We start from the raw sequence: 224,346 nt of genomic DNA on the forward strand, positions 1-224,346 counted from the left end.
TGCCGCGAGTTCTTCGAAAGCACCCTCGGCTTCCGCTGCACGGAGCGGATCGAGCTGGACAGCGGCGAGGAAGCGGGGATGTGGCTGACGGCCACGAACAAATCCTACGACTTCGCCTTCACGAAGGAAGCGCATGGCGTGGGGGGACGCTTCCACCACGTCACCTTCGCGCTGGACAGCCGGGAAGCCATTCTCCAGGCCGCGGACGTCTTCCTGGAGCATGGCGTCTTCATCGAGACGGGGCCGCACAAGCACGCGGTGCAGCAGACCTTCTTCCTCTATGTCTGGGAGCCCGGTGGCAACCGCGTGGAGGTGGCGAATGCCGGCGCGCGGCTGGTGCTGGCGCCGGACTGGAAGACCATCACCTGGACCGAGACGGAGCGGAAGAAGGGCCAGGCCTGGGGCTTGCAGACCATCAAGTCCTTTCACACCCATGGCACGCCGCCGCTGCCGGATGGCGTTCAGGACTGAAGGAAATCCAGCAGCAGCCGTGCCGTCACGGCCGGCTGTTCCTGCTGCACCCAATGGCCCGCGCCCGGCACCAGGTGCGCGCCACGGAAATCGGCGCAGGCGGTGTCCTGCATGCGGGTGAAGGCGCCGGGGAACTGGTAGGTGCCCCAGTCGCTGGCGCCGCTGATGAACAGCGCCGGCACCTCGATCCGCCTGCCGCTGAACAGCACGAGGTCGGCGGCATTCGCGCCGCCGGTGTTGCAGCGATAGGATTGCAGCCCGCCCTGGAAGCCGGTGCGCGCATATTCGGCGGCATAGACGGCGAGGTCGCTATCCGGCAGCCAGCTATTGGCCGCGATCTCCGCGGGCGTGGGCATGAAGGGATCGACGGCTTCCGGCATCGTCGCGTGCAGCGGCATGATGTAGTAGTCCGGCATCTTCGCGAGTTCGGTCGCCGTCCAGCCCTTCAGCGGATAGGGCTTGTTGCCGGCCCAGTCCGCCGATTTGTGGTGGTAGTAGGCGCGCAGGAAGGCGTGCAGGCCCTGCGGCGCGTGGTTCATGTCGGCCGCCGCGGGGCGCGTCGCGTAGTACCATTGGTAGTGCTTGCGCGGCGGCGTCAGTGCGGCCATGGCGGCGTGCACATCCTCCTGTGGCGCGGGCTTGCGCGCAGGCGGCCCCGCAAAGGGCGATGACATCAGGGCCACTCTTGAGAAAATGTCGGGGCGGACCAGCGCGCACCAAGCGGCGACGGGCGATCCGAAATCATGGCCGATGACGCCATGCGTCCGCGCGATGCCCATCGCTTCCAGCAGCGCCAACGCATCGCGCACGAAGTTCAGCATGTGGAAGGGGGCGAGGGGCGCGTCGTAATCGGCGGTCCATCCGGTGGTGCGGCCATAGCCGCGCTGGTCCGGCGCGATGACGTGGTAGCCCGCGGCGGCCAGGCGCGGCATGACATGGCGCCAGGAGAAGGCGAGTTCCGGGAAGCCATGCAGCAGCAGCAGGCAGGGGCGGCCCGGCTGCCCGGCTTCCAGCACATGCATGGCGAGGCCGTTGACGCGGGGGACCATGCGGCTGGTGATGCCGGGCGGCAGGGGCAGGGGAGTCATGCGGCGCGTTTCCCTCGATGGCTTGCGGGCAGTGTAGCAGCCGACCACACTCGCGGCGACCAGCAGCGAAAGGCGACGCGATGTGGCAGGCCCACACCATCATCCACAACGGCGTGGCGATGCCATTCAACGATGCGCGCATCCATCCGCTCGCCCTCGGTGTCGCCTTCGGCGTTGCGGTGTTTGAGGGGCTGCGCGCCTATCGCCACCCCGTCACCGGCGGCTTCAGCGTCTTCCGGCTGGATGAGCACCTGGTGCGGTTGCAGCAGGGCATGAAGGTGATGCGCTTCGACAACCCGCCTTCGACGGAGACGCTGCGCGCGGCGGTGCTGGAGGTGATCCGCCTGAACGCGCCGGATGAGGATGCCTATCTCCGCGTGCAGGTGCAGATCGAATCCATGGGCATGATGGCGACGACGGGACCCGTTGGCTGGATCGCGGCCGCGCTGCCGCGGGAACGCAGCAAGAAATTCGCAAGCGGGCTGGCGGCCTGCGTCTCCTCCTGGACCCGCATCGCGGACAATGCGATGCCGCCGCGGATCAAGGCCTCCGCCAATTATCATGCGAGCCGGCTCGCGACGCTGCAGGCCAAGGCGGATGGCTATGACAGCGCGCTGCTGCTGACGGCGCGGGGCAAGCTTTCGGAGGCCGCGGCGGCCTGCCTGTTCCTGGTGCGGGACGGCGTGCTGGTGACGCCGGGGCGGACCAGCGACATCCTGGAGAGCGTCACGCGCGCGACGGTGCTGACGCTGGCTGGCGAGCTTGGCATCGCGGTGGAGGAGCGGGAGGTGGACCGCACCGAATTGTATGTGGCGGACGAGGTGTTCCTCTGCGGCACGGGGCAGGAGCTGGTGGCGGTGACCTCGGTGGACCGGCTGCCGGTCGGTGACGGCAAGCCGGGAGCGATGACGCAGCGTTTGCAGGCGGCCTATGAGGCGGTGGTGCGCGGCACCACCGACGCCCATCCGGAGTGGCGCGCCATCGTCAGCTGAAGCGCACCACGAGGTTGAGCCCGACGTCGCAGGTGGCGGTGGCGCCGGGGGGGAGGACCAGCGTGCTCTCCCGCTCCTCGACCAAGGCGGGGCCGGAGACGGTGTCGCCGGGGCGGAGCGCGGTGCGGTCGATGACCGCGGCCTCCACGAAGCCGTCGCCGAACCAGGCGTGGCGCATGCCCTTGCGGGTGGCGCCGCCGCGCTGGCCGGCGGGGGCGAGGCGCAGCGACGGCGTGGGGCCGCTGACGATGACGCGCCAGCCGACGGTTTCCACCGGCAGACCGGATTCGATGCGGCCATAGAGGCGGCGGTATTCGGCCTCGAAGGCGCGGCGGATGGCATCGCGGTCACCCTGCGCGATGGCATCAGCGCTGATCGCGGCCTCCACCTGGTAGCCCTGGCCGGCATAGCGCAACGCGGCGAGGATGCGGATCGTGACATCGCTGTCGGCGACGCCGGCTTCCGCGACCATGGCACGGCCCTCTGCCTCCATCGCGCCGATCATCGCGCGCAGCTCGCCCCTATCGAGCGTCGCCAGCGGCGCCACCATCGCCCGCAGATGCGCGAAGGCGATGGGGGCGGCGAGGAATCCGAAGGCCGAGGCGACGCCGGCGCCGGGCGGCGAGACGAGTGTCGGAAGGCCCAGCTTCATGGCGATGGCGCAGGCATGGACGGGGCCGGCACCGCCGATGGGCACCATGGCGTAGTCCTCGATCCGTCGTGCCTTCTCCAGCGCATGGATGGCGGCGGCCTGGGCCATGGTGCCGTTCACGGTCTCATGCACCGCCCAGGCGGCCTCCACGGCGGAAAGGCCGAGCGGCTTGCCGATATGGTCGAGCAGCGCGCGCTCCGCCGCCGCCACATCCAGCGCCATGTCGCCGCCGAGGAAGCTGTCCGGCGCCAGGTAGCCCAGCAGGAGGTCGGCATCGGTCACGGTGGGCCATGTGCCGCCCAGCCCGTAGCAGGCGGGGCCGGGATCGCTGCTGGCGCTGTCGGGCCCGACCTTGATGAGGCCGAGGCGATCGACGCGCGCGATCGAGCCGCCGCCCGCGCCGATCTCGATCATCTCCACGACCGGCACCTTCAGCGGAAAGCCACTGCCTTTCCGGAAGCGATCAACCCGGGAGACCTCGAAATCGAGGCTGCGCTGCGGCTCGCCCTGGTCGATCAGCGCGGCCTTGGCGGTGGTGCCGCCCATGTCGAAGCAGAGCACGTCCCGCGCGCCGGCCGCCTGGCCCACGATGCGCGTCGCCTGCACGCCGCCGGCGGGGCCGGATTGCACCAGGCGGATCGGGTGCTTCGCGGCGACGTCGTCCCGCACCGTGCCGCCATCGGACAGCATCAGGAAGAGCGGGCCGGTGAGGCCGGCGTCGCGAAGGCCACCGCGCAGGCGTGCGAGGTAGCGTTCGAAGACGGGCTGGACATAGGCGTTGCAGATGGTGGTGGTACCGCGCTCGTACTCCCCGATCTCCGGCACGAGGTCGGAGGAGAGGCAGAGCGTGAGATCAGGCGCTTCCTCCCGCGCCAGCTCCGCCAGCCGGCGTTCATGCACGGGGTTGAGGAAGGCGTGCAGCAGGCAGATGGCGAGCGCCTGGGCGCCGCCATCCCGCAGCGCGCGGATGGCCGCGCGGGCAGCATCCTCCTCCAGCGGCGTGACGACCGCGCCATCGGCGCGGAGCCGCTCCGGCACGCCGAGGCGCAGGCGGCGCGGCACCAGCGGTTCCGGCCGGCGCATGAAGAGGTCATAGGTATCGTGGCGGAGTTCGGTGCCGATCTCCGGGATGTCGCGGAAGCCTTCGGTCGTCAGGAAGCCCGTCGGCACGCCGCGGCGTTCGATCAGCGCATTGGCGACGAGGGTGGTGCCGTGGATGACGTGGCTGACCTCGGTGGGTGCGACACCATGCGTGGCCAGGAGCTGGCGGATGCCTTCCAGCACCGCCTGTTCGGGCGCATGCGGCGTGGTGAGGAGCTTGCCGTTGAAGAGCCGCCCGTCGCGGCTGTCCAGCAGCACGAAATCGGTGAAGGTGCCGCCGATATCGACGCCGATCTGCCAGGGCGTCATGCCACATAGCCTTCCGCACTGTCCTGCGCACGCGCTTCTGCGCTGCGTTCGCCGGGCGGGCCGAAGCCGCCGCCGCCGGGGGTCTCGAAGGTCAGCGTATCGCCGGGTTGCAGCACGATGCGCGCCTTGGCGGCGACCTGCTGGCCGTTGAGAAGATCGCGCCCCGCGCGCCCGGCCTCCCCGCCCAGCAACCCGCGTGGCGGGTGCTGCACGCGTTCATGGCGGTAGGTGGCGGTGACAGGCCTCTCGCCGATGACGCGGAAGCCGAGGCGCTGGCCGAGACCGCCCCGCATCCGGCCATCGCCGCCGCTGCCCGGGATGAGCGACTTCTCCGTCACCAGCATCGGCACCGCATTCTCGAACTGCTCCACCGGCTGCGTCGCGACGTTGGAGGGGAAGGAGAGGCAGGAGGCGCCGTCATGGGACGACGCGGCGCCATGGCCGCCATTCATGAAGAACATGCGGACATAGCGCCGGCCATCGGGCTGCTCGCCGGTGAAATAGACGTTCCAGAGCGGGCTGCCGCATTCCGCCACCACGCGATCCGGAATCATCTTCGCCAGTGCCGCCAGAACCAGCATGGGCAGGTAGTGGCCCGTCAGGTGGCGGCCCCAGACGGGGGCGGGGTGGCGGGGGTTCACGATGGAACCTTCAGGCGCGATCAGATGGATCGGCCGGAAGCTGCCATCGTTGTTCGGCGTCAGCGGATCGAAGGCGCATTTCACGGCGTAGTTGGAATAGGCGCGGGTGAAGTTCAGCGGCGAATTCACGGGGCGCGGGATCTGGGCGCCGGTACCGGTGAAGTCGAGCGTCAGCGCATCGCCCTTGATCGCCAGGCGCAGCTTGATCGTCACGGGATGTTCGAAGCCATCCGCGGTGACTTCGTCCGTCACCTCCCCATCCGGCACGGCGGCGATGGCGTCGCGCATGGCGCGCTCCGAACGCCCGAAGATCTCGGCGGCGAGTTCGTCCACTGAGGAAATGCCTTCCTCCGCGAGGATGCGGAGCAGGCGGGGCTCAGCCTGGTCATACATCGCGAATTGCGCGCGGATGTCGCCCAGCACCTCCCCGGGCATGCGGCAATTGGCTTCGAGGAAGGCGATGACGTCCTCGTTCTCGACACCGCCCTTCAGGATGCGCGCCACGGGGATGGTGAGGCCTTCCTCCCAGGCGTCGCGCGCCTCCACGGAGGGGGCACCGCCGATGTCGGTGGCGTGGAAGATGCTGCCGATCCAGGCGGTGATGCGGCCGCCCGCGAAGACCGGCTTCACCATGGTGATGTCGTTGAGGTGGCCGGTGCCGAGATAGCCATCATTGCTGATCAGCACGTCACCGGGCTGCAGCCGCGCGCGCGGGATGCGGGCGAGCATGGCGGCGAGGGTGCGCGGCATGGTGCCGACGAAGCTGGGGACGGAGCGCGAGGATTGCGCGAATTGCCGGCCCTCGCTGTCCATCAGCCCGACGGCCATGTCCCAGTTGTCGCGCACCACGGAGGAGAAGGAGGTGCGGACGAAGGTTTCCGCGGCCTCATCCATCAGCCCCGCGATGCGGGCCCAGGCATTGCCGAGGCGAAGGGCGGAGAGCGCCATCTCAGCCCCGCATCGCCTGGAGCTGCGCGGGATAGCCGGCGGGGTTGACGGTGACGTCGATCAGCGAGGGGCCGTCATGCGCGAAGGCCTGGCGCAGCGCGGTCTCGTATTGCGCGGGGTCGTCGGCGCGCAGGCCCTTGACGCCGAAGCCCTCCGCCACGGCCGCGAAATCCGTGCGGGTGAAGCGCACGCCGGCCTGGGGAAGCTGGCGCTGCTGCTGCTTGATGTCGATCAGCGACAGGGCGCTGTCGTTGAAGACGATGGTGACGAGCTTCGCGCCGAGCTGCGCGGCCGTGGCGAGTTCGCCCAGGCACATCATCAGCCCGCCATCGCCGGTGAAGGCGATGGCGCCACGCGCGGGGTCATGCAGCGCGGCGGCGAGGCCCGCGGGCAGCGCGAAGCCCATGGAGGCGAGGCCGTTCGAGATCAGCAGGTCCCGCGGGTGCTCGCATTGCCAGAAGGCGGTGGCGGAGAACATGTGCGCGCCGGCATCGACGGCGACGCGCGGCGTGGCGCCGGCGGCCCGCGCTTCCTTCTGCGCGATGCGGACGATGTCGGGGGGCGAGACGCCGCCGCTGCCCTGCCATTCCAGCGCGGCCAGCGCCGCGTCGCGCAGCGCGGCGATTTCCGCCGGCGTCCAGCTGGAGGCGCGCGGCGCCAATGCCGCGATGCTGTCGGCCAGCTTGCCGTGCAGCGCGGCGGTCGGATCGGCGTAGCGGACGGGATGCGGGCGCAGCGCGATGTCGAGGATCGGCGCGGTGTAGCGCCAGGGCTGCAGGATCAGCTCCACCGGGTCGAGCCCGGCCTGGATGATGAGGTCCGCCTGGCCGACGCAGGGCGCTTCCAGCGTGCCACCCGTGAAAATGCCGGCATGGAGCGGATGCGCGTCCGGCAGCACGCCCTTGGCCTTGTAGGTGACGAGGACGGGGCAACCCAGCGCCTCCGCGAAGCGCCGCAGCGCGGCGGCGTCGGTGGCGTTGGCGGCCTCCACGCCGACCAGCAGCACGGGGCGCCTGGCGGCGGCCAGGAGGCCGGCGGCATCGCCGACCGGGGGGTGGTGCGGCGCCATGGCCTGGAAGGCTTCCACGGGCTGCGCGGGGCGGCGCACGGCCTCTCCGGTCAGGTCCAGGTGCACGGCGCCGCGGGGGGCGGCCTCCGCCTGGTCCAGCAGGGCGATGATGCCGGCCATCGGCGCTTCCGCATCCGCACGGGCATAGCCCTTCACCACGCCACCGGTCATGGCGCGCTGGTCGAAATACTGGTGCGTCACCCAGCTGGCCTGCTTCGGCGTGAAGCCATCGGCCAGCAGCAGCAGCGGCGCGCGTTCCAGCGTGGCGCAGGCCAGGCCGTTCACGGCGTTGCCGACGCCGGGGCCCTTGGTCGTCAGCACCACGCCGGGCGCGCCGGTCAGCTCCGCATCCGCCATGGCGGCGATGGCGGCGTTGGATTCCTGGCGGGCGAGGATGAAGTCGATGCCGAAGCGGGGCGCGGCCTCGATCACGTCCAGCGAGGAGCCGCCGCCGGGCACGCCCCAGATGCGCCGCGTGCCGCGCCGTGCGAGTTCGGCAAGCAAGGCTTCCGTCAAGGTCATCGCCACGTTCCTTCCCCCGATCCTCCATTCCTCTGCCCCCGCGCGCGCGGCTTGCCAAGACGGGTGTCTTGCCAAAGGGGGGCGCGCACCCTCTGCTGCGCGGGATCGGCATGGGAGAGGCGTGATGGCGAGTTTCGCGGGCAAGCGGGTGCTGGTGGCGGGCGGCAGCAGGGGCATCGGGCGATCGATCGCGCTGGGCTTCGCGCAGGCGGGCGCGGCGGTGTCCATCTGCGCGCGCGGCGCGGGGCCGCTGGAGGCGACGCGGGCGGAGATCGCGGCCTGCGGCGTGCCGGCGCATGCGGCCTCCGCCGATCTTGGCGTGCTGGCCGATGTCACGGGCTGGGTGGAGGCCGCGGCGGGCGCGCTGGGCGGGATCGACGTGCTGGTGAACAATGCCAGCGGCTTCGGGTCTCGTGACACGGAGGAGGATTGGGCGCGCGGGCTCAACGTGGACGTCATGGCGACGGTGCGCGCCAGCCGCGCCGCGACGCCGTGGCTGAAGCAGTCCCGCGGCAGCATCGTGAACGTGACCTCGATCTCGGGCTTCCGACCCTCCCTGCGCACGCCGGCCTATGCGGCGGTGAAGGCGCTGCTGGTGAACTACACGCAGAGCCAGGCAGCCGCCTTCGCGCCGGATGGCGTGCGGGTGAATGCGGTGGCGCCGGGCTCCATCGAATTCCCGGGCGGGTCCTGGGAACAGCGGCGGGCGAGCGATCCCGCGCTGTACAACCGGATCCTCGGCTCCATCCCCTTCGGCCGGCTCGGCACGCCGGAGGAGGTGGCGGAGGTCGCGCTGTTCCTGGCGAGCGATGCGGCGCGCTGGGTGACGGGGCAGACCATCATCGTCGATGGCGGCCAGATGTTGTCGTGAAACACGCGTGAAACGGAGGAAACGGCCGGCGACATGAAGGGGCGGGGGTGCGGGTCTAGAAGGGCCGCCCTTCAGTCAAGGACCTTCACCATGCCCCGGCTTCCGCTGTTCTTCCTGATCGCCGCCGCCACCTGCCTGCTGGTGGGCGTGTGCCTTGGTGTCCTGATGGGCATCCAGCATGATTTCCACCTGGCGCCCGTGCATGCGCATCTCAACCTGCTGGGCTGGACGTCGCTGGCGCTGATGGGCCTGACCTTCCGGGCCTATCCGCAGCTGCACGCCAACCCGATGCCGGCGCTGGCGCAATTCGCGCTCTCCACCAGCAGCGCCTTCCTGTTCCCCTTCGGCATCTACCTCTCGATCGAGCAGCAGGCGCCGGCGCTGGCGATCGCGGCGGCGCTGGTCTGGCTGGCGGGGGCGGCGATGTTCCTGGTGCGGCTGGTGCTGCTGGCCGTCTCCCGATCGCCCCGCCGCTACCCCGCGCTGATGCCGGCGGAATGAGGGGGTGACCGGGCGCTGACATCCGGCCCCTGATGTGGCGATATGGGGGGAGCGGCAGCACGGCCGAGACCCCCGAGGAAACCATGATCGACCTTCACGCCAAGCGCCTGAACGGCCCCGTCATCCGCCTGCATCCCGATGACAACGTCGTCGTCGCCCGCACGGAATGCGAACCCGGCACCTCCATCCCCGGGGAGAACCTGGTGACGCGGGACAAGGTGCCGGCGGGCTACAAGATCGCCACCCAGCACCTGCGGAAGGGCGACCCGGTGCTGAAGTACCAAGTCACCATCGGCTTCGCGGCGGATGACATCCCCGCCGGCACCATGCTGCACAACCACAATATCGAGTTCCGGGAATTCGACCGCGACTACGCCATCGGCCGGGACTACCGCCCGGTGGCCATGGTGCCAGCAGAGCAGCGCAAGACTTTCGCGGGCATCGTGCGGCCGGACGGACGCGTCGGCACCCGCAACTACATCGCCATCGTCTCCTCCGTAAATTGTTCCGCGACCGTCAGCCACGCGGTGGCGGACTGGTTCACGCCGGAGCGCCTCGCCGAGTATCCGAATGTCGATGGCGTCGCCGCCTTCACCCATTCCACGGGCTGCGGCATGGAATTGTCCGGGGAGCCGATGCAGCTGCTGCGCCGGACGCTGGGCGGCTATATGCGCCACGCCAATGTCGCGGGCGTGGTCGTCATCGGCCTGGGGTGTGAGCGCAACCAGATCGCGGGGCTGCTGGCCGAGCAGGGCCTGGCGCCCGGGCCGCTGCTGCGGACGCTGGTGATGCAGGAGATCGGCGGCACGCGGAAGAGCATCGATGCGGGCATCGAGGCGGTGAAGGCGATGCTGCCGGAGGCGAACAAGGCCACGCGGAGCACGGTCTCCGCCGAGCATCTGACGGTCGGGCTGCAATGCGGCGGCTCCGACGGCTTCTCGTCCATCACCGCGAACCCGGCGCTCGGCAATGCGATGGATCTGCTGGTGCGCCATGGCGGGACCGCGATCCTGTCGGAGACGCCGGAGATCTATGGCGTCGAGCACACGCTGACGCGCCGCGCCGCGAGCCGGGAGGTCGGCGAGAAGCTGATCGAGCGCATCCGCTGGTGGAAGGATGTCTATACGCCGGGCCGCGACACGCAGATCAACGGCACGGTCAGCCCGGGCAACCAGACCGGCGGCCTCGCCAACATCTTCGAGAAGTCGCTGGGCGCCTCGATGAAGGGCGGCACGGGGCCGCTGATGGATGTGCTGCGCTATGCGGAGCCGGTGACGACGAAGGGCTTCGTCTTCATGGATACGCCGGGCTTCGATCCCGTCTCCGCCACCGGCCAGGTCGCGGGTGGCGCCAACATGATCGCCTTCACCACGGGGCGCGGCTCCATGTATGGCGCGAAGCCCGTGCCTTCCATCAAGCTCGCCACCAACACGCCCATGTTCCGCCGGCTGGAGGAGGACATGGACATCAATTGCGGCGAGATCCTGGATGGCACCGCCAGCATGGAGGAGATGGGGGAGCGCATCCTGGATCTGATGCTGCGCATCGCCTCGGGCGAGAAGACGAAGAGCGAGGAACTCGGCGTCGGCAAGCACGAATTCGCGCCCTGGCAGATCGGCATCACGGGGTAGATGCGGGGTCCGGGGGGCGCCACGCCCCCCGGCTTTGCTGTCGTTACAGCGGCGGCCAGCGATCCGCCCAGGGATGCGCGGCCTCGTATTGCCGCGCCAGCGCCACCAGCAGCCAGTCCGCGCCATAGGGCCCGATGAGCTGGAAGCCGATGGGCAGCCCATCGGCGGAGGGGGCGCAGGGCACGTTCATGCCGGGCAGCCCGCCGGCGTTCACGATGCCGGTGAAGGCGCGGTTGTGCGGCGGGCCGAACTGGTCGGCGGGCCAGGGCAGGGCGCCGGCCGTCGGCGTCATCAGCACGTCCCAGTCCTGGAAGGCGATGGCGAATTGCGCCTGCACTTCCCGGAACGCCGCGAGCCCGTCGATGTAGTCGGCGGCGGTGAGGGTGGCGCCGCGATCGGCCATCTCCTCATAGATCGCGCCGATCTTTCCGCGCCATTCCTTGCCCCGCAGAAGCCAGGCGAGGCCGCCCTGCGTGAAGGTCGGCCAGTGCTTCTCGAACAGCGCGAGATCGACGGGAAGCCGGCCGGTGGTGACGCGGTGGCCGAGCGCGGCCATGTGCCGCGCGGCCTCCGCGCAGCTCTCCGCGACGGGGGCATCGACCTTCCAGTCGCCGAATTGCGGGATGTAGAGCACGCGGAGGTTCTTCGGCGCCGGCGGCTCCTCATGCGGGCCGGGCACGCCGATGGAAAGGCGGTCCTCCGCCAGCGGGCCCTGGATGAGGGACAGCGTCGCGGCCAGGTCATCGACCGTGCGGGCGATGGGGCCGATCACCTCCGCATCGTCGAGGATGATGGGCAGGCCGTGGCGGCGCGCGACGCGGCCGGTGGAGGGCTTCAGCCCCACCAGGCCGTTGTGGCAGGCGGGACGGCGGATGGAGCCGCCGCCATCCGTGCCGAGCGTGACGGGCCCGAAGCCGGAGGCAACCGCCGCCGCGCCGCCGCCCGTGGAGGCGCCGGAGGTCAGCGCGGGGTTGTAGGGGTTGCGCGTGACGCCGAAGGCCTTGGTGTCGATGTTGCCGCGGCCGAGGGTGAATTCGGAGACATTGGTCTTGCCGATCAGCACCGCGCCGGCGGCGCGCAGGCGGGCGACCGGCGTCTCGTCATGCTCGGGCACGTAGTCGAGATAGAGTTCGCTGCCCCAGGCGCAGCGCAGCCCGGCCTGGGTGATGTTGTCCTTGATGGAGACGGGCACGCCATCCAGTGCGCTGAGCGGCGTGCCCGCGGAGAAGCGCGCATCGGCGGCGGCCGCCGCTTCCTTGGCGCCGGCCTCGTCCAGCGTCGCGATGGCGTTGATGGTGGGGTTCGCCTGCGCGATGCGGGCGAGGATGGAGGCCAGCGCCTCGCTCGGCCGCAGCGTGCCGGCGCGGTAGCGCGCGGCGAGTTCGGTGGCGGAAAGGCGCCAGATATCCGTCATGTCCTGCTTGTCCCTTGACCTTTCGCGCCCGCGACCCGCTTGCTTCGCGCATCGAGGAGCGACAACCCATGTCCTACGGCACGCGACCCCCGCCGCAAGCCCGTCCCTGGCCTTCTTCGCAAGGCCGGCCTTCCGACGACGCCATCGCGATGATGCGCTACGACGCGGCGAAGAAGTCGGTGCTGGTGGCCTATCTGCTGTGGTTCTTCCTCGGCTATCTCGGCGCGCACCGCTTCTACCTCGGCCGCGTGGTGTCCGGCATCGTCATGCTGGTGATGTCGCTGCTGTCGGTGCTGCTCACCGTGGTGCTCATCGGCTTCCTCGGCCTGCTGGTGATCGGGCTGTGGTGGTTCATCGATGCCTTCCTCATTCCCGGCATGGCCGCCCGCTGCAACGGGCGGCTGATCGACCAGCTGCGCGGCTGAACCGCTCACGGTGCCGGGGTGAAGAAGCGCGCCAGCGTCCACTCATCCGCGCGCGGCGTATAGGTGATGCCGCCGCGCGTCGCCCAGATGTTGACCTGGTAGAGGATCGGCACCAGCGCGTGGTCGGCCATCGCCATCTCGCTGGCCTGCTGCAGCAGCGCGGCGCGCGCGGCATCGTCCACCGTGCCCAGCGCCTGGTGGATGACGGCGTCGAGGGCGGGGTTGGAATAGCGGCCGCGATTGCCGACCCCCATGCCCCGGTCACGATCCACCGTGGCCAGCAGCGCGCGGAGCGGTGACGAGGCCTCCCCGGTATTGCTGCCCCAGCCCAGCAGCATGGCGGAATAGGCGTGGTTGGGCGGGCCGCCCTGCGACAGGATGGTGTTGAAGGGCAGCGCCTCCGCCCGCGTCTCGATCCCCGCGCGCTGCAGCATCTGCGCAACGGCCTGCAGGATCTTCTCGTCATTGGGGAAGCGGTCGTTGGGGCCGTGGATGGTCAGGGCGAAGCCCTGCGGCAGGCCCGCTTCGCGCAGCAGGCGGCGCGCGGCCTCGAGGTCGAAGGCCTCCGGCACCAGGCGCGGGCTGGCGCCGAAGAAGCCCGGCGCCAGCAGGCCGCCGGCGGCGATGGCCTCGCCCTCCATCAGCCGGTCCACGATGGCGGGGCGGTTGATGGCGCGGGAGATGGCGGCGCGCACGCGCGGGTCGCGCAGCGGATTCGGCATGGCGCCGCCGCCGCGCTGGGTGGCGTGCGGCGTCTGTTCGCGGAAGGTGTCGAAGGACAGGAACATCACGCGGTTGGAGGTGGCGCGGAACAGGCGGAGATCGGGGCGGCGCTTCAGCGCCTCCAGCTGCGTGATGGGCACGGCGTCCACCGCATCGACATCGCCGGCCAGCAGCGCGGCGGCGCGGGCGCTGTCATTCGGGATGATGCGCAAGGTCACGCGCTGCCAGGGCGCGCTGCCACCCCAGTAGCCGTCGTTGCGCGTCAGTGTCACGCGGTCGCCTGGCACAAAGCCCTCGAAGCGGAAGGGGCCGGTGCCGACCACGGCGGTGCCGGCGCGGAAATCCGCCGTGGTGGCGGCTTCCAGCCGGCGCGGGATGATGTTGATGACGGAGAGGTCCGTCGGCAGCAGCGGCTGGGGCCCGCGGGTCGTGATGCGGAGCGTGCGGGCATCGACGACCTCCACGCCCGCGATGCCGCGCGTGAACTGCGTGAAGGGGCCGGGGCTGTTCGGCACGGCGGGCACGCGGCGGAGGCTGGCGGCGACGTCCCCCGCCTCCAGCGCCGATCCGTCATGGAAGGTGACGCCGGCGCGCAGCCGGAATTCCCAGACGGTTTCGGAGAGCGGGCGCCAGGATTCCGCCAGGCCCGGGATCAGCTGCTGCCGTTCATCCTGGTGGACCAGCTTGTCGAAGACATGCGCGGCGATGGCGTTGTTCGGCACCAGGTTGTGGAAATGCGGGTCCACCGCGGTGGGGGTGGAGGCCAGCGCCAGCGTCAGCCCCTGGGCGCGCGGGGAGGCGGCGGGGATCGCCGCGGCCAGCAGCGCGAGGGCGAGGAGGAAGGGCCTGGACATGCGGCGGGCTTTCGTAACGGGTCAGGGAGCTTCCGCCCGGGACAGGCTGCGCGCAAGACGGGCGGGTTGCCTGCAAACCATGCTGATTTGCGCAATCGGCGATGCTGTGCTGGCAAATTGAGCAGAAGGAGCCTTCCGCGCATTGCCGCCCGGCCATGGCGGGCCGATGCTTCCGGCCCCACCCGCCCGGAGCCCGCGCCATGCCCCCGATCGCCCGTCGCCTCCTGCTGGCCGGACTGGCCGGCGGCCTCGCCGCGCCGGCCCTGGCGCAGGGCGCCTTCCCGAGCCGCGCCATCCGCGTGGTCGTGCCCTTCGCCCCGGGGGGCATCACGGACATCCTGGCCCGGGCGGCGGCGGAGGCGATGGCGCGCAGCCTCGGCCAGCCCGTGGTGGTGGAGAACCGCGCCGGCGCGGGCGGCAATGTGGGGTCGGAGGCCGTGGCGAAGGCGACGCCGGATGGCTACACGCTGCTGGCCGTGGGACCCGCGGTGATGGGAATCGCCAAGCCGCTCTACAGCCGGCTGAACTACGACCCGGATGGCGACTTCACCTGCCTCGGCCTGCTGGGTGCTCAAGCGAATGTGATGCTGGTCAGCCCGCGCGCCCTGCCGCAGCCGACGCTGCCCGCGCTGCTGGAAGCGGCGCGCGCGAAGCCGGGGGAATTGCCCTTCGCCTCATCCGGCAGCGGGTCGCTGACGCATCTGACGGCGGAGCTCTTCGCCGCCGATGCGGGGCTGCGCCTGGTGCATGTGCCCTATCGCGGCAGCCCGCCGGCGCTGGCGGACCTGGCGGGCGGGCAGGTGGCGATGATGTTCGATGCGCTGACCACCGCGCTGCCGCTGCACCAGGGCGGCCAGGCGCGGATCGTCGGCATCGCCACGCGCGGCCGCGCGGCGGACCTGCCGGAGGTGCCATCCCTGGTGGAGGCGGGCTTCCCGAGCCTGGACGCGCCGAACTGGTTCGGCCTCTTCGCGCCGGTGGGGACGCCGGCGCCCATCGTCGCGCGGCTGTCGGCGGTGGTGGCGGAGGTCACGACCTCCGACTCCTATGGCGCGCTGATGCGGGCCCGCAGCGCGGAACCCGTGGCGCTCGGCAGCCGCAGCCTGGACGCCTTCCTGGCGGCGGAGCGGCTGCGCTGGGCGGAGGCGGTGCGGCGCAGCGGTGCGCGGGCGGATTGAAGCCGTCGTGAAACCGGATCGTCCCACCATCGAATGGGCTGGTCGCCGGTCTGCCTACGGAGTAACCTTCCAACGCCCCAGGTATACAAAATGAACGATCTGGGTAAGTGTTTTTGAGGCGACCCCGAGATGCTCACTTCGGAACGAGTCGGCGCGATCCGGCTCTCCGTCCTGCTCTTCCTGCTCATGGCGCTCGGACTGCCACCGCGGGCTGAGGCGCAGCCGAACCAGGCGAACAAGCCGGTCGACAGCATGTCCTGCCGGCGCCAATGCGATGCCCGCATGCCGGAACGCGCGATGAACCCGCAGCCCGTGCAGGCCTGCCTGGTGCGCTGCGCGGCGGGGGAGCGGCATCTGTCGCGGCAGAACCAGCGCGGCACGCCGGAGGCCACGGGGCGGGGCAGCACCGGCGCCGGCGCGGCCGGGGTGATGGCGGGCGCGGCGGCCGGGGCGGGGCTGGCGCTCGGCGTGCCCAGCGCCATGCCGCAGCGCGCGGCCGCGGCCACCGGGCGCAGCATCGTCGCCTATGCCGCGCCGCTGCCGGGCCGCGGCCTGTCCGTCTCCATGCCGCTGGAACGCATGGCGGCGCATCGGGGGGCGGAGACGGAATGCTTCCGCCGCAACAACAACAACCCCTGCCGCCTGCTGGCGGAAACGGCGGACCGGTGCCTCGCCGTCGCCTATGGCATCCGGGCCAACGGGCTGGTCATCACCTCCGACCCCCGCACCTTCACCATCCACCACTACGGCACGGGGTCGGGGCAGGACGAGACGGCGGCGGAATTCGCGGCGCTGCGCGACTGTTCCGGGCGGCTCGCCGCCGGCGTCTCCTGCCGGATCGCGACGTCGCGCTGCGGCTGATCAGGGGATCGTCGCGGGGAAGTCATGCGTGCCGTCCGCGCGCAGCGGCAGGCGCGTGACGGACAGCACGGCGGACAGCGGCAGCCTAGCGTAGAGATGCGGGAACAGGCCGGGCCGGCTGCTGCCGGATGCCGGTTCCCACTTCAGCGCATCGCCAAGCCGCGCCGCATCCGCTTCCACCAGCCAGAGATCCGGCACGCCGGCCCGGTGCTTGGCCGCGCTGGCGCGCAGCTGCGCGGCGGTGGAGAAATGCAGGAAGCCGTCGCGCTGGTCATGCGCGCTGCCGGCATAGGCGCCGGCGGCTTCCGCCGCGCGCCAATCGGCTTCCCTGACCATGGTGTAGATGCGGTCTTCCATCGCGCGGCCCCCATGCCCAGGGCCGCGTTTCAGCCGAGCAGGCGGTAGAAGACAAGCCCGCCCGCTTCCGCCACCGGCACCTGGCCCACCGCCCAGCGCGGCAGCGTATCCGCGGCGTGGTAGTGGGTGGCGCCCCGCGTCGGGTCCGGCAGGGCGCCGGACAGCGCGCGGGCGGCGATGCGCTGGCAGATGGCGAAGGCGGGGTCGTTGCGCGTCGCGGGATCCACCATCGCGTCCCGCCTCGGGTGGCGGGGATGCCAGCAGGCGAACTGGAAGGGCGCGCGGCAGATGGCGCCGACGGCGGTGCCCAGGTGCTTCGGCCCGTCGGGGCGGGCGGCCAGGCGCAGCCGGTTCATCACCACCGCGGCGACGCCTTCCACCCCCCGCACCGGGCGGCCGGCGGCCTCCCCCCACAGCGTCAGCGCCAGCACCGTCAGGCCCGCGGGCTCCGCCACGCGATCGATCGCCGCGCTCATCACCGGCTTTCCCCCTCGGCGCGGGCGGAGAAGCCGACCTTGCGCTGCGTCACCACCTGGCCGGAGATGGCGGCGGCGGCCGTCGCGGCGCGGCTCACCTCGTCCAGCTTCTCCTCGATGCGGACCAGGTGCAGGGACAGGCGCGAATCGAGGTCCCGGATCAGGGAAAGCGGCACATAGGTGCGCGCGACCTCCAGCTTGAACTCCGCCAGGTCGTCGCGCGCGGAAGGCGCGGGCGGCGCGGCGGGCGGTTCCGGCCGGCTCATCAGGTCCCGGCGCAGCAGGTGCACCATCCAGAGCATCAGCAGCGCCAGCGGCGCATCCGCGGCCGCGGCCAGCATCTGGGGCGGGATTTCGGGGATCATGGGGGCACTCCTTGAAGGGAAGCGGCGGCGGAACCACCCTGGGGAAGCCGCGCGGGGGGGCCGCGCGGCGTTGGGGGATGCGCCGCGCGGCGGGACCGCGCGGCAGGGGGACGCACCGCGCGGCCGATGTGGAACGAGCCTTACCTGGAGACCTGCTGCCGATCGGCGCTGCACCGGCTGACCCTGGTGCGGCCGCATGGGCGCCCTGACGGGCTGAAGGACGGGCCCTGCCTGCAACGCCTGGCGGGCATGGGCCTGGCCCGCGCCCGCCCCGATGGCCGGTTCGAGGCGACGGAAGCCGGCCTCGACCGGCATGCGACCGAAATCGCCCGCAAGCGGGCCTGACGATCAGAAGCCCCGCCAGGGCAGGGCGGTGCGCGGCGCGGGGGGCGTGAAGGGCAGGCGCACCGGCTCCGCCAGCAGGCAGCCCGCGACGGCGTCCAGCGCATCATCGGCCAGCCCCGGCGTATCCGGGCGCCATTCCGCCATCTCCCGCACGAAGCGGCCGCGGAAGACGCTGTCATGCGCCGACAGGCGCCGCGCCGCCAGCACCGGGTCCAGCGCCGCCAGGATGCGGTCGGACTTGGCGCGCCGGCTCGTCGCCTCGACCACCGTGCAGGCGGTGCCGATGCGCGCGATCTCCCGCCGCAACAGGCCGGGCAGGAAGCGGCCGAGCCCGTTGGTCTCCACCCGCACCACCGGCAGCAGCAGGTCCCGCGCCAGCGCCGCGACGGCGCGGCATTGCTGGGTGGCGGCGTCCTCCTCCGCCTCCGGGTCGTGCAGCAGGTAGGCGACGCGGTGCAGGTAGTGCCGGCCCTCCGCATCCGCGAACATCGCGGCCAGCACGCTGGCATCGCCGCTGCCGGGGCGCCCATAGGCCGGGTCCCACCAGCCGCCGCCGGAGACGAGCCGCGTGCCCATCAGGGACAGCACGCCCCGCCCATTGGCCTCCCGGTAGTCGATCTCCGCGCCGTAGCGCGCCATCGCCGCGGGATCGAGCCGCGCGGCGCCGGTCGCCACGCGTTCCAGCATCATCTGCCGGCGGAAGGCCAGCGGGCCGACCCGGTCGCGCAGCGCGGCCACGGCCTCGTCCGGGAAGCGTTCCGGCCAGGTGCTGCGGCCCGCCGTGTCCAGCAGCGGCAGCGTGAGGCGCCGGTAGCCGGAGAGGAAGGCATCCTCCCCTTCCGCGTAGAGGCTGTCCTCCGCATGCGGCGTGCCGACGAAGAGGATGGTGCCGCCGGGGACGAGGACGAACTCGGCCTCCGTCAGCCTCTCCCGCAGTTCCTCGCGCTTGCCCGGCGTGTCGCAATTGCCGGCCACCTCCACGTCATCGGCGATGATGAGGTCGGCGCGCGCGCCGGTGATGTTGCCGCCGATCCCCGCCGCGATCATGGAGGCGTCGCGCAGCACGCCGTCGCGCGCCACCGTGAAGCGGTCCGCGGCCCAGGAGCCTTCGCCATGCCCCGGCAGCAGCGCGGCGCAGAGCGGATGGCGGCCGAGCACGCGGCGCACATTCGCCACCATCTTCGTCGCCAGCGCATGGTCCGCTGCCACCACCAGGATCCGCGTCTCCGGCGCGCGGTACAGCCGCCAGGCGCAGTAGAGGCCGATGAGCGTGGACTTGCCGAAGCCGCGGAAGGCCATCAGCAGCAGCCGCCGGTCCCCGGCGGCCTGCCGCGCCTGCAGCCAGCGCAGGACGCGCCGGTGCAGGGCGGGGGTGCCGAGGCCGCTCGCCTGGTTCCAGATCCAGGCGAATTCGACGAGGTCGGCGGGGCGGGGGCTCAAGCCTCCTCCTCCCCCTCACCGGCCGGCGGCGGCGGATCGGCGTCGCCTTCCCGCGCGAGGGTGGCGCGGGCCTTGGCCAGGATGTCCTCCGCCGTCTCCTCCGCCGTCTCCGGCTCCTCCGCCGCCAGGGCGGCGAGTTCGCTGATATGCGCCAGCGCCACGCGGGCGGCCGCCTGGCGCGCGGCGAAGTTCTTCGAATCCGGCGGCACATCCTCCAGCGGCGGGTCGCTGACGAAATGCGCGTATTCCTCGGCCACGCGGTCGATCACGGCGGCGAGCTTCGCGCGCGGCACGCCGGGCGTCCTGCCGCGCGGGGCGGTGGCAGGCTTCCTCATGCCTTCACCACCCGCACGCGCACCGTGCCGGGATTGAGGTCCACCGCCGCGCCCGACCGGTTCCAGGCCGTGACCGTCACCGTATCCTGCGCCCCGATCTGCGCCAGGAAGACGCAGCCGGAGGTGGCGAGGGAGAAGGCGGCCTGGGCGAAGTCGCCGGGCCTGGCGCCGGCGAGGGTGACGTTGATCTGCGCGCTGGCGCCGGCGGCGATGGAGGGCGGGTCCCAGGCCAGCTCCGCCGTCAGTTCGCGGACGCCGACGCGCAGGTCCGGCAGGCCGGACAGCAGCGGTGGCGCGTGGCGCGGGTCGCAATGCAGGCGCATGGCGCGCAGTTCGTAATCCGCCGTGATGCGGGCGACGCCGATGATGGCGGTGGCCACCTGCGGCGCCAGGCGGATGGCCTGCAGCCGCGTCAGCCCCGCATCGTCCATGTCCGCCGACCCCTGCCACCAGCGCGCCGTGGCGTTCCAGGTGAGCGACTGGCCGGAGGCCATCACCATGGTGCCGGCGGCATCGGTCAGCAGGTTCCAGGCGGTGTCGAAGGCCATGACGACGAGGCGCGGCGAATCCGCATCCACCGTCAGCGCGAAATCCTTGCAGCGCGAGGTATCGACCACGAAGCCGAGGCCGCGCCCGCCCGTCAGCACCACGCCGCGATTCGTGAGCGTGTAGGAATCGAGCGCGGGGAAGGCGAATTGCGGCAGGCTGGTCGGGCTGCCGGAGACGTTGGTGGACAGGCAGGCGAGCCTGTCGAAGCCCGTCTCCGTCGCGTTCCAGCGGATGGCGGCGGCGCGCAGCGATGGCACGGCGGCCACTTCCCGCGTCGCTTCCCGGTTCGGCAGCGCCTGGTGATAGGCCTTCACCGCGCCGCCCAGCCTTGTCGCGGTCTCCGTGTGCTCGATCTCGATCGCATAGCCCTGGCTCGCCCAGGCGACCTCGTACAGGTGGTCCTGCGCCCCGGCGGTGTGGCGGGCGACGATGGGGTCGCAGCCTTCCATCCGGATGGCGCGCGCGATCACGGCACGGCTGTTCACCTCCATCAGGAAGGGGATGCCCGTGGCCGGGATGGTGCGCGCGTTCAGCTCGAAGTTCGGGCCGTCGAACAGGTGGCGGTTATGCGCGACATAGGCGCCGGGCTCGGCGGAGAAGCGGATGCCGAAGCGGTCCTTGTCCGTATTGACCGTGCTGCCCACGGCGAAGTGGCCGCCATAGTAGCGGATGGAGGTGTTCCACGCCGCCGCCGTCAGGGTATGGACGTCGAGCCCGATCTTGTTGTTGACGAAGCGGCCGAGGATCAGCGTGCTGTCCTCGAACCCCCGCTCGTCGCCCAGCGTGCGCAGGCCGATGGTGAAGCCCGCGATCTCCCGGATCTCGATGAGGGAGGCGTCGTGGTTGCGGATCACCACGCCGATGTCGCCCTCGCTCAGCCAGTCGCTGATGGTGGCGCGCGTCACCGCGATGCCGCTGTGCAGCTTGTTGGCGTTGCGCGTGGTGCCGCCATCGCCGATGGTCAGCGCGGGCTGGCCGCCCGGGCCGGCATAGATGATCCGGCCGCGCATGGTCAGCCCGGCCGCGGCGCCGGGCAGCGTCAGCGGCTGCTGCGTGCGGAAGGACCCTTCGCCGATCGTCAGCATCTTGCCGGAAGCCGCCGCCGCGTTCATCGCGGCCTGCAGCGCCGGGCCATCATCCGTCACGCCATCGCCGGTCGCGCCGAAGTCACGCGCGCTCAGCGTCTCCGCCAGCTTGTCCTCCACCGTATGCGGCACGGCGCCGGGGAAGGGGGAGGTCAGCAGGCCGGAATCGCGCGGCACCACGACGATGTCGCCGACGCTGTCGAAGCCCAGCAGCCGGTTGGCGCGCGCCGTCCGCATCGGCAGCGTCATGTCGCCGCCAAGGTCGGCGGGGTCCTGCCGCAGGGTGGAGGAGAGTTCCTCCCGCTGCTCCTGCAGGGCGGCGACGACGCGGTCCAGCTCGTCATTCAGCGTGCGCGCGCGGAGCACGCCATTGTCCTGGAAGTCGGAGGTGCGCTCGACCTTCACGCGGCGGCGCAGCGTGACGGTGCTGCCGGCGGCGGGGGCGGTGGGCAGCGTGACCGTGCCGCCTTCCGACAGGCCGGCGCCGGAGACATCGAAGCCGCTGCCGAGGACGATGCCGTCGATGCGGACCTCCAGCTCCTCCGCCAGGAAGATGGGGAAGGGGTAGGTGAAGTCGGTACGCGCGCCATCGCCCACGTATTGCACGCGCGGCGCGACGTCGCCGATGCGGATGTGCTCGGCCATCGTGGGCTCCAGGAAGGGGGGGCAGGGAAGGGCCGCGCGGCGGGCGCGCGGCGGCGGGGAATCAATCGAGCAGGTTGCGCAGCGATGTGCCGAAGCTGGTGCCGGCGCGCAGCCAGGTGGTCAGCGACCCGTCATTGTTCAGCAGGCTGCGGCGCCCGGCGGCGAGCCGCGCGGCGAAGAGCTGGTCGCTGTCGGATTGCGCCGCGGCGGCATCGCGTTCGAGCCCGGCCGTCAGCGCGGCGGCGGAGCCCTCGTCCGGCGAGACGCCGCTGGCGGCTAGCCGGGCGCGGGCGGCGGCCGTGGTGCCGGCCAGCCGCGCCTCCCGCGCCCTGGCCTCGGCCGCCTGCTGCGCGGCCAGCTGCTGCTGCCGCGCCGCTTCCTGCTGCCGGGCGGCATCGGCCTGGGCGCGGGCATTGCTGGACTGCACCTGGGCCTGGCGCACGGTGGAGTAGAGCGAGGCGCCCGCGCCGAGGGCGGTCGCGATGGGGGCGAGTTGCGCCATCAGTCGGTCATCCTCATGTCGGTGGTGACGGAAAGCAGGGTCAGGGGCAGCGGCGTCTCGCCCTCCACCCGCCACAGCGGCGCCATCGCATCGCGCCGCCAGCCCAGCGCGCGCAGCGTGACGTCGCCGGTGAAGGGCGCGGGCGCGGCATCCAGCAGCGCCGTGTCCAGGCGCCGGAACGGCACCGGCTGCACGCCGCGGCCGAGATCGACCTCCAGCGCCGGCGTCTCCATCACCCGGAAGGTGGCGGAGACCAGGCGGAGCGGCGCGGAAGCCGCCCCGCCCGCCCCGGCCAGGGCCATGGGCAGCGGTTCCACCACATGGCGGAAGGGCAGCCCCACCTGCACGCTGCGCGCCGGCGGATCCAGCGTGACGGCGCCGGCCGAGACCGTCAGCACGCCGCGCGGCGCGCCATCGGCCAGGATGCCGACGGAGGCGCCTTCCAGATGGCCGAGCCCGGACCAGACATCCTGTTCCGCGACGGCGATGCCGGACAGCGCGGCATCGAAGCCGATGCCCGTGTCGAAGCGTTCCAGCCGGTGCCAGCCATTGCGTTCCACCACGACGAAGACGCGGCCCTCGGTCTCCGCCACCGCCTTGAAGCGGCCCGCCGTCTCCAGCCGCGTCCAGGCCGTCACCTGCTCCGCGCGATAGAGCGTCAGGGTCGCGATCGACCCGTCCGCCATCACCACATGCAGCAGCCGCATGGTCTGGTCATAGGCCATGGAGACCGGCGCCTGGATCAGGTGGTGCGCGACCAGCGCGAGGTCATTGGCCTGGTACACGTCGGCGACGTCGGTATAGGCGAATTCATGCACCGCGCGGCCGGACCGCGCGACGAAGAGCGTCGCGCCATCCACATCGACCGGCGGCACCTGCCGGTCCACCAGGCTGCCGACGCGCGTCTGGCGGTGCAGCTGGATCGAGGACGGCGTCAGCGGATCGCCCGTCACCATCCATTCGGCGCCGGAGGTGAAGACCTGCAGGTGGCGGCCGGAGAAGACGGCGCGGATCGCGTTCACCTGGTCCGACACCAGCGCGAATTCGATCGCCTGGTCATCGAGCCCCGTGCCGTTGTCGAAATTGGCGATGTCGCCGGTGCGCGACAGCCACAGCCGGTTCGGCAGGTCCCGCGACCCGCCCAGCACCAGCCGGTCCTGGTGGAAGCAGGCGGAGACGGGGTAGCCGCGCACGCCGCTGAAGGCGGGCTCCGCCCAATCCGTGGTCGGCGTGGTGCCGGGCAGCGTGCCGTTGACGACCCCCGTGGCGGAGCGCGCATTGGCCACCGCGGTGATCGCGACGGTGAGGCCCGAGATGCGGAACGCCGCCGTGACATGGCCGCTGGAGAAGAGGTCGGCGGAGGCCGTCAGCGTCACGGTGCCCGTGGTGGCGGAGGCCGCGAGCGTGACGCCGGGGCGGAAGTTGAAGACCGGCACGGCATCGAAGACGAAGGGCGCCAGCGTCCAGCTGGTGTGGCTGGTGCGCGTCAGCCGCTGCGGCGCCACGTCGGGGTGGAACAGCAGCAGCGTGTCCGCGCTTTGCGTGAAGGCGACCTGGCCCTGCATGCCGGTGGACCAGGGCGCGGGCAGGCTCGCCACCGCGACATCGCCCAGGAAGACGTGCAGCTGCCCCTCGGTCAGCGCCAGCAGGTAGGTCTGCTCGGTGTTGAACTCGAAGGGGATCAGCCGCGCGGGGCCGGGCAGGGATGCCACATGCAGCAGCCCCGGCCGGCGCGCGACGCCGCCCGTCGGCTGGATGACGACGTTGCGCAGCCGCCGCGCGCCATTCTCGAAGGCGCGCAGGTCGGCACGGCCGAACAGGTTGGGCGCGAGCTCCCCGGCGGTGAAGGAAGCCTTGGTGCGCCGCGTGGCGATGGTCATGCGATCACCCCCTGACCGAGACCAGCGGGAAATCCTCGATCCCGCGCGGCGTGTCCTGCTGGCTGTCGATCTGCCGCGCGCCGCGCAGCTCCGTCTCCGCCAGGCGGAACAGCATCTCCGCCCGCGATGCGGATTCCGTCAGCGGCAGGCAGAATTCCGCCGCGAGGCGCGCCACGAGGGCCTGCGCGAAGAAGGGCGGGAAGGCGCTTTCGTCGGCGCGGAAGATGTAGGTCAGCACGATGGAATCGGCATCCGCGTGCAGCCGGTCCTCATGGATGCGGTAGGGCGTGCCGCGCCCGCGGCCGCCGCTGCCGGCCGACAGGGCGCGCAGGAACCCCGGCGGCAGCTGGAAGGCATGCGCCAGGTCGGCGCGCGGCACGGCGGCCAGGCGTGGCAGGGAAGCCTGGCCCGTGGCGAAGGACCAGGGATGGGCGGAGAGCAGCGCATCGCGCACCGGCGCGTAGAGGTTCGCCGCCACCTCCGCCTCCGCCGTCCCCTCATCCAGTGAGGCGACGGGCTGCGCGCCAAGGCGCAGCAGGGCGCGCGAGCACAGCGCGAGCGCGGTGAGTGCCATGGTTGTCATGTCCGTTCGCGGGAGGATGGGCGGCCCCGATGACGGGACCGCCCGGGGTGATGGCGACGATGTCAGCCTGCCGACGTCACTCCGCCGCGCGCATGCGCACGACGCCCAGGTCATCGACCAGCACGGCGCCCTGGCTCATCATGTTGGCGACGAAATGCGCGGCGCGGTCGCCGTGCCAGGTCACGTCCGTCTGCACTTCCGCCGCCGCGGCGTGGCCGATGGCGGTGCGGTGGAAGAAGTAGCAGTAGCGCAGCGCGCCCGCCTTGGTCAGGCCGGAATGCGGCACCCACAGCGCGCCCAGCCATCGCTTCGCCTGGCTGCCCTTCCAGGGCAGGGCGTCGTCGCCGACATACTGGGAGGAGGCGAATTCCTCGATCGCCAGCAGCTGGCTCCACTGCTTCCAGCCGACGACGGCGACGCGCCCGCCATCGTCCGGCACGTCGGCCGCGCCCATCATCTCGAAGGCCAGCAGCACCTTCTCCTTCGTCAGGCCGTCCGTGTCCGTCGTGCCCGCGGCGGTGCCGATCGCCTCCCGCGTGCCGGCATCCAGCGCCGCGATGATCAGCTCATCCGTCTTGCGGCCCAGCGCATAGGCGCCGGCATTGGCGACGACGGTGCGCTCGTCGATGTTGGTCTTCAGCTCATCGAGGCGGTCGATCCAGTCGCCGGCATAGTAGTCCTGCATCACGCATTCGACCTGCGCGTGCTCCAGGTTCATCACCGGCACGGCGCCGTTGCGCGTCTTCGCCGCGGCGACGCCCTTGCCGACCTTCGGGAAGAAGGTGCTGGAGCCGGTGACGCCGGACTTGGAGCGCACCAGCGGGCGCAGCTTGCTGCCCTGGCGCTGATAGGCCTCCTTCACCTCGGCCTGGAACTGGCGGGTGAAGACGGCGTCGATCTGGGTGCTGGTGGGCATCGAGGCCCTCCTTCGTGATGGGGAAGCGGGGAAGGGACCGCGCCGCCGGTTGCCCCCGGGGGATCGCCCCTGGGGCCGGCGCCACGGCGTGGCTCCGCAGGCCCGCCTGCGCGGGTTGCTTGCGGGAAAGGGGGCGGGGCGGATGGGGGCCGTGCGGCCCGCGCCATCCGCCCCGCGGTCGCCGCGCCCGGGGATGGGGCGCGGCGATGCCGGCCGGCGCCACGCGCTGCGTTGCGCAGCGGGCGCCCGGCCGGATCCCGGCGGCGGGCTATTCGCCGACGAGGCGCCTGAACCCGTCCGTGACGCGCTTCACGAAATCGGGCTCCCGCGTCCGCCAGTAGCGGGGGTCGCGCATCATCCGGCGCAGCTCGCCCTCATCGGGCCCGGCTTCCGCCTGCGCATCGCGCGCCAGCGGCGGTTCCTTGCCTTCCATCATGCGGCTGAGCGCGACCACGCCCTCCGCCGTGCTGGACAGCGCGGTGAAGACCGCCTCCGGCAGGTTGGCGCGGCCCCAGGCGGAAAGCTGGGCGGCGATGCGGCGGAACCGCTCCTCGCCGCCGAAATGCGCCTGCAGCTTCTCGATCTGGCGCGCGGCCTCGAAATCGGCGGCGGCCTCGGCGATCAGCGGCAGCAGGCGTTCCGCCGCCAGGTCATAGACCAGCTGCACCTGGCGCGGCGTGAAGCCGGCCTCGTGCAGCTTGGCGTTCACGGCGGGGTCCGGCGTCACCACCTCGTTCGGCGGCGTGATCGCGTAGCCATCGGGGCTGTCGGGGATGCCGAGCAGCCGGCGCCAGCGCAGCCGCTCCTCCTCCGGCGCGTCATCCGCCGGCGGGCCCTGGCGCTGCGACAGGCGGCGTTCCAGTTCCAGGTAGGATTTCAGCAGCGCATCGACGCGCAGCGCGCCGGCGGCCTCGTCCCAGAACTTGTCCGGCACCTCGGCCGGGCGGGTGGGGCGCCCGGCCGGCGCTTCCGGCTTCAGGGCGGTCTCGAGAAGATCCTCGGGCATGCCGGGGCTCACTCCTGGGTCTGGGGTTGGGCGGGGGCCGCATCGGCGGGCCGCAGGATCTCCGGCGGCGCGCCCAGCGTTCGGGCCAGCCACCGCGCGGCGGCCGGGGCATCCAGCGTCGCGCGCGCCTCGGGGCCGAGCGTCGCGGCGGCCTGCAGGAAGAGCAGCGTGTCCGCCGCATCGGCCCGCGCCTGGACGCGGGCGAGCGGCGAGGCGTAGGTCAGCCGCGCTTCCCGCCCATCGGGCAGCAGCGCGGGGATCTCGCCCCGCCGGCGCAGCACGGCCAGGCAGCGGGCCACCAGCGGCGTCAGCAGCTCCGCCTGCAGGCGGCCATAGGTGGCGCCGAGCCGCCGCGCGCTCTGCGCGCTGCGTTCCAGCACCTCGGTCGCCGTCATGCCGGGCTTCTCCGCCTGCGCGATCCGGTCGGCCAGCAGCGCGCCGCGGATGCGGCTGCGCAGGTCGGCCAGCACCAGCTGGGAGACGTCGAAATTGCCCGGCGCGGCGAGGGGTGTGAGGCCGGAGGAACCCGGCGCCTTCGGGATGATGGCGCCCGGCACCAGCCGCACGGTGGCGGGGTTCAGCACGCCATCGTCTTCCGCCTGCCAGATGCCGGTGGCGGCGATGGAGGCGTTCTTCAGCACCAGCTCCACCACCTTGTTGGCGGTGCGGATGTCCGGCAGCGCCTTGGCGACCGGGCCGCGGCCATAGGTCTCGCCCGGCACCTTCAGCCAGCGGAAGGCGATGAAGGGGCTTTCCGCGAAGCGGCCCTCGGCCAGCAGCCGGGGGGTGCCGTCCTCCTCCTCCGCCACCACCGCCAGGCGGTGGCCGTGGCGCGGATCGGGCCAGGCGGCTTCCACCACCCGCAGCGTCGGCGCCGCCTCATCCTCCGCCCGCCGGCGTTCCGCGATCGCCGCGGCCGGCCAGCGCGCCCGGATCTCCTCCGCCGTCAGGCGCAGCGACCGGAACACGGTGTCGAGCCGGCCGGAGACGCCTTCCTCCAGCACCGCCTCGCGCATCGGCACGGCGGAGAAGCGCAGCGCCGAGGCCTCTCCCACCGGCGCCTCCTCCACCATCAGCAGGCCGGTGCCGGTGACGACGAGTTCGAGGAAGGCCTGGTGGATCTCCAGCGCGAAGTTCGACCGGTCGAGGTGGCCCTGCAGCGTTTCCGCCGCCGCCTCCAGCGCCTTCGCCACCTCCTGCGCGGCGGCGCCATCGGCCACCGGGCGGGCGGGCGCCAGGCCGAACCAGCGCGACCAGGGCGGCACCAGCTCCGCCAGCAGGGAGGCCGCGAGCTGTTCCGCCGCGTCGGCGGCCGTCGCATCGAACAGCGGCGGGGTGTTCGGCGCCGGCAGGGCCATGTCGTAGCAATCCTGCCACTGGCCCTCCATCGGGCGGCGGCGGGCGCTGGCGCGGGCGTGGCGGGCCAGGATGTCCTCGGGTGTCATCATCGCCCTCATTCGCCCAGCAGGCTCTTGCGCACGGCGAAGCCCGGCGCCGGGTCCAGCACGCCCCGCGGTGAGGTCGCGATGGTGCCCGCCAGGCCCCGGCGGGCGCGCTCCAGCGCCTTCAGGCGGGCTTCCCGGGCCGCGGCTTCGGCATTGGCCGCGGCGGCAGCGCTGGCATCGGCCTGCGCCTGGGCGTTGGCCGCACTGGAATCGACGGCAGGCGCCGCCGGCTTCGGCGCCCTGATCAGGCCACCCATGCGCGCTTCCTTCGGCTCGATCGGTGAAAGGGAACCGGGCGCCCGCCAAAGAAATGGGCCCGCCCGGCGAACCGGACGGGCCCGAGGCAGGGACCGGAGGGAGGTGCCATCGGGCGCAACTCGCCCCGTGGCCTGGCCTGTGTAGCGGCCTGTCAGGGCCGAGTCAAGAATTAATTCCTATTTCGCCGAAGATTCTGCGCGGCGCCGGATCAGCCACCTGGCCGCCCAGCGCGCGGAACAACCCATAGGGCGTGACCGCGAAGGGCGCGCCCGGCCCCAGCAGCGCCCGGCAGAGCGAGACGCAGGTGAAGGGCAGCAGCGCCGGGCCGAGGCTCGCCACGGGCTCGCCCGGCAGGAAGGGGCCCAGCACCCGCAGCCCCGCGCGGCGGTAGAAGCCCGGCAGGTCGAACCCCGCGGCAACCGGCAGCCGCGCCACCACCAGGCGGCCGGAAAGCGGTTCCAGCACCGTCCAGCCGCCCTCATCCGACAGCGCCGCGAAGCAGTGGCGGAAGCCCGGCCGCAGCAGGCGCAGCCAGGGCTGGTCCGCCACACCGCCGAAGGCGATCCAGACGCCCTGGCCGGCCGGGTCGGCCGCCAGCGCCCGGCGATGCGCCAGCCGCGCGGTCATCGCCGCGGCCCGGGGAAGGGCAGGATCTCCGCGCCCCCGCTCTTCCGCGGCTCGTCCTTCGCCGTCCCGGCCTTCGGTGCCCCCGGCTTCGGTACTGCCGGCGCCCCGCCGCCCGCCGCGCCCCCAGCCGCGCCCCCCACGGGGCCGGCTTCCGTCGCCAGCGTCCGCACCGCTTCCATCCCCCGCGCCGGGCCGGCCACGATCCCCTTGGCGCGCAGCGGGTGGTCGAGCCTGTCCATCGCCTCCCGCCACAGGCGCAGGTCGCCGGCTTCCTGCGGGATGCGGGCGCTGGGCTGGTCGCCACGCTCCCCCCAGATGCGCAGGATGCGCGCATGCGCCAGGTCGATCCGCCGCTGGCGATACAGCCGGTCCAGCACCTTCACCACGTCATCGGGCTCGCAGGGGCGGACCACGGCGCCGCGGGCCGCGCCCAGCCGGGCGCCGTCGCGGCGGGCGGTCAGCGCCGCCATGGTCCAGAACCAGGCATCCTCGGCGCAGCTGAAGGGCTCCGCGCGGCTCATGCTGGCCAGGACAGGGGCGCGGCTGGTGATGAAAGCCATATCAAGGGGTCCTTCCTCGTCCGTTCCCGAACAAAACAGGAACAATCCCCTTCTAGGCTGTTCTATCTGAGGTTGCAAGGATGTTGTTCCTATTGATTCGCGACTCGAAACCTAGGATGTGATGCCCAGGTCGAGCCCCCATATGCGGGCCTCGATTCGCATGAGGGGCCGGCTGCGATGCGGCACGAGGATATCTGGCGGGCGATCGATGCCCTGGCTGCCGAGCATGGGCTCTCGGCCTCCGGCCTCGCGCGCCGCGCCGGGTTGGACGCCACCGCCTTCAACCCGTCGAAGCGCACCGGCGCCGATGGCAGGGCGCGCTGGCCCTCCACCGAAAGCGTCGCCAAGGTCCTGCATGCGACGGGGACGGGGATGGAGGCCTTCGCCTCCCTCGTCACCGGCGCCCCCGCCCTGCCGCGCAACCGCGCCATCAGCGCGCGGCGCATCCCCCTGATCGGCCTGGCCCAGGCGGGCGGCGATGGCTATTTCGACGATGGCGGCTACCCCGTCGGCGGCGGCTGGGACGAGATCTCGGTGCCCGACGTGCCGGACCCCAACGCCTATGCGCTGGAGATCAGCGGGGAGAGCATGGAGCCCGTCTTCCGCGACGGCGACGTGGTCATCGTCTCCCCCGGCGCGCCGGTGCGGCGCGGGGATCGCGTGGTGGTGCGCACCCGGGCGGGGGAGGTGATGGCCAAGCAGCTGCTGCGGCAATCCGCGCGGCGGGTGGAGCTGGCCAGCCTCAATCCCGCCCATCCCAACTACAGCTTCGACCTGTCGGAACTCGCCTGGATGCACCGCATCGTCTGGGCCAGCCAGTAGCGGGCCTGTCCCCCGTTTCGGCAAGGCTGACGCGGCTACGCCCTCATGCGCCGGCGCGGCCATGGGGCCGCCTGGCGTGGCCGCCCCGGCGGTGGCGCCCATCCGGGCGCTCGGCCCTTTCCGCCTTCACCACCGCGGCGCCCAGCGCAGCAGGCGCAGCGCGTTCAGCGTCACCAGCACCGTCGCCCCCGTATCGGCCAGGATCGCCGGCCACAGCCCCGTGACGCCGGCCAGCGTGGTGGCCAGGAACACGGCCTTCAGCCCGATGGCGACGGCGACGTTCTGGCGCACATTCGCCATCGTCGCCCGCGACAGGGACACGAGCTCCGCCACCCCGGTGACGCGGTCCTTGAGCACGGCCGCATCGGCCGTCTCCAGCGCCACATCGGTGCCGCCGCCCATGGCGACGCCCACGCTGGCGGCCGCCAGCGCCGGCGCATCGTTGATGCCATCGCCCACCATCACCACGGGGCCATCCTGCCGCAGGTGCCCGATCTCCCGCAGCTTGTCGCCGGGCAGCAGCTCCGCCTTGGCCTCCAGGCCGATCGAGGCCGCGATGGCCGCGCCGGTGCGGGCATTGTCGCCCGTCAGCATCACGGATCGCAGGCCGAGCGCGGCCAGCGCCGCCACGCCCGCCCGCGCATCGGCGCGCGGTTCGTCGCGCAGCGCGACCAGGCCGAGCGGCGCGTCGTCGATCAGCACCACCGCGACCGTCATGCCCTCCGTCTCCAGCCGCGGCAGCTCGGCGGCCAGGCCGCCGAGCGGCACGCCGGCCTCCGCCGCATGGCGCGGGCTGCCGACGGTGATGCGCCGCCCGGCGACGGTCGCGACCACCGCGCGGCCGGCAATGGCGGCCAGGCCCCGGGCCGGCGGCAGGGACAGGCCGCGCTGCGCCGCCTCCGCCAGGATCGCGCGGGCCAGGGGATGGGCGGAGCCCTGCTCCACGCCGCCCGCCAGGGCCAGCACCTCCTCCGCCGAACGGCCGGGCGCGGGCAGCACGGCGGTGACGCGCGGGCGGCCTTCCGTCAGCGTGCCGGTCTTGTCGAAGGCCACGATCCGGGCGGCGCCGATCCGCTCCAGCGCCGCGCCGCCCTTCACCAGCAGGCCGCGCCGCGCCCCGGCGGAAAGCCCCGATGCCATGGCGGCGGGGACCGAGATGACCAGCGCGCAGGGGCAGGCGATCAGCAGCACCGCCAGCCCGCGATAGAGGCTCGTCTCCCACGTCCAGCCCAGCAGGAAGGGCGGCAGCAGGACCGCCAGCAGCGCGACGGCCATCGCCGCCGGCGTCCACCAGCGGGAGAACCGCTCGATGAAGCGCTGCGTCGGCGCGCGGGATGCCGTCGCCTCCTCCACCAGGGCGATGATGCGGGCGATGGTGTTGTCCGCCGCGGCGCGCGTGACGCGCACGCGGATGGCGCCATCGGCGTTGATGGAACCGGCGATCACCGCATCGCCGCGGCCGCGGGAGACGGGCACGCTCTCCCCGGTCACGGGGCTTTCGTCGATCGCGCTCCTGCCTTCCTCGATCACGCCGTCGCAGGGCACGCGGTCCCCGGGGCGCACCAGCACCAGGTCGCCGATCGCCAGCCGCTCCGGCGCCAGCGGTTCGGTGCCGCCATCGGGGCGGAGCCGCAGCGCCACCCGCGGCATCAGCCCCGCCAGCGCGCGGATGCCGGCGCGCGCGCTGCCGGCGGCGACATTCTCCAGCAGTTCCCCCGTGGCGAAGAGCAGCACGACGACGGCCGCTTCCTCCGCCGCGCCGATCACCGCGGCGCCGAGGGCGGCGGTGCACATCAGCGTCTCGATGCTGAAGGGGCTGCCGGCGCGGGCGAGGGCGAGCGCACGCCGCCCGAAGGGCACCAGGGCGATGGCGGTGGCGGCCAGGAAGAGCGGGTAGGTCAGGCTGTCCGGCAGCACCAGGGAGGCCGCCTGCGCCCCCAGCACCAGCGCGCCGAGCAGCCCGGTGAGGCGCGCCTTCCCGGTGGCCCACCACGGCGTGGCGGCATCCGCCGGATCATCATGCCCGGCATGCCCATGGGTGGGCCCTGCCGACGCCGGCGCCACTGGGCCGTCGCCGTCGATCCGCGTCGCGCGGTAGCCCAGCGCGGCGATCTGCGCCTCCACGGCCTCCAGCGCCTCCGCCCCGCCGCCGCCGAGATCCAGCGCCAGCCGCTCCGCCATCAGGTTCACCTCGACCGCGGCAATGCCGGGCAGCCGTTCCACCGCCCGCGTCACCTTGGCGACGCAGGCGGCGCAATCCATGCCCTCCACCCGCCAGGTCACTCTCCTCGCTGCGTCCATGATGCCCGCCCGATCCGTCAGGGCCCTGTTATGGGACCTCCAGCGACTGGAGGTTCAAGCCCCCTCCGGCGGTCCCGGCGCCGTCAGTCGCCCGCCAGGAAATCGATGATCAGCTTCAGGTTGAGCCCGACGATGACCGCCGCGATCAGCCAGCCGAGCGCGAGCTGCCAGGCCGGCGCCGCGAGCCTGCCGAAGCGCTTCCGGTCGGAGGCGAACATCATCAGCGGGATCACCGCGAAGGGCAGCTGCAGCGACAGCACCACCTGGCTGAGGATCAGCAGCTGCGCCGTGCCGGATGCGCCATGCAGCCAGGTGACGGCCACGGCGGGGACGATCGCGATCAGCCGCGTCACCAGCCGGCGCAGCACGGGGGAGAGGCGGAAGCGGAGAAAGCCCTCCATCACCACCTGCCCGGCCAGCGTCGCCGTGACGGTCGCGTTCACGCCGCAGAGCAGCAGCGCGATCGCGAAGAGCTTGGCCGCCAGCACGCTGCCCAGCAGCGGCGCCATCAGCTGGTAGGCCTCCCCGATCTCCGCCACCTCGGTCCGCCCGGCGGCATGGAAGGTGGCCGCGGCGGTGATGAGGATGGCGGAGTTGATGAACAGCGCCAGCGTCAGCGCGATGGTGCTGTCGAGGGAGGCGAAGGTGATCGCCTCCCGCTTCCCGGCCTCGTCCTGCGCCCAGGCGCGGGACTGCACGACGGCGGTGTGCAGGTAGAGGTTGTGGGGCATCACCGTGGCGCCGAGGATGCCCATGGCGATGTAGAGCTGCGTCTCGTTCGTCACGATGGAGACGGCCGGCACGTAGCCGCGCAGCACCGCGCCCCATTCGGGGTCCGACAGCACCACCTGCACGCCGAAGCAGCCGACGATCAGCAGGATGAAGCCGACGATCAGCGCCTCCAGCCACCGCACGCCCTTGTTCTGCAGCCACAGGATCAGGAAGGCGTCGAGTGCCGTCAGCATCACGCCGTAGAGCAGGGGGATGCCGAAGAGCAGTTCCAGCGCGATCGCCGTGCCGATCAGCTCCGCCAGGTCCGTGGCGCAGATCGCGACCTCCGCCAGCAGCCACAGCGGATAGGCGACGGCGCGCGGGAAACGCTCGCGGCAGAGCTGCGCCAGGTCCCGCTCCGTGACGATGCCGATCCGCGCGCAGAGCGCCTGCAGCAGCATCGCCATCAGGGAGGAGGCCAGCGCGACGGCGAGCAGCGTGTAGCCGAAGGCCGACCCGCCCGCGAGCGCGGTCGCCCAGTTGCCGGGGTCCATGTAGCCCACGGCCACCAGGTAGCCGGGACCCATGAAGGCCAGCAGCTTGCGCAGGAAGCCCGCGGCGTTCGGCACGGCGACGCTGCGATGCACCTCGGGCAGGCTGGGCGTGGGGGCGGCGACGTCCGAAGGCGGGTTCATGTCACGGCTCCGAAGTTCAGCCTAGGCTAAGTTATCACCCAGCCGCTATCAATGCCGCCCCATCGTGACATCCGGTCCATGAAGCGCAGCCCTGCCCCGCGATGCCTGCCGCCTGCCCAGGACCACGCGGCGCGCTTCGCCCGCCAGCGGGAGGCCGACCGCACCGCGACGGCGGAGGATTACGTGGAGCTGATCGCCGACCTGCTGCGGGAGGAGGGGGAGGCCCGCGCCGTGGACCTGGCGCGCCGGATGGGCATCTCCCAGGCGACGGTGACGGCGACGATCGGGCGCCTGCAGCGCGACGGGCTGGTGGAGACCAAGCCCTATCGCGGCCTGTTTCTGACCGAGGCCGGCCGCGCCATGGCGGAGGCCGCGAAGCTGCGCCATGACCTGCTGGTCCGCTTCCTGATCGCCGTCGGGCTGGATGCGGAGACGGCGGAACAGGATGCGGAGGGGCTGGAGCACCATGCCAGCGAGAAGGCGCTGGAAGCCTTCGCCGCCTTCGTCGCGAAGCGGGAGGCGGAGGGCGCATGAGCACGGCCTATTCCATCGGCGACCTCGCCCGGGCGACGGGCGTGAAGCCCACCACCATCCGCTGGTACGAGCAGGAGGGCTGGCTGCCCCCGCCCGCGCGCACCGGGGGTGGCCACCGGGTCTATGGCGATCCCCATCTCCGGCGCCTCGGCTTCATCCGCCATGCGCGGGAGCTGGGCTTCGAGAGCGAGGCGATCCGCGCGCTGCTGGACCTGGCCGACCATCCCGATGCCGATTGCGGCAAGGCGCACCAGCTGGCGGTGGCCCAGATCCGCGCGATCGACGACCGCCTGCGGCGCCTGGCGGCGCTGCGGCGAGAGCTGGACCGGATGGCGGAAAGCTGCGCCGGCGGCGTCGCCGGCCAGTGCCGGATCATCGAGACGCTGTCCGATTTCGACCACGGCCATTGCGCGGACCCGTCGCATCGGGGCGGGTGAGCCTGCCGCCGGGGCGGCCGGCTGGTTGGGGCGCCAGGATTCGAACCTGGGAATGGCGGTACCAAAAACCGCTGCCTTACCGCTTGGCGACGCCCCATCGCGCCAGATCGCGTTGCGGCGCCTCCGGTAGCGCGGAAGCGGCGATCGCACAACGGGGGGCGCCCCGGGGGTGTCGCAGGGGTGGCGCAACGCGGGATCTGCACGGGATGATTCGCACCGCACGGCTGCCGTCTCGTGCCACGGACGCGGCGTTCACCGACGCTTCACCTCCAGCACCGATAAAGGGGGCACAGGGCCTGCCGGCGTGGGCCCCGTGACCAGCCCCGCAACAAGCGGAGGGCGGGCGCGCGTGTGAAGTCCTGGCCGCAAAAGCGGCCCCGGACGATCACGGCGTGTCGATGCGCCGGACAATCTGGAACATGGCCATGTGCTGGCTGTGCAGGCCCCATAACGGGGCCGCCGACGACGGACCCTCCGTCGCCGTGCGGCTCTCTGCGGACTCGCCGCTGCCGACCGCCCCGCGGTTGCACCTGACGACGTCGGGCATCACCGCCGTGGACGGCGTGCTGAGCGGCTTCGCCTGGGGCGATGGCGATCCCGTCAGCTTCGCCTTCACGGACAGCCCCTCGGACTACGAAAGCTTCTACGGCAGCAACGAGCCGATCCGCGGCTTCGCGGCGGTCAGCGGCACCATGCGCGATGCCGTGCGCAAGATCCTGCTGGGCGACGCCACCGGCGGCCCCGGCAGCCCCGGCCCCTGGGTGACGGGCTTCACCAACCTCTCCATCGTCGAAAGCGCCACCGATTCGACGGCCGATATCCGCATCGCCCGCTCCTCCGCCCCCTCCACCGCCTGGGCCTACTATCCGAACGGTCGGGAGGGCGGGGATGTCTGGTTCGGCTCCCGCAGCGCCTTCGATGCCCCCCAGCTCGGCAACTACGCCTTCCTGGTCGCGGTGCATGAACTCGGCCATTCCCTCGGCCTCAAGCACCCGCATGAAAGCTGGAACGGCTTCGGCGCCCTGTCGGCCGAATGGGACATGCTGGAATTCACCGTCATGTCCTACCGGTCCCATGCCGGGGTGACGACCAGCACCGGCTACACCAACGGCACCTTCGACTACCCGCAGGGCTGGATGATGCTGGACATCGCCGCGCTGCAGGCCCTCTACGGCGCCGACTACACGATGCACAGCGGCAACACCCGCTACTTCTGGAACCCGGAGACGGGGGAGACGGTGATCGACGGCGTCGGCCAGGGCGCGCCCGGCGGCGGCGCCGGCGGCACGGCGAACCGCGTCTTCCTGACGATCTGGGACGGCGGCGGCATCGATACCTACGACCTCTCCGCCTATGCCGGCGGCGTCGCGGCGGACCTGGCGCCGGGCAGCTGGAGCGTGCTGTCCGCCACGCAGCTGGCGGTGCTGGACGTGCGCGAGGGGCTGGTCACGCAGGCCCGCGGCAACGTGTTCAATTCGATGCTCTACCAGGGCAACACGGCGTCGCTGATCGAGGATGCGATCGGCGGCGCCGGCGCCGACACGCTGCTCGGCAACGACGCCATCAACCAGCTCTCCGGCGGCGCGGGGCGGGACCTGCTCGACGGGCGCGCGGGGAACGACGTGCTCGATGGCGGCACGGGTGCCGACACGATGCGCGGCGGCGTCGGCGACGACCGCTACCGGGTCGATGACGCGGGCGACCTCGTGATCGAACTCGCGGGCCAGGGCAACGACACGATCGTCGCCGCCATCAGCGGTTCCATCACCTTGCCGGACCATGTGGAGGCGCTGGTGCTGGAAGCCGGCGCGACCGGGATCGGCAACGCGCTGCGCAACCTGATGACGGGCAATGCCGGCGCGAACCGCCTGGAAGGCCGCGGCGGGGACGATGTGCTCGAAGGCCGCGGCGGCAACGACACGCTGGTCGGCGGTACTGGAGCGGACAGCTTCGTGCTGCGGCGCGGCGATGGCATGGACCGGATCGAGGATTTCACCCCGGGCACGGACCTGCTGGTGCTGGTCGGCTTCCAGCGCAGCGCGACCTCCCTCATCAACGGGGCCATGCCGCTGACGGATGGGCTGTGGATCGACCTCGGCAGCGGCGACGGCGTGCTGCTGGCGGGCCTCACCGCCGGGCGGCTCAGCGCCTCCGACTTCGTGCTGTAGGCGCCGCGCGCGTCAGGCCCACAGCTCCGGCCGGGCGAATTCGCCGGCCAGGCGCGCCGCCGCCGCCTCCAGCAGCCGCTCCCCCTTGGCCGCGCTGGCGCTGCGGGGGTCGCCGATCACGCCGGTATCGGTCATCTGGTCGAAGGCGCGGCTGCGCTTGAAGCCGGGGGGCGCGGGCGGTGCGAATTTCCGCGGCACGGCCTCGGCGATGCGGTCCGCCCGCACGCCATCGGGGGCCAGCGCCATCATCATGGAGGTCTCGGCCTCGCAGGCATGCATGACATTGGGCTGGGCTTCGAGGATGGCGCCGAAGGTATCCGCATTGGCCAGCCAGTAGGTCAGCCCCACCACCGGCACGCCGAGGCCGCGCGTCAGCTCGATCGCGCAGCTCGCGATGGCTTCCGTGTTCCCGCCATGGCCGTTGACCAGCGCGATGCGCCGGAAGCCGTGCCGCGCCACGCTGCGGGCGATGCCGCCGACCAGCGCCATGAAGGTCGGCAGGTCGAGCGTCATGGTGCCGCCGAAGGCCATGTGGTGCTCGGCCAGGCCGCTCCAGATGGTGGGCGTGACCAGCGCGGGCTGGCCCTGCGCCAGCAGGCGCCGCGCCGTGCGTTCCGCCACCGCGGTGGCCAGCACGGTATCGACCCCGACCGCCAGGTGCGGGCCGTGCTGTTCGATGGAGGCGACGGGGATCAGGACGACGGTCTCGGGCCTGGCCCGGGACTGGATCTCGGCAGCGGTCAGCCGCGCCCAGAAGACTTCCTTCGAAACATCCATCCCTGCCATCCCCCCTCGGCGAGGATGGCAGGGTAGGGGCGGTTGGCCCCCCTTGTCAGGGGGCCTTGGGGTCAGCCCTGGCCCGCGTTCTTGCTGCGGATGTGCAGCGAGAAGGCCATCAGCGCGGCGCCGACCAGCATCGGCACATAGCCCGCGCCCGGGTCGATGCGGACGTTGCGGGTGCCCGCCATCTCCACGATCATCGGCCGCAGGCCGGACCAGACATCGATGGCGGCGACGAAGCCCCAGAGCGCCGGCGCGACGATCGCCAGGATGGCGACGATGGTCGCGTGCTCCGCCCAGCGCTGCCACTGCGGCACGAAGCGCGTCGCGATGGCGAAGACCAGCGCCGCGAAGGTGACGGCGGAGAGCACGGGCAGCTTCTCGATCATCGAGAGGTCGTGCACGGCGTTGCCGCTGCCCTTGAAGACCACCGCGGGCATGACGTAGCCGAGGATGGCGGCGCCGATGCCGACCATCAGGGTCATCCGCTCGGTATTCTGGGCGCTGGCGCGCAGGTCGGTGGTGGCCATGGGTTTCGTTCCTGTCCTGGACTTGAGGGGGAGGGACCGCCGGCCGATGTCCCCCGGCTCCGCGACCCGGCCGTGCTCCCGGCGCCGGCCCGCCTTCATGGACGAAGGGTTGCTCACAGGTAATTTACTCAAGCAACCAGCGCAAGCGCCGAATCGCGGCCGCGGCAGTTGCGGGGGCGCGGGGGCTGGGCGAATTCTGCGGCATGCGCGCGATGCTCCTCCTCCTCCTCCTTTCCCTCGTGCCGCCTCGCGCCCAGGCGCAGGAGGCCGTGCATGGCGGGCCGGTGCGGGCGCTGGCGGTGGCGCCGGATGGCACCCTGGCCTCGGCCGGCTTCGACCAGTCCATGATCCTCTGGGATGCGGCGGGCGGCCGGGCGCGGGCGGTGGTGCGGTGGCATGCGGGGGCGGTGAACGCGCTGGCGGCGCTGCCCGGCGGCATGGTCGCCAGCGCCGGGGAGGATGGGCGCATCGCCCTCTGGCCGCCGCGCCCGGGCGCCCAGCCGCTGCGGGTGCTGGAGGGGCATGAGGGTCCGATCGTGGCGCTGGCCGCGGCCGGCCCGCGCCTGGCCTCCGCCGCCTGGGACGGCACGGCGCGGGTCTGGGACCTGGGCGGCTTGCAGCCCCCGCGGGTGCTGGAAGGCCACCAAGGCAATGTGAACGCGGTGGCCTTCGGGCAGGACGGCATCGTGGTGACGACGGGCTTCGACGGCACGCTGCGCGCCTGGCCGGAAGGGGAGCCGCCGCGCACCCTGGCCGAATTCGGCCTGCCGCAGAACACGCTGGCGGTGCTGCCCGGCGGCACGATCGCGGTGGGCGGCGTGGATGGCGTGGTGCGCCTGATCGCGCCCGAGGGCGGGGTGCGGGAGTTGCAGGCGGGGCCGCGGCCCATTGTGGCGCTGGCCGCATCGCCGGACGGGGCGGTCCTGGCGGCTGGGTCGATCGGCGGCAGCGTCGCGCTGTGGGAGGTGGCGTCGGGCCGGCTGCGGCACAGGCTGGAAGGGCCGGGCCTGCCGGTCTGGTCCGTCGCCTTCGCGCCGGATGGACGCACCCTCTGGACCGGCGGCGCGGACCGGCGGGTGCGGCGCTGGGATGCCGCGACGGGCCGGCCGCTGGGACCGCTGGGCGGCCCGCCGGGCGGAGAGGCGGAGGCGGCGCCGGTGGCGGGGCTCGATGCGCATGGCGCGCGCGTCTTCCGCGCCTGCAGCGCCTGCCATGCGCTGACGCCGGAGGGCGGCAACATGGCCGGGCCGCATCTGCACGGGCTGTTCGGCCGCCGCATGGGCAGCGTGCCGGGCTACGAGTATTCCGAGCGCCTGGCGCGCGGCGACATCACCTGGACGCGGGAGACGGTGGCGGACCTCTTCACCCGCGGGCCGGACGAGGTGACGCCCGGCACCAAGATGCCGATCCAGACCGTGGGCAATGCGGAGGATCTGGCCGCGCTGCTCCGCTTTCTCGAGTCGGCGACGCGATAGCGCCTAGCGCCGCTGCTCCGTGCGGCCGACCTGGCGGCCCTGGGCATCGTAGTGGCGTGTCACGCCGCCGGAGGTCTCCGACCGTCCGGTGCTGCGCCCCTGCGCATCGTAGTGGCGCACCGTGTCGCCGCGCTGTTCGCTGCGGCCGACCTGGCGGCCCTGGGCATCATAGTGGCGCGTCGTGTCGCCGCTGGTCTCGCTGCGGCCGACCTGGCGGCCCTGCGCGTCGTAGTCGCGCGTGGTGTCGCCGCGGGTTTCGCTGCGGCCGACCTGGCGGCCCTGCGCGTCATAGCGGCGTTCGGTATCGCCGCGCATCTCGCTGCGGCCGATCTGGCGGCCCTGCGCATCGTAGTCGGCCTTGGTCTGGGCGGCGGCGGGCGTGGCCAGCAGCAGCAGGGCGAGCAGCGTGTTCCTCATGCGCGAAACCTCGGCGGTCAATCGGGCGTCAGGAAGGCAGCAATCGGGCGATGGTGACGATGCGCTCCGTGCGGTCCTCCAGCTCCAGGGAGGTTGGCACGCGAAAGCTGCCGAGGGGTGAAAGACCCTCCCGCGGCAGGTAGGCGCGGCCGGGATCGGCCAGCCAGACCTCCGCCCCCGCCGCCGCCATGGCGCGCAGCCAGGGCAGGATATGGGCGGTCATCGGCGCCTCGTAGCAGACATCGCCGGCCAGGATGATGTCCCAGCGGCAGGCGGCGCCGACCACGTCATCCTCCGGCAGCAGCAGTTCCACGCCATTCAGCGCGGCGTTCACGCGGCAGGCGGCGATGGCCAGCGGGTCGATCTCCGCCGCCTCCACGCTCGCCGCGCCGGCCTGCGCGGCGGCGATGGCGGCGATGCCGCAGCCCGCGGCGAAATCCAGCACGCGGCGGCCGGCGATGGCCTCCGGCCGGTCCAGCACGGCGCGGGCGAGGGCCTGGCCGCCGGGCCAGGCGAAGGCCCAGAAGGGGGGCTCGATGCCGGTCTGGCGCAGCCAATCCTCGCTGGCCTGCCAGATCGGCGTGATCTCGGTCGCCAGGTGCAGCGCGACCTCCGGCACCAGGGGCGCGCGGGCCACGCCGGTATGGGCGCGGATGAAGGCCTCCGCGTCCCTCACACGCGCCCCGCCAGGAAGGCCAGCGCGACGGCGAAGCCGACCTCCCGGTTCGACTTGAACAGCCGCAGGCAATGCGCGGGGTCATGGATGTCGAGCGTCACGACCTGGCGCGCCATCAGCGCGGCGGGCAGCAGCAGCAACAGCAGGAAGGGCCAGGCGAGCCCCGCCAGCCACCCGGCCAGCATCAGCAAAGCGAGCATCGCGCCGTAGCAGGCCGCGAGGAAGGGGCGCGTCGCGTCGCGGAACTTCAGCGCGGTGCTGCGGATGCCGACGGTGGCGTCATCCTCCCGGTCCTGATGCGCGTAGATCGTGTCGTAGCCGAGGATCCAGAAGAACCCGGCGGCCCAGAGCGCCAGCGCCGGCCCGTCCAGCGTGCCCGTCGCCGCGGCGTAGCCGGTGGGCGCGGCCCAGGAGAAGACGAGGCCCAGCACCGCCTGCGGCCAATCCGTCACGCGCTTGGCCAGCGGGTAGAGCGCGATGGGCACCAGCGAACACGCGCCGAACAGGATCGCCGCCCAGGGCAGCTGCACCAGCACCAGCAGCCCCACCGTGCAGAGCCCGGCCAGGAAGACCAGCGCCTGGAAGGGGGTGACGGTGCCCGCCGCCAGCGGCCGCCCGCGCGTGCGCTCCACCTGGCGATCGAGGTCGCGGTCCCAGAGGTCGTTCACCACGCAGCCGGCGGCGCGCATGGCGAAGGCGCCCAAGGTGAAGAGGGCCGCGAGGCGCAGCCCCTCCGCCCATCCCGGCGCGGCCATGGCGAAGGCCCAGAAGCCCGGCAGCAGCAGCAGCCAGGCGCCGATGGGCCGGTCGAAGCGGCCGAGCAGGGCGTAGGGGCGCCAGGCATCCGGCAGCCTCGCGACCCAGCCGGTGGCCCGGATGTCGGTGTATCCCGTCATGCGCCTATACCTGTCCGCGGAGGCCCCGCATGTCCATCCCACGCCTGTACCTGGAGACGCCACTTGCCGAGGGGGCGGCGGTCGAAGCCGCGCCCGGCCAGGCGCACCATATCGGCACGGTGCTGCGCCGCGGCCCCGGCGATGCCGTGCGGGTCTTCAATGCCCGGGATGGCGAGTTCGCCGCGCGGATCGAGGCCATCCGCAAGGACCGCGCCCGCTTCCTGCTGGAAGGCCGGGTGCGGGACCCGGCGCCGGAGCCCGAGCTGCGCCTGCTGGTGGCGGTGCTGAAGCGGGACGCCATGGACTGGGTGGTGGAGAAGGCGACGGAGCTGGGCGCCACCCTGATCCAGCCCGTGGTGACGCGCCGGACCATCGCGGAGCGGACCAAGGCGGAGCGACTCGGCGCCATCGCCCGCGGGGCGGCGGAGCAATGCGAGCGGCTGTCCGTGCCGGCGGTGCACGACGCCCTGCCCCTGCACCGCGTGCTGGATGGCTGGGATGGCACGCGGCTGGTCGTCGCCATGGAACGCAGCCTGGCGCAGCCGCTCCGCAGCCTCGGCCCCGGGTCGCCGCTGGCCCTCCTCATCGGCCCCGAAGGGGGGTTCGAGGGGGCGGAGCTTGACGACCTGCGCCGGCGGCCCTTTGTAGTGCCGGCCGCTCTCGGTCCCCGGATCCTCCGGGCCGAGACCGCGGCCGTGGCCGGCCTCGCGGCGCTGCAGGCGCTGATGGGCGATTGGGCCTGATCGGTTGGGGCAGCCGCCCCGGCCGGACGCCAGGAAGAGAACGCAGCACCATGTCGAATCCCGGCGAGGCCGACCTCACGCCGATCTCCGATACGCGCCAGCTTGCCGCCTGGTTCGCCGCCGGCAGCAAGCCGCGCGAGGCCTGGCGGATCGGCACGGAGCACGAGAAGTTCGGCTTCCGCCGCGAGGGATTTGAGGCCCCCGCCTATGAGCCCCGGGGCATCAAGGCGATGCTGGAGGGGCTGCAGGGCAAGGGCTGGGCGCCGATCATGGACGGCGCCAATGTCATCGGCCTGAAGCGGGACGATGGCTCCGTCAGCCTGGAGCCGGGCGGGCAGTTCGAGCTCTCCGGCGCCCCCATGGCGGACCTGCACGCGACGCGCGTCGAACTCGCGCAGCATCTGCGCGAAGTCCATGAGGTGGCGGGGCCGCTCGGCCTCGGCTTCGCGCCGCTCGGCTTCCACCCGATGGCGACGCGGGAGCAGATGCCGTGGATGCCCAAGGGCCGCTACGCCATCATGCGCAACTACATGCCGCGCGTCGGCGGCATGGGGCTCGACATGATGCTGCGCACCTGCACGGTGCAGGTGAACCTCGATTTCGGCGACGAGGCCGACATGGTGGAGAAGCTGCGCGTCAGCCTCGCGCTGCAGCCGCTGGCCACCGCGCTGTTTGCCAATTCGCCGTTCCGGGAGGGCAAGCCCTCCGGCTTCCTCACGCTGCGCGGGCGGGTCTGGACGGATACCGACCCCGACCGCACCGGCATCCCGCCCGTGGCCTTCGAGGATGGCTTCGGCTTCGAGCGTTTCGCGGACTATGTCCTCGACGTGCCGATGTATTTCATCATGCGCGAGGGCCGGTGGATCGATGCCGCCGGCGTGTCCTTCCGCGCCTTCCTGGAAGGGCGGGCGGAGAAGCTGGCCGGCCACCAGGCGACGATGGGCGACTGGGCGGACCACGTCACCACCGTCTTCACCGATGTGCGGCTGAAGCGGTTCCTCGAGATGCGCGGCGCCGATGCCGGCAGCCCCGCCATGCTGATGGCCAAGCCCGCCTTCTGGACGGGCCTGATCTATGACGATGCCGCGCAGAAGGCCGCCGCCGCGCTGATCCGCGGCTGGACGGTGGAGGAGATGCGGACGCTGCGCATGGCGGTGCCGGTGCAGGCGCTGGAGGCCACCATCCGCGGCCGCCGGCTGCGGGACGTGGCGCTGGATGCCATCGCCATCGCGCGGGATGGCCTCAAGGCCCGCGGGCTCGGCGAGGAGGTCTACCTGGCGCCACTCGAGGAAATCGCGGCGAGCGGGATGACCCAGGCGCAGCGCTGGCTGCAGCGCTACGAGACGGCCTGGGGGGGCGATGCGTCGCGCATCTTCGCGGAGGCGGAAGCCTGAGGGGTGTGGCTTTTTAGTCGCTAACCCCTTTTAGCCGATTATGCCGATTAGCCGTCTTTAGCACCGTTTTCACGAGGGGGTGCCGGGGCGGAAGGCGGCATTCCGGGCAGGGCTGCGCCGGCGGCGGGCGAACGTAGCAAGAACGCAACGGCGAAGTCCAGCCGTTTCAGCCCGCCCGCGCCTGCGGCATGGCCAGGGCGCGTTCCAGCAGATCCGCCATGGCATTGTCCGACGACGCGACCATCAGCGCGGTCGCCCGGGCGGCATCCCGCGCCCGCAGCGCGGCCAGCAGGGCGCGGTGGCTTTCGACGGAGCGCGCCAGGCGGCCGGGGCCGAAGCCCAGGCGGAAGCGCAGCGCCTCCACCAGCGCCCAGCTCCGGGCCATGACGGCGGCGGCATCCGGGTTGCGGGCGAGCGCCAGCAGGGCGGCGTGGAACTGCGCATTGGCCTCCATGGCGGCGGGGCCGTCGCCCGCGCGGGCCGCCGCCTGGAAGCGGGCATCGATCGCCTCCAGGACTTCCAGATCGGCATCGGAGACGTGGCGCACCACATCCGGCACCAGCAGCGCCAGCACCGTGCCCCGCAGCCGGTAGAGGTTGCGGATGTCCTGCGGCGCCAGGACGCGGACGCGGGCGCCGCGATGGGGATGCGCCTCCACCAGGCCCTCACCCTCCAGCAGCCGCAGCGCGGCCCGCAGCGGCGTGGCGCTGACGCCGAGGCGGGCGGAGAGCGCGGCCACGGTCAGCTTCGCGCCGGGCGGCAGCACCCCCTCTACGATCAGGCGGCGCAGCTGGGCGATGACGGCGTCTTCGGCGGTGGCCATGCTTGATTCTATCAAATCCGGTGTGTTTGATGCAATCAAACGAGGGGGAGACGGCTGGGCATGCGGATCGTGGCCGGGCAGTTCCGGGAGCTGACGCAGGAAGACCTGGCCTTCGCGCGCCAGATCGGCTGCGCCGGCATCACCATCAACAAGCCGGATTTCGACAGCCCCGCCTGGGTGGATTTTCTCGCATCGCAGTTCCGCGCCGCCGCGGGCCCGCGGCCGGCGAGGCGCCGATGGTCGGCGATGGAGCTGATCCAGCTTCGCGCCGCCGTGGAGGCGCATGGCCTGGCGCTGGAGTGCATCGAGGGCGTGCCCGCGAATTGGCTCGACCAGGCGATGCTCGGGCTGGAGGGGGCGGCGGCGCAGATCGAGGATTTCAAGGCGACGATCCGCGCCATGGGCCAGGCCGGCATCCCCGTGCTCGGCTACAACTGGATTCCCGATGGCGTCTGGCGCACGGCCAAGGCGGCGCATGGGCGGGGCGGCGCGCTGGTGACGGGGTATGACGATGCGCTCGGCCAGCGCGTCGCGACCGGCGCGCTGCCGGCGCGCGACGATGCGGCGATGTGGGCGAATTGGGAGCGCTTCATCACCGCCGTGCTGCCGGTGGCGGAGGCGGCGGGGGTCAGGCTCTCCCTCCATCCGGACGACCCGCCGGTGCCGGTGCTGGATGGCGTCGCGCGCATCTTCCGGTCGGAGGAATCCTTCGCCCGCGCCATGGCCTTCGCGGACAGCCCGATGCACGGCATCGCCTTCTGCACCGGCACCTTCGCGGAACTGGGCGCCGAGGCGATGATGCGGGCACTGCGGCGCTTCGCGCGGGCGGGGCGCATCCACTACCTGCACCTCCGCAGCGTGCATGGCGCGCTGCCGCGCTTCGCGGAGGCCTTCATCGACGAGGGCACGGTCGATTCCGTCGCCGTACTGCGGGAACTGCTCGACGCCGGCTTCGACGGCTTCGTCATCGATGATCATGTGCCGCACCTCGTGGACGACACGGCCTGGGGCCATCGCGGCCGCGCCCATGCCACGGGGCATATCGCGGGCATCCTGCGCGCGCTGCGCGCCACACGGGGAGGAGACGCATGAGGACCACCATGATCCGCCGGCGCGGGATGCTGGCGGCCGCGGCCTTGCTGGCGCCGGCCGTCGCGCGGGCGCAGGGCAGCGACCGGCCGCTGCGCATCGTCGTGCCCTTCCCGCCGGGCGGGACCTCCGACCTCGTCGCCCGCATCATCCAGCCGGAATTGCAGCGGCTGCTGGGCCAGGCGGTGGTGGTGGATAATCGCGGGGGTGCCGCGGGCAATCTCGGCGCCGACCATGTCGCGAAGAGCGCGCCGGACGGCACGACGGTGCTGCTGACGGATCCGGGGATCCTGACGACGAGCCCCAGCCTCTTCGCGCGGCTGCCCTACAACCCGGCGAGCGACCTCGATCCCGTCACCATGCTGATCTACGCGCCCTACATCATGGCGGTGCATCCGGGGATGCCGGTGCGGAATGGCGCGGAGCTGGCGGGTTATGTGAAGGCCAATCCGGGCCGGGTGAATTTCGCGCATTCCGGCGTCGGCGCGCTGAACCACCTGACGGCGCTGGTCGCCGTGCAGCATTGGGGGGGCGAGGTGACGGAGGTCTTCTATCGCGGCGGCATGCTGGGCATCCAGGCGGCCGCGACGGGGGAGAGCCAGTTGATCGTCAATGGCGCGACGGCGACGCTGCCTTTCGTGACGGATGGGCGGTTGCGCGCCATCGCGGTGACGGGCCCGCGGCGCCTGGCGGAGATTCCCGATGTGCCGACCTTCGCGGAGCTGGGCTGGCCGGCCGCGGAGGCCGGCATCTGGCAGGCGTTGATGGCGCCCGCGCGCACGCCCGCGCCGGTGGTGGCGCGGCTGAACGCGGCCTTCGCGGAAGCGCTGGCGGTGCCCGCGGTAAAGGACCGGCTGGCCGGGCTGGGCGCCGAGGTCCGCACCGAGGGCCCTGACAGCCTGCGCCGCTGGCTGGCCGCGGAGACGGAGTTGTGGGGCGGCATCATCCGCGCCCGGGGGATCAAGCTGGACTGACGACGGTCCAGGGGCGGTTCGCCCCTGGCGGGAGGGGTGTGGGGAGGGCGGAGCCCTCACCACGGTGGTCAGGCGGCGGTATCGGCCAGGTAGCCCATCGCTGCGTCCACGCCGCCCGGCGTGTGTGGCACGCCTTCCAGCCGCAGTCCGATCTCGGTGGCGGCGAGCGTGCCGAGCAGCATCGGCTCGTTCAGGTCGCCGAGGTGCCCGATGCGGAAGACCTTGCCGCCGAGGCGCCCGAGGCCCGCGCCGAGGGCCACGTTCATGGTGGCGACGCGCTTGCGCAGGGCCTCCGCGTCGTGCCCGTTCGGCATCAGGATGGCGGTGACGGAATCGGACAGGCGGTCGGGTTCCTGGCCGTAGAGTTGCGGGCCGTTGTTGCCGGCCCAGTGGCGCACGCAGCGGCGCGTGGCTTCCGCCAGGCGGTGGTGGCGGGCGAGGACGTTGTCGAGGCCTTCCTCCTCGATCAGGCGGAGCGATTCCTGCAGGCCGTAGAAGAGCGCGATCGGCACGGTGCCGATGAAGCTGCGGTGCTTGCGCGCCAGCATCGCGGTCCAGGAGAAGTAGTGCTTGGGCAGCGTCGATCCCTGATGCGCCCGCATGGCCTTGGCGGAGACGCCGGTGAAGCTGAAGCCGACGGGCAGCATCAGCCCCTTCTGGCTGCCGCCGACGGCGGCATCGACGCCCCATTCATCCATGCGGAAATCGAGGGAGCCGAGGGAGGAGATGGTGTCCGCCATCAGCAGGGCGGGGTGGCCCGTTTCGTCCAGGATGGCGCGGATGCGGGCGAGGTCGAGGGTCATGCCCGTCGAGGTCTCGTTGTGCACGGCGCCGATGGCCTTGAGGGCGTGGCTGTGGTCGGCCAGCAGGGCGGCGCGCAGCGCGGCGTAGTCCACGCCGTTGCGCCAGTCCGCCGGCAGCGTATCCACGACGATGCCGAGATCGGCCGCCATCTTGCCCCAGCTTTCGGAGAAATGGCCGGTTTCGATCACCAGGATGCGGTCGCCATGGGAGAGGAGGTTGGCGAGGGTGGCTTCCCAGGCGGCGTGGCCGGAGCCGGTGTACATGAACACCTCCTGCTCCGTGCGCAGCACGCGCTTGAGGCCGGCGACACAGCCTTCATAGACCGCCATGAAGTCGGGGCCGTTGAAATCGACCGTCGCATGGGCGACGGCCTGCATGACGCTGTCCGGGATGTTGGTGGGGCCCGGATTGGCGAAGAAGTGGCGGCCGCGCGGTTTCATGCGTGTTTCCTCCGCGCGCGGCGGGGTGGCCGCGCGCATGGCCCGATGTTCCCGCTTAATGGCGGGATTGGGAAGCGTGGCGTCAGACCGCCGTGCCGCCCACCGTCAGCCCCGTCATCTTCAGCGTGGGCTGGCCGACGCCGACGGGCACGCCCTGGCCCTGCTTGCCGCAGGTGCCGATGCCGGGGTCGAGGCCCATGTCGTTGCCGACCATGGCGACCTTGGTCAGCGCATCCGGCCCGTTGCCGATCAGGGTCGCGCCCTTCACCGGGGCGCCGAGCCTGCCGTCCTCGATCAGGTAGGCCTCGCTGGCGGAGAAGACGAATTTGCCCGAGACGATGTCCACCTGGCCGCCGCCGAAATTCACGGCGTAGAGGCCGCGCTTGACGCTGGCGATCACCTCGGCCGGGTCATGGGCGCCGCCGAGCATGACGGTGTTGGTCATGCGCGGCATCGGGATATGGGCGTGGGACTGGCGGCGGCCATTGCCGGTGGGGGCGACGCCCATGAGGCGCGCATTCTGCCGGTCCTGCAGGAAGCCCACCAGGATGCCATCCTCGATCAGCGTGGTGCGGCCGGAGGGCGTGCCCTCGTCATCCACCGTGAGGGACCCGCGGCGGTCGGGGATGGTGCCGTCATCCATCACCGTGACGCCGGGGGAGGCGATGCGGCTTCCCAGCAGGCCCGAGAAGGCGCTGGTCTTCTTGCGGTTGAAGTCGCCTTCGAGCCCATGGCCGATGGCTTCGTGCAGCAGGATGCCGGGCCAGCCCGGGCCGAGCACCACCTCCATCTCCCCGGCCGGGGCCGGGATGCTGTCGAGGTTGACGAGGGCCTGGCGCAGCGCTTCCGCCACCGCCGCCTTCCAGCTGGCCTCGCCCAGCACGCGGGCATAGTCGAAGCGCCCGCCGGTGCCGAAGCTGCCGGTCTCCCGCCGCCCATTCGCCTCCACCACGACGGCGACGTTGAAGCGCACCAGCGGGCGCAGGTCGGCCACGCGCGCGCCATCCGGGCGCAGGATCTGTACCGCCTGCCATTCGCCGGTGACGGAGGCCATGACCTGCTTCACGCGCGGGTCCTGCGCGCGGGCATAGGCGTCGATCTCCGCCAGCAGCGCGGTCTTGGCCGCGAAATCCATGGCGGAGAGCGGGTTGAGGTCGGAATAGAGATGCCGGTTGGTGGCGCGCGGCGCGACATCGAGCGTGCCGCCATGGCCGGCGGCGACGGCCTTCACCGTCTCCGCCGCGCGGGCCAGCGCGGCTTCGGTGATCTCCGCGGCATGGGCGTAGCCCGCGGCCTCCCCGGCCACGGCGCGCAGGCCGAAGCCGCGGGTCGCGTCGAAGGAGGCGCTGCGGATGCGGCCATCCTCCAGGCTGATCGCCTCGCTCTCCCGGTGCTCGAGGAAGAGCTCGCCATCCTCCGCGCCCTGCGCGGCATCGCGCACCAGGCGTTCGGCGGCGGCACGGTCCAGCGTGTCGAAGAACAGGGCGTCGGTCACGGCCAGGGGATTGGTCACGATGGGTCCTTCCGGGATTCTGTCAGGCCGGCGCTGCGGGGGTGACCAGGCAGGTGGCGGGGAAGCGGAGCACGGCGGCGATGCCCGGTCCTTGCCCGGCTTCGCCTGTGGGTCCCTGCCCGGCATCGCCGGTGGGGCGATCCGCCGGTTCCTCCAGCGCCAGCGTGCCGCCCATCGATTCCACGAGCGTCCGGGCCAGGTAGAGGCCGAGGCCCGAGCCCTGGAAGCGGCGGGCGAGGGAGGCATCGACCTGGGTGAAGGGTTCGAAGACGCGGTCGCGATCCTCCGGCGCGATGCCGATGCCGGTATCGACGACCTGGATGACGAGCCCGGCTTCCCCCAGCGCGGCGGAGAGGCGGATGCGGCCGCCCTGGGGCGTGAACTTCACCGCGTTGGAGAGCAGGTTCATCAGCACCTGGTGCAGCCGCGCTTCATCGCCGACCAAATCCGGCAGGCCCCTGGGCGCGGAGACGGTGAGGGTGAGGCCGGCCTGGAGCGCGGCATCCGCCGCCGCCTGCGCCGCGGCCTGCAGCAGCGGCGCCAGCTTCACGGGCTGGCGCGCCATGGGCAGCATGCCGGACTGGCTGCGCGCGACATCGAGGATATCGTCGATCAGCAGCAGCAGCTGGCGCCCGGCATCGTTGATGGCGCGGGAATAATCCTCGATCCGCGCGGGGTTGCGTTCGCCGACCAGCGCTTCGGAGAAGCCGATGACGGCGTTCAGCGGCGTGCGCAGCTCATGGCTCATGGTCGCCAGGAAGCGGGACTTGGCCAGGGACCCGGCTTCGGCGGCGGCGCGGGACTTCTCCAGCTCCATGCGGATGCGGCGGTCGTCGCTGACATCGGAATAGGTGATGACGTAGCCGCCATCCGGCGTGGGGTCGGAGGCGATGTCGATGACGCGGCCATCGGGCCGCGCCCGGCTGTAGCGCTGGGGCACGGAGCGGTCGATCGACTTCATGCGGATCGCGCCATCGGGCGTGATCTGCCCGCGCATGACCTGTTCGTCGATCAGGTCGTCCATCAGCCGGCCGGGCAGCAGGCGTTCGGCCGGCATGCCGGTCAGGGCGGAGGTCTTGGCATTGGTCGCGATCACGCGGCGGTCGGGGCCGTACATGATGATGCCGTGGCGGATGGTGCCGAGCATCGCCTCCAGCGTCGCGGCGTGGCTGCGCGCCTCGTCCTCCGCCCGGTGCTGGGCGGTGACGTCGGTGACGACGGAGATGTGGCCGCCATCGGGCAGCATGGCGTCGCGGATGGAGATGACGGTGCCGTTGGGGCGCCGGCGCAGCATCTCGTCCCACCCATCGGAGCTGCGTACGAATTTCCGCGCCATGGTGCGCGCGGCGTGTTCGGCGCTGAATTCGCCGGCGGCGACGCGGCGGGCGGCGAGGTCGTCGATCAGGTCCCCCACCTGGACGGGCGCGCCTTCCATGATGCGGCTGTAGGCGGCGTTGAACATGCGCACGCGGCGATCGGGGCCATAGACGCAGACGCCATGCGGCAGGGCGGCCAGGATGCCGTCCAGCATGGCGGCGCGGGCGCGCGATTCGGCTTCCGCCTTCTGCAGGGCCGTCACGTCGGTGACGACGGAGATGTGGCCGCCATCGGGCAGGCGGGCGGTGCGGGCCTCGATCACCGTGCCGTTGGGGCGGTGGTGCAGGACCGGGCGGGCATCGACGCCGTCGCGCGCAAATTGGCGGCCGATGACGAGTTCCGCCTGCTGCGGCGTGAACTCGCCCTCCGCCACCCGGCGGGCGACGATATCCTCCAGCCGGTCCCCCAGCCGGGCGACGGAGCCTTCCATGATCCGCGCATGGGCGGCATTGACCAGGGAGACGCGGCGATCCGGGCCGAAGACGCAGATGCCGTGGGGCAGCGCGGCCAGCACCGCGTCCAGCATGGCGGCGCGGCGCTTCGCGTCATCCTCCGCGCGCTTCAGGGCGGTGATGTCGTCGGCTTCGATCAGGCAGCCGCCATCGGGCATGGGCTGCATGCTGAAGCGCACCACCTCCCCCCCCGGGCGCTGGCGCTGGCGGATGGCGGGGCGGTAGCGGTCGCCCTGCATCCGTTCGCTGATGACGCCGGCCTCCTCCTCCGTCACCTCCCCGCGCGCGACGAGCAGGCCCATCACGTCCCGATGGGTGTGGCCGGGGCGGATGGTGCCGGGGGGCAGGCCGATCAGCGCCTCATAGGCCGGGTTGGAGAGGCTGAAGCGCATCTCCTGGTCGAACAGCGCGACGCCGCCATGCAGGCAGGAGAGCACGGTTTCCAGCTGGCGGGCGCGGCTCGTGGCCTCGGCCTCCGCCCGCACCAGGGTCGTGACATCGGCGCTGCAGGTGAAGAAGCCGCCGCCGGGAAGCGGGCGGCTTTCCAGCAGGATGGTGCGGTCGTCGCGGATGCGCAGCAGGCGGGAGGTGGGGCGGCTGCGGTCCACGGAGAGCACGGCCTGGGCCAGCGTCTCCGGATCCCCCGGGCCATAGCCGCCGGCCCAGGCCAGGATGCGCACGATCTCCGCGAAGGGGGTGCCGGGGGGCGCGATGCGGGGATCGAGGCCTTGCCAGGCGAAGGTGGCGTCGTTGCTGAGGACGAGGCGATGGTCGGCGTCATAGACGACCAGCGCCATGGGCAGCGCGGTGAAGAGCGCGTGCAACGTCTCCGCGGGCGGCGCCGGCGCCACCGTCACGCGCCAGGGGCCGGGCGGGCCGCCGCGCGGGCGGGGGCGGGGCGAAGGGCATGCAGCGCGACCAGCGCCGCCGCCAGAACCAGCACCGCCGTCGCCTGGTGCAGCGTGCCGAGGGAGACGGGCACCACATGCACCAGCGTCGCGACGCCGAGCGCGTATTGCAGCGCGACGGTGGCGCCGAGGGCGAAGACGGCGCGGCGCGCATGGCCGGGCGCCAGGCGGCGCTGCGCGGCCCAGACGGCGCCGATGGCCATGACGGCGGCGATGGTCGCCAGCAGGCGGTGGTTGAACTGCACGGCCAGGATATTGGCCGTCATGTTCCGCCACCAGGGATCCAGCAGCAGGTAGCCATCCGGCAGCAGCTGGCCGTCCATCAGCGGGAAGGTGTTGTAGGAGAAGCCGGCCCGCGTGCCGGCGACGAAGCCGCCCGCCAGCATGGCCGCGACCAGCGCCCAGACCGCGACCTTCATCATGCGCCGCACCGGCCGCGCCTCCGCCCCCGCGCTGCCCTCCGGCCGCAGCAGGCCGAGCGCGGTCCAGACCAGGGCGGAGAAGATGACCAGCGCCAGGCCCAGATGGATCACGAGGCGATAGGGGGAGACGGCGGTGCGATCAGCCTCGAACCCCGAGGCGACCATGTACCAGCCGACCGCGCCCTGCAGCCCGCCCAGCGCCAGCAGGCCCAGCAGCCGCGGCTTGCTGCCCGCCGGGATGCGGCCGCGCAGCCAGAACCAGGCGAGGCCCGCCGCATAGACCAGGCCGATCAGCCGGCCCCAGAAGCGGTGGATCCATTCCAGCCAGAAGATCTCCTTGAACCCCTCGATCCCGAAGCCGGCATTGACCAGCGCGTATTGCGGGATGGTGCGGTAGAGGTCGTAGAGGCGCTGCCACTCCGCCTCGCTCAGCGGGGGCAGGGTGCCCGACAACGGCGCCCATTCCATGATGGAGAGGCCGGAGCCGGTGAGGCGCGTTGCGCCGCCGATGGCGACCATGGCCCAGACCAGGCCGGCCACGCCCAGCAGCCAATACGCCACGGCGCGGCGGTCGCGGCTGGCGGGGGATTCGGCATCGGGCAGGGTCTGGGGGCGCAGATCGAAGGGCATGCGGCCAATATAGAAGCGGTGGGCGATCTGCGCAGCACCCACCCCCCCTGCGCTTGCCGTGATTCCGCGCCCCTGCTACCCCGCCCGCATGGCCCCCGCGCTTCCCCCGGGGCCGGACCGGCCCCCGGGCGCCAGTTCGGCGCCCGGTCTGCCCCCCGCTGACGCCAGTTCGGCGCCCGGCCTGCCCCCCGGTGGCGCCAGTCCGGCGCCCGGCCTTTCCCCCGGTGGCGCCCTTTCGGCGCCCGGCCTCGCCCCCCCGGACAGCCCCGACATCGCCGTCGTCATCCCCATGCGGAACGAGGGACCCAACGTCCTGCCGCTGGTGGAGGAGATCGCCCGCGCCCTGGCCGGCACGCGCTACGAGATCGTCTGCGTCAATGACGGGTCGGACGACGATACCGGCGAACGCCTGGCGGAAGCCGCCACGCGCTTCCCGCTGCGCGCGCTGCGCCACCGCCGGGCCTGCGGGCAATCCGCCGGCGTCGTCACCGGCGTCGCCGCCGCCCGCGCGCCCTGGATCGCGACGCTGGACGGGGACGGGCAGAACGACCCGGCGGATATCCCGGCCCTCTGGGCCCGGGCGCGGGCCGAAGCCGCGCAGGGGCCGGACATCCTGGTGGCGGGGCACCGCGTGAAGCGGCAGGACAGCGGCATCAAGAAGCTCTCCAGCCGCATCGCCAATGCGGTGCGCGCGCGGCTGCTGGGGGATGCGACGCCCGATACGGGCTGCGGCCTCAAGGTCTTCCCCCGCGCGCTGTTTCTTCAATTGCCGCGCTTCGATCACATGCATCGCTACCTGCCCGCCCTCGTGCTGCGCCATGGCGGGCGGGTGGTGAGCGAGCCGGTGAACCACCGCCCGCGCGTGCGGGGCAAGTCCAACTACGGCACGCTGGACCGGCTTGCCGTCAGCATCGCCGACATGCTGGGCGTGATCTGGCTGCAGCGGCGCTGGAAGCGGCCCCAGGTCGAAACCATCGGTCTGGAAGAGCAGTCCTGAGCCAGGCGCCCCGTTCCGCCCGCTGGCGGTCGTTGACGAAACTGCTGGTGCTGGCGGCGGGGCTGCTGGCGGGTGGCGCCTTGCTGCGGGAGATGGGCGGCGTGCCCGGCACCGCCTGGGTGGACAGCACCATCCGGGACGAGGGCATCTGGGGCGAGGTGGTCTTCGTGGCCGTCGGCGCCGCCATCACCGCCATCGGCGTGCCGCGGCAGAGCCTGGCGTTCCTCGGCGGCTACGCCTTCGGCACCGTGCTCGGCACCGCGCTGGCGCTGCTGGCGCAGGTGATCGGCTGCGCGGCCGCCCATGCCTGGGCGCGGGCGCTGGGGCGGGAATGGGCGGAACGGCGGATGGAAGGGCGCTTCGGCCACCGGCTGCGGCCGCTGCGGGATGCGCTGGCCGCCAACCCCTTCAGCGCGACGCTGGCGCTGCGGCTGCTGCCGGTCGGCAACAACCTGGCGCTGAACCTGCTGGCGGGGATGGCGGGCATCGGGCTCGGCCCCTTCGTGCTGGGATCGGCCATCGGCTACCTGCCGCAGACCGTGGTCTTCGCGCTGCTGGGCAAGGGCATCCGGGTGGAGGGCGCGTGGCAGCTGGGCCTGGCGGCGGTGCTGCTGGCGGTCTCCGTCGCGCTCGGCCTCTGGCTGCTGCGGCGGCACCGCGCCGGGCGCGTGATGGACGAGGAAGGCTGATCCCTCACTTGCGCGGGATCATGGACGCGCGTGCCTGTCGGCGCTGGATTGCGCCCCGATATCGGCGGGGATGAAGAGCATGGATTGTGACGTGGCCATCATCGGGGCCGGCCCCGCGGGGCTCGCCCTGGCCTCGGCCCTGGCCGGCAGCGGGCTTGGCGTGACGCTGCTGGAGAAGGCGCCGGAGGCGGCCATCGCCGATCCCGCCTTCGATGGGCGGGAGATCGCGCTGACCCGGAAATCGCAGGCCATCCTGCGGGCGATGGGGGCCTGGGAGGGGATCCCGGCCGACGAGGTGTCCCCGCTGCGGGAGGCGCGGGTGCTGAATGGCGGCCAGGCGCTGGCGCTGCGGCTGAAGCCGGAGGGGGATGGGGAGCCGCTGGGCCGGCTGGTGCCGAACCACCTGATCCGCCGCGCCCTGCATGCGACGGCGATGCAAGCGGGTGCGCGGCTGCTGGCGGGGCGGGGCGTGGCGGGGCTGCGGCTGGGGCGCGACGCCGCGACGGTGACGCTGGAAGGCGGCGGGTCGCTGGCGGCGCGGGTCGTCATCGCGGCCGATTCGCGCTTCTCCGAGACGCGGCAGCGCGCTGGCATCGGCGCCGCCATGGTGGATTTCGGCGGCACCATGGTGCTGGCCCGCATGGCGCATGAGGGCGAGCATGGGGGCGTGGCGACCGAATGGTTCGGCCATGGCCAGACCATCGCCATGCTGCCGCTGAACGGGAAGGTTTCCTCGGTGGTGCTGACGCTGCCGCCGGCGCAGGCGGCGGCGGTGATGGCGCTGGCTCCGGAGGCCTTCGGGGCGGAGATCACGCGGCGCTATGGCGGGCGGCTCGGGCGGATGGTGCTGGCGGGGACGCGGCATGCCTATCCGCTGGTCGGCGCCTATGCCCATCGCTTCGCGGGGCACCGCTTCGCGCTGCTGGGCGATGCGGCGGTCGGCATGCATCCGGTGACGGCGCATGGCTTCAATTTCGGCCTGTCCGGCGCCGCCTTGCTGGCGGAGGCGCTGCGCGGCGCGCGGGACCCGGGGGAGGCGCCGGCGCTGGTGCGCTACGCCGCCCGGCACCGGCGGGCCACCTTGCCGCTGTTCCTGGCGACCAATGCCGTGGCGCGGCTCTACACCGATGACCGCGCGCCGGCGCGGCTGGCGCGGGCGGCGCTTATCGGCGCGGGGGCGGCGCTGGCGCCGGTGCGGCGCGCGATCGTGGCGACGCTGTCGGAGACCAACCACGCGCTGGTGCCGCGCCGGGGCTGAGGCCCCGGCGCCGGCCGGCTCAATGCAGGGTGAATTGCCCGTTGGCGTAGCGCAGCTCCGCGGGCCGGGTCAGCGCGGCGGAGGCGACGCGGACGGAATGCAGCGGCCCGTCGATCTCCCGCCGCCAGAAGTCGAGGAAACTGCCGAGCAGCGGGAAGCGCGGCGCCAGATCGTGCTTCTGCCAGATGAAGGTCTGCAGCAGGCCCGGATGGTCCGGCATGTGGTAGAGGATCTCGGCGGTGGTGAGCCGCCAGTCGGGCAGGGTGGCGAAGCGGGCGAAGCGTTCGAGGCCGGAGAGATCCATCGTGCTCCTTTCTGGCCCGGGCTGGCCGGGCCCTTTGCTGCGTCGCGATGGCCGGGCGGCTTTCGGGGCCTTGCGTGACCATCGCGTTGCAGCATGCCATGCGGGCAAGGCTGGATGTCCAGAAAAACCTTTGGGATCAGTCTGTTAGCACTCGCACTCCGGGAGTGCTGACAACGCTTGACGTGGCCCTGGGACTCCCCTAGATCGTTGGCACTCCTCTGGGGGGAGTGCTAGCGGATGCCATGACGGGTCCGCTGGCCGTGCAAATCTCCGGAAGAGCTTGCCACTCATTGGAAGCGACAGGAGAGGTTCGATGAGCTTTCGACCCCTGCATGACCGCGTTCTCGTTCGCCGCGTGACGGCCGAAGAGAAGACCGCGGGCGGCATCATCATTCCCGACACCGCCAAGGAAAAGCCGCAGGAAGGCGAGGTGATCGCCGTCGGCTCCGGCACGCTGAACGACAAGGGCGAGCTGCGCGCCCTCGACGTCAAGGCCGGCGACCGCATCCTGTTCGGCAAGTGGTCGGGCACCGAGGTGAAGCTCAATGGTGAGGAGCTCCTGATCATGAAGGAGTCCGACATCATGGGTATCCTCGACAACCCTTCCGTGGCGAAGGCCGCCTGACGCAGGCCCCGGGCTGGCGCGGTTCATCCCGCGACGGCCCGACAAGGCCGGCCGGAAGGCCTGCCCTTCGCCTCGTCTCCTCAACGGATCAGATCAGGGAATAAGAGCACATGGCTGCCAAGGACGTTAAGTTCGGCGCCTCCGCGCGCGACAAGATGCTGCGCGGCGTCGACATCCTCGCCGATGCGGTGAAGGTCACGCTGGGCCCGAAGGGCCGCAACGTCGTGATCGACAAGAGCTTCGGCGCGCCGCGGATCACCAAGGACGGCGTGACCGTCGCCAAGGAGATCGAGCTGGCCGACAAGTTCGAGAACATGGGCGCGCAGATGGTGCGCGAAGTGGCCTCGAAGACCAACGACCTGGCCGGTGACGGCACGACGACCGCGACGGTGCTGGCCCAGGCCATCATCCGCGAGGGCGCCAAGGCCGTTGCCGCCGGCATGAACCCGATGGACCTGAAGCGCGGCATCGACAAGGCCGTGACGCAGGTCGTGGCCGAGCTCGAGGCCAAGACGAAGAAGATCACCACCTCCGCCGAGGTCGCCCAGGTCGGCACGCTGTCCGCCAACGGCGAGTCCGAGATCGGCGAGATGATCGCGCAGGCGATGGAGAAGGTTGGCAACGAGGGTGTCATCACCGTCGAGGAAGCCAAGTCCATCCAGACCGAGCTCGACGTCGTCGAGGGCATGCAGTTCGACCGCGGCTATGTCTCCCCGTATTTCATCACGAATGCGGAGAAGATGATCGCGGAGATGGACAACCCCTACATCCTGATCTTCGAGAAGAAGCTGTCCCAGCTGCAGCCGATGCTGCCGCTGCTCGAGGCGGTGGTGCAGTCGGGCCGTCCGCTCGTGATCGTGGCCGAGGATGTCGAGGGCGAGGCGCTCGCGACCCTCGTCGTCAACAAGCTGCGTGGTGGCCTGAAGATCGCCGCCGTCAAGGCGCCGGGCTTCGGTGACCGCCGCAAGGCGATGCTCGAGGACATCGCGATCCTGACCGGTGGCCAGGTGATCAGCGAGGACCTCGGCATCAAGCTCGAGAGCGTCACGCTCCCGATGCTCGGCCGCGCCAAGCTGGTGAAGATCGAGAAGGAGAACACCACCATCGTCGATGGTGCGGGCTCCAAGGACGAGATCAACGGCCGCTGCGAGCAGATCAAGGCGCAGATCGAGGAGACCACCTCGGACTACGACCGCGAGAAGCTGCAGGAGCGCCTGGCGAAGCTGGCCGGCGGCGTCGCCGTCATCCGCGTCGGTGGCAGCACCGAGGTCGAGGTGAAGGAGCGCAAGGACCGCGTGGACGACGCGCTGCATGCGACGCGCGCCGCCGTGCAGGAAGGCATCGTGCCGGGTGGCGGCACGGCGCTGCTGCGCGCCAGCCAGAACCTGGGCAGCCTGAAGGGCCTGAACAACGACGAGCAGGTCGGCATCGAGATCGTCCGCAAGGCGATCCAGGCGCCGTCCAAGCAGATCGCGACCAACGCCGGCAAGGACGGCGCGGTGGTGGCCGGCGAGGTGCTGCGCACGGACAGCTACACCTTCGGCTACGACGCGCAGAAGGACGAGTACAAGGACCTGGTCGCGGCCGGCATCATCGACCCGACCAAGGTCGTGCGCACGGCCCTGCAGGATGCGGCTTCCGTCGCGTCCCTGCTGATCACGACCGAAGCCATGGTCGCGGAGCGCCCCGAGAAGAAGGCGGCCCCCGCCGGCGGTGGCGACATGGGCGGCATGGGCGGCATGGACTTCTGATCGCCTGGCGATCGGGTTCGCCCCGATCGCCGAAGCGACCGGTTTTCTGGACGTCTGGAAGAGGGGCGGACCTGCGGGTCCGCCCCTTTTTCATGACCGCTGACACAAAGTTGACAACGCCGTGACCAGGGCCTTCCGGGCTTTGACACCTGGATGGGCGGTTGAGCATCCTTCATGTGTCATTGCGTTCTGGCTCTCCGCCGTGCCTCCTGGGTCATGCCCCGGGCGACTCCAGGTCCCGCCACCGCATGGCGCCCCCGCCCGGGCGATCGGCGTCAGGGCGTTGCTTGTCAGAAGGAGCGCGGATCGCATGGCGATCGGCACCGTTAAGTGGTTCAATGCGACGAAGGGCTTCGGCTTCATCGTCCCGTCGGATGGCGGGAAGGACGTGTTCGTCCACATCACCGCCGTGCAGAAGGCCGGACTCCAGGGCCTGAACGAAGGCCAGAAGGTGTCCTACGAAGTGGCGATGGAACGCGGCAAGGCGGCCGCCACCAACCTGCGCCCCATGTGACCTGACGGGACCCGGGCATTCCGGGTCCCGGCGTGATCGGCACAGGCGCGCGCGCCTGCGCCACCCCATCGGGGCTGGCCCGCCCTGCGACAGGGGCCATCCCCCCAGCTTTTCCGGCATCCCGCATCGGCCAGCCTGGCATGCCAGGCTGGCCGAATGCTTGTCAGCCCGCTTCCTGCACGAAGACGCGCCGCGCGCCGAGGTCCCGGAGCGCGCGTTCCGCCTGCTGGCGCGCGGCATCGTCCGCGGCGCGCAGCCCGATGACGGGCCCCTTCGCATCCGGCGGCGGCGCATGCGTGGCGTGGTCCGCCGGCGCGGCCGCCGCGGCCACGGCTTCGCCCACCACGCCCGTGCCCGCCCCCGCCGCCGCGGCGGCGGCGACCGCCGGCAGCAGCGCGCCGCCGCTGGCGATGACGATGCCCGCTGCCGCCATGGAGGTGGCGGCCATGGCCGTGCCGACGCCGAGCTGGCGCTGGTTGCGGCGATCGGCCTCCGCCGGGTTCTCGTCCGGCGGCTCCACCTGGTCATTCACGGCGGGGGGCGCGGGCGTCGCCGCCTGGGTCGATCCGACCTCGTCCCGTGCCCCGCTGGCGCGCAGACGCTCGATCGCGTCGTCGCGCGCCGCCTCGGTCTCGAACTCGCCCCAGACGACGGGCACCGCCGGTGGCGTGTCGTCGCTCTGGCCCGTCCATTGGCTGCTGTCCACGGTGATGGCCATGCTCACGCCCTCCGCTATGGTTCCGCGGAGGAACGCCCCTGGCGCCGTCTCGTTTCCGATCGGAGTGACCGCGTGTTCGACCTGCCCGCCCTGGAAGACGCCGCCCGCCTGGTGCACGGCGTCTTCCCGCCGACGCCGCAATACCCCTGGCCGCTGCTGGCCGCGCGAACGGGCGCGGAGGTCTGGGTGAAGCACGAGAACCACACGCCGACCGGCGCCTTCAAGGTGCGCGGCGGGCTTGTGTACATGGACCGGCTGGCGCGGGAGCGGCCGGGCTGCGCGGGCGTGATCTCCGCGACCCGGGGCAATCACGGGCAGTCGCTGGCCTATGCGGGGGCGCGGGCGGGCGTGCCCGTCACCATCGTCGTGCCGCGCGGCAACAGCGTGGAGAAGAACGCGGCCATGCGCGCGCAGGGCGCCGACCTGGTCGAGCATGGCGAGGATTTCGACGCGGCGCGGGTGGAGGCGATGCGGCTGGCGGCGGAGCGCGGGCTGGAATTCGCGCCCTCCTTCGCGCCGGACCTGGTGCGGGGTGTCGCGACCTATGCGCTGGAATTGCTGCGGGGGGCGCCGACGCTCGATGCGCTCTATGTGCCGATCGGGCTCGGGTCGGGCATCTGCGGCTGCATCATGGCGCGGGACCTGCTGGGCCTCGCGACGGAGATCATCGGCGTGCAGAGCACCGGCGCCGATGCCTATGCCCGCAGCGTCGCGGCCGGGCGCGTGGTGACGACGGAGGCCGCGGTGACGAAGGCGGATGGCATGGCGACGCGGGTGCCGGACCCCGCGGCGCTGGCGATGATCATCAAGGGTGCCGCGCGCATCGTGACGGTGACGGATGAGGAGGTCGCCGCCGCCATCCGCGCCTATTGGCAGGACACGCACAATCTGGCGGAGGGCGCGGGCGCCGCGCCGCTGGCGGCGCTGATGCAGGAGAGGGAGCGGATGCGCGGCAAGCGCGTGGCGACGATCCTCTGCGGCGGCAATATCGACCTCGACCTGTTCCGGAGCTGGGTATTGGCGTGATGCTTGCGGATCGAAGCCGATCCGCCCTCAATCGCCGGCGCTTCGCTTGGCTTCGCCGGACTGCGGCGGGCGCCTGTCATGGAGATGTTGAATGAGCGCCTTGCTGATCCGCGACTGCCGCCCGATGGGCGGCGCGGCCACCGACATCCTGGTGGAGGGCGGGCGCATCGCCGCCATGGCGCCGGGGCTCGCCGCGCCGCCTGGCGTCGCGGTGGAGGAGGGCGCCGGGCGGCTGGCGCTGCCGGCCTTCGTCGAGGGGCACACGCATCTCGACAAGACGCTCTGGGGCATGGGGTGGTGGAAGAACGAGGTCGGGCCGCGCCTCATCGACCGCATCGATGGCGAGAGGGCGGAGCGCAAGCGCCTCGGCCTCGACCCCGCGCGGCAATCGGACCGGCTGGCGCGGGAGTTCCTGAAGCGCGGCACCACGCGCATCCGCAGCTTCGCCGATGTGGACACGGAGAACGGCACCACCCATAGCGACGCGCTGGTCGCGCTGCGGGAACGGCTGCGCGGCACGATGGACATCCAGGTAGTGGCCTTCCCGCAATCCGGCGTGCTGGTCCGCCCCGGCACGGCGGAACTGCTGGAGCAGGCGCTGCGGAATGGCGCGGACATCATCGGCGGGCTCGATCCCTCCGGCATCGATCGCGACCCCAAGGGGCATTGCGACCTGATCTTCGGCCTGGCCGCGAAGCATGGCGTGCCGGTCGATATCCACCTGCATGAGCCCGGCGAGCTCGGCGCCTTCGCGATGGAGCTGATCATCGAACGCACGGTCGCGCTCGGCATGCAGGGGAAGGTGGTGGTCAGCCACGCCTTCTGCCTGGGCGACGTGGCGCGGGCCGATGCGCTCTATGCCGCGCTGGGGGAGGCGGGGATCGGGCTGGCGACCACCGCGCCGCCGTCGCGCCCCGTGCCGTCGATCAAGAAGGCGCGGGCGGCGGGGGTTTCGATCTTCGGCGGCAATGACGGCATCCGCGATACCTGGACCCCCTACAACATGCCGGACATGCTGCAGCGGGCGATGCTGATCGGCCTCAAGAACGAGTTCCGGCGCGACGATGAGCTGGTGCTGGCCTTCGCCGCGGTCAGCGACTGGGCGGCGGCGGGCTGCGGCTTCGGCGAATACGGGCTCTCGGTCGGCGCGCGGGCCGACCTGGTGCTGCTGGCGGCGGAGAATGTGCAGGAGGCGGTGGTGGCGACGCCGCCATCCCGCACCGTCATCAGCCATGGCCGCGTCGTCGCCCGCGACGGCGTTTTGAGCGTCTAACGAACGGGGCCACCGTCGGGCCGTTCCTGTCCGGGCAAGGGCAGGAGCGAACCGATGAAAATCCACCACCTCGATCTGGGGCATGCGCGGCCGCTGGGCGGGCGCCTGATGGACGGGGTCAGCCCCGGGCCGGTGGCGCGGCTGTCCTGCCATTGCCTGCTGGTCGAGACGCCGCATCACGGGCTGGTGCTGGTGGATACCGGCTTCGGGCTCCGCGATTGCGCGCGCCCGGTGCCGCGGCTGCCCGCCTGGAACCTGGCGCTGCTGCGGCCGCGGCTCGACCCCGATCGCACGGCGATCCGCTGGGTGAAGCGGCTCGGCTTCAAGCCGACCGATGTGCGGCACATCGTGATGACGCATCTCGATTTCGACCATGCCGGCGGGCTGGTCGATTTCCCGCATGCCACGGTGCATGTCTCCGCGGCGGAGGCCGATGCCGCGGTCAATCCGCGCGGCTTCCGCGACCGCGCGCGCTGGCGTCCCGTGCAATGGGGCTATCGCGGGCGCTGGCAGCCGGTGGAGACGCGGCTCGGCCGGCGGGGCGGGGGGGAGCGTTTCTTCGGCCTGCCGAATGCGCGGGAGCTTCCCGACCTGCCGCCGGAGTTCCTGATGGTGCCGCTGCCCGGCCATTCGCCGGGCCATGTCGGCGTGGCGGTGAAGGGCCCGCGCGGCTGGATGCTCCATGCCGGGGATGCCTATTTCAACCGGGCGGAGGCGCATGGCGATGGCCGCGCGCCGCCGCTGGTGGCCGCCTATGAACGGCTGATGGCGGATGACGACCGGCAGCAGCGGGAGAGCCTGGCGCGGCTGCGGGCGATGCTGCGGCAGCCCGGTTCCGACCTGGCGGTCTTCTGCACCCATGACGCGGTGGAATTCGTCGCCATGGCCGCCTGGAGCGAGAGCGACTACGCGCCCCCCATGGTCGCCGCGAATGACGCAGGGCCGGCGGCGGCCTTCGCCTGACGACGGTCCAGGCCCGTCCCGGGCCTGGCGTGGGGGGTTCCGGGGGGAGCAGGGCTCCCCCCGTCTTCAGATCACCTGGTACCGCGCCTTGGCCGCCCGCTCGATCGCGCCCGCCACCAGCCGGTCCAGGTCCAGCCCGATGCGGAGGTCCTGCAGCAGCTGCAACTCCTCCTGCGTCGCGTCGCCATCGGCGGCGCAGACCTCGCAGGCCAGCAGGTAGGCGGTTTCGCGCAGGCGCATGGGCAGCGCCTCCCGGATCATGGTCAGGGCCTCGTCCAGGCCTTCGGTGCGGCCGAGCAGGCTGGAGACGGCTTCCGTCACCGTCTCGATCTCCGTGCTGTGGAAGTCGGAGAAGGCGGGCAGGCCCTGGACCAGGCGCGTCATCATGGCGAGTTCGGCATCGGACATCGGGCCATCGGCGGCGGACATCAGCACCATGGCGCAGACCAGCGCTTCCTGCGCGGTGAAGGGCGCGAGGCCGGCGGGGGCGCGGGTGGGCATGGCGGTGGTCTCCGAGGCGTGGGGGATCGTCGTCGCGCGGGGCAGCCCGGGGGTCAAGCCGGGCGGGGATCAGGCTTCCGCCAGCCGGCGCTCATGCCTCCCACCCGATGGAGCGGCGGAGGAAGGCGGCGCCGAGGGCGGCGAAGCGCGCGACCTCGCTGTTGTCCTTGCCATAGCCATGGCCGCCGGCCTCGGGTTCGTAGAAGCGGGCGTCGTAGCCCAGGGCCTGGAGCTTGGCGGCCATCTTACGGGCATGGCCGGGATGGACGCGGTCGTCCCGCCGGGTGGTCGCCAGCAGGATGGGCGGGTAGGGGCGGCCGGGTTCCGCGGCGTGATAGGCGGAGAAGGCCTGGATGAAGGCCCAGTCCTCGGGCTTGTCGGGATCGCCGTATTCCGCGATCCAGGAGGCGCCGGCCAGCAGCTTCGTGTAGCGGCGCATGTCGATCAGCGGGATGGTGCAGAACAGCGCGCCGAAGCGTTCGGGGTAGCGCGTCAGCATGTTGGCGATCAGCAGCCCGCCATTCGATCCGCCTTCGGCGGCGATGCGGCCGGGCACCGTCACGCCGCGGGCGACGAGGTCGGCGGCGATGGCGGCGAAATCGTCATGGCTCTGCGCCTTGCGGGCACCGCGCCCGGCCTCGTGCCAGGCGGTGCCGAATTCGCCGCCGCCCCTGATCTGCCCGACCACGGCGGTGCCGCCCTTGGCGAGCCAGAGGCGGCCGGAGACGGTGGAATAGACGGGCAGGCGGGAGACCTGGAAGCCGCCATAGGCGGAGAGGTGGACGGGGGCGCGGCCCGTCCCGTCCTTCGGCCCGACCTGGACATAGGGGATGCGTTCGCCATCCGTCGAAACCGCCTCGTGGCGCGTGACGACGAGGCCCGCGGCATCGAAGGCGGGGGTGGAGGCCTTGAGCAGCGCGGGGGCGGCGGGGGCGGTGCTGGCCAGCAGCAATTCGGGCGGCGTGACCGGGTCCTGGGCGAGCGCCAGCAGCGTGCCGTCCGATTCCTCGGCCTCGGCATCGAGCGGCCAGAGATTCACCACGCCGATACGGGGCAGGCCGGGGACCTCCGCCGCCACCCATGCGCCCGGGCCGGGCGTCAGGATGGTGAAGACGGGGGCGAGGTCGTCGAGGATCGACAGCACCAGCCGGCCGTCGCACCAGAAGAAGTTCTGGAGCGCGCGGCGGGGCTCCGGCGTGAACAGCAGCCGCGGCGCCACCTTCCCCGCCAGCAGGTCGGCCAGCGCCAGGCCGAGCAGCGTGTCGGGGGCGTAGGTGGTGTCCCCCACCGTCCAGGGGGTGCGCGGCTTCACGGCGATGAAGCCGTGCTGCCAGGTGTAGTGGGCGTCGGTCGGCAGGGGCACCAGGGTGCGGGGGCCGTCGCGGTCGCCGATATGGATGGTGGCGTCGAAGAAGCCGATGCCGTCGCGGAAGACGATGCTCTCCCGCCCGCCTTCCCGGTCCACGCCGGCCCAGGCGGAGAGGTGATCTTCCGGCACCTCGAAGATCACCGGCGCCGCCATGGGGTCCGTGCCGCGCGACCAGCGGCGGATGGTGCGGGCATAGCCGGAGCTGGTGGTGCCACCCAGCGCGGAGGAGAGCAGCAGCGTGTCCCGGTCCAGCCAATCGGCGCTGCCCTTGGCTTCCGGCAGATCGAAGCCGCCGGCCACGAAGCGGCGCGCGCCGAGGTCGAATTCCCGGATCACCACCGCATCGCCGCCGCCGCGGGACAGGCGCAGCAGGGCCACGTCATGCGTGCCGGGGAAGGTGGTGGCGCCGGCCCAGACCCAGTCCTGGCCTTCCTCGGCCGCCAGCGCATCGATGTCGAGCAGCACCTCCCATTCGGGCGTGGCACCTCGAAAACTGTCGAGCGTGGTGCGGCGCCAGAGGCCGCGGGGGTGCTGCGCGTCCTGCCAGAAGTTGAAGAGGTGCGGGCCGCGCCGCGTCACCATGGGCAGCTTGTCCGGCCGGTCCAGCGCCGCCTTCAGCCCCTCCCGGTCGGCCTCGAACCGCGCATCGGCGAAGGCGGCGAGCGTCCTGGCATTCTGCTCGGCGACCCAGGCGATGGCGGCCTCGCCCTCCACCTCCTCCAGCCAGAGATACGGATCGTCATCCGGGGCGGCGAGGGTGGGGCGGAGGTCCATCATTCAGTCCTCGTCGAGGAAGAGGCGCGTCTCGGCCACCGCATCAGCGAGGCCGAGGCGGCGGACGCTGGTGCCGGCGGGCAGGCCGGCGAGGAGGCGGGAGGGGCAGGAGCGGTCGAGCAGCACGAAGACGCCCTTGTCGTCGCCGCGGCGGATCAGGCGGCCGAAGGCCTGGCGCAGCCGGTGGCGGGCGATGGCGTCGTCATGCGCCTTGGGCTGGCCCTCCGACAGATGCGTCCGCCGTTCCCGGTGCAGGATGGAGGGGCGCGGCCAGGGCACGCGGTCGAAGACCAGCAGGCGCAGCGAGCGGCCGGGCACGTCCACGCCATCGCGCATCGCATCGGTGCCGAGCAGGCAGGAGGCTTCCTCCGCCCGGAAGACATCGACCAGCGTGGCATTGTCCATGGCGTCGATGTGCTGGGCGTAGAGGGGGATGCCGCGTTCCGCCAGCGGCTGGGCGATGCGGGCATGCACGTCCCGGAGCCGCCTGACCGCGGTGAAGAGGCCGAGCGCCCCGCCGCCGGAGGCCGTGAACAGCGCGCGATAGGCGCTGGCGACCTGGCCGGGATCGGACTTGTTCACATCCTCCACCACCAGGACGCGGGTACGGGTGGCGTAATCGAAGGGGGAGGCGACGGCGGCGCGGATGGCGGGGGCGGCCAGGTGGCTGGCGCCGGTGCGGGCCTCCGCCGCGCGCCAGGCGGCCTCCGGGTCATCCTCCGACATCTCCGCCTGGTCGCGCAGCGTGGCGGAGGTGATGAGCACGCCATGGGCGGGGGCGGCGACGGCCATGGCGAAGGGCTGGGTCGGGTCCAGGTGGTGGCGGAACATGCCGCAATCGAATTCCCGGCCCTCACGCCGTTCCAGGGCGAACCAGTCCACATAATCCGGCCGCACGCCGGGCGGGCGGGGCGGTTCGCGCAGCACGCCGAGCATGGCGCCCCAGGCGCCGAGCGGCATCAGGGCGCGGCGTTCCAGGCCGCGGCAGGCGGCCTCGATGCGGATGCGGTCGCCGACCTCCAGCTCCTCCGCCTCATCCTCCAGCCTGGCGTTCAGCCGGTCCCGCAGCAGCTGCAGGGGGGCGTGGAGGCGGGCGAGGGCGTCGCGCAGCGCCGCCCCGGCCTCGGCCACCGGGGCGGCGAGGGGGTGCAGGTCGCATTCGATGCCGTAGCCCGCATCCTCGTCCTTGGCGCGGGCGAGCACCTGGCCGCGGACGGACCGGAGAAAGGCTTCGGTGGCGCCGCGGGGCTCGTCGCGCTCGTCCGACAGGCGGTTGGGCCAGCCGGGGCCGGGCAGGGCGCGCGCGGCCTGGAGGGCTTCCTCCAGCGGCAGCAGCAGGTCCGGGCGATCGCCGACCAGTTCCTCCAGCCGCCGGGCGAGGCCGCGGGCGCGGGAACGGCCGCCCTCCGCGCCCAGCAGCCAGCGGCGCAGCTCCGCCGTCTCGCCGCCCGTGAGGTCGGCGGAGAAGGCGGCGTCGGCGGCGTCGAAGAGGTGATGGCCCTCGTCGAAGACGAGGCGCAGCGGGCGGCCATCCTCGCCGCCGCCCAGCGCGGCCTGGACCATCACCAGCGCATGGTTGGCGACGACGAGGGTGGCGCTGCGGGCGCGGCGGATCGAATGCTCCACGAAGCACTGCTTGTAGTGGCCGCAGGCGGAATGGATGCATTCGCCGCGCCGGTCGGCCAGCGGCATGACGGCGTGGTGGCCGAAGAGTTCGGAGAGCCAGCCGGGAAAGTCGCCGCCCATGATGTCGCCATCCCGCGTCGCCAGCGCCCAGCGGGAGACGAGGGCGAGCGGCAGCATGATGCCGCCGAGCGAGGCGGCGCCGACCGCTTCCTCCATGTTGAGGAGGCAGAGGTAGTTCTCCCGCCCCTTGCGGACGACGACACGGCGGCGGCGTTCGTTGGGCTCGGGGTAGAGGCGCGCCGTCTCCTGGTCGATCTGGCGCTGCAGGTTGCGGGTGAAGGTGGAGATCCAGACCGGCGCGCCGTTGCGTTCCGCCCAGAGGCTGGCGGGCGCGACATAGCCCAGCGTCTTGCCCGTGCCGGTGCCGGCTTCCGCCAGCACCAGGTTGGGCGCGCCCTTGGCATCCCGCGCCTGGAAGGCGCCGGCGGCGGCGGAGGCGTAGTCCGCCTGCTGCGGGCGCTGTTCGGCGCCCTCGCCCAGGATGTCCGCCAGGCGGCGCCGGGCCTCCGCGGGGGAGACGGGGTGGTGGGCGGGGGGCGGCGGGGGGGCGACTTCCTCCCAGTCGGGAAGCCGTCTCCAGACCTTCAGGGGATCGAGCGAGGGGCGGGCATCGGGCTGGCCGAGGGCGGCGAGCACGCTGTCCGCCCAGGGCCACTCCACCTCCGCCCGCAGCTTGGCGGCCAGCATGGCGGCATCGCGATTGAGCGGCGCGTTGCGCCCGGCGGCGAGGTGGCGGAGCAGGATGGTGGCGAGGTCCGGCAGCATCGCCGCCATGGCCTCCTCCTCCGCCGGCGCGTCGCGGTCCAGCGCGATGGCCATGCCGCGCGGCGTGGGCGCCACGGGGCGGGCAGGGAGGCAGAAGGCGAAGAGTTCCAGCAGGTCACAGGCCGGGAAGGCGCCGATGCCGAGGCGCTTCGCGGTGGCGGGGGCGTGCACCACCATGGGCGGCGGCATGTCCCGCAGCCTTCGGCCGATCTCGATGGCGGGGCCGGAGAAGAGTTCGCCATCGGGCGTCAGCAGCGTGCCGCGCCCGAAACCGGCGATGAGGGCGGGGCTGTCCGGCAGCAGCAGGCGGGGCTGGCGGGCGGTCTCCGCGGGGCGCGGGCGAGTCATGCCGCCAATGTGGCGGCTTGGCCCCTATGAACAAAGGGGGAAAATCGTTCGGATGACCCAATGGCGGCCATCCGACCGACCCTCCCCCACGCCATGATGGTCAGGCGGCGGCCTTCAGTGCCGGCACCCGTTCCGCGATCTGCACCGCGTTCAGCGCCGCGCCCTTCAGCAGCTGGTCGCCGCAGACGAAGAGGTCGAGGCCATGGTCGCCGAAGACCAGGTTCTGGCGGATGCGGCCGACTTCGCAATCATCCTGCCCCGTGGCCGTCAGCGGCATGGGGTAGAGCTTGTTGGCGACGTCATCCACCACCTTCACGCCGGGGGCGGCGCGCAGCACCTCCCGCGCGGCCTCGGGCGTCACGGGGCGCTCGGTCTCGATGGTGATGGCTTCCGCATGCACGCGCATGGTCGGGATGCGGACCGCGGTGCAGGAGACGGGGAGGTCCGGCAGGCCCATGATCTTCCGCGTCTCCCAGACCACCTTCATCTCCTCCTTCGTGTAGCCATTGGGCTGGAAGGCATCGATGTGGGGGATGACGTTGAAGGCGATGGGGTGGGCGAAGACCTCGTTGCGGGCCTTCTCACCCTCGACCAGCACGCGGCGCGTCTCGCGCTCCAGCTCCGCCATGCCCTCGGCGCCCGCGCCGGAGGTGGCCTGGTAGGTGGAGACGATGACGCGCTTGATGCCGAAGGCCTTGTGCAGCGGCGCCAGCGCCACGACGGCGATGGCGGTGGTGCAGTTGGGGTTGGCGATCAGGCGCGCATGGCCGATGGCGCCGGCATTCACTTCCGGCACCACCAGGGGGACGTTGTCGTCGAGCCGGAAGGCGGAGGAATTGTCCACCACCGTCACGCCGGCCGCGACCAGCGCGGGGGCGTGCTGCTTGGCGAAGTCGCCGGAGACGGCGAGCAGCGCGAGGTCGAGGTCCCGCGCCGCTTCCGGCTTGAACTCCTCGATCGTCACCTCGCCGAAGGGGGTCGTGAGCCGCGTGCCGGCACTGCGGCCCGAGGCGAAGAGGCGGAGTTTCGTCACCGGGAAGCGCCGACGCCCCAGGACCTCCACCAGCTCCCGCCCCACCGCTCCGGTGGCGCCGATCACTCCGACCCGCATCGCACGCTGCTCCTTCTGGGCTCCAGGCCCGGCTGCAAACCAGCGTCGCATAGCGGAAACCGGCGCCGGCGCCAAACCTTGCCGGCGCAGGGCTGCCTTCCCGTCAGCTCATCAGCGCGACGGCTTCGTCATCCAGGTCGTAGCGGGCGCCGACGATGCGCAGCCGGCCCGCGGCGGTGGCGGCGGCGAGGACGGGGCTGACCTCCACCAGCCGGGCGGCGTTGCGGGCGATGTTGGCGCGGATGGTGCCGTCCAGCACATCGCCGCCGGCGCGGATGGCGGCGAGCGCGGAGGGGATGATGGGCTGGAGCATGTCGCCGAGCTGGGGCGGCAGGGCCAGCGGCGCGCGGGCGGCGGCGACGGCGGCATCGGCCGCGCCGCAGCGTTCATGGCCGAGCACCATGATGAGCGACACGCCGAGATTGGCGACGGCGTATTCCAGGCTGCCCACCGCGCCCGTATCGGCCACGTTGCCGGCGTTGCGGACGACGAAGAGCTCGCCGAGCCCGGTGTTGAACAGCAGTTCCGGCGCCGCGCGGCTGTCGGCGCAGCCGAGGATGGCGGCGAAGGGCGCCTGGCCGGCGGCGCGGGCGGCGCGGGCTTCGGCATTCACCGCGATGGCGGGCGCCGCGCCGGCGAGGTAGCGGGCATGGCCGGCCATCAGCCGGGCCAGCGCCTGGTCCGGCGCCAGGCGGGGCCCCGCCGCCGGGGTGGCGGCGCCGGCGGCGCCGGGGATGGCGGCGGCCAGGCAGGCCAGGGCCGCCGCACCCAGGAAGGAACGGCGGCGCAGGCCCGCGGGCGGGCAGCAGGGGCAGGCGTTCATCACGTCACGTCCAGGTTGATGGCGGCCGGACGCTACACCCCCAATTCATCCCAAATGGTTACGGTCGCGCGCCCCGCTGGCCGGCCCTGCAAAGCCCGGGGTCGCGTGCCCGCCCTGCCCCCCCTATAACCCCGCACCGTTTCCCGCTTGAGGTGTCCCGCGCATGTCCGCCTCCCCCGCCGATTTCGCCGCCGCCAGGGCCTGGCCCTTCGAGGAGGCGCGCAAGGTGGCCGAGCGGGTGAAGGCCAAGGGCAAGCCCGCCGCGCTGTTCGAGACCGGCTACGGCCCCTCCGGCCTGCCGCATATCGGCACCTTCGGGGAGGTGGCGCGCACCACCTGGGTGCGCCGGGCCTTCGAGCGGCTGACCGGCCTGCCTTCCCGCCTCATCGCCTTCTCGGACGACATGGACGGCCTGCGGAAGGTGCCGGACAACGTGCCGCAGCGGGAAATGCTGGCGGGCTTCCTCGGCCGGCCGGTGACGGCGATCCCCGACCCCTTCGGCACGCATGAGAGCTTCGGGCACCACAACAACGCCCGGCTGCGCGCCTTCCTCGACCAGTTCGGCTTCGACTACGAATTCGCCTCCTCCTCCGACTACTACCGCTCCGGGCGCTTCGACGCGGCGCTGATCCGGATGGCGGAGCGGCATGAGGAGGTGCGGGGCGTGATCCTGCCGACGCTCGGGCCCGACCGCCGCGCCACCTATTCGCCCTTCCTGCCCATCCACCCCAAGACGGGCGTGGTGATGCAGGTGCCGATGGAGGAGGTGCGCCCGGCCGAGGATCTGCTGGTGTGGAAGGACCCGGAGACGGGGGAGCGCTTCGGCACGCGCATCACGGGCGGGCACTGCAAGGCGCAGTGGAAGGCGGATTGGGCGCTGCGGTGGTACGCGCTCGGCGTCGATTACGAGATGTCGGGCAAGGACCTGATCGACAGCGTCAGGCTCTCCGGCGCCATCTGCCGCGTGCTGGGGGGCGAGCCGCCGATCGGCTTCACCTACGAGCTGTTCCTCGACGAGGAAGGCGGCAAGATCAGCAAGTCCAAGGGCAACGGGCTGACCATCGACGAATGGCTGCACTACGCGCCGCCCGAGAGCCTGGCGCAGTTCATGTACAACCAGCCGCAGCGCGCCAAGCGGCTGTTCTTCGACGTCATCCCCCGCGCGGTGGATGAATACGTCCAGAACCTGGACCGCCTGCGCACCGCGCCGGGGCCGGACAACCCCGCCTGGCACATCCATGGCGGGCCGAGCAACGACCCCGGCACGCCGGTGTCCTTCACCATGCTGCTGAACCTGGCCAGCGTGATCAACGCGGACCACCCGGACATGCTGTGGGGCTTCCTGCGCCGCTACGCGCCGGAGGCGAGCGGGGAGACGCATCCGCTGCTGGCGCGGCTGATCGAATACGCCGTCGCCTATTACCGCGACCGCGTGCTGCCGACGAAGAAGCACCGCGCGCCGACGGAAGGGGAGCGCGCGGCGCTGGCCGCCCTGGCCGCCGCGCTGCGCGACCGGATCGGCGACCTGGAGGCGCTGGCGCCGGAGGAACAGGCCAAGGCGATCCAGGACCTGGTCTATGATGCCGGGCGGCGCGAGCCCTTCCTGGAGCCCGCCAAGGATGGGGGCCGCCCCGGCGTCTCCCGCGCCTGGTTCAACGCGCTCTACCAGGTGCTGCTGGGCCAGGCGGAGGGGCCGCGCTTCGGCGGTTTCGTCGCGCTGTACGGCATTGCCGCCACCATCGCGCTGATCGAGGGCGCGCTGGCGCGCGAAGCCACGGTCGAGCACGCCGGCAGCGAGACGGCATGAAGGGTTTCCTCTCCCTCGCCCGGCGCCACGGCGTCGCGGTGTTCGGGCTGGTGCTGCTGGTGGCGGCGATCTGGGTGGTGCAGAAGGAATTCCGCAGCCTCTCGGTGGCCGACATCAAGGCGGCGCTGGCGGCGATCCCGCCGGGCACGCTGTGGATCGCGGCGGGGTGGACCGTGCTCGCCTATGCGGTGCTGACCATCTACGACCGGCTGGGCAGCGTCTATGCGGGCTATCCCGTCAGCTACGCGCGCACCTCGCTGGCCTCCTTCTGCGCCTATACGCTGGCGCACAACCTCGGCTTCGCGGCGGTGTCGGGGGCGGCGGTGCGCTACCGCTTCTACGCGGCCTGGGGGCTGCCGCCGGTCGCCATCGCCAAGGTCGTCGCCTTCACCTCGCTCACCTTCGGGCTCGGCGGCTTCGCGCTGGGCGGCATGGTGCTGGTGGTGGAGCCGGAGGTGGTGCCGGGCCTCGGCGAGCATGTGCCGCACTGGATGATGCAGGGCATCGGCCTGGTGATGTGGGCGCTGGTCATCGCCTACGTCACCATGTCCCGCATCCGGTCGCACATCACCATCTTCGGGCACCGGATCGACCTGCCGGGCTTCCGCATGGCGGTGGCGCAGACGGTGCTGGCCAGCGTCGATGTCGCCGTCACGGCGATGATCTTCTACGCCCTGCTGCCGCAAGCGGAGGGGCTGACCTTCCTCCGCTTCCTCGGCATCTACATCACCGCCTACACCGCCGGCATCGCGGCCAGCCTGCCCGGGGGCATCGGCGTCTTCGACGGCGCCATCCTGATCGGGCTCGCCCCCTGGCTGACGCCGGCGCAGGTGGTGGGCGCGCTGCTGCTGTTCCGCCTCTACTACTACATCGTGCCGCTGTTCCTGGCCGGCATCCTCTTCGCGGGGTTCGAGATCGCGCAGCGCCGCGCGGTGCTGGCGCGCTTCGCCGCCGACCAGCGCGTGACCGATGCGCTGGAAGTGCCGGCCATCGCGGGTCTCGTCGGCCTCGGCGGCACGCTGCTGCTGTTCCTGGGCGCGCTGCCGACGCGCGACAGCGCCGTCGCGCTCTGGGCGGGGTACGAGGCCGCGGTCGCGTCCCATTTCGCGGCCTCCATCGTGGGGTCGCTGCTGCTGGTGATGGGCTACGGGCTGCTGCGGCGCCTGACGCTGGCCTGGGGGGCGGGGATCATCCTGCTGCTCAACGGCGCGCTGATCTGCTGGCTGCGCGCCGATGGCTGGTGGCTCTGGGGGGCCTTCATCCTGGTGGCGGCGCTGCTGGCCGCCATGCGCAGCGCCTTCTACCGCGACGCGCGGCTGATGCGGGAGCCGATGGGGGTGGAGACGGTGCTGCCGCTGGCCGTGGTCGGCGCCTGCGCCATCATGCTCGCCATGGTCAGCTATGGCGGCAAGGTGGGCGGGGAGAGCTGGTGGGAGGTGGTGGTCAGCCCGCTGGCGCCGGACAGCCTGCGCTTTTCCGTGGGCCTGGCCGCCGTGCTGCTGCTGGTGGCGGCCGCGCGGCTGCTGCGCCCCGCGCGCCTGGCGCCGGAACCCTGGGGGGAGGAGGTGCGCGGCCGCCTGAAGGCGCTGGGCGCCGTGGCGCCGGAGACGGCGGATGGCGCGGTGTTCGGGGAAGCCGGGCGCGCCGGCTTCGGCTTCGTCCGGCGCAACGGCGTCTGGCTGGCGCTCGGCGATCCGGCGGGGGAGGAGCGGGACCGCGTTTCCGCCATCTGGCGCTTCCGCGACATGTGCGACCGCGCCGGGGTGGATGCCGCCTTCTGGCGCGTGGGGCCCGGGCTGCTGCGCGTCTATGGCGATATCGGCCTGACCGCCTTCCCGATCGAGGCGGCAGCCGGGGGCGAGCCGGGCGAGCGCTACCTGGCCTGCCGGGCGGAGCGCGACCTGCAGGCGCTGCTGCCCCTGCTGCCGGTGGTGGAGCCGACGCAGGGCTTCCGGCGATAGGGCGGCGGGGCATCCCCCGCCGCCGCCCGCCGGCCTATGCCGCGACCGGGAAGCTGCCCTTCAGCTGTTCGAGAAAGGCTTCCAGCGTCCGCGGCGGCGTGCCGGTCAGGCGCGCCACCGCATCCGTCGGCGCCGGCATCCGGCCTTCCCGCGTGTTGCGGTCCATCGTGACGATCACGGGCACCATCGGGGCCGGCACGCCATGGCGCGCCAGGGTCTCGGCCAGCGCCGCATCCTCCAGCGGCAGCACGCGGATGGGCTTGCCGAGGAGGCGGCTGGCGAGGTCCGCGACCTCCGCCACCGTCCAGCCGCGCGGGCCGGTGATGTCGATCGTCTCCCGCGCCGCGCTGCCGGCGGCCAGCGCCGCGGCGGCGGCACGGGCGGCATCGAGGCGGGCGACATAGGGCACCCGCCCTTCCCCGGCCGCGCTGGTCCAGATGCCGGAAGCGAGGATGCCGGGCAGCGAGCCCAGCAGGTTCTCCTGGTACCAGCTGACGCGGAGGATGGTGTGGGGCAGGCCGGTGGCGCGCACCGCTTCCTCCGTCGCGTGGTGGTCGCCGGCGAAGACCACCGGCGATCCGGGCTCGGGATTCGGCATGGAGGTGTAGAGCAGGCGCCGCACGCCGGCCCTGGCCGCGGCCTCCACCGCGGCGCGATGCTGCGCGACGCGGCGGCCGGGGCGGTCGAAGGCGTCGGTGGAGACGATCAGCACGCGATCGACGCCGCGGAAGCCCTCGGCGAGGGAGGCGGCATCGTCGAAGTCGATCCGCCGCGCCGCCACCCCCGCCGGCAGGCCCGCGAGCTTCGCGGGATCCCGCGTGCCGGCGACGATGGGGCCGGGGTGGAGGGTGGCGAGGTGTTCGACGGCGAGGCGGCCGAGCTGGCCGGCGGCGCCGGTGACGAGGAGGGTTTCAGCCATGGTCCGGGTCCTTGATGCAGGCACTTCTGCGCGCTGGTTCCTTTCTGGAAGCAGGGCTAGAAAGTAGCCTCATGGACATGGACCGGGGCCCGGATGCCGTAAAGAAGGCACCGGCATGACCCCTGGGCACAGGAAGGATACCGACCCCGTGGCAGACATCCCGCCGCCGCGCCGCAGGACGCTGGCCGAGGTCAAGGCATCCGGCATGACCATCGAGGATTGCCCGATCCGCGACGTGGTCTCCGGCCTGGCGGGCAAATGGTCGGTGCTGATCCTGCTGGCGCTGGATGAACGGCCGCATCGCTTCGGGGAGTTGCGGCGGGCGATCAGCGACATCTCCCAGCGCATGCTGACGATCACGCTGCGCGACCTGCAGCGCGACGGGCTGCTGACGCGGACGGTGCACCCGACGGTGCCGCCGAGCGTGGAATACGCGCTGACCGGGCTCGGCCGTTCGCTGGTGCAGGCGGTGATGCCGCTGGTCGGCTGGGCGGATCGCCACCACGGCGCCATCCGGGATGCGCGGCAGGGGTTCGACCGCGCGGGGGCCTGACCGCCGCCCTGGCGGGGGCGAATTGCGCGGCCTGGTGAATCGGGTTCACCTGCCGCCATGCCGCGCCACCTGCCCTTCACCGCGCTCCGCGCCTTCGAGGCCGCCACCAGGACGGGCTCCTTCCGCCTCGCGGCCGACGATCTCGGCCTGACGCCGAGCGCCGTCAGCCACGCCATCCGCGGGCTGGAACGCGACCTCGGCACCATGCTGTTCGAGCGCGAGGGGCGCGCCATCCGCCTGACGCCGGAAGGCGAGACGCTGATGCGCCATGTCGAGCGCGGCTTCGGCGAGTTGCAGCTGGGCATCGCCAGCATCGCCGCGCGCAGGCCGCTGCTGCTGAAGCTGCACAGCGCGCCGAGCTTCGCCGCGCAATGGCTGGTGCCGCGGCTCGGCCGGCTGCTGCAGGAATGCGAGGGGCTGGAGCTGCGGATCGCCGCGGGCACCGACTACACCCGCTTCCTGGCCGACGAATTCGATGGCGACATCGTCTATGGCGCGCCGCCGCACCAGCTGCCCGCCACGGCGGGGCAGCCGGGCCTGGTGGTGGTGCCGCTGGGGACGGAGGTGGTGACGCCGCTCTGCGCGCCCGCGCTGGCGGCCCGCATCCAGGGCGCGCGCGACCTGTTCGGCCAGGTGCTGATCGAGAGCGACAACAAGCGCGTGCGCTGGCCCGCCTGGTTCGCGGCGAACGGCCTGGCCGCGCCGCCGCCGCGCGGGCCGCGCTTCGACCGCAGCTTCCTGTCCCTGAGCGCGGCGATGGATGGGCTGGGCGTCGCGCTGGAATCGACCATGCTGGCGGAACGGGAGATCGCGGCCGGCCGCCTGGTGCAGCCGCTGAAGGGGGTGTGCGAGGACGTGGTCTATACCGGCCACTGGCTCGTCTTCCCCCGGTCCAAGCGATACACGCGGTCCATGGTGCTGTTCCTGCGCTGGCTGGCGCGGGAGCTGGCGCTGGACCTGGGGCCGGAGGAGCTGGGCGGCGGCGCGGGCCCGGATCGGTGAATCCAGTTCTTTGATCGGCGCGAATTTCTCGCTTTTGGTGAGGCGTGGGGCGGTGCACCGTGACCTCAACACGAGGAAAGAACGAGGAAGCGCCGTGCTGCTTACCGACAAGACCGCCGTCATTTCCGGCGCCGCCAGCGCCCGCGGCATCGGCCGCGCCACGGCGCGGCTATTCGTCCAGCATGGCGCGCGGGTCGCGATCCTGGACCTGGATGCGGCGGGGGCGAAGGCGGCGGCGGCCGAGCTGGGCGATGGCCACCTCGGCCTGGGCTGCGACGTCGCCGATGCGCAGAGCTGCCGCGCCGCGGCGGAGCAGGTGATCGGCGCCTTCGGGCAGGTCGATATCCTCGTCAACAATGCCGGCATCTCCCAGCCCGTGAAGACGATGGAGATCACGCCCGCGGACTGGCAGCGGATCGTCGATGTGAACATGACGGGGGTGCTGTTCCTCAGCCAGGCCTTCATCCCGCATATGCGGGCGCGGCGGCAGGGCTCCATCGCCTGCATGTCGAGCGTTTCCGCCCAGCGCGGCGGCGGCATCTTCGGCGGGCCGCACTATTCCGCCGCCAAGGCCGGCGTGCTGGGCCTGGCCAAGGCGATGGCGCGGGAACTGGGCCCGGACGGCATCCGCGTGAACAGCGTGACGCCGGGGCTGATCCAGACCGACATCACCGGCGGCAAGCTGACGCCGGCGATGAAGGCGGAGATCCTGAAGGGCATCCCGCTGAACCGGCTGGGCGAGGCGGAGGACGTGGCGCGGATCTACCTGTTCCTCGCCTCCGACCTCTCCTCCTACGTCACGGGCGCGGTCATCGACGTCAATGGCGGGATGCTGATCCACTAACGGGGTCCGCCCCGCTTCACCACGGCAGGAAGGGAGACGCGCGATGGATGCGCGATCGCCGATGCGCGCCAATGCGCCATCGCTGGAGGAACGCGCGCGGCGCATCCGCCGCCACGCGCTGCGGATGGGGGAGGTGCAGGGACAGGGCTACATCGCCCAGGCGCTGGGCGTGGCCGATGTGCTGGCGGTGTCCTGGTTCCACGCGCTGCGCTACCGGCCGGAGGATCCGGGGTGGGAGGGGCGGGACCGCTTCCTGCTCTCCATCGGCCACTACGCCATCGCGCTCTATGCCGCGCTGATCGAGGCGGGCGTGATCCCGGAAGCGGAGATCGAGACCTACGGCACCGATGATTCGCGCCTGCCGATGTCCGGCATGGCCAGCTACACGCCGGGGATGGAGATCAGCGGCGGGTCGCTCGGCATCGGGCTCGGCATCGCGGTCGGCAAGGCGCTCGGCCTGAAGCGCAAGGGGGGCGACCGCTTCGTCTACAACCTGATGTCGGACGGGGAGCTGGATGAAGGCCCGGTCTGGGAAGCCGCGATGTCGGCGGGGCACTGGCAGCTCGGCAACCTCATCAACATCGTGGACGTCAACCGCATGCAGGCCGATGGCGTCTCCACCGGCGTGATGAATTTCGAACCGCTGGCGCCGAAGTGGGAAGCCTTCGGCTGGCACGTGCAGCGCGTGGACGGCAACGACATCCCGGCGCTGGTGCGCGCCTTCGATGCGGCGCGCGACGTCGCGGCGCCGAAGCCGCGCATCATCATCTGCGACACGCGGATGGCGAAGGGCGTGCCCTTCCTGGAGGCGCGCGAGAAGGCGCATTTCCTGCGCGTGGAGCCGCATGAATGGGCGCTGGCGATCGCCGCGCTGGATGAGGGGAGGGTGGCATGAGCCGCATCAGGCGTGGCCCCTGGGGGCGTGGCGAGGCCGGCAGCGTGGCGGAGGCCGATCCCTCCCGCCCGCGGCTCACCACCTCCGCCATGATCGCCTCCCTCGCCGGGCCGGACCAGCGCACCAGCCCCGCGCCCTTCGGCCGCGCGCTGGTGGAGCTGGCGCGGTCGCGGCCGGAGATCCTCGGCATGACCGCGGATCTCGCGAAGTACACGGACCTGCATGTCTTCGCGGCGGCCTATCCGGACCGCTTCTACCAGATGGGCATGGCGGAGCAGAACCTGATGCTGGCGGCCGCGGGGCTGGCGCATGAGGGCTTCGTGCCCTTCGTCACCACCTACGCCGCCTTCGCATCCCGCCGCACCTTCGACTTCATCAGCCAGGGCATCGCGGAGGAAGGCCTGCCGGTGAAGATCTGCTGCGCGCTGCCGGGGCTGACGACGGGCTACGGGCCGAGCCACCAGGCGACGGAGGATATCGCGATCTTCCGCGGCATGCCGGAGCTGGTGATCGTCGATCCCTGCGACGCGCTCGACATCCAGCAGGCGGTGCCGGCGATCGCGGCGCATGACGGGCCCGTCTACATGCGCCTGCTGCGCGGCAACGTGCCGCTGGTGCTGGACGAATACGACTACCGCTTCGAACTCGGCCGCGCGGCGCTGCTGCGCGACGGCGCGGATGCGCTGGTCATCGCCTCCGGCTTCATGACCATGCGGGCGCTGGAGGCGGCGAAGCTGCTGGCCGCCGACAAGGTGGATGTGGCGGTGCTGCACGTGCCGACCATCAAGCCGCTGGACACCGCGACCATCCTGCGGGAGGCCGCGCGGACGGGCCGCATGGTGGTGGTGGCGGAGAACCACACGGTGATCGGCGGGCTGGGCGAGGCCGTGGCCGCGCTGCTGCTGCGCGAGGGCGTGATCCCGCCGCGCTTCCGCCAGGTGGCGCTGCCCGACGCCTTCCTCGACGCCGGCGCGCTGCCGACGCTGCATGACCGCTACGGCATCTCGGCCGGGGCGATGGCGAGGAGCATTCGCGGCTGGCTCTAGCCGCCGCCGTTTCACCCAGGAGGAGACCGACAAGATGACCATCACCCTCACCCGCCGGGCGGCCCTGCTCGGCGGCATCGGGGCGCTGTGCGCGCCGGCCCTGGCACGGGCGCAGGGGCAGGTCCGCCTGACGCTCGGCCATGGCGCCGCGCCGGGCAACCCGCGCTCCATCGCCGCGGACCGCTTCGCCGCCCTGCTGCGGGAGCGCAGCAATGGCCGGATCGAGCTGCGCGTCGCGGGCTCCGCGCAGCTCGGCGACGATGCCGCCATGGTGACGGCGCTGCGCACCGGCACGCTCGACCTCTCCGTCAACAGCCAGGGCGCCTCCTCGGCCGTGCTGCCGGAACTCGCCGCGCTCGGCCTGCCCTTCCTGTTCGAGCGCGCGGAAGCCGCCTATCGCATCGTGGATGGCGCGATCGGGGAGGAGCTGGCGCGGCGGTTCGAGGCGGTGGGCCTCATCGCGCTCGGCTTCTGGGACAACGGCACGCGCCACACCACGAACAGCCGCCGCGCCATCCTGCGGCCGGAGGATCTGCGCGGCCTGAAGATCCGCACGCCGCCGGATCCGGTGACGATCGACATCTTCCAGGCGCTGGGCGCGGCGACGCAGCAGATCAACTTCAACGAACTCTACGTCGCGCTGCAGCAGGGCGTGGTGGACGGGCAGGAGAATCCGCTGGCCAACATCCAGTCCTCCAAGCTGTTCGAGGTGAACCGCTTCGTGTCGCTGACGGGGCACAAATGGGAATGCAACCCCTTCCTCGCCTCCCGCATCGCCTGGGCCAGGCTGCGGCCGGAGGACCAGCGCCTGGTGCGGGACGCGGCGCGGGAAGCGGGCGCGGAGCAGCGGCGCCTGGCGCAGGAGATCGACCTGCGCCTGCTGGCGGAGTTCCGCGCCAACCCCGCGATCGCGGTGAACGAGGTGGACCAGGCGCCCTTCCGCGCCGCGACCGCCGCGGTGGCGGAGCGGTGGGAGGCGCGGCCCTTCGGCGATTTCGTCCGGCGGCTGCGCGCCGCGGCCGCTTCGTGACATGACCGGCCCCGCCCTCGCCATGCCCGATACGGAGATCCTGACATCCCCCGGGCACGGCCGGGCGGGGCGCGCGCTGCTCGCGGCCTCCCTCGCCGCGGACCGGGGCGTCGCGCTGGCCTGCCAGGCCGTGCTGCTGTCCAGCGGGACGGTGCTGATGGCGACGCTCACCGCCAATGTCGTCGCGCGCTACGGGCTCGACACCGGCGGCTTCGACTGGGCGGAGGAGGTGCCGGAGCAGCTCTTCCCCTGGTTCATCATGGCGGGCGTCGTGCTGGCCGTGCAGGGCGGCGGCCACATCGCCGTCGAATGGCTGCTCGGCCGCCTCGGCCGCGGCGCGCGCCGCGTGCTGCTGCTGGCGGGCCATGCGCTGGTGGCGGCGGCCTACCTCGCCATGGCGTGGCAGGCGCTGGTGGTGGCCGAGATCGTCGCGATCGAGCTGAGCCCGGCGCTCCGCCTGCCCAGGAGCTATGGCTACTGGGCGGTGGCCGCGGGCTGCGCGCTGCTGGCGCTGTCCACCGCCACGGTCGCGATCCGCATCGCCCTGCGGGGGCCGGAGGCGCTGCCGCAACCCAAGCCGGAGGAGCAGCCGGTATGAATTCCCGGGTCGAACCGCGGGACCTGCGGCCCGCGAAGGAGGGCGGCGTGCGCAAGCACGGCGCGGAAGAGAGATGAGCCTCGTCCTCGTCCTCGCCTTCACCGTGCTGATGGTGGCGGTGATCCCGGTGGCGCATGCGCTGGTCATCGCCTCCGGCATCGCGATCCTGTGGGACGGGCAGCTGCCGCTGCTGCTGGTGGCGCAGCAGATGTTCCAGCAGACGCAATCCTTCCCCATGCTGGCGCTGCCCTTCTTCATCCTGGCGGGCACGCTGATCATGGAAGGCAAGCTGGGCATGGAGCTGCTGCGCTTTTCCGGCGAGCTGATGCAGCGGGTGAGGGGCGGCGCGCTGTCCACCACCGTGGTCGGCTCCGTCGTCTTCGGCGGTGTCTCCGGCAGCGCGGTGGCCAATGCCAGCGCGCTGGGTTCGGTGCTGATCCCCTGGCAGAAGCGGCAGGGCTTCCCGGCCGGGCTCTGCGCGGCGAACAACGCGACCTCCGCCGTCATCGACATCCTGATCCCGCCCTCCATCCCGATGATCCTCTACGCCGTGGTCAGCGGCGTCTCGATCGGCGACCTGTTCCTGGCGGGCGTGCTGCCGGGCATCCTGATGGCGGTGGGCTTCGTCGGCGTGTGCTGGTGGCAGGCGCGCAAGCTCGGCATGCAGGCGGAGGCGCCGCCCTTCGACTGGCGGCGCACGCTGCGTCTGGGCTTCCTGGCGCTGCCGGCGCTGATCCTGCCGGTGCTGATCCTGGTGGCGCTGCGCTTCGGCTTCGCGACGCCGACCGAGATCGCGGTGATGGCCGTGCTCTACGCCCTGGCGGCCAGCCTGTTCCTCTATCGCGACATGTCCTGGCGCCGCTTCCGCAAGGCGGTGATCGATGCGGGGATCGCGACGGGCATCGTGATGATGGTCATCATGGGCAGTGCCGCCGCCAGCTGGATCCTGACCTTCGACCAGGTGCCGCAGCGCTTCGCCGAATGGGTTTCCGCCACGCTGAAGGATCCCTGGCTGGTGATCCTGGCCATGAACATCATCATGCTGGTCATCGGCGGGCCGCTGGACCTGGCGCCGGCGATCCTGCTGCTGGCGCCGATCTTCGTGCCGCTGGCGGCGCAGATCGGGCTGGATCCGCTGCAGCTCGGCCTGATCATGATCCTCAACCTCGGCATCGGGCTCTACACGCCGCCGGTCGGCACCACGCTCTTCATCTCCTCCACCATCGCGGGCAGCACGATGGCGGAGACGGTGAAGGCGCTGTGGCCCTTCTTCTGGGTCGCGATCGCGCTGCTGGCGGCGCTGAGCTACATCCCGGCGCTGACGATCCGCTTCTGAGCGGCGGGTTCACCCCGCCGCCGGCGACATGCGCTTCAGCAGGGCGCCGAGCCGCGGCGCCGCGGCGCGCGCGGCGGCGCGTTCGATGGCGCGGTAGTCGGCGACCAGGCCGCGCCCGGCATCGGTCAGCACCGCGCCGCCGCCGCGATAGCCGCCGGGATTCGCCGCCACCACCGGCGTGCCGAGCAGCCGGTTGAGCGCATCCACCAGGTCCCAGGCGCGCTTGTAGCTCATGCCCAGCGCGCGGCCGGCGGCGGAGATCGAGCCCTCGCGGTCGATCGCTTCCAGCAGCGCGATCTTCCCCGGCCCGATCCGGCCGCCGGGCAGGTCGATCCGCAGGCTGAGCGCGCCGGCGGCGGGGCGGGGCGGGGCGGGCTGCGTCATCGCGGCGGGGCCAGTGGCGCGGTCGCGCGGTGGTCGAAGGTCACGGCCTTGATCAGCGCCCAGACCGGCAGGCCCGGGCGGAGGCCGAGCCGCGCCAGGCTGTCGCGCGTGACGCGCGCCAGCAGCGTCGTCGGCCCGACCGCGAGGCGGAGGAAGACCTCCCCCGGCTCGCCATCCTCCGTGATGGCGGCGATGGTCGCGGGCAGGATGTTGCGCGTGGACAGGCCGCGCGGTTCCTCCGTGGCGATGGCGACGTCGCGCGCCCGCAGGCGCACGCGCAGCCGCGTGCCGGGCGGCCCGGGCCGCGCGGTGGCCAGCAATTCCCCGCCCGCGAAGCCCAGCGTGACCAGGCCATCGGCCGCGCGCAGCACCGTGCAGGGGACCAGCACGCCGGCATCGCGCCGCGCGGCGAGCTGCGGCAGGTCGGTGCGGGCGGACAGCGCCTCCACCGCGCCGGTGGCGACGACGCGCCCTTCCTCCAGCAGCACCAGGTGGTCGGCCAGGGCGTCCACCTCCTCCAGCGCATGGGTGACGTAGAGGATGGGCAGCCCCGCGGCATCCCGCAGCCGGGCGAGGAAGGGCAGCACCTCCGCCCGCCGCGCGGCATCCAGCGCGGCCAGCGGTTCGTCCATCAGCAGCAGGCGCGGGCGGGACAGCAGCGCGCGGCCCAGCGCGACGCGCTGCTTCTCCCCGCCCGACAGCCCCGTGGGGCGGCGCGCCAGCAGGTGGCCGATGCCGAGCAGCGCCACCACCTCCTCGAAGCCCGGGCCTTCCGCGCCCGGCGGCGCGCGCCGCAGGCCGTAGCGGAGATTCGCCTCCACGGGCAGGTGCGGGAAGAGCCGCGCATCCTGGAACACCACGCCGCAGCGCCGGCGTTCCGGCGGCACGACGAGCCGCCGGTCGGTGTCCAGCAGCACGGCATCGCCGACCGCGACGCGCCCCGCATCCGGCCGCAGCAGGCCGGCGACGGCGGCGAGGATCGTGCTCTTGCCGCAGCCGGAGGGGCCGAACAGCGCGGTGACGCCCGCCGCCGGCGCATCGAAGGCGGCATCGAGGACGAAGCCATCCCTGCCGAAGCGGTGGCGGAGCGCGATGCCGATCATGGCCCGGGCCTGCCGAGCCAGCGCCCCATGCGCCGGGCGATCACCTCCGCCAGCAGCAGCCCGCCGACGGCCAGGGCGAAGGAGACGAAGGCGAGCCGCGCGGCGATCGCCTCCCCGCCCGGGGTCTGCGTGGCGGCATAGATCGCGAGCGGCAGGGTCTGCGTCTCGCCCGGGATGTTGGAGGCGAAGGTGATGACGGCGCCGAATTCGCCGAGCCCGGCGGCGAAGGCGGTGACGGCGCCGGCCAGGATGCCGGGCGACATCAGCGGCAGCGTGACCGTGACGAAGCGGTCGATGGGCCCGGCGCCCAGCGTGCGCGCCGCGGCTTCCAGCCCGGGATCGACATGCTCCAGCCCCAGCCGCACGGCGCGCACGATCAGCGGGAAGGACATCACCGCGGTGGCCAGCGCCGCGCCTTCCGTGGTGAAGACCAGCCGCACGCCGAACCATTCATGCAGCGGCGCGCCGATCGGGCCCTGGATGCCGAACAGCATCAGCAGCCCCCAGCCGACGACGACCGGCGGCACCACCAGCGGCAGGTGCACCAGCGCGTCCAGCAGCATCCGCCCCGGGAAGCGCCCGCGCGCCAGCAGCCAGGCGACGCCGATGGCGGGCAGGATGGAGACGAGGACGGAGCGCGAGGCGACCTCGAGGCTCAGCCGGACGGCGGTCCATTCCTCGGGGGCGAGGCCGAGCACGCGCGGTCAGCGGGCCAGCGCGAAGCCGAAGCGCTGCCAGGTGGCCGCGGCTTCCGCCGAGGTGACGAAGCCGAGGAAGGCGCGGGCGGCCGCCTTGCCGTCCCCGCGCCGCGTGATGGCGAAGGGGTAGGTGATGGGCGGGTGGCTTTCGGCCGGGAAGGTGGCGACGATGCGCACGCCCGGGCTGGCGCGCGCATCGGTCTCATAGACGATGCCGAAGGGGGCCTCGCCGCGTTCCACCAGCAGCAGGGCGGCGCGGACATTGTCGGCGCGCGCCAGGCGCGGGGCGATCGCCTCCCACTGACCGAGCCAGGCGAGCGCCGCCTGGGCGTAGCGGCCGGCGGGGACATGGGCGGGATCGCCGGTGGCGATGCGGTCGCGCGGGCCGAGGCTGGCCGCGAGGTCCGTGCCGCGCGCCAGGGTGGCGCGGGCGGTGGAGGCCGCGGGCCCGACCAGCACCAGGGCATTGCCGAGCGGCGAGAGGCGCGTCGCGTCCACGATCAGGTTGCGCGCCTGCAGGTAGTCCATCCAGGGCTCGTCGGCGCTCATGAACAGATCGGCCGGCGCGCCCTGCTCGATCTGCCGGGCGAGGGCGGAGGAGGCGGCGAAGGAAAGCCGCGGCGCCGGGTTGCCGCGCGCCTGCCATTGCTGGGCGAGATCGCGCAGCGCGTCCGTCAGGCTCGCGGCGGCGAAGATCGTCAGCGGTTCCTGCGCGCGCGCGGCGGGCACCAGGGCGAGCGCGGCGGCGGCGAGGACGAGGCGGCGCAGCATGGGGGGCTCTCGTTTCGCTATATGCCGGCGGATATAACCCGCGTCGCGGCCCGCGTCCATCGCGCGGGCCCGTTCCATCGGCAGGGGGAGTGACCTATCCTCGCCCCATGCAGGAAGAACGGCCTCGGCTTCTCATGGGCGTGGTGGCGCCCGCCACCAACATCACCGTCCAGCCGGAGATGGAGGCGCTGCGCCCGGACGGCGTCATCAACGCGCATGCGCGCATCCCGAATCCCGACCGCGCGGTGAGCAGCGATGCCGATACGCTGGCTGTCCGCGCCTCCATGGTGGCGGGGCTGAACGCGGCGCTGGACACGCTGGTCCCGGCTTCCCCCGGCCATGTCGTGCTGGGGGTGATGGCGGAGAATTTCGTCGGTGGCGGCGCGGCCGGGCAGAAGCTCGTGGCCGATTGCGCCGCGCGCATGGGCTGCGGCGTGACGGACTATACCAGCGCCATCCTGGCCGCGCTGGATGCGATGTTCGGCCGGCGGATCAGGCTTTCGCTGCTGACGCCCTTCATGCCGGTGGGCGATGCCGCGGCCCGCGCGCTGTTCGAGGATGCGGGGCATGAGGTGGTGCGCCTGGTCAGCCTGAGGGCGCCGGGCCCCGCCGCCATCGCGCGGGTGCCGCGGGAGCGCATCGTGCAGGCCGTGCGGGACCTGGCGGGGCCGGAGGTGGAGGCGATCATCCAGGTCGGCACCAACGCGGCCTTCCGCGCCCTGGCGCGGGAGATGGAGGCGGAACTCGGCACGCCCGTCCTCGCCTCCAACCCCGTGCTCTACTGGCGGGCGCTGCGCCGGGAAGGGATCGCGGACGCCATGCCGCAGCATGGGCGGCTGTTCACGCTGTAGCGGCGCGCCTCAATCCACCCGCGCGCCGCTGATGCGGATCGCCTCCGCGTAGTTCGCATGTTCCTCCCGCAGGAAGGCGGCGAAGGCGTCGCCGCCGCGCGGGGCGGGCATGATCTGCATCTCCTGCAGCCGGCGCACCGCTTCCGGCACGCGCAGCGAATCGAGCATCGCGGCTTCCAGCCTGTCGCGCGTGGCGGCGGGCACGCTGGCCGGGGCGACGAAGCCGAACCAGGAGCTGGAGGCGACGGCGGGGCCGCCATCCTCCCCCAGCGCGGGCACGTCCGGCAGGCTGGGCAGGCGCGCATCCTGCGCCACGGCCAGGATGCGCACCTGGCCGTCCCGCGCCGGGCCGATGAGTTCCGTGACGGTGCCGATGACGAACTGGACGCGGTTGGCCAGCAGGTCCGGGAACCACTGCGCGAAGCCGCGATAGGGGACGTGGGTGAAGCTCGCGCCCGACCGCCGGGCGAAAAGCTCCGTGTTCAGGTGGTTGGAGGTGCCGATGCCGGGGGTGGCGAAGTGGAACTCGCCGGGCCTGGCGCGGGCCAGCGCCAGGAACTCCGCCACCGTCCGCGCGGGTATCGCGGGGCTGACGACCAGCACATGCGGGATGGCGGCGGCCAGGGCCACGGGGCGGAAGTCGCGGAAGATGTCGTAGGGCAGGCTGGCATGCAGGGACGGGTTGATGGTGAAGCTGTTGGACACCATCAGCAGGGGGGGCGGCGTGGCCGGCGCGCGCGCCACCTCCTGCGTCGCGACGACGGTGCCGCCGCCCGGCTTGTTCTCCACCACCGGCGTCACCGAGCCGTTCGGCGACCATGCCGCCGAGCAGCCGCGCCTGCAGGTCCGCCGAGCCCCCGGGCGGGAAGGGCACCACGATGCGCAGCAGGCCCGGTGCCTGGGCCAGCGCCGCCGGCGCGGCCAGGGCGGCGAGCGCGATGCCGGCGGCACGGCGCGTGAGGCGGATCATGCGGTGGTTCCCCGTGGAAGAGCCTCGGCGGCATGCGCAACCCGACGAGTGCGCTGCAACATCCTGCCGAAGCCGCGGCGGCCAAGGCAAGCGCCGCGTTGTTGACCACCCCTCGGCCCGGCGCTGTAGTCCCGGCCGCATGAGCCGCATCACCGCCGTCGAGCCCCATCCGCTGCGCCTGCCGCCGCCGCTGCCCGGCGGCAGGCGGGAGGAGTGCTGCCTGCTGCGCATCGTGACGGAGGACGGCACGGAGGGCTGGGGCGAGGCGCATGGCAGCCCCTGGCTGACCCGCGCCGCCATCGAGGCCCCGCACACCCACGCCACCGCCCAGGGGCTGCGCCACATCCTGCTCGGGCAGCCCGTGGATGACGTGGCCCGGCTGCGCCGCCTGATGGAACGCGGCACGCAATGGATCGGCCGGGACGGCGTGGTGATGCAGGCCATCGCCGCGGCGGAACTCGCGCTGTGGGACATCGCGGCGCGGCGCGCGGGGCTGCCCGTCGCGCGGCTGCTGGGCGAGAACCCGCGGGCGGCGCTGCCCTGCTATGCCAGCGCCAAGGTGCCGCCGACGCCCGCGGAAACCCATGCCCGCATCGCCGCGGAGCGTGCGGCGGGCTTCCGCGCGCACAAGATCGGCTGGCCGCCCTTCGGTGCCTCGCTGGCCGGCGACCTCGCCTTCCTCGAGGCGGCGCGCGAGGCGGCCGCGCCGGGCGCGCTGCTGATGGTGGATGCCGCCCAGGCCTTCGACGAGGCGACGGCGCTGGCGCGGGCGGAGGCCTTCCGGCGCTTCGACCTGGCCTGGATCGAGGAACCGCTGCCGCGCGACGAGATCGCCGCCCAGGCGCGGCTGCGCGCGGCGAGCCCGGTGCCGATCGCCTCGGGCGAGGGGGAGTGTTCGGTGGCGGGGCTGCTGCGGGTGGCGCCGGTGGTCGATATCCTCCAGCCCGATGTCACGCGCTGCGGCATCCTGGCGGCGCTGCAGGCCGCGCCGCTGGCGCCGCGGCTGTGCAGCCATTCCTACACCACGCTGCTGAACGTGGTGGCGCATGCGCATGCGCTGGCGGCGCTGCCGAATGCCTGGCTGCTGGAATGGCCCACCAAGGGCATCGCCGACTGGGCGGTGCTGTTCCCGGATGCGGCCCTGGCCGCGGATGGGCACCTCGCCCTGCCGCAGGGCCCCGGCTGGGGCCTGCGGCCTGACCCGGCGGCGCTGCGGCGCTACCGCATGGAGGAGTGAGCCGGCCCGGCGCCTGGCGGGGCGCCTACCGGCAGGCGAAGCTGCCGGCATCCTCCAGGTTGCCGCCTTCGACGAAGCGCGCGACCTGCGGATAGGGGCAGAGCGGCCGGGTGCGGTTGGGCGCCCAGTCGGCCGGCAGTTCCGCGTTCAGCGCCCCGCCCGTGCCCGGCCCGCGCGCGCTGGCGACGATGCGGTCGGGGGCGATGCCTTCCTCCACCCAGCGCACCAGCGGCGTGATGGCGTCGAACTGGTCCGTCGCCGGCCCGGCGGAGCAATGCGCCATCCCCGGCACCGGGAAGACGCGGGCGAATTCCGCCGCGCGGCCGCCCTGCGCGGCATCGAGGTCCCGGAACCAGTTGATGGAGGTGTTCACGGAGAACACGGCATCCGACACGCCGTGATACAGCAGGATGCGGCCGCCGCGGTCGCGCAGCGCGGAAAGGTCGGTCGGGTTGACCGGGTTCATGAAGCTCATCGCCGCGACGGGGTAGAGCGGCGTGGTGCTGGTGGGGTAGCTGGCCAGCGTCTCCAGCGGCCGCGTCGCGAAGCCGCGGCGGTCGAACTCCGTCATGCTCTCCGGCGGCGCCTTGAAGATCATGCCGACGGAGAAGGTGCTGCGGGCTTCCGGCAGGGTGAATTCCCACAGCGCCCAGTTCGCGGCGGAAAGGCCGGGGTCGTAGGGGAAGCTGGAATAGACGCGCCGGCCATCCGCCAGCGCCGGGCCGGCATAGATGGAGGCGACCACATCCTTCTGCGCCTCGGTCAGGCAGCTGCCGTCGCGGGCGCCGGTGCAGCTCGGCACGTCCCGCCGCAGGTCGAAGGCGGCCTGGCAGCGCGCGGTGTCCTGCACGATGCCATCCGCCGCGCCGTCCAGCGCATCGCAGCGGTTCAGGATCGCGCGCGCCACCGTCCGACGCTCCGCCGGGGTGAAGGCGGTGCCGAGATTGGCGGGATCGGTGGCCACGCTGAGGTAGCGCTGCGCGCCCCAGAGCTGGGCGACCGAGGACATGGGCAGGGTGAAGGCCGGCGCGCCGGCCAGGATGCCGTCATACCACGCCGCGTAGCGCGTGGCCGCGACCAGCGCGTGGCGCCCGCCATTGGAGCAGCCGCCGAAATAGGAACGGTCGGGCAGCTTGCCATAGACGCGGCGGATGATCTCCCGCGCCACCGGCGTCAGGCTGCCCACGGCCTGGTAGCCGTAGTCCAGCCGGGCCTGCGGGTCGGCGCCGAAATTCGCCTCCCCGCGGTCGCGGTTGCCGGCGTTGGAACTCAGCACCGCGAAGCCCTGGTGCAGGCCGCCGGTCACGGGCCCGCCGCCGAATTCCGCCAGCGCCGGCAGCACGCTGCCATCCAGCCCGCCATTGCCCTGGTGGAAGAAGCGCCCGTTCCAGCGCAGCGGCAGGCGCATCTCGAAATCGATGCCGTAGGCGCGGCCATCCACGGGGCTGGTCCGTTCGTTGACGGTGCCGAGGACGCGGCAATGCGCCGCCACCGCTTCGCCGCCGACATGCCGGCCATCCACCTGGCGCCCCCCGGCCATGACGGCGCCGGCGGGGATGGTGGTGGCGGCGGTGATGGTGGTGCCGGGCAGGCCGGACAGCGTGGCGAGGAGGCTGGCGCAATCGCCCTCGAAGCTGGCCGGCACGGCGGCGCGGGGTTGCGCCGCGGCCAGGGAGGGGACGGCGAGCAGGAGGGCGGCGAGGAGGGGGGCGCAAGGGGTTGCCGCCAGCCTGGTCGGCAGCGGGGTGGTGTCGGTCCGGCGGCGCATGGCGTCTTCCCTGCAATCGTCCGGCTTGGCTGCCGGGCGTGACATTCTTGGGCCGGAACGCTGCAGAAATCCGGCCCGTCGCGCAAGCCTCCGCGCGGCCCGGGGCGCCCGCCTTCAGCCGAAGGCGGGCACCAGCGCCCCGTCGCGGTCGTGGAAGCCAAGCCCATAGACCTGTTCGAGGAAATCCGGCCGCAGGACCTGCCGCGGCGGGCCCAGGGCGACGCAGCGCGCCGCCTGCATGACGGCGACGCGATCGGCGACGAAGGCGGCCTCGTTCAGGTCGTGCAGCACGACCAGCACGGCCAGGCCCTCGCCGGCCAGCCGGCGCAGCACGGCAAGCAGCGCCGCGGCATGCCGGACATCGAGGCTCGCCGTCGGTTCGTCCAGCAGCAGCGCGGCCGGGCGCGCCGCGCCATCGAGCTGCGCGAGCGCGCGGGCGACCTGCACGCGCTGGCGTTCGCCCCCGGACAGCGTGGCATAGGCCTGGGTGGCGAGCGGCGCGACGCCCGCCATGGCCATCGCGGCGGATACCGCTTCCCGGTCGCGGGCGGCCTCGGCCGTGCCGGCCCAGGGCAGGCGGCCGAGGGCCACGACCTCCGCCACCCGCATCGGGAAGGCGAGGCCGGCCTGCTGGCTGACCACGGCCCGGCAGCGCGCCATCGCGGCCGGCGGCCAGTCCCGCAGCGCGCGGCCGAGCATCGCGACCTCTCCGTCGCGCGGGCGCAACTCGCCGCTCAGGGCGCGCAGCAGCGTCGACTTGCCGGCGCCGTTGGGGCCGATGACGGCCAGCACCTCGCCGGGCCGCAGGGCGAGCGTCACGTCATCCAGCAGCCGGCGCGGCCCGGCCGCCAGCGTCAGGGCACGGGCCTCGATCACGGCGCGGCCCCGGTCGCGCGGCGGCGCAGCAGCCACAGGAAGAAGGGCGCGCCCAGCAGCGCGGTGACGACGCCCACCGGCAGTTCCGCCGGCGCGGCCAGGCTGCGGGCGGCGAGGTCCGCCAGCACCAGCAGCGCCGCGCCCAGCAGCGCCGCGCCGGGCAGGACGATCCGGTGGTCGGACCCGAAGGCGAGCCGGACGAGATGCGGGACCACCAGGCCGACGAAGCCGATCAGCCCGGTGAAGGCGACGCCGGCCGCGACGGCGATGGCGGCGAGGATGACGGCGATGCGCTTGACGGATTCCACGGGGATGCCGAGGTGGAAGGCCTCCGCCTCCCCCAGCAGCAGCGCGTTCAGCGGGCGGGCGAGGGCGCAGAGCGCCAGCGCCGGCAGGCCGACCAGGATGGCGATGACCGGCAGCTGCACCCAGCGCGCGCCGGCCAGGCTGCCCAGCGTCCAGAAGGTGATGTCCCGCACCTGGCGGTCATCCGCCATGAAGATCAGCATGCCCGTCAGCGCCCCGGCCAGGGCGTTCACGGCGACGCCCGCCAGCAGCAGCGTGGCCACCGAGGCCACGCCGTTCACGCTGCCGAGCCGCGCCATCAGCAGCGTGGCGGACAGGCCGCCGAGGAAGGCCGCGACCGGCAGCAGCCAGAGGCCGAGCGTGCCGGCCGCGGCGCCGAACAGCGTCCCGCCCAGCACGATGGCCGCCACCGCGAACAGCGCCGCGCCGCCCGAGACGCCGATCAGCGCCGGATCCGCCAGCGGGTTGCGGAACAGGCCCTGCATCGCCGCCCCGGCCACGCCGAGCCCGCCGCCGACCAGCGCCGCCAGCAGCACGCGCGGCGCGCGGATGACGCCGAGCACCGCGGCATCCCGCGCGAATTCCGCCGGCAGCGGCGCCAGGCCGAGGAGATCCGCCAGCACCGCCAGGAAGCCCGCCGGGCCGACCCGCGCGGGGCCCAGCAGCAGGCCGGCGGCCATCGCCGCCGCCAGCACCATCAGCCCGAGCGGCAGCAGCGCCAGGCGCGGGGCGCGCGGCAAGGGCATGGCGAGGGAGGTGCTCATGCCCAGGGGCGCGGCGGCGGCGCCGGCAGGCTGGCCGCGGGATGCAGCAGCTTCGCCAGGTCATGCCGCGCATGGGCCGCGCGCGGCCCGAAATTCAGCATGTAGGCGCCATCCATCGCGACGGCGCGGCGCGCGGCGGCGGCCGGGGTCACGGCCAGCGCGGGGATGCGGAACAGCGCCTCCGGCCCGCCCGCCTCGGCCAGCGCATGGTCCATCATCACGATGACATCCGGCGCCAGCGCCGCCGCCATTTCCGCCGAGAGGGGACGGTAGCCGGCGAAGGAATCGATGACGTTGGTGGCGCCGGCCGCGCGCAGCATGGCATGGGCATGCGTGTCGCGGCCGGAGACCAGCGGCGCGCCGCGCGCGGTGGAGAGCACGAAGAGCGCGCGCGGCCGCGCCAGGGCGGCGATGGGGGCATCGAGGGCGCGCCAATCGGCTTCCAGCCCCCGCGACAGCGCCGTGCCGTCCACGCCGAGCGCCCCGGCGATGCTGGCGATCTTGCGCGTCACGCCCGCCAGGCTCGCTTCCTCCGGCACGATGGTGACCGGGGCGCCGGCGGCGCGCAGCACGGCCAGCGCCTGCGGCGGGCCCGCATCGCCCGAGATCAGCAGCAGGTCGGGCGACAGGCCGATGAGCCCTTCCGGCGCGAGCGAGCGCAGGTAGCCCACCTGCGGCAGCCCCGCGGCCGCCAGCGGGAAGCGGCTCGTGCTGTCCACGGCGATGACGCGCGATCCGGCGCCGAGGGCGAAGACCGTCTCCGTCACGCCGCCGCCGACGCTGACCAGCCGCGCCGGCATGGCGGCGGCGGGATGGGCGGCGAGCCCGGCCGCCGCGCCGGCCAGCAGGAGGCGCCGCGCGATCACGCCGCCACCCCCGCCGCGGCCGCGTGGTGGTCCGCGATATCGGCCACCAGGCCGCGCCAGGATTCGAGTTCCGGCTTGCCCGGCTTGCGCGCGCCGAAGAGCAGGGCGACGACCTCCCCGGCCGCATCCAGCAGCTCGATGGAGGTGACGACGCCATCCTCGGTCGGCTTCACCACGCGCCAAGCGGCGGCGACGCCGGCTTCGCGCAGATGCAGGTTGAAGCGGGGGTCCAGCACGTTGAACCAGCCATGCACGTCGCGCAGCGTGCTGACGGTGCCGGTGTGGATCTGGATGGCGCCGCGATTGCCGACGAAGACCATCACCGGCACCTCCCGCTCCGCCGCCAGGCGCAGCGCCGCGGCGCCGGCGCCGGGGTCGAGCCGCAGCGCCAGGTCATCCCCCGCCAGGCGGAAGGCCTGGCGGCGCGTCGCGCGGTGCTGGCGCAGCATGGGGAAGAAATCATGCGTGTCGCGCAGGCCGAGCCAGGCCTGGCGCAGCGCCGCCGCATCCACCTCCCGCTCCGCTTCCGGCGGCTCGGGCGCGGTCGCGGCCTCGGGCGGCAGGGGTGCCTCCGCCAGGGCGAAATCGGCCATGATGCCCTGCCATCCGGCGTGGTCGGTGGCGCTGGTGGCGAAGACCTTGTGCATGGCCAGGCCGTCCCGGTCGAAGACCTGGATCGAGGGACGGTCGCCGCCCAGCGCATAGGCATGCGCCCAGCGCTGCGGGAAGAGCCGCAGGTCGATATCCGGGCCGAGCACCATGATGTGGCCAGGGCCGGAGGAGACATCGGTGTAGGTGCCGTGGCGTTCATGCACCGCGTGGTCGTTGCGGGTCAGGGCCATCACCTCACCCGCGCGCGGCAGGGCGCCGATCAGGCCGGCCCAGTCGGGCCGCAGCGGCGTGGCGGCGCCCGTCGCGCCGCTGGCGACCAGCGCGGCCTCGGTGGTGCCGAGGCGGAGCGCGGCGTCCCGCGCGCGCAGATGCGGCGTGGATCGCTGCAGGTCCCGGTACCGTTCGGCGAGTTCGGTCATGGCTGGTCTCCTTGTGAAGGCAGGCGGGGTGAAGGCAGGCGGGGTCACCGCAGGCGGAAATGGACGGGGACCTCGACCCAGGCCGCGATGCGCTGGCCATCGCGGGAGGCGGGTTCGAAGGCCCAGCGCCGCACGGCGGCGAGTGCCGCCGAATCGAGGATGGCGTGGCCCGAGGAGCGCAGGACGAGCGTCTCCGTCGGATCGCCGCTGGGGTCGAGCAGCGCGCGCACGACGACGGTGCCGGCGAGGTCGAGTTCGATGGCGCGCGCGGGATAGGCGGGCGGGCTGGGCGGGCGGCGGAAGCGGGGCGCGGTGATCAGCGGCGGGCCGGGCGCCACGGAAGGGGCCTCCGCGGCCGGGGCGCGCGCGGGCAGGGGGGCCTCGCCTTCGCCCCGCGCGGCGGTGGCGGGCCCCGCGGCGCCGTCACGCGCGGGGCGGCGCGGCGGGGCGGCGGGGCGTGGCGCCGGGGCGGCCTCGGCGGCGCGGGTACGGCGCGGGGGCTCCGCGGGGGCGGGATCGGGCAGGGGGGACGCCGCGACGGGCGTCGGGGGTTCCGCGGGGGCGGGATCGGGCAGGGGGGACGCCGCGACGGGCGTCGGGGGTTCCGCGGGCGCGGGCTCGGGCAGGGGGGCAGCTGTGGCGGGTGGCGGCGGGACAGGGTCGGCCGCGGCCTCGGCCGGGGAGGTGGCGTCGGGGGAGGCGACGTCGGAGGAGGGGGCGGCGGGCTCCGGCGCCACCGCGCCGTCGCCAAGGGCCAGGACGAGTTCGACCGAGGGCATGCTGGCAGGGGCCTCGGGGCCGCGCGCGGCCGGCGCCAGCATGATGGCGGCGCCGGCCGCGGCATGCAGGAACAGCGCGCCCGCGATGGCGGCGGGACGGGCGCCGCTGCCCGGCCGCCCGCGGCCGGCCAGCGCATCGTCCCGTTCCACCATCTCCATCGTGGCCGCGAACGCCATGTCCCGGCCCGGCTTCAGAACCGGATCGTCATGTTGACCGCGGCGTAGCGGCCGGGCTGGGCGTAGAGGTCGCGCAGCGGCGCGTTGGACGCCAGCCCGGCCACGTCCGAGGTCAGGAAGTAGCGCGCATTGGTGACGTTGAAGAGGCCGGCATTGACGGTGACGCTCTCGTTGAAGTCGTAGCGCGCGGCCAGGTCGAGCACCGCATAGGCGGGCGCCTTGAAGGCGGTGGCATCGGCGGTGCGCCGGTTGCGGAGCGCGCCGGTCAGGTTCGCTTCCAGGCCGAGGCCGTTCTCCCCCTGCCAGGCGATGCCGAGCGCGCCGCGGGCGGGATCGACGCCGTCGAGCGGCCGGTCGGTCTCCAGGTTCTCGCCGATCGCCAGCGCGGAGGAGGCCCGCACCCGCAGGCTCGGCGTCACGCGGAATTCGCCGCGCGCCTCGGCGCCGTAGATCTGGGCATTGCCGATGTTCTGGTACTGGAAGACCTGCAGGCCGCCGGAGGATGCCAGCGTGCGCGTGGTGATGAAGTCCGTGTAGCGGTTGAAGAAGGCGGCGACCTGGAAGGAGGAGCCATCGGCGAAGCGGCCGCGCAGCCCGCCCTCGAAGCTGTCCACGTATTCCGGCTGCAGGTCGCCATTGGGGATGATGGTGTAGCCGAAGGTGCGGTTGGTGAAGCCGAAATTGGCCGTGTCGTAGGGCGGCGCGCGGAAGCCGCGGGCATACTGGCCGTAGAGCGAATAGGTATCGTCCAGGCGATAGGTGATGCCGAGCTTGGGGGAGAGCGCGACGGCATCGAGGTCCCGCACCGAGACCGCCGCGCCGCTCTGCGCGGAGCGCAGGAAATCCGCATCCACGCTGGCGCGCAGGCTGTAGGTATCCAGCCTGAGCGCGGGCAGGAAGGTGAAGCGCCCGTAGCTGAACTCATCCTGCAGGTAGAGCCCGGCCTGGTGCGTGGTGGTGTCGGGGAAGTTCTTGTTGGGATAGGTCTCGCCGGAGATGGTGGTGGAGACGACGCCTGTCTGCGTGTTGACCTCCGAGCGGTCCCGCGGGCGGGAGGTCTCGATCCGGTCGATGCTGAAGCCGTAGGTCAGGCGATGCGTCGTGCCGAAGGCCTCGATGGCGTTGCGCAGCTGCAGGTCGGCGCCGAAGATGCTCTGGATCTGCTCGGTTTCCGTGTAGCGCAGCCGGTTGGCGGCGGAGGTCGCCGGGTTGCCGGCGCCGACATAGCGGCGCTGCGTCGTCACCTCCGACCGGTCGAGCCGCGACCAGTGGAAGTTCAGGTCCATCGAATCCGCGAAGAGGACCGGCGCGTTGCGGCTGTAGTCCAGCTGCAGGCGCCCGCGCGTGGTCGTGTCGTCGCCCAGGCTGGACTGCACGGTGGTGGCGGCGGCGCCGCTGCCGGTGGTGCTGCGGTCCGTGCGCAGGTCCGTCTCCGTCTCCCGCACGAAGATCTCGCCCGTCAGGCGGAAGGTATCGACGGGCGTCGCGCGCCACACCGCGCGGCCGAGGAAGGAGTTGACGGTGTAGTCCTGCCCGTTCGCCGCGAGGTTGCCGTTGGGCTGGATCTCATGCCCGTCGCGGCGCGTGTAGATGCCGAGCACGTCCACGTCGCCATGCCGCGCCGCCGCCGTCAGGCTTTCGGAGAAGGAGAGGTCGGCGCCCGAATAGCCCGTGCGCAGCGCCGCGTACCAGTTGCGCCCGACGGCATCGAGGTAGTCGGACGGATCCTTCGTGATGTAGTTCACCACGCCGCCGATCGCGTCCGAGCCGTAGAGCGCGGAGGCGGGGCCGCGGACGATCTCCAGCCGCCGGACATTCTCCAGGTCCACGAAGTCGCGCGTGAAGGTGCCGGCGCCGATGTTGCTTTCCGGGAAGTCGGGCAGGCGCACGCCATCGGTCAGCACGCGCACGCGGTTGTCGCCGATGCCGCGGATGACGAAGTTGCCGCCGCCGCCGCGGATGGGGTTGTTGGAGAAGGAGACGCCGGGTTCGTACCGGACGGCATCCTGCGGGCGCACGGCGTTCTGGCGCTCGAGCTGCCGGGAATCGATGACGGTGACGGTCGCGGGCACGTCGGCGAGGGGCCGCGCGGCGCGCGTCGCCGTGGAGGTCACGGCATCGAGCGCCGTGGCGCCGCCCCCTGGGCTTTCCTGCGCCTGCAGCGCGAAGGGTGCGGCGAGGACGGCCGCGGCAATGAAGCGGCCGGTGGCGGCGGGCGTTGTCATCGGGGGCTTCGATCCTTCGGACGGGCAGTGCGAGACGGGCGTGCGGCGGGCTGACGAAGGCGCGCCCGGCGGCCGCGATGGCCGCGGGCGTCCGCGCATCCGCGGATCCCCCGGCGGTGGCCCGGCATGGGCCGGTCCTGCCCGGTCTATCAGCGAATGCGAATCAGTCGCAACAATTGTGCCGCTGGTAAACTGCCGGTCATGCCGGGTCAAGATAGCGAATGCGAGTCATTCGCAAATTGTGAGGGAAAGCCGGCGCCGCCCGTGGCGCCTGGGCGGGGCGGGGATGTTGGCCAGGGGTGGCGAAGGCGCCGGCCGGTGGTGACGGCCCGGCGCCTTCAGCCGTTTCCTCAGCGCCGCGCGGTGCCGGGATTGCCGTCCAGCGGCGCGCCGTGATGGCCCTCGCCCACCTGGCCGAGTTCGCTGTTGAAGCGCAGGATGTAGACCGGCCCGCCGCCATAGGCGGGGCGGCCCGCGCCATAGGTGACGCGGTATTCGCCGTTCTGCTGCTGCTCCACCCGCGCGACGTCGCCGCCGACCACGGGCATGCAGTTCATGCTGTACACGACTTCGGTGTTCTCGCCGGAGCCGCGCACTTCCTGCACCTGGCAGCTCATCAGCGTGCCCGGGGCATTGGGGCGGGCGGGGGCGGTCTGGGCGAGCAGCGGCGCGGCGGAGAGCAGCAGCGCCGCGGCGCCGAGGGCAACGGTCTTCATGATGCGGTATCCCTTGCGATGACCGGTCGCCGCCCTGCGGCGGTCCGGGTGGTGCGGGCCGGATGCGGCCGCCCGCTGCGCCGATGGCGGGCGGCATGCCGCCCGGGCCAGGAGAGGGCCGCAGCCGCGCAGCGCGGCGGGCCGAGGGGGATCATCGCTGCCGCTCCTGCCAATCCATCAGGCAGACCAGCAGCCAGGCGCCGACGAGGCCGAGATGCTCGTGGAAGGCATTCGCCGTCATGAAGCGGGGCAGGCCCGGCGGCATCTCCCAGAACCGGTTGGCGACGAAGGTGGCGGCTAGGGTGAAGAGGCCGAGCGCCAGCGCGCCGAGCCACCGCGCCCGTCCCGACAGCACCAGCGCGGAGGCGCCGAGTTCGAGGAGGATGGTGCCCGTGGCGACGAGCGCCGGCAGGGGAAGGCCGAATTGCGTGGCCTCCGCCACCGCGCCCTCGAAGTCGAGCAGCTTGGTGAACCCGCCCTGGAGATAGGCGGCGCAGAGCGCGAGGAGGGCGATCCAGCGCAGCGCGGGGGTGGCGGCGCCCATCTCAGAAGGCCCAGCAGGCGCAGCCGAGCGCGCCCCAGAAGCCGGCCTCGTCCGCGACGGGCGCGGCCTGGCGCGCCCAGGCATGGGCGTGGCCATGCACGCCGCAGGCGGTGGCGCAGCCGCAGGCCGCGGCCAGGCGCGCAAGGGTCTCGCCGCCCGGCACGGCTTCCGCCCGCAGGCGGGACTGGTAGCCGCCGAAGCGGTTCACCGGCGACCAGTCCGGCGATGCCGGCGGCAGCGGAGGCGCGAGGCGCGCGAAATCGCCCGCGCCATGCACGACCCTGCCGCCGACAATGGTCAGCGCGGCGCTGATGTCGCCGATCGAATCCTCCGCCACGGCGAAGAAATCGGCGTCCAGCACGGCGATGTCGGCGAACTGGCCGGGCGCGATGCGGCCCTTGCGGTCCTGCTCGCCGGAGAACCAGGCGGAGCCTTCCGTCCAGAGGCGCAGCGCCGCCTCGCGGTCCAGCCGCTTGTCCGGCCGCGTCATGCGCAGCCCGCCCAGCGTGGCGCCGGAGACGAGCCAGTGCAGGCAGACCCAGGGGTTGTAGCTGGCGACGCGCGTCGCATCCGTGCCGGCGCCGACGGGCACGCCGGCTTCCAGCATGCGCGCGATGGGTGGCGTCTCCGCCACGGCCTCGGCGCCGTAGCGCTGCAGAAAATCCTCGCCCTGATAGGCCATGCGGTGCTGCACGGCGATGCCGCCGCCGAGGCGCTTCACGCGGTCGATGTTGCGCGGCGTGATGGTCTCCGCATGGTCGAAGAACCAGCGCAGCCCCTGCAGGCCGACCTCGCGGTCCACCTCCTCGAAGACGTCGAGGGCGCGCGTGATCGTCTCGTCATAGGTGGCGTGCAGGCGGAAGGGCCAGCGGTTCTCGGCCAGGAAGCGCACCACCTCCTTCAGCTCGGGCTCCATGCCCGGCGGCAGTTCGGGGCGCGGCTCGCGGAAATCCTCGAAATCGGCGGCGGAGAAGACCAGCATCTCGCCGGCGCCGTTGTGGCGGAACATGTCGCCGCCCTCGCCGGGGCGGACCAGGTTGGCCCAGCGGCGGAAATCCGCCAGCTCCTCCTTCGCCTTCTGCGGGAACAGGTTGTAGGCGATGCGGATCGTCAGCTTGTCCTCGGCCGCCAGCTTGCGGATCACCGCGTAGTCGTCGGGATAGTTCTGGAAGCCGCCGCCGGCATCGATGACGGAGGTGACGCCGAGGCGGTTCAGCTCCCGCATGAAATGCAGCGTCGAATTCTCCTGCATCTCCGGCGGCAGCTTCGGGCCGCGCGCCAGCGTCGCGTAGAGGATCAGCGCATTGGGCTTGGCCAGCAGCAGGCCGGTGGGATTGCCCTGCGGGTCGCGCTCGATCTGGCCGCCGGGCGGGTCGGGCGTGTCCTTCGTGTAGCCTACGGCGCGCAGCGCGGCGCGGTTCAGCAGCGCGCGGTCATAGAGGTGGAGGATGAAGACCGGTGTTTCCGGCGCCGCGGCATTGATTTCCTCCAGCGTCGGCAGGCGCTTCTCGGCGAATTGGTGGCGCGTGAAGCCGCCGACCACGCGCACCCATTGCGGCGGTGGCGTGCGCCGCGCCTGGTCGCGCAGCATGGACATCGCGTCCGAGAGGCTGCGCACGCCTTCCCAGCGCAGCTCCATGTTGTAGTTGAGGCCACCGCGGATCGGGTGGATGTGGCTGTCATTGAGGCCCGGGATGGCGCGCCGGCCGCCGAGGTCGATGCGCCGCGTCGCGGGACCCGCGAGGGCGATGATCTCCGCATCGCTGCCCGCCTGGAGGACCAGCCCATCGCGGATCGCGACGGCCTGCGCCTGCGGGTTCGCGCGATCCAGCGTCGTGACCTTGCCGTTGAGCAGGATGAGGTCGGGTGGCGTCATCGCCTGTGCTCCTGGTCGCGTGGATGCGAGTGTGGCGGCGCCAGCCATCGCCGCGATGACGCCCCGGCGGGTCTCCATCATCCCCTCCTAGTCCGGCATCGCGGCGCGCGGGCGCGTCGCGGCATTCGACGGGAGTTCGCCCAGCAGATGGGCGCGGCAATCCACCTGCGTGACGGCATCGCGCATCCCGCATCCCTCGATCAGGCGCCGGGCCACCGGCACGATCTGCTCCCCGGCCAGGATGCCGAGCAGCCCGATCAGCGCCACGACCGGCGGCGCGGGGGACCGCACCTGGATCACGCCATAGACAATGCCGACCAGCAGCCCGGCGCCGAGGGAGGCGAGGTAGATCTTCATCGTCCCGCTCCCCCGGCGCCGCCTGCCTCAGCCGCGGATGAAGGCGAGGAGATCCGCGTTCAGCGTCGCGGCTTCCGTCGTCAGCATGCCGTGCTGGAAGCCGGGATAGACCTTCAGCGTGCCGCGGCGGAGCAGCCGCACGGCCTTCAGCGCGGAATTGCCGATCGGCACGATCTGGTCGTCATCGCCATGCATCACCAGCGTCGGCACGGAGATCGCCTTCAGATCCTCCGTCTGGTCGGTCTCCGAGAAGGCCTTGATGCCGTCGTAATGCGCCTTGGCGCTGCCCATCATGCCCTGGCGCCACCAGTTCAGGATCACGCCCTGGTGCACCGTGGCGCCGGGGCGGTTGAAGCCGTAGAAGGGGCCCGCCGGCACGTCCTGGAAGAACTGCGCGCGGTTCGCGGCGACCGCCTGGCGGAAGCCGTCGAAGACCTCCATCGGCAGCCCCTCGGGATAGGCGGCGGTCTTCAGCATGATGGGCGGCACCGCGGCCACCAGCACGGCCTTGGCGGTGCGGCCGGAAGGCTCCCCGTGCCGGGCGACGTAGCGCGCCACCTCGCCACCGCCGGTCGAATGGCCGATATGCACGGCGTTGCGGAGGTTCAGATGCTCCACCACCGCGAAGGCATCCGCGGCGTAGTGGTCCATGTCGTGGCCTTCGCTCACCTGCGCCGAACGGCCATGGCCGCGGCGGTCATGCGCGACGACGCGGAAGCCGTGGCTCAGGAAGAACAGCATCTGCGCGTCCCAGTCATCGCTGGAAAGCGGCCAGCCATGGTGGAACATGATCGGCTGCGCGTCGCGCGGCCCCCAATCCTTGTAGAAGATCTGGACGCCGTCGCGCGTGGTCACGGTGGACATGCGGGTGGTTCCCTCTGATGCAGTGGAAGACGCCGCCGGTAGCGGCAGGGCGGACAGCGCGGCGAGCGCCGCCGTGAGTTCGAGCGCCTGGCGTCGCGTCGCGGGCGGTGTCATGCGTGCCCACCCTCGGCGGCACCGAACATCGTCTTGGCGTAGGTGATGCCGAGGCCGTAGCCGCCGCCGAGGCGCTTCGCGATTCCCGTGGTCAGCGCATAGGTTTCGCCGCGCGCCCAGTCGCGCTGCAGCTCCAGCAGGTATTGCAGGCTCGTCATGGGCCGCGCGCCGGCCTGCACCATGCGGTCCATCGCGCGCTGATGCGCCTCCACGCTCACATCGCCGCAGGCATCGGCGACGATGTAGACCTCGAACCCCTGGTCGAGCGCGGACAGGGCGGGGCCGACGATGCAGACGGAGGTCCAGAGGCCGGCCAGCACCAGGCGCTTGCGGCCGATGCGGTTCACCTCCGCGATCACCGCCGCATCCTCCCAGGTATTCATGCTGGTGCGGTCGAGCAGCGCCTGGCCCGGGAAGGGCGCCGTCACCTCCTCGAACATCGGGCCGGAGAAGCTGGCGGCCGCGACGGTGGTGAGGATGGTCGGCACGCCGAATCCCGCGGCGGCCTCGGCGACGATGGCGGCGTTGTTGCGCAGCAGGACGGGATCGATCGAATTCGTCGCAAAGGCCATCTGCGACTGGAAGTCGATCATGATCAGCGCGTGGTTGCCGGGGTCCAGCAGCAGGCTGCCCGGCGTCGGCGTGGCGGTCACGGTCATGGCGGCGATGCCTTCGGCTGTCGATGGAAGCGGCGCCCGGCCCATCCCGCGCGGGGCGGGCTCGGCGTTCGTGGCAGCGTTCTAGGGTGCGCGGCAGCGCGCCTTCTTGTCGGAGCGCGGCTGTTTTTGCTGATCCTGCGGTGGCGTTGCGGGCGCGGCGCGAAGGGCCACCTGCTGCTTTGCCCGTCGCCGCGCGGCGACCTAGGGTGATGACGACACGGCCGCTGCCATCACGGAAATGAGAGGAGAGGATGCCATGCCCACGCGACGCGCCCTGGTGCGCGGCGCCCTGTCGCTGCCGCCGATGGCACTCGCCACGGCAGCGCCGCGGGCGAATGGGGCAGGCATCCTGCGCATCGGCACCGCCACGCCCGCCACCACCTTCGACCCGCATTTCCACGCCCATGCGCCGAGCCATGCGCTGCACCGGCATGTCTTCGAGGGGCTGCTGGTGCGCCGGTCCGACCTGCGGCTGCGCCCCGGGCTCGCCCGCGCCTGGGCGCCGCTGCCATCGGGCGAGGGATGGGAATTCCACATGGACCCGGCGGCGCGCTTCCATGACGGCACGCCGGTGACGGCGGCGGATGCGGCGGCCAGCATCCGCCGCGTCGCCACGGTGCCCGCCAGCCCCAGCCGCTGGACGCCCTTCATCGCGGAGGTGGAGCGCGCGGAGGCCGTGGATCCGCTCACGCTCCGCCTGCACACGCGCGGGCCGGCGCCGCTGCTGCCGGGCAGCCTGCCCGCGATCCTCATCGTGCCCGAACGCATCGCGCTGCACGCCACCACCGCGGCCTTCAACGCGGGCAGCGCGGCGATCGGCAGCGGGCCCTTCCGGCTGCGCAGCTTCGCGCCGCGCGACCTCATCGAACTCGATGCCGATCCCGGCTGGTGGCAGCGGGATCGCGGCGTGATCCCGGCCCCCGCCTTCGCCCGCGCCGCCTTCCGCCCCGTGCCGGCCGATCCCGTCAGGCTCGCCGCGCTGCTGGCCGGCGACCTCGACCTGATCGAGGCGCTGCCCACGGCCGACCTGGCGCGGCTGCAGGCCCGGCGCGGCTTCGCCGTGGCGCGCGCGCCCAGCATGCGCTTCGTCTACCTGGCGCTCGACCAGGGGCGGGACGAATCACCTGGCCTTGCCGATCTGCAGGGCCGTGCGCTGGCGCGCAATCCGCTGAAGGATGTCCGCGTGCGGCGCGCGCTGTCGCTCGCCATCAACCGCGGCGCCATCGTCGCGCAGGTGATGGATGGCCAGGCGACGCCTACCGGCCAGATGCTGCCGGACGACCTGCCGAGCGCGGTGCCGAACCTGCCGCCGGATCGCTTCGATCCCCTCGCCGCGCGGCGCCTGCTGGAGGAGGCCGGCTGGGCGGAGGGATTCCGCCTGCGGCTCGCCACCAGCAACGACCGCCTGCCGAATGACGAGAAGGTGGCGCAGGCGGTGGCGCAGATGTGGGGGCGTATCGGCGTGCGGACGGAGGTGGATGCGCTGCCGGCCGCCGTCTATGCGGGCCGCTTCACCGCCGGCGCCTTCACCGCCGCGCTCGGCAGCTGGGGTACCGCGCAGGGCGAGCCCAACACCTACTTCACCGCGCTGCTCGCGACGCGCGATGCGGCCCGCGGCCAGGGCAGCTGGAATGCCAGCCACTACGCGAATCCGCGGCTCGATGCGCTGGTCGAACGCGCCCTCGCCACGCCCGGCGACGCGATGCGCCACGCGCTGTGGCAGGAGGCGACGCGCATCGCGCTGGTCGAGGATGCGGCGCTGCTGCCGCTGTACCACCAAGTGAACATCTGGGCGATGCGCGCGGGCCTGGCGGTGGAGCCGCGCCGCGACGAGAACATGGACATCACGGAATTGCGAGCGAGCTAACGCGCTTCACAGCTTTTCGCACTCATTCACTCGCGTCCCGCCACCGCCTCTCCGCATCTTCCGCGCCATGGGGAAAGGAGAGTGTGCGATGACGGACGCCGTGACGGGGCAGGACGGGCTGCGGCGCGGGGCGCCGATGCCGGCCGGGGCGACGCTGGCGCGGCGGCTCGCCGTGCTGCTGGATGATGCCGATCGCGGGCTGCGCGCGGACAGGCAGGCGGCGGAGCGGCTGATCGCCGATGCGTCGCGGCTGTTGACGGCCGGGGAGGGCGCGGCGGCGAATGGCCGCGGCCTGGCGCCCTGGCAGTTGCGGCGCGTGACGGCGCATATCGCCGCGTCGCTGGAGACGAAGCTCTACGTGGCGGACCTGGCCGCGCTGGCGCGCCTCAGCCCGTGGCATTTCAGCCGGGCCTTCAAGGCGAGCCTCGGCCTGTCGCCGCATGCCTATGTGCTGGAACGCCGGATCGAGCGCGCGCAGCACCTGATGCGCACCACCGCCGATCCGCTGGCGCAGATCGCGCTGGCCTGCGGCCTGGCGGACCAGGCGCATCTGTCGCGGCTGTTCCAGAAGGTGGCGGGCGTGGCGCCCGGCCGCTGGCGGCGGGAATATGGCATGGGCGGGTAGATCGTCGCCCGAAGCGACAAGCCGTCCCGCGTGCCGCGACGCCATCATGGGCGCTCTGGAGTGAGGAAGGCGGCATGGCGGGAAGCCTGGCCGGGAAGGTTGCGCTGGTGGTGGCCGGGGGAGGCGGCGTCGGCGCCGCCGCCGCGCGCGCCCTGCGGGCGGCGGGGGCGGAGGTCGCGGTCAGCTACGGTGCCGCCGCCCGGCCATCCCCGCTGCTGCTGGCGGCGCTGCGGCAGGACGGCGCGCGCACCGCCGCCTTCGCCGCGGACCATGCGGTGCCGCGGGAGGTGGAGGGCGTGGTCGCCGCCGCGCTGCGGCTGTTCGGGCGGCTCGACATCCTCGTCCACGCCGCGGTCTGCCACGTGGCCGGGGAGATCGACGACCCCGATGCCGACCGCGACGCGATCGCGCGGCAGGAGGCGGTGAATGTCGCCGGCGCGCTGGCGGCGATCCGCGCGGCGGCGCGAATCATGGCGCCGGAAGGGCGCATCATCACGCTGGGCGCCGTCAGCGTGCAGCGGGTCGGCACCCCCGGGCTTGCCGATTTCGCGGCGGGGAAGGCGGCGCTGGTCGGCTACTGCAAGGGCGCGGCGCGGGACCTCGGCCCGCGGGGCATCACCGTCAATGTCGTGCAGCTCGGCGGCATTCCCCTGGCGCGGGACGAGGCGGCTGCCCGCATCGCGCGCGCGGAGGCGGCGGAGAGCGCGCTCGGCCGGGCCGGGCGGCCGGAGGAAGCGGCCGCGATGGTGGCCTTCCTGGCGGGGCCGGGCGGTTCCTTCGTGACCGGCGCGGTCATCACCATCGATGGCGGCTACAGCGCCTGAGGCGCCTCCTCCAGCGCCCGCAGCAGCTGGGTGGCGGCGCGCAGGTCGGCGGTGCCGAAGCCCTCGGCGAAGCGGGCCAGCACGGGGGCGAGGATGGCGGCGGCGTCACGCCCCCGGCCCTGGGCGCGCCACAGCGCCGCCAGGCTGGTGGTGGCGCGAAGCTGCCAGGCCAGCGCGCCCTGGCGGGTGGCAAGGTCGCGGGCGGCCTGCAGCAGGGCCTCGGCTTCCGCCGCCTTCCCCCCCACCGCCAGCAGCGCTTCCGCCTGCAGGCGCAGGAACTCGGGCTCGAACCAGCCCTGGCCGGTCGCGCGGAAGGCCAGCAGCGTCGCCTCCGCCGTCGCCAGCGCTTCCGCCCCGCGGCCCAGCCGCAGCAGGCCTTCCACCACCTGGGCATGCAGCAGCGGCATGTCGCGGCCATAGGAACCCGGGCGCATGGCGCCCAGCCCTTCCTGCAGCTGCGCCAGGCCGCGTTCCAGCTGGCCCTGCTGCATCAGCGCGATGCCGCCGAAGGCGACACCCCACAGCGCCTTCTGCGGCGATGCCGAGAGCGTGCCGCGCAGCTGGTCGAAGGCCAGGGCGGCATCGCGGATGTCGCCGCGCAGGACGGCCACCGGGCAGGCGGCGCCGCCCACCGCGATGTGCAGCGTGTGGTCGTGCTGCAGCGCCAGCGCTTCCGCCACCGCTTCGTTCGCCACGCGCATGGCCCGGTCGGGCTCCCCTTGCAGCCACAGCACCTGGCCGAGCGTGGCCTTGGCGCCGACGGCATCGTCGAAGTTGAAGCGCAGCAAATGGCGGCGGTCGGGCGGGCGCACCTGGGTGTCCAGCATCGCCTCCAGCACCCGGCGGGCCGCGGGCTGGTCGCCCGTCAGGTGTAGCAGGAAGCCGATCTGCCGTTCCCCCTTCGCCACCGCGGCCGCCCCGGCGCCTTCGCCCACGGCGCGCACCCGGTGCGCGAGCGAGAGCGCCAGGCAGAGGTCGCGCGTCATGGCGCGGGACATCAGGCCTGTCAGCGCGCGCAATTGCCGCGGCACGTCGGCCTGCGCCTCCGCCAGCGCCAGCAGCCGGGCCCAGACCTCGTCCAGCGCCGGGTCGGCCAGCTGCAGCATGGCGTCGCCGAGCCCCGCGAGCAGCGCCATCGCCTGCTGCGGATCCGCCCCGTGCATCGCATCCAGCGCCTCCAGCGCGTGGCGGAGGCGGTCGCGCCCTTCCTCGAACAGGGACAGGTGCAGCCAGACCGGCGTGGCGGCGATGGTCAGGGCGATGCCGGTCGCGGGTTCCGCGCCGGTGCCGAGGCTCCAGTCCAGGGCGGCGCGGATGTTGTCGAGGTCGCGCCGCGCCACCTGCAGCGCCTGCGTGACATCCAGCCGTTCCCACGCCGCCTGGTGCCGCTCCGCCATGTCGCGGAAGTAGCGCGCATGCGCCTGCGTGGCGCCGGCCCCGGCATCCGGCTGCTCCGCCTGGCGGTCGAGCAGATAGGCGCGCGTGGTGTCGAGCAGCCGGTAGGTCGCGGCTTCCCCGTGCTGGTGCGGGTTGAGCAGCGACTTGTCCACGAGTTCGGTCATGACATCGAGGATCGCGCCGGCATCGTGCCCGTCCCTGGTGCAGACCGCGAGCGCCGCTTCGCGCGTGAAGGCGCCGCGGAAGCTGGACAGGCAGCGCAGCACGGCCTGCTGCAGGGGCGAGAGGAGCTGGTAGCTCCAGTCGATGGTGGCCTGCAGCGTGCGGTGGCGCGGCAGCGCCGTACGCCGCCCGCGCATCAGCAGCGCGAAGCGGTCGTCGAGCCGGCTTGCCAGGTCCTGCAGGCCGAGATGCGCGACGCGGCCCGCCGCCAGTTCGATGGCGAGCGGAATGCCGTCCAGCCGCCGGCAGATATCGGCCGCCAGGGCGGCGTTCGCGTCGGTCAGCACGAAGCCTTCCGCCCTTGCGCTCGCGCGGTCCACCAGCAGTTCGACGGCCGGGAAGGCCAACGCCTCCTGCGCCTTGATGGCGGTGCGGGAGGGGGGGGTCGCCATCGGCGGCAGGCGGTGGGCCCATTCGCCTTCCGCGTCCAGCGGCTCGCGGCTCGTCGCCAGGATGTGCACGCGCGGCGTGGCCTTCAGGATGGCTTCCGCGATATGCGCGGCCTGGCCGATCGCCGTCTCGCAGCTGTCGAGGATCAGCAGCATGTGCCGGTCGCCCAGGAAGCTGCCGATCTCGGCGCCGGAGGTGTGGAGATTGGCCGAGGTGCCGAGCGCGCGCGCCACCGTGCTGGGCGTGAGCGTGGGATCGACGAGCGCGCCGAGATCGACGAAGCAGGGAGGCGAGGTGAACTCCGCCCGCAGCAGGTCCGCCACGGCGACGGCCACCGTGGTCTTGCCGATGCCGCCGGCGCCGATGATGGTGACGAAGCGGCGCGCGCGGACCTGCGCGGCAATGCCCTCGATCCCGGATCTGCGGCCGACGAGGGAGGTGATGCGGCGCGGCAGCGCCCCGGGCCATTCGGTGGCGGGGCCGGGCGGCGCCGGGGCCGTGGCCGGCGCTTCCAGCGGCGCGACGAAGCAGTAGCCGCGGCCCGCCACATTGACCACGTAGCGCTGGTCCGACGCCGCTTCACCGAGCGTCTTGCGCAGCAGCGAGACCTGGGTGCGGATGCTGGCGTCGCTCACATGCCGGTCGGGCCAGACTTCCGCGATCAGCTCGGCCGTGGGCACCACCTCCCCGGCCCGGCGCACCAGCGCGACCAGCAGGTCCAGCGCCCGGTGCCCGATCGCCACGGCCTCGCCTTCGCGCAGCAGCAGCTTGCGCTCCGCCGAGAGGCGGAACGGGCCGAATGCGATGTAGTCCGCGGTCAGACCTGCGCTGCGATCGGTCACGTTCTTTCCGGCTCTCTGCCCTGGCTTGTCCGGGCGGCGGCGCCATGGGGGGCGCGTTGCCGGGGAACCATGGCCGCCCCCTTATAGTGGGATGCCGAGTCCAACGGAATGATGCCGTTGTTTGGGGGTGCCGGCCCGCGATGCCTTGAACAGCGCCGGCCTTCCCCATAGGGTCGCGCGCCATGGCGGCGGGGCCCGGGGTGACGAAGCGGGCGCGCCGGGCGCCACCAGCCGACGCGGCGCGGCGGGACAGCACCGGCATCACGCGGTCGCGCGACACGGGACGGGGCCTGGGCCGGCGACCAGGCGCATGGCCAGTGGCGTTGCCGCCGGCATCGCGACATGTCCCGCATCACGGCGTATGGAGAGCAGGCTCTGCAGATGAATGACCGCGCTTCCGGCGCAGGGGCGGATGGGCGGCGGGAGCGCAACAAGCGCGACAAGCTCTCGCGCATCCGCGCCGCGGCACTCGACCTTTTCGTCTCCAAGGGCTTCGACGACACCACGACGCGGGAGATCGCGGCGCAGGCCGGCGTCGGGCTCGGCACCGTCTTCGTCTATGCGGAGACGAAGCGCGACCTGCTGTTCCTGCTGGTCAACGACGACCTGGAGGATTGCATCCGCCGCTCCATCGCCGCGTCGCAGGCGGAGGATACGCTCTACGCCCGGCTGATGGCGGTGATGCGCATCCATTTCGAGTATTTCGGCCGGCTCCCGGTGCTGTCGCGGCAGGTGCTGCGGGAGATGTACTTCTACCAGGAAGGCAAGCAGTCCGCGCGCTTCCTGGCGACGCGCGCCGGGCTCGGCCGGCTGATGCAGAACCTGGTGGAGCGCGCCGTGGCGGCGGGGCTGATCCATGCCGGGGCGGCGCCGGACGACATCACCCGAGTGGTCTTCGCGATCTACCAGGTGGAGCTGCGCCGCTGGCTGATCAGCGAGGAACCGGACCTCGAGGCCGGGCTGTCGGACCTCGGCCGCCAGCTGCTGATCGTGCTGAACGGCCTGGCGCCGCGGCCGGGGACGCCTTCCGGAACGGAGTGACCGGCCTGCCGGGCCGCCTTCCGCATTGACAGCGATTTCGCCCCTTCATATTTTGAGCATGTTCAATTTTGGCGCGCGGGCCGGCATGGGGCCGGGCCGGGCGACCGGGAAACGGGGGGAGGCAGGGCGGCATGATCGCAGGCGCTGACAGGGATCCGACGGCGGCGCGCGGCCTTGCCGGCGCCCCGCCCCGGCAGGGCGGGGAGGCGCGGCGATGACCGCGGCCACCGCCCCCGGCGAACGCGAAGGCCCGCGGTCGCTCGACGACGCGAAGGCCTGGATGCGCGACCGGCTGGCCAAGCGCGTCCATCCGCTCGGCCTGACCGATCCCGCCGCGACGCGCGAGACGATCGAGGCGCTGCAGGGGCTGGATGGCGAGCGCTGGGCCGCCGCCTGGGTCGCCACCGGCGACCGCTTCTTCGCCGAGGCCGAGGCGGCCGCGCAGGCGGGCCGGTCCGGCACGGCGCGCGACCTCTACTACCAGGCCTATGGCTTCTACTTCCTCGGCCGCTTTCCCTGCCCGAACCATCCGGCGAAGGAGGCGAGCTACGAGAAGGAGCTGGCGGCCTACCGGCGCTTCGGCGCGCTCTGCGACCCGCCGGTGGTGCCGGTGTCCATCCCCTTCGCCGCGGCGGATGCGATCGGCGAGAAGATCGTCTTCTACCTGCGCCGCCCGACGGGCATCGCGCGCCCGCCGGTGGTGGTGATGTGGGGCGGCGTCGATGCGTGGAAGGAGGAGATGACGGAGCTGTCGGACACGCTGCTGCGCGCCGGCATCGCGACCATCGCGCTGGACAATGTCGGCACCGGGCAGTCGCCGCTGAAGGCCGGCGCGGATGGGGAGAAGCAGTTCCTGCCGGTGCTCGACTGGGTGGCCGCGCAGGCGGGGCTGGATGGCGGCCGCATCGTGCTGATCGGGCGGTCCTTCGGCGGCCACTGGGCGACCAAGCTGGCGCACCAGATCCCGCGGCGGCTGCGCGGCGCGGTGAACTGGGGCGGCGGCATCCACTACATGTTCCAGCGCGACTGGATCGAGAAGTCCCGCCACCCGGACAGCTACCTGATGGAGCTGGTGGAGACGCGCTGCCGCATGCTGGGCGCGACGAATGACGAGGAATATGCCGAGGGCTTCCGCCGCCTCTCGCTGCTCGACCAGGGGCTGCTCGACCAGCCCTGCGCGCCGCTGCTGATCGTCAACGGCAAGGACGACAGGCAGTGCCCGCCTGCCGACATCCACCTGCTGCTGGACCATGGCAGCCCGAAGACGGTGCGGCTGTTCCCCGGCGGGCATATGGGCTTCGGGCCGCACACCGTGCCCACCATCGTCGCCTGGGTGGCGGAGCGCCTGCAGGCGGAGGCCGCGCCCGCATGAGCAACTGGCGCCACATGATGCCGACGACGGAGGCCTATCTCCTCGACAAGGTGCTCTACCGCCTGCACCACAATGCCGAGGACCTGGCCGCCTACAACGCCGACAAGGACGCCTACCTGGCGCGCTACGCGCTGCCGCCGCGGCTTGCCGCGATGATCGGCGGCAACGACGTCGCCGGCCTCTACGAAGCGGGCGTCAACCCCTACCTCCTCCGCGCGCATTGCATCGGCGTCCGCATTCCCGAGGACGTCTCCCTTGCCGCGCTGCGCGGCCTGATGAAGGAAGGAGACGACAAGTGGCTGAAGTGACCGGCATCTACACCGCCAGCCACACGCCGGTGATGCTGAACTTCCCCGACCGCATCCCGCCCGGCCTGCGCGGCGAGATCTTCGGCGCCTATGAGGCGATGGGCCGCGACTTCGAGGCGGGGCGGCCGGACGTGCTGGTCGTGCTGTCGAACGACCACCTGCACAACTTCTTCCTCAACAACTTCCCCGCGCTGTGCATCGGCGTCGCCGAAAGCTACGAAAGCCCGATCGAGCACTGGCTGAAGGCGAAGCGGCGCACCTTCGCCGGCGACCAGGCACTCGGCGCCTTCCTGCTGCAGGAAGCGCTGGCGGCGGAATTCGATCCCGCCTTCTCCATGGAGATGGTGCTCGACCACGGCTCGCTCACGCCGCTCGAACTCGCAGGGCTCGATCCCGACCTGCCAATCGTCCCCATCCTCTTCAACTGCGTGCAGCCGCCGATGCCGACGATGCGCCGCTGCCATCGCTTCGGCCGCTTCCTCGGCCAGGCGCTGCGCCGCTACCAGGGGGTGGAGCGCATCGCCATCCTCGCCACCGGCGGCATCAGCCACGACATCGCGACCCCGCGCATGGGCATGGTCAACCGCGACTTCGACGAGACGCTGCTGGCGCTCATGGAAGCGGGCGACCATGAGCGGACGATCGACTACGCCACCGCCAACGTCCACACCGCGGGCAATGGCGCGGAGGAGATCCGCATGTGGATGGCCGCGATGGGCGCGGCCGGGGACCTGCCCTTCCGCCGCACCTACTATCGCGCCGTGAACGACTGGTACACGGGCATCGGCATCGGCCGCTTCGCGCGGCACGGTGACGCCCATGGCTGATCGCGGCCGCGCGCTCGTCATCGGCGGCGGCATCGCCGGGATGAGCGCGGCCATCGCGCTGCGCGGCATCGGCTGGGCGGTCGATCTGTGCGAGCGCGATCCCGGCTGGCGCGTCTATGGCGCCGGCATCACGATCACCGGCCCGACGCTGCGGGCGATGCGCGCGCTCGGCATCCTCGGGGAGGTGCTGCGCGAGGGCCATGCCGCGGACGGCATCGATGTGCGCAGGGCCGATGGCTCCGCCCTGATGGCGATCGAGACGCGCGACGACGCGCTGGATGGCATGCCGAGCGCGGGCGGCATCCTGCGCCCCGTGCTGCATGGCATCCTCTCGCGCCGGCTGCTGGCGCTGTCGCCGCGGGTCATGCTGGGCCGCACCGCCGCCATCGCCGCGCAGGACGCGGAAGGCGCGACGGTGCGCTTCGACGATGCGACGACCGGGCGCTACGGCCTGGTGGTGGCCGCCGACGGCATCTATTCCGCCACGCGCCAGGCGCTGTTCCCCGATGCGCCGGCGCCACGCTATGCGGGGCAGCTCTGCTGGCGGCTGATGCTGCCGCGCCATCCCACCGTGGACCGGCGCACCTACTTCCTCGGCGGGCCGGTGAAGGTCGGCCTCAATCCGGTGGCGCCGGATCGCATGTACATGTTCCTGCTGGAGCCGCAGCCGACGCCGCTGTGGCGGCCGGAGGAAGCGCAGCACGCGGTGCTGCGCGACCTGCTGCGCGGCTATGGCGGCGTGCTGGGCGAGATCCGCGAAGGGCTCGGCGCCGGCGCGGACATCATCTGCCGGCCGCTGGAGACCGTCTTCCTCGGGCGCGACTGGATGCGCGGGCGCGTGGTGCTGATCGGCGACGCGGCGCATGCGACGACGCCGCAGCTTGCCTCCGGCGCCGGGATGGGGATCGAGGACGGCCTGGTGCTGGCCGAGGAGCTGGCGGCCGCCGGCCATGACGTGCCCGCCGCGCTGCCGCGCTTCGTCGAGCGCCGCCATCCCCGCTGCCGCCTGGTGGTGGACGGGTCGCTCGAGATCAGCCGGCTGGAGCGCGAGGGCGCGCCGCCCGCCGCGCAGACCGCCGTGGTGCAGGAGACGCTGCGCCAGCTGAACCAGGCCTATTAGCGCCCGCGCCGCCCCGGCGGCATCGCGGATACGACGACGTGTGGCAACGACAAGGAAGGAACGTCCCATGTCCATCTCCCGACGCGCGCTGGCCGGCGCCGCCCTGGTCGCGCCGCTTGCCGGCATCGCGGGCGCGCGCGCCCAGGCGGCCTGGCCAACCAGGCCGATCCGCATCATCGTGCCGTTCGCGCCCGGCAGTTCCCCCGACGTGATCGCGCGGCTGCTGGGAGAGCGGCTGGCGCGCGCCGCCGGGCAGCCGGTGGTGATCGACAACCGTCCCGGCGCCACCACGATGATCGGCGCGCAGGCCGTGGCGCAGGCGCGGCCGGATGGCTACACGCTGCTCTACACGATCAATTCCACCGTCTCCATCAACCCCTTCCTTTTCAGCCGGATGCCCTACCGGGTGGAGGACCTGGCGCCGGTCATCCGCGTGCTGTCCGTGCCCTTCGTGCTGATCGTGCCCGCCTCCGCGCCCCTGCGCAGCGCGCGCGACCTGATCGCGCTGGCCCGGGCGCGGGCGGGCGCGCTGAACGTGGGCAGTTCCGGCATCGGCACCAGCGCGCATATCGTCATGGCGCGCTTCCTGAACGAGGCCGGCGTCACCGCCACGCATGTCACCTTCCGGCAGGGGCCGCTCAACGACATCATGGCGGGGCGCATCGACGCGGCCTTCGAACCCTCGACCACCGCGATCCCGCAGGTGGAGGCGGGCGCGGTGCGCGCGCTGGCCGTCTCCGGCCCGCGGCGGCTGCCGGTCCTGCCCAGCGTGCCGGCGGTGGCGGAGACGATCGCCGGCTTCGCGGGCGAATCCTGGCAGGGGCTTTTCGCGCCGCGCGGCACGGCGCCGGAGGTGATCGCCAGCCTGTCGCGCCTGACGCGCGGCATCGTGGAGACGGAGGAATTCCGCGGCCGCTTGCAGGAACTCGGCCTGGTGCCGGAAGGCGGGACGCCGGAGGAGTTCCAGGCCTTCATCGCGGAGGAATCGCCGGTCTGGGCGCGGGTGATCCGCGACAACGGCATCACCCTCGACGGCGGCTGAGGCGGGCGGGGGTTCATCCTCGCGTCGTCGTACACGTCCGGCTGATCGGCGGCGCGCGGCCCGCGCCGAACTGGACAGCGCCGCGGCCCCGCCAGCAGACTGCGGGCAGGAGAGGGAGTGGACGCCATGCTGTTCCGCCAACGCGGTCCCCGCCAGGCCCTGCGGGCCGAGGCTGTCTCGCCAACCCGCCGCGGCCTGCTGGCGCTGGGCTGCGCCTGCTGCCTCGGCGCCCTGCCGATCGGCCCGGCCGCCGCCCAGTCGCCGGACGTCGCCCGGCACCTCGCCGCTGCCCGCGCCGCCGCCGGGGAGGATCTGCGCCCCTGGCTGGCGCTAGGCGGCGCCGCGACGCCAGGCAATGCGCCCGGACCCTCGATCGAGGCGCTGATGGCGCAGCCGGCGCCGCCCGCGGCGAGGGCCTTCGACAACCTGGCCTTCATCGGCGCCAAATGGGTCAGCGCCTGGGCGCTGACGACCAGCGACGGCATCATCCTGCTGGACGCGCTGAACAACGAGGAGGAGGCGGAGCGGCTGATCGAGGGCGGGCTGCGGAAGCTCGACCTCGATCCCGCGCGGATCCGGCGCATCGTCGTCACGCATGGCCATGGCGACCATTATGGCGGCGCCACCTTCCTCAAGCAGCGCCACAACGCCGCGGTGGTGATGAGCGAGGCGGACTGGCGCATGGTGGAGACGGAGCTGGAATTCGACGTCCCGCAATGGGGCCGGCCGCCGCGCCGCGACGTGGCCGTCGGCGACGGCGATGTCATCCGCCTCGGCGACACCGGCGTCACGGTGCTGTCCACGCCGGGCCACAGCCCGGGGACGATCTCCCTGATCTTCGATGTCCGCGACGGCCAGCGCAGCGAACGCGCCATGCTCTGGGGCGGAACCGCCTTCAATTTCGGCCGGCGGCCGGACCGGATGCAGCGGATCGAGAGCTACATCGCGGGCACGAGGCGCGCGAAGCAGGTGGCGGCGCGGGAGAACATCACGGTGCTGCTCTCCAACCACTCCGGCTATGACGAGGCCGACAGGAAGCTCCAGGCGCGCCAGCCCGGCAGGACGAACCCCTTCGTCATCGGCCAGGAGGCGGTGCAGCGCGCCCTGACCGTGATCGAGGAATGCGCCCTGGCGACGCAGGCGGCCTGGCGGACGTAGCGGACAGCGCCCGCGCCGCCGTGGTGGAGGTGGGGTCCTTCGCCGCGGCGGCTGGGCATGACCAGGGCCGTCATCGGCCGGAAGGTCGCGCGCCCGGACGCGACCGACAACAGGCCAGGGCGGCCCTTCGCCGGCTATGCCTGGCTTTCTCGGCAGATGCGTCCTTGCAGCCGTAGCGGACGCCCTTGGAGACCCTTGGCGTTCAGGCCGCGGAGCCCTCCACCATGGGCGTGGTTCGCTGCGCGTCGATCGCCCGGGCCAGATGCTCCGCGAAGGCGGCGGCGGCCACGGGTAGCGCGCGGCCGCGCCGTTGCGCCAGGACGAGGGGGCCATGCGCCAAATCCCGGTCATCCACCGGGATCGCGACCAGACCGTCGGAGGCGCCGGCGGGCAAGGCGCCGATCTCGATCTGGAAGGTCACGGCCCTGGCGTTGCGAACGAACTGCCTCAGCAGTTCGAAGGAATCCGATTCCACCGCCATGTCGAGCGCCGTGCCGCGACGGGCTGCCCATTCATCCAGGATGCGGCGAGCGCCGTAGTCGGTGGTCGGCAGGGCCAAGGGGTAGGCCGCGCAATCCCGCAACCGCAGCGCCTTGTGGGCCGCCAGCGCATGGCCGGACGCCATGACGGCGCATAGCCGCTGGCCGATGGACAGCAGGGGCAACACTTCCGGCCTCGCCGCAAGTCCGAAGGCCACCACCAGGTCCGCCGTGCCGTCCACCAGCCTCTCCACCGCCGCGTCATGCCCGACGAGCGGGCATTCGAAGGTGATCAGCGGGTAGCGAGCCTGGAAGGCGGCGATCTCGCGCGGCAGCAGGTCACTGGCCACGGCCTGGCTGGCGGCGATGCGCACATGGCCCCGGCGCAGGCCGCGCAGCGCCTCCATCTGCTGGCGCGACCGGTCGAGGTCCGTGCATTGCCGGCGCACCCAGCCGAGGAAGATCTCACCCGCCGCGCTGGGCCGCACACCGGCGGCAGAGCGTTCGAACAGGTCGAAGCCGAGGTCCTGCTCAACGTCGCGGAGCCGGCGCTGCAGGGCGCTGGGCGCGATGTTGAGCCGCTCCGCCGCCTGGCGGATGGAGCCGCTGTGCTCGATGGCCAGCAGGTAGGTCCAGATGCGCATGTGCCGCATCGCGGCGGCGCCGGGATCGGGGCGCCAACGATCGGGATCGGGCATCGGGGGGCTCCTGTCCGGTATCGGCGACCACTTTACGGCACCAGCCCGGCCCCGCATCGGCAATATGCGGCAACACCGGCCCCTGCTTCGCTGTCCCCGTGGCGCCCCGCTTGGCGCGGGAAGACCAGGAGCATCGGCCCATGCGTGCGACGGATCGCCTCCCCGCCCCCCTGTCCTCCCCGATAGCCGGTCGAGTCTCCGCCCCTTCGCGGGCTCTGCCGGTCGTGGCGCGCCCCGCCGCGACCCCACCGGCGGCGTCGCTGCCCATGCTGCCGCGCGCGCTTCACTACATCGATGCGGTGGCGCGGGCGGGGTCCGTCCGCAAGGCGGCGGAACGGCTGCATGTCGCCGCTTCCGCCGTCAATCGCCAGCTGATCGAGATGGAGGAGGAGCTGGGGGTGGAGCTGTTCGAGCGCCTGCCCCGCGGCATGCGCGCGACCGCCGCCGGGGAGCTGCTGCTGGCCCATATCCGCCGCCAGCGCGGGGAGGCCGAGGCGCTGCAGCAGCAATTGCAGGAACTGCGCGGCGCGAGGAGCGGCCATGTCAGGATCGGCGCGGTGGAGGCCGTGGCCCGCGGCCTGCTGCCGGAACTGCTCCTCGATTTCCATCGCCGCCATGCCCGCATCGGCTTCACCGTGAGCCTGGGCGGGACGGTGGCCCTGCTGCGGCAGCTGATGACGGAGGCGCTGGAACTCGCCATCGTCTACAACCCGCCGCAGGGCGCCGATTTCCAGGTGCTGGCGGAGCGTGCGGCACCGCTGCACGCCGTGATGGCACCGGACCATCCCCTGGCCGGCCGCGCGAGCCTCCGCCTCGCGGATTGCCTGGCCCATCCCATCGCCCTGTCCTGCCAGGAGACGGGTGGCCGCGGACTGATCGAGGAAGCGCTGGCGGGATCGTCGCTGCGGATCGAGCCCGCGCTGGAATCCGACAGCTTCGAGATGCTGTCCCGCTTCGCCGCGGGCTGTGGGGGCGTGTCCTTCCAGAGCGCCATCGGCGTCGCGCCGGAGGTGGCGCGTGGCGTGCTGGCGGCGGTGCCTCTGGCGGATCGCGCGCTGGCCCGGGGCCGGCTGGCGCTGCTGGCGCGACGCGGCCGCACGCCATCCCCCGCGGCGGCGCGGCTGGCGGAACACCTGGCGGCGGCGCTGCGGGCGGATGGGCCGTGCTGAAAACCAGCACGCACCGGGCTGAATTCCATGGTCGTCGCGGCTTGCTGCATCGCGTCATGGTGCCGCCCACGATGGCAAGGATGGCCCCGGCACCGTGATCGATCGCCCGCTGATGGATGAGGCCCGGGTCTTCACCGTGCCGATCGGGGCGCCGGAGGATGTCTCCGGCGTGGCGCGGCTGTTCGATGAGGGGGTCGTGGACCCCGCCCATGTCGTCGCGCTGATCGCGCAGACCGAAGGCGATGGGCATGCCCGTGGCTATGCCGCGACCTGCCTGCAACTGCTCTTCGCGGAGCGGCTCGGCCTGACGCGCGCGGCGGTCTTCGACCGCATCCCGATGCTGATGATCGGCGGCACGGCGGGGCTGATGAGCCCGCACGTCACGCTCTTCGTCAAGGTTCCGGGCCAGGCGCCGGTGCCGGGCGGGCCGAAGCGGCTCGCCATCGGCGTCACCAGCACGCGGGCGCTGCTGCCGGAGGAATATGGCACGCCCACGCATGTGGCGCTGGTGGCGGAGGCCGTGCGCGCCGGCATGGCGCAGGCGGGCATCGCCTCGGCCGATGACGTCGCCTGCGTCGAGATGAAATGCCCGCAGATGACCGCGGCGCGGGCGGCGGAGGCCGCGGGCCGTGGCGCGACGACCGTGCATCCGAGCGCGGCGGCCGCATCGTCCATGAGCCGCGGTGCCTCCGCGCTGGGCTGCGCGGTGGCGCTGGGGGAGGTGGCGGCCGAGGCCATCACGCAGGATGCCATTGCCGGGCGACCCGATCTTTACACGCAGCGCGGCTCCGCCTCCTCGGGCAACGAACAGGTCGCGGTGCGGGTGGTGGTGATCGGCAACGTCGCGGGCGCGCCGGGGGATCATGTGGCGGCGCGCGGGGTGATGGCGCATCAGCTCGACCTCGATGGGGCGCGCGCGGCCTTCGCGGGCGCCGGGCTGCGGCTGGCGGATGGCGTGGTGGTGGCGGAGGACCGTCCGCGCCTCGCCGCCGCCTTCGTCAATGCGGGTGCGGATTCGGTCGGCGATTGGCAGGGCAGGCGCCACACCATGCTGTCCGACCTGCTGGCGGGTTTCTCCGGCCATGTCGCCAAGGCCGTGGCCCATGCCGCCATCGCCGGCATCGCGCAGGAAACGCTGGTGCTCGGCAATGCCGGGGCGGAACATCAGGGCGCGCCGGGCTCGAACCTCGTCTGCGTCATCGCGCGGGGGTGCGCGCCATGACGCTGGCGGCGCGGCGCCGGCTGCGGGAAGCGCTGAGCCCCCTGCTGTTCGTCACGGCCCTGCTGCTGGCCTGGGAGATCGCGTCGCGCGTCCTCGGCATCTCCAAATTCGTGGCGCCGAAACCCTCCGAGATCCTGCCCATCTTCGCGCAGCGCGGCGCGGAGATCCTGCCCCATGCCGCGCAGACCCTGGCGACGACGCTGGCGGGCTTCGCCGTGGGCGTGGCGCTTGGCTTCGCGCTGGGCGTGGCGCTGGGCGCGTCCCGCCGCTTCTACGCCATGGTCTTCCCGACGCTGATCGGCGTGAACAGCATCCCGAAGGTCGCGATCGTGCCGCTGCTGGTGCTCTGGGCGGGCATCGGCACCGTGCCGGCTGTCGTCACCTCCGCCGTCATCGTCATCTTCCCGATCGCGGTCGTCGTCTCCGCCAGTATCGCGACGATGGATGCGGAGCTCGCGGATGTGCTGCGCTCCCTCGGTGCCAGCCGGCTGCTGGCGCTCGCCAAGGTCGGCGTGCCGCAATCCATGCCGGCCTTCTTCGGCGCGCTGAAGGTCGCCATCACCCTGTCCTTCATCGGCTCGATCCTGGCGGAGTCCGTCGCCGCCAATCGCGGGCTCGGCTTCATGATGAACCGTGCCGCTTCCGACTTCGACGTGGAACTCGTCTACAGCGGCCTCCTCACCCTCGCCGCCATGGGCATCGCGCTCTACCTCGCCTCCCTCGCGCTGGAGCGGCGCGTGGTGGGATGGGCGGATCGCCGTGGCTGACAACATCTTCAACCCGGGAGCCTGAGCGCATGACCGTGACCCGTTCGATGTTGCTGCGCGGCACCGCCGCCGCCCTGGCCGGCGCGCTGGCAAGCCCGGCCATCGCACAGCCGCTGGAACGGCTGCCGCTGACGCTGAACTGGAAGATCCAGGGCCTGCACGGCGCCTTCTTCCTGGCGCTGGAGCGCGGCTACTTCCGTGCGGAGGGGCTGAACCCCGACATCGTCGCGGGCGATGGATCGGCGAACGTCGTGAACCGCCTGGCGGGCGGGGCCTTCCAGATCGGGCTCGGCGATGTCGCGTCCCTGGTGCGCTTCAACGCGCAGAATCCGGAACGGCGCGTGAAGGCCATCTACAACCAGACGCCGGCCGATCTGGTCGTGATGTCGCTGCGCGGCCGCGGCATCTCGAAACCCGACGATCTGCGCGGACGCCTGGTCGGCGCGCCGGTGGGCGATGCCGCCTACAAGATATTCCCGGCCTTCACCGCCGCCACCGGCGTGCCCGCCAGCGCCATCCGCTGGGAACACATGGCGCCCAATATCCGGGAGGCGATGCTGATCCAGGGGCGCGTGGACGCCATCACCGCGAATGAGGGAACGGCGCTGTTCAACCTGAAGGCCGCGGGGGTGAGGGAGGAGGACATGGTCTTCCTGCGCTACTCCGACTTCGGCATCAACATCGTCAACGCCGGCATGATGGCGAACGAATCCTTCCTGCGGGAGAAGCCGGAGACGGTGCGGAAGGTGCTGCGCGCGGTGAATCGCGGCCTGGTCGATTCCGTCGCCAACCCGGCCGCCAGCCTGGATGCGCTGATGCGCAAGGACCCGCTGCTGAACCGCGGGATCGAGGGTGAGCGCCTGATGTACAGCATCGCGCGCATGGTGGAGCAGCCGGATGCGCGGGAAGGCGGGCTCGGCTTCTACAACGAGGCGAATGTGCGCCGGTCGATCGAGATCATCACCGCGGCGGAAGGGCTGGCGACGACGATTGCGGTTGGCGACTTCATGGACCTCTCCTTCCTGCCCGCCGCTGCCTCGCGCGTCATCCCGGCCGTCGGGCGCGTCTGAGGCATGGCGCGTCCCTTCGTCGAATTCGACCGCGTCAGCCTGACCTACGGAGAGGGGGAGGAGGCGACGCCGGCGCTGGAGGAGACCAGCCTCGGCATCGCGGAGGGCGAGTTCGTCGCGGTGGTGGGGCCGAGCGGCTGCGGGAAATCCTCGCTGCTCAAGCTGGTCTCCGGCCTGCTGAAGGCCAGCAGCGGCAATGTGGTGGTGGCGGCGCAGGAGGTGACGGCGCCGATCAAGATCGTCGGCATGGCCTTTCAGAACCCCAACCTGCTGCCCTGGCGCAGCACGCTGCGCAACGTGCTGCTGCCGGCGGAGATCGTGCAGCCCCACCGCGCCCGCTACCGCCGTGACAAGGCGCCCTATGTCGAACGCGCCCGGCAACTGCTGCGGACCGTGGGGCTGGAAGGGTTCGAGCAGAAGCTGCCCTGGCAGCTCTCCGGCGGCATGCAGCAGCGCGCCAGCCTCTGCCGCGCGCTGATGCACGAACCCTCCCTGCTGCTGCTGGACGAGCCCTTCGGCGCGCTGGATGCGTTCACGCGGGAGGAGCTGTGGGCGGTGCTGCAGGCGCTGTGGATGCAGAAGCCCTTCACCGTCATCCTGGTGACGCATGATTTGCGGGAGGCGCTGTACCTCGCCGACACCATCTATGTGATGAGCGCGCGGCCCGGCCGGATCCTGCTGCGGAAGAAATTCGACCTGCCGCGGCCGCGCACCCTCGACAGCACCTATGACGCGCGCTTCGTGCAGGCGCTGGCGGAGTTGCGCGCGCATATCGCGGAGGCCCGGACGCCGGTGCCCGCCTTCGCATGAGCGCGGTGGCGGAGATCGCCCCTGCCGCCGTGGCGGCACCACGCCCCGCCCGCCGGCGCGGCCAACGGCGCCGCGCGCTGGCGGCGGTGCTGGTGCCGCTCGGCTTCGCGCTCTCGATCCTGGCGCTGTGGGAGGCCGCCGTGCGCATCGCCGCGCTGCCGCCCTACATCCTGCCGGCGCCCAGCAATTTCCTCGGCGTGCTGGTGGCGCGGCATGAGCCGATCCTGATGATGGCGGCACAGACCGCTCGGGCCACGCTGATGGGCTTCGCCATCGGTGTCAGCCTGGGCGTGGTGCTGGGCAGCATCATCGGATCGTCGCGCGCGATCTACCGCATGGTCTATCCGGCGCTGATCGGCTTCCACACCATCCCCTCCGTCGCGCTGATCCCGCTCTTCGTCATCTGGTTCGGTGCGGGGCCGCATATCGCCGTCATCACCGCCGTCGTCGTCTGCTTCTTCCCGGTCACCGTCATCATGGCGACCGCCATCGCGACCTCCGCTCCCGAGCTTGACGACGTGCTGCGCTCGCTCGGCGCCACGCGGGCCGACGTGATGCTGAAGGTCGCGCTGCCGCGGGCCATGCCGCAATTCTTCGGCTCCCTCAAGCTCGCCATCACCGGCGCCTTCATCGGCACCATCGTGGCGGAGACGATCGCGGCCAATGCGGGCATCGGCTACGTGATGGTGGTCGCCACCAACAACATGGATGGCGCGCTCGCCTTCGCGGCGCTCAGCGTCCTCGCCGCCATGGGCGTCACGCTCTACGCGGCCTCGCTGTTCCTGGAACGCCGGCTGACCGGCTGGGCCTATCGCGGGAGATGATGGCATGACGCAGGATCTGGCGCTGATGCCGGCGGGCGAGCTGGTGGCGCTGTACCGGGCGGGGCGTGCGTCGCCGGTGGAGCATCTGCGCGCCGTGCTGGCGCAGGTGGCTGCGCTGAACCCCGTGCTGAACGCCTTCTGCTGGCTGGATGAGGAGAGCGCGCTGCGCGACGCGCGCGCCAGCGAGGCGCGCTGGAAGGCGGGGACGCCGGCCTCCGCGCTGGATGGCGTGACGGCGACGGTGAAGGATCTCTCCGTCACGCGAGGCTGGCCGACGCGCCGCGCGAGCCGCGCGATCCCGGCCGAGGGCCCGTGGCTGGAGGACAGCCCCTCCGTCGCCCGGATGCGGGAGGCGGGTGCGGTGCTGGTCGGCAAGACGACGGTGCCGGAATTCGGCGCGGCCTATGTGACCAAGTCCGAGCTTTGCGGCATTTCCCGCAACCCGTGGAACCCCGCCATGACACCGGGCGGGTCGAGCGGCGGTTCCGCCGCCTCCGTCGCCGCGGGCATGGGCACCATCGCCCTCGCCTCCGACGCCGCGGGGTCGATCCGCGCGCCGGCGAGCATGAGCGGCGTCTTCGGCCTGAAGACCACCTTCGGCCGCGTCGCGGACTATCCCTCCTCCTACCTCGGCACGCTGGCGGTGATCGGCCCGATCACGCGGACGGTGCGAGAGGCGGCGCTCTGCATGGACGTGATCAGCCAAGCCGATGCGCGGGACAGCTACGCACTGCCGCCACCCGATCGCAGTTTCCTCGATGGCATCGAGGATGGCGTGAAGGGGCTGCGCATCGCCTACAGCCCGACGCTCGGCTTCGCCAAGGTCGATCCCGAAGTGGCCGCCCTTGTCGCCGCCGGCGCCAAGGCGCTGGAGGCGATGGGCGCGATCGTGGAGATCGTGGATCACGTCATGGACGACCCGGGCGCCATGCTGGGCACGCTGATGGCGCCGGGCCTCGCCAATGCCTTCCGCGTCTTCGGCTTCACGGAGGCGCAGCAGGCGCTGATGCTGCCACGCCTGGTGGAGACGGCGGCGCGCGGCGCCGCCGTGCCGATGATGACCTACCTGGCGGCGCGGGAGGCGCGGGAGAAGCTCGGCGCTCGCATGCGCGCCTTCCATGAGCGCTACGACCTGCTGGTGACGCCGGTCGGCGCCATTCCCGGCTGCGACGCGGATGCCGATGCGCCGCGCGATCCGCGCTACGCCGGCTATGCGAATCCCTTGCCCTTCGGCGCCGCCTTCAACCTGACGAAGCAGCCCGCGGCCTCCGTTCCCGTCGGCGTCACCGCATCCGGCCTGCCGGTCGGCATGCAGGTGGTCGGGCCGCTCTACGCCGATGCGCTGGTGCTGCGGGCCTGCCTCGCCATCGAGCAGGCCTTGCCCATGCCGGCGCCGGACCTGGCGGCGCTGCGCCATTCCCCCTTTGCCGAAGCCATCCCGCCCGGGCTGCTGAGCCAGCGCGAGGCGATGGCCGTCCCGGCCTGACGCAAGGAGACAGCGATGCTCAGCCTCATCACCGGCCTGCATCCCGCCGGCAACCATCCCGCCGGCTGGCGCCATCCCCGCGCCTATGACAACACGATGATGAACCTGGAGCAGATGATCGAGATCGCGCAGACCGCGGAACGCGGGCTGTTCGACATGCTGTTCATCTCCGATGGCAACGGCGTGGCCGGCATGGAGTGGCCCGAATTGTTCGAGGCCAATGCCCTGACCGGCAAGCCCGCGGTGTTCGAGCCGGTGACGGTGCTCTCCGCCATCGCCATGCACACGAAGCGCATCGGCCTGCTGGCCACGGCGACGACGACCTATGAGGAGCCCTTCACCCTGGCGCGGAAATTCGCCTCCCTGGATCATATCAGCAAGGGCCGCGCCTGCTGGAACGTCGTCACCGGCTCCAACGCCTCCGACAGCCTGAATTTCGGGAAGGACGAGCACCTGGCGCGCTACGACCGCTACGAGCGTGCGAAGGAATTCGTGGAGGTCTGCAAGGGGCTCTGGGATTCCTGGGCGGAGGATGCCTTCCCGCAGGACAAGGCGCGCGGCAAGTACATCGACCTCAACCGCGTCCACACGCTGAACCACAAGGGCAAGCATTTTCGGGTGCGCGGCCCGCTGAATGCCGCGCGGCCGCCGCAGGGCTATCCCGTGCTGTTCAGCGCGGGGCAGTCGGAGCCGGGGCGGGAACTGGCGGCGGCGATGTCGGATTGCATGTTCTGTGCGACGCCCACCAAGAAGCAGGCCGCCGCCTTCTACACCGACATGAAGTCGCGCCTGGCGAAGTACGGCCGCGCGCCGGATGAGCTGAAGATCATGCCGGGCTGCGTCGTCTATGTCGGCCGCACGGAGGCGGAGGCGGAGGCGATGTTCCAGGAACAGCAGGCGCTGATTGATCCCGTCGTCGGCGTCCGCCACCTCTCGCACTACGTCAACATGGACCTGACGGGCTACGGGCTGGACGAGCCCTTCCCGGAGTTGACGCCCGACGGTGTCGGCGGGTCCAGCCGCCGCTATGCGATCAGCGAGGTCGCGCGGCGCGAGGGGCTGACGATCCGCCAGACCTATGAGCGCTTCCTGCCCTCCTTCGGCCATCCCGTGATGAAGGGCGACGGAAAGCAGGTCGCGGACATGATCGAGGACTGGTATCGCGCCGGCATCTGCGACGGCTTCAACGTCCATGTCGGTTACCAGCCCGATGGGCTGCGGAATTTCGTGGACTATGTCGTGCCGGAGCTGCAGCGGCGCGGCCTGTACCGCACCAGCTATCCCGGCGCCACGCTGCGCGACGTGGTCGGGCTCAGGCGGCCGGAGAGCCAGTTCTTCCCGGCCCTTGTCCCCGCCATGGTGGCGGAGTAGCCGGCACGCCCATGCGCACCATCCCCGCCAATCCCTACCCCTGGCCCTTCGACGGCGATCTGCGGCCGGACAACACGGCGCTGATCGTCATCGACATGCAGACCGATTTCTGCGGTCGCGGCGGCTATGTCGATGCCATGGGCTACGACATCTCCCTGACCCGCGCGCCGATCGAGCCCATCCGCGCCGTGCTCGCCGCCATGCGCGCGGGCGGCTACCACATCCTGCACACGCGGGAGGGCCATCGCCCCGACCTGTCGGACCTGCCCGCCAACAAGCGCTGGCGGTCGCGGCAGATCGGCGCCGGCATCGGCGATCCGGGCCCCTGCGGGAAGATCCTCATCCGTGGCGAGCCGGGCTGGGAGATCATCCCCGAACTGGCGCCGCTGCCGGGCGAGACGATCATCGACAAGCCCGGCAAGGGCAGCTTCTGCGCCACGGACCTCGAACTCATCCTCCGCACCCGCGGCATCCGCAACCTGGTGCTCACCGGCATCACCACCGATGTCTGCGTCCATACCACGATGCGCGAGGCCAATGACCGCGGCTTCGAATGCCTGCTGCTGGAGGATTGCTGTGGCGCGACGGACTTCGGCAACCACCAGGCGGCGATCAAGATGGTGACGATGCAGGGGGGTGTGTTCGGTGCTGTCGCGAGTTCGGAGTCTCTGACGTCCGCACTTGCCTGATCGGGAGGCGATCTTCGATCGACGCCGTGCTTCCCGATGGTGTCGAAGGGCCGCCTGGCTACCGCGCGCTGCGGAGCGGGGTGTCCCTCACGCGGCGTGCGAGAGGGGGGAGCACGAAGCCGGAAGCCAGGCAGCAGCGCAGCCTGGACGCCTTCATGGCGAGTAAGGCCGGGTTCGACGCGGCGCTGGTCCCTGCACGCCCCGACGGGCCAGGCCTGCGTGGCTCGGGCTCCTGGCCGCCTCATCCTGCCGGGCGTGGGGGCCGACGCTGGCATGCTTCCACCACCACGACGGCGGCTGCACGGAGGCCGCGGCACGGACCTGCCAGGAGGCGCCGGGCCTGCACGGCTGAAGCGGGTCACGGCCTGCCGCTGCCGGCTCATGGCGGGAGGGAGGAGGGGGCGTGGCCGGTCAGGATGCCGCCGCCCAGGGCGAGGTGCAGCGCCACGGTGTCGCTGTAGCGTGCCGCCGTCGCCTGGACGAGGGCGATGCGGGCGCGCGCATCGGCCTGCTGGGCGGCCAGGACCTCCAGCAGCGAGGCGGCGCCAAGGCGCTGCTGCCGCCGCGCGATCTCCAGCGACAATGCTGCGACGCGCGCCGCCTCGCGGCGGGCGCGCAGTTCCTCGGCATCCGATCCGATCGCGCGGAGCGCGTCCGCGACATCGCGGAACGCCGCCAGGACAGTCGCCCGGTAGCGGGCGGCGGCGGCATCCCGCGCGGCGATGGCGGCCGCCCGCTGGCCCGCCAGCCGTCCCCCCTGGAACAGCGGCTGCGTCAGCCCTGCCGCCACCGACCAGATCAGCCCCTGCGGCGTGAAGGCATCCACGCCTGGCGCCTGGGCGGTGCCGTAGGCCGCGGTCAAGGGCAGCCGCGGCAGCATGTTCGCGCTGGCCACGCCGATGCCGGCATTGGCCGCCCGCAACGCGGCCTCCGCCGCCAGGATGTCCGGCCGTTGCCGCACCAGCGCGGAGGGCAGGCTGACGGGCAGCGTCTCCGGCAGGCGCAGCGCGTCCAGCGTCGGCAGGGGGGGAAGCGGCCGATCCGGGATACGGCCCAGCAGGACCGTGATCAGCGTCCTCCGCGCCTCCACCGCCTTCTGCAGGGCCGGCAGCTCGGCGCGCCGCTGCATCACCTCGGCCTCCTGCAGCAACACCTCGCCGCGCGGCACGGCCCCCAGGGCGAGGCGGCTGCGCGAAAGGCGGAGGCTGTCCTCGGCCACCGCGATGATCTCCCGGGTCGCCGCAAGCTGCGCCTGCAGCGCCGCCTCCTCGATGACGGCGTTGATGAGGTTGCCGCTGACGCCCAGCGCCGCCGCGGCCAGTTCGAAGCCTTGGCGGTGGGCCTCCGCCACCAGGCCCTCCACCTCGCGGCGGGTGCCGCCGAACAGGTCGGGCGCGTAGCTCACCTCCAGCCGCGCGGTGCGCAGGCTGTAGGGGGAGGACGCGGCCGGCGCCTGCTCCGCCCTTTGCCGCGCGGCCTGCGCGGCGAGCCCGAGCGAGGGGTAGAAGCCGCCGCGCCCGGCGGCGACCAGCGCCTCCGCCTGGCGCAGCGTCGCGCGCGCCGCCTCCAGCCCCGCATTGTGCCGGAGCGCTTCGGCCACCAGCGCGTCCAGCTCCGGGGAGCCGAAGGCGCGCCACCATCCGGCCGGGACGGGCGCCCCGGGCACGAAGCGCTGCGCCGCCTCGCCCGCGGTGCCTGCGGCCGGATCCGGCGGGGGGGTGGGGCCGTAGCCGGCCGCCGCGGGCGCGGCGGGCCGATCGAAATCCGGGCCCAGGGTGCATCCGGCGCAGCACAGAAGGGCCAGCCCGGCGAGGAGGGATCGGCGATGCATGGTCAGCCCCCCGTGCCCGGCGCCGCGGCGCCGTCCTGGCGCGGGCCAGGCGGGTTCGCCCCGGCCCGCCCGGCGAGCAGCCGGTAGAAGAGCGGGACCAGGAAGGTGGCCAGGATGGTCGCCGCCAGCATGCCGCCGACCACGGCGACGCCGATCGAGACCCGGCTGCCGGAGCCGGCCCCGGTGCTGACGGCCAGCGGCAGGCAGCCCAGGATGAAGGCGAGCGAGGTCATGACGATCGGCCGGAAGCGCAGCCGCGCGGCCGCCAGCGCGGCCTCGGCGGCGGAGCGGCCGGCCTGGTGCTCGAGCGCCGCATACTCGACGATCAGGATGCCGTTCTTGGCGGCGAGGCCGACCAGGGTGATGAGGCCGACCTGGAAGTAGATGTCGTTGTTCACCCCGGTCAGCCACGCTGCCAGCAGGGCGCCGAACAGGCCGAAGGGCACGGCCACCATCACGGCAAGCGGCAGCTTCCATCGTTCGTACTGGGCGGCCAGGATCAGGAAGACCATGACGATGCCGAAGCCCAGGACCAGCGGCGCGGTCGTGGCGGCCGCCTGTTCCTGGAAGGCGGTGCCGCTCCAGGCGATGGCGAAGCCCCGTGGCAGGCTGGCCGCCGCGACCTCCTGCAGGGCCGCGAGCGCCTGGCCGGAGGAATAGCCGGGCGCGGCGCTGCCATTGATGGTGGCCGCGCGGTGGAGGTTGAACCGTTCCACCAGGTCGCTGCCGACCACGCGGGTCACGCCGAGCATCGTGCTGGCGGGGACCATCTCGCCATTCCCGGCCCGGACGAAGACCCGGCCGAGGTCGTCGGGGCCCCGCCGGTCTTCCGCCTCGGCCTGCAGATACACCCGGTGGTTCCGCCCCATCATCGTGAAGTCGTTGACGTAGAGGCCGCCGAAGCTGGTCTGGACCGCCTCGAACAGGTCGGGGAGCGCCACGCCGCGCGCCTTCGCCGCCTCCCGGTCGATATCGAGCCGGTAGCGCGGCACGTTGGTCTGCAGGGTGGTGCTCAGTTCGGCCAGTTCCGGCCTCCGGGCGGCGGCCCGCAGCAGGTCCTGCACCGCCGCCGCCAGGGCCACCGGCCCCGCGCCGCCGCGGTCGAGGACCTTCAGCTCGAAGCCGCCGACATTGCCCAGCCCGTCGATGGGGGGCGGATTGAAGGCGGTGACGGCCGCATCCCGCACCGCGGCGAGGCTGTCGGACAGGCCCGCCGCCAGCATCCGCGCGTCCTGCCCGGGGGCGGTGCGGGCGGACCAGTCCTGCAGTTCCACGAAGGCGGCCCCCGAACTGCTGCTGCTGCCGTTGGAGAGCAGGTTGAAGCCCGCGAAGGAGATGACGGAGCGGACGCTCGGATCCGCCCGCAGGATCCGCTCGACCTCCGCCCCGGCCGCGGCGGTGCGCTCCAGCGCCGTCGCCGGCGGCAGGGTCCAGGCGACGAGGATGCTGCCCTGGTCCTCGTCGGGGACGAGACCGCCAGGCACCGACCGGAACAGCAGGACGGTCAGGCCGCAGACCATGGCCAGCGACAACAGGCCCGCGAGGCCCCGGCGGAGGAAGAAGCGGACCCCGGCGAGGTAGCCGCCGGCCAGGCGCGCGAAGGCGGCGTTGAACAGGCGGAACGGCAGCGCCGGCTGCCCCGTGCGGGGCCGGAGCAGCATGGCGCAGAGCGCGGGGGTCAAGGTCAGGGCGACGAGGCCGGACAGCGTGACGGCGATGGCGATGGTGATCGCGAATTGCCGGTAGAGCTCCCCGTTCAGCCCGCCGAGGAACCCCACCGGCACGAAGACCGCACAGAGCGCCAGCACGATGGCGACGACCGGGCCGGTGACTTCCTCCATCGCGCGGATGGCGGCCTGGCGGGGCGACAGCCCCGCCTCGGCCATCAGGCGCTCGACATTCTCCACCACCACGATGGCGTCGTCGACGACGATGCCGATGGACAGGATCAGCCCGAACAGCGTCAGCAGGTTGATCGAGAACCCGAGGACGTGGAGGCCGGCGAAGGTGCCGATGATCGAGACCGGGATCGCGATCAGCGGGATGATCGCGGCCCGCCAGGTCTGCAGGAACAGGAAGACCACGCCGACCACCAGCAGGGCCGCCTCGACGAAGGTCGCGGCCACCTGCCGGATGGAGACCCGGACGAAGGTCGTGGTGTCGTAGGGGATGGAGAAGGCGATGCCGTGCGGCATGGCGGCCGCCAGCGCCTCCATGCGGGCGGCGACCGCCCGCATGGTCGCAAGGGCGTTGGCCCCGGGCTGCAGGTAGATGCCGAAGGGCGCGCTCGGGCGGCCATCGAGGGTGCCGGCGAAGTCGTATTGCTGCGCGCCGATTTCCACGCGCGCGACGTCGCGAAGCCGCAGCGCGGCGCCGTCCGTGCTTGCCCGCAGGATGATGTCGCCGAAGGCCTGTGCGTCGGGCAGGCGTCCCCGCGTGGTCATCGCGGTGGTATGGGCCCCGCCGGTGCCGGGGGCGGCATTGACCTGTCCGGCGGCGAATTCCTGGTTCTGTTCCCGGATGGCGGCCGCGACGTCGGACGGCGCCAGCGCGTGCTGCGCCAGCGCCTCCGGCCGCAGCCAGATCCGCATGGCGTATTCCTTCTGGCCGAACAGCTCGACATTGCCGACGCCGGGCACGCGCCGGATCTCGTCGATGACGTTCCGCAGCGCGTAGTTGCTGAGGTAGATCTCGTCGAAGCGGTCGGTGGTGGCGGTCAGCGCCAGCACCGCCAGGAAGGCGCTGGACTGCCTGGTGACGGTGACGCCGACGCGCTGCACCTCGGCAGGCAGGGTCGCGAGGACGCCCTGCACGCGGTTGCTGACCGCGATGGCCGCCCGCTCGGGGTCGGTGCCGATGTCGAAGCTGACGCTCAGCGTCGCGCTGCCGTCGGTGCTGGTCGATTGCAGGTAGATCAGCCGCTCGACGCCGTTGATGGCCTGCTCCAGGGGGGCGGCCACCGTCTGGGCGACCGTCTCGGCATCGGCGCCGGCGTAGTTGGCCTGCACCACGACCTGGGGGGGCACGATCTCCGGGTATTGCGCGACCGGCAACACCCGCAGGGCCAGGACGCCGGCGAGCATGATGACGAGGGAGATCACGGCGGCCAGGACGGGGCGCGCGACGAAGAAGCGGGCGGTCACGACCGGGCCTCCTGCGCGTCCACGACCGCACCTTCCGTCACCTTCGCGACGCCCTCGGCGATCACCCGTTCGCCGGCCCGCAGGCCCTCCTCGATCACCCACTCCTCGCCCAGCATGCGGCCGAGGCGGAGGGCGCGGCGCTCCGCCCTGCCGTCCGGGCCGAGCACATAGGCGAAGGGCCCCTGGATGTCCTGCTGCACCGCCGATTGCGGGATGCGGATGGCGTCGCGCAGGCGGCCGGAGACGCGGATGCGCACGAACTGCCCGGGGCGCAGGCGGTGGCCGGCATTGGGGAAGGTCGCGCGCGCGCGCACGGTGCCGGTGGCGGGATCGACGGTCGCCTCCGTGAAGCTGACCCTGCCCTGCGGTCCGCCATCCGCGAGCACCACCTCCGCCTGCAGCTCCGCCCCGTCGCCGGCGGACAGGGCGGCCAGATCGGGAAGATGGAAGGCGAAGGCGACCTGGACCGGGTCGAGCTGCGTGATGCGGGTCAGCAGCGAACTGGCCTCCCCGGTACCGACCAGGCTGCCCTCTGGCATGGCCTCGAGGCTGGTGAAGCCGGCGATGGGCGCCGTGACAGTGGTGTAGCCGAGCTCGAGCCGCGCCGTCGCCAGGCGTGCCCGCGCCGCCGCCAGGGCGGCTTCGGCCTGCGCGAGGGCGAAGACGGCGTCGTCGCGATCCTTCTCGCTGCCCGCCGCGGCGCGCAGCAGGGCCGCCGTGCGCTGCTGGTCGCGCCGGGCGCGCTGCGTCGTCGCCTCGGCTTCCTGGACCTGCGCCGTGGCGAGGTTCACCGCCGCCTGGTACGGCGCCGGGTCGATCAGGAAGAGGACGTCGCCTTCCCGGACCTCGCTGCCTTCCGTGAAGGCGCGCCGCAGCAGGATGCCGCCGACCCGCGCGCGCACCTCCGTCTGGCGCGTGGCGGTGACCCTGCCGCCATAGGTGAAGGCCAGGGGCGTCGGCCTGGATCGGACCTCCACGATGCCGACCCTGGGCGGTGGCTTGGCGGGTTCCCTGGACTGCGGTTCCTCGCCGCAGGCGGCGAGGCACAGGAGAACGGGGAGGGTGTAGCGGCGCTGCATGCGGGTCACCGGAGGGAGGGCACGACAGGAGGCGGGCCGCCAGGCGGCTGCCCGGTTCCCGGAAGGCTTCAGGACGGAAGGAAGGACGGTTGCGGGGTCAGCCGGCCGGAGACATCGTGCCAGGCGGCCCGGCAGGGGGCATGGCGGGTCCGGACGAGCGTGACGCGCCGGATGGGGCTGGCATGGAACCTCGCCTGCGGGGACGGCCGTGCCTGGCGGCTTGCCAGGCAGGGCGGTGGTCGATAGAAATAAATATGTCCGTATTTGTATTGGGCGTCAAGGTGGGTCCATGGGGCGTCGGCCGACGATCGACCGCGAGAAGGTTCTCGACATCGTGGAGGCCATCCTGCTCCGGGACGGCACGGCGGGTCTGACGATCGACGCCGTCGCCAGGGCCGCGGGCATCTCCAAGGGCGGGGTCCAGTCCCGCTTCGGGACGAAGAACGACCTGATCGCCGCCCTGCTGGAGCGAGGCGACCGGGAGTACCTTGCGCAGGTGGCCGCCGCGGTCGGGCCCTCCCCGGGGCCCGTGGATGCGGTCCGGGGCAATGTCGCGGCATCGGTGGAGATGGCCCTCGCCAATGGGGGGAAGGCGAGGGCGGCGGCCTTCCTGGCGGCGATGATCGAGGCGCGCGAGCACCTGGCCAGTGTCAGCACCTGGTACCGGGACAGGTTCGGCGGGCTCGATCTTGAGTCGGAGGAAGGGCGACGCGCCCGCCTCGCCCTGTTCGCGACCGAGGGCGCCTTCATCCTGGACGCGCTGGGCTTCTTCCGGCTGCAGGAGGAGGAGTGGCGCAGCCTGTCCGCGGATCTCCATGCGCTGATCGAGGGGAAGCTCTGAGCGCCTGCCGGGACGGGCCGTCCAGGCGCGCGGAAGGGAAACTGGGCCCGAGATGGTCAGGCCCGCCACCTTCCCGCAGCCCGGCGTTTCCGGCCGTTGCCCCGCTCGCCTCACGGTGAGCTAACCCTCTCTCACCTCCGCTGCGCGCCCGCCTCCGCCACGCTCCGGCGCATGCCAGACGACCAGCACGCCGGACCGCCGGCCCGCCGCGACAGCCCTTTCGCCGAGCCCGACCGCGCACGCCCGGCCCTGCTGCCTGCCCTCATGGTCGCGCTTTCGGTCGCCGCTATCGCAGGGATGGCGCTGTGGCTGCTCGCCTGGCCGGAGCCCCTGCTGGTGCAGGGTGAGGCGGATGCGACCCGCATCGACATCGCCGCCCGCATCGATGGCCGGGTACAGCACCGGCCCGTCGGCCGCGGCCAGGATGTGGCGGCGGGCGCGGTGCTGTTCGGCATCGAGAACCCCGCCCTGCTCGCGCGGCTGGCGGAAGCGGAAGCCGCGCGCCGGGTGGCCGCGGCGGACCTGGCGCGCATCCTGGCCGGCACCCGCGCCGAGACGGTGGCCGAGCGCCGTGCCGCCGTGGCGGCCGCGGAAGCCAGCCTCCGCCTCGCGCTGCAGAACCATGCCCGGATCCGCCAGCTGGCGGAGCGCGACGTCGCCTCCCTCCAGCGGCTGGATGAGGCGACCGCGCAGCTCAGCGTGGCGCGGCAGACGCTGGAACGCGCCGAACTGGCGTTGCGGGAAGCGGTGGCGGGCTACACGGCGGAGGAACGCGGTGTCGCGCAGGCTGGCCTGGCGCGTGCCGAGGCCGCCGTCGCGACCCTCGCGGCGCAGGTCGCCGAACTCACGGTCCGCGCGCCGGCCGCGGCGCAGGTCTACCAGATCCGCGCGGAGCCCGGCGAATACGTTGCCCCCGGCGTGCCGCTGCTCAGCCTGGTCGATCTCTCCGATGTCTGGCTGCGCTTCGCGCTGCGGGAGGATCTGTTGTGGGGCGTGGCACAGGGCGATCGCTTCACGGTGCGCATCCCGGCACTCGGCGATCGGCCGGTCGAGGTCGCGGTCAGCCTGGTGGCGCCGCGCGGCGACTACGCAGCCTGGCGCGCCACCCGCGCGACCGGTGACTTCGACCGCCGCAGCTTCGAGGTCCGGGCGCGCCCCGTGCAGCCGCTGCCCGGGCTGCGCCCGGGCATGAGCGCCTATGCCGAGTGGTCCCGGTGATGCCGCGCGGGTGGCTGGCCGTCGCGCGGCGCGAATGGCGCTGGATGCGGCGGGACAGGGTGGCGCTGCCGCTGCTGCTGGGCGTGCCGCTGCTGGCCTTCCTGCTGCTGTCGGCGACCTTCGGCCAGGCGGTGATCCGGGGCCTGCGGGTGGAGGTGGTGGATGAGGATCGCTCCGCCAGCTCGATGACGATCGTGCAGGCCATCGCGGCCGCGCCGGGCGTCAGCCTCGCGGGCCGGCCCGATCACCTGGCGGCGGCGATGCATGGCATCCGCGCCGGCCGCAGCATCGCCACCGTCTTCATCCCGCGCGGTTTCGAGCGGGATCTGATGGCCGCGCGGCGGCCGCAGCTTGTCGTGCTCTACAACCGGCAATTCTTCACCGCGGGCAACCTGGCCAGCGGGGGCCTGCAGGCGGCCGTGGCGGCGGCGGTGGCGGATCTGCCATCGGCGCCGGCCGCCAGCGCCGTCCCCGCGCCGGGGCCGCTGGTGGTGGAAAGCCATGTGCTGGGCAACCCCGCGCTGAACTACGCGCAGTTCCTGCTGCGGGCGCTGCTGCCGACGGTGCTGCATGTCGTCGTCGCGCTCTCGGCCGGCTATGCGGTGGGCTCCGAATTCGGCGGGCGCGACGGGCCGGGCTGGCTCGACACCGCCGGCGGCAGCCCGCTCGCGGCGCTGCTCGGCAAGCTGCTGCCGCTGTTCGGATGCCTGGTGCTGCTGATGGTGGTGGGCGCCGGCATCATCCATGGCGTCTTCCGGGTTCCCTTCCGCGGCGATCCCCTGGTGGCGGGGGCCGCGGCCTGCGCCTTCATCGCCGCCTATCTCGCGCTGGGGGCGGCGCTGCAGCTGCTGGTGCGCGACCTCAGCCTCGGCCTCTCGCTCGCCGGCATCGTCTGCTCGCCCGCCTTCGGCTTCGCGGGCATCGGCTTCCCGGTGATGGGGATGGGCGATTTCGCGCGCGGCTGGGGCGCGATGCTGCCCCTGCGCTGGTATGGGGAGATCCTGTTCGACCAGGCGATGCGCGGCGTGCCGGCCGCCGATTCCGCCATGCCGCTGCTGGCGATCCTCGCCCTCGGCAGCCTGTTCGCCGTGGTGGCCTGGGTTGCGCTCCGCCTGCGGCCCATGGTCCCCGTGGCCACGCCGCGCATGGCCGATGAAGCCACGCCGCGCGGCCCCTTCCGCGCCTGCGTGGCGGAGTATCGCCTGGTGCTGCGGGATCGCGGCGCCTTCGGGCTGATCGTGCTGGGGCCGCTGCTCTACGGCGTCCTCTACCCCCAGCCCTACCTGCGGCAGCTCGTGCGCGACATCCCCGTGGCGGTGGTGGACCAGGATCGCACCGCGCTCAGCCACGCCATCGTCGAGGCGGTGGAGGCGCATGAGGCGCTGCGCATCGCCGCCCGCCCGGCCGGGCTCGCGGAGGCGCAGCGCGCCCTGGCGCGGCGGGACGTCTTCGGCGTGCTCACCATTCCCCCCGGCACGGAGCGCGAGCTGCTGAAGGGCAACCGCGCGCCGGTCGTCGGCCACGCCGACGCGACCTACCTCCTGCTCTACAGCCGCATGAGCCAGGGCTTCCAGGACGCGGTGGCGAGCGTCGCGACGGAGGAGGCGGGTCGCGGCGCGCGCCCCGGCGGCAGCCTCCAGCAGGCCGCGCTGGCCCGCGGCGCGCCCGCGGAGATTCTGGCGGAGCCGCTGTTCAACCCGACCGGGGGCTATGGCAGCTATGTGGTGCCGGCCGCCTTCGTGCTGATCCTGCAGCAGACGCTGCTGATCGGCGTGGCGAGCCTGCGCGGCGCCAGCCCCGGCGCGGCGCCGCAGGGGCTGGCGGCGCGGGCGGGGCTGGTGCTGGGCCGGAGCCTGGCGCATGGCGCGCTCTGGCTGCCCGCGACGGCGCTCTACCTGCTGGTGCTGCCGCGGCTCTACGGCTTCCCGGCGGGCGGCGGGATCGGCACGCTGCTGGCGCTGGCCATCCCCTTCGTCCTGGCCGTCAGCGGCCTGGCGCAATTCGCCGGCGGCCTGACGCGGCGGCGCGAGACCGCCGTGCTGCTGATGATGGCCCTGAGCCTGCCGCTGTTCTTCCTGGTCGGCGTCGCCTGGCCGCTGGAGGCGATCCCGGACTGGCTCCGCTGGGTGAGCTACGCGGTCCCGGGCACCTTCGCCATCGACGCGCTGGTGCGCGCGAACCAGATGGGCGCGGGCCTCGGCGACCTCATCGCGGATTGCCGGGCGCTCTGGCTGCTCGCCGTCCTCTACGCCGCGCTCGCCATCGTGGCGCCGGCCCTGCGTCCTCGGGGCGTGCGTCATGGCGCCTAGGATCCTGCCGCCGGTCATGATCGCGGCGCTGCTGGGCCTGGAGGCGCTGGCCCTGGCGATGGCCGGTGCCGCGCAATCCGATACGCCGACCGAGGCGCCGGTCGCCGCCATGGTCCGGCAGACGGAACTGCGCCTGGCGCCGCTGGCCGGCGGCCGGCTGGCCCGGGTCGCGGTCGCGCCGGGTGAGGCGGTGCGCCGCGGCACGCTGCTCGCGCTGCTCGACAATCCCGACCTCGTCGCGCGGCTTGGCGAGGCCGAGGCCGCCGCCGCGGCGGCCCGCGCGGATCGCGACAACCTCCTCGCCGGCACGCGGGCGGAGGAGGTCGCCGCCGCGGCACGGAACGTGGAGACCGCCGCCGCCACGCTGCTGCTGGCCGGGCAGTCCCACCGGCGTATCGCCGCGCTGTTCGCCGCCACCTTCGCCAGCCGGCAGCAGCTGGATGAGGCCGTCGCCTCGCTCGACAAGGCGCGCGCGGAGCTCGACCTGATGCGCGCACGCCAGGCCGCCGCGCTGGCCGGCGCCACGGCGGAGCAGCGCGCCGTCGCCATCGCCCGCGTCGATGCGGCCGAGGCCGCCGTCGCGACGCTGCGCGCGGAACTCGACAAGACCCGTGTCGTGGCGCCGGCGGATGGCATCGTCCGCGTGGTCGCGGCGGAGCCCGGGGAGGTGATCGCCGCCGGCCAGCCCGTGCTGACCCTGGCGCCGGCCGGCGGCCTGTTCTTCAGCCTGACCCTGCGCGAGGATGCGCTGGGCGGGCTGCGGATCGGGCTGCCGGTGGCGCTGCGCGACGCCGGCGGAGCCGCGGTCCGCGCCCGCGTGACGGAGCTGCGCCCGCTCGGCGAATTCGCCACCTGGCGGGCGGCGCGTGCGGTCGGCGACCACGACCTGAACAGCCTGCGCCTGCGGCTGGAGCCGGAGGGCACGCCGCCCGCCGCGCTGGAAGCCGGGATGACGCTGTGGCTGCCCGTTCCGCGATGACCGGCCCGGGGCGGGCCGCGACCGCATGATCCCCGACCCCATCCTGCCCTGCGGGCCGCTCGCGCTGCTCGGCCTGGTCGCGGCGCGCCTGCTGCTGCGCGGCCGGCCGCTGGCGCGGCTGCTGGCGGAGGGCGCGGTGCTCGCCGCGCTGACCCTGGCGCTGCTGGTGCAGGGCGTCGCGCCCCATGGGACGGAGGTGCCGGAGGCGGCGCCGCTGCGCCACCTGGCGCTGAGCCTGGCACGCATCGCCTGGTGGATCGGCGTCGCGCTGGTCGCCGTCGGCCTGGTGCGGGCCTTCCTGCTGCCGGACCGCCGCCCGCGCGACGCGCGGCTGATCCAGGACCTGGTGATCGGCATGGTCTATCTCGGCACGCTGCTGGCGATCGTGACCAATGTCTTCGGCGTGCTGCTGGGCCCGGTGATCGCGACCTCCGGCGTGCTCGCCATCATCCTCGGCCTGGCGATGCAGAGCACGATGGGCGATGTCTTCTCCGGCCTCGCGCTCAATCTCAGCCGTCCCTACGGCGTCGGCGACTGGATCGTGCTGGACGACCGGATCGAGGGCCGGGTGGTCGAGACCAACTGGCGCGAGACGCGGCTGATCAGCAGCCGCAACAACCTGGTCGTCGTGCCGAACAGCACGCTGGCGAAGTCCACGCTGACCAACCTGAGCAGCCCGGAACCCAGCCGCGATGTCAGCATCGCGGTGCGCTTCGCGCTCACCACCTCCCCCGCCGCGATCCTGGAGGTGATGCAGGCCGTGCTGGCCAGTGCCAATGCCATCCTGCCGCTGCCCCCGCCCACGGCCCGCGCACGCGCCATCGAGGCGAACCGGCTGGAGGTGGAGCTGACCTTCCGCGTGCGTGACCTCCACACCGCCGGGATCGCGCGCAGCGAGGTGCTGGACCTCGTCTATCGCCATGCGAAGGCGGAGGGGCTGCGGCTTGCCGCGCCCGACGAGGCCGGGCCGGCGCCGGGCCCGGACCCGCGCCCGGACCTGCGCCCGGATCCGCGCCCGCCGGGCTTGCGCCTGCTGGATGCCGTGCCGCTCTTCGCGTCCCTGACGGCGGAGGAGAAGGCGGCCCTGGCCGCGACGATGACGCTGCACCGCCATCCCGCCGGCGCCGTGCTGGCGGCGGCCGGCACGCGGATGGAGACGCTGTTCGTCCTGCGGAGCGGCGTCGCGGAGGCGGGGACGGATGATGGCGCCGCCGCCATGCGGCTCGCGCCCGGCGACTGCTTCGGCGAGGCCGGGTTGCTGACCGGCGCGGCGGAGCCCGCCTCGATCCGCGCGCTGACGCCCGTCGCCATCCACGCGATTCCGCAGGCAGGCCTGCAGCACCTGCTGCAGACGCGGCCCGCCCTGGCCGAGGAACTGGGGCGGATCCTGGCGCATCGCGCGGCGCGGGTACGCCATCCGCTGGAGGCCGCGGCCGCGCCCGGCACGCCGGCCGCGCTGCCGCGGATCATCGCCCGCATCCGGCACATCTTCGACCTCCATCACGCACCGCCCTGAGACGCCAGATCGCCTTTGGGTTGGTGGTGGACATGTCGCGACAACCGGCGGTATTGGCGCGGGCAGAAGGCCGGGCACTGCCGGCCGCGGGGCGCGGAGTATGGCCATCACGCAGGCTGGGGGTTGAGCGATGCCGGACCCGGTATCGCGTGAGGAGGTCCTGGCCCAACTCGGGCGCATCGAGGCGAGCCGCGATTTCCAGGACTCGGCCCGGCTGATCGCGCTGCTGCGCTTCCTGGTGGAGGAGACGCTGCTGGGCAACGGCGCCCAGCTGAAGGAGGTGGTGATCGGCAACGCGCTGTATGAGCGCGAGCCGGCCTATGACCCACGCATCGATTCCACCGTGCGCGTCGAGATGCGCCGGCTGCGCCGCAAGCTGGTCGACTACTTCGCCGGGGATGGCCGGGACGATCCTGTCGCGATCACGGTGCCGACCGGGCAATACGCCGTCGTCTTCACCCCGCGCGCGGCGCCGCCCGCCGCCATCGCCGCCGGGGAGCCGGCCGGCCCGGCGCTGTTCGAGGCCGGGCAGGGCGCGACCGCGGCGGTGCTGCCCTTCCTGGCGCTGTCGCGCGACCCGGCGGAGCAGGACCTGGCGGACCGCCTGACGGACGAGATCACCTTCATCCTGTCGCAATGGGAGGGGCTGCGCATGGCCCCGCGCGGGGCCGTGCTGCGCTATCGCGAAAGCGCCAGCACCGGCAAGGCGGCCGCCGCGGAACTCGGCGTGGACGCCGTGCTGCATGGCAGCCTGCGACGGCATGGCGACATCCTGCGCGTGATCGCGGAGCTGTCGGATGTGCAGGGCTACGTCCTCTGGTCCGATCGCTTCGACACCCCCGATGCCGACCAGCTGCAGGTGCTGGAGCGGATCGCGCGGACCCTGACCAGCCGCCTCGGCATCGATTCGTCGCAGGTGCGGGCGCAGACGATGAAGCCCCGGCCCGGCGCCGTGCAGGTCATGGCCGCCGTCAGCCATGGGCGGCGCCTGATGGACAGCCAGCGGCCCGATGCGCTGCACAGGGCCATGGCGCTGTTCGAGCGCATCGCCCGCACCGCGCCGGACTTCGCCCGCGGCTACACGGGCATCGCGGATTGCGCCTGCGACCTCTATCGCCTCGGCCTGCTCGACCGCGCCACCGCGGCCCGCATGGCGCGGGAGGCGGCGCAGCATGCCTTGCGGATCGACCCTGCCTCGGCGGAGGCGCATGCCGCGCTCGGCACCATCGCGGCCTGGATCGATTTCGACCGCGCGGGGGCTGAAGCCTGGTTCGCCCGCGCCGCGCAGCTCGGCGAGACCGCGCGCGCGGCCCGCATCCGCGGCGTCGCGCTGCTGTTGCTGCAGCGAGAGCCCGAGGGCGCGGCGCGGCAGCTGCGCGTCGCCAGGACATTGGAGCCGATCTCCGCCCACCAGGACATCGCGGAGGCCATCAGCCTGTTCCAGGGCCGGCAGTTCACGGCGCTCGCCGAACGCTTCGGCCGCGCGCCGCGCGTCCCGGCCGCGGCCGAGGCGCGCTACTACGGGGCCCTCGCCCTGCTGGAGACCGGCGCCCCGCAGGCGGCGCGCGCGGTGATCGCGGAGATCGCGGACGAGCTGGCCGACCTGCCGGACCTCGCCCTGGGTGCGGCCGAGATCGCGGCCCGGCTGGGCGATGGCACGGCGGCCGGGGCCGGCACGCCGGAACGCCCGGCCTCCCACTTCGCGCGCGCGACGCTCGCCATGGCGCTCGGCCGCCAGGCGGAGGCGATCGACGCGCTGGCGGCCTGCGTGGCGCGGGAGGATCTGGCCCGCGCCTGGCTGCGCACCGACCGGCGCTTCGACCCGCTGCGCGGGATGCCGGCCTTCGAGGCGCTGGTGGCGGCGGTGCGCGATGCCCGGCCGCGCGGCGACCGCTAATCCGCGCCGCCCGCCTGCGGATCCGGCATCGCGCGCAGCTGCAGGCGCATCATCTCCGTGTCGAGATGGCTGTGCTGCTCGGCAACCTTGCCGTCCTGCCAGCGCGCGATCACGGTCAGCGTGACGTCGAAGCCGCGCCGGAAGGGTTCCAGCAGCATGCCGTCGAGCGGCGGTGGCCGGCAGACCGCGTGGCCGACCAGGCGCGTGACGGCGACGCTGCGCGCGCCATCATGGCTGGCGAAGAGCTGGAGGTAGGCGTCGGTGATGATGCGGCAGTCCGGGAAGGCCGCGCAGAAGGCCTGCGCCCAGGCCAGCTGTTCCGCCTTGCCCTGCGGCGCCGGGCTGCCGGCGACATGGGTCAGGCAATCCTCCGCCAGGTAGGCGGCATAGTCCTGCCATCGTCGGTCGTTCCAGGCCCGATGGAGCCCACGGATCCGGTTGAGCGTGCCACGCGTCGCCATGAGTCGCATCGGTTCCGGCTGTCGCGACGCCGGCCGCGTGGTTGCGCCGGCATCGGGATCGGCAGCGTAGCGCCGCGCCGCGACGCGGCGGCAGTGAGTTGCCGGCCACACGGCGTGAGCCACCGGCGCCGTCGCGCAGCCCGCTGATCGCAGGGCGCCGCTCACCGTGAGACGGCCGCCATCTCACCTCCTCACCCGTCCGGAGGCGGATGCGCCTCCCTAAGGTCCGGCCCATCACCAGAGGGATGAGGACGATGATGGCGACCTGCTTGCAGGCCGTCCCGGACGACGGTTCGCCCGGCGAGACCGGGCCCAAGGCCGGCGAAGCGCCGATGCCGGCCGGGACACGGCCCTTCCACCTTATCGCGGAGGCGATCGCGCAGCTGCGCGACGGCGATGCGGGGCTGCTGCGGGAACATCACGCGGCGGCGCTCGTCATGCTGGCGGACGCAACGGCGCTGCTGTCGGCCGGTGCGCAGCAGCCCGCGATGCGGGGGGGCCTCGCGCCCTGGCAGATGCATCGGCTGACCCGCTACATCGACAGCCATCTGCAGGACACGCTCGGCATCGCGATCCTGGCCGGGATCGCGCGGCTGAGCCCGGCGCATTTCTGCCGCGCCTTCAAGGTGAGCTTCGGGCGCACGCCGCATGGCTACGTCCTGCACCGGCGGCTGGAATGCGCCCAGCGGCTGATGCTGACCACCGATGCGTCGCTGGCGGAGATCGCGCTGGAATGCGGCCTGTTCGACCAGGCGCATCTGTCGCGCGTGTTCCGCCGCGCGACCGGCACGACGCCGAATGCCTGGCGCCGGCAGCATCGTCGCCCCCGCGCGCCGACTTCGTCGAAGGGGACAGCAACCCTGTCAAAGAACCAAGAGGCCATGCAAGCCGCGTGAGCCGCGCGGCGGCATGGTGTCCCCACGCCGCATCCGACCGGACCGGCGAACGCAGCCGTTGCCAGGAAAGGCAGCGTGCTGCGGGCCAGAGTCTCTCACCATCCAACCAGGAGTCCATTCCATGACCGCCTCCCGCTTCGCCCGCCGCACCGCCCTCGGCGCGGCCGTCCTCCTCGCCGGCGCCATCGGCGCGCAGGGTGCCATGGCGCAGAGCGCCAACTGCATCGACACGATGGCCCGGCTGCCGGAAGCCTCCCGCTTCGTCGGCGTCGCCGCCCGCGTCCATGTCGCGCAGGATCTGCGCGAGGCCGGCCCCTTCACCGTCTTCGTGCCGACCAATGCGGCGGTCGATGCCGTCCGCCCGGCGCTGCAGCCGATCCTGTTCCCCGGCTCCGGTGATGGCGGCGCTTCCGCCGATCCGGTGCTCGGCCCGGCGGCGGTGAACGCGCATATCCTCGAAGGCCGCTACACCTCCGCGGCGCTCGAGCCCGGTGCGACGGTGACGGCGCGCAGCCGGGCCGGCACGCCCATCACCCTGTCCAATGTCGGCGGCAAGGTGACGCTGACGGCCCATGGCGTCACCGCGACGGTCGTGCGCTCCGACATCCTCTGCTCGAACGGCGTGATCCACGTGATCGACCACTCGCTGGTGCGCTGACGCCCTCGTGCCTGGCCACCGGCGATGGCGGCGGTGCGCGATGCGCCGCCGCCATCACGGCTGATGCGCCACGCCCGCGACGAGTGGCGCCGAAGGGAGTGATCCACATGAGACGACCCGGGGCCTTCCCCATGCCCTTGATGGCTGCCGGCTTCGCTGCCGCCGGGCTGGCCTGGACGACGGCGGCGGAGGCGCATGTCAAATGGTTCGCCCCCTACATCGTCGCCGCGCCGCAGCGGCCGGTGCTGGCGACGCTGGCGGATGCCTGGTTCTGGATCGGCATCGCCCTCGTGCTGGCCTGCTTCCTGGCCACGCGACTTGTCGAGACCAGCCGGTACGGCGTGACGATCCTCGATGCGCTGGACCGCGTCACGACACCGCTCTGGCGGCGGCTCGACGACTATGTGCGCGCCATCATCGCGGCCTTCTTCGTCGCGATCTTCGCCGTCGGCGGGATCTACCTCACGCCGGATCTGAAGACGCCGCATGAATGGGTGTCCTGGGTCCAGCTGCTGATCGCCGCGGGCATCTTCTCACGCCGCACGATGCCGCTTTCCGCCGCCGGGATCATCGGGCTCTGGGCGCTGGCGGTGCGCGACTACGGGATCTACCACCTGCTCGACTACCTGGCCCTCGGGCTTGCCACCGCCGCCTACCTCGTGCTCGCCGCCTCGCGGCGCGAATTGTGGCGTGCCCATCGGTTCGAAGTCCTGCGATGGGGGCTCGCCATGGCGCTGATGTGGTCCAGCATGGAGAAGTTCGCCTATCCCGACTGGTTCTATCCCCTCGCGCAGGAGAAGCCCTTCCTGACCCTCGGGCTGCCGCGCGACGCCTTCATTCCCATGGCGGGCGTGGCCGAATTCACGCTCGGCTTCGGGCTGATATGGACACCGCTGGTGCGCCGCCTGTCCGGGGTGGCCTTGCTGGTGACCTTCACCACGGCGGTCTTCCCCTTCGGCCGCATCGACCTGATCGGCCACGGACTCATCATGGCCATCCTCGTCGCCGTGGTGGCCGAGCAGGACCGTGAACCGACGCCGCTGGCCCGGTGGCAGGAGGCGATCCGCCAGCCGCTGCTCGGCGTCCCGCTGGCGCTCGCCGTGGCGCTGGCGATCTTCGCCAGTGGCTATACCGGCCTGCATGCGGCGCTGTACCCGGCTGGCTCCTATCCGCTGCCGCCGCCCGCCGAGCGCTCGACCCATGCCTTCGACCCGGATCATCCGCACGCTCCGGATGGACGGACCCACCGGCCCTAGGAGCCTGGCCGAGAGACCGCGAGCCGGGGCGGGTCGGGTCCGCTTCTCGGGCGGTGATGCGCGGGAGCGTCTGACCCCGGGATGGGGATCAGGCGTGGCTGTCGCCACCCCCGGGGCGGGCAGGGACAGCCACCCTATCATCCCGGCATGCTGGCGGCGCTGCTGCGCTATGGCGACAGCCTTGGGATCCACGCCAGCCGGCAAATGGCCCGGGTCTGCGAGGAGCGGGTGGAGGCGATGGCTGTCACCGCCCGCAACCCGCTGCAACGGCACAGGGCAGCGCCGTGAACAGGCCAGCCCGCGCCGACATCGGCACCATGGTCGCAGTGCCGACGATGCCCGGGCAGGCCCCCGGAGCGGCTGGGATCAGAATCGAGAGTACGGTGGAGCGCGCCGGCTCAGCGATCCCCGTGCTTCCGGCTCGCCTGCATGGCCTTGTTCACGCCGCCCTGCTTGAGGTCGCCGCTGTTCTTCGATCCGGCGCGGGCGTCCTTCGGGTTGGCCTTGCCCGCGGTGGCGTTGTTGCCGCCCCGGGGAGCACGCCCGGCGGCGGGGAGGGGAGGGAGCTTGGCCATGCTGCTGGTGTCCTTTCGGGACGGTGCCGCCGGCGTCCGGCGTGCGGGAAGATGCGGTGTCGCGACCGGGTAGCGGTGGAAACCGCGGGCTTCCGGTGTGGGTCGGCGCAGCAAAGCCAAGGCGCATCAGGGCCGTGAGGCTTCTGGGGTGAAGCAGGCTATCCTCAGGGTCCGGAGAGCCATCCGGGCCGGTCGCCGCGGCCTGGCCCCATCAACCCTCGTGCAAGAACCCTGGCCAGACAGGCGCTTCCGCGCGGTCTGCACAGCGGTGGAGAGGGTTTGCGGGAAGTCCGACTGGAGCAGCGGTGGCAACCGGAGTCCAACCTTCTCTGGCGCTAGTGACAATTGTCTCGCAGGCTCCGTCTCCTTCCGGTGCGCGAGCTGGGGCTGGGGCGGCTTCGGTACCGATGCGATGCGCGGCTGTCTCGTGTTGCGCCTACCGCCCGGTCGGCAGCCGCGGACGCGGCCTGAGCCAGGCGCGGTTCAGAAACGCAGGCTGGGCCGCCGCGCCATGCCGCGCATCAACTCGTCCACGCCGGTGTCCTGCGCGCGCAACTCGTTCTCCCGCACCACGACCGGCCAGCGCACGCCGGCGTCGTCGCCCGCGTCGCGGCCGACCGCCTCATTTCCGCCTGCCCGCCGGTAGTCGTCGCGCGTCGCGCTGGCCAGCCGGGCATAGGTCATCGCCGCGACCAGCGGCGCGCGCGCCGCGGCCTCCTGCCGCTCGATCGGAACGGGCGCGCCCGTAGCGTTGAGCCGCTCAGTGCTACGCACCGTTACGCCGTGGCGGAACTCGAAATAAAGCGGCTCGTCGGGCGGGCCGGACAGGCCGGCCTCGGCGCGCGTCTCGATCACGACCCCCGCGACAGGGAACTGGCCGCCGCCGGCTGTCGCGACCTGCTGCGCGAGCCAGCGGCCGCAGGCCACGCTATCCGCCTTGCCGGCCTTGGCGCACGCGTCGGCGATGCGGGCGGCCATGTTCTCGCGCGACGGATTGAGCAGGTAAGTAACGCCGGTCAGCCCACCCCTGCTGCGCACGCAGCGCCGAACGGGACGGCCCTCGTAACCCTGAAGGTCTATTACCGGCTGCGGGTTGCAGCCCTGGTTGGGATCGCTGCGGATCAGTCGCGCCAGTTCCTGCCGCGCGCCCTCCGCCGCGGCGGAGGGCTGTGCCGCCTGGGGTGGTGGCAGCGCGGCGGGGGCCGGCGCGGCCGCCGCGGGCGAGGCCCGTTGCGCGGCGGGCGGCTGCGCGGCCGTGCATCCGGCCAGACCCGCCGCGAGCAGCGCGGCGGCCAGCATCGGCATCGTATTGGGCATGGCGTTCCTCCTCATCGGGCCGGAACGACGATGGAGGAGCAATCGCGCGCCGTCTCCGGCAAACCCTCGAGCGTGACCTCCGCCCCTGGCCAGGCCGACAGGCGCAGCAGGTTGCGCCCGGGGCGCAGCGCGCCGCTCGGCGCCACTGGATCGCGCATCAGCCGGCACAGCGTACGCGCATAGTCCGTCGGCCGCCAATTGTAGGGATCGGCGGTGCCGGCCACCCAATCCTGCACGCGTTGTGCCAACGATTCACCGCTCCCTATTTCAAGATCCGTGTTAGGCCTACGATGTTACTTGCTGTGAAGTGACCAGCAGCGAGTACCGCATCCCATCGATCCGCACCGGAGCTTTCCTCGAAGAATACCTCCCAGTGACATACGCCCGCTTGGCGCGCCCTACCGATCTCCTTAAGACCCTCTTTCGCTGCTGGTGCCTCGCCGGCTGCCTGCACTGAGGACTCGAGCCTGTCGAGACAGGCGTTCGGATGTGGATCACGGAAGGGAGTGGCGCGGTAGAGCGCCTCAATCTGCGCTTCAAGGCCGAAAATGGCCTGATCCTTCTGCAGAAGGGCCTTAAGCTCCCCTAGAGAAAACAGAACACCTAATTCGCGGACGACGTCCGCTGTTTCGTCAGGTGTGTGCACAAAGTTGATCATGTTACTGTAGGCACCAAGCTGCGAACGCAAATGATCCGGGCGCCGCAAAACCATATCGGCAGGTCCCTTCAGCGCGGTTAGCATGTCAGCCGCAGGTGTGCCGCCCTGTGTTTGCCTGAGCAACAGCAAAAGTGAATCAGATGACGGGAGCAAGCGATCTATTGCCCTTAGCCGCTGTGAGGTAGCGATGTTCAGTTCATATCGCCACAGCTCGCGCATACTGAGCCGGTCGAAGCGGAACGTCTTAAACTGAACGACCTGGAAGCCATAACGCGCGATTGCATCAAGCCCGGCATGGAGCTTGCGTGCAATCACCGCATCAGGCTTGAAGATCATGAACGTAAGAGAAGTGGCGCGCTGTGCTGCCGCTTCACCGAACACTTCACAGAAGGCGTTCCACGCTTCGCGATAATGAACTTCGCGGGCGTACAACTCCGCCTTCAAAGGGTTTTGGGTGAAGTCCACTGGCAGATCCAGCGTCCGCGACTGGTCTGGAAACAACGGCATCACCTCAGCAGAAGACATCAAGCGCGTTCCCGAGCGTAATCTTGCGTATCGCGTCGTTGTCAACCCCGACACGGCGCAAGTTACTTGCCTGCCGCGCAATGGTGCTCGTGCCGGCACTGACGACCCCCATATCCTGGTAAAGTAGTGAGTTGTCCGGTACTCGGTGCAACCGGTGGCCGCAAAGCACGGTAGAGTCGAGCCGGTCTGTCATGGCAAGCACACCGTCCTCACCAATCAACTCCAATGCTCGTCGAGCTATCAGGATATCGAGATGATCTCCATCGAAGTTAATGAAGTTACGGATGTTACCTTCCGCGCCGTGGCGAATGAGTGCGGCCGGCACCAGCCCAATCTGCCGATCGAGGTCCTGGAGTGCCCAGCGCTCAATATCAAGAGCTTCTACTTCAGCGTCTCGACGGGCTTTCTCGGCGGCTGTGCGCCAGGCGTGGCGGATCAGGCGCGGCATGTCGTTGAACAGATGGTCCGTGAGGATCGGTGGCGCGTGAGGCCCTGCCACGTCTCGTTCAATGACGACTGCGTCGATCGTGGTGACCGTTCGTGCGGGATGACGCGGATCAAAATGCCCTAGCGCTGGCGATAGCCCGTGATCAAGCAGAAGGGCTGCCACCCAGTGTGGCGACGGCTCATCGTGACTAGTCGCGGCATCGGGAGCTAGCACAACGTAGCGAAGCCCTTTTTGGCCGAGATTTGCGATCCTTCGCCATTCGGCTCGATCTGGCCGCCAGAAGCCGAGCGGAGGTGTACCGCCGCGCCCAGCAAGCAGAGGTCCCTCCAAGGCGAAGCCGAGCAAATTACGGTAACGACCTTCCTGACGACCCAAATAAAACATCGAGAGCATTGAGGAGAAGGCGTCAATTAACTCGCGACGCAAAAAGACCGTAGCGATACATGCACTACGCTCTGCTCTAAGCAACAATTCAACCGTGTCCAGGTCGTAGCTGCCGACTTCGGAAAAGTCGATCGGACCTATCCCGTGACAATGTGGATCGGCGTACTCAAAATCTCCCACCATTTTAAGAGCCTTGCTCAGTTTTGACAGATCGCTTCAATGCACAAGCAAGTCGAGGTCGACGCCGCCGGGGCCGAGCGGAACACCGTCGTAGTTCAGCTGCGGATTACCGCTAGAGTTATGTTCGGTGTCGCTGAGAGAGAATCTTCCTTCGGCAATGCCCTTCAGAGCGAAAGTCAAAGACGGCCAGTCGCTCACCTCTTTCTGGATCAGCTCATGTGCCTTGATATCGACAGCGCACCCGTCCTCGCCGCGCCGTACCCGCACACTGGGGCCGCGGCAGAGGATCGGTCCGGCATCGACGCCAGCAGTCACCAAGATCGTGCTCGTGCGGGTGAAAGGCTCGTTCTGCTCAATCGATCTACGCAGCCCGCCGATTCCGACATAGGCCCTCTGCCCATTTCTGCACACGGCGAGATCCGCCGGATGCTGATTGATCATGCGGTGGTGAAAGCGTTCGAGCAGCGTGCCCTCGATAATGCGTCGATAAGCAAGAACTGCGAGGTCAAGCGGACGCCCGCTTTCCCGCGAAAAGGCTGCAATCTCAACCTCAATCGCGTCGTGGAAATCACGCGCCCGCCTTCGATAAGCTGCTTGTGCCAAGGGGTTTCCCTTCGCGTTATGCCAAGAACCACAGATCGCTTCAAAATCATGCTCGATGACAGAAATGCCGCGTTGGCGGGCGAGCTGGGCTGCAGGCGTTTCCACACGGTCCGCAACTAGTAGGTGCAAGGCGGCGAGAAGCGGCGAACTATCACAGAATGCTAGTGCTGCGGCGAAATTCCCTGGACCGCCACTAGCAAAAAAGACAATGCCCATTGGGCGCCCGCACGGAGCATGGATTGGACGTGGGCTCATGGAACCGACGACTCCAAGGAAACGCTCTCAAAGGTCTGGTTAAGCAGTCCCTCGATCACCTCCATGTCGCTATCGGTTAGCGTCAGCGGAGGATGCAGCGCGAGAACGTCGTTCGTCATGCCGGTGCTGGCTACAAGGAGACCGTAGTAGCCGGCGACGGGATTATCCGCCCCTGCTTGCTTAGCCACCTCGCGCAACCGCTCGGCCAAGGGAGCACGAAGTCGCAAGCGTAACACCGCGCCGACTACCCCCGCGTCGATTACCAGCGGAAATCTGGTTGCGATACTTGCTCCAAGCCTATTGAGGAAAGAACATACGGTCTTGACCTTGTGCTCAACTGTATCCGTGTCGAGAAACCGGCCCAACACGACCCTTGCCAAGGCGAAGCTTAAAGGATTGTTAGCAAAAGTAATCGAATGTGAGCCCGGCGGGAAATTTTGCGGGTCAAGCAGCGGCTCACGCGCCCATACGCAGCTGAAAGGCGCCATCCCGTTGGTCAGCGCCTTCGAAAGAACGATTATATCGGGAACAATTTCGTAGCGCTGAACTCCTAGCGCGGTGCCAAGCCGATACAGGCCAGTGAACACTTCATCAGCGATAATAAGGACCCCAGCTTGCCGAAGTTCACTAATTACACCGGCGAGGTATCTTTGGTCGGGAACAGCCATCCCCCCAACGTTGAGCATCGGCTCAAACACGAATGCGATGAGTCGGGTGAGATCGCCCCTACTAACGAGCCCTGCAAAATCTTCGCGGAACAAAGATGCAGCATAGGTGCCACATTCGACATTGCATACCTCGGGCCTTCTACCGAACCGACATCTGACGCAGTCGGGAAGAGGCAATCGCGTCACAGGCAGGAATGAGCCAATCCAACGCCGGTATCGATCGCTAGAGCTTAGCTGGCTAGTGAAGGGTGAGCGACCGTGGTAGGCGCCTTCGAACGTCACAATACGCTCTCCGCCAACCCGGTTAAATGCAGCAATTTTTACTGCAAGTTCAATGCCTTGTGCCCCGCCAAGATCAAATGCGACGCGGCCCCGCACTCCCGTCTGCGCCTCTATCCAATTCGCGATCTGCTCGGCATAATCCAGGCGAAGTGCAGATTCGCAAAACGATGGCAGAAGCGGCAGTTCGCCTAGGATTGCACATGCTTCGGCCAAAATCGTCTGGTCATATCCAAATGCAGCCGCCCCATTCGCTGCTTCGGCGTCTAGATACCGGCGACCGTTAGCGTCGGTGAGCGTCGCGCCGCTGCCAGAGTGAAAGATTGGAACAAAATGTCCACGGTAAACGAAGTCGCCCTTTCCGAGAAAGCTGGCGCCCGTGGCTAACGCGGCGTCGCTCATCGAGCTTCCAACCGTTCAGCAATGGCAGCAGGCACTTTGTCCTGCATGCCAAAGAGTTGCGGAAGCAAACTTCCCCAATCCCGGAAGCGGTTGTCGTCCGTTGGCTTTATCGCCGCAAAAACCTCGCTGGGCACGCTGTCGCCCGACAGCGCGTTCAGAAAGCCAAGAAGATGAGAGACTGGCGCATGGGTCATCGTATCGTTCGTTTGCTGCGCGAACACACCCCAGTCGACCTCTCCAAACCGCACGAGAGGCGCGAGATACGCTAGATCACGCAAGCTACGTTTGCCGTGGATTGCGACCTCGTTGTAATAGCGCGCAAGGCCAAACCATAGATGATCGGCGTCACAAAGCGTCGGGAGACCCTGTCGGACGACGCGTCTAGCAAGTAGGGCTTCGCAATCGACGTCAGACGCAATCCCATGGTGCAAGTCAACCTCGAGCACCAAAGCGGCAGCGTCGGCAAACACCCAGAGCGGCATCTTACAAAAATCAGACGCAGCCTGTCGCTCCGCGTCCGTGAGCGCAAAATCGACCTGTCGATTGAAAGCGACCAACTCATAGTGCTGCGCTTCGAGCGCAGCAATTTCTTGCACGTCTCGACGTATGAGCATTCGCGCCTGCCGGTCGAAGATCATCTGCCGATATCCTAGAGCGTAGAGCGCGCATTTCGCTTCCTCCACGAGACTGCGTGGCAGAAGGATGTCGAGGTCGGCCGCCATACCGACAGCCGCTCCGTCGCGCACGCGTCTGGACAGCGCCGCGCCTTTGAAGACCGCGAAGGAAATGCCGGCCTCCGCAAGCGCCCCGTTGATTCGCACCAGTTCCTCTGCCTGAGCCGCCGCAACGCGGTCGTAAACTCGTTGGAGTGGGATCTCCGCTCTTTGCGATTCAGAAACAAAACTCTGTCCCGAACCGGAAAGAGTCCAGTAATAAAGGCTATCTATGCCGCGACGGCGCAACTCATCTATCGACGGTATGTCGAGATGGATTTGAGGTGCAGCAGCAAGCCTCGCATTGTCGCGCGCAAGCCACCGTAGCAGATCAACAGCTGCTGCGGCCCAACGGGGCAGGCCGGATGCTTCCATTCGAATAGGCCAGCTTAAGTCGATGGCTTGCCCGGCGTAAACGAAATGCGAGCAGAGATGGAACCTTCAGCAGACGTCAACGACGTCAGAGCGGATATTACTCGCTTGCCACTGCCGTTGAGTGCGATTACCGCCGACCGCCCAGCACCAACAGCGGAGGCGATGACGTCCGCAACGTCCTTCAGGGGCACTCGAATGCTAACCACGGCGCTGTCAGCACGCGGCGCAGCTATGCTGATGACACCCGAAATGGGCAGCGCGCCCGACACAGACGTCAGTGCAGAAGTGCCCGCGGCCGTGCCTGACACGGCAACCTTCTTGGACCCGGAACTCATGAAAAAATTCCTCCTTCTAGAGTTTCCCATTGAGATGATTGCGCAATCCGATGGGCTGTGTAAACATAGAATCACTTTTCTCGCCGCTGGTCTTGCCGGGGGTCCTTTCTGGGTGTGCTTCCTAACGGACTGCCTGGCAAACTCGCTTGGCGTGAGACCACGCAGGTTCGTGTGAGCGAGGGTGGCGTTGTGGTCCGGCCGGCCACTGGCTGAAGAAGCGCTGCGTATCGGAGAGCCTGTCGAACACGTGCTCGCTGAGGCACTCGTGCGGAGGCGCCCGATCCGGCTTACTCAGGGGGTGTTCTGCACCGGCTTGCCAGGCGCGGTATAGTGCCAGCCGACGCCGCGCAATGCACCTTCAGATCTCTAGCAGGCTGCTGAAATTCCCCCCTCTCGCGATTGGTCCTGGATCATGATTCGCTGGCTTCAGTGAGACGGGGGGACGAGGTCGGGATGCGGGGCAAGGACGATGCGCGGGGCTCGCTGTTCGGCTACGTCGTTCTCGAGCAACCGATCCGGCCTGACCACCCGCTGCGGCTGATCCGCACCATCGTCAACGCGGCGCTGACCGAGATTTCGGCCGAGTTCGACGTGCTCTACCCGCCAACGGGCCGGGATTCGATCCCGCCCGAGCGGCTGCTGTAGGCGCTGTTGTTGCAGGCCTTCTATTCGATCCGCTCGGAGTGCCAGCTGGTCGAGCGGATCGACTTCGACCTGCTGTTCCGGTGGTTCGTCGGGCTCGGCGTGGACGACCCGGTCTGGGACGCCACGACCTTCACCAAGAACCGCGACCGCCTGCTGGATGGCGAGGTTGCCGCGCGCTTCCTCGCCACCGTGCTGGCGCAGCCGAAGGTGCGTGGCCTGCTCTCGATTGAGCATTTCTCGGCGGATGGCACGCTGCTGGAGGCCTGGGCCAGCACCAAGAGCTTCCGGCCCAAGGACGGCTCCGGCCCGCCACCCGACACGGGGCGCAATGGCGAGCAGGACTTCCGTGGCCAGAAGCGCAACAACGAGACGCATGCCTCGACGACCGATCCCGACGCCCTGCTGTTCCGCAAGGGCCCGGGCAAGGAGGCCAAGCTCTGCTTCATGGGGCATGCGCTGATGGAGAACAGGAACGGCCTGATCGTCGGCGCCGTGGCGACCCGCGCCTCGGGCCATGCCGAGCGGCTGGCCGCGCTGCACTTGATTGAGCCCCATGCCGACCGGCCGAGCAAGGTCACGCTCGGCGCCGGAAAGGGCTTCTACGCGCACGACTTCGTCGCCGAACTCCGCGAGATCAACGTCGCCCTACACCTGGCGCAGAACATCAGCCGGCCACGCTCTGCCATCGATGGCCGCACCACCCGCCACGCTGGCTACGCGGTCAGCCAGCGGATCAGGAAGCGGATCGAGAAAGCCTTCGGCTGGGCCAAGACGGTGGCCGGGCTGCGCAAGGCCCGCCACCGCGGCCTGCCCAAGATCGACAGGCAGGTCACCCTGGCCATGGCCGCCTACAACCTCGTCCGCCTGCCGAAGCTGCTAGACGAAGCGACGTGACGCTCGAAAAGCGCCCGCACGATCTCTGGCAGTGGGAACACGCCCCGGGCCGACCACGCCGTCGCCGTCCCACACGACCGATCAGGGCGAGAACGGAACTCGATCCGGCACGCGGACCAGGCTTTTCAGCAGCCTGCTAGTTGTGCGGTGTAGAAATGAACACCGGCGGCCGTAGGCCGCGTTCTCACGGTGGCGCAAGCTTCGGCCTGCATGGGCGAGCGCCTCGCCAACCTGTACCGTCCTTCTTGAAAGGGAAGTGCCGGAAAGAATGTATGCACATCCGTGGCGACGGGTGCTTTTCACGACCTATTCCCTGAGCTTGTCATTCTTCGAGTCCGTCGGCGCGTGGCCGTGGGAAGACGCTCATGCGGCCGAGGGTCGTGTTGTAGGAGGCAGGCTGGACAGTCGCACCTGGGGTCGGGCGTGGAGCCAAGCCAATTCCGACGAGAGATCGACTTCTGACCGCGCTGACGTTTGCGCGGGAGAGCGGGCTTCTGGATTAAGGTCTCGGCGCATAGTGTTCAGGAGCGACCCGCCGCTCGCAAGGGGCACAGGAACTCGTCCGTCGTCACCCACCTAGCATCCGGCGGAGTACAGCAATGACGCTGCCCTCGCCGACGAGCAGCAGGAGCACGATGGCCGCGAGCACGACCTCGATGCGCCCGAGCCGCTCGTTGGCCTGCTTCCACCGCTCGGCGCAGACAGCCTCGTGCACGGCGAGCTTTGTCGCCACGTCGTCCTCGCTCATCGTCTCGCCCCCTGTTCCCTACAGCCGCTCGACGATCCGGAAGGCGCGGTTCAGCAGCTGGAAGCTGCCACGCGCGGCGGCGGCCTCCTCGCCCGGCTGGTTCACCGCGCCCCAGATCGCGCGCCGGTTCGTCTCAGCCCGCGGGTCACCAGTCTCCGGGATCCAGAGCGCGTCGCGCGCCGCGCCCAGGCGTCGCACCAAATCGCGGTGCGCGTCCGTCGCCTCGGCGCGCGACAGCGCCGGCAGTGTGAAGGCTGCGAAACGCGGGTTGGCCAGCGCGGGCACGACGAACTCGGCGCCGGTGAGCGGGTTGCGATCGCGCTGGTCGAGCACGACGCGGCCCACGCGCACGCCGTAGGCGATGCCGCGTGTGAGCCGCCAGAGCGGCCACGCAGCGAGGATGCCGATGTCGATAGCGGGCAGGGAGGCGTCGGCGACGCAGACCATCAGGTAGCGCGCCGTCGCCGCGCTGCTCCGCAGCAGGACGACGTTGCCATTGGCCTCGTCGTACGAATTCATCTGCAACGCATGGGCGCTGGATCCGCAACGCTTCACGGCAAATCCGCACTGCCAAATGCCGGGCGTAGCATCTAAGGAGCTCCGTCCGTCTGGCGGCCGCGTCGCCCTGCGGCCGGATGTCGGCCACGTGTCCATCGACGGACACGTGGCTCTCTCGCAAAGCCTGCCGCCCTACACGTCGGGGGTGGTGGTAGGAACTCGACTAGTTACTCTCTTTGCGTGGGCATCTTCCTTGGATTCGGGCAAATTATTTGCAGCCTGCTCAACTGATCCGGCCACCTCTTTGCGAGTATAATTATCCGGAATTTCTACATTGGGACTCATGTTTGGTGGATTCTTTCTCTTGTTCGATCCTGACATTTCGACCCCTCGGTTGGATGAGCTGACGCTTCTAACGCCAGCGCGAATAGATTTTCACGGCAGATTGCCTACAGCAAGCGGCTGTTACAAAAGTCGTCGGAAGTCGGCAGCGGCGCCTCCGGCGTGATGGCATTATCGCCTCAGGCGGCGAGGTCATTCATGCTTTTGGTAGGCGGCTGACCGAGGGTCTGCCAGCCATTTGATGGCGGATCCGCACGGATCTCGGGAACCCAAAGGTCATCGCGCGTAGCAAGAGGGAGATGCCTGTTTGATAATAAGCTGAAGCGGTTTGTCATCCGCCCAGCATCCTTCGCAGCACCGCGATGACGCTGCCCTCGCCGACCAGCAGCAGCAGGACGATCGCGGCGAGCACGACCTCGATGCGTCCGAGCCGGTCGTTGGCCTGCTTCCAGCGCTCGGCGCAGACCGCCTCGTGCACGGCGAGCTTCGTCGCCACGTCGTCCTCGCTCATCGTCTGGTCCCCTGGTCCCTACAGCCGTTCGACGATCCGGAAAGCCCGGTTCAGCAGCGGGAAGCTGCCTCGCGCGGCGGCGGCCTCTTCACCGGGCTGGTTCACCGCGCCCCAGATCGAGCGCCGATTGAGCTCCGCCCGCGCATCGCCGGTCTCCGGGATCCAGAGCGCGTCGCGCGCGGCGCCGAGCCGCCGCACGAGGTCCCGGTGCGCGTCCGTCGCTTCGGTGCGCGACAGCGCCGGCAGCGCGAAGGCTGCGAAGCGCGGGTTCGCCAGCGCGGGCACGACGAACTCGGCGCCGGTGAGCGGGTTGCGGTCGCGCTGGTCGAGCACGACGCGGCCCTCGCGCACGCCGTAGGCCATCCCCCGCCCGAGCCGCCAGAGCGGCCCCGCGGCGAGGATGCCGATATCGAGCGCCGGCAGCGACGCGTCGGCGACGTCGACCAGCAGGTAGCGCGCGGTCGCGGCGCCGCTCCGCAGCACGACGACGTTGCCGTTGGCCTCATCCCCGGTGCTCGCCGGCACCGCGCCGGTGTCGTGGGCGATGCCGGCCGCGTCGATCGAGGAGCCTGTGCCGGACAGGGCCACGGCCTGCCCGTTGGTGAGCCGCGCGGCGTAGATGCGGATGGCCCGGTAGAAGACCTGCCGCTCTCCTGCGGTGATGTTGAGCCGGTTCAGCGGCGGCATGGCGACGGCGGCGGAGGACCCGAGGAGCGTGCCGTTCTCGGCCGCGGCGGCGTCGTTCGTGGCGGCGGCGATCGTCCCGCGCGTGACGACGCCGTTGGAGCGCGTCACCGCCGCCTGGAACTGGACTGCGTTGGAGCGGACGACGCGGTGGGTCAGGCTGACGCTGGTCGCGCTGGCGCCGGTGACGCGCACCTGGACGGAGTCGACGTTGCTGCCGTTGTCGAGGCTGACATGCCCGACGAAGCCCGTGGCCACCGTGGCGGCGGTCTGCTGCTCGACGTGCAGCGTAGCGGCACCCGAGACCACCACGGTGAGCGAGCCGCCGTCGACAGCCCGCGTCGCCGCCGCCGGTGTCCCCGCGGCGGGCAGGATGGGCATGGTCGGGAAGGCGCCGAGCTCGACCTGCGGCAGCGCGAGGCGGACGGTGACGTCGTGGGTGCCGGCGTTGAAGTTGAAGGCCGCGAAGGGCCGGATCCGCGCGACGGTGGCGCCGCCCGACAGCGTCATCACCTGCACGGCTCGCTGCGCAGCCAGCCGCCCGGTACCCGGGACGGTCTGGTTCTCGAAGCCCTGGCGGACGACGGTCGCGGTGCTGGTCAGCTCGGCGATCCAGGCCTGATGCGTGGCGATGCCGCCGGCCGCGACGGCTTCCAGCTTGGCGAAGTAGGAATGGGCGAAGGTGTTCCCGTTGGCGCCGGCGATCGCCGAGGAGTCCTCGAACCAGACGTAGCCGCTGCCGGTGCCGGAGGGCACGGTCCCGGTGAAGCGCACGGCGACGTAAGGCATGCCGTTCTCGGTGCCGGTGCCCGCGATCTGCGCGGCGATCCCGTTGGCGCCACCGATGGCCCAGTTCGTCGGTGCCGTGCCGGGGCTGCCGATTACCGCTCCCTCGGCCCGCGGGTTCCGCACCCCGTTGGTGCGCGCCGGCTCGACCAGCAGGCCAAGGCGGGCGAGCGTCGCCGGGTCGTGCGCGATGCGCCATTCCGAGCCGGCGGCGATGGAGAGGTCGCCGACCGCGTTGAAGACCGTCGCTTCGCCGGTGCCGGCGCCGCCCCGCGTGCCGGACCAGCCGGTCATGGCGGAGGGCGTGGCGGCGAGGAAGTCGAGGCCGACGAGCGGCGTCGCCTCGACGAGCGCCTCCAGCGTCCCGAGCCGCCAGCGCGCGGTGGCGGTAGCGCTGAGGTTGGTGGAGACCAGCGCCACCGCCTCGACCGGCGTCGCGGTGCCGAAATCGACCAGGATGGACGCCGCCCCGCCCGTGAAGCGCCCGCGCAGCCGCGGCTGCGGGTCGCGGAGGTTGGCCGCGGGCATGCTGGCGGCGGTCGGCGTCAGCGCGGTGAGCGCGACGGCGTCGCGGACGCGCTCGTCGTGGAGGAAGGCGCCGGGCATCAGTCGGATCCTGCGAGGATGATCTCGACGCGCCGCCCGGCCAGCGCCTCACGCCAGCCCACGACGACGCCGGAGAGGCCGGCGTCGAGGCCGTACGCCGGGTATGCGATGCGCCCGATCTGGCCGATCTCGATCTGGCCGAGGTAGCGGTCGGTGGTGACGGCCACGAGCCGCGGCCCGCGCTCGATCCAGTCCCGCCAGCGCGCCGCACGCGCCGCCGCGGCGACCTCGGTCGCGTAAAGGCCGGGCAGCGCCAGGCTGCGCTGCTGGGCGACGCGGCTGGTGACCAGCGTGCTCTCGGCCCGGGCGACGGACTGCGCCGCCTCGAGCCGTTGGCGGTCGGCGGCCGGCACGCTGCCGGCCATGTTAGAGAGCGGCGACCAGTTGCGCCCCCAGGCGACCTCGACGACGCGCGGCGGCGGCTGGAAGGCGGCCGGCAGGGCGACGGGGCGGCATTCGAGGATCCACGCAGCGGGGATGTCGAACTGCGGCACCGGGTCGCGCGCCAGCGGATCCGAGAGGCGGAGCCGGCCGGTGCGGTCGCCGGCGAGGATGGCCCCGCAGCCCGCTAGCACGGTCAGCACCGTGGTCGTATTGGTCGTGACCCGGGCCATCTGGCCGGCGCCGGTGCCGCCCGTCAGCAGCACGTATCGGCCGCGCCATTGGTTGACCGTCCAGCCGGAGGCAGTGACCGAACCTCCCGCGCCGGCCGTCGCGGTGCCGCTGGTCTCGATGACGCCGAGCGGTCGGATGCGGGAGGCCAGGATGGGCCGGCGCGTCGTGACGGCGACGCGGGCGGGATTGGCGTGCGGGAAAGTGAAGCCGCGCTGCTCGTCGAAGCCGCCCTCCACCACCACCGAGACGCCCCAGTGCCAGAAGGACTGCAGCCCCGTGCCGCTGGCACGGCGGATCTCGTAGCGGCAGGGCAGATTGCCCGTGCGGCACCAGGGCAGGATCTGGCCCGCGACGTTGGCGCTGTCGAAGGCGTGGCACCAGACCAGCTTGCCCGACAGGATGAAGCCGAGCCGTGCGCGGCCGGCGCCGTACCAGGCATAGTCGATCACCGCCATCTGGATGCGGGTCGGGTCGATCACCCGCCCGGACCGCCCGGTGCCGCCGAGCCCGTCCAGCGTCCAGTCGCGCTGGGCGACGCGGGTGTCGACCACGCCGTTGCCGGTGTTGGTCCGCCGCACCGCCCAGAGCCCAGCGCTGTCCTGCTCGAAGAAGACCCCGTTGTCGCTGTCGAACATGCCGACGCGGCGGGTGATGCCGGCGGCCGGAGCGCCGAACAGCACCGCGGCGGAGGCGTAGAGGCCCTTGCTGGGCTGGTAGCGGAAGTAGGGCTTGGACTGGCGGATCGCGACGTCGCCGGAGGCGGTGACGTCCATGCGCACGCCGCCCTCGATCGGCCGGTGGCCGATGGCGGCGCTGCCGCTGGTGAAGTTCTCCCAGCGCAGCGTTTGCAGGCCATACTCGAAGTCGACGTCGTAGACGTTCTGGCCGCGGCCGATCTTGAGGCGGCCGGAGGGGTCGAGCAGCTCGGCCGGGAAGCCGACCGGGACGGCACCCCAGTCCTGGTCATAGGGCAGCATGGACATCGGGAACTCCGGTCAGCGCAGCCAGCCGCCGCGCGGGGCGAGCCAGGAGCGTGGGCGCGTGGTGTCAGCCGGCGCGGCGCCGGACGAAGCGGTAGTCGGCACCGCAACGGGCGGTGCTGTGGTCAGCGGTGCGTCGGCCGCCTCGTCGCGCAGACGTGCCCAGAAGTGCTCGCCGTAGCGGTCCGCGCCGAGCAGCCAGAGCGCCGCGCGCGCCAGCACCGCGCAGTCCAGCGCCTCGTTGCGTTCGCGCAGCTTGGCCCATTCCTGCCGCGCGAAGCCGAGCGCGCCGAGGTCGATGTCCTGCGCCGCCTGCACCGCGGCCAGCGCATCGCGCAGCAGCACCTGGTCCCAGGTCGCATTCTCCGCGATGCGGTTGTCGGCGAGGCGCAGCGCCTCCTTCTGCGCCGCGGACAGGTGCCGCAGCGCGATCACCGGCACTTTGGCAATGCCGAGCGCGGACGCCGCCTCGAGCCGGCCATGGCCGGCGATGAGCACGCCTTCCTCGTCCACCAGCAGCGGGGTGGTGAACCCGAAGGCCAGCATGCTGGCCTTGATCTGCTCGATTTGCGCAGCGCCGTGCACGCGCGCATTGCCGGCGTGCGCGCGCAGCTCCGCCACCGGGCGCAGCAGGATCTTCGCCGCCATCCAGGGGAGCGTCATGATGCCATCCGGTTTGCAGGTGGTTTGCAGGGCCACGGCGCGGCGTCGGTTTGCGGCTAATGATCTGAAGGCGTGCAGAAAGGCCGCAAACCGCAACCCTGATTTATGACCTGGCGCTAGCGATGTTGCGCGCTTCCGCCCCCCCGCATACGCCGGGCCCAGGAAGGACCCTGCGGCTCGCGAGCCACAGTGACTGATCATCTGGCGAGTGGCGCGGGAGCCGCGGTGCTCGACGCACCTTCTCGACTTGTCACCACCATAGCCAACTCGATTTACGCGCCGCCATAGCGCGAATTGTAACGGTCATTCCGACGTTTCGCGCTGCACTGGCTTGTCTCACTGCTTGCGCCGAGGCGTCAGCAGGGCGGCTATCAAACGCGCACTACTTGGGGCGGAAGTAGCCAGGCATGTCTGGTTGTTCCTCAAACTGGACGCTTGGATCCAGCCGATGCCAGAGATGGACGCCGTCGGGGAACAGATTGCCAGACGGCGTGATCGTAGCGCCCATTGGGCCGAGTAGATCGCGGGCTAGCGCATAGATGTGGGAGGCGATCCGACTACGGCGGGTACACACCACCAGACCGCTTGCGAACCACAGATCTGCATGCGGCGCTGGACAGGGCGTGAAGCTGCAAACCGATCCATCATCTGCAGTCACCGTGAGCCACTGCCCGTTATGGTCCCGTCCGAAGTCGAAGTTCAGCGTGCGCGGCTGTCCATTCTTGTCGACAAAGTCTGCCCGGCAATTGATCCGATCTATCGTCAGGCTCAGGCTTGCAATACCCGGTAAGGCGGAAGGAAGTGGGTGGGCCGGTGCCGACATATTGATCCTCGTAGCTGACCGCTTCTTCAATCACGATACGGGAAGTTGAGGGTATCGGTTCAATGTATCTCACGCCGCTTGCCGGCGTGGTGCCAGGTGGAAGTGCATCGCGAGGATGCCGAGCGCTGCGACTAGGATGTCCAACTGCACCTCGATGATCTCGACGCGCTGGATTCCGGGGTCGAAGGCGTGATCGACACCGAAGCCGAGGCCCGTCCGCTCGATGCGTTCCAGGGTGTAAAGGTCCTGGCAATCCTCGCCGGCGAAGAAGCCGGGCCGCTGCAGGATGTGGCGCGCGAAGAACTCCGCCAGATCCGCGCGCAACGCCTTGCGCAGCCCGGCGATGCCGAGCCGGCCGGTGCTCACCTGGTAGGAGAGGACCGCGTACTCGAGCCGCCGGAAACGGATCACCTCCTCGCCCCCGCGCCCCACCACCGGCAGGACCGAGACGGGTGCCCCATGGGTAACCACAGCGCGCAGCGTATCGCCATCCTCGTACCAGCCGACGCGGCAATGGGCACCGCGATGATCGCGCTTGAACATATCGCCGGCCGCGGCCTCGAAGGCGTCCTTGGCCAGACCGGCCAGGACGGGCTCGACGCTCTCATCGCGGCCGACGTACTCCGCGAAGGACGACCGCGCCTGAAGCGCCGCGAGGTCCGACGCAGCGTCGAACACCTTCGGGTACCGGAGGTACGCGAGCAGCGCAAAGTGCTTCGGGTCGAGCGGGACCGCGTCATCCGTGCTGTCGTCGGCGGGGGCGGAAATGGTGACCTTCAGGCGCGCGGCGCGTTCCTGCAGCAGCACCATGCCAGCCTCGGTGCCGAGCTCCGCGATGTGGTGGAGATCCGCCACCAGCCCGCTCGGCAGCGCGTCCTCGGGCCCCTCGAACAGCTTCGTCAGCGCGGCTCGCGCCTCCGGCTCCGGCAGGTCAAAGATGGTCGAATCGGACGGGTCGGCGCCATGCGCCTCGCGCTCGAACAACTCGCGGAAGAGCTCCAGGCTCACGGTGCGCAGGAACTTGGGATTGACGAACTTCCTCAAGTCGGAGGCCATGGGCGGGGTCTCGCTCGACAGGCGAAGGTTGGGGGGATGGGAACGCGTTCCGCGTTTGTTCTAGACAAGTGTCCCGCCCGGAGTCGAATCCTATTTCGCGGCGGCGATACGGTTCGGCGAGCCTCGGCATGAGGACTCGCGCTGCCGCCGGCGCGGCGATGCCGGCCACCACGAAGAAGCTCCGCTGCGCGGTCTACACGCGGAAATCCACCGACGAGGGCTTGGACAAGGAGTTCAACACGCTCGACGCCCAGCGCGAGGCCTGCGAGGCCTTCGTGGCCAGCCAGCGCGCCGAGGGCTGGGTGCTGGTCCGCGACCGGTATGACGACGGCGGCTTTTCAGGGGGCACGCTGGAGCGTCCTGCGCTGAAGCGACTGCTGGCCGACATCGAGGCCGGCCTGGTCGATGTCATCGTCGTCTACAAGATTGATCGCCTCTCCCGCTCGTTGATGGACTTTGCCAAGCTGGTGGAGGCCTTCGAGGCGCACCGGGTGACTTTCGTTTCGGTGACGCAGCCTTCGGCCGCGAGGTCGGCGTCAAGCCCTGCCGTGCCCGTGCCTCTGAGGCCTTTTCACGGTGTTTCCGCTCATGGCCATCCACACTGGAAGCACAGCACAGGATCGGAAAAATCGAGAGGCTTGGGCCTGAGATGCGCCGGATTCAGACGTCCGAGACGTTCGCCCCAGCGAAGCAGTTGCTGAATGTTGAAGCCCCACGCCGCCGCAAACATTATATAAAACAGATGGTTGCGGCTTGTAGACTGGATCGGACAAGTCCCGAGGGTCGGAGAGAAAGGCCCGGAGAGAGAGTTGCGCCGCGGCTCGCGACCCGACTCGAAGTCCCGAGGTGCGGGCTGAAAGCCTGGCGGAAGGCCGCGGCTTTGCGGGTCGTCGCCAGCACGGAGAACGAGATCTGGAAAACCGAATGGAGCACCGATAGGAACCGGGGAACAAAATTCTCTGGGCGGCAGCCGACGGCGGGAGGGGTTCAACGGGACGCTGAGCGATGGACACCCGGTGACGGCGCGCTACGTCGTCGAGTAGCCCGCGGACCTGAAGACCTACCTCGCCTTCGCCTATGCCGCCCTGGTCAAGAGCGCCGGCTCCTTCGCCTGCTGTGGCTCCGGTCCGACAGGTCCGTCCTCTGGCTGCTGCCGGACTTGGGCCCGCCTGCCCTCGTCGCCCGGCTGCTCACGCTGGCGGAGAGCGAGGCGGCCGGGCGGGTCTATGCGGCCTATAGCGGCGTTTACGTCGTCACTGCCCTGCTCTGGCTGTGGCTCGTCAACGGGCGGCGGGCCGACAGATGGGACGTCGCGGGGACCGCAGTCTGCCTGACAGGAAGCATGACGATCCTACTGGCGCCTCGGCAGACGTGAGGTCGCGCGTCGGCCTCGACGCCACGGCGCGGCGGAGCCGGGAGCAGGCCGCTCGTCGCGGGCGACGTCATCGGCCTACGGCACTCCCCTCCGCTACGGCGCTTTGCTGCGAGCATTGCGAGGGCCGGTGCCGCTCCGAGGATCATGAGGAAGAGCGCCAGCAGGGCGAGCGCCGGGTCGTGGTGGAGGGTCACTGACGTGGATCCTTCGGGGCCGTCACCAGCCCGCATGCCGGCCAGTGCGCTCGTCCTGCCGCAACACCTGCCCCGTGGCCGCATCCACCTGCAGCTTCATGCGCCGGCCGCTCCGGTCCGTGGCCTTCACCTCGATGACGCCCCGCTCGCGCTCCATCTCGTGGATCTGGAAGCCCTGGCTCTCCAGTCGCGCGGCGACGTCTGAGAAGTTCAGGCCGCGGTCGGGCTGAGCCCGAGCGGGCTGGGCCATGGCGCTGCCGCCGGTCGCGACGGCTGAAGCGAGGGCGGCGGTGAGCAAGGTCTTCCGCATCGGTTGAACTCCGTTGGCTAGCGCCGCGCCGCGTCGTGCAGCCGGCATGGACCGCTTGTAGGCGCCACCCCCTGACGCCTGGCCGCACCGCGTCGTCAGCGACGCGTCAGCAGCCGAGGTATAGTGGTGCACCATGCCGCTTCGCCGCGCCCTGCTCTGTCTTGCCTTCATCGCCGCACCGGCCTGCGCCGCGCGCGCCGAAGACCGGCGCCGGCGTGAGCAGCAGGAGCGCGCCCGCCGCGCGCTCGCCGAGGGACGCATCCGCCCGCTCGCCGAGATCCTCGTTCTGCTGCAGCCGCGGCTCGGCGGCGAGGTGATCGGGGTAGAGTTGGACGAGGAGGACGGGATATTCGTCTACGAGATCAAGGTGCTGACGCCGCGCGGGCGGCGCCTGGAATACGAAGTGGACGCCGCGACGGGCCGCGTCCTGAAGGTGGACGACTGATGCGCCTGCTGCTGGCGGAGGACGACCCACGGATCGCGGCGCACGTGCGCCGCGCGCTCGAGGCGGCGGGCTACCTGGTGGACCTGGCCGCGGACGGCGAGGAGGCCCTGTTCCGCGGCGAGACGGAGGCGTACGCGCTCGTCGTGCTGGACCTCGGCCTGCCCCGCATGGACGGGCTCGCGGTGCTCAAGCGCTGGCGGGCGGAGGGGCGGCACATGCCGGTGCTCGTGCTGACCGCCCGCGGCGCCTGGTCCGAGCGCGTGGAGGGGATCGACGCGGGCGCAGACGACTACCTGCCGAAGCCCTTTCGCGTCGAGGAACTGCTGGCCCGGGTCCGCGCCCTGGTCCGCCGCTCGGCCGGGATCGGCTCCCCTGTCATCGAGGCCGGGCGCCTCGCGCTCGACACCAGGCTGAAGGAGGTCCGGCTGGACGGCGTGCCGGTCGCGCTGTCTGCGCTTGAATGGCGCTTCCTCAGCGTGCTCGCCCACCGGCGCGGCGAGGTCGTGCCCGTGGGCGAGATCGTCGAGCAGCTCTACGGCGACGACGACGCGCGCGACGCCAACGCGGTGGAGGCGCTGGTCGCGCGGCTTCGCCGCAAGCTCGGGGCCGACGCGGTCGAGACGCGCCGGGGGCTTGGCTACGCGCTACCCGCCGCACCTTCGCCGGCGTGACGCGGGCGCGCTCCCTTCGCCTACGGCTGCTTCTGGCCGGGCTCGTCTCCATCGGCGTCGTCCTCGCCGGCGCGACGGCGGGGCTGTCGCTGCTCTTCGAGCGCCACGCCGAGCGCCAGCTTACGCGCGAGCTCACGGCTGTTGTGGAGGGGCTGGCGGCGCAGCTGGACCGCGACCGGGCGGGTGGTGCCTGGGTGCTCGGCGCGCCGCCGGGCGACCCACGCTACGACCGCCCGCTTTCGGGCTTCTACTGGCAGGTCTCGCCGAGCGCGGGCGGCGCGCCGGTCCTGCAATCCCGTTCGCTGTGGGACGCGACCCTCGCCCTCCCGCCGCCCGCGGACGGCGCGCTGACGCGGATTCCGGGCCCGGGCGGTGCGCCGCTGCTGGCGATCCGCCGGGACATCACCATGCCGACGCGCCTCGGCGGCGAGCGGCTCGTCGTCCTCGCCGCCCGAGACGCCGCGGAGGTGGAAGAGGCCGGCGCGGGCTTCCGGAGGGATCTGCTGCCCTTCCTCGCGTTCATCGCCGCCCTGCTGCTCGCTGCCTCGATGCTCCAGCTCTCCGTGGGCCTGGCGCCGCTCGGCGCCGTGCGCCAACGCTTGGCGGCGATCCGCTCGGGGCGCGAGGCGCGGCTCGGCGAGGCGGGTCTGCCGGCGGAGATCCAGCCCCTCGCCCGCGAACTGGACGGCCTGCTCGCGCAGCGCGAGCGTGACGTGGCCGCGGCGCGCACCCGTGCCGGCGACCTCGCTCACGGTCTCAAAACGCCCATCCAGGTCCTGATCGCCGAGGCCGAGCGCCTGGAGGAGGCGGGCCAGTGCGAGGCGGCTGCGGCGGTGGGCGACGCGACCGAGGCGATGCGCCGCCATGTCGAACGCGAGCTGGCCCGCGCCCGCCGGGCCGGGCGCGCCCGGGGCGAGCGCGCGGAGCCGTGGCGTGTGGCGAAGCGCCTCATCGCCGTGCTGTCTCGCACCGCCGAGGGCGCGCGGCTCCGCTGGGAGGTCGGCGGCCCGCCGGAGGCCGCCGCGGCAATCCACGAGGACGACCTGGCGGAGGCGCTCGGCGCGCTGATGGAGAACGCGGCCCGGTTCGCCGCGGCCGCAGTGCGGGTGGAGGTGCAGGAGGAAGACGGCTCGATTGCGGTCGCCGTGATGGACGACGGTCCCGGGCTCGCGACCTCCGACCACGCCGAGGCGCTGCGCCGGGGCGGGCGGCTGGACGAGGCCGGTGCGGGCTCGGGCCTCGGCCTGCCGATCGCGCGCGAGATCGCCGAGGGGGTGGGTGGATCGCTGCGCCTCGGGCCCACGCATCCAGGTGCGATGACCGTCGCGCTGGTCCTGCCCGTTGCCGGCGGGGGCGCTGGCCTGCCGAGAGCTGGCGCGGCCCGCGCTGACGGGACGCTGACGCCGGGCACGGGACTCGCGTCAGCGACAGTCCGGCAGGATCGGCGGGCACAACCAGGCTCCCCGCCATGACGACCGACCACGACCGCCACGATCTGCCGACGCTCTGGCTGCACTGGCTGACAGCCGCGGCGGTGCTCGCCGCCTGGGGACTCGGCAGTGCGATGGACTGGGCGCCGCGCGGCCCGGTGCGCGAGACGCTTCGGGAGGCGCATGTCGCCTGCGGACTTCTTGTGCTGGCGGCGGCCGCGGCGCGGCTCGTGTGGCGGCCACTTGCGCGCGCGCCGGTGCGGCTTCCTTCTCCTCGTTGGGTGCGGTGGGCGGAGAAGACGGTGAAGACGATGCTCTACGTGCTGCCACCCGCCGTCGCGCTGCTCGGCATTGCCATGCTCTGGGCAAAAGGCCGGGACGTGGCGCCCTTTGGCCTCGTCCTGCTCCCTACGCCCTGGCTGCGCGACCGTGCGCTGGGACATGCGCTGGAGGATCTGCATGCCATGGCCGCGGACGGACTGTTGCTGGTGGTCGGCCTCCACGCCGCGGCCTCTCTGCTGCACGGCTTGGTTCTGCGCGACGGTGTACTCGCCGGAATGCTGCCGGCTCGCCGCCGTCGGCCCGCCGCGTCGCCCGGGCCAGGGGCATGAGGCCGCTGTGGCACGGGGCAGCCCTGGCCGGCGCGGCGCTGCTCGCGGGCTGTGCCATGGATCCCGCCGCGGCGCCGCCGCGGGCGGTGTCCGACCGGCTTTGCGCCAGCCGCGCGGGTGACCCGCCGGCAGTGCCCCGTGCGCCGGTCGCCGCCGGCGACCGAGATCAGCTCGCAGCCGTTGGCTACTCCCCCGTTGCGCTGCGCGCGGCGGACGCTGTGGGCGCAGTGCCCTTGATGCTGAGGCTGGACGCGCCGGCGGGCACGGCCGGTGCCCCAGCTGCCCGGCTCGCCGCGCGGCAGGAACTCGTCGAGCGAATCCTGCAGGGGATGCTCGATGCCGCAGGCACCATCGCTGAGATCGACTGCGAGGGCGAGCGTGGCGACCAGCTCCGCACGCGCCTGCAGGCGGTGCAGGACCGGCGTGCGCGGCAGCTTGGCGTCGCGGGCCTGCTGCTCGGCGCGGGCACGGCCGCGCTGACGGGTGGGCTCTCGCTCGCGGGCGCTGCGGCCGCAGGCAGCGTGGCTGGCATCGCAGGGGGCGCGGCGGAGGCGTCGGCGGCTGGTGCGCTCCTGTTCGGCACGCCGCCCACGGGCCACCTTTCCACGCCTCGAAACCTGCTGCGGGAGGTCTGGGAACGTCCGGTGGAGCCGCGATTGATCCCTGCTTCCGTCTGGCGTTACCTCTCCTATCCCGACCGCGGCAGCGCGAGCCAGCTCGACCTGCTGCTCGCCGAATGGCGCACGCCCGAGATGCTCGGACCGCCTGGCTCGGAGCTGGAGCGGCGGAACGCCTCCGTCCTCTTCGGGGAGGCGGGGGAGTACACGCCCGGGCTGCTGGAGGTGCGCGACAAGATGCTCGACCTGCTCGAGGCCAGCATCGCGCTGATGCACCAGGACCTCCGGACCCTGCTGAGCGAGGTCCGCGGCCGGGTTGCGCGGGGTTCGGCCGGCGCGTCGCGGTACTAGGAGCCGTCTACGTCCTCGGCGGCGTCGGCAAGGCGGCTCGGCAGCAACTCGCCCCGCCGCTCTAGCAGCGGGTGCGCGACCGCGGCGAGGTGCCCGCCCACGCGCCGCAAGTCCCTCACCGCGTCGAGCAGTAGGCGCTCGGGCGCGCCGCCCGCGTCGGCGAGCCGCGCCATGGCGCCCCGTTCCGCCGCTCGCAGCGCCTCTTTACCGCGCACCAGGCGCCGCGCCGCGCCCGCGTCGGCGTGCAGGAAGACCGCGACCGCGAGCCGGAGCTGGTCGGCGAGCGCGGCGTGCAGCGCGTCGAGCTCGTCCAGCGCCGCGGGGGCGAGGGCGAGGCCGCGCCGCTGGCGCTTGGCTGCGTGGCGCACCAAGTCGCGCGAGACCACGTCGGCGGCGTGCTCCAGCGCGACGGCGAAGGCCCGCACTTCGTCGAGGCGTGCAGCCTCCTCGTCGCCCAGGCTCTCCCGGCGGACGCGCGCAAGGTAGCCGTGCAGCGCGCCGTGCAGCCGGTCCACCGCGTCGTCCATCCGCGCGACCGCCTTGGCGCCATCACGGTCGGCGCCGTCGCGGAACGCGGCGGCCGAACCCCGGACCATCGCCTCCAGCCCGTCGGCCATTCGCAGCGCCTCCCGCGCCGCGTTCGCCAGCGCAACGGTCGGCGTGCCCAGCGCCACCTCGTCCAGGTAGCGCGGCGCCCCCTCATCGGCCTCCAGCTCCCGTTCAGGCAGCAGCCGGGTGAGCAGTCGCGCAGTGCCGGACAGCAGTGGGAGGGCCAGCGCCGCGGCGGCGAGGTTGAAGGCGAGGTGGGCGTTGGCAACGAGCCGCGCAGGCGTTGGGTCGAGCGCAGCCAGCCAAGCCGCCGCGTGGGGTAGCACCGCGAGCCCGAGCATGCAGCCCGCCGCCCGGTTCAGCAGGTTGCCGGCGGGCAGCCGCAGCCGTGCGCGGTCCCGTCCGTCGCCGCCCGCCTCCAGCAGCGGGTTCAGGGCGCTGCCCAGGTTGGCGCCGAGCACCATGGCGAGGGAGGCATCGGGCCCGACCGCCCCGGTCCCGGCGAGTGATGCGACGAAGAGCACCCCCGCGATGGAGGAGTGCGCCGCCCAGGCAACGGCAGCGGCGAGCGCAAGATTGGCGAGCGGCTGGTCTGCGACAAGCCCCAGTGCCCGCCGCAGGCCGGGTGACGCCTCGACCGGCGCCATCGTCTCGGCCATCAGGTGGAGCGCGAGGAGCATCAGCCCGAGCCCGATCGTGGCGCGGCCAAGGTCGCGCGTGCGGGTCCGCTCCGCCCGGCGGAAGGCGACGACACCAGCAAGGATCAACAGCGGGAAGACGGCGGAGACATCGAAGGCGAGCGCCTGCACGACCAGGGCCGTGCCGACGTTGGCGCCCAACATGGCGGCGAGCGCCGGGGCAAGGGCGACCGCGCCGGCGGCGGCGAAGGAGCCGAGCATCAGGGCCGTCGCGGTGCTACTCTGGAGCGCAGTGGTAACGCCGAGGCCGGCCAGGAAGGCGCGGCCGCGGCCCTCCAGCGCCACCCCGAGCCAGACCCGCAGGCGGCTGCCGAAGGCGCGCTCGATCCCGCTGCGGACCATGTGCAGGCCCCAAAGCAGCAGGGCCGCCTCGCCCGCCAGCTCAATCAGGATTCTCAGCTCTGCCATTGCGCCGAAGTATGCCGACGTCCCGCGACCAATGTCCAAATGTGCCGTCTGCCCGGCCCCGCGTTGGCTTTGCCACCGTGGGGCGCCTTGGCCGCACCGCCCGAGAGGCTACGAACCTCTGCTCGACATAAGCTGCTGGGCGGAATGGCAGAGAGCATGGGTGATGCTCTCGCAAAGGGCTGGCAAGATCTTCGCAGCGTCGACAGCCAGTCTGGACACGGCATATCCCTGTTCGCGCGAGAGGGCGCGTCGTACGGCGGGGGACGTGTCGGCGAAGGTCTGCGGCGGCTTTTGGCGCCGGGCGGCTCTGCAAACCTGCCCCGGCGGCGGTCGTTGAGGTGCGTCGTTAGCAGGTTGGCGGCCGAAAAGAGCCCGAGCAGGCATGGCGTGGTGAGGGTGAAGGCCGTCTGAGGCCGGTGCCGCTGGGTCTCGATGCCCACGGTGCGCGAAGTCTCCGACCGTGCGACGGCAGCAATCCGCCGCACCGGTCGCCCTGCGGAAGCCGACTATCGGCGCTCAATGAGGGTAAAGGCCAGCGTACTCCCAATCCGCGAGTCGGAACCAAGGAGGGTCGCGGCCTCGTTCCTTTCTCCGGCCGCGCACCATTTGGACATGTCCGGCTTTCTCTCCCTCACGGATTCGCTGAGGGCGGCGGTATCTCGCAGATCTGCAGAGGCCGCGGCAGACATGACGTAGCCGACCACGCCATCAGCCGCCCAGCATCCTCCGCAGCACCGCGATGACGCTGCCTTCGCCCACAAGCAGCAGGAGCACGATGGCTGCGAGCACGACCTCAATGCGCCCGAGCCGCTCATTGGCCTGCTTCCACCGCTCGGCGCAGACCGCCTCGTGCACGGCGAGCTTCGTCGCCACGTCGTCCTCGCTCATCGTGTAGTCCCCCATTCCCTACAGCCGCTCGACGATCCGGAAGGCGCGATTCAGCAAAGGGAAGCTCCCGCGCGCCGCGGCAGCCTCTTCGCCTGGCTGGTTCACCGCGCCCCAGATCGCCCGCCGGTTCGTCTCAGCCCGCACGTCACCGGTTTCCGGGATCCAGAGCGCGTCGCGCGCCGCTCCCAGGCGTCGCACCAAATCGCGGTGCGCGTCCGCCGCCTCGGCGCGCGACAGGGCCGGCAGCGTGAAGGCGGCAAAGCGCGGGTTGGCCAGCGCGGGCACCACGAACTCGGCGCCGGTGAGCGGGTTGCGGTCGCGCTGGTCGAGCACCACGCGGCCCTCGCGCACGCCGTAGGCCATGCCGCGCCCGAGCCGCCAGAGCGGCCCGGCGGCGAGGATGCCGATGTCGATGGCCGGCAGCGACGCGTCGGCGACGTCGACCAGCAGGTAGCGCGCCGTCGCCGCGCCGCTGCGCAGCAGGACGACGTTGCCGTTGGCCTCGTCGCCCGTGCTCGCGGGCACCGTCCCGGTGTCGTGCGCGATGCCGGTGGCGTCGATCGAGGAGCCGGTGCCGGACAGCGCCACGGCCTGGCCGTTGGTGAGGCGCGCGGCATAGACTCGGATCGCCCGGTAGAAGACCTGCCGCTCCCCAGCGGTGATGTTGAGCCGGTTCATCGGCGGCATGACGACGGAGGCGGAGGCGCCGAGCTGCGTGCCGTTCTCGGCCGCGACCGCGTCGTTCGTCGCGGCCGCGATCGCCCCTCGCGTGACGACGCCGTTGGAGCGTGTGACGGCCGCCTGGAACTGGACCGTATTGGAGCGGACGACACGGTGCGTCAGGCTGACGCTGGTCGCGCTGGCGCCGGTGACGCGGACCTGGACGGAGTCGACGTTGCTGCCGTTGTCGAGGCTGACATGCCCGACGAAGCCCGTGGCCACCGTCGCGGCGGTCTGCTGCTCGACGTGCAGCGTCGCCGCGCCGGAGACTGCCACGGTGAGCGAGCCGCCATCCACGGCGCGCGTCGCCGCCGCCGGCGTCCCCGCGGCGGGCAGGATGGGCATGGTGGCGAAGGCGCCGAGCTCGACCTGCGGCAGGGCCAGGCGGACGGTGACGTCGTGTGTGCCGGCGTTGAAGTTGAAGGCCGCGAAGGGCCGGATGCGCGCGACGGTGGCGCCTCCGGACAGCGTCATCACCTGTACCGCGCGCTGCGCCGCGAGCCGCCCCGTGCCCGGGACCGTCTGGTTCTCGAAGCCCTGCCGGACCACGGTCGCGGTGCTGGTGAGCTCGGCAATCCAGGCCTGGTGCGTGGCGATGCCACCGGCCACTACGGCCTCGAGCTTGGCGAAGTAGGAGTGGGCGAAGGTGTTGCCGTTGGCGCCTGCGATCGCCGACGAATCCTCGAACCAGACGTAGCCGCTGCCGGTGCCGGACGGCACGGTCCCGGTGAAGCGCACCGCCATGTAAGGCAGGCCGTTCTCGGTGCCGGTCCCGGCGATCTGCGCCGCGATGCCGTTGGCACCCCCGATGGCCCAATTCGTCGGGGCCGTGCCGGGGCTGCCGATCACCCCTCCCTCGGCCCGCGGGTTCCGCACGGCGTTGGTGCGCGCCGGCTCGACCAGCAGGCCGAGGCGGGCGAGCGTCGCCGGGTCGTGCGCGATGCGCCATTCCGAGCCGGCGGCGACGGCCAGATCCCCGGCCGCGTTGAAGACAGTCGCCTCGCCGGTGCCGGTGCCGCCCCGCGTGCCGGACCAGCCGGTCATGGCGGAGGGCGTGGCGGCGAGGAAGTCGAGCCCGACGAGCGGCGTCGCCTCGACGAGCGCCTCCAGCGTCCCGAGCCGCCAGCGTGCCGTGGCGGTAGCGCTGAGGTTGGTCGAGACGAGCGCCACCGCCTCGACCGGCGTCGCGGTGCCGAAGTCGACCAGGATGGACGCCGCCCCGCCGGTGAAGCGCGCGCGCAGCCGCGGCTGCGGATCGCGCAGATTGGCCGCGGGCATGCCGGCCGCGGTCGGCGTCAGCGCGGTGAGCGCGACAGCGTCGCGGACGCGCTCGTCGTGGAGGAAGGCGCCGGGCATCAATCCGATCCTGCGAGGATGATCTCGACGCGCCGCCCGGCCAGCGCCTCGCGCCAGCCGACGACGACGCCGGAGAGGCCGGCGTCGAGGCCATAGGCCGGGTAGGCGATGCGCCCGATCTGGCCGATCTCGATCTGGCCGAGGTAGCGGTCGGTGGTGACGGCGACGATCCGCGGCCCGCGCTCGACCCAGTCGCGCCAGCGCCCCGCGCGGGCAGCCGCGGCGGCCTCGGTGGCGTAGAGCCCGGGCAGCGCCAGGCTGCGCTGCTGGGCGACGCGGCTGGTGACCAGCGTGCTCTCGGCCCGGGCGACGGACTGCGCGGCCTCGAGGCGCTGGCGATCGGCCGCGGGGACGCTGCCCGCCATGTTGGAGAGCGGCGACCAGTTTCGGCCCCAGGCGACCTCGACGACGCGCGGCGGCGGCTGGAAGGCGGCCGGCAGTGCGACGGGGCGGCATTCAAGGATCCAGGCCGCGGGGATGTCGAATTGCGGCACCGGGTCGCGCGCCAGGGGGTCGGAGAGGCGGAGCCGGCCCGTGCGGTCGCCGGCGAGGATGGCTCCGCAGCCCGCGAGCACTGTCTCCGCCGCAGCCAGCGCGGTGGTGGGCGTCGCGGCCTGGTAGAAGCCGATCGGGCCGGGGAGGTCGGCGTCGGCCAGCGTCCAGGCGTCGGCGTCGAACTCCGCCGCGCCGAAGCCCGGGCCGAGGGTCTGCAGCAGGCGGCGCAGCACCCCGGCGGTTGTCTCGACATAGCCCTCGCCGGCGTCGCCGCGGACATCGCAAGTCACGGCGCCGTCCGGGCTGGCGCCGACCTGGAAGCAGCCCTGGGCCGGCCAGTCGCGGGCCTGCCCGACGGTCGGCGTGCCGGCGACTAGGGTCTGGGCGACGCCGCGGATGCGCACGGCATCGTGGGCTTGGATCGCGCGCCAGGAGGACTGCCAGGTCGGCAGCGCGCCGGCGCCGAGGTCGACGTTGCCGAGGAAGACGGGTGCCGCGTTGAAGATCCTGCCCAGCGCGACGGGCTTGGGCTTGCCCTTGAGGTCGGCGCCGCCCTCGAGGCCGCCCGTCCCCTGGTACAGGATCGGCTGCAGCGGCGTGTTCAGCCGGTCGGTGGCATCGGCGAGGGCGATGCGGGCGCGCTGTCCCTCGGTGCGGTCCACGGCGGCGACGGTTCCTGCGAAGACCAGTCGGGCCTGGGCCAGCGGCGTGCCGACATCGGAGGCGCGCGGGCTGCGCACCTCGGCGAGGCGGACCGCGACGGCGCGGCCGGTGGCGGTGCCGTAGCGGGCAAGGTCGGCGGCGAAGCCGTCGCCGTCCCAGATCTCGATCGCGGCCGCGGCGAGTGCAGCCCGGCCACCGAGGCCGAGGGCGTCCACCGCGGTCTGGCCGACCTCGACGTCGCCGAGCAGGCGCGGCGTCCAGGGCGTGCTGGCGGGCGTGTCGGCCGGCGCGCTGGCGTAGCCGGCCGAGGCGATGCGCAGCGTGCGGAGATTGCTCGGGCTGACGAAGGCGGCCGGCAGCGTCGCCGGGGCGAGCGCGGCGGCGGGCGCGAAGGCTTCCATCGGGGATCAGCCTCCTGGTGTCAGCCGCCTTGGCCGCGGACTTCGATCTCGACGAGCACGACGACAGCGGCGGGCTGACCGCCGGGGGTGAGGATGGGGCGCGTCGGCATGCGTCAGGCCGCCAGGATCGCGTCGGGGTCGAGGCCGAGCGCGGCGAGGAAGCCGCGCACCTGGACGTCGTCCTGGGCGATGGTGCTCGCCGCCTCCCACCGTTCGCGCAGCAGCAGCTCGGCGTCGGAGAGCTCGGCGTCCGGCCGGCCGATCTTGAGCGCGGCGCGGGCGTCGCGGAGCTTGCCGGCGATGCCCACGCGCTCGACCACGACGAGCTTCGGGATCAGCGGCGGCGCCGCGGGCGACGGGTCGGGCGGCGTGGGCGGCGCCGGCGGATCGACGATGGTCACCTCGTCCATGCCGCCGGCGCGGGCGATGGCCTCGACCAGCGGCGCCTCGACCGGCGCGGGCAGCCCGACCGAGGTGCGGTGCGCCTCCAACGCCACGGCGAAGTCGGCGACGCGCTGCTCCAGCGTGCCGGCGAAGCCGTCATAGACGGCGCGCGCGATCTCGATGCCCGGCATGGCTCAGACTCCCGCGAAGAGGGCGTAGTTGCAGATCAGGGCGGGCGGCATGTTGGCGGAGCCGCCCGCGCCGGCGTTCTGGATGCTGATGCCGGTGCCGGCGGGGCCGTGATTGTGGTCGCCGTTGCCCTGCACGAAGCTGCCGTCGCCGTAGTATTCCCAGGCCGGCCTGCCGTACTTGAAGACGAATTTCTCCATGAAGTTCGCCGGGTTGGCGACGGGGTTGGCCGGCACCCAGCGGTACGGGCCGTAGATGATGTTGCCGTCGCCGTCGCTGCCGTAAGTGTTGTCCCAGACCGTCTCCTGGCCGATCAGCAGCCCGTGGCCGTGCCAGCCCGCGTTGCCGTGCCAATGCGAGGGATCGTTCACGCCGTGCGCGTGCGCCGGCATGCGCTCGTCGCCGCCGCCCGCGCCGAGCGTCGTGCCAGCGATGCCGCTGTTCCCCGCCGTGACGCGGTTCGCCGCGGTGCCGCCGAGGTTGTCGCGCCCGAAGATCGCCCTCCCGCGCAGGTCTGGCGTGCCGAAGGTGGTGCTGCCGTCGCCGGCGCCGAAGCTCGTGCCGATCGCCGCGAAGAGCGCGGCGTAGGCGCTGCGCGAGAGGTTCTGGCCGTTCGGCCAGACGCAGAGCGGCGGCAGCGAGGCGCCGGCGATCGGGATCAGCTCGCCGACGATGCGGCCGAAGTTTTGGGGCGCGGCGAGCAGCGCGGTCCAGCCCGGGCCGGTGTTGAAGAGCTCGGCCGAGAAGCCCGGGTTCAGCGTGACGGTGGCGCCGCCGTTCACCGTCTCCGTGCCGGCGGGATCCACCACCAGGTCGGCGGTGCCGCTGTTGCGCACCAGCACGCCCATCCCCGGCGGGACGACGGCGATGGTTGGCAGCGCGAGGGTCGCCGGCGCCGCCCCGGTGAAGACCACGAGGTTGCCGAGGTCGGCGAGGCTGAGCGTGGCGCCCGCGGCGAGCGGGAGCACCTCGCGCGCGTTCGGCTCCAGCACGGCGAAGACGTCCTTGGTGCCGGCCGGCAGCGCGACCGGGTTCCCGGCGTTGCTGCTGGCCAGCACCGTCGCCCGGGTGAGCGCGCCCGGCCTGCACCGCGCCGTAGCGCTCGGCGCAGCGCTCGACATGCAGCGCCAGGTCCTCGCGCTCCCGCGCGTGCAGGTCGCCATTCGTCATGTCAGCATCCTCGTGGTTCAGCGCAGCCAGCCGCCGCGGGGCGAGAGCCAGGCCCGTGGGCGCAGCGCGGCAGGTGAAGCCGCCGGCGACGTCTGCTCCACCTGCTTCTCCGCGGCGGGAAGCTGGTGCCGCAGCACCGGCGCATCGGCGGCCTCGTCGCGCAGCCGCTGCCAGAAGCGCTCGCCGTAGCGGTCCGCGCCGAGCAACCAGAGCGCGGCACGCGCCAGCACCGCGCAGTCCAGCGCCTCGTTCCTCTCGCGCAGCTTGGCCCATTCCTGCCGCGCGAAGCCGCGACGGTCCTTCGTCGTGCGCAGCTGCTCCGCGACCAGCTGCTTGACCCATCCCGGCTCGATGGCCCGCGGCAGGTGCACCCAGCCCGGCGGGAAGTCGGCGGCGTCACCGCGGCCGAGCCAGAGCCGGCGGTACAGATCGGCCTTCCACGCGGACGCCGACACGGTCCACAGCTTGAGGCCGTGCCGCAGCTTGCGGCCATCCACCAGGGCATCCACCCAGGTCGGCCCCTGCACCGGCTGCGCCCGGTTCCAGCCATCGACGCCCTTGGTGGGGGCGATGCGCGGGTCGCGCAGCCGGCGCAGCTGGCCATAGACCGCGGCGGTGTCGCGGCCGCCGGTGTCGATGCAGGCCTTGGCGATGCGCACCGCGCCACCGCCCGCCCGCGGCCAGTCCCGCGCCAGCAGCCGCGCGAGGTCGTCCCAGGGCTCGGGGCCACGCGGGCTGCCAGGGATCACCACGTGATCCACCAGCCAGGACGAGTATCCCTCCGCCCAGGCCCAGACATCGCATTCGAGGCGATCATCCTGCACGTCGACACCGGCGGTCAGCACCAGCGCGCCGGCGGGCACCACGCCGAGCGGGAAGTCCTCCCGCCGCTCGACCAGGCGCTCCCAATCCGGCGCCTCGCCCTGCTCCTGCCAGGTTTCGCCGAGCACCGTGTTCTTGAAGGTCTTCAGGTCCTCCGCCTTGCCCTGCGCCGCCTCCCAATCCCGCGCGATCTGCTCCCAGGACAGCCAGCCCACCGGCGAGTAGAGTGCCGAGATGTGGAAGCCGACCGTGTGCGGGTCCTCGGCCGTGGCGGTGGCCCGCCAATCGCCAGCGGCCAGCATCGCCGTCTTGTGATGCTCCTCGATCGCCGCGTCGCAGGCCTCGCAGTGGTAGCAGGCCGAGCGCGGGTCGCCCTTCTCCCAGATCAGCCGCTCGAAGCGCAGCCACTGCATCGCCCCGCAATGCGGGCAGGGCACGAAGAACCGCCGCTGATCCGAGGCGGCGTATTCCCGCTCGATCCGGCTGCGGCCGGCGATGGTGGGCGTCGAGACCAGGAAGGCCTTGCGCCGCCAGCCAAAGGTGCGGGCGCGGGCCTCGGCCAGCGCGATCGGATCACCCTCGCCCTCGACATCGCCGGGATAGGCGTCCACCTCGTCGAGGAACAGGAACCGCGCCGGCATGGAGCGCAGCCCCACCGCGCTGTTCGCCCCGGTGAGCACCAGGATACCGCCGGGGAACTCCTTCGACAGCATGGTATTGCCGCTGTCGCGCGAGCGCGCTGGCGCCACCCGCTCGCGCAGCGCCGGCGTCTCCTCCAGCAGCGGGTCGATGCGCTGCCGCGAGAAGCGCTTCGCCAGTTCGACGGTCGGCTGCACCGCCAGCACCGGCGCCGGCACGTGGTGCAGGATGTAGCCCAGCCAGTTGTTCCCCGCCTCCGTGCCCCCGGTCTGCGCCCCCTTCATGAAGACCACGCGCCGTGCCGGATGCGGCGCCGACAGCGCGTCCATGATGCCGCGCAGATACGGCGCGCGGGACGTCCGCCAGGGCCCCGGCTCCGACGAGCCGCGGCTGCTCAGCATCCGATGCCGCTCGGCCCATTCGGAGACGCTGAGCTGCGGCGGCGGCCGCAGCATGCGCCCGGCGCGGCGGTGCACATGCTCACGCGCCGGCGGCGCCGCGTCCATCGATGCCGCCCGCGGGATCGAAGCGATCGGCGGCCTCCGTCAGCAGTTCCGCGACATGCTGCTGCAGGATGGTCTGCAGCAGGTGCGGATCGACGCCGAGCTCGGCGGCGATGACGCCGGCGACGCGGGCCGGCCAGTTCAGCAGCGCATCGCGCATGGCGCCGGCGATCTCGTCGATGGCGGCATTGGCGGTGGCGACGTCCAGCAGCTTGCCCTTGCTCTCGTCGAGGGCGAGGCGCTGCGCCTCCACCTTGAGGGCGAGCTGCGCCACCTTCAGCCGGGCAAAGGGCGTGCCCTCGCCGCCGGCGCCGCCGGCGAGCGGCGAGCGCTGCGGATCGGCCGTCTCCGCCAGGCGGCGCCGTGTCTTGTCGACGTCCCACTGGCCGTCCGGCTCACGGGCGATGCGGCCGGCCCGCTCGGCCTTGTGCAGGGCGGTGTCGCTGACGCCGATGCGCCGCGCCGCCTCGCGGGTGGAGGGCGTGAGCTCGGGCATGATGATCCTCCCGCCGCCGGCGCTGGCCGGAACGCGTGAGGCCCGCCACCTTGCGGTAGCGGGCCTCCGTGATGGTGTCGTCGCTGCGCGGCGCGATCAGGCCGGCAGGTGGTAGATGCTGTAGCTGCCCTTCGCGCCGTCTTTGTTCGGGCCGACCATGCGGACCCGTTCCAGCACCTGCACCTCGATGCCCTGGCGCTTCTTGAGGCCGGCGAAGAACCCGCGGACCGTGTGCGCGGCCCAGCCGGTGGCCTCGGCGATCTGCGCCACCGTCGCCCCCTCGGGCCGGCGCAACATGGCGAGCACCTGCTCCTGCTTCGTGCCCTCGCGCGGCTTGCGCGGCGCGGCGGGATCACGCTGGGCGCGTGCCGGCTTGCTGGCCAGGGCGGCGCGCAGCCCCTCGATGGCGCGGCTGATCGGGTTGTTGGTGGCGTCCTGCGCCGGGCTGGCGTCCCAGGCGGTCAGTACCGCCTGCGCGGCCGTCACCACCTTCCGCGGGGCCCGCTCCGCCAGGGCCTGCTCCAGCAGGGCGGCGTCTTCTGCCGGCTGCTGCCATTCCTCGGCGGGGCCGTAGATGAAGGCCTCGTCCACGCCGAGCTTCTCGTGCCGGGGGCGGTCGTCGTCCTCCGCCTCGGGTTCGGCCTCGTACGGCGCCAGGGGCGTGGCCTGGGCGGGCTCGGGCGCAGGGGCGTCCCCACCCTCCGGCGCGGCGGCCTCCGCGCCCGTGGGCGCCGTGGGCGCGTCCTGCGCGGCTGCCAGGCGCTCGGCGTTGCGGCGAGCGATGGCGGCGGGGCTCTGCTCATCCTCCTCCGGCGCGGGGCCCGCGTTCGGGTCGATGCCGATAGCGCGCAGCCCCTCGTCGGTGATCTTGAGCAGCACGCTGTCGCCGTCCACAGTCCAGAGGGTGGCAGGCGTCCGATCGTAGTCGCTGCCGCGGAAGGCAATCACCAGGTCAGCGCGCAGCAGGGCCCGGGCCACCTTCTGGCGGGCGCCTGCGGGGAGCCGATCGGGCGGCAGGGCCAGATGGTCAGGATGCTGCGCGGCGGCGGTGAGGATCGCGTGCTGGGTGTCGGAAAGCGTCATCGTCGGGGTCTCCGGTGCTGCACCCGACCATCCGGGTGCTACCACCCCGAGCCCCGCCGGCGCAGGCCGGGCGGGGCAGTGTGCGAGGGGAGCCGCGTCAGGCGGCGAATTCGCCCCGGCGGAAGTGCTGGTCGGCGATCTCCCTGAGCTTCGCGGTGGCGTCGTGCAGCCAGGCCGTCTCGCCCCAGAGCACCGCCTCGGGGTCCGCGCCGAAGTGATCGGCGCTGGCCTGCTGCAGCTCGGCGAGCAGGGCGTCGAACTCCGCCTTCTTCGCCAGGAAGGCGTCGAGGCTCCGCTGCTGGTTGCGGGCGGCGCGGGCTTCGCGGTCGGTCATCGTCGTCTCCGTCTGCTGCGCGGTGCTCCGCGCGTGACGGACCATTCGCGCTGCGGCGGGGGCTGAGCCAAGCAAGATGCAGCGCAATCTTCGTGCTATGATTCTTCGGTCTGCATCACATCATGATCGGCGATGCCGCGCGCAGCGCCGATGTCCGCGAAGGTGCGATCCTCGCCGTCGAGCACCGCCGCCTCGCCCGTCGCCTCCTGCCAGCGGCGGACGATGACGTCGGCATAGGCCGGGTCGATCTCCAGCAGTACGGCACGCCGGCCGGTGCGCTCCGCCGCGAGCATCGTTGTGCCGGAGCCGCCGAAGGGATCCAGCACCGTGTCGCGCGGCTTGCTGCTGTTACGGATCGCCCGCTCGACCAGCGCGACCGGCTTCATCGTCGGGTGCAGGTCGTTCCGCGCCGGCTTGTCGAAGTGCCAGACATTCCCCTGGTCGCGCGCGCCGCACCAGTAGTGCTGCGCACCCGCCTTCCAGCCGTAGAGCATCGCCTCGAACTGCTGGTGGTAGTCGGCGCGGCCGAGCGCAAAGGTGTTCTTGGCCCAGATGATGGTGCTGGACCACTTCCCCCCCGCCTCCTGCCAGGCACGATGCAGCGTCGGCCATTCCGACGAGGACATGCAGACGTAGCAGGCGCCCTTCGTCACCGAGAGCAGGTTCGCCAGCGCCGGGCGCAGGAAGTCGAGGAAGCCCTGGCCCAGCGCGTCGTTGGCGATGGTCATGCGGGCCGCCGTGCCGCCGGTGTAACTGACATTGTAGGGTGGATCGCACCACGTCATGTCGGCAAGCGAACGAGTGCCCAGCGCGCGCTGCACGTCCGCCAGTTTCGTGGCGTCACCGCACAGCAGCCGGTGCTCGCCGCAGATCCACAGATCCCCGGCGCGGCTGACCGGCTCGGCCGGCGGGGCGGGTGCGTCATCGGCATCGTCCGCGAGCCCGGCATCGGCGGCGGCCAGCAGCCGGTCGAGCTCCATGCCCGAGAAGCCCAGCACGTCGAGATCGACGGCGGCCTCGTCGCGGATGCGGGCGATCTCCGCGGCGAGCAACGCCTCGTCCCAGCCGGAGTTCAGCGCGATCTGGTTGTCGGCCAGACGCAGCGCGCGCGCCTGGGCTTCCGTCAGGTGCGCCAGCCGGATCGCCGGCACCGACGCCATGCCGAGACGCTGCGCCGCCATGACGCGGCCGTGGCCGGCGACCAGCACGCCGGCGGCGTCCACCAGCACCGGGTTCACGAAGCCGAACTCGGCGATCGAGGCCGCGATCTGCGCCACCTGCGCCGCGGAATGCGTGCGCGCGTTCTCGGCATAGGGGACCAGCGCGGCGACCGGCAGGGAGACGACAGCGAGGTCAGGCTGCACGGGCCACCTCCGCGCGCGCCGTGGCCACGGCGTCATGGTCGCGGCCGTCCTCGGCCAGCGTCACCGGCAGGTCGGGATGCAGCATGCGCCAGCGGGCGATCGCCAGGTCGACATAGGCCGGGGCGAGCTCGACGGCGCGGACGCGCCGACCGGTCCGCTGGCCCGCCAGGATGGTCGTGCCGGAGCCGGCGAAAGGCTCGAACACCACCTCGCCCTCATCCGTGTAGGCGCGCATCAGGAACTCCGGCAGCGCCACCGGGAACACCGCGGGGTGCTCGGTCTCGATGCCGCGCCCCTTGTGGCGGGTGATGCGCAGCACGCTGTCCGGGATGCGCATCTCCTGCACGGGCAGGCCGATATGCGTGTACGCCTTCACCTCGCCGTCGGCGGCGCGCAGCCCGCTGCCCTTGTTCGGCGTGCCGGCCCATTTGCACGGCACGATCTTGTTGGCCTGCCGCGCCGTCCGGTTCAGATGGAACACCAGCTCGAAGGCCGGTGCGAGGCGGCCGTTCCAGTCCCCCGGCAAGCCGGGCCCCTGATCCCAGGCATACAGCCCGAAGCGCCGCCAGCCCTGGCCGCGCATCCAGTCCAGCCAGCCCTGCCAGTAGGGCTGCCATTCCCCGTCGCGGTGGATCAGACCGAGGTTCACCAGCACCTGGCCGTCCTCGGCCATCGCTGCCGCCGCGGCGCCGAACACGCCCTGCATCAGCGCATCCCAGTTTGAGACACCGCCGGTGGTGTAGTCGCGCTGGTTCCCATAGGGCGGGCTGGTGAACAGCAGCGCGGCGCGGTCCTCGCCCATCACGCGCGCCACGGTGGCGGCGTCGGTGCTGTCGCCGCAGAGCAGACGATGCTCGCCCAGCAGCCAGAGGTCCCCAGGGCGGGTGACGGCCTGGCGCGGTGGTTCCGGCTCGGCATCGGCAGGATCGTCCGCCGGCGCCCCCTCCGTCGCCGCCGCGCCATCCCCGCCCCCCTGGACCACGGGCGCCGACAGGGCCTCGGGCGCGTCGCCGTTGGACACGGCCTCTCCAGCCGCCGCGAGGATCTCGGCGATTTCCGCAGCCCCGAAGCCGGTGAGCTCGAGTTCGATGGCCTGTTCCAGGTCGAGCGCCCGCAGCGCATCCCGCAGCAGCGCCTGGTCCCAGGTCGCGTTCTCGGCGATGCGGTTGTCGGCGAGCCGCAGCGCCTCCTTCTGCGCCGCGGAGAGGTGGTGCAGCACGATGGTCGGCACCTTTTCGATGCCGAGCGCAACGGCCGCCTCGAGCCGGCCGTGGCCGGCGATCAGCACACCCGCCTCGTCCACCAGCAGCGGGTTGGTGAAGCCGAAGGCCAGCATGCTGGCCTTGATCTGCTCGATCTGCGCCGCGCCGTGCACCCGGGCGTTGCCGGCATGCGCGCGCAGATCGGCGACCGGCCGCAGCAGGATCTTCGCTGCCATCCAGGGGAGCGTCATCGGGGCATCCAGATCGTGAGGGGTGCAAACCATGCGAGGCGGGGCCGCCAAGCTGGCCCGGCCACAGTTTGCGGCTAACGGCTTGAGACGGCGCGGAAAGGTTGCAAACTACAAACCATAATTCCGGCCTGGCGCTAGCGAAGTGGCGCGCTTCCGCCCCCCGCATACAATATCCGTGGGAAGGACCCAAGCGAGCGATCTAATGAGTGCCTAGTCAGCGTAGTAGCGTTGGTAGATTTTCTTCTTGAGCGCGTCGAGTATTTCTTTTCACTGGCCCTGCGGTCTTTGCTTTCCTGGGCTTCTTTTCGGCGGGGGTTGGCTCTGCCGCAACATCCAGCCGCACGTCCGCAGGGTAGGTATGGTCTACTCCCTGCGGATTCCGCGCCGCCAGGGGGTCAATTGTAACAGCGGCGCCGGGCGCCTCCGTCTCCGCTGACAGCAGGGCGGCAGCCTCAGCGAGTGCCCGCGGCGCAGCCGGGGCGGGCACGGGCGCCTTCACCACGTGTTCAGTGGGGAGGCGCCCCTGCGCGTCGCGGGCCCGCTCCACGGCCTCCACCGCGGCTTCAAGGGCGGCGTGCACGAGCTTGGCGTGCCGCAGTGCAGCCGGATCGTCTGCATCGACATCGCCCACCTGCTCGGCTGCCGCGCTGGCGACCGTTACCAGCTGCTCGTGCATCGCCGTCAGGCGCTCGGCCACCTCGTCCGGCTCGACGGGACTGGCCTCGCTGAGCCAGCCTGCCACGATCACCTCGACCTCGCGCGCCATCCGGCTGGGCTGCACGCCCCGCCCCGCCAAGTCGGCCAGTCGCACCAGGGCGGTGTCGAGCGGACTCATCCGCTGCCTGCGTCCGGCCATCACTGCCCCCATGCCCGTTTGGAGCAGATGGTAGCGTGTTCCTTTTTCGTTCTCAACCTATGCTGCCCTGTGCCGCACCACCAGGCCGAAGTGCGCCGCCAGCACCGCCAGTGTCGCCACCAGCATCCCCTGCGCCTGCGGCGGGGCGACGGGGCGGCCGCCCCACCCCTGTCGCTGCGCCCACTCCCGCACCGACATCTCCAGGCCGAGCACATGCCAGGCGCAGGAGCCAGGCGCGCTGCCGTGGCCACCCAGCGCGTCCAGCGCCGCCGCCACCCGCTCGCGCGCCGAGGCCTGCCGCTCGGTGAGGGGATCGCCGCTGGCGCCGGGCACACGCAGCAGGGGCATGGCACGCAGCCCGTCCAGGGCAGCGGCGCGGAACACTCGGCGGAAGGCAGCGCCGGCGTCGTGCATTTCCTGCGTGATCGTGCCGTTGCCTAGCATCATCCCGAGTGTGTCCACCGCGCGGCGATGCTGCACCGGCGTACCGGTCTCGGGATCGGCCTCGCGGACGGGCGCCGAGAAATCTCCATGCTGCAGCCGCCACTGGCTGGGGGTGGCCAGGCTCTCCTGCTGGGCGCGCCCCTTGCTTTTGCGCTTACCGCCCATGGCTATGCCCTCCGTTGCGCGGCCCCCAGCGCCGCGTGGCTTCGTTCAGGACCGCCTGGCGCAGCCAGGGGTCGGTGATGTCCTCGATGGCCAGCGAGGCCACGCCCTGATCGCGCCAGACGCGGCGGCGCAGGGCTTCCATCTCGGGGCTGGTGGCCGGGCTGCGCGTGCCACGGTCGAGGCACGAGCGCGGCGGCCGAGGGGAGCCGGGGAGCGTCATGAGAGGACCGTCGCCTGGCGCGCGTGCGCGCGGGCGTCCCCTGGGGGAAGGAGAAGATTCAATAATAATGATAATTCAATGGGTCTCTCTCCCTGCCCGAGGGCGCGCGTGCGTGTCCATACGCGTGCGCGCGGGAAAAATTGAACTATTGAAGATCCACCCCGAGCCGGCCTCCCGCCTGGGGTTCCGGCCCGGAGATCCCTCATGCCGACGAGATTGTTCATTGCGAACCCTCCGTGAAGAGCGGCGGCCGGGTCGGCGCGGCCGCGGTGTAGAAGGTGGTCGGCTTCGTCGTGCCGGGCTCCTGCTCGGCAACAACCAGCCCCGCTTCGACCAGCGAAGCGAGGATCTCCTCCCGCTCGCGGCGCGTCAGGAACTGAGAGCGCCGCGTGACATCGCTGCGCGACTGGCGCCCGCCGTCGCGGATGATCTCCAGCAACCGCTTGTGCTTGGCCTCTGTGTCGTTGTCGGAGACCCGGCGCTCGGCCTCGCGGAGCATTGTGGCAACGCAGTGCTCGACCAGGAGGGAAGCCCAGGCGACGTCTCCCGCCTCCGTGACCGGCCGCGCCGGATCGCGGCTAACCGCGGCTATCATCGCCAGCTTCGCGGTGTTCTCGGCGTACCGGCCGAACAGCGCCGTGGCGTAGGTCCCGCGGTGCGAGCGGAGCAGGTCGGTGGCTTCGCGGCGCACGCGCGCCATCGCGGCCTCGGCGTCCGGGCTGACCGGCACGGTGTAGGCGTGGATCGGCGCCGAGGCCTCCATGGCATCGGCGATGTTCCCACCATGGCTGTGCCCGGGCACGCCGCGGGCGATCGCCTGCAGCGCCGACACCAGCGCCGGCGGCGGGTCCATCGGTGCCGGCGTCTCGTTGCGCTCTGGGTAGTCGTCGTCCGTCAGGAAGACCAGGAAGCGCGCGATGGAGCCGTCCGCCAGCGCGCCGCCTTCCAGCGCCGACCAGAACGGGCCCGGCACGGTGACGCCCCAGATGCAGGCGCAGGGCTGCTCGATGGTGACGCGTGGCCGTGCCTTCTGGTCGGCGTATTCGGCACCGATGTAGGGCTCAGCCGCCGATGTGTAGAGCTTGGTCAGCTCGGACCAGATGGCCGCCTTGTGTGCGGGCGCGCGCTGGCTCAGGACCAGCTTAAGGAACTGGCCGAATTCATCTACCTGGAACAGGCGGGCGGGATGCCGCTGCAGGGAGGTGAGTAGCCCGGCCGACGACGCCAGATCCTCGCCGCCGAGATAGCGATCGAGGCCAGCGGCATAGAGCGCGCGCTTTACGCAGCGACGGGCGTGGTCCTTGCCGCCGCCACTGTCGGCGATGCCGATGGCATAGACGTTGCTGCGCAGATCAGTGGGTGTGCGGTAGCGCCGGCCTGCGAGCGCGCCGACCAGGCAGATGGCGGCGCCAAGGGCGAGGAGAGGCTGCGGGCTGACGGCGCTGGCCGTGGCGTAGGCGACGAACTGGCCGAGCACGCCGTCTACCTGCAGGAGTTCCGGCGGCACACGGTAGGGCTTCGGCTCGGGCGCCCGCGGCATCGGCGTGGCCTCTGCCTTGGCGAGCAGCGCCGCCGCCGGGTGCGGCTGTGCCATCTGCGCGGCGATGGTGCCGTTCAGGGTGAGTGCGGGATCCGGCACCCAGCCGCGCTGCTCGGCCAGCCAGTAGATCGTCCCGGCGCCGACGCTGTGCGGCCGCAGCGAGGCCCAGCGGCGCTCCGGGGTGTCGGACCGCCCCGACTGGCCGGACTTCGGGGACTGGCGGGACCAGTCGAGCCAGAGCTCCCGGCCTTCCTCGCCGAGGGCGGCCTTGATCGCCGCGCCGACGGTGATCCATTCATTGCCGGGTAGGTCGTCATTCGGCAGCCAGGCCAGCGCGGCGGCGATGGCCTCACGCGTGCCCTTCGGGTCGCTGGGGCCGTGCCATTCGCTGCTGGGCGCCTCGGCCAGGATCGAGTTGATCCGCAGATCGTCCGGGATGAGCCTCCAGGCGGCGTCGAGAAAGGCGTGGCAGGCTGCCTCCTCCACTACGGGGAGCCTGTCCAGGGGCACGTCCAGCAGGTTGGCCTCCGGCCAGGCATAGGGCTGGCCGGTGTCGGGGTGCACGGCATAGGCGACGAACTGCTGCCCGCGGGCCAGCACCTCCAGCGGATGGCGCTTGCGCCCGGCAAAGGGGGTGGCCGCCCGATAGACCAGCATGCGCTTCGGGGCGCGGCCGACCCGCCAGCAGGGGGTGTCGCCGAGCATCTGCGTCGCCAGGTCGCCGAGCTGGATGGCCAGGGCGGGATCAAGGATGTCGATATCGATGCCGACGACCGCACCGGCGGCGATGCCGATCCCGCAGCCGGGCCAGCGCTGCCAGATGTCCACCTCGAAGGGCTTCGTGATGCGGTCGCAATGCCGGGCCCAGTCGGGATAGGGCGTCCACTGGCCGCCATGGTGGCGGCCCGGCACCTTGCTGCCCGGCATGATGGGGATGACGGGATAGCCGTTGTCCACCAGCCGGGCGCCGTACAATGCCATGAAGTTGGGAGCGGCAGTCATCCCGGCACCGCCTGCACCTTGGCCACGGCGCTGTTGATAGCGATCTGCTGCTCGATGAGGCTGTCGACGTAGGCGCCACAGACCGCCTCGATGAAGCCACGCCAGTCCTGCTCGGACCAGGTGGCCATGTCGGTGCGGCCGACGGCATCTATGTACTGGCCGGCGATGTCGCCGGCCGTGAGCATGGCGGCGACCTCCTGGTCGTTGGGATCAACCATGCGGCGTTCCCTCCAGAGGTTGAGGCAGAAGGGGGAGCAGGAGGGCACGGTCCAATGCACCCGCAGCGAGCGGGCCGGGTGCCACCAGAGCCAGTGCCAGGCGGGGCGTGGGCAGGTGCGGCATGTCACGCGAACCTCACGGCAGTGATTTCCGTGTACTGACCGACGGGCCGCACCTGGATGGCGCTGGGCTGGCGCAGCACGTCGCGCTGCTGCAGCGCCTCATCCACGGTGAAGGGCGGCGGCAGCTGCGGGGCGCGGCGCCGCCACCAGCTGACCGCCTTCTCGCGCGGAAAGCCGGTGTGCTCGAAGCAGACCCATTCGCTGTGCCGCGCCAGGCCGCACTCGTAGGTGACACGCAGCGAGGGCGGCTTGCCCGGCTTCTCATGCAGGGCGTAGGTGACGCCGGTGACGTCGCACCAGCTGGCCTGGATCTGTGTTGAGAGCAGGGCGTTGGACGCGGCCTGCGCCGCCACCTTCACCACGGGCGGCGGGAATTCATAATCGCACTCGATGCAGTGACGCGCGCTGGCGTGGTTGATGGTCTGGCATTCGGGACAGACCTTGATGGGCGCCTCGCCATCGCCGGCGGGTTCCTTCTTGCGGCCGTCCACCATGTCGATCGGCCCGTGCCGGGCGGTGTTGCCGGCGAAGTCGAGGACGAGGCAGTCGTCCTTGCCCTCGGCGAGGCGGGTGCCGCGGCCGACCATCTGCACGTAGAGGCCGACACTCTTGGTTGGGCGCAGCAGGGCGATGAGGTCAGTGCCCGGCGCGTCGAAGCCGGTGGTGAGCACGTTCGCGTTGGTGACGCAGCGCAGCCGCCCCGCCTTGAAGGCGGCAAGGATGCCGTCGCGCTCCGGCGCTGGCGTGTCGCCGGTGACGGTCTCACACGACACGCCGTGCTCGCGGATGGCGTCGCGGACATGCCGGGCATGGGCGACGCCGGAGCAGAACACCAGCCAGGAGCCGCGGCCCTCGCCGTGCTGCACGATTTCCGTCACCGCCGCCTGCGTGACCTCGTGGCGGTCCACTGCCGCCTCGAGGTCCTTGGCGATGAACTCGCCACCGCGGCTGCCGACGCCGCCGACGTCGAGCTGCGTCTCCGTCCGCTTCGGGATGACGGGCGAGAGATAGCCCTGCTGGATCATGTCCAGCACCGGCACCTCGTAGGCGATGTCGGTGAACAGCCGGTCCTTGCCCTCGTGCAGCAGGCCGCTGTCCAGCCGGTAGGGGGTGGCGGTGAAGCCCACCACCTTCAGCAGCCCGGCGTTGATCTCGTTCAGCTGCTTCAGGAAGGCGCGGTACATGCCGCTGTCGCCGCGCCCGAGCAGATGCGCCTCGTCGATCAGCACCAGGTCGCAGCGCTGCACCTGGTAGGCGTGGCGGTGGATGGACTGGATGCCGGCAAAGAGGATCTGCGCGTGGATGTCGCGACGCGACAGGCCGGCGGAGTAGATGCCGGCCGGTGCCTCGGGCCAGGCACGCACCAGCGCCATGAAATTTTGTTGGATCAACTCCCGTTGATGCGTGACCGTCAGGATGCGCGTGTCTGGCCACATGGTGATGGCGCGCTGCGTGAGTGCCGCGAGCACGACCGACTTTCCTGTGCCTGTCGGCAGCACCACCAGTGGGTTTCCGGTCGCGCGCTCGAAGTACGTGAACACCGCGTCAACCGCCGTCGATTGATAGGGGCGCAAATGTATCCTCATTGCGTCGCGCCCCCGAGATACGCGATGGCGAGACGCAACCGCTCCGACGAATGCCGCAGGAGGCCGATCCCCTGATTGCATGGCCCGCAGAGCAACCCACGCACGAGGCCGGTGTCATGGCAGTGGTCGATGTGCAGCTTGAAGTGGTCGGGTTCGTGGCGACCGCAGATGCGGCAGGAGCTCTGCTGGTCGAACACCATGGCGAGATAGGCCTCGCGATCGAGCCCATATTCAGCACGGATGCGAGTGAACTTGCTCTTGATCTTTCCGCGTTGGAGCGCGAGGCGGTTGCACTCGACACAGTTGTTCGACGCGACATACCGCTCGTAGTGACCGTGCCGGCACGGACGCGTGGCGTTGTAGGTCGTCCGGCCGTTGGATTGGGCTTGCAAAGCCAAAGTCATGTTGTCGGCGCTGCGCCGACCAGACTTGTGCCACCCGCCACGGGCGATACGCACGCACTCGACGCAATTCCGGCCCCTGGTGTATCGCAGGCCTGCGTGGCCGTGCTTGCAAGGCGATCCACGAAAATGACGTGCGCCGACGGCAACCGCGGCAGCATGGGTCGCTGGCAATTCGGTCGTCATGCCAACACCCCGTCGCGCCAGGTGCTGCCATCGGGCAGCCGGTAGCTGACCCAGTCCTCGCCGGCGTCGAGCTGCAGGCCCGGAACGAGGTCGGGGATATAGAGGTGCAGCGCGCAGCCAGCCTCCTGCTCGGCGCGCGCGGGGTGGTGGCCGTGCCGGGCGCAGTGCCAGGCGCCGTCCGCGACCGGGGTGGCGTGCAGGCAGGACCGGCAGTGCCGCTCCGCCGCCGCGCCGGCGTGGCAGACGGCGTGATGATCGCAGAGGCGGCATTCCCACCAGGCCGGATCCATGCTGATCCGCGCCGGGGGACGGGCTGCCTGGATGATGCGCGCCGCCTTCGCCAGGATTGCCGCGCCGGCCGCGGCGTCGTGATGGACGCGCTCCTGGTAGAGCGCGTCCGTGTCCTTGCAGACCGCCAGGTAGAAGGCGCGCTCGAGGCCGGCGAGCTGCATGTAGGCCTGCATCTGTGCCCAATGCAGCGGCTTGGAGGCGGCGACGCCCTCGGCCTTCAGCTTGGCGAAGGACTTCGCGCTGTGCGTCTTGAACTCGCAGACGTGCCAGGTCTTTGGGGCCTCGGGCAGGCCGAGCGCCACCGCGTCCATGCTGCCGCCGAAGTGGCCGCTGGCATCGCGCAGCTTCCACTGCCGGCCGGTGGCGGGATCCACCTCGAGCACGGTGACGCCGATGCGGCGGAGATCCGCGACGAAGCGCGCCTCCGCCAGGTTGCCCGTCTCGAACAGCCGCAGCAGCCTGCCTGTGTGCCGCGCCCGCGTCGCCCAGCGGAAGCTGTACCAGATGGCGCGCTCGCAGCCGGTGCCGATCAGCGAGGCGCCGAGATGCTCCCGGTAGCCGTGGTCCGCGGCCGCCTCATAGGCGGCGTAGATCGCGTCCACGGTCGAGTTGGTGGGGATGGGCAGGGCAACCATGCTCACCCCGCCCGCCGCCAGGGCGCCGTCGTCGAGGTGGCCGCCGCGGGGCGCGCCGGGGCCGCGGCCGGCTGCGCGGGGGCAGGGGACGGCCCCGTCGCCGGTCGCGGGGGTGCCGCGCCGCCGGCGGCGACGTAGCCCTTGACCTTGTTCTGCTTGCGCTGCTCCTCGGCCGGCCGGAGCTTGTCGCGGGTGTCGACCTCGACGGCGAGCGTCACCTGCATCGGGCGGAAGTGCAGCTGCTCGCTGTCGGTGACCTGCAGCTGGCCGACGGCGTGGCAGATGGCCGAGAGGGTGCGCTGGGCAATCTCGACCGTCTGCTGGTTCGGGTTCACCAGGTTCAGGTTGTCCCAGATCTTGCGGCCCTGGTGCGGGCCCTCGATGACGTCCATTTCCAGCCAGAGGTACTGGCCGTTGCCGGCGCGGGTGGCGCGCATCTCGCTTTGCACGATCTGCACGGTGTACCGCCCGGGCGGCAGGAGCTCGAAGGGCGCGGCGGGCTCGACGGCGCTGGCGTCGAAGTGCTGGTTCAGCTGGGCCATGGATCAGCTCCGTGCTGCGGGGGTGGCGTTGGCGTTGGCGTAGAACGGGATGTGCGCGGCGAAGTCGGGCCAGGAGAGCGGCAGCGTCTCCGGCAGGCCGAAGCGGTTCTTGGCCAGGAAGGCTGGGCGCTCGGCGGTGTGCAGCAGGCGATCGCCGCCGCTGATGCCGCGCACCACCTTCTTGTTGAAGCCGACGTCCGACTTCAGGGTGGTGACGCGGTAGTTGGCGAAGAGCACCGCATCGACGTGCTCCTGCACCAGCGCCGAGGCTCGCGCGTGCAGCTTCGGCTGGTAGCGGTCGTAGGGCTCGGTTTCGGGGCTATCGAAGCGCCGGATCTCGGTATGGGCGATCATGATGATGCCCATGCTGCGCTCGTCGCGCAGGGCGTTGAGGCCGTCGAGGACGCTGCGCCAGGTATCCAGCGCGGCCAGATAGCCCTTGCCGTAGCCGAAGGCCTCGATGTTCGGCTGGTTGTGCTGCAGCGCGGTGTGCTGCCAGATCAGCGGCTCCAGCCAGTCGAGGCTGTCCACCACGACGGTCTGGAAGTCATGCGGCTCGCTGTAGAGGGAGGCGAGTGCCTCCATCACCGCGTCAAAGCTGCGCAGCACGCCGAAGGTCGGCGCCTCGATCAGCCCGAGGCCGTCCTCGGTCTGGATGACAACGGGGCGCGGCGCGGAGGTGGCGAACAGCGTCTTGCCGACGCCGGCGACGCCGTAGGTAAGCAGCCGTGGCGGTGTGAGGCTGCTGCTGCTGCGCAGGGAGGCGAGGGAGATCGCCATCAGTGCGTCTCCGCCTTCGGCGTGCGCGGCTTCGCCTTGATGACGTTGACGTCGATGCTGCCACCGGCGCGGGCGACGACCTCGGCGAAGCTGTCGAGCGTCGGCTCGAAGGCGGCGACGTCCTTCGACCGTGCGATCGCGTCGCCTTCCAGCGGGATGCTGACCTGAATGCGGAGCTCGTAGCCCATCAGGCGGGATCCTTCTGTTCGAGGGTGTAGGAGGGACGGCCGGTCGCGACGGTGCGCGCCGCCGCGAAGACCTCGCGGATGCGCGGCGGCCAGGCCGTGAAGCGGCTCTCGGGGACGCGGATCTCGGTGGTGACGTAGTCGGCCGGGTCCTCGCCCCAGCCGCGGATCGTGGCGACGGCCCCGGCCAGCCGGCCCTGGTGCCAGTCCACCTTCTTCGGGAGGTCGGCGATCACCGCGAAGCCGTCCGCCTCGAGCCGGACCCGGCCGGTGTCCCTGCCGTCGGCCCGGCGCGCCGCGGTCGCAGCGTCCCCGAAGCGCTGATGCAGGGCATTGTTCAGCAGGTCCGCGAGGCGCTTGGCATCGGCCTTGAGCGCATCGACCTCGTCGAGGAGCAGAGCGAGATGGTCGACGGGCAAGCAGGCGACCTGTGCGGCGGTCATCGCTCGCAGCTGCGCCAGAGTGGTTCGGTTCGTCATCGGGCTTCCCTGCTGGAGAGTGGGATAGGGTCCGGCGGGCATGGTGGAGGCGCTCATCGGAAGGCGATCAGGCCGAACAGCCAGCACATGACGACGACGCTGCCGGCGTAGAGCGTGCCGCCGAGCAGGATGTGCAGGAGGTCGAGGATGCGGTGCCGCGTCACGCTGCGCTCCGCGTGATGGCGTCCGCCGGCGGCAGCGGGCCATGCTCGATGGCGTGGCGGCGTTCACGGCGCGCATCGTCGGCATCGGCGTCGCACCGCGCGCTGCGGTCGGCGACCTCGAGCCAGACATGCAGGGGCAGGACGACGAAGGGGGTGGCGCGATCGCGCCAGAGGAACAGCGCATCGTTGTCGCCGAGCCAGCGCTGCAGCGTCTTGAAGCCGTTGCCCTCGCCGCGGGCCTTGACCTCCGCCTTGATCGGCTCGGCGCCGCGCACATGAAGGTCGATGTCGGCGCCGTTGCCCTGGTAGTGTGAGGCGCCCGAGAGCGGCACGCGCTCGGCGCGGATGCCACACTTCGTGTGGAGCTCGACCAGCGCACGCTCGCGCCGGATGCCCTTGTCGCGGGAGGCCTTGCCCATCACGCCGCCTCCCGACCCAGAAGGTCGGCCAGCGCGTAGCCCGCCGCACTGCGTGCGCTCAGCGGCCGCGGCCGTACGATCAGCAGATAGGCGCAGCGTCCCTCTGCGACGCGGCGCTGCAGCAGGTGGCCGAGACCGGCCTCTGCCATTGCCCAGACGCGCCGCGCGATGGCTTCGAGGTCCTGGCGGCGCTCCGGCGGCAGCTCCGACGCGACCTTGTCCCGATCGCGGGCAAGCAGGCCAACGTGATAGACGATAGCGTCGCCGGGCGATGCATCGGCGTAGCGATCGCAAAGATCGTTCTCGGTCAGCACGGCATCCAGCAGATCGTCGATGTTCAGAAGCGTTTCGTCCGACAGCAGCTCAGCGGATGTGAAGCGCACCGATGGGTTCTCCCTTTCACGCATGGTTCGGCATCTCCTTCTCTACGGAGACGAAGGGTGATTTTTCCCACCGCTTCGCGTGGGTCTGCCGAGGCGTGCCGGCCGGCGGCCGCATGCCCGACGCCCGGAGCCAGCAGCGCAGGTCGGCGAGGGCGCGATAGAAGGTCGTGGAAGAGCGAGCGTCGGCGTGCTGCGCTGCGGCGACATCGCCCATGGCGACGATCAGGCGCAGCAGCTTCCGCGGCTGCTGCGGCAGTTCTGCAGCGACGCGCTGGAGGTCAAGGGTCACGACAGCATCACTGCGGTCCTGCCGCGTGACGGAGACGCCTTCCGGGAACTGGTCGAGATCGAGCGACAGGCAGGCCAACGCCATGGCCTGGCGGCTTTCGCGTACCCGGTCAGCGACCACCGACCGCGCGACCACGCCCATGAAGGTGCTCCACGCACCGCGCGCTGGGTCGAACTGCGCAAGGCGCTCCAGCAGCGCGACCAGGATGTCCTGCCGGAGATCATCCCGATCCTCACGAGTGAGGCGAAGGCGACGTGCGCCCCGCGCGGCGTGGGCGGTGGCAGTCGCAAGGGCGACCTGGAGCTCGTTAGTCTTCAACCGTGGGGGATTTTGAGATGTATCAGCACGTTGTGCGGTCATTTGAACTCTCCTGCTGCGCCGGGTGATGGCGACGGCAGGAAGGGACCATGCGGATAGGAGGGCGGTCAGCCAGGAAGGGTAGTTATTCCTGGCCAGGAAATGGCGCGGATTTGTGGCGACAAGAATAGTATGTTAGGTCAATGAGTTATGAGGCATTAGAAGGGTCGTAGTTATTGTTGCGATTTTTTATTAACCGCCGCGCTGACAGGGTGATGGACTCAAGCTGGCTAGAGAACATAAAACGAACATCGCGTTACGCAGACGCGAAAGCCTCCGGAGCTCCCCCGCCATGCCGGTTTCCCTCTCGTATCCCCACGACCCCGCAACGAAGGTCCCTCGGCTGCTCCCCGCCGCCGGCGTCTGGTCCGTTGCCGCCAAGCTGCGGCAGGCGGTGGCGCGGCGCGGCGGTCCCTGGGAGCTCGACCCCAAGGACCTCGTCAGTGCCGCCACGCGGCTCGAGGTGAACCACAGCGGGGTAGAGGTTCATTGGGATTTCTCCCATGCAGTCCACGATGAGGACCGCCAGCCCGTGCTCGGCATCTGCGAGACGGATCCGACCGCGCCAGGCATCGCCCTCGTCTCGATCAATACGTCCATGCTTGCCAATCGTCCTGACCTGCTGCTCAGCACCGTGGCACACGAGCTCGGGCATGTGGTTTTCGACGTCCCTTCTGCCGCGGGGCAACCTGCCCGCCGTTATCGATCGGTCAGCGCAGGCGCCCACAGCTTCGATGGCGCCACCGTCCGCGAGGAGCGGCGGGCGAACGAGTTCATGGGCGCGCTGCTGGCCCCGCCGGTTCCCCTGCATCTGCGCCTGGTAGTGCATGCCAGGAGCGAGGGGCTTCGCATGGTGAACGCGCCACACCACGGCCGTGTCGGCTGCCGCGTTCTGGCGCATGATACGCCGCCAGAGGCGATCAGCGGCATCGTCACGGCTTTGGCCGCGGATTTCGGCGTGTCGGACCGGTTCATCGCCGTGCGCCTCCAGCGCTACCGGCTGATTGAGGGAGGTCAGCCGTGAGCTTTGGCAGAGTACTGCGCGAGCGGCGGACCGAGCTCAGCATCGGGCTGACCGATATGGCGGAACGGCTCGGCATCTCGGCCGCCTACTGGTCGCGGATTGAACGGGATCTCGAGAGTCCACCGCGTGACCATCTGATCGAGCGGGCGGCAGCGATCCTCGGCGTGCAGATGGACGACCTCTTCGTCGAGGCGCAGCGCCTACCGCCCGACATGCGGCAGGACATGGGCAACGTGGTGCGGGCCTATCGGCGCCTGCGTGCGATCGGGCGGAGGTAATCATGGCCAGGACGAACCGCCGGAAGCCGTACTACACGCTCCGCGAGATCTTTGAGCGTTGGAGCATGGATGCCGACGATATCTCGGCCTACGTGCTGGAAGGCGAGCTCTGTATGTCGCTGCCGGTCGCGGCGCTGCTGATGGAGGTTAGCGACACGCATCGGGCCGCTGATGGGCAGGTTCGCGTGGAGCCGAAGGCGCGCCAGCACAAGGTCGGCCCGATCGATCTCTCCCGCATCGACGCCTACGCCGTCATCAGGAATGGCACCGGGCAGATTGCACGCTTCTTGAGCGCAACCGGCGAACTGCTGGAGCCGATCGACGACAATGGGGAGCGGCATGCACTGCTGGTGAAGAGCTCCCACCTTGTGGTCCGGCACGATGAGTTCGAGCGCTTCGAAATGGAGCATGATCTCAGCCGTCCCGACGAAGCGGACCTACCAGCTCCTGCGCATCGCCGCACATGGCAGAGCCCTACCTCGCGCGGGGCGCCCACTCGGCATGATTGGGAACAATGTCTGTGCGAACTCGGCGCTATCGCCCACGACGAGGGTCTTCCGGAGACGCAGGCAGAGTTGGTGCGGCGGACCTTGGACTGGTTCTCAACCACTTATGGGCCGGAGAACGTGCCCAGCGAGAGCGCCGTCAAGCAGCGAGTCAGTCGCTTCTGGCATCGGCTCCGCGGCGAAGGGACTCGCGCCCCTGCGCAGCATCCCGCCCGTCGGGCCACGTCGGTGCCGCGGCATGGGAAAAGCAGCCGCGCGATTCCGTAAAGGGGAGGCAGGAACCTTGGACTGTGGAGACGTATGGTCCTGCCCGTCACCAACCCCCACCTGCCACCTCACCTCCGCGAGGTCTGTGACCTGCTCGCCCGCGGCGTCCTGCGGCTGCGCAGCCGCGCTGCCGAGGATCTCGCGCGGGACGCGGAGCAGGCCGGAGGGTCCAGAGAGGTTCGCCTACACTCGACCGCCCGGCAGCGCCGTCATGCGAACCCCGACAGAAAGGGAGTCGCATGACCCGAGAATCCACGACCCAGCGCCGGCAGCGGGAGGCAGCGCCGCCGGCGCCCACCGTCCCGAAGATCCCGCCCGCACAGGTGCTGCCGCGGCTCACCGCGCTGCAGACCGCGACGGCGGCGGAATTGAAGGAGCAGTGGCGCGCCCTGTTCGGCAAGGAGCCGCCGCCCTTCAACCGGCCCTACCTGATCAGCCGGCTGGCCTACCGCATCCAGGAACTCGCCTACGGCGGCCTCAAGCCGGAGACGCGGGCACGGCTCGAGGCACTGGGTGAGCAACTGGACGGCGGAAACGTGGTGCTCCGCCGCATCCGCGCCGACAGCCGGCCACTGCCTGGCACGCGCCTCCTCCGCGAGTACGACGGCGTGCAGCATGTGGTCACGGTCCGCGCCGACGACTTCGAATACGAGGGGCGGCCATACCGGTCGCTCTCAGCGATCGCGCGGCATATCACTGGCACGCGCTGGAACGGCTGGACCTTCTTTGGGTTGAAGGGGAGGCCCGGGGCATGAGCCGCCGCAACCTGACAGACGATGCGATGTCGGCGTCAGTGAAGAAGCTCCGCTGCGCGATCTACACGCGCAAGAGCACCGACGAAGGGCTCGACAAGGAGTTCAACACCCTCGACGCGCAGCGCGACGCCTGCGAGGCGTACATCGCCAGCCAGCGCGCCGAAGGCTGGGTGCTGCTCCGCGACCGCTACGACGACGGCGGCTTCTCCGGCGGCACGTTGGAGCGGCCGGCGCTGCAGCGGCTCCTGCGCGATATCCAGGCCGACCTGGTCGACGTGATCGTGGTCTACAAGATTGATCGCCTCAGCCGCTCGCTGATGGATTTCGCCAAGCTGGTCGAGGTGATGGACGCGCATGGCGTCACCTTTGTGTCCGTGACGCAGAGCTTCAACACGACCACCAGCATGGGACGGCTGACGCTCAACATCCTGCTCAGCTTCGCGCAGTTCGAGCGGGAAGTTATTGGCGAGCGCATCAGGGACAAGTTCGCGGCGTCCCGCGCCCGCGGCATGTGGATGGGGGGCAAGGTGCCGCTCGGCTACGACGTCGTCGCCAGGAAGCTGGTAGTGAACGAGGAGGAGGCCCCGCGCGTCCGCCGCGTGTTCGAGATCTTTGCCGAGACGGGATCGGGCATCGAGACGGTGAACCGCCTCAGGGCCGAGGGCGCCACGAGCAAAGCGGGTCGGCCGCTGGACAAGGGCGACGTCTACAAGCTGCTGAACAACCGCACCTATGTCGGCGAGGCGGCGCACAAGGGGCAGGTCTACCCCGGCGAGCACAAGGGCATCGTCCCGCGGGAGCTGTGGGACCGGGCACACGCAATCCTACACATCAGCCCGCGGGTCCGCGCCAATCAGAACCGGGCCCATACGCCGGCGCTGCTGAAGGGGCTGATCTTCGGGGTGGACGGACGTGCGCTGTCGCCCACCCACGCCCGGAAGAACGGCCGGCTCTATCGCTACTACGTGGCGCAGCGCGTGCTCAAGGGCGACGCCGCTGGCGACGACGGTATCGTCCGCCGGGTATCGGCGGCGGAGATCGAGACCGCGGTCGTGGACCAGGTGAGGGCGCTGCTGCGACAGCCCGAGATCGTGGTCGGCACATGGCGCGCGGCGCGCGTGGAGGCACCCGACCTGACCGAGGGCGAGACCCACGATGCGCTGCATCGGCTCGACCCGCTTTGGGAACATCTATTCCCGGCGGAGCAGGCGCGCATTGTGCGTTCGCTGGTGGAGCGGGTGGTGGTCGGCCCGGCGGGCGCGGACATTCGGCTGCGGCTGGACGGGCTCGGCAGCCTCGTCCGCGATCTGACCGCGATTCGGCCCGATGCGCTGAGGGCCGCGGCATGACTGCCGCCACCAGCATCACGGTCAGGGTGCCGCTGGAGATTCGCCACCGGCGGGGGCGGAAGACCGTCGTGACGCCGATCGCAGATGGCGCGGCGCCGGTCACCACGAGGACTGATCCGGCGCTGGTGAAGGCTTTGGCCAGGGCGTTCCGCTATCAGCGGATGCTGGACGAGGGGCGCTACGCCTCGATCACCGAGATGGCTGGGGCGGAGCGAATCGAGCGGGGGTACCTGGGCTCCCTGCTGCGCCTGACCCTCCTGGCCCCTGACATCATTGAGGCGATCCTGGACGGCAGGCAGCCGGTCCCGATGACTTGCACGTCGCTGCTCGGCGACGTGCCGGACGCGTGGACGGTCCAGATTGAGGCATTCATCAGCCAAAACCCTAGCTTGGTCTTGCCATCCTCAAATCACAGGCAGAAACCTCCGCCTCATAACTGCCGGCCCCAACAAAAGAAGTGGTCATCACGCTATCGCCCTGCCAATGGCCACTGAATTCGGGCATCATCGCCAGCATGCCAAGGTTCGTCTCCACCCTTTGCCTGCTTGCTCCCTCCGCATGAATGCGGTCGAGATCGAGCAGGCCGTCACTGCCCTCGCAGAGCAGCCCTTCGACCGGGCCGCGTTCCCCTATGCCTTCCTGGAAGCCTTCGGCAACAAGCCGACCACGCTGAAGAAGCTGCGCTCTGGCGCCTCCAACCGCTCGGATCTGGGCGGCGTGCTGCAGACCAACAACATCCACATCGCCACCTGCGACCCCGGCGCTGTACCAGACACGCTGCGCGCGCTGAGGGCCAGCCCGGCCACCACCCGGGCGCGCGCCAAATTCATCCTGGCGACGGATGGTGAGACGCTTGAGGCGGAGGAGCTGACGGGCGGCGAGACGCTGGCCTGCGCGGTGCCGGAACTGGCCGACCATTTCGGCTTCTTCCTACCGCTGGCGGGCATCACCACCGTCAAGGAAATCCGCGAAAGCGCCTTCGATATCCGGGCCACCAGCCGGCTCAACCGCCTCTATGTCGAATTGCTGCGCGACAACCCCTACTGGGGCACGGCGGCGCGCCGGCCGGAGCTGAACCACTTCTTCGCCCGGCTGATCTTCTGCTTCTTCGCCGAGGACACGGACATCTTCCGCAAACCGCTGCTGTTCACCTCCACCGTGCAGACCATGAGTGCAGCGGATGCGGGCAACACGCATGAGGTGATCAGCGCCATCTTCCGCGCCATGAACGTGAAGCTGGCGGACCGCGCGGCAGAGCGCACGCCGCGCTGGGCCGACGCCTTTCCCTATGTCAATGGCGGCCTGTTCTCGGGCAGTGCCGAGGTACCGCGGTTCAGCCGCATCGCGCGGTCCTACCTTCTGCACATCGGCAACCTGGATTGGCGGCGGATCAACCCGGACATCTTCGGCTCCATGATCCAGGCGGTGGCCGAGGATGAGGAGCGTGGGGCCCTGGGCATGCACTACACCAGCGTCCCGAACATCCTGAAGGTGCTGAACCCCCTCTTCCTGGATGACCTGCGGGAGAAGCTGGCCGAGGCCGGCGACAATGCGCGCAAGCTGCTGAACCTGCGCAACCGCATCGCGCGCATCCGGGTGTTCGACCCTGCCTGTGGCTCGGGAAATTTCCTTGTGATTGCCTACAAGGAGATGCGGGCCATCGAGGCGGAGATCAACCGCCGCCGGCGGGAGACGGGGCGGCGCAGCGAGATTCCGCTGACGAATTTCCGCGGCATCGAGCTGCGGGATTTCCCGGCCGAGATCGCACGGCTGGCGCTGATCATCGCGGAATACCAGGCCGATGTGCTGCACCGCGGGCAGCAGGAAGCGCTGGATGAGTTCCTGCCGCTGGACACGGAGAATTGGATCACCTCCGGGAATGCGTTGCGGCTGGATTGGCTGAGCATCTGCCCGTCGGTGGGGACGGGGGTGAAGCTGGTCAGCGATGATCTGTTTGAGACGCCTTTGGAGCAAGCGCAGATCGATTTTGAGAATGAAGGCGGCGAGATTTTTGTTTGTGGAAATCCGCCCTATTCTGGGAAAGGAAAGAAGGACGACAATCAGATTTCCGAGATGAAGCGGTTGTTTGGGCATCTTACTCGTAAATACGGATACATTGATTACGTCGGATGCTGGTTCCTTCTCGCTGCCGATTATTGCAGAAAAACCGGCGCAACCTCCGCGCTCGTTGCTACCAACTCAATTTGTCAAGGCCGCCAGCTTCCTCAGCTATGGCCATTGGTGCTGAGGCATGATGTCGAGATTTTTCACGCGCATCACTCTTTCAAATGGGCGAACAACGCGGCGCGCAACGCGGGCGTGACTTGTGTGATCGTCGGGTTGGCGATGAAGAATGTGCGTACCCGCAAGACCATCAATGATGGCGAGTTCTCCCGCACTGCCGCGAACATCAACGCCTACCTGATCGATGGGGCAGATATTTTCGTCACCAGCGTGCCGCGGCCGCTTGCGCCGCTACCCGCGATGGTCACAGGCAGCGTGCCGAACGATGGCGGCCATCTGATCCTGAGCCCGCTGGAGGTCCGCTCTCTGACAGCAGAACATGCCGATGTCCGTATGTTCATTCGGCCGTTCTTCGGCTCGCAAGACTATTTGCAGGGTGCCACCCGCTCTTGCCTCATGATTGGCGACCGACATCTGGAAATGGCTCGGTCCATTCCGGAAATCGAACGTCGATTGGAGTCGGTGGCGTCGCTGCGAGCGGAGAGTGACAAGGAGGAAACGCGCGAGCTGCTCGCGGATGTTCCGCACCGGTTCCAGCACCATGGGCCTGTGCCCAGGCAGCACGCCATCATCATCCCCTCAGTCAGTTCTGAACGTCGTGAGTGGTTTCCCGCAGGGTTGGTTCCGGCTGGGACTGTGGTCTCCAATCTCGCTTTCCTCGTCAGCGATTCAGCGATTTGGCCGTTAGGCATCCTGCTGTCCCGGCTCCACCTGACGTGGATCGCCACCGTCTGCGGCAAGCTGAAGACCGACTACCGCTACTCCAACACCCTCGGCTGGAACACCTTCCCCGTCCCTATCCTTACGGAGACCAACAAGGCCGATCTTACACGCTGCGCGGAGGACATCCTGCTCGCCCGCGAAGCCCATTTCCCCGCCACCATAGCCGATCTCTACGACCCCGAAGCGATGCCCGCAGACCTGCGCGCCGCCCACGATCGCAACGATGAGGTACTGGAGCGCATCTACATCGGACGCCGCTTCCGGAACGACACCGAGCGCCTGGAGAAACTCTTCGACCTATACACGAAGATGACCTCGGGCCCCGCAGGGGCGGCGCCCAAGGCGCCGCGCAAGCCCGCACGCGCAGCCACCCCTCGCGCCAGCAGCGCCTGAAACACTGACGAAGGACACACGCCGCGCATGGAAGCCCGCAGCAAGACGATCGAGGCCTGGTTCTCCATGATCGAGCAAGCGCAGGTGAAACTACCGCGCTTCCAACGGCACGAGGCCTGGCGCCCGCGCCAGATCGCCGGCGTGTTCGAGAACATCCTGCGCGCCCCCTCACTGCCCATCGGCGTGCTGCTGGTGCTGGAGGTGGGAGATAGGGAGCTGTTCCACTCCCGACCCGTCGTCGGTGCGCCGGCGTCGTCGGTGAAGCCCAACATGCACGTCCTCGACGGGCAGCAGCGCATCACGGCCCTCTGGCGTTCGCTGACGGATGACTACCCGGACCTGCGCGTGTTCATCCGCCTGACCGGCGCCGAGCCGGCGGAGGATGTCGCGGCCAGCGACGATGATGACGAGGAGGACCAGGGACGCGTCGTGGTCGAGCGCCGATGGCTCAACAAGAAGGGCGAGCAGCAGCCCGCTTGGGCCTTCGATGATGCGCTATGCGCAGCACGCGGGCTGGCGCCCATCACTATCCTGCGCCCCGGCAGCGTGGGCGAAGCGCGGTTCAAAGCGTGGCGTAACGCACTGCGCGCGGCCAGCGCTTACACCGACGAGATGGGCGATGTGGCCAGTGACCTTCGCCAGCGCCTCGGTGGCTACGTGCTGCCCTTCCTCGAACTGCCGGCTAGCACGGCGCGCGAAACGGCACTCGAGGTCTTCAAGAAGATGAATACCTCAGCCTCGCCGCTCAAGGATTTCGACATCGTGGTGGCGCAGGTCGAGGAGGCAGTGGGCGAATCCCTGCACGACAAGATGGCCGACCTGCTGGCCGCGGTGCCGGCCGCTAAGGCGTATGGCCGCATCGAGGATCTGATCCTCGCAGTAGGCGCTCTCTTGCAGGACAAGCCGCCGCTCAAGAAGACCTATCTGGACGACAGCTACGGAAAGGGCCTGGTTGGCGCATGGCCGCAGCTTGAACAAGGGGTCCGCCTCGGCACGGAGTTTCTGGCGCAGGAGGGCCTGCTGAACGCCGATACTCTGCCGAGTGATGTTGCGGTCTATCTGACCTGCGCGATGTGGTCGGTGGCTGGTGGCTTGAAAATGGACCAGGCCGGCAACGCCCGGCAGATCATTCGCAAGGCCTTGTGGCGCGCCTGCTGCACGCATCGGTATGGCAAGACCTCCGCGACGCGTGCCTATGCTGATTTTCGCGCGTTGCGCGTCATGATGACGGCCCCTGCGCCCGAACAAGGCTGTGAGCTGTTTGATACAGCCAACTTTCCACTGCCCGGCACAGAGGAGCTTCGCGCAGCCGGTTGGCCAGGCCGAAAAGACCGGCTGCCGCGCGCCATCCTGGCCGCTGCCCTGCGCCGGCGCGCGCTGGATTTTGCGGATGGCTCACCCATCAGCCGCAGTTCTATCGGCTCCCGCGAGATGGACCACCTCTATTCGGTCAAGTTCCTGGATCGGCCCCGGGCCGATACCCTGGTGAACCGCGCGCTGAATTGCGCCCTCATCACCGACCACACCAACCGCAACAAATCCGGCACGAGGCCCAGCGTGTTCATCGCCGAGCGTGCTGCCAAGGCGAACCTTGGCATCGACACGGTGCGCCACCGCCTGGCTTCGCACCTCATTCCCCATGATGCCCTCGTGGCCGATGACTACGAGGCGTTCCTGGAGGCGAGGGCGGCGTTGGTGATGCGCGATCTCCTCCACCTGTGCGACGGGCAGGAGCCCCAGGCATGAGCCATTCCATCCCCGCCGTTTCGATCGCCTATGGCCGCCACGGTAGCTCCACACGCGCCAACGCGCTCGGCATGCGGCCGATGCAGGAACGCGCCTATGCGAAGCGAGGCGAGCAATACCTGCTGATCAAGTCCCCCCCTGCATCCGGCAAAAGCCGCGCGCTGATGTTCATCGCCCTCGACAAGTTGGCGAACCAGGGGCTGCGCCAGGCCCTCATCGTGGTGCCCGAACGCTCTATCGGCGCGAGCTTTGCCGATGAGGCACTGACCAGGCACGGCTTCTGGGCGGATTGGACAGTCGGGCCGCAATGGAATCTGTGCAACGCGCCGGGCACGGATGGCGGGAAGGTCAATGCGGTCGGCAACTTCCTGGCGGGGAACGACAAGGTGCTGGTCTGCACCCACGCCACCTTCCGCTTCGCGGTGGAAAAATTCGGTGTCGCAGCCTTCGACGACCGGCTGATCGCGGTGGACGAGTTCCATCATGCCTCTGCAAACCCGGAGAACCGCCTCGGGCTGCACCTAGCCGAGTTCTTCGCCCGCGACCGCGTGCATTTGGTTGCGATGACCGGCTCCTACTTCCGCGGCGATGCAGAGGCTGTGCTCAGCCCCGAGGATGAGGCCAAATTCGAAACCGTCACCTACACCTACTACGAGCAGCTCAATGGCTATGAGCACCTGAAGCAGCTTGACATCGGCTACTTCTTCTACTCGGGCTCCTACAGCGACGACATCCTAAAGGTGCTCGACCCTACCGAGAAGACCATCATCCATATCCCGAGCGTCAATTCGCGGGAGAGTACGAAGGACAAAATCCGCGAGGTTGAGCACATCATTGAGGAACTCGGGGATTGGCAGGGCACCGACCCCGCCACCGGCTTCCAGTTGGTGAAAACCCCCGATGGCCATCTCCTGCGCATCGCTGACTTGGTTGATGATGACGCAAGCAAGCGGGACCGCGTCTCCGCCGCCCTGAAGGACCCAGCCCAAAAGCATAACCGCGACTTTGTGGACATCATCATCGCGCTAGGCATGGCGAAGGAGGGCTTCGACTGGATCTGGTGCGAACACGCCCTCACCGTCGGCTACCGATCAAGCCTGACCGAGATTGTCCAAATCATTGGCCGTGCCACCCGGGATGCGCCAGGAAAGACCCGCGCCCGCTTCACCAACCTGATCGCGGAGCCGGACGCCGCCGAGCAGGCCGTGGCCGAGGCCGTGAACGACACGCTGAAGGCTATCGCCGCCAGCTTGCTGATGGAACAAGTCCTCGCGCCCCGCTTCGAGTTCAAGCCGAAGAAGGCGGAAAGCGGCCCTACTCCAGGCTTCGACTATGGCGAAGGCGGCTATGACCCCGCGCGATGCAATGTCGGCTTCAATGAGGAGCAGGGGAAATTCCAGATCGAAATCAAGGGCCTGTCGGAGCCAAAAAGCCCTGAGGCGACTCGCATCTGCCACCAGGATCTGAATGAGGTCATCGCCGCCTTCGTCCAGGACAAGACCACGGTTGAGCGGGGCCTGTTCGATTCGGAACTGGTGCCGGAGGAGCTGACCCAGGTTCGGATGGGGAAGATCATCAAGGACCGCTACCCGGAGCTGGATGAAGGGGACCAGGAGGCCGTGCGCCAGCACGCCATCGCAGCCTTGGCCCTGACGCAGAAGGCCAAGGAGGTCGCGCTTGGCGCCGGCGATGACGAGAAGGGGCCGAACACCGCCTTTGTTGAGGGTGTCCGCAAATTCGCCATGGATGTGCGGGACCTCGACATCGATCTGATCGACAGTATCAATCCCTTCGGTGAGGCCTATTCGATCCTGGCCAAGACCATGAGCGAGGAGAGCTTGAGGCAGGTCCAGGCGATCATCACCGCCAGACGTGTGAACCTGACGATGGAGGAAGCGCGGGACCTGGCGAAGCGCGCCTTGAAGTTCAAGCAGGAACGTGGCCGGCTGCCCTCCATCACTTCGCCAGATGCCTGGGAAAAGCGAATGGCCGAGGGTGTGGCCTTCCTCGCCCGCATGAAGGCGGAGGCTGCGCGTGGCTAAGTTCACTGATGAGGATGATGCCCTTCTCGAAGAACTTGGCGTCGAGGTTGATTCCAAGCGCGAGGGTAGCCGCACGCCCCGCGAAGAGCGGGTCATCGCGGGATTCGAGGAAATCCAGCGCTTCGTCGCCGAGCATGGCCGCGGGCCCCAGCATGGGGAGGAGCGGGACATCTTTGAGCGGCTCTATGCCGTGCGGCTCGAGCGGCTGCGGGAGCTTGATGACGCCCGGATGCTACTCGCTCCCCTCGATGACCAAGGCCTGCTTTCCGCGGGGCCTCTGGCCGGCGAGACCATCCCCGACGACATTGACGATGACGAGCTGCTCAGCCAGCTCGGTGTCGACGTGGCAGCCGCCGCCGCCATCACGGATCTGCGCCACGTGCGGACGGCGGCGGAAAAGCGCGAGGCGGAGGAGATCGCCAGCCGCGACCGCTGCGAGGATTTCGACCGCTTCAAGCCGCTGTTCCAGCAGGTACAGAAGGAACTGGATAGCGGGATCCGGCAGACACGCCCATTCGAGTTAAAGGCGGAGATTAGGCCCGGGGCGTGGTTCATCGTGGGTGGCCAGAAGGCATATGTCGCCGAAGTCGACGAGCTATTCACAAATGCGCAGGGCCGGACCGATGCCCGCCTTCGCGTGATCTTCGACAATGGCACCGAGAGCAACATGCTGATGCGCTCGCTTCAGAGGGCGCTGAACAAGGACGATACGGGGCGCAGGATCACCGATCCGGCGGTAGGGCCTCTGTTCTCGGGAGAGCAGGAGAAGGACGACCAGGCGACCGGCACCATTTACGTGTTGCGGAGCAAGTCTGATCACCCAGTGGTATCCGCCAACCGCGAGCTGGTCCACAAAATCGGCGTCACCAATACGGCAGTGCAGAAGCGCCTAGCGGGCGCACGGCTTCAGCCGACTTTCTTGATGGCCGACGTCGAGGTCATCGCGACCTATGAGCTTTTCAACATCAATCGGACTCGGCTTGAAAACCTGATCCACCGGATTTTCGACCCTGCGCGCCTCGAGATCGAAATTAAGGACCGTTTCGGAAATCCTGTTGTGCCGCGGGAATGGTTCCTGGTGCCCCTGTTCGCCATCGATGAGGCAGTGAAAAGGATCAAGGACGGCACAATCACCAGCTACGTCTACGATCCCGGTTCAGCACGGCTCCGGCGGCGGTAACACCTGTGCGAAGACGGGTAGCACGCATAATCCACGCGGTAGGGGGATGGAGGACATTCCGCGAAATTGCGGAATCTAGCCTGACTTTGGCTTTCGCCCCGGCCACCATGCAGGTGCTGGAAGCGGCACAGTGATTTTCTCGCCACAATGGCATGCGCTTGGCCGAGAGGCTGAACTGGCGGCGGAGCAGCTGGCAACAGGCGTCACCCAACTCGGGCGAGCCAACCACGCCCAAAAGGGTCTCTATTTGCAGGCATTCTTCGCCCTATCCATTGGCCTCGAGCGTTTAGCAAAGCTTGTTCTCGTCGCTGATCACGCGATCAACAACGGCGGGGCATGGATGGACGACGCGACGCTGAAGAAGGTCGGCCACGACATCGACGCGCTGCTTCGGGCTTCCGAAGCAGTCGGGCTTTCCCTCGGGTTGCAGGAAGCCTGGGGAGCGCGACCGTCTTCGCCGATCCATGCTGCGATCATCGGCAACCTGACCGACTTCGCCAAACTGAGCCGCTACTACAACCTCGCGTCGCTGTCCGGCGGCAAGGCCTCTCAACTTCCCGAGCCGATCCAGCGGTGGTGGAACGAGGTTGCGACACCTATCCTTGCTCTGCACGGAGGTGGTCGCCGCGCGATGGCTCGTAGGGATCAGGTAGCCGCATTCGCAGTGCCCCTGGAAGGTGTATCCGTGGTGATACATCATGCGGAGGGAGGCCTGCCGATCCGGTCCGTGGAAGCCATGATGCAGCAAGCGCAGTCCGCTCCTGTGGTGCAGCGCTATGGTCGGCTGTATGTCATGCAGATTATCCGGTGGCTTTCGACCATCCTCGTCGAGTTAGCTTCGAAAGGTGCTTACCAGCATCGGCTCGAAGCTTTTTTGGCTCTACCGGAGCCATTCGCGTTGTTTCGAAATGACGATACCTATTTGCTCGGACGGAAGAGATGGTCCTGCTACCGACTGGGGCACTGACAGCCGCAGATTTTCGAGGTGCTCGGCTGGCTTTGGACAGTTGGAGCGGGATCGTCAGACGCGGACTGGCTGATTGCGGCCAGGAATTCAGCGGCCAGGACCGATCGGCAGGGCAATGGTAAGCGCAACTTCTGACTGAGCCAAGTGCTACAATCTGGTGTTTTTTCAATGCCCTAAACCTTGTAGGGAAAATCACCCTACCCTCAAGGTCCGGAGAGAATTCCCTCTCTCTGCGCGGAAATCCGCGGTCATTCCCGCCGCGCACCATCTAGCCCGGCACGCAAACCGCAGCCAAACCTGCGCCTCAGCGCGGTGCCCCCGGAGGGGGAGACTATTTGTGGGAACCTCGACTGGAGCAGCGGTGGGAACCGGAATCCAACCTTCTCTGGTTGCCGTGAGACGCGTCTCGCCTGTTGAGGCGCCGATCACGTCCGTCAACGTGGTGTAAATTGCTGCGGGTTTTGATCTGGCCAAAGGTCAGGCGGCCTTGGGTGGGATTAGGAGAGTTTCGTTGGTCTGGGACGGATTGAGCAGCTCAGCCATGGCCTCGACGCCCATGTAGCGGTGCTGCAACTGCCACTCATCATTGGCTTCCAGCAGCACGGCGCCGATGAGGCGAATGATCGATGCCTCATTGGGAAAGACCCCATTAGCGGTCCCAGGGCAAGCACCGCTACATCGCCGTTACCCGCGCGTCGCCCGGCATCAGCCCTCCGCCGACCCCATAGGCAGACCAACGAGGGGTTTCTGGAGGGGGCCACCTGATCGACGAGGATGGGCCGTGAGAGGAAGCCCCCAAGCCCGTAGGCAGGGGTGCCGCGAGGCTGGTCGGCCGGGGGCGGCGGTCGATCGATTACTTCGGCCGGCGTGGCGGTGAGAAGGACGGAGCCGCGCGGTAGCGCGTCGTCCGAAAGCAACGGAACAGGCTGACGGATCGACAACCGAACACTCAGCGCGACCACCACACACAGCAATCCGCCATCATGCCCTGACGACGTCAGCCGGCACCACCCTTTGGCGGTTCCGCGGGAGGTGATTTGCGGCGATACTGCGCGGTGCCGCTGAGTGAATCCAGGTCCAGCAGGGCCAGGCGCTTGCGCGCCACCCAATCGCGCATCTGCTCGGTTTCGGCCAGCTTGAAGGCTTCGCGCACGAAATCGATATGCGCCTCTGCCGCCGCCGCAGCCCGCTGCGGCTCACCGCACAGGACGGCTTCGGCGATGGCCGCGTGCTGCTCCAGAAGCCGATCACGCGCGTCGGCACGGCCGTAGAGGAAGTTGCGATTGTAGAACACGCCGCGCGCCATCAGCTCGTAGATCGAAGCCATCACCTGACTGAGCATTGCGTTGTGGGCAGCATCGACGATCGCCGCGTGGAACTTCACATCAAGATCGGCCTCGCGTGCCGTATCGAAATCGGTGTGTGCCTCACGCATCGCCTCGATGATGCGCCTGATGATGGTGCGGTCGGTTTCGGTGGCGCGCTGCGCCGCCAGGAAAGTTGCGAAGCCTTCGGTCTCCTGGCGGAATTCGAGATAGCCCAGGAAGGCCGCTGGATGCCGGGCGAAAAGCTCAAGCATCGCCGGCGATAGCGCCGTGCCGATCAAGGCCGCGACATAGGTCCCGTCGCCTTGTCGCGCCACGACAAGGCCGCGCGCCTCGAGGGCCGCGAGCGCATCGCGCAGCTTCAGGCGTGAAACGCCCAGCCGTTCGGCCAATTCGCGTTCCGGCGGCAGACGCTGGCCGGAGCGGAGCACGCCATCGACCAGCAGGCGCTCGATCTGCTCGATCACCGCCTCGGCGACCGTGTCGACCTCAATCGGTTCGAAGGTTTCCCCGCTGACCTTCATGCGCGCTCCATCTGGCAAGCTCCGACGTGTTCGTGACAGCTACTTGGTCTGAAATCTGCACCATTCAACTCGGTATCGCCGATCCTCACCAGGATGAATTTGGCTCCGATTGGCAATCGCAGAAACGGAAAGGCGGCATATCGGGAGATGATGGCTGGCAGATGAAAACCAATCCACACGAATGATTCCTGATGACTCGCAAAGATTGGTTTATTAACTAACCCAATATGGCGCGTTCAAGGACGCCATGGGTCAACCTTCGGCTGCTCCGGGTCGTGCCTTCGCGGGCGCGGTGCCGATCGGTCGGCGGATGACATGCAAGGAGGAGGAACCACGGAAAGTACCGGCAGCACCCGACAACCGCGCGACCCGCTCCTGCGGCGCTTCGGCGCCCAAGAAACCGCCAACCCATCAAGGAACTCCATCCCATGATCTGGTCCCAGGTCTATGACCCCATGGGCAGCATGCTGCTGTCCACGCTTCTCGGCGCGCTGCCGGTCGTGGTGCTGCTCGGCGCCATCGGCATTTTCGAGATGAAGGCGCACTACGCGGCCCTGCTCGGGCTTGCCTGTTCGCTCGCCGTCGCGGTGCTGGGCTTTGGCATGCCGACAGGCATGGCGGGCATGTCCGCCGTTTATGGCGCCGCCTTCGGCCTGCTGCCGATCGGCTGGATCGTGCTGAACGTCATCTTTCTCTACCAGCTGACGAACGAGAAGGGCGAGTTCGACGTCCTGCGCAACAGCATCCGCGGCCTGTCCGATGACAAGCGGCTGCAACTGCTGTTCATCGCCTTCTGCTTCGGCGCCTTCTTCGAGGGCGCGGCCGGCTTCGGCACCCCCGTCGCGGTCACCGCGGCGATGCTGATCGGCCTGGGCTTCTCGCCGCTCGCCGCCTCCGGCCTGTCGCTCATCGCCAATACCGCGCCCGTCGCCTATGGCGCGCTCGGCACGCCGGTGATCGCGCTCTCGGCGGTGACCGGGCTCGACCTGTTGGAACTCAGCGGCATGATCGGCCGCCAACTGCCCTTCTTCTCGGTCATCGTGCCGTTCTGGCTGATCTGGGCCTTCGTCGGTTTCCGCAAGATGATGGAGGTGTGGCCTGCGCTGCTGGTCGCCGGCGTCTCCTTCGCCGTGCCGCAGTACCTGGTCTCGAACTTCCACGGGCCGTGGCTGGTCGATGTCGTCGCCGCCATCGTGTCCATGCTGTGCCTGGCGGGCTTCCTCCAGGTCTGGCGCCCCAAGGTGGCGATGAACGAGGCACCGACCGACTGGTCCTCGAAGGATCTGCCCGAGCAGCCGCTGGACCAGCAGGCGGAGAATGCGCCCCGCGGCGCCGTCATCAGGGCCTGGATGCCTTGGGTGATCCTGAGCGCCTTCGTCTTCGCCTGGGGCACTCCCCAGATCAAGAAGGCGCTGGACGGCATCTTTGCGATGCGGATCCCCGTCGAGGGGCTGCACAACCTGGTGCAGAAAGTCCCGCCCGTGGTGGCCGCCCCACACTTCGAATCGGCGATCTTCAACTTCAACATCCTGTCCATGACCGGCACCGGCATCCTGCTCGCCGCCCTGCTTTCCGGCCTTCTGCTCGGCTACCGCCCGATGGAGCTGGTGCGGATGTATGGCCGCACCTTCTACCTGATCCGATACTCGCTGGTGACCATCGCCTGCATGCTCTCGCTCGGCTTCGTCACCCGCTACTCGGGCACCGACGCCACGCTGGGTCTGGCCTTCGCCCAGACCGGCTGGCTCTACCCGCTGTTCGGCACCCTGCTCGGCTGGGTCGGCGTCGCGGTCACCGGCTCCGACACCGCCTCCAACGTGCTGTTCGGCGGTCTGCAGAAGATCACCGCGCAGCAGCTTGGCATCAACCCCGTGCTGATGGCCGCGGCCAACAGCTCGGGCGGCGTGATGGGCAAGATGATCGACGCGCAGAGCATCGTCGTCGCCTCCACCGCGACCAAGTGGTACGGGCATGAGGGAAGCATCCTGCGCTACGTGTTCTTCCACTCCATCGCCCTCGCCGTCCTGGTCGGGTTGCTGGTCATGCTCCAGGCCTATGTCCACCCCTTCACGCTGATGGTGCCCGCGCAATAGCGCCCGCGGATCGGGGCGGCCGGCCATGCCTGGCCGCCCCGATCACCCCCGCTCACCGCCTGACCAGGAAAAGATCGCGCCGCGACAAGACGGCGCGCAGCAACAGGAGGCGACCCAGGACATGTCCATCACCGAGCCATCGCCGACCGGCTTTCTCGATGCGCTGCGTGCCGCCGTCGGTGCCCAGAACGTACTGACCGATCCGCAGCGGACCGAGCGCTTCCGCCGCGGCTGGCGCTCCGGCGGCGGCGATGCCGAGGCGGTGGTCTGCCCCGGCACGCTGCTGGAATTGTGGCGCGTGCTGCAGGCCGCCGTCGCGGCCAACCGGATCGTCATCATGCAGGCCTCCAACACCGGCCTGACCGAGGGGTCCGCCCCGAACGGCAGCTACGACCGCGAGGTCATCGTCATCAGCACGCTGCGGCTGGATCGGCTGCACCTTCTGGCCGATGGGCGCCAGATTGTCAGCCATCCCGGCGGTACGCTGTATGCGCTGGAGAAGCTGCTGGCGCCGCTCGGTCGGCAGCCGCACTCGGTGATCGGTTCGTCCTGCATCGGCGCCTCGGTCATCGGCGGCGTGTGCAACAATTCAGGCGGCGCGCTGGTCCGCCGCGGCCCCGCCTTCACCGAGCTCGCCCTCTACGCCCAGTTGCACGCCGATGGCCGGCTGGAGCTGGTGAACCATCTGGGCATCCGGCTTGGCGACACGCCGGAGGAGATCCTGGGCCGGCTCGACCGCGGCGCCATCGCCGAGGCGGATATCGACTGGAATGCCGGCCGCGCCTCGGATGACGACTACGCGACGCGCGTGCGCGACATAGACGCGCCAAGTCCTGCCCGCTTCAACGCCGATCCGCGCGGGCTGCGGGAGGCCTCGGGCTGCGCCGGCAAGCTTGCCGTCTTTGCCGTGCGCCTCGATACCTTTCCCGTCGAGCAGGACGCGCAGGTCTATTACATCGGCACCAACGCGCCGTCCGACCTGACCCTGCTGCGGCGCCGCCTTCTGCGTGACCTGCCAAACCTGCCGATCAGCGGCGAATACCTGCACCGCGACATGTTCGACATGGCGCGTGTCTATGGCAAGGACACGCTGCTGCTGATCCATTGGCTCGGCACCGACTACCTGCCGCGCATGTTCGCCGCCAAGGCTCGGGCGGATGCGTGGCTGAAGAAGCGGGCCTGGGCGCCGCGCCACCTGTCGGACCGCGTGATCCAGGCCGCCGCGCGCCTGCTGCCCGAAGCGCTGCCGCGGCGCATGCTCGCCTTCCGCGACCGCTTCGAGCACCACCTGATCCTGAAGGTCGACGCCGAAAGCGTCGCCGCGACCGAGGCGATCCTGCACGAGGTTCTGGGGCCCGAGGGTTGGTTCCGTTGCGATGCGGCCGAGGCGAAGAAGGCCATGCTGCACCGCTTCGCCGCCGCGGGCGCCGTGGTGCGCTACCAGGCGGTGCACGCGGCCGCGGTGGGCGAGGTGCTGGCGCTGGACATCGCGCTGCGGCGCAACGACGCGGAATGGTTCGAGGTGCTGCCGCCGGATATCGCCGAGGATGTCGAGGCGCGGCTCTACTATGGCCACTTCTTCTGCCACGTCCTGCACCAGGACTACATCCTGCGCCGCGGTGCCGATGCCCCTGCGGTGAAGGCGCGGATGCTCGCGCTGCTCGACAGCCGGGGCGCGGAATACCCCGCCGAGCACAATGTCGGCCACCTGTACGAGGCCAAGCCGCAGCTGCGCGCCTTCTACGAATGTCTCGACCCCACCAACAGCTTCAACCCGGGCATCGGCAAGACCTCGCGGCAGCAACGTCGCTTCGCCGCCTGCCCCGACTGCCCCCCCGCCTGACCCCCCCGCCACGAGAAATGAGGAACACAGGAATGACCGCGAAGCAGGACATTGACCCGGTCGAGACCGGCGAATGGCTCGACGCCGTCGAGGACGTGATCGACCGCGACGGGACGGACCGCGCGCACTTCCTGCTCGACCGCGCGGTGGCGGCGGCGCGCGCGCGCGGCGCCAACCTGCCCTTCGGCGCCACCACCGGCTACATCAACACGATCCCCGCCGACCAGCAGCCCGCCTTCCCGGGCGATGTCGAGCTGGAATGGCGCATCCGCACCATCAACCGCTGGAACGCGATGGCCACCGTGGTGCGGCGGAACAAGGAAAGCTCCGAGTATGGCGGCCACATCGCCAGCTTCGCCTCCTCTGCCGTGCTCTACGATGTCGGGCTCAACCATTTCTGGCGCAGCCGCACGGCCGAGCACGGCGGTGATCTGGTGTTCTTCCAGGGCCATGCCATCCCGGGCATCTACGCGCGTTCCTTCCTGGAAGGCCGGCTGACCGCCGACCAGCTTGACCGCTTCCGGTCGGAGACGGATGGCGATGGGCTGTCGAGCTACCCGCATCCCTGGCTGATGCCCGACTACTGGCAGTTCCCCACCGTCTCGATGGGCCTGGGGCCACTGATGGCGATCTACCAGGCGCGGTTCATGAAATACATGCACAACCGCGGCCATATCGACATGGCCGATCGCAAGGTCTGGGCCTTCCTCGGCGATGGCGAGATGGACGAGCCGGAATCGCTCGGTGCCATCGGCCTCGCGGCACGCGAAGACCTCGACAATCTGATCTTCGTGGTGAACTGCAACCTCCAGCGCCTGGACGGGCCGGTGCGCGGCAACGGCAAGATCATCCAGGAGCTGGAGGGCGATTTCCGCGGTGCTGGCTGGAATGTCGTCAAGCTGGTTTGGGGCTCGGGCTGGGACGCGCTGCTGGAACGCGACGTCACCGGGCGCCTTCGGCAGTTGATGGAGGAGACGGTCGACGGCGACTATCAGGCCTTCAAGTCCAAGGGCGGCGCCTATACCCGCGCGAATTTCTTCGGGAAGTACCCGGAAACCGCCGCCCTCGTCGCCGACATGTCGGATGAGGAGATCTGGAACCTGCAGCGCGGCGGGCACGATCCACACAAGGTTTTTGCGGCCTTCGACCGGGCGGTGAAGACCAAGGGCCAGCCCACCGTCATCCTGGCCAAGACGGTCAAGGGCTACGGCATGGGTGAGGCCGGCGAGGGCCAGAACATCACCCATCAGCAGAAGAAGATGGCGGAGGACCAACTGCGCGCCTTCCGCGACCGCTTCCGCATCCCGGTGGCCGATGCCGAGCTTGCCAAGGCGCCCTATGTCACGCTCGACAATGCCTCCAAGGACTATCTGCTGGCGCGGCGCGCGGCGCTGGGCGGGGCCTTCCCGCAGCGCATCCATGCAGCGCCCAAGCTGGAGATCCCGGAGCTCGTCGCCTTCGAAGCGTTGCTGAAGGACAGCGGCGCGCGCGAAATCTCCACCACCATGTGCCTGGTGCGGGCGCTGAACACGCTGGTCCGCGACAAGGCGATCGGCCGACACGTCGTCCCGATCGTGCCGGATGAAAGCCGCACCTTCGGCATGGAAGGGATGTTCCGCCAACTCGGCATCTACAGCCCGAAGGGCCAGCTCTACACGCCCGAGGATGCCGACCAGCTCTCCTACTACAAGGAAAGCCGCGACGGGCAGGTGCTGCAGGAAGGCATCAATGAGGCCGGCGCGATGGCCGACTGGATCGCCGCGGCCACCAGCTATGCCGTGCACGGCGTGCCGGTGATCCCCTTCTACATCTACTACTCGATGTTCGGCTTCCAGCGGGTGGGCGACCTGGCCTGGGCCGCCGGCGACAGCCGGGCGCGCGGCTTCCTGGTGGGCGGCACCGCCGGGCGCACCACGCTGAACGGCGAGGGGTTGCAGCATCAGGACGGGCACAGCCACATCCTGGCCGGCACCATCCCCAACTGCGTCTCCTACGACCCGACCTTCGGCTACGAGGTCGCGGTGATCGTGCAGGACGGCCTGCGGCGCATGTTCGTCGAGCAGGAGGATGTCTATTTCTACATCACCGTCGGCAACGAGAACTACCCGCATCCCGCCATGCCCGACGACGTGGAGGAGGGCATCAAGCGCGGCCTCTACCGCTTCGCCGCAACCGCGACGCCGACGGAGCGGCATGTGAACCTGCTGTCCTGCGGCGCCATCTTCCGCCAGGCGGAACGGGCCGCGGCCCTGCTGCTGGCGGATTTCGGCATCACCGCCGACCTGTGGTCCGCCACCAGCCTGAACGAGTTGGCCCGCGAGGCGCAGGACGTCGCGCGCCACAACCGGATGCACCCCACGGAAGCGCCGCGCATCCCCTATGTCACCGCCACCCTGGGCGCCGCCGCGGGTCCGGTGATCGCCGCCACCGACTACATGAAGGTCTATGCGGAGCAGATCCGCGCCTTCGTGCCGCAGGCCTTCCATGTGTTGGGAACGGACGGCTTCGGCCGCTCCGACAGCCGTGTCCGCCTGCGCCGCCACTTCGAAGTGGATGCCGAGCACATCGCCGCCACCGCGATCTACGCGCTGTTCCAGGAGGGGAAGGTGACGGCCGCCGAGGTCGAGGCCGCCTACGCGCGTTACGCGATCGATCCCGGCAAGTCCAATCCGCGCACCGCCTGATCACAGAACCCCAAGGGAAGACATGCCATGTCGATGATCGAAGTGACCGTGCCGGATATCGGCGATTTCAGGGATGTGCCCGTCATCACCGTGATGGTGAAGCCGGGCGACCATGTGGCGGTCGATGACCCGCTGATCGAGCTGGAATCGGACAAGGCGACGCTCGAAGTGCCCTCGCCCGCGGTGGGCGATGTGCGGGAGATCCGCCTGAAGCCCGGCGACCGCGTCTCGCAGGGCGCGTTGATCCTGCTGCTCGAGGTGGCCGATGCGCGCGCTCCCGTCGCCCCCCCGAATCCCGCCGGGACGCAGGAACCGGAGGCGCAGAAGCCGCAGGCCATGCCCACCGCCGCCATCGCACCAGCCCCGGCGGCGGCGACGCCCCCTGCCATCGGGCACGCATCCCCGTCGGTGCGGGCCTTCGCCCGCCAGCTTGGCATCGATCTGGCGAAGGTCACGCCCTCGGGCCGCAAGGGCCGCATCCTGCGCGAGGACCTGACCGCCGCCGTGAAGGCCACGGCGCCCGCGCCCGCGCCCGCCCCGGCGCCCAGCGGCGGCATGGGCATTCCGCCCATCCCGGTGGTGGACTTCACGAAATTCGGCCCGGTCGAAGATGTCGAGATGGCCCGGATCAAGAAGCTCTCCGGCCCCGCGCTGCATCGCTCCTGGCTCAACATCCCGCATGTCACGCACCAGGAGGAAGCGGACATCACGGGCATCGACGCCTATCGCCGCGAACTTGACGATGCGGCGAAGCCCGAGGGCTACCGCGTCACGCTGCTGTCCTTCCTGATCAAGGCCAGCGTCAGCGCCCTGAAGACGCACTGGGAGGTCAACAGCTCGATCCATCCCGATGGCGACAAGCTGATCCGCAAATCCTACTGGAACATCGGCTTCGCCGCCGACACGCCGCAGGGCCTGGTGGTGCCGGTGATCAAGGCGGCCGACCGCAAGGGCATCGTCGAGATCTCGAAGGAACTCGGCGAGCTTTCGGCCAAGGCACGCAAGGGCGAGCTGAAGGGGCCGGACATGCAGGGGGCGACCTTCACCATCTCCTCGCTGGGCGGCATCGGCGGCACCGGCTTCACGCCCATCGTGAACGCGCCGGAGGTGGCGATCCTGGGTGTCACGCGCTCGCGCATGGCGCCGGTCTGGGACGGCGAGAAATTCATCCCGCGCAACATGGTGCCCCTGTCGATGAGCTACGACCACCGCGCCATCGATGGTGCCCTCGCGGCGCGCTTCTGCGCCACGCTGAAACACCTGCTCGGCGACGTCCGCCGGCTGGTCCTGTGAGGAGCACGGCCATGGCGACGATCGAGATCAAGGTGCCCGACATCGGCGATTTCAAGGACGTGCCGGTCATCACGGTGTTCGTGAAGCCGGGCGAGCGGATCGCCAAGGACGCGCCGCTGGTGGAGTTGGAATCCGACAAGGCGACCATGGAGGTGCCGTCGCCGATGGCGGGCGAGGTTGTCGCCCTGGCGGTGAAGCCCGGCGATCGCGTCTCGCAGGGCAGCGTGCTGCTGACACTGGTCGGCGCCGAAGCCTCGGCGCCGGCCGCGCCGAAGCCTGCGGCGCCGGCGGCGGTCACCGGCGGCGACATGCACGCGCAGCTCGTGGTGCTTGGCGCGGGGCCGGGCGGCTATACGGCTGCCTTCCGCGCCGCCGACCTCGGGATGAAGGTCGTGCTGGTGGAAAAGGACGCCCAGCTCGGCGGCGTCTGCCTCAACGTCGGCTGCATCCCGTCCAAGGCCCTGCTGCACGCCGCGCGCGTGATCACCGAGGCCGAGGAGATGGGCCATGCGGGCATCGGCTTCGACGCGCCGCGCATCGACCTCGACGCGCTGCGCGGCTGGAAGAACGGCGTCATCAAGAAGCTGACCGGCGGGCTGACGGGCCTGGCCAAGGGGCGCAAGGTGACCGTGGTGGAAGGTGCCGGCCGCTTCGCCGGGCCGCACCTGCTGCGTGTCGAGACGAAGGAGGGGCCGCGGATGATCAGCTTCGAGCAATGCATCGTCGCTGCCGGGTCGGAGCCGGTGCGGCTGCCCTTCGTGCCGCAGGATGATCCGCGGGTGATGGATTCGACCGGGGCGCTGGAACTGGCCGATATCCCCAAGCGGCTGCTGGTGATCGGCGGCGGCATCATCGGGCTGGAGATGGCCTGCGTGTACGACGCGCTTGGCGCGCGCGTCACGGTCGTCGAGCTGATGGACCAGATCATCCCCGGCGCCGACAAGGATCTGGTGCGGCCGCTGCACAAGCGGATCGAGCGCCGCTACGAGGCGATCCGCCTGCAATCCAAGGTCGCTGGCGTCACCGCGCTGCCGGAAGGGCTCAAGGTCCGCATCGAAGGCCCCGACGGCGCGGTGGAGGAGGTCTTCGACCGCGTACTGGTCGCCGTCGGCCGGCGGCCGAATGGCGGGCTGCTGGGGCTGGATGCCGCCGGTGTGGCGGTGGATGCGCGCGGCTTCGTGGCCGTGGATAACCGCCAGCACACGAATGTCGCGCACATCTTCGCCATCGGCGACGTGGTCGGCCAGCCGATGCTCGCCCACAAGGCGGTGCATGAGGGCAAGGTCGCCGCCGAAGTCGCGGCCGGCCTGCCGCGCGCCTTCGATGCGCGGGTCATCCCTTCGGTCGCCTACACCGACCCCGAGGTCGCCTGGGTCGGCATGACCGAGACGGAGGCCAAGGCCGCCGGCATCCAGGTCGGCAAGGGCGTCTTCCCCTGGGCGGCATCCGGCCGCTCGCTGAGCAATGGCCGCGACGAGGGCATGACCAAGCTGCTGTTCGACCATGCGACAGACCGGGTGATCGGCGCGGGCATCGTCGGCACCAATGCCGGCGACCTGATCGCCGAGGCTGCCGTTGCCATCGAGATGGGATGTGACGCAACCGATCTGGGCCATATCATCCATCCGCATCCGACGCTGTCCGAGACCATCAACTTCGCGGCGGAGATGTTCGAAGGTACGATCACCGATCTGATGCCGGCGAAGCGTAAGTGACTTTCAGCGCCGGGGCGCGCGTCCCGCAGCCCCCAGCACTTGTCCAGCAGACCGGAGGAAACGTTCTTGACCAGCATCAACCTCAACCGGCCGCGGGTCGGCCTGTTCGTCACCTGCCTGGTGGACAGCATCCGCCCGCGCGTCGGCTTTGCCGCGCTGCATCTCCTTGAAGCCGCGGGCTGCATGGTGGAGGTGCCGCGCGCCCAGACCTGCTGCGGGCAGCCAGCCTTCAACAGCGGGGACCGCGACGGCGCCGCGTCCATCGCTCGACGGGTGATCGCTGCCTTCGAGGACTTCGACCATGTCGTCGTGCCGTCCGGCTCCTGCGCCGCGATGATCCGCGTGCACTTCCCCGAGGCGCTGGAAGGGGATGCCGCCTGGGCGGCGCGGGCCGTCGCGTTGGGCGCGAAGACGCATGAACTGCTGAGCTTCCTCGTGGATGTCCGGCGCTGGCATCCGGACAATGTCTCGCTGCAGGCCAGCGCGACCTATCACGACAGTTGCTCGGGCCTGCGTGAGCTCGGCGTGCTCGCGCAGCCGCGCGCCCTGCTCGGCGCGGTGGCGGGCCTCGAGATGCGGCCGCTGGCTGGCAACGATGTGTGCTGCGGTTTCGGCGGCACCTTCTGCGTGAAGTATCCCGCGATCTCCAACGCCATCGTCGGCGAGAAGGTGGCGGCCATCGAAGCGAGCGGCGCCGATCTGCTGCTGGGCGGCGATCTCGGCTGCCTGCTGAACATGGCCGGGGCCATGCACCGCCGGGGCACGCAAGGGCGCGCCTTCCACGCCGCCGAGATCCTGGCCGGCATGGGCGACGGCCCCGCCATCGGCGAGGAGGGCTGAGCCATGCAACCCGAACCGTCCTTCAAGGCCGCCGCGGCACGGGCGCTGGCCGACCCCCGGCTGAAGATCGCAATCGACCGCACCACCATCACCGCCGAGACGAAGCGCGGCGCCGCGCTCCAGGATTTCCCGCAATTCGCCGCGGCGCGCGAGCGTGGCACCGCGATCAAGGACCATGTCGTCGCGCATCTCGACCACTACCTGATGGAGTTCGAGCGCAACGCCCTGGCCAGCGGCGCAAAGGTGCATTGGGCGTCAACCGCGGAGGAAGCCTGCGCCATCGTCCTCGACATCTGCCGTGCCGCCGGTGCGCGTAGCGTCACCCGCGCGAAGTCGATGCTGGGCGAGGAGATCGGCCTGCCGCACGCGCTGGAAGCGGCCGGTATCACCCGTGTCGAGACCGACCTCGCCGAGCACATCATCCAGCTTGCGAAGGAGCCGCCGTCCCACATCGTCTGGCCGGCGCTGCACAAGACCCGCGAGCAGGTCGCTGCGCTGTTCCGTGAAGCGCACGGCACGACGCAGGACAGCGAAGACGTGCCCGCCATGGTGGAGAGCGCCCGGCGGCAGTTGCGGGCCCGCTTCCTCGACGCCGAGGTCGGCATCTCGGGCGCGAATTTCCTGATTGCCGACAGCGGTGCGGTCTGCACCGTGACGAATGAGGGCAATGCCGAGTTGACCACCACGCCGCCGCGCGTACACATTGTGACCGCCGGGATCGAGAAGCTGGTGCCTTCCCTGCCGCATGCCTTCGCAATGCTCCGGCTGCTGGTGCGGTCGGCCACGGGGGCCGACATCACCCAGTACACCACCTTCCATTGCGGCCCGAAGCGCGAAGGTGACCGCGACGGGCCCGGCGAATTCCATGTCGTTCTGGTCGACAATGGTCGCACCCGCATGTTGGCGACGGGCCTGCGCGACATGCTGCGCTGCATCCGCTGCGGCGCCTGCATGAACCACTGCGTGGTGTATCGGCAGATCGGCGGCCATGCCTATGGCGCCACCTATCCCGGCCCGATGGGCGCTGTTCTGACACCGGCGCTCGAGGGCGTGGAGCGCGCGCGCGACCTGCCGCACGCCTGCACCCTGAACGGCCGCTGCCAGGAGGTCTGCCCGGTCGGCATCCCGTTGCCGACGCTGCTGCGCGGCTGGCGCGACCGCAGCTGGAGGGAGGGGCTGGTGCCCGCCGGCACCCGCGCCGGGATGCGACTGTTCCGCTTCCTGGCGGAACGGCCCTTTTTGTATCGGCTGGCGACGGCGATGGCCGTGCGCGGGATGCGTCTGTTCCGCCGCAGCGGCTGGATCCGCCGCATGCCGGGGGCTGCGGGATGGACGGAGCATCGGGACTTACCCGCACCCGCCGGGCGGACCTTCATGGAGCAGTTGCGGGAGCGCGGCCGGTGACCATGCGCGAGCGAATCCTCGGCGCCGTGCGCGCCGCGCTCGGGCCGACTTCCGCCGACCCCGCCGCGATCGCCACGGAAGCGGCGGCGTTGCTCGAGGCGCCGGCGGCGATCCGCCCGGCCTTGGGCCTTGCCGATCCGGTTGCGGCCTTCGCGGCGCGCGTGGTCTCGCCCAAGGTCGGCGCGACGCTGGACCAGATCGGGACGATGGCGGAACTGCCAGGGGTGGTGCGTCGCTACCTCGCCACCCACGCGCTGCCGCCGACTCTGGCGCTGCAGGCCGATCCGGCGCTTCGCGCGCTGGACTGGAGCGGCGTCACGCTCCGGGAAGCGGCTGGGTCGGACGAGGCCGTTGCGCTTGGCCTGGCGGACGCCGGGATCGCGGAAACCGGCTCGCTGGTCTTCCGCTCCGGCTCGACCACCGCGGTGCTCGACCACTTCCTGCCGCTGCATCACCTGGCCGCGGTGAAGGCCGAATCCATCGTTCCCTATCTGGAGGACTTCGCCGCCATCGCCGGCAAGGCGCCGCGCAACCTGAACCTCATCACCGGGGCGAGCGGCACCACCGACATCGAGGGCAGCTACGTGCGCGGCGCCCATGGACCGCGCTTCCTGCACGTCATTCTGATCGCAGCCGCCGCCGCGTGACGGGCGGCGCCGGATGGGCCGCACCTCGTGGCGCGTGGTCGGCGCCTGTGTCCGTCGTCGAATGCTTTGAGACATGGGGCGCGTCTGGCTGACGGAGTGTCTGGCCCGTCTGGTATTGAGGTTTACCCAGGGCGCCATTGAGGCTGGTGCAGCCGCCGCTCAGGTGCTGAACGCCTCGGGCGAATTGAACCGCCGCGCCCTTGCCATGTGGATCGCTTCCTGGCCGGGATCAAGGCCGCCTCATCGGGCAAGAGCACCCAGCCCAGCCCCGGATCGAAGCGCCTGATCCCGCGCGCGACCTGGGCCGTCTGGCTGCCAGTTTCGAGCGCGAAGTGGGTGACGTGGTCACCGCTGTCGCCGCCCCTGTCAGATTCGAGTGCAACGAGCTGCCTTTTTCGTCGGCGCCCTCGTCCCGCGATGCTGCTATCTTGGCGGCGCTTGTGATGGGGACCCGGACCCGAAAGCGCGGGGACCGCCGGAGACGCCGCACGAGGGGCGGATCGATGGCGGTGGTGGGAATGGCGGCGAACCCGCTGGTGCCCACCAGGCTGGCCGTTATGGGACCAGCCGAATGGTTGGAGCGTGCCCGGGATCATCGATCCGGGCACGCTCTATCCTCCGATGAGGCGTCGTAGCACCTGCACAACGCTGCCCTCCCCCACGAGCAGCAGCAGGACGATGGCGCCGAGCACCATCTCGATCCTGCTCAGCCGATCACTGGCCTGCTTCCAGCGTTCGGCGCAGACCGCCTCGTGCACGGCGAGCTTCGTCGCCACGTCGTCCTCGCTCATGTCTGGTCCCCTGTTCCCTACAGCCGCTCGACGATCCGGAAGGCGCGGTTCAGCAGCGGGAAGCTCCCGCGCGTGGCGGCAGCCTCCTCGCCCGGCTGGTTCACCGCACCCCAGATCGTGCGTCGGTTCGTCTCTGCCCGCGTGTCGCCGGTCTCCGGGATCCAGAGCGCGTCCCGCGCCGCGCCGAGCCGCCGCACGAGGTCCCGGTGTGCATCCGTCGCCTCGGCGCGCGAGAGCGCCGGCAGCGTGAAAGCCGCAAAGCGTGGGTTGGCCAGCGCGGGCACGACGAACTCGGCGCCGGTGAGCGGATTGCGGTCGCGCTGGTCGAGCACGACGCGCCCCTCGCGCACGCCGTAGGCCATGCCGCGTCCGAGCCGCCACAGCGGCCCGGCGGCGAGGATGCCGATGTCGATGGCCGGCAGCGAGGCGTCGGCGACGTCGACCAGCAGGTACCGCCCGGTCGCGGCGCCGCTGCGGATCAGGACGACGTTGCCGTTGGCCTCGTCGCCTGTGCTCGCGGGTACAGCGCTCGTGTCGTGCGCGATGCCAGCTGCATCGATCGAGTAGCCGGTGCCGGACAGCGCCACGGCCTGACCGTTGGTGAGGCGCGCGGCATAGACCCGGATCGCCCGGTAGAAGACCTGCCGCTCACCGGCGGTGATGTTGAGCCGGTTCATCGGCGGCATGACGACCGAGGCCGAGGCGCCAAGCTGGGTGCCGTTCTCGGCCGCGACCGCGTCGTTCGTCGCGGCCGCGATCGCCCCTCGCGTGACGACGCTGTTGGAGCGCGTGACGGCCGCCTGGAGCTGGACGGCATTGGAGCGGACTACACGGTGCGTCAGGCTGACGCTGGTCGCGCTGGCGCCGGTGACACGGACCTGGACGGAGTCGACGTTGCTGCCGTTGTCCAGGCTCACATGCCCGACGAAGCCCGTGGCCGCCGTCGCGGCGGTCTGCTGCTCGACGTGCAGCGTCGCCGCGCCGGAGACCGCCACGGTGAGCGAGCCGCCGTCCGCCGCACGCGTCGCCGCCGCCGGCGTCCCCGCGGCGGGCAGGATGGGCATGGTGGCGAAGGCGCCGAGCTCGACCTGCGGCAGCGCCAGGCGGACGGTGACGTCGTGGGTGCCGGCGTTGAAGTTGAAGGCCGCGAAGGGCCGGATCCGCGCCACGGTGGCACCGCCCGAGAGCGTCATCACCTGCACGGCCCGCTGGGCGGCCAGCCGCCCCGTGCCGGGGACCGCCTGGTTCTCGAAGCCCTGGCGGACCACCGTCGCGGTGCTGGTGAGCTCGGCGATCCAGGCCTGATGCGTGGCGATGCCGCCTGCGGCGACGGCCTCGAGCTTGGCGAAGTAGGAATGGGCGAAGGTGTTCCCGTTGGCGCCGGCGATCGCCGAGGAATCCTCGAACCAGACGTAGCCGCTGCCGGTGCCGGAGGGCACGGTCCCGGTGAAGCGCACCGCCACGTAGGGCATGCCGTTCTCGGTGCCGGTCCCCGCGA

Annotated in this window: 204 protein-coding genes, 1 tRNA gene and 3 pseudogenes (2 of these 208 cut by a window edge); 95 read left to right on the forward strand and 113 right to left on the reverse strand. The window is 71.2% G+C overall.

The features are described from left to right. Positions 1-471, forward strand: partial view of a catechol 2,3-dioxygenase gene (locus JJI54_RS06400; protein WP_203071936.1) — the final stretch only. 501 nt of this gene lie to the left of the window's left edge; 471 of the gene's 972 nt are visible here — the last part of the coding sequence; its start codon lies beyond the left edge, outside the window; it ends in the stop codon at positions 469-471. Here the strand turns inward: JJI54_RS06400 and JJI54_RS06405 are convergent. Then, the gene (locus JJI54_RS06405; RefSeq protein ID WP_203071937.1) at positions 462-1,559 is read right to left on the reverse strand and encodes an alpha/beta hydrolase; all 1,098 of its coding nucleotides are present in this window, start codon (positions 1,557-1,559) and stop codon (positions 462-464) included. The genes JJI54_RS06400 and JJI54_RS06405 overlap by 10 nt on opposite strands. A gap of 80 nt (positions 1,560-1,639) precedes the next feature. Between JJI54_RS06405 and JJI54_RS06410 the strand changes: the two genes are divergently transcribed. After that, the gene (locus JJI54_RS06410) at positions 1,640-2,551 is read left to right on the forward strand and encodes an aminotransferase class IV (RefSeq protein WP_203071938.1); all 912 of its coding nucleotides are present in this window, start codon (positions 1,640-1,642) and stop codon (positions 2,549-2,551) included. On the opposite strand, the gene JJI54_RS06415 is transcribed toward JJI54_RS06410, so the two are convergent. Genes JJI54_RS06415 through JJI54_RS06425 form a run of 3 tightly spaced genes read right to left on the reverse strand, consistent with a single transcriptional unit; the run spans position 2,544 to position 7,793 of the window. Continuing rightward, on the reverse strand, positions 2,544-4,613 hold the full coding sequence (locus tag JJI54_RS06415) for a hydantoinase/oxoprolinase family protein (protein ID WP_203071940.1): 2,070 nt from the start codon (positions 4,611-4,613) through the stop codon (positions 2,544-2,546). The genes JJI54_RS06410 and JJI54_RS06415 overlap by 8 nt on opposite strands. After that, on the reverse strand, positions 4,610-6,202 hold the full coding sequence (locus JJI54_RS06420) for a hydantoinase B/oxoprolinase family protein (protein ID WP_203071941.1): 1,593 nt from the start codon (positions 6,200-6,202) through the stop codon (positions 4,610-4,612). Before JJI54_RS06420 ends, JJI54_RS06415 begins: the two co-directional genes overlap by 4 nt. A gap of 1 nt (position 6,203) precedes the next feature. After that, entirely contained in the window at positions 6,204-7,793 is a 1,590-nt protein-coding gene (locus JJI54_RS06425) for a thiamine pyrophosphate-binding protein (RefSeq protein WP_203071942.1), read from the reverse strand. Positions 7,794-7,917: 124 nt separating this feature from the next. Here JJI54_RS06425 and JJI54_RS06430 point away from each other — a divergent pair, with 124 nt between their 5' ends. From JJI54_RS06430 to JJI54_RS06440, 3 genes are all read left to right on the forward strand, one after another. Then, the gene (locus JJI54_RS06430; protein WP_203071943.1) at positions 7,918-8,664 is read left to right on the forward strand and encodes an SDR family NAD(P)-dependent oxidoreductase; all 747 of its coding nucleotides are present in this window, start codon (positions 7,918-7,920) and stop codon (positions 8,662-8,664) included. Between the two features lie 90 nt (positions 8,665-8,754). Continuing rightward, on the forward strand, positions 8,755-9,165 hold the full coding sequence (locus JJI54_RS06435; RefSeq protein WP_203071944.1) for a hypothetical protein: 411 nt from the start codon (positions 8,755-8,757) through the stop codon (positions 9,163-9,165). Positions 9,166-9,248: 83 nt separating this feature from the next. Next, a complete protein-coding gene (locus JJI54_RS06440; RefSeq protein ID WP_203071945.1) occupies positions 9,249-10,796 on the forward strand; it encodes a UxaA family hydrolase in 1,548 nt (515 codons plus the stop codon). A 43-nt stretch (positions 10,797-10,839) separates the two neighbouring features. Here JJI54_RS06440 and JJI54_RS06445 read toward each other — a convergent pair whose 3' ends face one another. Continuing rightward, a complete protein-coding gene (locus JJI54_RS06445) occupies positions 10,840-12,210 on the reverse strand; it encodes an amidase (protein ID WP_203071946.1) in 1,371 nt (456 codons plus the stop codon). Between the two features lie 149 nt (positions 12,211-12,359). Here JJI54_RS06445 and JJI54_RS06450 point away from each other — a divergent pair, with 149 nt between their 5' ends. Beyond that, positions 12,360-12,635 (forward strand): TM2 domain-containing protein, encoded by a 276-nt coding sequence (locus JJI54_RS06450; protein ID WP_226381395.1) that lies wholly within the window; start codon positions 12,360-12,362, stop codon positions 12,633-12,635. Between the two features lie 5 nt (positions 12,636-12,640). On the opposite strand, the gene JJI54_RS06455 is transcribed toward JJI54_RS06450, so the two are convergent. Then, positions 12,641-14,212, reverse strand: a complete 1,572-nt coding sequence (locus tag JJI54_RS06455; RefSeq protein WP_203071949.1) for an ABC transporter substrate-binding protein — start codon at positions 14,210-14,212, stop codon at positions 12,641-12,643. 200 nt (positions 14,213-14,412) lie between these two features. On the opposite strand from JJI54_RS06455, the gene JJI54_RS06460 reads away from it, so the two are divergent. Together JJI54_RS06460 and JJI54_RS06465 are read left to right on the forward strand one after the other, a co-directional pair. After that, the gene (locus JJI54_RS06460; protein ID WP_203071950.1) at positions 14,413-15,390 is read left to right on the forward strand and encodes a Bug family tripartite tricarboxylate transporter substrate binding protein; all 978 of its coding nucleotides are present in this window, start codon (positions 14,413-14,415) and stop codon (positions 15,388-15,390) included. A 129-nt stretch (positions 15,391-15,519) separates the two neighbouring features. Continuing rightward, complete coding sequence (locus JJI54_RS06465; RefSeq protein WP_203071952.1) at positions 15,520-16,251, forward strand: DUF4189 domain-containing protein; 732 nt, start codon at positions 15,520-15,522, stop codon at positions 16,249-16,251. Here the strand turns inward: JJI54_RS06465 and JJI54_RS06470 are convergent, their stop codons facing one another. Genes JJI54_RS06470 through JJI54_RS06480 form a run of 3 tightly spaced genes read right to left on the reverse strand, consistent with a single transcriptional unit; the run spans position 16,252 to position 17,449 of the window. Further along, positions 16,252-16,608 carry a DUF952 domain-containing protein gene (locus JJI54_RS06470; protein ID WP_203071954.1) on the reverse strand — a complete coding sequence of 119 codons (357 nt, stop codon included), beginning with the start codon at positions 16,606-16,608 and terminating at the stop codon, positions 16,252-16,254. A 29-nt stretch (positions 16,609-16,637) separates the two neighbouring features. Beyond that, positions 16,638-17,084 (reverse strand): cell wall hydrolase, encoded by a 447-nt coding sequence (locus tag JJI54_RS06475; RefSeq protein WP_203071956.1) that lies wholly within the window; start codon positions 17,082-17,084, stop codon positions 16,638-16,640. Then, the gene (locus JJI54_RS06480; protein WP_203071958.1) at positions 17,084-17,449 is read right to left on the reverse strand and encodes a hypothetical protein; all 366 of its coding nucleotides are present in this window, start codon (positions 17,447-17,449) and stop codon (positions 17,084-17,086) included. Before JJI54_RS06480 ends, JJI54_RS06475 begins: the two co-directional genes overlap by 1 nt. 126 nt (positions 17,450-17,575) lie before the next feature. On the opposite strand from JJI54_RS06480, the gene JJI54_RS06485 reads away from it, so the two are divergent. After that, the gene (locus tag JJI54_RS06485; RefSeq protein ID WP_092957378.1) at positions 17,576-17,794 is read left to right on the forward strand and encodes a hypothetical protein; all 219 of its coding nucleotides are present in this window, start codon (positions 17,576-17,578) and stop codon (positions 17,792-17,794) included. A 3-nt stretch (positions 17,795-17,797) separates the two neighbouring features. Here the strand turns inward: JJI54_RS06485 and terL are convergent, their stop codons facing one another. The 12 genes from terL to JJI54_RS06545 form a co-directional block, all read right to left on the reverse strand. Continuing rightward, a complete protein-coding gene (gene terL, locus JJI54_RS06490; RefSeq protein WP_203071960.1) occupies positions 17,798-19,234 on the reverse strand; it encodes a phage terminase large subunit in 1,437 nt (478 codons plus the stop codon). Next, on the reverse strand, positions 19,231-19,569 hold the full coding sequence (locus JJI54_RS06495; RefSeq protein WP_203071962.1) for a hypothetical protein: 339 nt from the start codon (positions 19,567-19,569) through the stop codon (positions 19,231-19,233). Before JJI54_RS06495 ends, terL begins: the two co-directional genes overlap by 4 nt. Further along, a complete protein-coding gene (locus tag JJI54_RS06500; protein ID WP_203071964.1) occupies positions 19,566-21,848 on the reverse strand; it encodes a phage tail fiber domain-containing protein in 2,283 nt (760 codons plus the stop codon). Before JJI54_RS06500 ends, JJI54_RS06495 begins: the two co-directional genes overlap by 4 nt. 61 nt (positions 21,849-21,909) lie before the next feature. Beyond that, positions 21,910-22,350 carry a hypothetical protein gene (locus JJI54_RS06505; protein WP_203071966.1) on the reverse strand — a complete coding sequence of 147 codons (441 nt, stop codon included), beginning with the start codon at positions 22,348-22,350 and terminating at the stop codon, positions 21,910-21,912. Next, positions 22,350-24,230 carry a hypothetical protein gene (locus tag JJI54_RS06510; RefSeq protein ID WP_203071967.1) on the reverse strand — a complete coding sequence of 627 codons (1,881 nt, stop codon included), beginning with the start codon at positions 24,228-24,230 and terminating at the stop codon, positions 22,350-22,352. The genes JJI54_RS06505 and JJI54_RS06510 overlap by 1 nt, the downstream gene beginning before the upstream one ends. Before the next feature lie 4 nt (positions 24,231-24,234). Further along, positions 24,235-24,804 (reverse strand): hypothetical protein, encoded by a 570-nt coding sequence (locus JJI54_RS06515; RefSeq protein ID WP_203071969.1) that lies wholly within the window; start codon positions 24,802-24,804, stop codon positions 24,235-24,237. A gap of 85 nt (positions 24,805-24,889) precedes the next feature. Further along, positions 24,890-25,729, reverse strand: a complete 840-nt coding sequence (locus tag JJI54_RS06520; RefSeq protein WP_203071971.1) for a phage capsid protein — start codon at positions 25,727-25,729, stop codon at positions 24,890-24,892. Between the two features lie 268 nt (positions 25,730-25,997). Next, positions 25,998-26,735: a capsid assembly protein gene (locus JJI54_RS06525; protein ID WP_203071973.1), complete on the reverse strand. Its 738-nt coding sequence runs from the start codon at positions 26,733-26,735 to the stop codon at positions 25,998-26,000. Between the two features lie 8 nt (positions 26,736-26,743). Further along, the gene (locus JJI54_RS06530; RefSeq protein ID WP_226381396.1) at positions 26,744-28,183 is read right to left on the reverse strand and encodes a portal protein; all 1,440 of its coding nucleotides are present in this window, start codon (positions 28,181-28,183) and stop codon (positions 26,744-26,746) included. Positions 28,184-28,188: 5 nt separating this feature from the next. Further along, positions 28,189-28,437 (reverse strand): hypothetical protein, encoded by a 249-nt coding sequence (locus JJI54_RS06535; RefSeq protein WP_226381397.1) that lies wholly within the window; start codon positions 28,435-28,437, stop codon positions 28,189-28,191. 163 nt (positions 28,438-28,600) lie between these two features. Beyond that, positions 28,601-29,065 carry a hypothetical protein gene (locus JJI54_RS06540; protein WP_203071977.1) on the reverse strand — a complete coding sequence of 155 codons (465 nt, stop codon included), beginning with the start codon at positions 29,063-29,065 and terminating at the stop codon, positions 28,601-28,603. Next, positions 29,062-29,625 (reverse strand): hypothetical protein, encoded by a 564-nt coding sequence (locus JJI54_RS06545; RefSeq protein WP_226381398.1) that lies wholly within the window; start codon positions 29,623-29,625, stop codon positions 29,062-29,064. Before JJI54_RS06545 ends, JJI54_RS06540 begins: the two co-directional genes overlap by 4 nt. Before the next feature lie 177 nt (positions 29,626-29,802). Here JJI54_RS06545 and JJI54_RS06550 point away from each other — a divergent pair, with 177 nt between their 5' ends. Next, entirely contained in the window at positions 29,803-30,447 is a 645-nt protein-coding gene (locus tag JJI54_RS06550; protein WP_203071979.1) for a S24 family peptidase, read from the forward strand. Between the two features lie 126 nt (positions 30,448-30,573). Here the strand turns inward: JJI54_RS06550 and JJI54_RS06555 are convergent, their stop codons facing one another. Continuing rightward, positions 30,574-32,748, reverse strand: coding sequence for a heavy metal translocating P-type ATPase (locus tag JJI54_RS06555; protein WP_226381399.1), 2,175 nt, complete (start codon positions 32,746-32,748; stop codon positions 30,574-30,576). A gap of 83 nt (positions 32,749-32,831) precedes the next feature. Continuing rightward, positions 32,832-34,154 (reverse strand): Nramp family divalent metal transporter, encoded by a 1,323-nt coding sequence (locus JJI54_RS06560; RefSeq protein ID WP_203071981.1) that lies wholly within the window; start codon positions 34,152-34,154, stop codon positions 32,832-32,834. A gap of 78 nt (positions 34,155-34,232) precedes the next feature. On the opposite strand from JJI54_RS06560, the gene mntR reads away from it, so the two are divergent. Beyond that, positions 34,233-34,688: a manganese-binding transcriptional regulator MntR gene (mntR, locus tag JJI54_RS06565; protein ID WP_203071983.1), complete on the forward strand. Its 456-nt coding sequence runs from the start codon at positions 34,233-34,235 to the stop codon at positions 34,686-34,688. Beyond that, positions 34,685-35,125 (forward strand): MerR family transcriptional regulator, encoded by a 441-nt coding sequence (locus JJI54_RS06570; protein ID WP_203071985.1) that lies wholly within the window; start codon positions 34,685-34,687, stop codon positions 35,123-35,125. The genes mntR and JJI54_RS06570 overlap by 4 nt, the downstream gene beginning before the upstream one ends. Before the next feature lie 22 nt (positions 35,126-35,147). Here JJI54_RS06570 and JJI54_RS06575 read toward each other — a convergent pair. Then, positions 35,148-35,222, reverse strand: a tRNA-Gln gene (locus tag JJI54_RS06575). A 385-nt stretch (positions 35,223-35,607) separates the two neighbouring features. Between JJI54_RS06575 and JJI54_RS06580 the strand changes: the two genes are divergently transcribed. Beyond that, on the forward strand, positions 35,608-37,293 hold the full coding sequence (locus tag JJI54_RS06580; protein ID WP_203071987.1) for a M10 family metallopeptidase: 1,686 nt from the start codon (positions 35,608-35,610) through the stop codon (positions 37,291-37,293). Positions 37,294-37,305: 12 nt separating this feature from the next. On the opposite strand, the gene JJI54_RS06585 is transcribed toward JJI54_RS06580, so the two are convergent. Together JJI54_RS06585 and JJI54_RS06590 are read right to left on the reverse strand one after the other, a co-directional pair. Further along, positions 37,306-38,070 (reverse strand): creatininase family protein, encoded by a 765-nt coding sequence (locus JJI54_RS06585; RefSeq protein WP_203071989.1) that lies wholly within the window; start codon positions 38,068-38,070, stop codon positions 37,306-37,308. 71 nt (positions 38,071-38,141) lie between these two features. Further along, on the reverse strand, positions 38,142-38,603 hold the full coding sequence (locus JJI54_RS06590) for a hypothetical protein (protein ID WP_203071990.1): 462 nt from the start codon (positions 38,601-38,603) through the stop codon (positions 38,142-38,144). Between the two features lie 203 nt (positions 38,604-38,806). On the opposite strand from JJI54_RS06590, the gene JJI54_RS06595 reads away from it, so the two are divergent. Beyond that, positions 38,807-40,078, forward strand: a complete 1,272-nt coding sequence (locus tag JJI54_RS06595; protein WP_203071992.1) for a c-type cytochrome — start codon at positions 38,807-38,809, stop codon at positions 40,076-40,078. 3 nt (positions 40,079-40,081) lie between these two features. Here JJI54_RS06595 and JJI54_RS06600 read toward each other — a convergent pair whose 3' ends face one another. From JJI54_RS06600 to ubiA, 3 genes are read right to left on the reverse strand one after another with little or no spacing between them, the layout of a single operon-like run. Then, on the reverse strand, positions 40,082-40,495 hold the full coding sequence (locus tag JJI54_RS06600; protein ID WP_203071993.1) for a type IV secretion protein Rhs: 414 nt from the start codon (positions 40,493-40,495) through the stop codon (positions 40,082-40,084). A 28-nt stretch (positions 40,496-40,523) separates the two neighbouring features. Beyond that, a complete protein-coding gene (locus JJI54_RS06605; RefSeq protein WP_203071995.1) occupies positions 40,524-41,171 on the reverse strand; it encodes a class I SAM-dependent methyltransferase in 648 nt (215 codons plus the stop codon). Next, positions 41,168-42,067, reverse strand: a complete 900-nt coding sequence (gene ubiA, locus JJI54_RS06610; RefSeq protein ID WP_203071997.1) for a 4-hydroxybenzoate octaprenyltransferase — start codon at positions 42,065-42,067, stop codon at positions 41,168-41,170. Before ubiA ends, JJI54_RS06605 begins: the two co-directional genes overlap by 4 nt. A gap of 29 nt (positions 42,068-42,096) precedes the next feature. On the opposite strand from ubiA, the gene JJI54_RS06615 reads away from it, so the two are divergent. After that, complete coding sequence (locus JJI54_RS06615; RefSeq protein ID WP_203071999.1) at positions 42,097-42,810, forward strand: 16S rRNA (uracil(1498)-N(3))-methyltransferase; 714 nt, start codon at positions 42,097-42,099, stop codon at positions 42,808-42,810. 50 nt (positions 42,811-42,860) lie between these two features. Continuing rightward, complete coding sequence (locus tag JJI54_RS06620; protein ID WP_203072001.1) at positions 42,861-44,204, forward strand: glutamate--cysteine ligase; 1,344 nt, start codon at positions 42,861-42,863, stop codon at positions 44,202-44,204. A gap of 166 nt (positions 44,205-44,370) precedes the next feature. Here JJI54_RS06620 and JJI54_RS06625 read toward each other — a convergent pair whose 3' ends face one another. Next, entirely contained in the window at positions 44,371-45,027 is a 657-nt protein-coding gene (locus JJI54_RS06625; RefSeq protein ID WP_203072003.1) for a GntR family transcriptional regulator, read from the reverse strand. 60 nt (positions 45,028-45,087) lie between these two features. Here JJI54_RS06625 and JJI54_RS06630 point away from each other — a divergent pair, with 60 nt between their 5' ends. Together JJI54_RS06630 and JJI54_RS06635 are read left to right on the forward strand one after the other, a co-directional pair. Beyond that, positions 45,088-46,119 carry a mannonate dehydratase gene (locus JJI54_RS06630; RefSeq protein WP_203072004.1) on the forward strand — a complete coding sequence of 344 codons (1,032 nt, stop codon included), beginning with the start codon at positions 45,088-45,090 and terminating at the stop codon, positions 46,117-46,119. After that, complete coding sequence (locus JJI54_RS06635; protein ID WP_226381400.1) at positions 46,116-47,090, forward strand: Bug family tripartite tricarboxylate transporter substrate binding protein; 975 nt, start codon at positions 46,116-46,118, stop codon at positions 47,088-47,090. Before JJI54_RS06630 ends, JJI54_RS06635 begins: the two co-directional genes overlap by 4 nt. Positions 47,091-47,158: 68 nt before the next feature. Here the strand turns inward: JJI54_RS06635 and JJI54_RS06640 are convergent, their stop codons facing one another. The 4 genes from JJI54_RS06640 to JJI54_RS06655 all read right to left on the reverse strand — a co-directional run bounded on the left by JJI54_RS06640 (position 47,159) and on the right by JJI54_RS06655 (position 53,636). Continuing rightward, complete coding sequence (locus JJI54_RS06640; protein ID WP_203072006.1) at positions 47,159-48,334, reverse strand: pyridoxal-phosphate-dependent aminotransferase family protein; 1,176 nt, start codon at positions 48,332-48,334, stop codon at positions 47,159-47,161. Between the two features lie 82 nt (positions 48,335-48,416). Further along, positions 48,417-49,847: a metalloprotease TldD gene (tldD, locus tag JJI54_RS06645; protein WP_318987452.1), complete on the reverse strand. Its 1,431-nt coding sequence runs from the start codon at positions 49,845-49,847 to the stop codon at positions 48,417-48,419. A 22-nt stretch (positions 49,848-49,869) separates the two neighbouring features. Beyond that, on the reverse strand, positions 49,870-52,533 hold the full coding sequence (locus JJI54_RS06650) for a PAS-domain containing protein (protein WP_203072010.1): 2,664 nt from the start codon (positions 52,531-52,533) through the stop codon (positions 49,870-49,872). Next, complete coding sequence (locus JJI54_RS06655; protein ID WP_203072012.1) at positions 52,530-53,636, reverse strand: COX15/CtaA family protein; 1,107 nt, start codon at positions 53,634-53,636, stop codon at positions 52,530-52,532. The genes JJI54_RS06650 and JJI54_RS06655 overlap by 4 nt, the downstream gene beginning before the upstream one ends. A 271-nt stretch (positions 53,637-53,907) precedes the next feature. Here JJI54_RS06655 and JJI54_RS06660 point away from each other — a divergent pair, with 271 nt between their 5' ends. The 3 genes from JJI54_RS06660 to ubiM all read left to right on the forward strand — a co-directional run bounded on the left by JJI54_RS06660 (position 53,908) and on the right by ubiM (position 56,580). Beyond that, positions 53,908-54,633 carry a glycosyltransferase gene (locus JJI54_RS06660; protein WP_318987461.1) on the forward strand — a complete coding sequence of 242 codons (726 nt, stop codon included), beginning with the start codon at positions 53,908-53,910 and terminating at the stop codon, positions 54,631-54,633. Between the two features lie 32 nt (positions 54,634-54,665). Beyond that, on the forward strand, positions 54,666-55,322 hold the full coding sequence (locus tag JJI54_RS06665; protein WP_226381402.1) for a TVP38/TMEM64 family protein: 657 nt from the start codon (positions 54,666-54,668) through the stop codon (positions 55,320-55,322). A 79-nt stretch (positions 55,323-55,401) separates the two neighbouring features. Further along, entirely contained in the window at positions 55,402-56,580 is a 1,179-nt protein-coding gene (gene ubiM, locus JJI54_RS06670) for a 5-demethoxyubiquinol-8 5-hydroxylase UbiM (protein ID WP_203072016.1), read from the forward strand. A 19-nt stretch (positions 56,581-56,599) separates the two neighbouring features. Here the strand turns inward: ubiM and JJI54_RS06675 are convergent, their stop codons facing one another. Beyond that, positions 56,600-56,884 carry an usg protein gene (locus tag JJI54_RS06675; protein ID WP_203072017.1) on the reverse strand — a complete coding sequence of 95 codons (285 nt, stop codon included), beginning with the start codon at positions 56,882-56,884 and terminating at the stop codon, positions 56,600-56,602. Between the two features lie 313 nt (positions 56,885-57,197). On the opposite strand from JJI54_RS06675, the gene groES reads away from it, so the two are divergent. The 3 genes from groES to JJI54_RS06690 all read left to right on the forward strand — a co-directional run bounded on the left by groES (position 57,198) and on the right by JJI54_RS06690 (position 59,774). After that, the gene (groES, locus tag JJI54_RS06680) at positions 57,198-57,509 is read left to right on the forward strand and encodes a co-chaperone GroES (RefSeq protein ID WP_133289015.1); all 312 of its coding nucleotides are present in this window, start codon (positions 57,198-57,200) and stop codon (positions 57,507-57,509) included. 110 nt (positions 57,510-57,619) lie between these two features. Continuing rightward, entirely contained in the window at positions 57,620-59,260 is a 1,641-nt protein-coding gene (groL, locus tag JJI54_RS06685; protein WP_203072019.1) for a chaperonin GroEL, read from the forward strand. Positions 59,261-59,570: 310 nt separating this feature from the next. Further along, a complete protein-coding gene (locus tag JJI54_RS06690) occupies positions 59,571-59,774 on the forward strand; it encodes a cold-shock protein (RefSeq protein WP_092955136.1) in 204 nt (67 codons plus the stop codon). 163 nt (positions 59,775-59,937) lie between these two features. On the opposite strand, the gene JJI54_RS06695 is transcribed toward JJI54_RS06690, so the two are convergent. Continuing rightward, positions 59,938-60,492 (reverse strand): hypothetical protein, encoded by a 555-nt coding sequence (locus JJI54_RS06695; protein ID WP_203072021.1) that lies wholly within the window; start codon positions 60,490-60,492, stop codon positions 59,938-59,940. 72 nt (positions 60,493-60,564) lie between these two features. Here JJI54_RS06695 and JJI54_RS06700 point away from each other — a divergent pair, with 72 nt between their 5' ends. From JJI54_RS06700 to JJI54_RS06710, 3 genes are all read left to right on the forward strand, one after another. After that, complete coding sequence (locus JJI54_RS06700) at positions 60,565-61,518, forward strand: threonine dehydratase (RefSeq protein ID WP_203072023.1); 954 nt, start codon at positions 60,565-60,567, stop codon at positions 61,516-61,518. A gap of 91 nt (positions 61,519-61,609) precedes the next feature. Next, positions 61,610-62,791, forward strand: coding sequence for an amidohydrolase family protein (locus JJI54_RS06705; protein ID WP_203072025.1), 1,182 nt, complete (start codon positions 61,610-61,612; stop codon positions 62,789-62,791). Positions 62,792-62,845: 54 nt separating this feature from the next. Further along, positions 62,846-63,754 (forward strand): MBL fold metallo-hydrolase, encoded by a 909-nt coding sequence (locus JJI54_RS06710; protein WP_203072027.1) that lies wholly within the window; start codon positions 62,846-62,848, stop codon positions 63,752-63,754. 66 nt (positions 63,755-63,820) lie between these two features. On the opposite strand, the gene JJI54_RS06715 is transcribed toward JJI54_RS06710, so the two are convergent. From JJI54_RS06715 to JJI54_RS06735, 5 genes are all read right to left on the reverse strand, one after another. Next, positions 63,821-64,255 (reverse strand): tellurite resistance TerB family protein, encoded by a 435-nt coding sequence (locus JJI54_RS06715; RefSeq protein WP_203072029.1) that lies wholly within the window; start codon positions 64,253-64,255, stop codon positions 63,821-63,823. Positions 64,256-64,346: 91 nt separating this feature from the next. Further along, a complete protein-coding gene (locus JJI54_RS06720; protein WP_226381403.1) occupies positions 64,347-66,401 on the reverse strand; it encodes a prolyl oligopeptidase family serine peptidase in 2,055 nt (684 codons plus the stop codon). After that, complete coding sequence (locus tag JJI54_RS06725) at positions 66,402-69,197, reverse strand: ATP-dependent DNA helicase (RefSeq protein WP_203072031.1); 2,796 nt, start codon at positions 69,195-69,197, stop codon at positions 66,402-66,404. A gap of 100 nt (positions 69,198-69,297) precedes the next feature. Further along, entirely contained in the window at positions 69,298-70,308 is a 1,011-nt protein-coding gene (locus tag JJI54_RS06730) for an aspartate-semialdehyde dehydrogenase (RefSeq protein ID WP_203072033.1), read from the reverse strand. Positions 70,309-70,411: 103 nt separating this feature from the next. Next, positions 70,412-71,131, reverse strand: coding sequence for a carbonic anhydrase (locus JJI54_RS06735; RefSeq protein WP_203072034.1), 720 nt, complete (start codon positions 71,129-71,131; stop codon positions 70,412-70,414). A gap of 163 nt (positions 71,132-71,294) precedes the next feature. Here JJI54_RS06735 and JJI54_RS06740 point away from each other — a divergent pair, with 163 nt between their 5' ends. Beyond that, the gene (locus JJI54_RS06740; protein ID WP_203072036.1) at positions 71,295-72,938 is read left to right on the forward strand and encodes a lysine--tRNA ligase; all 1,644 of its coding nucleotides are present in this window, start codon (positions 71,295-71,297) and stop codon (positions 72,936-72,938) included. Continuing rightward, a complete protein-coding gene (locus JJI54_RS06745; RefSeq protein ID WP_203072038.1) occupies positions 72,935-74,899 on the forward strand; it encodes a lysylphosphatidylglycerol synthase domain-containing protein in 1,965 nt (654 codons plus the stop codon). Before JJI54_RS06740 ends, JJI54_RS06745 begins: the two co-directional genes overlap by 4 nt. Positions 74,900-74,933: 34 nt before the next feature. Here JJI54_RS06745 and JJI54_RS06750 read toward each other — a convergent pair whose 3' ends face one another. After that, a complete protein-coding gene (locus JJI54_RS06750) occupies positions 74,934-75,818 on the reverse strand; it encodes an NAD(P)H-binding protein (RefSeq protein ID WP_203072040.1) in 885 nt (294 codons plus the stop codon). Between the two features lie 148 nt (positions 75,819-75,966). Here JJI54_RS06750 and JJI54_RS06755 point away from each other — a divergent pair, with 148 nt between their 5' ends. The 8 genes from JJI54_RS06755 (at position 75,967) to JJI54_RS06790 (ending at position 83,122) form a co-directional block, all read left to right on the forward strand. Beyond that, positions 75,967-76,371, forward strand: a complete 405-nt coding sequence (locus JJI54_RS06755; protein ID WP_318987453.1) for a winged helix-turn-helix transcriptional regulator — start codon at positions 75,967-75,969, stop codon at positions 76,369-76,371. Positions 76,372-76,428: 57 nt separating this feature from the next. After that, positions 76,429-77,373, forward strand: coding sequence for a LysR family transcriptional regulator (locus JJI54_RS06760; RefSeq protein WP_203072042.1), 945 nt, complete (start codon positions 76,429-76,431; stop codon positions 77,371-77,373). A gap of 94 nt (positions 77,374-77,467) precedes the next feature. Continuing rightward, a complete protein-coding gene (locus tag JJI54_RS06765; RefSeq protein ID WP_203072043.1) occupies positions 77,468-78,217 on the forward strand; it encodes an SDR family NAD(P)-dependent oxidoreductase in 750 nt (249 codons plus the stop codon). Positions 78,218-78,260: 43 nt separating this feature from the next. Further along, positions 78,261-79,112, forward strand: coding sequence for a transketolase (locus JJI54_RS06770; protein WP_203072045.1), 852 nt, complete (start codon positions 78,261-78,263; stop codon positions 79,110-79,112). Next, positions 79,109-80,158, forward strand: a complete 1,050-nt coding sequence (locus tag JJI54_RS06775) for a transketolase family protein (protein ID WP_203072046.1) — start codon at positions 79,109-79,111, stop codon at positions 80,156-80,158. Before JJI54_RS06770 ends, JJI54_RS06775 begins: the two co-directional genes overlap by 4 nt. A 34-nt stretch (positions 80,159-80,192) precedes the next feature. Continuing rightward, positions 80,193-81,188 carry a TRAP transporter substrate-binding protein gene (locus JJI54_RS06780; protein WP_203072047.1) on the forward strand — a complete coding sequence of 332 codons (996 nt, stop codon included), beginning with the start codon at positions 80,193-80,195 and terminating at the stop codon, positions 81,186-81,188. Position 81,189: 1 nt separating this feature from the next. Continuing rightward, positions 81,190-81,786 carry a TRAP transporter small permease gene (locus JJI54_RS06785; RefSeq protein ID WP_203072049.1) on the forward strand — a complete coding sequence of 199 codons (597 nt, stop codon included), beginning with the start codon at positions 81,190-81,192 and terminating at the stop codon, positions 81,784-81,786. A 73-nt stretch (positions 81,787-81,859) separates the two neighbouring features. Next, the gene (locus tag JJI54_RS06790; protein WP_203072050.1) at positions 81,860-83,122 is read left to right on the forward strand and encodes a TRAP transporter large permease; all 1,263 of its coding nucleotides are present in this window, start codon (positions 81,860-81,862) and stop codon (positions 83,120-83,122) included. Between the two features lie 9 nt (positions 83,123-83,131). Here the strand turns inward: JJI54_RS06790 and JJI54_RS06795 are convergent, their stop codons facing one another. Genes JJI54_RS06795 through modA form a run of 4 tightly spaced genes read right to left on the reverse strand, consistent with a single transcriptional unit; the run spans position 83,132 to position 86,078 of the window. Beyond that, entirely contained in the window at positions 83,132-83,506 is a 375-nt protein-coding gene (locus JJI54_RS06795) for a winged helix-turn-helix domain-containing protein (RefSeq protein ID WP_203072051.1), read from the reverse strand. Further along, complete coding sequence (gene modC, locus JJI54_RS06800; RefSeq protein ID WP_203072052.1) at positions 83,503-84,609, reverse strand: molybdenum ABC transporter ATP-binding protein; 1,107 nt, start codon at positions 84,607-84,609, stop codon at positions 83,503-83,505. Before modC ends, JJI54_RS06795 begins: the two co-directional genes overlap by 4 nt. After that, positions 84,606-85,307 carry a molybdate ABC transporter permease subunit gene (gene modB / locus JJI54_RS06805; RefSeq protein ID WP_203072053.1) on the reverse strand — a complete coding sequence of 234 codons (702 nt, stop codon included), beginning with the start codon at positions 85,305-85,307 and terminating at the stop codon, positions 84,606-84,608. Before modB ends, modC begins: the two co-directional genes overlap by 4 nt. Positions 85,308-85,313: 6 nt before the next feature. Continuing rightward, on the reverse strand, positions 85,314-86,078 hold the full coding sequence (gene modA, locus JJI54_RS06810; RefSeq protein ID WP_203072054.1) for a molybdate ABC transporter substrate-binding protein: 765 nt from the start codon (positions 86,076-86,078) through the stop codon (positions 85,314-85,316). A gap of 89 nt (positions 86,079-86,167) precedes the next feature. On the opposite strand from modA, the gene JJI54_RS32935 reads away from it, so the two are divergent. After that, positions 86,168-86,929, forward strand: a complete 762-nt coding sequence (locus JJI54_RS32935) for a maleate cis-trans isomerase family protein (RefSeq protein ID WP_203072055.1) — start codon at positions 86,168-86,170, stop codon at positions 86,927-86,929. Between the two features lie 9 nt (positions 86,930-86,938). On the opposite strand, the gene JJI54_RS06820 is transcribed toward JJI54_RS32935, so the two are convergent. After that, entirely contained in the window at positions 86,939-87,730 is a 792-nt protein-coding gene (locus JJI54_RS06820) for a Bug family tripartite tricarboxylate transporter substrate binding protein (RefSeq protein ID WP_203072056.1), read from the reverse strand. 308 nt (positions 87,731-88,038) lie between these two features. Between JJI54_RS06820 and JJI54_RS06825 the strand changes: the two genes are divergently transcribed. Beyond that, on the forward strand, positions 88,039-89,136 hold the full coding sequence (locus JJI54_RS06825; RefSeq protein ID WP_203072057.1) for a mandelate racemase/muconate lactonizing enzyme family protein: 1,098 nt from the start codon (positions 88,039-88,041) through the stop codon (positions 89,134-89,136). Between the two features lie 25 nt (positions 89,137-89,161). Here the strand turns inward: JJI54_RS06825 and JJI54_RS06830 are convergent, their stop codons facing one another. The 13 genes from JJI54_RS06830 to JJI54_RS06890 form a co-directional block, all read right to left on the reverse strand. After that, a complete protein-coding gene (locus tag JJI54_RS06830; protein ID WP_203072059.1) occupies positions 89,162-90,904 on the reverse strand; it encodes a tannase/feruloyl esterase family alpha/beta hydrolase in 1,743 nt (580 codons plus the stop codon). Positions 90,905-91,018: 114 nt separating this feature from the next. Next, positions 91,019-91,780, reverse strand: coding sequence for a heme ABC transporter ATP-binding protein (locus JJI54_RS06835; RefSeq protein ID WP_203072060.1), 762 nt, complete (start codon positions 91,778-91,780; stop codon positions 91,019-91,021). Further along, a complete protein-coding gene (locus tag JJI54_RS06840) occupies positions 91,777-92,850 on the reverse strand; it encodes a FecCD family ABC transporter permease (protein ID WP_203072061.1) in 1,074 nt (357 codons plus the stop codon). The genes JJI54_RS06835 and JJI54_RS06840 overlap by 4 nt, the downstream gene beginning before the upstream one ends. Next, positions 92,847-93,716, reverse strand: coding sequence for a heme/hemin ABC transporter substrate-binding protein (locus tag JJI54_RS06845; RefSeq protein ID WP_203072063.1), 870 nt, complete (start codon positions 93,714-93,716; stop codon positions 92,847-92,849). The genes JJI54_RS06840 and JJI54_RS06845 overlap by 4 nt, the downstream gene beginning before the upstream one ends. After that, complete coding sequence (locus tag JJI54_RS06850) at positions 93,713-94,747, reverse strand: hemin-degrading factor (protein ID WP_203072065.1); 1,035 nt, start codon at positions 94,745-94,747, stop codon at positions 93,713-93,715. The genes JJI54_RS06845 and JJI54_RS06850 overlap by 4 nt, the downstream gene beginning before the upstream one ends. 44 nt (positions 94,748-94,791) lie before the next feature. Continuing rightward, positions 94,792-95,703 carry an energy transducer TonB gene (locus JJI54_RS32605; protein WP_203072066.1) on the reverse strand — a complete coding sequence of 304 codons (912 nt, stop codon included), beginning with the start codon at positions 95,701-95,703 and terminating at the stop codon, positions 94,792-94,794. Between the two features lie 14 nt (positions 95,704-95,717). Next, the gene (locus JJI54_RS06860; protein ID WP_203072068.1) at positions 95,718-97,928 is read right to left on the reverse strand and encodes a TonB-dependent hemoglobin/transferrin/lactoferrin family receptor; all 2,211 of its coding nucleotides are present in this window, start codon (positions 97,926-97,928) and stop codon (positions 95,718-95,720) included. Positions 97,929-98,278: 350 nt separating this feature from the next. After that, positions 98,279-98,644: a hypothetical protein gene (locus JJI54_RS06865; protein WP_203072069.1), complete on the reverse strand. Its 366-nt coding sequence runs from the start codon at positions 98,642-98,644 to the stop codon at positions 98,279-98,281. A 151-nt stretch (positions 98,645-98,795) separates the two neighbouring features. Next, the gene (locus JJI54_RS06870) at positions 98,796-99,188 is read right to left on the reverse strand and encodes a DoxX family protein (RefSeq protein WP_203072071.1); all 393 of its coding nucleotides are present in this window, start codon (positions 99,186-99,188) and stop codon (positions 98,796-98,798) included. 1 nt (position 99,189) lies between these two features. Continuing rightward, complete coding sequence (locus tag JJI54_RS06875; protein ID WP_203072072.1) at positions 99,190-101,064, reverse strand: amidohydrolase; 1,875 nt, start codon at positions 101,062-101,064, stop codon at positions 99,190-99,192. Positions 101,065-101,151: 87 nt separating this feature from the next. After that, positions 101,152-101,421, reverse strand: coding sequence for a XapX domain-containing protein (locus JJI54_RS06880; RefSeq protein ID WP_203072074.1), 270 nt, complete (start codon positions 101,419-101,421; stop codon positions 101,152-101,154). A 27-nt stretch (positions 101,422-101,448) separates the two neighbouring features. Further along, entirely contained in the window at positions 101,449-102,285 is an 837-nt protein-coding gene (locus JJI54_RS06885) for an alpha/beta fold hydrolase (RefSeq protein WP_203072075.1), read from the reverse strand. Positions 102,286-102,395: 110 nt separating this feature from the next. Further along, positions 102,396-103,058 carry a hydrolase gene (locus JJI54_RS06890; RefSeq protein WP_203072077.1) on the reverse strand — a complete coding sequence of 221 codons (663 nt, stop codon included), beginning with the start codon at positions 103,056-103,058 and terminating at the stop codon, positions 102,396-102,398. Between the two features lie 256 nt (positions 103,059-103,314). Here JJI54_RS06890 and JJI54_RS06895 point away from each other — a divergent pair, with 256 nt between their 5' ends. The 3 genes from JJI54_RS06895 to JJI54_RS06905 all read left to right on the forward strand — a co-directional run bounded on the left by JJI54_RS06895 (position 103,315) and on the right by JJI54_RS06905 (position 106,374). After that, positions 103,315-104,925: an ABC transporter substrate-binding protein gene (locus tag JJI54_RS06895; protein ID WP_203072079.1), complete on the forward strand. Its 1,611-nt coding sequence runs from the start codon at positions 103,315-103,317 to the stop codon at positions 104,923-104,925. An 88-nt stretch (positions 104,926-105,013) separates the two neighbouring features. Beyond that, entirely contained in the window at positions 105,014-105,550 is a 537-nt protein-coding gene (locus JJI54_RS06900; RefSeq protein ID WP_203072081.1) for a helix-turn-helix domain-containing protein, read from the forward strand. A gap of 74 nt (positions 105,551-105,624) precedes the next feature. After that, positions 105,625-106,374, forward strand: coding sequence for an SDR family NAD(P)-dependent oxidoreductase (locus tag JJI54_RS06905; RefSeq protein ID WP_203072083.1), 750 nt, complete (start codon positions 105,625-105,627; stop codon positions 106,372-106,374). Here the strand turns inward: JJI54_RS06905 and JJI54_RS06910 are convergent. Further along, entirely contained in the window at positions 106,362-109,226 is a 2,865-nt protein-coding gene (locus tag JJI54_RS06910; protein WP_203072085.1) for an ATP-binding protein, read from the reverse strand. The genes JJI54_RS06905 and JJI54_RS06910 overlap by 13 nt on opposite strands. A 381-nt stretch (positions 109,227-109,607) precedes the next feature. Here JJI54_RS06910 and JJI54_RS06915 point away from each other — a divergent pair, with 381 nt between their 5' ends. The 7 genes from JJI54_RS06915 to JJI54_RS06945 all read left to right on the forward strand — a co-directional run bounded on the left by JJI54_RS06915 (position 109,608) and on the right by JJI54_RS06945 (position 116,094). Beyond that, a complete protein-coding gene (locus JJI54_RS06915; RefSeq protein WP_203072087.1) occupies positions 109,608-110,267 on the forward strand; it encodes a TetR/AcrR family transcriptional regulator in 660 nt (219 codons plus the stop codon). Positions 110,268-110,481: 214 nt separating this feature from the next. Further along, entirely contained in the window at positions 110,482-111,639 is a 1,158-nt protein-coding gene (locus tag JJI54_RS06920; RefSeq protein WP_203072088.1) for an alpha/beta hydrolase family protein, read from the forward strand. After that, positions 111,636-111,947: a hypothetical protein gene (locus JJI54_RS06925; RefSeq protein ID WP_203072090.1), complete on the forward strand. Its 312-nt coding sequence runs from the start codon at positions 111,636-111,638 to the stop codon at positions 111,945-111,947. Before JJI54_RS06920 ends, JJI54_RS06925 begins: the two co-directional genes overlap by 4 nt. Then, positions 111,935-112,774 carry a DODA-type extradiol aromatic ring-opening family dioxygenase gene (locus JJI54_RS06930; protein WP_203072091.1) on the forward strand — a complete coding sequence of 280 codons (840 nt, stop codon included), beginning with the start codon at positions 111,935-111,937 and terminating at the stop codon, positions 112,772-112,774. Before JJI54_RS06925 ends, JJI54_RS06930 begins: the two co-directional genes overlap by 13 nt. Further along, positions 112,767-113,894 carry an FAD-dependent monooxygenase gene (locus JJI54_RS06935; protein ID WP_203072093.1) on the forward strand — a complete coding sequence of 376 codons (1,128 nt, stop codon included), beginning with the start codon at positions 112,767-112,769 and terminating at the stop codon, positions 113,892-113,894. The genes JJI54_RS06930 and JJI54_RS06935 overlap by 8 nt, the downstream gene beginning before the upstream one ends. A gap of 67 nt (positions 113,895-113,961) precedes the next feature. Next, positions 113,962-114,936: a Bug family tripartite tricarboxylate transporter substrate binding protein gene (locus JJI54_RS06940; RefSeq protein WP_203072095.1), complete on the forward strand. Its 975-nt coding sequence runs from the start codon at positions 113,962-113,964 to the stop codon at positions 114,934-114,936. A 126-nt stretch (positions 114,937-115,062) separates the two neighbouring features. Further along, entirely contained in the window at positions 115,063-116,094 is a 1,032-nt protein-coding gene (locus JJI54_RS06945) for an MBL fold metallo-hydrolase (RefSeq protein ID WP_203072097.1), read from the forward strand. A gap of 202 nt (positions 116,095-116,296) precedes the next feature. On the opposite strand, the gene JJI54_RS06950 is transcribed toward JJI54_RS06945, so the two are convergent. Further along, positions 116,297-117,271 (reverse strand): LysR family transcriptional regulator, encoded by a 975-nt coding sequence (locus tag JJI54_RS06950; protein ID WP_203072099.1) that lies wholly within the window; start codon positions 117,269-117,271, stop codon positions 116,297-116,299. Positions 117,272-117,495: 224 nt separating this feature from the next. Between JJI54_RS06950 and JJI54_RS06955 the strand changes: the two genes are divergently transcribed. The 9 genes from JJI54_RS06955 to biuH all read left to right on the forward strand — a co-directional run bounded on the left by JJI54_RS06955 (position 117,496) and on the right by biuH (position 126,679). Next, complete coding sequence (locus tag JJI54_RS06955) at positions 117,496-118,440, forward strand: LysR family transcriptional regulator (protein WP_203072101.1); 945 nt, start codon at positions 117,496-117,498, stop codon at positions 118,438-118,440. A 94-nt stretch (positions 118,441-118,534) separates the two neighbouring features. After that, complete coding sequence (locus JJI54_RS06960) at positions 118,535-119,662, forward strand: ring-opening amidohydrolase (RefSeq protein ID WP_203072103.1); 1,128 nt, start codon at positions 118,535-118,537, stop codon at positions 119,660-119,662. Further along, positions 119,659-120,429, forward strand: coding sequence for an ABC transporter permease (locus JJI54_RS06965; protein ID WP_203072105.1), 771 nt, complete (start codon positions 119,659-119,661; stop codon positions 120,427-120,429). Before JJI54_RS06960 ends, JJI54_RS06965 begins: the two co-directional genes overlap by 4 nt. 29 nt (positions 120,430-120,458) lie before the next feature. Then, positions 120,459-121,499: an ABC transporter substrate-binding protein gene (locus tag JJI54_RS06970; RefSeq protein ID WP_203072106.1), complete on the forward strand. Its 1,041-nt coding sequence runs from the start codon at positions 120,459-120,461 to the stop codon at positions 121,497-121,499. A 3-nt stretch (positions 121,500-121,502) separates the two neighbouring features. Then, positions 121,503-122,309: an ABC transporter ATP-binding protein gene (locus JJI54_RS06975; protein ID WP_203072108.1), complete on the forward strand. Its 807-nt coding sequence runs from the start codon at positions 121,503-121,505 to the stop codon at positions 122,307-122,309. Next, positions 122,306-123,133, forward strand: coding sequence for an ABC transporter permease (locus tag JJI54_RS06980; protein WP_203072109.1), 828 nt, complete (start codon positions 122,306-122,308; stop codon positions 123,131-123,133). The genes JJI54_RS06975 and JJI54_RS06980 overlap by 4 nt, the downstream gene beginning before the upstream one ends. Before the next feature lie 4 nt (positions 123,134-123,137). Next, positions 123,138-124,619, forward strand: coding sequence for an amidase (locus JJI54_RS06985; RefSeq protein WP_203072111.1), 1,482 nt, complete (start codon positions 123,138-123,140; stop codon positions 124,617-124,619). A gap of 15 nt (positions 124,620-124,634) precedes the next feature. After that, the gene (locus tag JJI54_RS06990; protein ID WP_203072113.1) at positions 124,635-125,990 is read left to right on the forward strand and encodes an LLM class flavin-dependent oxidoreductase; all 1,356 of its coding nucleotides are present in this window, start codon (positions 124,635-124,637) and stop codon (positions 125,988-125,990) included. Positions 125,991-126,001: 11 nt separating this feature from the next. Next, the gene (gene biuH, locus JJI54_RS06995) at positions 126,002-126,679 is read left to right on the forward strand and encodes a biuret amidohydrolase (protein WP_203072115.1); all 678 of its coding nucleotides are present in this window, start codon (positions 126,002-126,004) and stop codon (positions 126,677-126,679) included. Positions 126,680-127,058: 379 nt separating this feature from the next. Here the strand turns inward: biuH and JJI54_RS07000 are convergent, their stop codons facing one another. From JJI54_RS07000 to JJI54_RS07010, 3 genes are read right to left on the reverse strand one after another with little or no spacing between them, the layout of a single operon-like run. Beyond that, positions 127,059-128,510 carry an efflux transporter outer membrane subunit gene (locus JJI54_RS07000; protein ID WP_203072117.1) on the reverse strand — a complete coding sequence of 484 codons (1,452 nt, stop codon included), beginning with the start codon at positions 128,508-128,510 and terminating at the stop codon, positions 127,059-127,061. A gap of 2 nt (positions 128,511-128,512) precedes the next feature. Continuing rightward, complete coding sequence (locus JJI54_RS07005; RefSeq protein WP_203072119.1) at positions 128,513-131,653, reverse strand: efflux RND transporter permease subunit; 3,141 nt, start codon at positions 131,651-131,653, stop codon at positions 128,513-128,515. Beyond that, positions 131,650-132,732, reverse strand: coding sequence for an efflux RND transporter periplasmic adaptor subunit (locus JJI54_RS07010; RefSeq protein WP_203072121.1), 1,083 nt, complete (start codon positions 132,730-132,732; stop codon positions 131,650-131,652). The genes JJI54_RS07005 and JJI54_RS07010 overlap by 4 nt, the downstream gene beginning before the upstream one ends. Positions 132,733-133,021: 289 nt before the next feature. Between JJI54_RS07010 and JJI54_RS07015 the strand changes: the two genes are divergently transcribed. The 6 genes from JJI54_RS07015 to JJI54_RS07040 all read left to right on the forward strand — a co-directional run bounded on the left by JJI54_RS07015 (position 133,022) and on the right by JJI54_RS07040 (position 141,492). Next, positions 133,022-133,573, forward strand: a complete 552-nt coding sequence (locus tag JJI54_RS07015; protein WP_203072123.1) for a TetR/AcrR family transcriptional regulator — start codon at positions 133,022-133,024, stop codon at positions 133,571-133,573. 171 nt (positions 133,574-133,744) lie between these two features. Next, positions 133,745-134,791, forward strand: coding sequence for an HlyD family secretion protein (locus JJI54_RS07020; protein WP_203072125.1), 1,047 nt, complete (start codon positions 133,745-133,747; stop codon positions 134,789-134,791). Continuing rightward, the gene (locus tag JJI54_RS07025) at positions 134,791-137,100 is read left to right on the forward strand and encodes an ABC transporter permease (protein WP_203072127.1); all 2,310 of its coding nucleotides are present in this window, start codon (positions 134,791-134,793) and stop codon (positions 137,098-137,100) included. The genes JJI54_RS07020 and JJI54_RS07025 overlap by 1 nt, the downstream gene beginning before the upstream one ends. Beyond that, a complete protein-coding gene (locus tag JJI54_RS07030; RefSeq protein ID WP_203072129.1) occupies positions 137,090-138,079 on the forward strand; it encodes an HlyD family secretion protein in 990 nt (329 codons plus the stop codon). The genes JJI54_RS07025 and JJI54_RS07030 overlap by 11 nt, the downstream gene beginning before the upstream one ends. A 25-nt stretch (positions 138,080-138,104) precedes the next feature. Then, positions 138,105-139,595, forward strand: coding sequence for a mechanosensitive ion channel domain-containing protein (locus JJI54_RS07035; RefSeq protein WP_203072131.1), 1,491 nt, complete (start codon positions 138,105-138,107; stop codon positions 139,593-139,595). A 130-nt stretch (positions 139,596-139,725) separates the two neighbouring features. Next, entirely contained in the window at positions 139,726-141,492 is a 1,767-nt protein-coding gene (locus JJI54_RS07040; RefSeq protein ID WP_203072133.1) for a TPR end-of-group domain-containing protein, read from the forward strand. On the opposite strand, the gene JJI54_RS07045 is transcribed toward JJI54_RS07040, so the two are convergent. Then, the gene (locus tag JJI54_RS07045) at positions 141,489-141,953 is read right to left on the reverse strand and encodes an ester cyclase (RefSeq protein WP_203072135.1); all 465 of its coding nucleotides are present in this window, start codon (positions 141,951-141,953) and stop codon (positions 141,489-141,491) included. The two genes, JJI54_RS07040 and JJI54_RS07045, sit on opposite strands and share 4 nt — an antisense overlap. A 254-nt stretch (positions 141,954-142,207) precedes the next feature. Here JJI54_RS07045 and JJI54_RS07050 point away from each other — a divergent pair, with 254 nt between their 5' ends. The 4 genes and pseudogenes from JJI54_RS07050 to JJI54_RS07065 form a co-directional block, all read left to right on the forward strand. After that, on the forward strand, positions 142,208-142,849 hold the full coding sequence (locus JJI54_RS07050; RefSeq protein ID WP_203072137.1) for a helix-turn-helix domain-containing protein: 642 nt from the start codon (positions 142,208-142,210) through the stop codon (positions 142,847-142,849). 121 nt (positions 142,850-142,970) lie between these two features. Beyond that, positions 142,971-143,507, forward strand: coding sequence for a fasciclin domain-containing protein (locus tag JJI54_RS07055; RefSeq protein ID WP_203072139.1), 537 nt, complete (start codon positions 142,971-142,973; stop codon positions 143,505-143,507). 107 nt (positions 143,508-143,614) lie between these two features. Next, positions 143,615-144,763 (forward strand): hypothetical protein, encoded by a 1,149-nt coding sequence (locus JJI54_RS07060; RefSeq protein ID WP_203072141.1) that lies wholly within the window; start codon positions 143,615-143,617, stop codon positions 144,761-144,763. A gap of 120 nt (positions 144,764-144,883) precedes the next feature. After that, positions 144,884-145,021 (forward strand): annotated as a pseudogene (locus JJI54_RS07065) (transposase); the annotation flags it as partial. A 140-nt stretch (positions 145,022-145,161) separates the two neighbouring features. Here the strand turns inward: JJI54_RS07065 and JJI54_RS07070 are convergent. From JJI54_RS07070 to JJI54_RS07105, 8 genes are all read right to left on the reverse strand, one after another. Then, on the reverse strand, positions 145,162-145,338 hold the full coding sequence (locus tag JJI54_RS07070) for a hypothetical protein (protein WP_203072144.1): 177 nt from the start codon (positions 145,336-145,338) through the stop codon (positions 145,162-145,164). A 483-nt stretch (positions 145,339-145,821) separates the two neighbouring features. Beyond that, complete coding sequence (locus JJI54_RS07075; RefSeq protein ID WP_203072146.1) at positions 145,822-146,655, reverse strand: hypothetical protein; 834 nt, start codon at positions 146,653-146,655, stop codon at positions 145,822-145,824. An 11-nt stretch (positions 146,656-146,666) separates the two neighbouring features. Next, entirely contained in the window at positions 146,667-146,903 is a 237-nt protein-coding gene (locus JJI54_RS07080) for a hypothetical protein (protein WP_203072148.1), read from the reverse strand. 14 nt (positions 146,904-146,917) lie between these two features. Next, entirely contained in the window at positions 146,918-147,838 is a 921-nt protein-coding gene (locus JJI54_RS07085; RefSeq protein ID WP_203072149.1) for a nucleoside-diphosphate kinase, read from the reverse strand. Continuing rightward, on the reverse strand, positions 147,825-148,853 hold the full coding sequence (locus JJI54_RS07090; RefSeq protein ID WP_203072150.1) for an amidohydrolase family protein: 1,029 nt from the start codon (positions 148,851-148,853) through the stop codon (positions 147,825-147,827). The genes JJI54_RS07085 and JJI54_RS07090 overlap by 14 nt, the downstream gene beginning before the upstream one ends. A gap of 33 nt (positions 148,854-148,886) precedes the next feature. Then, complete coding sequence (locus JJI54_RS07095; RefSeq protein WP_203072151.1) at positions 148,887-149,669, reverse strand: formyltransferase family protein; 783 nt, start codon at positions 149,667-149,669, stop codon at positions 148,887-148,889. A gap of 35 nt (positions 149,670-149,704) precedes the next feature. Continuing rightward, positions 149,705-151,057, reverse strand: coding sequence for an aminotransferase class III-fold pyridoxal phosphate-dependent enzyme (locus JJI54_RS07100; RefSeq protein ID WP_203072153.1), 1,353 nt, complete (start codon positions 151,055-151,057; stop codon positions 149,705-149,707). Next, positions 151,054-152,145: a nucleotidyltransferase family protein gene (locus JJI54_RS07105; RefSeq protein ID WP_203072154.1), complete on the reverse strand. Its 1,092-nt coding sequence runs from the start codon at positions 152,143-152,145 to the stop codon at positions 151,054-151,056. Before JJI54_RS07105 ends, JJI54_RS07100 begins: the two co-directional genes overlap by 4 nt. A 788-nt stretch (positions 152,146-152,933) precedes the next feature. On the opposite strand from JJI54_RS07105, the pseudogene JJI54_RS07110 reads away from it, so the two are divergent. Then, positions 152,934-154,019 (forward strand): annotated as a pseudogene (locus tag JJI54_RS07110) (IS5 family transposase). A gap of 568 nt (positions 154,020-154,587) precedes the next feature. On the opposite strand, the gene JJI54_RS07115 reads toward JJI54_RS07110, so the two are convergent. The 7 genes from JJI54_RS07115 to JJI54_RS07145 form a co-directional block, all read right to left on the reverse strand. Further along, positions 154,588-154,767, reverse strand: a complete 180-nt coding sequence (locus JJI54_RS07115; RefSeq protein ID WP_203072155.1) for a hypothetical protein — start codon at positions 154,765-154,767, stop codon at positions 154,588-154,590. A gap of 18 nt (positions 154,768-154,785) precedes the next feature. Further along, positions 154,786-155,286: a hypothetical protein gene (locus tag JJI54_RS07120; RefSeq protein ID WP_203072157.1), complete on the reverse strand. Its 501-nt coding sequence runs from the start codon at positions 155,284-155,286 to the stop codon at positions 154,786-154,788. A gap of 652 nt (positions 155,287-155,938) precedes the next feature. Beyond that, positions 155,939-156,118 (reverse strand): hypothetical protein, encoded by a 180-nt coding sequence (locus tag JJI54_RS07125; RefSeq protein ID WP_203072158.1) that lies wholly within the window; start codon positions 156,116-156,118, stop codon positions 155,939-155,941. 18 nt (positions 156,119-156,136) lie between these two features. Continuing rightward, complete coding sequence (locus JJI54_RS07130) at positions 156,137-158,194, reverse strand: hypothetical protein (protein WP_203072159.1); 2,058 nt, start codon at positions 158,192-158,194, stop codon at positions 156,137-156,139. Next, positions 158,194-159,792 carry a hypothetical protein gene (locus JJI54_RS07135; RefSeq protein WP_203072161.1) on the reverse strand — a complete coding sequence of 533 codons (1,599 nt, stop codon included), beginning with the start codon at positions 159,790-159,792 and terminating at the stop codon, positions 158,194-158,196. The genes JJI54_RS07130 and JJI54_RS07135 overlap by 1 nt, the downstream gene beginning before the upstream one ends. Positions 159,793-159,804: 12 nt before the next feature. Then, positions 159,805-160,452: a ParB/Srx family N-terminal domain-containing protein gene (locus JJI54_RS31905; protein WP_226381405.1), complete on the reverse strand. Its 648-nt coding sequence runs from the start codon at positions 160,450-160,452 to the stop codon at positions 159,805-159,807. Positions 160,453-161,344: 892 nt separating this feature from the next. Continuing rightward, the gene (locus JJI54_RS07145; protein WP_203072162.1) at positions 161,345-162,331 is read right to left on the reverse strand and encodes a hypothetical protein; all 987 of its coding nucleotides are present in this window, start codon (positions 162,329-162,331) and stop codon (positions 161,345-161,347) included. A 158-nt stretch (positions 162,332-162,489) separates the two neighbouring features. Here JJI54_RS07145 and JJI54_RS07150 point away from each other — a divergent pair, with 158 nt between their 5' ends. Both JJI54_RS07150 and JJI54_RS31910 read left to right on the forward strand, forming a co-directional pair. Next, positions 162,490-163,032 (forward strand): recombinase family protein, encoded by a 543-nt coding sequence (locus tag JJI54_RS07150; RefSeq protein WP_456305577.1) that lies wholly within the window; start codon positions 162,490-162,492, stop codon positions 163,030-163,032. A 41-nt stretch (positions 163,033-163,073) separates the two neighbouring features. After that, entirely contained in the window at positions 163,074-163,706 is a 633-nt protein-coding gene (locus JJI54_RS31910) for a YnfA family protein (RefSeq protein ID WP_226381547.1), read from the forward strand. Positions 163,707-163,922: 216 nt separating this feature from the next. Here the strand turns inward: JJI54_RS31910 and JJI54_RS07160 are convergent, their stop codons facing one another. After that, positions 163,923-164,210 (reverse strand): PepSY domain-containing protein, encoded by a 288-nt coding sequence (locus JJI54_RS07160; protein WP_203072164.1) that lies wholly within the window; start codon positions 164,208-164,210, stop codon positions 163,923-163,925. Positions 164,211-164,343: 133 nt separating this feature from the next. Here JJI54_RS07160 and JJI54_RS07165 point away from each other — a divergent pair, with 133 nt between their 5' ends. The 5 genes from JJI54_RS07165 to JJI54_RS07185 are packed head-to-tail and all read left to right on the forward strand — an operon-like array spanning position 164,344 to position 168,335. Then, entirely contained in the window at positions 164,344-164,655 is a 312-nt protein-coding gene (locus JJI54_RS07165; protein WP_203072165.1) for a PepSY domain-containing protein, read from the forward strand. Further along, positions 164,655-165,326 carry a response regulator transcription factor gene (locus tag JJI54_RS07170; RefSeq protein WP_203072166.1) on the forward strand — a complete coding sequence of 224 codons (672 nt, stop codon included), beginning with the start codon at positions 164,655-164,657 and terminating at the stop codon, positions 165,324-165,326. The genes JJI54_RS07165 and JJI54_RS07170 overlap by 1 nt, the downstream gene beginning before the upstream one ends. Beyond that, positions 165,323-166,798, forward strand: a complete 1,476-nt coding sequence (locus JJI54_RS32940) for a sensor histidine kinase (protein WP_203072168.1) — start codon at positions 165,323-165,325, stop codon at positions 166,796-166,798. Before JJI54_RS07170 ends, JJI54_RS32940 begins: the two co-directional genes overlap by 4 nt. After that, the gene (locus JJI54_RS07180; protein ID WP_203072169.1) at positions 166,795-167,367 is read left to right on the forward strand and encodes a cytochrome b; all 573 of its coding nucleotides are present in this window, start codon (positions 166,795-166,797) and stop codon (positions 167,365-167,367) included. Before JJI54_RS32940 ends, JJI54_RS07180 begins: the two co-directional genes overlap by 4 nt. Continuing rightward, positions 167,364-168,335, forward strand: coding sequence for a hypothetical protein (locus JJI54_RS07185; RefSeq protein ID WP_203072171.1), 972 nt, complete (start codon positions 167,364-167,366; stop codon positions 168,333-168,335). The genes JJI54_RS07180 and JJI54_RS07185 overlap by 4 nt, the downstream gene beginning before the upstream one ends. Here the strand turns inward: JJI54_RS07185 and JJI54_RS07190 are convergent. From JJI54_RS07190 to JJI54_RS07320, 27 genes are all read right to left on the reverse strand, one after another. Next, a complete protein-coding gene (locus tag JJI54_RS07190; protein ID WP_203072172.1) occupies positions 168,332-169,990 on the reverse strand; it encodes a Na/Pi cotransporter family protein in 1,659 nt (552 codons plus the stop codon). The two genes, JJI54_RS07185 and JJI54_RS07190, sit on opposite strands and share 4 nt — an antisense overlap. 708 nt (positions 169,991-170,698) lie before the next feature. Next, positions 170,699-170,878, reverse strand: coding sequence for a hypothetical protein (locus JJI54_RS07195; RefSeq protein WP_203072155.1), 180 nt, complete (start codon positions 170,876-170,878; stop codon positions 170,699-170,701). Positions 170,879-170,896: 18 nt separating this feature from the next. Continuing rightward, complete coding sequence (locus tag JJI54_RS07200) at positions 170,897-172,954, reverse strand: hypothetical protein (RefSeq protein ID WP_203072173.1); 2,058 nt, start codon at positions 172,952-172,954, stop codon at positions 170,897-170,899. Continuing rightward, complete coding sequence (locus JJI54_RS07205) at positions 172,954-174,513, reverse strand: hypothetical protein (protein ID WP_203072175.1); 1,560 nt, start codon at positions 174,511-174,513, stop codon at positions 172,954-172,956. The genes JJI54_RS07200 and JJI54_RS07205 overlap by 1 nt, the downstream gene beginning before the upstream one ends. Positions 174,514-174,626: 113 nt before the next feature. Further along, positions 174,627-175,088, reverse strand: coding sequence for a hypothetical protein (locus JJI54_RS07210; RefSeq protein WP_203072176.1), 462 nt, complete (start codon positions 175,086-175,088; stop codon positions 174,627-174,629). Positions 175,089-175,091: 3 nt separating this feature from the next. Next, positions 175,092-176,207 carry a phage tail protein gene (locus JJI54_RS07215; RefSeq protein WP_226381406.1) on the reverse strand — a complete coding sequence of 372 codons (1,116 nt, stop codon included), beginning with the start codon at positions 176,205-176,207 and terminating at the stop codon, positions 175,092-175,094. Between the two features lie 66 nt (positions 176,208-176,273). After that, positions 176,274-178,223: a phage terminase large subunit family protein gene (locus JJI54_RS07220; RefSeq protein ID WP_226381407.1), complete on the reverse strand. Its 1,950-nt coding sequence runs from the start codon at positions 178,221-178,223 to the stop codon at positions 176,274-176,276. After that, on the reverse strand, positions 178,198-178,716 hold the full coding sequence (locus JJI54_RS07225; RefSeq protein WP_203072178.1) for a MerR family transcriptional regulator: 519 nt from the start codon (positions 178,714-178,716) through the stop codon (positions 178,198-178,200). The genes JJI54_RS07220 and JJI54_RS07225 overlap by 26 nt, the downstream gene beginning before the upstream one ends. 96 nt (positions 178,717-178,812) lie before the next feature. Beyond that, positions 178,813-179,799, reverse strand: coding sequence for a DUF3489 domain-containing protein (locus JJI54_RS07230; protein ID WP_203072180.1), 987 nt, complete (start codon positions 179,797-179,799; stop codon positions 178,813-178,815). Positions 179,800-179,896: 97 nt separating this feature from the next. After that, on the reverse strand, positions 179,897-180,133 hold the full coding sequence (locus JJI54_RS07235) for a hypothetical protein (protein ID WP_226381408.1): 237 nt from the start codon (positions 180,131-180,133) through the stop codon (positions 179,897-179,899). A 95-nt stretch (positions 180,134-180,228) separates the two neighbouring features. Next, positions 180,229-181,497, reverse strand: coding sequence for a site-specific DNA-methyltransferase (locus JJI54_RS07240; RefSeq protein ID WP_318987454.1), 1,269 nt, complete (start codon positions 181,495-181,497; stop codon positions 180,229-180,231). Then, the gene (locus JJI54_RS07245) at positions 181,487-182,950 is read right to left on the reverse strand and encodes a site-specific DNA-methyltransferase (RefSeq protein ID WP_203072185.1); all 1,464 of its coding nucleotides are present in this window, start codon (positions 182,948-182,950) and stop codon (positions 181,487-181,489) included. Before JJI54_RS07245 ends, JJI54_RS07240 begins: the two co-directional genes overlap by 11 nt. 214 nt (positions 182,951-183,164) lie before the next feature. After that, positions 183,165-183,785 (reverse strand): hypothetical protein, encoded by a 621-nt coding sequence (locus tag JJI54_RS07250; RefSeq protein WP_203072187.1) that lies wholly within the window; start codon positions 183,783-183,785, stop codon positions 183,165-183,167. Positions 183,786-183,863: 78 nt separating this feature from the next. Then, a complete protein-coding gene (locus JJI54_RS07255) occupies positions 183,864-184,415 on the reverse strand; it encodes a hypothetical protein (protein WP_203072189.1) in 552 nt (183 codons plus the stop codon). Beyond that, positions 184,405-184,557 carry a hypothetical protein gene (locus tag JJI54_RS07260; RefSeq protein WP_226381409.1) on the reverse strand — a complete coding sequence of 51 codons (153 nt, stop codon included), beginning with the start codon at positions 184,555-184,557 and terminating at the stop codon, positions 184,405-184,407. Before JJI54_RS07260 ends, JJI54_RS07255 begins: the two co-directional genes overlap by 11 nt. A 298-nt stretch (positions 184,558-184,855) precedes the next feature. Continuing rightward, complete coding sequence (locus JJI54_RS07265; RefSeq protein WP_203072192.1) at positions 184,856-187,177, reverse strand: PriCT-2 domain-containing protein; 2,322 nt, start codon at positions 187,175-187,177, stop codon at positions 184,856-184,858. Then, positions 187,174-187,395: a DUF6511 domain-containing protein gene (locus JJI54_RS07270; RefSeq protein WP_203072194.1), complete on the reverse strand. Its 222-nt coding sequence runs from the start codon at positions 187,393-187,395 to the stop codon at positions 187,174-187,176. Before JJI54_RS07270 ends, JJI54_RS07265 begins: the two co-directional genes overlap by 4 nt. 125 nt (positions 187,396-187,520) lie before the next feature. Next, positions 187,521-189,185 carry a DEAD/DEAH box helicase family protein gene (locus JJI54_RS07275; protein WP_456305578.1) on the reverse strand — a complete coding sequence of 555 codons (1,665 nt, stop codon included), beginning with the start codon at positions 189,183-189,185 and terminating at the stop codon, positions 187,521-187,523. Continuing rightward, positions 189,101-189,691 (reverse strand): endonuclease VII domain-containing protein, encoded by a 591-nt coding sequence (locus tag JJI54_RS07280; RefSeq protein WP_203072197.1) that lies wholly within the window; start codon positions 189,689-189,691, stop codon positions 189,101-189,103. The genes JJI54_RS07275 and JJI54_RS07280 overlap by 85 nt, the downstream gene beginning before the upstream one ends. Continuing rightward, a complete protein-coding gene (locus tag JJI54_RS07285; RefSeq protein ID WP_456305579.1) occupies positions 189,688-190,623 on the reverse strand; it encodes a PD-(D/E)XK nuclease family protein in 936 nt (311 codons plus the stop codon). The genes JJI54_RS07280 and JJI54_RS07285 overlap by 4 nt, the downstream gene beginning before the upstream one ends. After that, a complete protein-coding gene (locus JJI54_RS07290) occupies positions 190,620-191,159 on the reverse strand; it encodes a DUF669 domain-containing protein (RefSeq protein ID WP_203072199.1) in 540 nt (179 codons plus the stop codon). The genes JJI54_RS07285 and JJI54_RS07290 overlap by 4 nt, the downstream gene beginning before the upstream one ends. A gap of 3 nt (positions 191,160-191,162) precedes the next feature. Continuing rightward, a complete protein-coding gene (locus JJI54_RS07295; RefSeq protein ID WP_203072201.1) occupies positions 191,163-191,939 on the reverse strand; it encodes an ATP-binding protein in 777 nt (258 codons plus the stop codon). After that, positions 191,939-192,127, reverse strand: coding sequence for a hypothetical protein (locus tag JJI54_RS07300; RefSeq protein WP_203072202.1), 189 nt, complete (start codon positions 192,125-192,127; stop codon positions 191,939-191,941). Before JJI54_RS07300 ends, JJI54_RS07295 begins: the two co-directional genes overlap by 1 nt. Beyond that, a complete protein-coding gene (locus tag JJI54_RS07305; protein WP_203072204.1) occupies positions 192,127-192,603 on the reverse strand; it encodes a hypothetical protein in 477 nt (158 codons plus the stop codon). The genes JJI54_RS07300 and JJI54_RS07305 overlap by 1 nt, the downstream gene beginning before the upstream one ends. A gap of 160 nt (positions 192,604-192,763) precedes the next feature. Next, positions 192,764-193,186 carry a hypothetical protein gene (locus JJI54_RS07310; protein ID WP_203072205.1) on the reverse strand — a complete coding sequence of 141 codons (423 nt, stop codon included), beginning with the start codon at positions 193,184-193,186 and terminating at the stop codon, positions 192,764-192,766. Further along, positions 193,186-193,593 carry a hypothetical protein gene (locus JJI54_RS07315; RefSeq protein WP_203072207.1) on the reverse strand — a complete coding sequence of 136 codons (408 nt, stop codon included), beginning with the start codon at positions 193,591-193,593 and terminating at the stop codon, positions 193,186-193,188. The genes JJI54_RS07310 and JJI54_RS07315 overlap by 1 nt, the downstream gene beginning before the upstream one ends. Then, the gene (locus JJI54_RS07320) at positions 193,586-194,218 is read right to left on the reverse strand and encodes a sigma factor (RefSeq protein ID WP_203072208.1); all 633 of its coding nucleotides are present in this window, start codon (positions 194,216-194,218) and stop codon (positions 193,586-193,588) included. Before JJI54_RS07320 ends, JJI54_RS07315 begins: the two co-directional genes overlap by 8 nt. Before the next feature lie 289 nt (positions 194,219-194,507). On the opposite strand from JJI54_RS07320, the gene JJI54_RS07325 reads away from it, so the two are divergent. The 11 genes from JJI54_RS07325 (at position 194,508) to JJI54_RS07375 (ending at position 207,689) form a co-directional block, all read left to right on the forward strand. Next, on the forward strand, positions 194,508-195,239 hold the full coding sequence (locus tag JJI54_RS07325) for an ImmA/IrrE family metallo-endopeptidase (protein ID WP_203072210.1): 732 nt from the start codon (positions 194,508-194,510) through the stop codon (positions 195,237-195,239). After that, on the forward strand, positions 195,236-195,517 hold the full coding sequence (locus JJI54_RS07330) for a helix-turn-helix domain-containing protein (RefSeq protein WP_203072212.1): 282 nt from the start codon (positions 195,236-195,238) through the stop codon (positions 195,515-195,517). The genes JJI54_RS07325 and JJI54_RS07330 overlap by 4 nt, the downstream gene beginning before the upstream one ends. A gap of 2 nt (positions 195,518-195,519) precedes the next feature. Next, positions 195,520-196,290 (forward strand): hypothetical protein, encoded by a 771-nt coding sequence (locus JJI54_RS07335; RefSeq protein ID WP_203072213.1) that lies wholly within the window; start codon positions 195,520-195,522, stop codon positions 196,288-196,290. A gap of 239 nt (positions 196,291-196,529) precedes the next feature. Beyond that, the gene (locus JJI54_RS07340; RefSeq protein WP_203072215.1) at positions 196,530-197,045 is read left to right on the forward strand and encodes a DUF2924 domain-containing protein; all 516 of its coding nucleotides are present in this window, start codon (positions 196,530-196,532) and stop codon (positions 197,043-197,045) included. Continuing rightward, complete coding sequence (locus JJI54_RS07345; RefSeq protein WP_203072217.1) at positions 197,042-198,394, forward strand: recombinase family protein; 1,353 nt, start codon at positions 197,042-197,044, stop codon at positions 198,392-198,394. The genes JJI54_RS07340 and JJI54_RS07345 overlap by 4 nt, the downstream gene beginning before the upstream one ends. Then, positions 198,391-198,888: a hypothetical protein gene (locus tag JJI54_RS31920; protein WP_226381410.1), complete on the forward strand. Its 498-nt coding sequence runs from the start codon at positions 198,391-198,393 to the stop codon at positions 198,886-198,888. The genes JJI54_RS07345 and JJI54_RS31920 overlap by 4 nt, the downstream gene beginning before the upstream one ends. A gap of 64 nt (positions 198,889-198,952) precedes the next feature. Further along, positions 198,953-201,754 (forward strand): class I SAM-dependent DNA methyltransferase, encoded by a 2,802-nt coding sequence (locus JJI54_RS07355; RefSeq protein WP_203072219.1) that lies wholly within the window; start codon positions 198,953-198,955, stop codon positions 201,752-201,754. 27 nt (positions 201,755-201,781) lie between these two features. Continuing rightward, entirely contained in the window at positions 201,782-203,500 is a 1,719-nt protein-coding gene (locus tag JJI54_RS07360) for a DUF262 domain-containing protein (RefSeq protein ID WP_203072221.1), read from the forward strand. Then, entirely contained in the window at positions 203,497-205,542 is a 2,046-nt protein-coding gene (locus JJI54_RS07365) for a DEAD/DEAH box helicase (RefSeq protein WP_203072223.1), read from the forward strand. The genes JJI54_RS07360 and JJI54_RS07365 overlap by 4 nt, the downstream gene beginning before the upstream one ends. Next, on the forward strand, positions 205,535-206,722 hold the full coding sequence (locus tag JJI54_RS07370; RefSeq protein ID WP_203072225.1) for a GIY-YIG nuclease family protein: 1,188 nt from the start codon (positions 205,535-205,537) through the stop codon (positions 206,720-206,722). Before JJI54_RS07365 ends, JJI54_RS07370 begins: the two co-directional genes overlap by 8 nt. Positions 206,723-206,852: 130 nt before the next feature. Further along, positions 206,853-207,689: a hypothetical protein gene (locus tag JJI54_RS07375; RefSeq protein WP_203072226.1), complete on the forward strand. Its 837-nt coding sequence runs from the start codon at positions 206,853-206,855 to the stop codon at positions 207,687-207,689. 477 nt (positions 207,690-208,166) lie between these two features. Here the strand turns inward: JJI54_RS07375 and JJI54_RS07380 are convergent. Together JJI54_RS07380 and JJI54_RS07385 are read right to left on the reverse strand one after the other, a co-directional pair. Next, positions 208,167-208,337: pseudogene (locus JJI54_RS07380) on the reverse strand (transposase); the annotation flags it as partial. A gap of 349 nt (positions 208,338-208,686) precedes the next feature. Next, positions 208,687-209,538, reverse strand: coding sequence for a FadR/GntR family transcriptional regulator (locus tag JJI54_RS07385; protein ID WP_203072228.1), 852 nt, complete (start codon positions 209,536-209,538; stop codon positions 208,687-208,689). 428 nt (positions 209,539-209,966) lie between these two features. On the opposite strand from JJI54_RS07385, the gene JJI54_RS07390 reads away from it, so the two are divergent. The 8 genes from JJI54_RS07390 (at position 209,967) to JJI54_RS07425 (ending at position 222,057) form a co-directional block, all read left to right on the forward strand. Further along, positions 209,967-211,631 (forward strand): L-lactate permease, encoded by a 1,665-nt coding sequence (locus JJI54_RS07390; protein WP_203072230.1) that lies wholly within the window; start codon positions 209,967-209,969, stop codon positions 211,629-211,631. A 121-nt stretch (positions 211,632-211,752) separates the two neighbouring features. Further along, positions 211,753-213,474, forward strand: a complete 1,722-nt coding sequence (gene dld / locus JJI54_RS07395) for a D-lactate dehydrogenase (RefSeq protein ID WP_203072231.1) — start codon at positions 211,753-211,755, stop codon at positions 213,472-213,474. Positions 213,475-213,506: 32 nt separating this feature from the next. Next, positions 213,507-216,158: a pyruvate dehydrogenase (acetyl-transferring), homodimeric type gene (aceE, locus tag JJI54_RS07400; RefSeq protein ID WP_203072233.1), complete on the forward strand. Its 2,652-nt coding sequence runs from the start codon at positions 213,507-213,509 to the stop codon at positions 216,156-216,158. 27 nt (positions 216,159-216,185) lie between these two features. Next, entirely contained in the window at positions 216,186-217,451 is a 1,266-nt protein-coding gene (locus tag JJI54_RS07405) for a 2-oxo acid dehydrogenase subunit E2 (protein WP_203072235.1), read from the forward strand. Between the two features lie 11 nt (positions 217,452-217,462). Then, positions 217,463-219,166: a dihydrolipoyl dehydrogenase gene (gene lpdA, locus JJI54_RS07410; protein ID WP_203072236.1), complete on the forward strand. Its 1,704-nt coding sequence runs from the start codon at positions 217,463-217,465 to the stop codon at positions 219,164-219,166. A gap of 66 nt (positions 219,167-219,232) precedes the next feature. Further along, entirely contained in the window at positions 219,233-220,006 is a 774-nt protein-coding gene (locus JJI54_RS07415) for a (Fe-S)-binding protein (protein ID WP_203072237.1), read from the forward strand. A 3-nt stretch (positions 220,007-220,009) separates the two neighbouring features. Further along, entirely contained in the window at positions 220,010-221,410 is a 1,401-nt protein-coding gene (locus tag JJI54_RS07420) for a lactate utilization protein B (protein WP_203072238.1), read from the forward strand. 2 nt (positions 221,411-221,412) lie between these two features. Then, positions 221,413-222,057 (forward strand): LutC/YkgG family protein, encoded by a 645-nt coding sequence (locus tag JJI54_RS07425; RefSeq protein WP_226381552.1) that lies wholly within the window; start codon positions 221,413-221,415, stop codon positions 222,055-222,057. A 611-nt stretch (positions 222,058-222,668) separates the two neighbouring features. On the opposite strand, the gene JJI54_RS07430 is transcribed toward JJI54_RS07425, so the two are convergent. Then, positions 222,669-222,848 (reverse strand): hypothetical protein, encoded by a 180-nt coding sequence (locus JJI54_RS07430; RefSeq protein ID WP_203072240.1) that lies wholly within the window; start codon positions 222,846-222,848, stop codon positions 222,669-222,671. A 17-nt stretch (positions 222,849-222,865) separates the two neighbouring features. Continuing rightward, positions 222,866-224,346, reverse strand: the 3' portion of a protein-coding gene (locus JJI54_RS07435; protein WP_203072241.1) for a hypothetical protein. Its footprint extends 577 nt past the window's final position; 1,481 of the gene's 2,058 nt are visible here — the last part of the coding sequence; its start codon lies beyond the right edge, outside the window — the gene reads right to left on this strand; its stop codon occupies positions 222,866-222,868.

Origin of the sequence: Falsiroseomonas ponticola, assembly GCF_016805305.1 — a bacterium.
GTDB lineage: Bacteria > Pseudomonadota > Alphaproteobacteria > Acetobacterales > Acetobacteraceae > Falsiroseomonas > Falsiroseomonas ponticola.

Excerpts from the sequence above, each read along its gene's own strand:
- JJI54_RS06465 (WP_203071952.1), top strand. The coding sequence starts at position 15,520 with ATGCTCACTTCGGAACGAGTCGGCGCGATCCGGCTCTCCGTCCTGCTC.
- JJI54_RS06915 (WP_203072087.1), top strand. The coding sequence starts at position 109,608 with ATGAATGACCGCGCTTCCGGCGCAGGGGCGGATGGGCGGCGGGAGCGC.
- JJI54_RS07420 (WP_203072238.1), top strand. The coding sequence starts at position 220,010 with ATGCAACCCGAACCGTCCTTCAAGGCCGCCGCGGCACGGGCGCTGGCC.
- JJI54_RS07125 (WP_203072158.1), bottom strand. The coding sequence starts at position 156,118 with ATGAGCGAGGACGACGTGGCGACGAAGCTCGCCGTGCACGAGGCGGTC.
- JJI54_RS07090 (WP_203072150.1), bottom strand. The coding sequence starts at position 148,853 with ATGGTGGGAGATTTTGAGTACGCCGATCCACATTGTCACGGGATAGGT.
- JJI54_RS06940 (WP_203072095.1), top strand. The coding sequence starts at position 113,962 with ATGTCCATCTCCCGACGCGCGCTGGCCGGCGCCGCCCTGGTCGCGCCG.
- JJI54_RS07360 (WP_203072221.1), top strand. The coding sequence starts at position 201,782 with ATGGAAGCCCGCAGCAAGACGATCGAGGCCTGGTTCTCCATGATCGAG.
- groL (WP_203072019.1), top strand. The coding sequence starts at position 57,620 with ATGGCTGCCAAGGACGTTAAGTTCGGCGCCTCCGCGCGCGACAAGATG.
- JJI54_RS06925 (WP_203072090.1), top strand. The coding sequence starts at position 111,636 with ATGAGCAACTGGCGCCACATGATGCCGACGACGGAGGCCTATCTCCTC.
- JJI54_RS06880 (WP_203072074.1), bottom strand. The coding sequence starts at position 101,421 with ATGAAGATCTACCTCGCCTCCCTCGGCGCCGGGCTGCTGGTCGGCATT.
- JJI54_RS06420 (WP_203071941.1), bottom strand. The coding sequence starts at position 6,202 with ATGGCGCTCTCCGCCCTTCGCCTCGGCAATGCCTGGGCCCGCATCGCG.
- JJI54_RS07205 (WP_203072175.1), bottom strand. The coding sequence starts at position 174,513 with ATGGAAGCCTTCGCGCCCGCCGCCGCGCTCGCCCCGGCGACGCTGCCG.
- JJI54_RS06410 (WP_203071938.1), top strand. The coding sequence starts at position 1,640 with ATGTGGCAGGCCCACACCATCATCCACAACGGCGTGGCGATGCCATTC.
- groES (WP_133289015.1), top strand. The coding sequence starts at position 57,198 with ATGAGCTTTCGACCCCTGCATGACCGCGTTCTCGTTCGCCGCGTGACG.
- JJI54_RS07185 (WP_203072171.1), top strand. The coding sequence starts at position 167,364 with ATGAGGCCGCTGTGGCACGGGGCAGCCCTGGCCGGCGCGGCGCTGCTC.
- JJI54_RS07120 (WP_203072157.1), bottom strand. The coding sequence starts at position 155,286 with ATGAATTCGTACGACGAGGCCAATGGCAACGTCGTCCTGCTGCGGAGC.
- JJI54_RS07105 (WP_203072154.1), bottom strand. The coding sequence starts at position 152,145 with ATGGAAGCATCCGGCCTGCCCCGTTGGGCCGCAGCAGCTGTTGATCTG.
- JJI54_RS06865 (WP_203072069.1), bottom strand. The coding sequence starts at position 98,644 with ATGAAGACCGTTGCCCTCGGCGCCGCGGCGCTGCTGCTCTCCGCCGCG.
- JJI54_RS06725 (WP_203072031.1), bottom strand. The coding sequence starts at position 69,197 with ATGACTCGCCCGCGCCCCGCGGAGACCGCCCGCCAGCCCCGCCTGCTG.
- JJI54_RS06895 (WP_203072079.1), top strand. The coding sequence starts at position 103,315 with ATGCCCACGCGACGCGCCCTGGTGCGCGGCGCCCTGTCGCTGCCGCCG.
- JJI54_RS06540 (WP_203071977.1), bottom strand. The coding sequence starts at position 29,065 with ATGACCGCGCGGCTGGCGCATCGCCGGGCGCTGGCGGCCGACCCGGCC.
- JJI54_RS06515 (WP_203071969.1), bottom strand. The coding sequence starts at position 24,804 with ATGGCACTCACCGCGCTCGCGCTGTGCTCGCGCGCCCTGCTGCGCCTT.
- JJI54_RS06535 (WP_226381397.1), bottom strand. The coding sequence starts at position 28,437 with ATGGGTGGCCTGATCAGGGCGCCGAAGCCGGCGGCGCCTGCCGTCGAT.
- JJI54_RS06985 (WP_203072111.1), top strand. The coding sequence starts at position 123,138 with ATGACGCAGGATCTGGCGCTGATGCCGGCGGGCGAGCTGGTGGCGCTG.
- JJI54_RS07045 (WP_203072135.1), bottom strand. The coding sequence starts at position 141,953 with ATGGCGACGCGTGGCACGCTCAACCGGATCCGTGGGCTCCATCGGGCC.
- JJI54_RS06715 (WP_203072029.1), bottom strand. The coding sequence starts at position 64,255 with ATGCCCACCCGCGCCCCCGCCGGCCTCGCGCCCTTCACCGCGCAGGAA.
- JJI54_RS06735 (WP_203072034.1), bottom strand. The coding sequence starts at position 71,131 with ATGAACGCCTGCCCCTGCTGCCCGCCCGCGGGCCTGCGCCGCCGTTCC.
- JJI54_RS07270 (WP_203072194.1), bottom strand. The coding sequence starts at position 187,395 with ATGGTTGATCCCAACGACCAGGAGGTCGCCGCCATGCTCACGGCCGGC.
- JJI54_RS06990 (WP_203072113.1), top strand. The coding sequence starts at position 124,635 with ATGCTCAGCCTCATCACCGGCCTGCATCCCGCCGGCAACCATCCCGCC.
- JJI54_RS06695 (WP_203072021.1), bottom strand. The coding sequence starts at position 60,492 with ATGGCCATCACCGTGGACAGCAGCCAATGGACGGGCCAGAGCGACGAC.
- JJI54_RS06630 (WP_203072004.1), top strand. The coding sequence starts at position 45,088 with ATGCGGATCGTGGCCGGGCAGTTCCGGGAGCTGACGCAGGAAGACCTG.
- JJI54_RS07300 (WP_203072202.1), bottom strand. The coding sequence starts at position 192,127 with ATGGGCTACGAGCTCCGCATTCAGGTCAGCATCCCGCTGGAAGGCGAC.
- JJI54_RS06935 (WP_203072093.1), top strand. The coding sequence starts at position 112,767 with ATGGCTGATCGCGGCCGCGCGCTCGTCATCGGCGGCGGCATCGCCGGG.
- JJI54_RS06900 (WP_203072081.1), top strand. The coding sequence starts at position 105,014 with ATGACGGACGCCGTGACGGGGCAGGACGGGCTGCGGCGCGGGGCGCCG.
- JJI54_RS06550 (WP_203071979.1), top strand. The coding sequence starts at position 29,803 with ATGCGGCACGAGGATATCTGGCGGGCGATCGATGCCCTGGCTGCCGAG.
- JJI54_RS06770 (WP_203072045.1), top strand. The coding sequence starts at position 78,261 with ATGGATGCGCGATCGCCGATGCGCGCCAATGCGCCATCGCTGGAGGAA.
- JJI54_RS06485 (WP_092957378.1), top strand. The coding sequence starts at position 17,576 with ATGTGGAACGAGCCTTACCTGGAGACCTGCTGCCGATCGGCGCTGCAC.
- JJI54_RS06525 (WP_203071973.1), bottom strand. The coding sequence starts at position 26,735 with ATGCCCGAGGATCTTCTCGAGACCGCCCTGAAGCCGGAAGCGCCGGCC.
- JJI54_RS07195 (WP_203072155.1), bottom strand. The coding sequence starts at position 170,878 with ATGAGCGAGGACGACGTGGCGACGAAGCTCGCCGTGCACGAGGCGGTC.
- JJI54_RS07180 (WP_203072169.1), top strand. The coding sequence starts at position 166,795 with ATGACGACCGACCACGACCGCCACGATCTGCCGACGCTCTGGCTGCAC.
- JJI54_RS07075 (WP_203072146.1), bottom strand. The coding sequence starts at position 146,655 with ATGCCCAATACGATGCCGATGCTGGCCGCCGCGCTGCTCGCGGCGGGT.
- dld (WP_203072231.1), top strand. The coding sequence starts at position 211,753 with ATGTCCATCACCGAGCCATCGCCGACCGGCTTTCTCGATGCGCTGCGT.
- JJI54_RS06655 (WP_203072012.1), bottom strand. The coding sequence starts at position 53,636 with ATGCCCTTCGATCTGCGCCCCCAGACCCTGCCCGATGCCGAATCCCCC.
- JJI54_RS07260 (WP_226381409.1), bottom strand. The coding sequence starts at position 184,557 with ATGGAAGCCCTGCGCCGCCGCGTCTGGCGCGATCAGGGCGTGGCCTCG.
- JJI54_RS07335 (WP_203072213.1), top strand. The coding sequence starts at position 195,520 with ATGGCCAGGACGAACCGCCGGAAGCCGTACTACACGCTCCGCGAGATC.
- JJI54_RS06640 (WP_203072006.1), bottom strand. The coding sequence starts at position 48,334 with ATGAAACCGCGCGGCCGCCACTTCTTCGCCAATCCGGGCCCCACCAAC.
- JJI54_RS06555 (WP_226381399.1), bottom strand. The coding sequence starts at position 32,748 with ATGGACGCAGCGAGGAGAGTGACCTGGCGGGTGGAGGGCATGGATTGC.
- JJI54_RS06875 (WP_203072072.1), bottom strand. The coding sequence starts at position 101,064 with ATGACGCCACCCGACCTCATCCTGCTCAACGGCAAGGTCACGACGCTG.
- JJI54_RS06480 (WP_203071958.1), bottom strand. The coding sequence starts at position 17,449 with ATGATCCCCGAAATCCCGCCCCAGATGCTGGCCGCGGCCGCGGATGCG.
- ubiM (WP_203072016.1), top strand. The coding sequence starts at position 55,402 with ATGGATTGTGACGTGGCCATCATCGGGGCCGGCCCCGCGGGGCTCGCC.
- JJI54_RS31905 (WP_226381405.1), bottom strand. The coding sequence starts at position 160,452 with ATGACGCTCCCCTGGATGGCGGCGAAGATCCTGCTGCGCCCGGTGGCG.
- JJI54_RS06710 (WP_203072027.1), top strand. The coding sequence starts at position 62,846 with ATGAAAATCCACCACCTCGATCTGGGGCATGCGCGGCCGCTGGGCGGG.
- JJI54_RS07290 (WP_203072199.1), bottom strand. The coding sequence starts at position 191,159 with ATGGCCCAGCTGAACCAGCACTTCGACGCCAGCGCCGTCGAGCCCGCC.
- JJI54_RS07385 (WP_203072228.1), bottom strand. The coding sequence starts at position 209,538 with ATGAAGGTCAGCGGGGAAACCTTCGAACCGATTGAGGTCGACACGGTC.
- JJI54_RS07245 (WP_203072185.1), bottom strand. The coding sequence starts at position 182,950 with ATGACGCTCCCCTGGATGGCAGCGAAGATCCTGCTGCGGCCGGTCGCC.
- JJI54_RS06440 (WP_203071945.1), top strand. The coding sequence starts at position 9,249 with ATGATCGACCTTCACGCCAAGCGCCTGAACGGCCCCGTCATCCGCCTG.
- JJI54_RS07030 (WP_203072129.1), top strand. The coding sequence starts at position 137,090 with ATGGCGCCTAGGATCCTGCCGCCGGTCATGATCGCGGCGCTGCTGGGC.
- JJI54_RS07000 (WP_203072117.1), bottom strand. The coding sequence starts at position 128,510 with ATGCATCGCCGATCCCTCCTCGCCGGGCTGGCCCTTCTGTGCTGCGCC.
- JJI54_RS31920 (WP_226381410.1), top strand. The coding sequence starts at position 198,391 with ATGACTGCCGCCACCAGCATCACGGTCAGGGTGCCGCTGGAGATTCGC.
- JJI54_RS06430 (WP_203071943.1), top strand. The coding sequence starts at position 7,918 with ATGGCGAGTTTCGCGGGCAAGCGGGTGCTGGTGGCGGGCGGCAGCAGG.
- JJI54_RS07055 (WP_203072139.1), top strand. The coding sequence starts at position 142,971 with ATGACCGCCTCCCGCTTCGCCCGCCGCACCGCCCTCGGCGCGGCCGTC.
- JJI54_RS06745 (WP_203072038.1), top strand. The coding sequence starts at position 72,935 with ATGAAGGGTTTCCTCTCCCTCGCCCGGCGCCACGGCGTCGCGGTGTTC.
- JJI54_RS06560 (WP_203071981.1), bottom strand. The coding sequence starts at position 34,154 with ATGAACCCGCCTTCGGACGTCGCCGCCCCCACGCCCAGCCTGCCCGAG.
- JJI54_RS07115 (WP_203072155.1), bottom strand. The coding sequence starts at position 154,767 with ATGAGCGAGGACGACGTGGCGACAAAGCTCGCCGTGCACGAGGCTGTC.
- JJI54_RS06775 (WP_203072046.1), top strand. The coding sequence starts at position 79,109 with ATGAGCCGCATCAGGCGTGGCCCCTGGGGGCGTGGCGAGGCCGGCAGC.
- JJI54_RS06825 (WP_203072057.1), top strand. The coding sequence starts at position 88,039 with ATGAGCCGCATCACCGCCGTCGAGCCCCATCCGCTGCGCCTGCCGCCG.
- JJI54_RS07430 (WP_203072240.1), bottom strand. The coding sequence starts at position 222,848 with ATGAGCGAGGACGACGTGGCGACGAAGCTCGCCGTGCACGAGGCGGTC.
- JJI54_RS06850 (WP_203072065.1), bottom strand. The coding sequence starts at position 94,747 with ATGACCGAACTCGCCGAACGGTACCGGGACCTGCAGCGATCCACGCCG.
- JJI54_RS07295 (WP_203072201.1), bottom strand. The coding sequence starts at position 191,939 with ATGGCGATCTCCCTCGCCTCCCTGCGCAGCAGCAGCAGCCTCACACCG.
- JJI54_RS07425 (WP_226381552.1), top strand. The coding sequence starts at position 221,413 with ATGCGCGAGCGAATCCTCGGCGCCGTGCGCGCCGCGCTCGGGCCGACT.
- JJI54_RS07085 (WP_203072149.1), bottom strand. The coding sequence starts at position 147,838 with ATGTCTTCTGCTGAGGTGATGCCGTTGTTTCCAGACCAGTCGCGGACG.
- JJI54_RS06445 (WP_203071946.1), bottom strand. The coding sequence starts at position 12,210 with ATGACGGATATCTGGCGCCTTTCCGCCACCGAACTCGCCGCGCGCTAC.
- JJI54_RS07220 (WP_226381407.1), bottom strand. The coding sequence starts at position 178,223 with ATGGACGCGGCGCCGCCGGCGCGTGAGCATGTGCACCGCCGCGCCGGG.
- modC (WP_203072052.1), bottom strand. The coding sequence starts at position 84,609 with ATGATCGGCATCGCGCTCCGCCACCGCTTCGGCAGGGATGGCTTCGTC.
- JJI54_RS07050 (WP_203072137.1), top strand. The coding sequence starts at position 142,208 with ATGATGGCGACCTGCTTGCAGGCCGTCCCGGACGACGGTTCGCCCGGC.
- JJI54_RS07165 (WP_203072165.1), top strand. The coding sequence starts at position 164,344 with ATGCCGCTTCGCCGCGCCCTGCTCTGTCTTGCCTTCATCGCCGCACCG.
- JJI54_RS06870 (WP_203072071.1), bottom strand. The coding sequence starts at position 99,188 with ATGGGCGCCGCCACCCCCGCGCTGCGCTGGATCGCCCTCCTCGCGCTC.
- mntR (WP_203071983.1), top strand. The coding sequence starts at position 34,233 with ATGAAGCGCAGCCCTGCCCCGCGATGCCTGCCGCCTGCCCAGGACCAC.
- JJI54_RS07040 (WP_203072133.1), top strand. The coding sequence starts at position 139,726 with ATGCCGGACCCGGTATCGCGTGAGGAGGTCCTGGCCCAACTCGGGCGC.
- JJI54_RS06790 (WP_203072050.1), top strand. The coding sequence starts at position 81,860 with ATGAGCCTCGTCCTCGTCCTCGCCTTCACCGTGCTGATGGTGGCGGTG.
- JJI54_RS06635 (WP_226381400.1), top strand. The coding sequence starts at position 46,116 with ATGAGGACCACCATGATCCGCCGGCGCGGGATGCTGGCGGCCGCGGCC.
- JJI54_RS06780 (WP_203072047.1), top strand. The coding sequence starts at position 80,193 with ATGACCATCACCCTCACCCGCCGGGCGGCCCTGCTCGGCGGCATCGGG.
- JJI54_RS06425 (WP_203071942.1), bottom strand. The coding sequence starts at position 7,793 with ATGACCTTGACGGAAGCCTTGCTTGCCGAACTCGCACGGCGCGGCACG.
- JJI54_RS07310 (WP_203072205.1), bottom strand. The coding sequence starts at position 193,186 with ATGGGCAAGGCCTCCCGCGACAAGGGCATCCGGCGCGAGCGTGCGCTG.
- JJI54_RS07010 (WP_203072121.1), bottom strand. The coding sequence starts at position 132,732 with ATGCAGCGCCGCTACACCCTCCCCGTTCTCCTGTGCCTCGCCGCCTGC.
- JJI54_RS06530 (WP_226381396.1), bottom strand. The coding sequence starts at position 28,183 with ATGATGACACCCGAGGACATCCTGGCCCGCCACGCCCGCGCCAGCGCC.
- lpdA (WP_203072236.1), top strand. The coding sequence starts at position 217,463 with ATGGCGACGATCGAGATCAAGGTGCCCGACATCGGCGATTTCAAGGAC.
- JJI54_RS07390 (WP_203072230.1), top strand. The coding sequence starts at position 209,967 with ATGATCTGGTCCCAGGTCTATGACCCCATGGGCAGCATGCTGCTGTCC.
- JJI54_RS06690 (WP_092955136.1), top strand. The coding sequence starts at position 59,571 with ATGGCGATCGGCACCGTTAAGTGGTTCAATGCGACGAAGGGCTTCGGC.
- JJI54_RS06595 (WP_203071992.1), top strand. The coding sequence starts at position 38,807 with ATGCGCGCGATGCTCCTCCTCCTCCTCCTTTCCCTCGTGCCGCCTCGC.
- JJI54_RS06600 (WP_203071993.1), bottom strand. The coding sequence starts at position 40,495 with ATGAGGAACACGCTGCTCGCCCTGCTGCTGCTGGCCACGCCCGCCGCC.
- JJI54_RS07405 (WP_203072235.1), top strand. The coding sequence starts at position 216,186 with ATGTCGATGATCGAAGTGACCGTGCCGGATATCGGCGATTTCAGGGAT.
- JJI54_RS07340 (WP_203072215.1), top strand. The coding sequence starts at position 196,530 with ATGACCCGAGAATCCACGACCCAGCGCCGGCAGCGGGAGGCAGCGCCG.
- JJI54_RS06615 (WP_203071999.1), top strand. The coding sequence starts at position 42,097 with ATGTCCATCCCACGCCTGTACCTGGAGACGCCACTTGCCGAGGGGGCG.
- JJI54_RS06885 (WP_203072075.1), bottom strand. The coding sequence starts at position 102,285 with ATGTCCACCGTGACCACGCGCGACGGCGTCCAGATCTTCTACAAGGAT.
- JJI54_RS07345 (WP_203072217.1), top strand. The coding sequence starts at position 197,042 with ATGAGCCGCCGCAACCTGACAGACGATGCGATGTCGGCGTCAGTGAAG.
- JJI54_RS07325 (WP_203072210.1), top strand. The coding sequence starts at position 194,508 with ATGCCGGTTTCCCTCTCGTATCCCCACGACCCCGCAACGAAGGTCCCT.
- JJI54_RS06495 (WP_203071962.1), bottom strand. The coding sequence starts at position 19,569 with ATGAGGAAGCCTGCCACCGCCCCGCGCGGCAGGACGCCCGGCGTGCCG.
- JJI54_RS06415 (WP_203071940.1), bottom strand. The coding sequence starts at position 4,613 with ATGACGCCCTGGCAGATCGGCGTCGATATCGGCGGCACCTTCACCGAT.
- JJI54_RS06750 (WP_203072040.1), bottom strand. The coding sequence starts at position 75,818 with ATGGCTGAAACCCTCCTCGTCACCGGCGCCGCCGGCCAGCTCGGCCGC.
- JJI54_RS07255 (WP_203072189.1), bottom strand. The coding sequence starts at position 184,415 with ATGGGCGGTAAGCGCAAAAGCAAGGGGCGCGCCCAGCAGGAGAGCCTG.
- JJI54_RS06965 (WP_203072105.1), top strand. The coding sequence starts at position 119,659 with ATGACGCTGGCGGCGCGGCGCCGGCTGCGGGAAGCGCTGAGCCCCCTG.
- JJI54_RS06980 (WP_203072109.1), top strand. The coding sequence starts at position 122,306 with ATGAGCGCGGTGGCGGAGATCGCCCCTGCCGCCGTGGCGGCACCACGC.
- ubiA (WP_203071997.1), bottom strand. The coding sequence starts at position 42,067 with ATGACGGGATACACCGACATCCGGGCCACCGGCTGGGTCGCGAGGCTG.
- JJI54_RS06590 (WP_203071990.1), bottom strand. The coding sequence starts at position 38,603 with ATGGCCACCACCGACCTGCGCGCCAGCGCCCAGAATACCGAGCGGATG.
- JJI54_RS06510 (WP_203071967.1), bottom strand. The coding sequence starts at position 24,230 with ATGACCATCGCCACGCGGCGCACCAAGGCTTCCTTCACCGCCGGGGAG.
- JJI54_RS06675 (WP_203072017.1), bottom strand. The coding sequence starts at position 56,884 with ATGGATCTCTCCGGCCTCGAACGCTTCGCCCGCTTCGCCACCCTGCCC.
- JJI54_RS07150 (WP_456305577.1), top strand. The coding sequence starts at position 162,490 with ATGCCGGCCACCACGAAGAAGCTCCGCTGCGCGGTCTACACGCGGAAA.
- JJI54_RS06500 (WP_203071964.1), bottom strand. The coding sequence starts at position 21,848 with ATGGCCGAGCACATCCGCATCGGCGACGTCGCGCCGCGCGTGCAATAC.
- JJI54_RS07355 (WP_203072219.1), top strand. The coding sequence starts at position 198,953 with ATGAATGCGGTCGAGATCGAGCAGGCCGTCACTGCCCTCGCAGAGCAG.
- JJI54_RS06890 (WP_203072077.1), bottom strand. The coding sequence starts at position 103,058 with ATGACCGTGACCGCCACGCCGACGCCGGGCAGCCTGCTGCTGGACCCC.
- aceE (WP_203072233.1), top strand. The coding sequence starts at position 213,507 with ATGACCGCGAAGCAGGACATTGACCCGGTCGAGACCGGCGAATGGCTC.
- JJI54_RS06760 (WP_203072042.1), top strand. The coding sequence starts at position 76,429 with ATGCCGCGCCACCTGCCCTTCACCGCGCTCCGCGCCTTCGAGGCCGCC.
- JJI54_RS06545 (WP_226381398.1), bottom strand. The coding sequence starts at position 29,625 with ATGGCTTTCATCACCAGCCGCGCCCCTGTCCTGGCCAGCATGAGCCGC.
- JJI54_RS06570 (WP_203071985.1), top strand. The coding sequence starts at position 34,685 with ATGAGCACGGCCTATTCCATCGGCGACCTCGCCCGGGCGACGGGCGTG.
- JJI54_RS06945 (WP_203072097.1), top strand. The coding sequence starts at position 115,063 with ATGCTGTTCCGCCAACGCGGTCCCCGCCAGGCCCTGCGGGCCGAGGCT.
- JJI54_RS07160 (WP_203072164.1), bottom strand. The coding sequence starts at position 164,210 with ATGCGGAAGACCTTGCTCACCGCCGCCCTCGCTTCAGCCGTCGCGACC.
- JJI54_RS07015 (WP_203072123.1), top strand. The coding sequence starts at position 133,022 with ATGGGGCGTCGGCCGACGATCGACCGCGAGAAGGTTCTCGACATCGTG.
- JJI54_RS06585 (WP_203071989.1), bottom strand. The coding sequence starts at position 38,070 with ATGGATGTTTCGAAGGAAGTCTTCTGGGCGCGGCTGACCGCTGCCGAG.
- JJI54_RS07265 (WP_203072192.1), bottom strand. The coding sequence starts at position 187,177 with ATGACTGCCGCTCCCAACTTCATGGCATTGTACGGCGCCCGGCTGGTG.
- JJI54_RS07190 (WP_203072172.1), bottom strand. The coding sequence starts at position 169,990 with ATGGCAGAGCTGAGAATCCTGATTGAGCTGGCGGGCGAGGCGGCCCTG.
- JJI54_RS06450 (WP_226381395.1), top strand. The coding sequence starts at position 12,360 with ATGATGCGCTACGACGCGGCGAAGAAGTCGGTGCTGGTGGCCTATCTG.
- JJI54_RS07280 (WP_203072197.1), bottom strand. The coding sequence starts at position 189,691 with ATGACGACCGAATTGCCAGCGACCCATGCTGCCGCGGTTGCCGTCGGC.
- JJI54_RS06435 (WP_203071944.1), top strand. The coding sequence starts at position 8,755 with ATGCCCCGGCTTCCGCTGTTCTTCCTGATCGCCGCCGCCACCTGCCTG.
- JJI54_RS07100 (WP_203072153.1), bottom strand. The coding sequence starts at position 151,057 with ATGAGCGACGCCGCGTTAGCCACGGGCGCCAGCTTTCTCGGAAAGGGC.
- JJI54_RS06405 (WP_203071937.1), bottom strand. The coding sequence starts at position 1,559 with ATGACTCCCCTGCCCCTGCCGCCCGGCATCACCAGCCGCATGGTCCCC.
- JJI54_RS06455 (WP_203071949.1), bottom strand. The coding sequence starts at position 14,212 with ATGTCCAGGCCCTTCCTCCTCGCCCTCGCGCTGCTGGCCGCGGCGATC.
- JJI54_RS06720 (WP_226381403.1), bottom strand. The coding sequence starts at position 66,401 with ATGATGGACCTCCGCCCCACCCTCGCCGCCCCGGATGACGATCCGTAT.
- JJI54_RS07230 (WP_203072180.1), bottom strand. The coding sequence starts at position 179,799 with ATGACGCTTTCCGACACCCAGCACGCGATCCTCACCGCCGCCGCGCAG.
- JJI54_RS32605 (WP_203072066.1), bottom strand. The coding sequence starts at position 95,703 with ATGGCGTTCGCGGCCACGATGGAGATGGTGGAACGGGACGATGCGCTG.
- JJI54_RS07060 (WP_203072141.1), top strand. The coding sequence starts at position 143,615 with ATGAGACGACCCGGGGCCTTCCCCATGCCCTTGATGGCTGCCGGCTTC.
- JJI54_RS07215 (WP_226381406.1), bottom strand. The coding sequence starts at position 176,207 with ATGTCGAGCGCTGCGCCGAGCGCTACGGCGCGGTGCAGGCCGGGCGCG.
- JJI54_RS07025 (WP_203072127.1), top strand. The coding sequence starts at position 134,791 with ATGCCGCGCGGGTGGCTGGCCGTCGCGCGGCGCGAATGGCGCTGGATG.
- JJI54_RS06920 (WP_203072088.1), top strand. The coding sequence starts at position 110,482 with ATGACCGCGGCCACCGCCCCCGGCGAACGCGAAGGCCCGCGGTCGCTC.
- JJI54_RS07225 (WP_203072178.1), bottom strand. The coding sequence starts at position 178,716 with ATGCCCGAGCTCACGCCCTCCACCCGCGAGGCGGCGCGGCGCATCGGC.
- JJI54_RS06950 (WP_203072099.1), bottom strand. The coding sequence starts at position 117,271 with ATGCCCGATCCCGATCGTTGGCGCCCCGATCCCGGCGCCGCCGCGATG.
- JJI54_RS07145 (WP_203072162.1), bottom strand. The coding sequence starts at position 162,331 with ATGGCCTCCGACTTGAGGAAGTTCGTCAATCCCAAGTTCCTGCGCACC.
- JJI54_RS06470 (WP_203071954.1), bottom strand. The coding sequence starts at position 16,608 with ATGGAAGACCGCATCTACACCATGGTCAGGGAAGCCGATTGGCGCGCG.
- JJI54_RS06970 (WP_203072106.1), top strand. The coding sequence starts at position 120,459 with ATGACCGTGACCCGTTCGATGTTGCTGCGCGGCACCGCCGCCGCCCTG.
- JJI54_RS31910 (WP_226381547.1), top strand. The coding sequence starts at position 163,074 with ATGGTTGCGGCTTGTAGACTGGATCGGACAAGTCCCGAGGGTCGGAGA.
- JJI54_RS06475 (WP_203071956.1), bottom strand. The coding sequence starts at position 17,084 with ATGAGCGCGGCGATCGATCGCGTGGCGGAGCCCGCGGGCCTGACGGTG.
- JJI54_RS07365 (WP_203072223.1), top strand. The coding sequence starts at position 203,497 with ATGAGCCATTCCATCCCCGCCGTTTCGATCGCCTATGGCCGCCACGGT.
- biuH (WP_203072115.1), top strand. The coding sequence starts at position 126,002 with ATGCGCACCATCCCCGCCAATCCCTACCCCTGGCCCTTCGACGGCGAT.
- JJI54_RS06785 (WP_203072049.1), top strand. The coding sequence starts at position 81,190 with ATGACCGGCCCCGCCCTCGCCATGCCCGATACGGAGATCCTGACATCC.
- JJI54_RS06860 (WP_203072068.1), bottom strand. The coding sequence starts at position 97,928 with ATGACAACGCCCGCCGCCACCGGCCGCTTCATTGCCGCGGCCGTCCTC.
- JJI54_RS07320 (WP_203072208.1), bottom strand. The coding sequence starts at position 194,218 with ATGACCGCACAACGTGCTGATACATCTCAAAATCCCCCACGGTTGAAG.
- JJI54_RS07035 (WP_203072131.1), top strand. The coding sequence starts at position 138,105 with ATGATCCCCGACCCCATCCTGCCCTGCGGGCCGCTCGCGCTGCTCGGC.
- JJI54_RS06740 (WP_203072036.1), top strand. The coding sequence starts at position 71,295 with ATGTCCGCCTCCCCCGCCGATTTCGCCGCCGCCAGGGCCTGGCCCTTC.
- JJI54_RS07070 (WP_203072144.1), bottom strand. The coding sequence starts at position 145,338 with ATGGCCAAGCTCCCTCCCCTCCCCGCCGCCGGGCGTGCTCCCCGGGGC.
- JJI54_RS07250 (WP_203072187.1), bottom strand. The coding sequence starts at position 183,785 with ATGAGTCCGCTCGACACCGCCCTGGTGCGACTGGCCGACTTGGCGGGG.
- JJI54_RS07275 (WP_456305578.1), bottom strand. The coding sequence starts at position 189,185 with ATGCAATCAGGGGATCGGCCTCCTGCGGCATTCGTCGGAGCGGTTGCG.
- JJI54_RS06620 (WP_203072001.1), top strand. The coding sequence starts at position 42,861 with ATGTCGAATCCCGGCGAGGCCGACCTCACGCCGATCTCCGATACGCGC.
- JJI54_RS07315 (WP_203072207.1), bottom strand. The coding sequence starts at position 193,593 with ATGCGTGAAAGGGAGAACCCATCGGTGCGCTTCACATCCGCTGAGCTG.
- JJI54_RS07305 (WP_203072204.1), bottom strand. The coding sequence starts at position 192,603 with ATGACGAACCGAACCACTCTGGCGCAGCTGCGAGCGATGACCGCCGCA.
- JJI54_RS07210 (WP_203072176.1), bottom strand. The coding sequence starts at position 175,088 with ATGCCGGGCATCGAGATCGCGCGCGCCGTCTATGACGGCTTCGCCGGC.
- JJI54_RS07020 (WP_203072125.1), top strand. The coding sequence starts at position 133,745 with ATGCCAGACGACCAGCACGCCGGACCGCCGGCCCGCCGCGACAGCCCT.
- JJI54_RS06905 (WP_203072083.1), top strand. The coding sequence starts at position 105,625 with ATGGCGGGAAGCCTGGCCGGGAAGGTTGCGCTGGTGGTGGCCGGGGGA.
- JJI54_RS07130 (WP_203072159.1), bottom strand. The coding sequence starts at position 158,194 with ATGCCCGGCGCCTTCCTCCACGACGAGCGCGTCCGCGACGCCGTCGCG.
- JJI54_RS06840 (WP_203072061.1), bottom strand. The coding sequence starts at position 92,850 with ATGAGCACCTCCCTCGCCATGCCCTTGCCGCGCGCCCCGCGCCTGGCG.
- JJI54_RS06975 (WP_203072108.1), top strand. The coding sequence starts at position 121,503 with ATGGCGCGTCCCTTCGTCGAATTCGACCGCGTCAGCCTGACCTACGGA.
- JJI54_RS06520 (WP_203071971.1), bottom strand. The coding sequence starts at position 25,729 with ATGCCCACCAGCACCCAGATCGACGCCGTCTTCACCCGCCAGTTCCAG.
- JJI54_RS07095 (WP_203072151.1), bottom strand. The coding sequence starts at position 149,669 with ATGGGCATTGTCTTTTTTGCTAGTGGCGGTCCAGGGAATTTCGCCGCA.
- JJI54_RS07135 (WP_203072161.1), bottom strand. The coding sequence starts at position 159,792 with ATGTCCATGCTGCCCTATGACCAGGACTGGGGTGCCGTCCCGGTCGGC.
- JJI54_RS06730 (WP_203072033.1), bottom strand. The coding sequence starts at position 70,308 with ATGCGGGTCGGAGTGATCGGCGCCACCGGAGCGGTGGGGCGGGAGCTG.
- JJI54_RS06705 (WP_203072025.1), top strand. The coding sequence starts at position 61,610 with ATGAGCGCCTTGCTGATCCGCGACTGCCGCCCGATGGGCGGCGCGGCC.
- JJI54_RS06625 (WP_203072003.1), bottom strand. The coding sequence starts at position 45,027 with ATGGCCACCGCCGAAGACGCCGTCATCGCCCAGCTGCGCCGCCTGATC.
- JJI54_RS06460 (WP_203071950.1), top strand. The coding sequence starts at position 14,413 with ATGCCCCCGATCGCCCGTCGCCTCCTGCTGGCCGGACTGGCCGGCGGC.
- JJI54_RS06795 (WP_203072051.1), bottom strand. The coding sequence starts at position 83,506 with ATGACGCAGCCCGCCCCGCCCCGCCCCGCCGCCGGCGCGCTCAGCCTG.
- JJI54_RS07200 (WP_203072173.1), bottom strand. The coding sequence starts at position 172,954 with ATGCCCGGCGCCTTCCTCCACGACGAGCGCGTCCGCGACGCTGTCGCG.
- JJI54_RS07170 (WP_203072166.1), top strand. The coding sequence starts at position 164,655 with ATGCGCCTGCTGCTGGCGGAGGACGACCCACGGATCGCGGCGCACGTG.
- JJI54_RS06505 (WP_203071966.1), bottom strand. The coding sequence starts at position 22,350 with ATGGCGCAACTCGCCCCCATCGCGACCGCCCTCGGCGCGGGCGCCTCG.
- JJI54_RS07235 (WP_226381408.1), bottom strand. The coding sequence starts at position 180,133 with ATGACCGACCGCGAAGCCCGCGCCGCCCGCAACCAGCAGCGGAGCCTC.
- JJI54_RS06830 (WP_203072059.1), bottom strand. The coding sequence starts at position 90,904 with ATGCGCCGCCGGACCGACACCACCCCGCTGCCGACCAGGCTGGCGGCA.
- modA (WP_203072054.1), bottom strand. The coding sequence starts at position 86,078 with ATGCTGCGCCGCCTCGTCCTCGCCGCCGCCGCGCTCGCCCTGGTGCCC.